Genomic DNA, 230686 nt, shown 5'->3' with positions numbered 1-230686 from the left:
AATATTATGCGTTTTTCGATCGAAGCGCATAGTACAGTCTATGAAAGTCTTGGATGGTCTGTGATCGGTTTTCTTTTACTGCTAGCGGCTTACTTTATATTTGAATTTTTGACACCTGTATTTAAGATTGATGAAGAGATTGCAGCCGATAACAAAGCTGTTGGCTTAATCTCTATGATTATCTCTATATCCTTATCGTACGTGATAGGGGCAACTATTTTATAATAAGCTTGAACAGAAATATAAGCGATGAGAGGAATTACAACATGGATACAACAATATGTCCTTGGTGCGATAGTGAGATTGTATGGGACCCCGAATTTGGACCGGAAGAATTGTGCCCGCACTGTCATAATGAATTAAATGGTTATCGTACGCTTAATATTGCTTTAGATGAAGACGAAGATGAGGAATATGTTGAAGGCGGACAGAAGCCACCTGCTGAAGTTCGTAGAGCTCCTGTAGCCCCTGTTGCTCCGCAAGAAGAACAGCAACAATCGTTTGCATCACGTGCGACCAGCCTGTTAAATGATGCAGAGCTATTTACACAACCAAGTCTATCTTCACTCAAAACGATTGAGCAGTATGGTGATGAGAACTTTAATATGGTGCAATATGAAGAAAATGTAGAACAATTGCTCGATCAACAAGAAGAGATTCCACAATGTCCGCATTGTCAGGAATATATGTTGCTTGCAGGAACACAAGAGATGGGCGGAACTGGATTTACTCCTTTGCCTGCAACAGCTAATAATGTTGCGATCTTACCTTCTACATTTAAAGTCAATGTATATGTCTGTCCAAGTTGCTTCCATGTTCATCAAAGTCTGTGCGAAGATGAGCGTGTAGCGATTATTGATAAAATTACCAATCTTAACGAACAATAAGCCATTCAAATGTTATATAAAAAGCTCTTATTCTCGACCCGATGATGGTTGAGGATAAGAGCTTTTTGCTATCAATTACACAACAATATCGTCAACTGTTGCAGGGGAAGGCTTGGTTGTACGTGTTAAGCCAAACAGTTCTAATTCAGGACGTTCGATTCCAGTGATTGTATCCGCTAGTAATTGGGCTGCAATAGCGCTATAGACTGTTCCATTACCACCATATCCTTCTACAAAGTAACAGTGAGGATAATCTGGATGTCCACCGATATAAGGCAATCCATCACGGCTGGAACCAAATACAGCTGCCCAAGCATAATCGATTGACAACTCGCCTACATTTGGAAATAACGTCTGTACTTCTTCCAGTAATTTTTGCGATTGTTTTACCATTCGGACGTCACGCCATTCAGGATCAGTAAAAGGCTCATCCAATCCACCGACTACAATCCGATTATCCGCAGTGGTTCTCATATAAAGGTAAGGACGAGTCGTTTCCCAGACCATACTTTGTTCATGCCAACCTTTCCAGCTTTCTACAGGATTAGTCATAATCGCATAAGTGGTTTCTAGAAAAGCACCGCGTTCTTTTTTCATTTCTTGGGTCGCATAACCTGTTGCATAAATTACAGTACGGGCACGAATAGCGATATCGCCTGCATAACAGGTCACTCCTGTATCGTCTGCCACATGATTCGTAATTTCAACACCTTCATATAACTGTGCTCCATGATTCATCGCATCTGCCATCAATGCATGGATAAAGCGATATGGATTTACTTCAGCGTCACCATGAGTGTACAATCCGCCAGCTTTTTGAAAAGAGAAACGCTTCGCAATTTCTTCTTCATTCCAGTATTCTGCTTCAAATCCAAAACGTTTTAGATTTTCATACTCTTCTTTGAGCGCAGGTACATCTTCTGGGTTACTTGCATAATATAGACTACTGCGTGGGATTAATTGGGCATCGATCGGTAATGTTGGAGCAATATCGATCAGATATTCCATCGCTTGTTGGCACAGGCGGTAGAATAGTACACCATTTTGTTCACCAAATGTATTAATACAGGAAGTCATCATTTTATCATTCGTATATTGAAGTAAACCGGTATTGGCAACAGAGCTACCTTGACCGATTTTTGATTTTTCAACAAGTACTACATTGATACCTAGGTGTGCAAGTTCACGTGCTGATAAAGCTCCACCCATTCCGCCACCAATAATAAGTACATCACAGGAAATATTGTCATGTAACGCTTGATATTTCGGAGTTTCAGATTTAGGTAAAGTTTTGTCCCATGCGGTACGGTTAGTGTGCAGATCCATAATGTTTCGCTCCTCAAGGTATAATAATGTACTACCTATGCTGACTGTCTAAGTAATAAGATTAAGTAACCTGATTGTTATCCCCTTGAAGCAGTTCGCTCAGATAATCGTTTGACAGAAGTATAGAAGCACGTCAGCAGCAGGCAATGATCAAATCAAAGGGTTGGCAGAAATGGGCGATTCATGTCATACTTATGATTAATCTTGCGCACTTGGAGGCTATTACGTTATGAAAGAATTGAGCGACCTTAAATTACAAATATTAGATTTGTTAAAAGAAGATGCAAGACGCACACCACAACTTCTTTCTACCTTACTTGGTGTCGATGAAGCAGAAGTGACTCAAGCGATTCGTGAATTAGAAGATGAGCATGTGATTGTGAAATACACATCTGTGGTGAACTGGAGTAAAGTCGATGATGAGAAAGTCACAGCATTAATCGAAGTACAGATTACACCGGAACGTGGTAGAGGATTTGAAGGAATAGCAGAACGCATTTATTTGTATCCACAAGTAAAATCGGTCTATTTAATGTCTGGCGCGTATGATCTTCTAGTTGAAGTCGAAGGAACCAATTTGAAAGAAGTAGCAAGCTTCGTTTCAGATCGTTTATCTCCTATTGAATCGGTATTGTCTACCAAAACTCACTTTATACTTAAAAAATATAAGCAGGATGGCATTATCTTCGAAGAACATGAAGATGACCGTCGCCTGATCATTTCTCCATAAACGTAACCAATATCGTTATACCCATCTATATTAGATAAGAGTAGAACAAATCGCGCTTAGATTATAAAGCGCTGAAGGAAGAGGATTGCCATGATTGTGAATAATGAACAACAGACCGGATCATCCAAGTCGATGACTTCTTACCTTTCTCCATTGGTTCAAGATATTAAGCCTTCCGGTATTCGGAAGTTTTTTGATCTGGTGAGTGCGAGTAAAGATATTATTACGTTAGGTGTAGGGGAACCTGATTTTATTACACCGTGGCATGTACGTGAAGCATGCGTCTATTCGTTAGAGCGTGGATATACACGTTATACGTCTAATGCCGGAATGCCTGAACTTCGTGAAGCTATTTCAGGTTATCTGGAAAATGAATTTAAAACCGCATACGATCCCAAAGACGAGATTCTGGTTACTGTCGGTGGTAGTGAAGCGATCGATTTAGCTCTTCGTGCATTGATTACACCGGGTGATGAGATTCTAATCCCTGAACCTTGTTATATCTCTTATTCACCGATTACAGCGATTGGTGGAGGTATCCCTGTTGGTATTGAGACCTTTGCTAAAGACAATTTCAAATTAACAGCGGAAGCACTTGAAGCACAGATTACGCCACGTTCCAAAATTTTGATTTTGTGCTATCCAAGTAATCCGACAGGTGCGATTATGACCTATGAAGATTGGTTGCCGATCGCTAAAGTAGTAGAAAAGCATGATCTGATTGTAATTTCAGATGAAATTTATGCTGAACTGACGTATGGCACCAAGCATGTTAGCTTTGCATCTGTACCGGGTATGCAAGAACGGACGATTTTGGTTAGTGGATTTTCCAAAGCTTTTGCGATGACCGGCTGGCGGATGGGTTATGCTTGCGGACATCGTGATTTGATTTCAGCGATGCTCAAAATTCACCAATACACAGTAATGTGTGCTCCTGTAATGGGACAAGTGGCAGCACTTGAAGCTTTAACAAATGGATTAGGTGAAAAAGATAAGATGGTCGAGTCGTATAATCGTCGTCGCCGTCTGATTGTCGATGGATTCCGGAGTATCGGTCTGGAATGTCATGAACCTCAAGGTGCTTTTTATGCTTTTCCAAGTATCCAGAATACAGGGCTGACTTCGGAAGAGTTCGCGCAACAGCTTCTGGTTGAGGGCAAAGTTGCAGCAGTTCCGGGCACTGTTTTTGGACTAGGTGGAGAAGGATTTATTCGCTGTTCTTATGCTACATCTGTCGCACAATTAAGTGAAGCATTGGAAAGAATAGGTTCCTTTGTAGCTAAAATAAAATAATTGTCACATAATCTTCTTTTTTCCTTGAATTAACAATTTTCCTGCTTTCATTTGCTCGATCCTATGATATAATGGGTCTTTGGAAGCAGGAAATCATGTCTCAAGGGAGGGGATTGTTTGTATTGTGCCGAATATAATTTGCCAGAATATCGCGGACATATTATTGCTGAGAATAATGAAGTATGGTCAACGTCCTCAGGAGAGTCCTCACAGATACTTTCCCTAGAGGATGAAATTTATGTACTTCGTACGCGAATGGAACAACTATTTCTGGAAGAACAATCGTTCACATCGGAGTTAGTGATTGAGATTAGTATGTTATTAGACTTGAAAATTAATGAATATATGCGCTCTCATCAAAAACGTTAATCATGTTTAGGGTTCTTTTTGCAAGTGACTGATGAATCCATCATATGAGAAGTGCTTACTATAATTAGGTATAGCCTAAATCAACAGGGGGTCCTTACAGAGGAGCTTCTTTTTTTACGTCAAATAGCTGTGGTATGATGGGATATAGTGAATTGAAGGAGGAACGTTCGGTGAAATTGTGGATAAAAGGATTACTGTTAAGCATGAGTATAGTATTTCTGCTGACCGCTTGTGGTGGAGATCAACCGAAAGATCCTAATCAAGTGACTGTCTTTATTATGGGCAGTGAAGGATTCTCGCAAGAGCTAGCAGAACAAGTCAAACAAGAGTTGCAAACCAAGCTAGGTAGCACGATGAAAGTAACTGTGAATACAACACCGATTTACTCCGCTGAAAAGTTAACGCTAGAATATGTGGATCGTCAGGATGATATTATTATTTTGCCAGAGAACGATATGAAAGCTTATTCGGTTAATGGTGGACATGTGATGTTGGATAAAGATTTTGATTCCAAAAAGTATTCGCGTGGTGTAACGATGGGTAGCGTATCTGAAGAAGATGTAGATCAACAAGAAAAGCATCTATTCTCGATTCCTGTCGATCAAATGAGTATGTTCAAAAAAATCAAATATACACCGGATAATCTGTATGCAGCGATTCCTGTTTTTGCAGATTATAATAAATCTCTCAAAATCTTAAAAGCTATGACAGAATAATATCGCTTTATCATCGAGGGGAGGGCTACAAATGAATATTTATACACGCACAGGTGATGAAGGACAGACTTCAGTAATCGGTGGTAGAGTGAGTAAAGACGATGCTCGTGTCGAAGCTTATGGGACGATTGATGAACTCAATAGCTTTGTAGGTCAAGCACTGGCAATGGCAGAAGGAGAATCTTTTGCCGATGTACGAGAACAATTGCTAGCGATTCAGCATGAGTTGTTCGATTGCGGAGCCGATCTAGCTTTTGTATCATTAGACGAAAGTAAATATAAAATCCATGCGGAGTTAGTAGATCAACTGGAACAATGGATTGATCAATATGAGACTGAAAATCCTCCAATAGAGCGCTTTATTTTGCCTGGCGGACATCCATTAGCCGCTTCACTACATGTGTGCCGTACGGTATGTCGGCGTGCAGAGCGACGTGTGGTTACCTTAGGTGCAATAACAAATATTAATATAAATGTGCGTAAATACTTAAATCGACTGTCGGATTATTTTTTTGTGATTGCTCGTACCGCTAATGTACGTTCAGGCATAACAGATATTGAATATATCCGCAGTCAAAAAGTATTTCGCCGTGATTGAGGGATTATTGTGATTAATGCTAAGCACGAAACGAATGATTATTACGATCCAATATTGTATATTATACAACCGCAAGATCAAGGTATGATTCTTAAAAATATTATGCAAAAGCGGATGGGAATTTCACGCAAATTATTATCCCGTCTCAAAATGACGGATCAAGGTGTGATGCTCAATGGTCAGCATGTCTATGTTAGTACCAAAGTGCAGGCTGGCGATAAGTTAGAGATTCGGATGGAACGTGAACAATCCGATGATATTCTGCCACAAGCTCAGCAGATTGATGTGATCTATGAAGATCAGCATCTATTGATTGTGAACAAAAAAGCAGGCGTAATTGTGCATCCTACCAGTGGACATTATACCGATACGCTGGCAAATGGTGTTGTGCATTACTGGCAAGAACGTGGAGAGAAATTCCGTTTTCGTCCTGTCCATCGTTTAGATCAGGATACATCGGGTGTGCTGGCTATCGCTAAAAATCCATATGCACATCAACACATTTCCGAGCAAATGATCAATCATTCTGTGCAGAAAAGGTATCATGCGTATGTGCATCATATTCCGACTGTATCGCAAGGCAGAATAGAAGGGGCAATAGATCGTGATCTGATCGAACCTCATATGCGTGTAGTCACTCCAGATGGATATGCCGCAGCCACTCGGTATCAAGTGCTAGAATCTTTTGTAGATCGAGATATAGCCTTGGTTGAATTGGAATTAGAAACGGGACGTACTCATCAGATTCGAGTACATATGAAGCATATTGGTTGTCCACTTGTAGGAGATCGGTTGTATGGTTATGCACGACCAGACAAGAACTTAGATGTATCTACATCGATATCGCAACTTGATCAACTGGCAGGTAGACAGGCATTACATGCGGTTGAATTAGGTTTTGTTCATCCTGTTACAGGCGAAGAGATGCTTTTTCAAGCCCCTTTACCAGAGGATTTGGCTAACCTGGATGCGGAATTGCGAGGACTGGAATCAAAGGACTAAAGGAGTGTAATTCGAATGAGTAAATTAACCGTATATCAATATCCACAATGCAGTACATGCCGTAATGCGATCAAATGGCTACGTGCAGAAGGGCATGAATTGAACTTGATTCATATTGTAGAGTCTCCACCAACAGCAGAACAACTGCGGGAATTAGTTGAACACAGTGAACTGGAACTGAAGAAATTTTTCAATACCAGTGGTGAAGTGTATAAAAGCCAGAATCTCAAAGAAAAATTACCATCCATGGATGCTCAAGAACAACTACAATTATTATCCGAAAATGGTAAATTGATCAAACGTCCGATTGTGACGGATGGCGATCGAGTGACTGTAGGCTTCAAAGAAGCAACGTACGAAGAAACATGGAAAGCGTAAAATCGGAACTTCTATTTCGCAGTAAACACAATAATCTAGATAATAATAAGATTACCTTTTAAGCAAAAGCCTTTTACTGAGCAGTCCTCTGCCGGTTCAAAGGCTTTTTTGTTTTCGATTTTGGTACAAATATACAAAATTAAAAAACAATAATATATAATATATTGGAGTCGCTTTAGATCTGAACCTCTATCATGATCAATCAGATCTAAAGCGATTGTTATACATATTGATCAATAAAGGATGGCGATTATGAGCAAATTAGAAATCGATTGGAGTCAGGCATTACCGATACATATGGAATCGCTAGCAGAATTGAGAGCGGTTGTTCTTCGTGACGATCTTATCCGTCTGGGTCGATTTGATGAGTATAAAGTTCGTCAGCGCTTTCGTGATGCTTTTGAGCCTAATGATACATGGTTGATCGAAGTCGAAGGAAAGATAGCCGGTTGCGTGGCTTTAAAGCCGGATACGAATGATTATACGTTAGAGCATTTTTATATTGATCCTGTCTATCAAGGTCAAGGGATAGGAAGTCAGACTCTTGAACAATTGCTATCACAATCGCATCTGCAAAATAAAGTAGTTCATCTTAATGTGTTACAAGGTAGCCCGGCTAGAAGGCTATATGAACGCTTTGGATTTACACTGGATCGCGAAGATGAAGTAGATATATTTATGAGTCGTACGATTTGAAAAAAATAGTATCATAATAAAGAACATTATCCAGAATAGTGGTAAAATTTAAAGGTATGTGAATACTTGTACAGTATCGCAGAAATTCGGTATGATATACTCAGATTGGATTCATCTGTATTGAAGAGAGAAGGTAGAAGTGAAGCTAATGAAAGATCAAAAAATAATGCTAGTCGATGGAATGGCGCTGTTATTCCGAGCTTATTACGCAACAGCACAATCCGGTTATATTCGTCGTACAAAATCGGGTATTCCTACTAATGCCATTTACGGATTTGTACGCTATCTATGGGACGCTGTGCAACTGTACAATCCTACGCATATTGCTTGTTGTTGGGATGTCAGTAGTAAAACATTCCGTACCGAAGAATTTGCTGCTTACAAAGGCAATCGTTCGGCTGCACCGGATGATCTGATTCCACAGTTTGATTTGATTTTGGAAGTGACTGAAAGTATGGGCATTCCTAATCTGAGTGCACCCGGATATGAAGCCGATGATTGTATCGGTACGATTTCCCGTGAACTGGAAGCAGATATGGAAGTTCTTATTTTGACAGGAGATCATGATCTATTACAGCTAGTGGATGAACGAACTAGCGTCATTATTATGAAAAAAGGCTATGGTAATTACAAAGTCTATACTCCTGAATCGTTAATGGAAGAAAAAGAATTAACACCTTCTCAGATTATTGATATGAAAGCGTTGATGGGCGATGCTAGCGACAACTATCCAGGAGTCAAAGGAATCGGTGAAAAAACAGCAACTAAGCTGGTCAAAGAATACGGTACAATCGCAGGTATCTTAGAAAATCTGGATCAATTAACCCCATCGATTCGCAAAAAGATCGAAAATGATCTAGAGATGCTTCATCTATCGCATCGTCTAGCAGCGATTCATCGTGAAGTGCCTGTGGTTTGTTCTTTGGATGCGAGTCTGTTGCTTTTGGAAGATGAGATTATCCTGACTAAATTTGAAGAATTAGAGATCAAAAGTCTTTGTTCGATGTTAGGCGTAGGTGTATTTTAAATGAAAATACAGTCTCGTCTAGGTATCGGTGTTCTCACTCTGATGATAATTCTGTGCTTGCTTCCTACTGCTGGTTCTTCAGCGGTAGCAGCAGGATCTGGAATCAAAGCTTCGACTCAAAAAATATCTGCTGCTGGAGGTACATTTACAGTACAGACGGTGCATATTCCTAAAGGAACTTCAACAGGAGTAGGTCTAGCTGATCGACAAGTCGGGCAAACGTCTTCATTATCTTCCATCGTTAAAAGCTATAACGCTCAAGCAGCGATCAACGGTGCTTTTTTCGAAGCTTATGGTGGCGCACCTGATCCTTATGGAACGTTAATTACAGGCGGACATATTGCTCATCTAGGCAGATATGGAACCACTATTGGCTTTTTGGCGAATGGTACAGCTCTTATGGATTCGTTACGGCTTTCTATAACAGGAACCGTGCAATCTACCAATGGTAAATCTTCTAGCTGGTATGCCATCTGGGTGAATCGTCTACCGGGAACGTCCAGTACTTCGATTATCTATACACCTGATCGTGGTAAAAACACAGGATTTACAGGAGGCATTGCAGTAACCGTAGCGAATGGCAAAGTGATTCGTAAAGGCAATAATAACAAAGCATCTATTCCAGCTAATGGATATGTGCTGGTGTACACAGGTGATCAGAAATATGCGGCTGATCGATTTACAGTTGGTGCTACAGTGCAACAGAATATTGCTTATCAAGATATCAATGGTAAAGATATTCCATGGCAAAAGGTAGTCACTGCGGTCGGTGCAGGTCCCCGCTTAGTAAAAGATAGTCGAATCGCTTTGAATGCGGCGGCAGAAGGATTTCAAGATCCCAAAATTTTGACAGATTCAGGTGCTCGTAGTGGTATTGCTATTATGGCAGATGGATCGATTATGCTAGTCACAGTTCCCGGAGCAACGATGAAGCAATGGGCAGCTATTATGCAAAAGCTTGGAGCCAGACAAGCAATGAATTTAGATGGAGGCGCTTCATCGGGCATGTATGCCAATGGAAGTATCAAGACTGCACCCGGGCGATTACTAAGTAATACGCTAATTTTTGGTGCTAGCGGTTCATAAGTAACAGCGTCGACATAAGCTCGACTTCAATATCATATATGATCCACATAGAGCATCTCTGTACTAATCTATTTGAATACTAATCTATCCTTATCGGATAACTCAAAGGAGATATGTCATTTATGAAAAAATTAGGGGCTATTGAAGCAGGCGGTACTAAATTTGTATGTGGAATCGGTACAGAAAATGGGGAGATTCTAGAAAGAGTCAGTTTCCCAACCGAGACACCTGAGATTACGATGAAAAATGTAATTTCCTTTTTTGAAGGCAAAGGAGTCGAAGCGATTGGTATCGGTTCTTTTGGACCGATTGATCCGATCAAAGGAAGCCCGACGTATGGATACATAACGACTACACCGAAGCCACACTGGGGACAATACAATATTGTTGGACATATGAAGGAACATTTTGATGTACCGATTGGTTTTGACACCGATGTGAACGGAGCGGCATTAGGAGAACATAAATGGGGTGCAGCGCAAGGGTTAGATAGCTGTATCTATATCACTGTAGGAACAGGTATTGGTGCAGGAGCTGTAGTCGATGGTAAAATGCTACATGGTCTATCACATCCAGAAATGGGACATATTCTAGTTCGTCGTCATCCAGACGATCATTTTGAAGGCTTTTGCCCTTATCATGGCGATTGCTTAGAAGGTGTAGCTGCTGGCCCTGCAATTGAAAGACGTTGGAATGTTAAAGGTTCTGAATTAACAACGGATCATCCTGCATGGGAAATGGAAGCTTACTACCTTGCGCAAGCCTTGATGAACTATGTATTGATCTTATCTCCGCAAAAAATTGTAATGGGTGGCGGCGTGATGAAGCAAGATCAATTATTCCCACTCATTCGTGAAAAATTACAAAAACTATTAGCAGGTTATGTACAACATCCTAGCTTGAATGAACAGATTGATCAGTTTATTGTTCCTCCACAATTGGGAGACAACGCTGGATTGTGTGGAGCTCTTGCGTTGGCTGATCTAGCATTATCAGGAGAAACGGGTGCAACCCATGGCGAATAAGAAAAAAGTAAATCCGGCAATCAAAAGACAGCAACAGCAAGAATACAAACAAAAAGAAGCATTACGCCAAAAGAAGTTAATGCGTAATCTGATTATTGGAACAGTAGCTGTTATAGCAGTCATTGTGTTATTGATTGTTTTTATACCGAATAACAAAACAGCGGAAGCGACTACTTTTGATTACAGTCAGCTTCCGGTGAAAGGTGAAAAAACAGCTCCTGTCAAAATTGTAGAATTTGGCGATTTCAAATGTCCAATTTGTAAGCAATTTAACGAAATCATTGTTCCGCAAATTCAAAAAGATTTTATCGCTAATGGAACAGCAGCTATGTACTTTATGAACTTCCCATTTTTGGGACCGGATTCAACCACAGCTGCACTAGCTGTAGAGTCTGTTTATCATCAAAATAATGATGCATTCTGGAAATTCTTTGATGCGGTTTATACCAATCAAGGAGATGAAAATACAGAATGGGCAACTACCGATTTCCTTGTGAATTTAGCTAAAAAAGCAGATGCCTCTATTGATACCACTAAGCTTCGTCAAGATATTGAGAACAAAACGTATGCTAAAGAGATACAAGCTCAATATGATAAAGGAAAAGAGTTAAATCTGCCGGGTACACCATCAATCTATATCAACGGAGTAGAATATACTGGTGACTTGGGAGATTATACAGCACTCAAAGCAGCTATCGAGAAAGCCAAAACTGAAGCTGGATCGGAGGGCTAGTCCTATGAATACAGAAACGCCTCCATCTTTTTTAGCACGGTACTATTTATTTCTAGCATGGATAGTAGCTATTGTAGCCACTGGTGGAAGTCTGTATTTGAGTGATGTGATGTTACTGGAGCCTTGTAAATTATGTTGGTATCAGCGTATTTTTATGTACCCACAGGTAATTTTACTTGGAATTGCAGCGTATCATAATGATCGTCGTATTGTCAGATATTCAATGCCACTCGTTATTCTGGGTGCGTGTGTAGCGATTTACCATTATGCAGAGCAACATATTCCAGCATTAAGTCGAATTTTACCATGTACAACAGGGGTTCCTTGTAATAAGCCTTATTTTGAGTGGTTTGGTTTTATTACGATTCCTTTTATGGCACTGATCGCTTTTATTTTGATTGCGTTATTGCTGTGGAGAGGTAGTCGTGCAGCAGACGCTATCGTTTATGAAGATGAAGAAACCGAATAATGATTACATTTTGAAAGCAGTACAAAGTCTTCTTTTTAGCATCTATTGTTGAAAAGAAGGCTTTTTTTATAAACATGATTTTAATCAATTTTGATGGATTTGATGTAGTCAGTACGTTTAAAGGTTAACTATAGTAAGAGAATACTGTTCAATAACTAGAAAAAAGTGGAGGAATGTCTCATGAGAGAAGGAAATTCAATATATGAAGTTGAGCCGTGGTCGATACGTGAATCTTCTTTTGACCCTGCTCACAACCGTAGAGGAGAAACTATTTTTACAGTCGCTAACGGGTATCTAGGGATGCGTGGTCATTTTGAAGAAGGACTGGAAGGTGCAGGTATTAATGCACTGAATGGGACGTATTTGAATGGATTTTATGATTCAGCAGATATTACGTATGGAGAAGAAGCTTTTGGTTATGCACGCAAACGTCAGACGATGCTCAATGTCACGGATAGCAAAATTATTGAATTATTTATTGATGGGGAACAATTCAATTTATTGAGTGGACGTGTGATTGAATATGAACGCATTTTGGATATGCAAAAAGGTATATTATCCCGTCATGTTGTATGGGAAAGTGGTACAGGGAAGCAAGTAGAAGTGAATACCCAGCGTTTAATTTCTTTTGATAACAAACATGTAGCGATGGTTCGTTATACGGTGAAGCCTGTTAATTTTACAGGTGAAATTAAACTGGTATCTGCATTGAATGGTAAAGTAACCAATGAAATATCAGCAGATGATCCGCGAGCAGGATCGGCTTTTGGAGGGCAAGTATTACATACGGTTCAGTCGTATGAAGAAAATACGTTTATGGCTCTAGAGCAACGTACGACAGAAACTGAGTTTCATTTATTGTGTGGCGCAGAGCATACGTTAGATTACGAATATACGTTATCTACGATCCAAGAAGATGAGCGTATAGCGAAAGCATTTACCATGCAAGTGGACGAAGGACAATCGGTTACACTCGATAAATCGATCGTTTATTATTCGTCTAAAGATTACGAAGTCGATCACTTGCTGATTTTGGCTCAATCTACATTAAAAGAAGTCAAAGCCAAAGGCTGGGACGCTTTAACGATAAAACAAAAAGAATATCTGGATGAATTCTGGGAAATTGCAGATGTGAATGTAGAAGGCGATGAACTGTTGCAACAGGGATTACGATACAATGCATATCAATTATTCCAATCTGTAGGTCGGGATGGCAAAACCAATATCAGTGCTAAAGGGATCACTGGAGAAGGGTATGAAGGACATTACTTCTGGGATACAGAAACGTATATGTTACCCTTCTTCTTATATACCAAGCCTGAGTTAGCTTTACGTCTGTTAGAATATCGCTATTATACATTGCCCAAAGCCAGAGAACGTGCAGTTGAAATGGCAGCAGAAGGCGCATTGTTCCCGTGGCGTACAATTAATGGAGAAGAAGCTTCGGCTTATTATCCGGGGGGAACAGCTCAATTTCATATCAATGCCGATGTAGCTCATGCGATTATTCAATATGTTGAAGCGACAGGCGATCAAGACTTTTTGCAGACCAAAGGGTTAGAGATGTTGATCGAGATTTCAAGATTTTTCTTATCGGTCGGTAATTGGATTACAGGCAAAGGATTCTGTATTAATGGAGTGACAGGCCCTGATGAATATACGGCGATTGTGAATAACAACACGTATACCAACATTATGGTCAAAGATGCACTGGAATTCACTGTACATGAACTAAAACAATGGGAAGAATTAACACCAGATTCTTATCTAGCGATGCACAGTCTTATGGGATTAACAGAAGAAGAGTTAGCAGATTGGTCTCGTGCAGCAGATGAAATCTATATCCATCGTCAAAATGGATTGATCGGGCAAGATGATTCTTTCCTTGATAAAGGCGTATGGGACTTTGATAATACACCTGCTGAAAATTATCCGTTGTTGCTACATTATCATCCATTAGTGATCTATCGTCAGCAAGTGATTAAGCAAGCCGATCTTATTCTTGCATTCTATTTGCTTGGCGAGAAATTTACTAAATTGGAAAAAGTAAAAAACTATGCGTATTATGAGCCTTTGACCACACATGATTCTTCATTGTCTGCGGCGATCCATGCGATTATTGCAGCCGAACTTGGTAATATGGATCATGCATATAACTTCTTTATCGAATCAGCACGTATGGATCTGGATGATATTCATGGAAATGTTAAAGATGGTATTCATGCGGCTTCGATGGCAGGTAGCTGGCTGACAATTATCGGCGGATTCGCAGGGATGCGTCAGTATGATGGTCGTTTGCATTTTGAACCGAAATTACCTCCAAGTTGGACAGAATATTCATTCCGTGTTCAATTTCAGGATCGCCTTGTCAATGTAAATGTCGAAGGCAATAAAACAACATATAGTATTGTACGTGGAGAACCATTGACAATAGAACATTACGGTCAAGAATATATTATTGCGATGACCCAACCGCTTGAAGCAAACAATCGTGATCTGTGTGCGATTGTATTCGGATTAGAAGGTGTGGTTACTTCTGTCATTGATGAAGAAGCAGATGCCGAGCAAAAAGCAGAGTTGTTACCGGGAGTCGAAGACTTACTACAACATTTTGCTGATCATAATATCGCTGTTGTGCTTGCATCTGATCGTCATGATGCAGAAGAAGTAGTAGAACAACTAGGAATTCGCCAACACTTTAACAGAATCATTACAGCAAATGATGTAGCTTATGGTAAGCCTGATCCTGAGATTTTTATCAAAGCGGCAAATGCTGTTAATATTCATCCGTACCATACGATGGTGATTGAAGATTCTACTGAATCTATCCAATCTGCTCGCCAAATAGGAATGAAAACTATCGCTGTGAGTTCCCAATCTCGAATCGATAGCGCACACTTTACAGTGCCAGGACTGGACGGACTCAACCTAGAAACAATGATCCGCTGGATGCAACTTCCTTAGCCCAGCGCTTGGCACCATAAGCGCGACCCAGTACAATCAAAAAGTGATTTTTGCGCCAGCAAAATATCTTACGACTAGCGCTTGGCACCATAAGCGCGACTAAGTACAATCAAAAAATGATTTTTGCGCCAGCAAAATATCTCACCACCAGCGCTTGGCACCATAAGCGCGATCCAGTACAATCAAAAAAAGCTGTCCTTGTTCATCATATGACGATGAATAAGGGCAGCTTTAATCTTTTCAGATCCAATCTTTTTTGCGGAAGGTGAAAAACATCGTTAGACCTAACGTGATCATAATCCCGATAACGAGCGGATAACCGAAGCGCCAATGTAATTCAGGCATATCTTCAAAGTTCATCCCATAAATACCGGTAATCACAGTCAATGGCATAAATATCGTTGTAATAGCTGTAAAGACACGCATAATTTCATTCGCTCGATTCGAAATACTGGACTGATAAGCTTCTCGTAAGTTACCCATCAGATCGCGGAACGTATCGAACATCTCAGAGACTTTGACAGCATTTTCGTATACGTCACTGAAATATTTTTGCAATTGATCGTCAATTAAGCGTAAGTCTTTTTTGTTCAATGTATTGATTACTTCACGCTGTGGTCCCAATACACGCTTGAGCCATAGAATTTCTCCACGTAGACCAATAATTTCATTCAAATGCGACTTTTTGGTATGCATCAATATATTTTCTTCCAACAGTTCGATTTGATCTTCGATCCGATCACCAACTGCGAAGTAATTATCAACCACAAGATCGACTAATAAATACATGAATTTATCGGCGCGACTCACTTCTTCTTCCCACAGAATCGGTTTGAGTACACGTAACTCATTAATTTTCTGCTTGGTGACTGTAATAATATAATGCCGTCCTAGAAAAATATTCAAGGCGCGCAAAAAAATCTCTTCGTTATCAAAACGAATACTGTTCACAACAATAAAGTAATGACTTTCATAAATCTCGATCTTCGGGCGTTGTTCTTCTTCACTTAGACAATCTTCTACAGCCAGATCATGGAGCATAAAGAGCGGTTGTAGTTCAATCAAATCTTCTAAATCTGCATCGATCCAATAAAATCCTTCTTCAGGTGCGATCAGTGTGTCGGTAATATTTTCTACTGGAGTGAATGCTCCAGCATTGACGTGCCGAACTTTCATTGTGTTCTACCCCTTTATTATGAAATGAGCAGGGAAAGAAGCGGCAACCGCACACTTATTTACAAAGCTTCGCTATAATTTATGAAAAACGGAGAAGATTTTTCAATAATGGCGCGTTACTCAAGTGCCCTATGGTTGTCGTTTGTTTCCTGCAATTTGTCCATCCGTCCTGCTGCCAACTGGGCCTCGGGTCGCCTTCCATTTTGAAATTCACCTCTTTGTTATCTATATATTTATGAAAACTATGAAAAAACGTCAAATACTTGTTAAGTATACCGTGGTCATGGAAGCCTTTCAAGCTTAAATAAGAATCCTGCTTGGAAATCAACCAATACAGTTACCAACAACCTATTTATCGGTTCAAAACAAGACATTTTTGACAGCACTTGACGACAGACGGTAGAATAGTATAAATTATGGTATAAGAAAAGTATTGAATTAATGTAATTACAAATTGAATAAGCAAATCTTATCAAGAGCAGGTGGAGGGACTAGCCCGATGAAACCCGGCAACCGGCGGTATGACCGCACGGTGCTAATTCTTGCAGAGATATAAGTTTGAGAGCATTATTTTAGACTTAATATCTGCTGACAGATGAGAGAGGCGTCTATTATATACGCGACGATATCGCAAATGACCTTTCTCAAGTATCAGGAGAAAGGTCATTTTTGTATATACGCATAATGAAGCTTTCTCCTGAATGATAAGAAATACACACATCCAAGGAGTGAATGAAGATGCCAATTAAGATTCCGGATAGCTTACCCGCCAAAGAAGTATTAACAGGTGAAAATATTTTCGTCATGGACGACAGTCAAGCTTTTCAACAGGATATTCGTCCATTACGGATTGCTATTTTAAATCTAATGCCTACGAAAGAAACAACCGAAACCCAATTATTGCGTTTGCTAGGAAATAGTCCGCTTCAAATTGATATTTATTTGTTACATGCGCAATCGCATACATCGAAGAATACATCTACTGAATATTTGAACTTATTTTATAAAACGTTTGAAGAAGTTAAACATCTTCGCTTTGATGGTCTGGTCGTGACGGGTGCTCCTGTAGAAACGATGGATTTTGAAGATGTGAATTATTGGGAAGAGATTCAAGATATTTTTGATTGGAGTAAAAAGAACGTCACTTCAACCATGCATATCTGTTGGGCTTCACAAGCAGGTCTTTATCATCATTTCGGCGTACCCAAAGTAGATTTGGAAGAAAAATGTTTTGGTGTATTTCCACACACTTTAAATAAAGAAAATGTAAAATTACTACGAGGATTTGATGAGTTATACTTTGCGCCTCATTCTCGTCATACCGAAGTACGTCATGAAGATATTGCCAAGATTCCTGAATTAGAAATCTTATCAGAATCAGAAGAAGCTGGCGTATATCTAGCAGCAACCAAAGACGGCAGTCAAATTTTTGTAACAGGGCATTCGGAATATGATCCATTGTCACTGAAATGGGAATATGAACGTGATATCGCAAAAGGAATGGATGTCGCACCACCAAAAAATTATTTTCCAAATAATGATCCATCGCGTACACCACCATCCACATGGCGTGCGCATGCGAACTTATTATTTTCCAACTGGCTCAATTATTATGTATACCAAGAAACACCTTATGATTTGGAAAGTGCTAAAGCTGAAGCTGGTAATTACTGTATCTAAATTTGTGATAAACCCAATCGATTGTTATTCCAGAGGAGGAATTATAGTATGACGGATCATCATTCAAGCGAACGAACTCTTAACATTGAAAGCAGATTGGCACAGATCGGTTCTATCAATGAACCGACAACCGGAGCGATTAATTTTCCTATTTATCAATCGACCGCATTCCGTCATCCCGCTCTTGGTAAAAGTACAGGCTTTGATTATATTCGTACAACCAATCCAACTCGCGCTGTACTTGAACAAGCCGCAGCAGCATTAGAATCAGCAGATGCAGGATTTGCCTGTAGTTCCGGTATGGCTGCTTTGCAAACGATCTTTGCGCTGTTCGGTCAGGGAGATCATCTGGTCGTATCGCTTGATCTGTATGGCGGCACATATCGTCTTTTGGAACGTATTTTATCCAAATTTGGAGTGACTGCTTCTTATGTAGATACCAATGATCTAGAAGCATTAGAAAAAATAGTTCAACCCAATACCAAAGCTGTATTTATCGAGACGCCAACCAATCCTTTAATGATGGTAACTGATATTCAAGCTGTTGCTACATGGGCGAAAAGTCATCAATTGCTGACGATCGTTGATAACACGCTGTTGACTCCTTTTTTCCAGCGTCCGATTGAACTGGGAGCAGATATTGTCATTCATAGCGCTACCAAATATCTAGGTGGACATAATGATGTGTTAGCAGGATTGATTATGACCAAAGGGGAAGAGTTATCTGCTGAAATGGCTTTTCTACACAACTCAATCGGAGCTGTGTTGTCCCCAACCGATTCGTATCAATTAATGCGTGGAATGAAAACATTAGCATTGCGGATGGAGCGTCATGAATACAATGCAACAGCAATGGCTAAACATTTAGTAGATCATCCACAAATTGCTGAAGTGTTTTATCCAGCATTACCAGATCATCCGGGCTATGATGTCCAGAACCGCCAATCTAGCGGAAATACAGGTATCTTTTCGTTTAAAGTGAAAGATGCACGTTATATTGAACCGATTTTGCGTAGTATTCAATTGATTGCTTTTGCTGAAAGTTTAGGCGGAGTCGAATCGTTAATGACATATCCAACAGTACAAACACATGCTGATATTCCAACGGAGATTCGCGAAGCGATAGGTGTTGATGATCGTCTTTTACGCTTTTCTGTAGGGATTGAGCATATTGATGATCTGATCGCCGATCTAGATCAAGCACTGGAAGTTGCGCGTATTGAAGTAGAAGGAGTGTGATCGAGTATGGCATATTCTTCAGATCATTCATCTTCTCGCAAAATCGATACTAAACTAATTCATTTTGGGGCTGCTTTTGATAAAGCAACAGGCGCATCGAGTGTACCGATCTATCAGGCGTCTACTTTCCACCAAGAAGATATCTCTAATCCGCCACTTCATGATTATAGTCGTTCAGGTAATCCAACTCGTCAAGCATTGGAAGATTATATTGCTTTGCTAGAAGGAGGAGCCAAAGGATATGCTTTTGCTTCAGGAATGGCAGCGATCTCGACTGCATTTCTGATTCTATCTGCTGGTGATCATGTGATTGTGACTGAAGATGTATATGGTGGAACGTATCGCTTTTTGACTACGGTATTGAATCGAATGAATATTGAGATTAGCTTTGTAGATATGACCGATCTGGATCAAGTGAAACATGCACTTCGTCCGAATACAAGAGCGGTCTATATGGAGACTCCTTCGAACCCTACATTGAAAATTACAGATATCGGCGCTGTAACGGCTTGGGCGAAAGAACATCATCTGCTGACCATGGTAGACAATACTTTTATGACCCCTTATTATCAGCGTCCGATTGAAATGGGTGTCGATATTGTTCTGCATAGTGCTACCAAGTTCTTAGGTGGACACAGTGATGTGCTTGCAGGACTTGCGGTTGCCCGCACACCTGAGATTGGAGTTCAACTGAAGCATTTACAAAATGGACTGGGAACAGTACTTGGCCCTCAAGATTGTTGGTTATTGATTCGTGGCATGAAGACACTTGCCGCAAGAATGAATCATTCTGAAAAAAGTACAGCCAAGCTAGCACAATGGTTGAATGAGCGTGATGATATTGAAGCTGTCTATTATCCGGGATTAGAAAGTCATCCAGGAGCAACTATTCATGCTTCTCAATCTTCAGGAGCAGGTTCTGTGCTTTCATTTGATGTAGGTTCAGGCGAGCGTGCCAAAAAAGTACTTGATAACGTTCAAATTCCTTTAGTCGCTGTGAGTTTAGGAGCTGTTGAAAGTATTTTATCGTATCCAGCAACAATGTCTCATGCTGCTATGGGTGAAGGAGTACGCAAAGAACGTGGAATAACGGATGGGCTATTGCGCTTCTCTGTAGGCTTGGAAGATATTGACGATCTGATTGCTGATCTGGAGCAAGCTTTGCAAGAGTAACAAATACAAACCAAAAAGAAATAGACCGCCTGTAACAAGGAACCGGTCTATTTCAACAAATTAGATCTACCTGAACTGCCGACTGCTCTTAAAGCAGACTGTTACCAAGCAGGAAAGATGTTAGCGCATCTTTTCTGCTTTTTTTATAGCCTACATTTTAGAATCAACAAAGATCTGATGTATAATATCATGTTGTATATAGTCATTCTATATCATACTCTAAAATGAAAATAAATTATTTTCAAACTCTAAAATCGCTAAATCCCCTTATTTAATCAGCATTTATTATATATCATATGTATAATTATTCTTAAAAAATATCACCTTCCTGTCACACGACACGACTATTTTTCATTTGTGAAATATGGTACGATAAATGTGTTGTCATTATTTCAATTTTTAGATATGCATTTTGTGCCTAAATGGGTTATATATAGGACAATGCTCAAATTCACCTTCAGACACCAGTAAGATGTCTGAATAGGATAAGGGAGGCTGCAATATGAGCGCGGTAAACCGTATCTTGGAAAAAGCCGAACGGGGCGAACGCTTAGATTTAGAAGAAACTATTATGCTATATGAGTCCGATGAGATCGAGAAAATGGGGCATGTAGCCAATCAATTAATGTTACGCAAAAATCCAGATCCGATTACAACTTTTGTAATTGGGCGTAATGTTAACTATACGAATGTCTGCGACGTTTTTTGTCGTTTCTGTGCTTTCTATCGTAGCCCGAATTCGAAAGAGGGTTATGTATTATCGGATGAAGTGATTTTGCAGAAAATTCAGGAAACCGAAGATGTGAACGGAACTGAAATTTTGATGCAAGGTGGAGTGAATCCAAATCTTCCTTTCGAATACTATATCGATCTATTGAAAAAGATTAAAAAGAACTTCCCTAACATTACGATGCACTCTTTCTCACCTGCTGAGATTATGAAAATGAAAGAAATCTCAGGCATGTCGCTCGAAGAGACTGTACGTGCAATTCATGAAGCTGGACTTGATTCATTGCCAGGTGGCGGTGGAGAAATTCTGGATGATCGTACTCGTCGTAAAATCAGCCGTTTGAAAGGTTCATGGCGTGATTGGATGGACGTTATGCAGACCGCTCACAAAATTGGGATGAACACAACAGCTACGATGGTTATTGGATTCGGAGAATCTATGGAAGAACGTGCACTTCATTTATTACGTGTACGTGAAGCACAAGATGAATGTATCCGTAATGGTTATGATTCTGAAGGCTTCCTTGCTTTTATTTCGTGGACATTCCAACCGGATAACACCAATATGAAAGCTGAAAAGCAAACTCCAGAACAATATCTTAAAAATGTAGCGATTAGTCGTATTGTGCTCGATAATATCAAGCATTTCCAATCTTCATGGGTAACGATGGGACCTGAAGTGGGTAAAATGTCACTTCATTATGGATGTGATGACTTCGGTAGTACGATGATGGAAGAAAATGTAGTCTCTGCGGCGGGTACCACGCATAAAGTGAATATTGAGCAAACATTGCAGATTATTCGTGAAGCTGGCAAAATTCCGGCTCAACGTGATACGAAGTACAATATCCTTAAAGTGTTTAATGATGAAAGTCAAAAAGTCGCGCATGACTTTATTATGCAGAACTAATCAACAGATATAAATAAAAAAGCTCAACGATCCTTATTAAAGAGATCGCTGAGCTTTTTTTGTATTTCATTTAACTATATAAAAGATATTATTGTAATACTGAAGTTATATTATTGTGGAATACCCACTGCTAATTCATCAACCACTTCTTGTACCGTTTGGATTTGCTTGATTGATGTAATCCCAGTCCCCAAGGTAATAATACCACCTTCACCAATACCATCAAGCATCCCTATACGTATAGCACTCGAACCACCAGAAGCACTGGCAATTTCTTCACGAGAGGCGCCTTGCTTGTCCATTTCGACTAATTTCTCAACAAGTGGGGTAGATAAGGAACGATAATATGCTGGCAAAGTACGATAAAGTAATAAATCAGATGCAGATGAATCTACGATCTTTTGCTTTACAGATTGTGCTGCCGGATTTTCAATCGTAGGAATAAAGCGACTTCCCAAAAAGACACCTTCCGCACCTAAAGCAAAAGCACTGGCTACGCCACGAGCATCACCAATTCCACCCGCAGATACCACCGGAATATCCAGCACATCGACAATCATAGGAGTCATAGCAAATGTACCAATAACACTGGTTGGTAAAGTACCACCTTCATCAAATCCTGTTACAACATAGACATCCACACCCATATCTTGAGCAGATTTGGCATCTTCAAAAGTTGGGGTTAAAGGGCGGTAAACAATTTTAATGTTGGCTTCTTTTAATGGATTTAGAATCTTTTCAGATAATGTTCCTTCAACACCATTGAGAAGAACCACTTTGACATCTTCTTCAATAATAATTTCCAAAATAGGCCAAGTGTATTTCAAGTCTCCATCTACAATCACTGTGGTACCAAACGGCTTATCGGTTAGTTCTTTTGTTTTACGAATCTCACGGCGCATCCGTTCTGCCGTTTCTTTTGGAGAAGTGGTTATGGTTGTCTGACCTGCATTAGGACCAAGAATCCCCAACCCGCCTGCATTACTTACAGCAGCTACAAATTCAGCATTTGTAATCCAGCTCATCGGTCCTTGTATAATAGGTTTCTCAATTCCAAGAATATTAGCTACACGATTGCTCATTTTATTCATCCTTCCACTCAAGTGATTCACTATAATAGTTAGCCTATTAATGATTTAGTCGTATGTAGACTAATAAGAAGCTGTAAAATCATCATATATTTGAATGTTTTGTTTGAGAAGAAGGCAATTTTAATGAACATAGTACATATTTTTGTACTTTTAGATCGTTAGCGAGATGTTTTGAGAAAAATAGAAATACAGGATGCTTAGAGAACTTTCATATATTAAAAAGAAACAACGATGTATGATAGATAGACTTTAGAATCTACTCTATATCTTCATGTTCAAAATCATATGCACGTTCTACTTTACATACTTTAACCGAGTACGATTGATACCATTTTGCTTTTCCTTGATCTTGAGCGATTTGATGAACAGGGTTACTTTTCCACTGACGAATATCTTCTAGCGTTTTCCAATAAGAAATAGTCACACCTGCACCTGAAGATTCACGATAGCTTTCAATTCCTAAGAATCCAGCTTGGTCTTGACCTAGTGACTCCATTTGATCAGCCATTTGCCCATATCCTTGATCTCCTATAGTACGTTGACTGGTAAAAATCACAGCATAATAAGGTAACTCCACATTGCTTAATAATGCACTCATATCCAAATCTCCTTCGCTCATGATCTTGTATTGATTATACATAGCGTATTAACATAAATATAATGAATGTTTATAATAATAAGTATGAAAAAAATTCAAGTATAAGGTGATCAAATCATGAATCTTCATAAATATCAGATTTTTAATACTGTTGTAGCATTGGGTAGTTTAACGAAAACAGCGCAGACGCTTAATCTTACTCAGTCTGCGGTAAGTCATGCCATCTCAAGCTTAGAAAGTGAACTGGGATTAACGTTGTTGATCCGTAATCGGTCAGGAATTCGTTTGACGGATAGTGGAGAACGGATATTAAAAAAGATCAAAGAACTTTTGCAAATTAATGATCAGTTATTAGTAGAAGTCGATGCGATCAAAGGATTAGAGACAGGCACAGTGACTCTGGGTACCTTTTCAAGTGTATCTATTCAATGGTTGCCTCAGATCATGCAACAGTTTCAAGAACAATATCCTGCTATTGATATTCAATTATTGGATGGTAATTATGATGAGATCGAGAATTGGATTATAGATGGACAGGCTGATTTGGGATTTGTCCATTTGCCTGTTGCTTCAACGCTTCAATCGATAACATTGTATCAAGATCAGATGTTATGCCTGTTATCTGCTCATCATCCTTTAGAAGCGTATGATCATATTGAACTTGAGCAACTTGTACAAGAGCCTTTTATTATGCCGATTGCAGGATGCGATACAGATGTGCAGACGATTTGGAAACAAGCCCATTTACAACCTTCTATCAAATACCGTCTAGAAGATGATCATGCTATTATGGCGATGGTCAAGCATGGTCTGGGTGTTAGCATTTTACCGAAAATGATGTTGGATTCGGTGTATACGCATGACTTATGCCTAAGACCACTAGCAGGAGAGCATTATCGAACAATCGGTATAGCGGCAACTTCTTTTACCAATTTGTCTCCGGCGGCTCAGAAGTTTAGCGAATGTATTCAATCAGCGATCCAGATCAAAGCTATTAGGTAGATAATAGGGTTGGCATGCAATTAGTGTTATAATATATAAGCACGTTTTGAAGCAGCTATATAATAGAACATCAGTGAAGGAGCTCTTAAAGCTATGAAATTAATGTTTATTTCTGATATACATGGATCGTTACACTGGTTAAGACGCGTACTCGAAAAAGCTGAGGTTGAACAACCAGATCAGTTGATTTTTTTAGGTGATTATATGTATCACGGCCCTCGTAATCCATTGCCAGAAGAGTATAATCCATCTGAAGTTGCCAATACATTAAATTTATATAAAAATAAAATTATCGGTGTGAGAGGGAATTGCGATTCTGAAGTGGATCAAATGTTGCTTGAATTCCCGATGATGGCAGACTATATCATGTTGTATCATGAAGGAATGCGGATCTATGTGACCCATGGTCATGGATACAGTATTGATAATCTACCTTTGTTACAACCAGGGGATGTATTTATTCAAGGGCATACTCATGTGCCTGTAGCAGATCTGCAAAATCATATTTATGTGCTCAATCCAGGTTCAGTTGCTTTGCCCAAAGAAGACTACCCTAATTCATATGCTATTCTTGAGCATGGTACATTTACAGTCAAAGACTTTGAGGACAATATGATCAAATCAATCTCATTCTCTTGACGCTTGACCGATACACTTTTATAATGATGAAGCAATGTATGATCTAAATTCAAAAAGCATCGATAAAGATATGAGTTATAGTGATCGTCCTGTACAGAGAGAAGGAAAGTAGTATGCTGTAATTCCTTCCTGTGACAGCTATAATCTTACCCCTTTAGAGCTATAAAGTTGAATCCGAATCTATGGTTCATTTCGGTATTATATTTTATCGGATCATCCCCGTTATCAGATGTCGAATGAAGGGTCTGTATCAAGAAAATTATTCTGATAGCAGATCGAATCAGGGTGGAACCACGGGTACATATACACAGCACTCGTCCCTTGCGGGATGGGTGCTTTTTGCTGTTTTTAATTGTAAATATTACGAATAAAGACAGTTAATACATGTGCATGCAGATTGATCAATAGATCTATACTTTCAAGGAGGAAATAACATGGCGATTCAAATTAGCTTACCGGACGGTTCTGTTCGTGAGTATGAAGCAGGTAGTACTATTGGCGATGTAGCCAATTCCATCAGTAAAAGTTTATTTAAAAGTGCAGTAGCAGGTAAATTGGACGGTATCGTTGTTGACTTAAATACACCGTTACATGACAAAGCATTAGTAGAGATCGTGACTCCAGATAGCGCAGAAGGCGTAGAAGTGATTCGTCACAGTACAGCGCATTTATTGGCACAAGCGGTGAAGCGTTTATTTGGGCAAAATGAAGTGAAATTAGGCATTGGTCCTGTGATTGAAGATGGATTCTATTATGATATGGACTTGGAACATCCTTTGAATCCAGAAGATCTACAAAAAATCGAAAAAGAAATGGAACGTATCGTTTCTGAAAATCTTCCAATTACACGTCGTGAAGTCAGTCGTGAAGAAGCACTTAACATTTTCCGTGAACTTGAAGATCCGTACAAAATTGAGTTGATCGAAGCATTGCCTGAAGACAGTGTAATTACAATTTATGATCAAGGTGAATTTTTCGATCTATGTCGTGGACCACACGTACCATCAACTTCTAAATTAAAAGTATTTAAATTGCTAAGTGTAGCAGGTGCTTACTGGCGTGGAGATAGCAAAAACAAAATGTTACAACGTATCTACGGAACAGCATTTAATAAAAAGCCAGAACTAGAACAACATCTTCATTTCTTAGAAGAAGCCAAAAAACGGGATCACCGCAAATTGGGTAAAGAACTGCAAGTATTTACATTTTCTCCGCTTGTAGGTCAAGGTCTACCGATCTGGTTGCCTAATGGAGCGAAATTGCGTCGTACACTAGAGCGTTATATCGTTGATTTGGAAGAAAAATTGGGTTATAGCCATGTGTACACACCAGTACTGGGTAATGTAGATTTGTACAAAACTTCCGGTCACTGGGAGCATTATCAAGAAGATATGTTCCCGAAAATGGTATTGGATAATGAAGAATTGGTTCTTCGTCCGATGAACTGTCCGCATCATATGATGGTGTATAAGAGTGATCTACGTAGTTACCGTGATCTACCGATTCGTATTGCTGAATTGGGTATGCAACATCGCTATGAAATGTCAGGCGCATTAACAGGTCTACATCGTGTACGTGCGATGACACTAAATGATGCTCACTTATTTGTTCGTCCTGATCAGATCAAGCAAGAATTTGCACGTGTGATTGAATTGATTATGGAAGTATACAAAGACTTTGGCATTACTGATTACCGTTTCCGTCTATCTTATCGTGATCCTGCGGATACAGAGAAATATTTCCCTAACGATGAAATGTGGGAAAATTCGCAACGTATGCTACGTGAAGTTGTAGAAGGTCTAGATATGCCTTTCTATGAAGCAGAAGGCGAAGCTGCATTTTATGGTCCCAAATTAGATGTACAGATTCGTACAGCATTGGGTAAAGAAGAAACATTGTCGACTGTACAATTAGACTTCTTGTTGCCAGAGCGTTTTGAACTTGAATATATCGGAGAAGATGGATTAAAACATCGCCCAGTTGTTATTCACCGTGGTATTTTGGGTACAATGGAGCGTTTTACAGCTTTCTTGTTAGAAAACTTTGTCGGTGCATTGCCATTATGGTTGGCTCCTGTACAAGCTAAAGTGATTCCAGTATCCGGTGCATTTGAAGAATATGCACGCAAAGTGGAAGAGAATCTTCGTCGTAGTGGCGTAACTGTAGAATCCGATCTACGTAACGAGAAATTAGGTTACAAGATTCGTGAAGCACAACTTGAAAAAATACCGTACATGTTCGTTGTCGGCGAGAACGAAATGAATGCAGATTCTGTCTCTGTTCGTAAACGTGGCGAAGGCGATATCGGTATGATGTCCGCAGAAGAAACAATCAAGATGTTACGTGATCAAATCGCAGATCGTACTATTTTTTAAATAAATTATCAATTGCTATTCTGTTATCATTCATAACCTGTTACACTAGCCCTAATTCAGTGATTATTCACTAGTTAGGGTTTTTCTCCGCCTATAGACGGAGATGAAGTTCATTCTGATGCCACTATTGTTCTATTCCAATTATGAGTACACTACATATATAGAAGTAGAGAAAGCGAGGAATGATAATGAATAGACATTTATTCCGCAAAACATTCTGGGGTATAGGCTTAATCGGAATTGGCGTCGTATTTATGTTAAATCGAATGAATTTGATCGATTGGGGCATCGGCGATGTGATTTCATTACTATGGCCGTTGATCTTATTAGAAATAGGATTAAACGAATTATTATTCAAATGTAAACGTGATATCGGCGGCTGGATTATGACCGTCTTAGGTATTTACTTTTTAAGCAGAAATATCGGTTGGATCGATTACTCGTTAATAGATGCGGTCAAAATGATGATGCCTATGATTCTGGTATTAGGCGGATTGTATTTGATCTTTAATCGACATCAACCGAAGAAGAAATCGTCTAAACAGCCATCACCTGATGAACTATATGATGTGCCACCGCCACCACCGCCAGCGTCTCCTTTAGATGATTGGTTTGAACAAGAAATGGAACGTAAAGGCAAAAAAGTTCCTACAACAGATCATAAAGAATTTGTAGAACATGTCCCTTTTCAATCTCCATCACAGCGTTCTCCTTATGAGATGCCACAACAACCTTTTCAGACAAAAGTAAATTTAAATAAAGAAGATATACGTTCTTGTCGAAAAAATAAAGATGCACACCGTGAACAATGGAAACAGCATCGTCATGAATGGAAAAAACATCATCGTAGAAAATGTGGTTACGATTACGATCATGGCTCTGATCCTTCGGTAGAAAACAAGTCAGGATTTATCGGTGATGTGCATATTGGTAAAGATTATTTTGAACTTAAACCGATGAATATTTCTCATTTTATTGGTGATACCATGTTAGACTTAACCAAAGCACAGATTGCATATGGAGTGACTCGTATCGAAATTTCTGCTTTTATCGGTGATGTTAAAGTCTATATTCCAAGTGGAATCGAAGTAGGCATCAAAGCACAAGGCAATTCGTTTATTGGCGATATGAATATTCTTGGACGTGAGCGTGAAGGTATGATGAGTCATATGGATGGTGCAACGATAGAATATGAAGAAGCAGGCAAACAAATAGAACTTGTCGTTAATGCTTTTATCGGTGATATTCAGATTAGTCGGGTGGGTTAATGGATGAGGACAAAGTGGTTTAAAAATATCAAATGGGAATTAATCGGCTTTTTTACAACAGGTGGATTGCTGACCGTTATTATTATTTTTCTAGCCATCAGACAAGGGTACATTGTACTTAGTGTGCCCTACGTCTGGTATTATTATATTGCAGGGATTATTTTGATTTGTATGGCAGCAGGTTATGTAGCCGGGCAACGCGTTCAGCGTCGAATTGATTATGTACATTTGAAAATGGCTCAAGTCGGCAAAGGAAATTTCAGTGTACGGATGGACCCTACAGAAGATGAATCCTTTAACCGAGTGCATGAACAATTCAATACAATGATGAGTACGGTAGAACGGAAAATGCGTATTTTGCAACAATTAGGTGAAAAAGAAGTGATGGAACGGGCGATCGAAACCGAGCGAGCCGTATTGGAAGAAAGACGACGCATGGCTCGTGATCTACATGATTCGGTGAGTCAGCAATTATTTGCGATTCATATGTCAGCTTCATCTTTACCAAAAATGTTAGAAAAGAACGAACAACAAGCCAAGCTTGTAATGGATCAGGTGATTCAAATGTCACAGCTTGCTCAGAAGCAGATGAGAGCACTAATTACACAGCTTCGACCGCTAGAACTTGAAGGGCGCTCATTAGCAGAAGCCTTAGAATTCTGGTTTCCCGATTATTGTCGCCATAATGGGCTTAAAGGAATACAAGATATTGAATTAACAGGGCAACTGACGGAAGCAAAAGAACGTCAGCTTTTTCTTATTGTACAGGAAGCGCTTGCTAATATTATCAAACATGCAGATGCTACGATTGTAAGTCTATCGTTACAAGAAGATCGTCATCATGTTGCTCTACATATTAGCGATGATGGCAAAGGGTTCAACAGCTCTATGCATAAGCAAGGTTCTTATGGATTAACGATTATGTCAGAACGGGCTGAGAAATTAGGTGGACAAGCTGAAGTGATCAGTCGACCAGGGGCAGGTACGACAATACGTATCCATATTCCCAAATTTGATATCCATGAAGAAGAGGAGAATCATAATGGAGAAAATAAAAATTCTATTAGCGGATGATCATGATATGGTACGGATGGGTCTCAAAACATATCTGATGTTAGAAGATCAATTTCATATTATTGCAGAGGCGGCTAATGGTAGAGAGGTACTTGATCTGCTGGAAAAAAGTACAGTTAGCGAGATGCCTGATCTGATTTTGATGGATATGATGATGCCTGTTATGAATGGAGTAGAAGCCACCAGATTGGTATTGCAGAATTATCCACAGATGAAGATTGTGATCTTAACTAGCTTTTTAGAAGATGAGTTAGTTGTAGAAGCGATTGAAGCAGGTGCAGTTAGTTATATTTTGAAAACTGTATCGGCAGAAGAGTTGATCTATGCGCTACAAGGAGCAAGCCGTGGTATGCCTGTGATGACCGGTGATATTTCTCAAGCCCTCACTAGAGGAATCCGTCAACGCAGCACTGTACAAAATGAAGCTTCTCAATTGACTGTTCGTGAACGTGAAGTGTTAATGTTGATTGCTGAAGGAATGAGTAATAAAGAAATCGCTGAAGAATTACATATAAGTATCAAAACCGTCAAAACGCATGTCAGTAATCTATTGATGAAATGCGAATTAGACGATCGTACACAACTGGCTATCTATGCTCATCGTAAAGGTTGGGTTAGTCAGCATTAACTTCACACACATACAATATGAAGCCAATTCCCTATGATCATGATATATTAACTTACTCATCTAGGATTTATTTTCTTTTTAATTGTTTTTAAGGTGAGATTAAGGTTAATAAGCGAATATAAGGATGTAGCAAATAACACATCCGGTTATTTTAATATCATGGGAACCTTGGGAGGTTGACTTCAATGGACGAAAAGAACAAAAATGATTTGAATAATGGCTTCAATCCTGATGGCCAAAACAATGATACAGCAAACGGCAATACCAATGACTCAAATGAAACAAATAATGCTTCATCTGAACAATCATCACATTATTATTCGTATGGTCCTTTTCAATCGTTGAATAAAGATAAGGACGCTGAAGATGTTCGTCAAGAACCTGTACAGGAAGCACGCAAAGTGGAAATGACTCCACCGCAACCTGTTCGTCCAGTTTATCCACCGAACTCGGCTCAACCACCACGTACAGACCATATTGATTATTTGAATGGCAATCATTCAGATGATAATAATGGCAATCGCAAGCCTAATCAATTTCAATATAACAAACCTAAGACTTCTGCCAAAACAGTAGTTGCTTCTATATTGGCAGGGATGTTGATTATGACAGCAGGTATGTTTGGAGCAGATCGTGCTAATTTGTTCACTCCAGAATCGGAATCAACAACGACAACTAATGTTGCTCCTGCTTCAGCAGTGACAACCGATAATTCGGTGACTCAAGCAGCATTGCCTGCGGGATCAGCAGATGTAGCTGAAGTAGCGAAAAGCGCAAGTCCAGCTGTTGTCAAAATCGAGACTTTATCCAAAGCAGGCTCGAATAGCGGCGGAACCAATCCTTATAATGATCCAGCCTATCGTTTCTTCTTCGGTGATCAAGGCGGAGGAGGAAGTGAAGGCGGTAGCAACGGTGGAGAAGGTAGTGGTGGATCGGGCGGTTCATCAGGTTCTCTAACTCCACTAGGTATTGGATCTGGCTTTATTTTCGATAAATCTGGATACATCCTAACTAATGCTCATGTGGTTGGAGAAGCTGACGTGATTCAAGTTACGCTTGAAAACAACAAAACACCATATGAAGCTAAATTGATGGGTAAAAGTACAGATCTTGACCTTGCTGTACTCAAAATCGAACCAAAATCTGGAGAAACATTCCCTTCTGTAACGCTAGGTAACTCTGACAACGTATCTGTCGGAAGCTGGTTAGTTGCGATTGGTAACCCTCAAGGATTTGACCATACTGTAACAGCAGGTGTACTGAGTGCGAAAGAACGTACAATTACAGCATCTGATGCTTCGAATGGACAATCTACAGATTATACTCATTTGTTACAAACCGATGCTTCGATTAACCCTGGTAACTCGGGTGGTCCGCTTCTGAATATGAATGGACAAGTAATTGGTATGAATACAGCAGTAAGTGAAGATGCTCAAGGTATTGGATTTGCTATCCCTTCCAATGTGATCTTAAATGTAGTGGATCAATTGAAAAAAGGTGAAAAAATCCCTACCACTCCAGTTCCATTTATCGGTGCTTCTCTGATGTCATTAACATCTGAAGTATCCAAACAGTTGGGTATTGATACGACTGAAGGTTCTGTAGTAACTGAAGTATTGTACAGATCTCCTGCTTATCAAGCGGATCTTCGTTCATATGATGTAATTACAGGAATCAATGGAACTAAATATACGAATAGTCAGGACTTAGTAGCAGCTATCCAAAAACTAAAAGTGGGCGATTCTGCAACACTAAACGTTATTCGTAATGGTAAAACGATGGATCTTAAAGTAACGATCGGTAATCGTAATGACTTTGATACGACTTCTCCTGGTGCAGGTGGCGGCGGTACAGGTCAATAATCAGGTATGACTTTGTAAATAGGTATTAACTTCATCTTGAACTATGATGGATTCCAAAAGATCATATGTTATACAGAAAGGCGGAAAGGGCATACCTTTCCGCCTTTCTTATGACTGTATCGACAAATAAGTATTCATTGTTACAATAGAAGAAATAACGATAATCATGTTAGATCAAAAAGACATAGTAAAGGGGTAAGACCGATGAGAGCAACTATTTTAATTATTGATGACGATGAAAAAATTATTTCTATGTTACGTCGCGGATTAGCTTTTGAAGGATATGAAGTGTTGACCGCTTCTAATGGAGCAGAAGGTTTAAAACAAATGTTAGAAAATGATCCGGCTTTGATGGTATTGGATGTCATGATGCCACAAGTCGATGGATTTGAAGTGTGTCGTCGTGTACGAGAAGCAGGCAGTTCTGTGCCTATTTTGATGTTGACAGCGAAAGACGAAGTAGAAAATCGTGTCAAAGGGCTAGATGCTGGCGCAGACGATTATTTGGTTAAACCATTTGCATTAGAAGAAATGTTAGCACGGGTAAGAGCATTGTTACGACGCAAACCTGAATCAGAAGCTTCTACGAGCACACGTCTTGCTTTTGAAGATTTAACGATTGATCCAGATGCTCGTGAAGTGACTCGAGATGGAAAACGTCTAGAATTAACGGCTAAAGAATTTGAATTACTTCATTTATTTATGCAAAATCCAAAACGTGTGCTGTCCAGAGATTTGATTATGGATAAAATTTGGGGTTATGACTATAGCGGAGAATCAAACGTGCTAGAAGTTTATATTGCTATGCTTCGTCAGAAAACAGAAGAGCATGGTGGCATACGTCTGATTCAGACGATTCGTGGTGCCGGCTATATTTTACGAAATAACAGCTAGAGAATGAGGGAGCTGACAGTATGTCAATACGCTTAAGGCTGACGGTATGGTACTCGGGGATACTGGCAGTGACTTTAATGCTTTTTAGTATAGCGATTTATGGATTTGTGTATTTCAATACGTATCAAGATTTACAGAATCGTCTGGTGGATCAAATTAGCAAAACACAGATTATAGTGAGCGAAGTAAATAATGAGCAGATTGATGTGTTTTTATCACCGAAAGATCATGACCGTTTGGCAGACGCTGGCTTTCGGGTAAAGCTCAAAAATTACACCAATGGAATTAACAACAATATCAACGGTACTTTTTTGCAAGCTCCTGCTTCTAACAAAATACCTAACGAATTAAAGCAAATTCAATATAATGATCGTACCTACTTAGTCGCTTATGGTGGTATACCGTATGAAATCGATAATCAAACAAAAATGGTGGGCGTTTTAATGGTCGCGGCAGATATGACCGATGCTCGTCAGTTATTTGATGATCTGCGAGTGACGTTGATTGTAGGATCATTAGCGACATTGTTTATTGCGTTTACGTTAGGTCTATTTCTAGCGCGCAAATCGATGGCTCCGATTGAAAAGGTTATTGATGCGGCGAGTCAGATTCAAAAAGGAAAAGATTTAAGTGTACGGATCGATTATGATGGACCTCATGATGAGATTGGTCAATTGATTAGTACGGTAAATGGAATGTTAGGCAGAACCGAAGTATTTTATAAAGACTTGGCAGAAGCTTATGCTGCTCAGCGCCGGTTTGTATCTGATGCGTCCCATGAGCTACGTACTCCATTAACTACGATTCGTGGTAATGTTGATTTGTTGCAAAAAGCATGGAATAAAAAGCCTCATGAAGCTCCTCATTTAGATGAAGAAAGTCTAAAGCAATTGTCGATGGAGTCGATTAACGATATTGCAGATGAATCCAAACGGATGAGTCGTCTTGTAAATGATATGCTTTCGTTAGCTCGGGCTGATGCTGGGCAGACGATCGTGATGGAGAGCTTGCCTGCTGGCGCTCTTTTGGATGATGTGATGAGACGTGCACAGTTTATTCCTCACAAAGCAACATGGCAACCAGCGAACACTGTGGCTTTAGACGACTATCATATTTATGGCAACAAAGATTATTTGCAACAAATGTTGTTTATTTTTATTGAGAATGCTTTTAAATACACCAAAGAGGGTACAGTATCTCTAGATACCGTGTTGTATCAGAATCAGATCGGGATTCGAATCAGCGATACCGGAATCGGTATGGATCAAGAAGAAGTGCCTCATATTTTTGAACGATTCTATCGAGCAGATGAATCGCGTGGAGTAACGCCGGGAACAGGATTGGGCTTATCTATAGCCAAATGGATTATTGATGAGCATGCGGGTTCTGTAGAAGTGGTCACCGCCAAAGGCAAAGGAACAACCTTTGTAATCTGGCTTCCACTGGCAGCTGTACCAGCCCAAAATAAAGCTGAACCTGTATTTGATGCAGAGCCTGAGACCGAGATTCCTGATCCCCCAAAACCAGAATAGACAACAGGTAGCAAACAATAGTAGCTTTTTGTGACTGTGTTTGCTACTTTCCTTTCCCGTGCCCTATCAAATGGGTTATAATGAAGTTGCTATTGCTTCTTTTGCAAGTTAAGCCAACCCTAGAAAGCAGGTGTACCCCTTCATGGAAATTGTAAAGATTGCGCCGCGTGGGTATTGTTATGGTGTAGTAGATGCTATGGTACTTGCTCAGCAAGCTGCCAAGAACCTTGACTTACCACGGCCTATTTATATACTCGGTATGATTGTGCATAACAGTCATGTCACTCAATCGTTTGAAGATCAAGGTATTATTACTTTAGATGGACCGAATCGTGTAGAAATTCTAGAGCAAGTTGAAAGTGGAACAGTAATTTTCACCGCTCATGGCGTTTCTCCTGAAGTTCGCCGTCTGGCTCGTGAAAAAGGATTAACTACTGTAGATGCGACATGCCCTGACGTTACACGTACGCATGATCTGATCCGTGATAAAGCAAGCGAAGGTTATCAGATTATCTATATCGGTAAAAAAGGTCATCCTGAACCTGAAGGTGCGATTGGTGTTGCACCGGATCAAGTTCATTTGATTGAAAAAGAAGAAGAGATTGATCATTTAGAGATTCCAGCAGGCAAAATTGTGATTACCAATCAGACCACAATGAGCCAATGGGATATTCGTTTGATTATGAAAAATCTTCTGGAGAAATTCCCGGGAGCAGAAGTGCACAATGAGATTTGCTTAGCGACTCAGGTTCGTCAAGAAGCGGTAGCTGAACAAGCCGGCCAAGCAGAGCTTGTAATCGTTGTAGGTGACCCACGTAGTAATAACTCTAACCGTTTAGCACAGGTATCCGAAGAAATCGCAGGCGTTACTGCTTACCGTATCTCTGATCTTACAGAGCTTAAGCGTGAATGGTTAATTGGTAAAAGTAGAGTGGCTGTTACAGCAGGTGCATCGACGCCAACTCCGATCACCAAAGAAGTGATTAACTATTTAGAGAAGTATGATAACGATGACGAATCCACATGGGAAATGGTAAGAACTGTAGATCCTAAACGTTTGTTACCACCTGTACGTGAGAAAAAAGGCAGAACAACCAACCAACCTGTCCGCCACTGATGGACACTGTCCACGAATAGATATACAAAAAGTGCCTAACCCTTGATGGGAAAGGCACTTTTTATTTTTTTATTCTTTATACTATGCGTACAAGATTTTGTACTATGACACTGCTTGACATGTCTTATAGAGTGCTGTATATTTACTTTAGTGATTAAAAGCTTAAAAGCGAACAAGCGTCTAAGTGATGATGCAAAATACAAATAAATATCTCATATTTCAGTCATTTTATATAGTTGTCTATTTAGGTGTATATCATCACCAACTCCACAATGAGAGGAAGATCAAATATGATCGTTATCGTATCGAACCAAACACCGCAGGAGCAAGTAAAAGAGATTACCAACGTGATTGAACAAGCAGGATTACAAGCACACATTTCTCGTGGAGCAGATCATACTGTAATCGGACTTATTGGAACAGCTGAGCCTCGATTAATGGAACATTTAGAGCAGATGAAAGGTGTAGACAAAGTAATGAAAATTTCCAAATCCTACAAATTAGCTAGTCGTGACTTCCATCCTGAAAATACAGTTATCCAAATTGGAGATGTATCGATTGGTGGCGGCGAACTCGTCGTTATGGGCGGTCCTTGTGCAGTGGAATCCGCAGAACAGATTGATGAGATTGCTCGTCTGGTCAAAGCGGCAGGTGGACAGGTATTACGCGGGGGAGCGTTTAAGCCGCGTACAGGTCCATATAGCTTCCAGGGTGTAGGTGTTGAAGGATTGATTATGATGGCAGAAGCAGGGAAGAAACATGGACTGCTGACGATTACAGAAGTCATGACGCCAGAGTATGTTGATATCTGCGGACAATACGCTGATATTTTGCAAGTAGGTACTCGTAATATGCAGAACTTTGATTTGTTACGCAAATTAGGAGAAAGCCGGAAGCCTGTATTGCTCAAACGTGGATTCAGTTCGACGTACGATGAATTTTTGAATGCGGCTGAATACATTCTAGCGGGTGGTAATCCTAATGTAATGCTCTGTGAACGTGGTATTCGTACGTTTGAGACGTACACTCGTAACACGCTTGATCTATCGGCTATTCCTGTTTTACAACAATTGAGCCACTTACCTGTGATTTCAGATCCAAGTCATGGTACAGGACGTCGTGAACTGGTAGAGCCTATGACCAAAGCTTCAGTAGCAGCAGGTGCAGATGGTCTGATTATCGAAATGCATACCGATCCAGATAACTCGATGACTGGTGATGGTGTTCAATCTTTATTCCCGGATCAATTTGCCAAATTATTGCGTGAATTAGAACAGTTATCTCCGCTTTTGGGCAAAACATTTGCTACAGCTAAAGCACCAGCGGCGTTTTTTGAATCCTCTGTGCAAGTATAGTATATTTAAATTAACCGAATATTATTTAAAAATGAGTTGATTTGAATAAGAATACGTCTGCATAAAAGTAAAAATGGCTTTTAAATAAAATGCCTGATTTTCATGTTAGGTATTGCTGGAATATACTGCTAATTTAGAAAATGATGTAAGGTTTAAAAAACAGCTCACTCATTCCGATTTTTAATTGACGGATTGACGAGCTGTTTTCTTTTTTGGTAAGCTATGAGTGTAAGCATATCTTACATAAATTTTAGAGATATGTAAAAAGGCTATTGACGATGTAAGGTTTTACGATTTATAATGACGACAGAAAAAAAATCGAGAGAATGAACATTCGACATCGAAAAAGAGTGTAATGTTCGGAAATTTGGGGAGGAAAGTACAAATGGCGGTAGAAAACGTATTGAAGCTTGCACAAGAAAACAACATTGAGTGGTTTGATTTTCGTTTCGTGGATTTGTCTGGTCGTGCTCACCATATCTCATTGCCAGCTAGTGAAGTGGATGAGGATACTTTTGTAAATGGTGTTGCGTTTGATGGTTCTTCAATTCCTGGGTTCCGCGGTATTGAGGAGTCTGATATGGTTATGATGCCAGATCCGGAGTCCGTATTTATCGACGCTTTTACTGCTCATCCAACGTTGAACATTATGTGCAATATCTTCACCCCGGACGGCGAGCGTTATGAACGCGATCCGCGTGGTATTGCAGAGAAAGCTGAAGAATATCTGCAAACAAGCGGTGTAGGAACAGCAGCATTTTTTGCTCCTGAATCCGAGTTCTTTATCTTTGACGATGTACGCTACCAAAGCGATGTGAATGTATCCTCTTACTCCGTTGATTCTAACGAAGCATTCTGGAACACGAACCGCAAAGAAGATGGCGGTAACCTTGGTTTCAAAATCCGTAAAAAAGGCGGATATGTTCCAGTAGCTCCTGTCGATTCTCAACAAGATATTCGTAGCGAAATGTGTCGTTTGCTTGAAGAAGCAGGACTTCGCATTGAACGTCATCACCATGAAGTAGCTACGGCTGGACAAGCAGAGATTAACTTCCGTTTTGACACATTGAAATTAACAGCTGATAACTTAATGAAATACAAATATATCGTGCATAACACAGCACAACAATATGGTAAAACAGCAACGTTTATGCCTAAACCTTTGTTCGGTGATAACGGTAGCGGTATGCACGTTCACCAATCTATTTTCGATGGTGATACTCCTTTGTTCTACGAAAAAGGTGCTTACGCAAACTTGAGTGAAATGGCATTGCATTATTTGGGCGGTATCTTGTACCATGCTCCAGCATTGATCGCATTGACTAACCCAAGTACTAACTCTTTCAAACGTCTTGTACCTGGTTATGAAGCACCGGTTAACTTGGTATTCTCGAAAGGTAACCGTTCAGCAGCAGTTCGTATTCCTATTGCATCTGTAACACCTAAAGGTTGTCGTATCGAATTCCGTACACCAGATTCTACTGCTAACCCTTACCTTGCGTTCTCTGCAATGTTGATGGCTGGTCTTGATGGTATCAAGAAAAAAATGGATCCTCGTGAATTAGGATATGGTCCTTTCGACAAAAATATTTATGAATTGCCAGAAGAAGAAAAAGAAGGTATCCGTAGTGTTCCAGCATCATTGGAAGAAGCTTTAGATGAGTTGGAAAAAGACTTTGACTTCTTGCTTGAAGGCGATGTATTTACAAAAGACTTTATCCAAAACTATATTTCATTCAAACGTGCAGAAGCGAAAGACGTTGCAATTCGTGTACATCCACACGAGTTCAGCTTGTACTACGATTGCTAATTATTACTTATTTCTAAAGGTAGATCGTAGAGATAATGTAATCAAAATCCTCCGGAACATCTTTTCCGGAGGATTTTTATATGAGTTCAAAAATAAAACGATTACATTCCTGTTTGTTCACAGAATTGGGTTCAACTCACAATTTCAAGTGACAAAAGACACTTGATCACCCCTAGAATAGCTGATATCATAGCGATAATCATTTAGCACAAACCTAACATACCAGCGCTTGGCACCATAAGCGCGACCCGTAAAATGGAAAAGTGATTTTTGCAAAGCAAAATATCTTACCATCAGCGTTTGGCACCATAAGCGCGACCCGTAAAATGAGAAAATGATTTTTGCAAAGCAAAATATCTGACAACCAGCGCTTGGCATCATAAGCGCAAAATGAAAATGGAATGTTGAAATTGAAAGGGTGGAGAACAACATGACAAAAAGAGCGTACAATTTTAATGCTGGACCGGCTGCATTGCCTTTAGAAGTATTAGAGCGTGCACAAAAAGAATTTGTGGATTATCAAAATACAGGAATGTCTATTATGGAGATGTCACATCGTGGCGCAGTATATGAAAAGGTACATAGCGAAGCTCAGGATCGTCTGTTGTCCTTACTAGGCAACCCGGAAGGTTATAAGGTACTATTTTTACAAGGAGGCGCTAGCACTCAATTTGCTATGATTCCGATGAATCTATTAGCTGAAGGCCAAACAGCAAGTTTTGTAGCTACAGGCAGTTGGGCAAGCAAAGCATTAAGCGAAGCGAAGTTGGTCGGTGATACAACCGTTGTGGCTTCTTCAGAAGCAGATAAGTATATGAAGCTTCCTGATCTATCTCAATTGGATCTGCCAGCAAATACCTCTTATGTGCATGTGACTTCGAATGAGACGATTGAAGGCGTACAATTTACAGAGTTCCCGGATACAGGAGATATTCCTTTAGTAGTAGATATGTCGAGTGATATTCTAAGTCGTCCATTGGATATGAGCAAATTCGATATGATCTATGCAGGCGCACAGAAGAATCTAGGGCCATCAGGAGTAACCGTAATTATTGCGAAAGAAGAATTAATTACAGAATCTCCTAAGCATATTCCATCGATATTCCGTTACAGCACGCATACCAAAAATAATTCGCTATACAATACACCGCCTGCTTTTTCGATATATATGGTAAATGAAGTCTTAAAATGGATTGAAGAAAAAGGCGGACTTGAAGGTATTCAGCGCGAAAATGAAGCAAAAGCAACACTAATCTATGATGCGATTGATAACAGTAATGGTTTTTACAAAGGGGCGGCTGAACTTGAAAGTCGTTCGATCATGAACGTTACATTCCGTCTAGCATCAGAAGAATTGGAAAAAGCATTTGTTAAAGCTTCGGAAGAAGCAGGATTTATTGGTTTGAAAGGTCACCGTAGCGTAGGTGGTCTACGTGCTTCGATCTATAATGCTGTTCCTTATGAAAGCTGTAATGCTCTGGTCGAATTTATGAAGGAATTTCAGAGTAAAAATGGCTGAATGTACTAAGGAATGACAGCCTTCCCCTCTGGGAAGGCTTTTTTAAAAAAATTTCCAATTATTTTTGTCAAAAGCTGTCGCATTTTACCGAAATCGGTTATAATCAAAAAGAACTATATAAAAGGTGGAAATAAACCTATGGCACTACACATTGTACTCGTTGAACCTGAAATCCCGGCAAACACCGGCAATATTGCTAGAACATGCGCAGCTACAGGAACGCATCTGCATCTTGTACGTCCTCTAGGCTTCAAAACGGACGATTCTACACTGAAAAGAGCAGGTCTCGATTACTGGCATGCAGTCAATGTTGAATATCATGATTCTTTCGAAGAGGTTCAAAAGACCTACTCGGATCACCGTTTCTTCTATGCAACAACTAAAGTGAAAAATAGATACACTGATTTTCAATTTCAAGACGGTGACTTTTTTGTATTTGGTAAAGAAACAAAGGGATTACCACCTGAATTAATTGCAGCTAATGCAGATACAGCTATGCGTCTGCCGATGTCAGACGATGTACGTTCGTTGAATCTTTCGAATTCAGCAGCCATCGTTGTATATGAAGCACTACGTCAGCTTAACTTTTTGCATTTGGATTAATAGCATTTCATAACTCTGTATCAAAATTTTGGTAAGAATTAATAAAAGTTAGCAGGATTAAAGAAGTAAGTGGAGAAATAAATGAAAGTAATAAAGTATAGTGAATATATAGCTGATATTCCAAATTTTATAATCACTTATTGTCTTCACTACTTTAATCCACAAAGTATAAATATTAGCGAGGTGTATATTAGTATGAAACCAGCAGGCGTTGTACGTAAAGTCGATCAACTTGGAAGAATCGTATTACCGAAGTCGTTGCGTAAAAGATACCAAATGAACGAAGGAGATCCTGTAGAGATTTTGGTACAGGGCGACCATATTATTTTGGAAAGATATCGCCCAAAATGTGTTTTCTGTGGATCTATGGAAGAAGTAGGCGAATTCAAAGAACGTTATGTATGTGCTCAATGTATGGAAGAAATGAATTTAATTCCTAAAAATGCTTAATTTAATTAATAAAAGACATTTTAGATAAAAGAAACTCGTTTGTAGTCTCTTTATAAAATGGGCAATCAAAAAGAACCTTCCAGCACTGTATAGTGCATAATGGAAGGTTCTTTTTTGTCGTTCTTTATAGTATCTGTGGATAAACTAACTTGTTAGCACATTATTTGAAGAATAAAAAGTGTGTAGGTACAGGACGCAGGTTCCCATCTGAAGGATGATTGATCACCCGACCATTCAAAATCAGTGAAGTCGATCCGCCACCATCCAGATTATACGCATCCACAACACCCATTTTGTATAATTTATTTTGCAGTTCAACCAGTGTAGCGCCTGAACTTCCATTTTCATTATAACCATCTGCAACGATTACAATGATCTGATCGTCTTTATATTTACCAATAACTGTGCGGGGGGCACGTAAAGGTGAAGCTTTCCATTTGGCAGGAATCGGTACCTTTTTGCCATTTTGAATCAATACCGGAACAAAAGAAGCACCAAATGAAGGATCTAAAGCATCCAGATTCGCTTTGCTTGTAAATTTACCGCCAATCAGTTGCCCTGTCTTATTCATACCGACAAAAAATAAGTCTTTGAATGTCGATTGAAAGCCATTGATATATTTTCCATTCAGCACCGTTGTACTTAAAGGATAGCGTTTGCCACCACCGTCTGCAAAACCGCCAGCATTAATACCGGCAATAGCTCCTGAACGCTGAACTGCTGTTAAGGTCGTTTCTGCGCCACCCCATGAATCTTTACCGAGTGTCATATTCATCGCAGAAGGCTCTTTCAGCTTAATTTTCATAGCATAGGCTTTGTATGTGCCCGGATTTAGACGATACAGCTCAATATTGATGCGCTGACTATTCACTTTCTCAGAAGCTGCACCTAATTTGGAAGTGATCCGCTTATTGTAAATTTGTTCAGGCTTACTGGCTTGTGAAGAAGCAGTCTGCACAATATGAGACATCGTTGATGTGGTCTGATTGTATAGCTTGGTCGTGCGTTCAATAGACGATGAAGTCTGGACAGCTACTTTTTCAGCTTGTTTCAGGTGAGTTAGAATTTGTTGAGATTGATCGCTAAGATGATTGATTGGTGCATACTTTTCGATATCCAAAGGAACAGCTACCTGATTGGATTGAAGCAACATAATAACTAATAACCCGGCAAAAGGCGCTGTCGCTAACATCAATAACCGATTGATTTTTTTGGCACGTATACTCATTTCAATAAATCCATTTTCTTTTGTAAAGTATTGAGTTGCTTTTGGACTTCATTCAATTGAGTGTACAATTTGTTGCTGTTATCGGTTTTGCTGCTCGCATTATCTTTTGTAAAAGTAAGCAGTTCGTTAAACGAATCCACTTTACTTTGCAAAGCGGTCATTTCTTTAGACATTTCATTTAATCGACTTTCATAATCACTTTGCAATAATGAAATCTGTCGCTCTGTATCAGCTTTGATCGATGTGATCATCTGTTGCTTCATATGATTGCTATATAAGTAGGCGATCGTTGCACCCAGCGCTATAATCAATATCCAAAATACCAGAAACCATTTGGCAGAGGACCCTTTGTTGTTCTGATGTCGCATCGTTGTACGGGAAGAAGACTCTGCTTTAGAATGCATATTTATTCACCTCTATAAAGCTTTTTATTTTTGACCAAAATCCATTTTAACATGTCCAATATAGCTAGTCTATCTTCCTAAAACTAATTTTAAATTTTACGTATCTAATTCTTCTATTATCCAATTCTCGCATGAGACAACATCCACAAATATCCAAAAAACGTTAAAAATCTAACGAAAGATGCCGATATCAAGATATAAGTTAATAATCAGTAACTAATAATGTTTTATAAAGGGGGAAGTATCAAAATGGAGGACATTTGGAAGGTTATCATCATTGATAATCATCCGGCGCTGATGCTTGGAACAAAAATGATACTAGAAGAGACAGCCCATTTGAGTGTTATCGGAACTGCAAGTTCTGTAAAAGATGGCGTCGATTTGGTAGCTAGTGTTCAACCTAACCTTGTTTTACTAGATGATGCGTTACCTGAAGGATCGGTTCAATTATATTTGCGCCAAGTAAAACAAGCGAGTCGAGATAGCCATGTGATCGTGCTGACCAGCGATAATAATTTATCCTTATTTGCAGGATTAATGAGTATGGGTGCTAGTGGCATGTTATCTAAAGAATCTTCACCTGCACAATTGTTGCATTTAATCAGTAGTCTACGTCAAGGATCAACCGTTATTCCTCTGTCATGGCTTCATCAAGGAGTAGTTCCTATTCCTGCTGAAATTCCTACCGATGGTTATTTTGATCTTTCCAAAATCGAACACACGATTATGATCCAAATTACACAAGGGTTTACATACGATAAGATCGCTTATATGATCCGTGTGAGCCGACGTTCTGTTGATAACTATTTACGCAAAATATATAACAAACTTGGTGTGAACAGCCGCGCTCAAGCGATTGAAAAATACACGTTATATTCGCATACTGCTTCGTTCAATATAGCAACGATGAACAACATGATCACACCGCCTGAAAGTATCGTTCCAGTAAAAGAGGTTGCTCTCGATTAAAGTTCAGGTGTATGATCTTGAAAAAGCATCGTACAGGAGGCTGGAGCGGTGGAATTTTCTTTTGCAGCAAGTGTGAGTAATATGCCTTCATTTTCAGTCAGGTCGATTGATAATAGACAGCGCCGAGAATCATGGATTTCGCTCGCTGAAGAATTACCAGCAGAAGAACTTTTTCCATTGGCACAATTAGGAGAGGCGGCAGGGGCTGTTTTTTCAGCAGGTCCGCTTGTTCTTCAGTATGGAGAAGCAGCTGGTTCATTAGCTTTGCGTAATTGGCTCAATACCCGCTGGCAAATCGATCAGAAATTAAATGTAGATCCTGAAGATATTTTGTTAACATCAGGTAGTCAGCAGACGATAGATTTGTTAGTGCGTATTTATGTGGATCGGGAAGATACAGTATTGGTTGAATCTCCGGCTTCACCAGGTTGTCTGCAAGTGCTTCGTCTACAAGGGGCAAATGTGATTCATGTGGATTGTGATGAAGAAGGTATGATTCCAGAAGATCTAGAACGATTGATTGTAGAACATGGTCCTAAGCTATTGTGCGCTTCACCAAGCTTCGCTAATCCTACGGGAAGAGTATGGAGCTTAGAGCGTAGAAGAGCCATCCTAGAGCTTTGTAAGCGATATACATTGTTGATCGCAGAAGACGATTCATACGGAGACTTACGTTATGGATTGGAATCGGTTCGTTCTTTCCGCCGTCGTTATCCAAGCTTGTTTCAATTGGATCGGGAGCAAGGAGGCAATCATGTTCTTTATATCGGATCATTTAGTAAAACGATCGCACCTGCTTTACGGGTAGGTTGGGCAGCAGGAGATCCACGATTGATCGAAGTGATGTCAGCTGCCAAGCAAACCGCCGATTGGCAATCCAGCTCAATGAATCAGGCGATTTTGTTACGTCTGTTACAATCGCCACGCTTCAATTGGGATAATCATATTACAATGTTGAATCGTGAGTATGAGATTCGACTCAAATTAATGCTTGAATTGCTCAAACGTCCTAACTGGCATGGAACCCAAGTAGATGTGCCTTCAGGCGGAATGTTTTTGTGGGCAGCATTGCCAGATCAGTTAGATGGCGAAGAACTGTTAACAAGAGCGATGACCAAAGGCGTTTCATTTTTACCAGGTGCCCGTTGTTATGCTAGTGATGAAGGTAAAAGTGCGATTCGTCTTAATTTTACCCATCCCGGACGAGATGAGTTATTACTTGGCATGAATCTGATCTCTGAATGCATTGCTGAAATGAGAACTCAAAGTCACTTCTGATTCTCGACAACATGCGCATATTGTTCCAAAGCAAGCTTACCGGCTGGAGTTAATTGATAACTACCACGAGCAACCCGCTCAAACCATCCATAATGATTGCGCTGCATTATCGTTGCTGTAGTACCGACACCGCTTCGCTCACGCAATATCCGTGGTGATAGATAAAGGTCGGTACCAAAAGCAGAAGCGATTCGCAGCGCTTTTTCACGATAAGCGGTTATCAGAGGTGTGCCTGTACTTCCACCTAGATTGTAATCTCCGCTTCGTTCAGCAATTTCTTGTAACAACCTTTGTTTGCGACTTCCACGGCGAGCAGGTCGAACAGGCTTAGAAGATATCGCTGGACTACATAATATCTCGACAAAGGGAGCTTTTGTTTTGTACAAAGTCACGACAATTAACCCTAAGCCCAATCGGTGGCACAATTCAGTGATTTCACTCCAACGCTGATTGTGCGCTCCTTTTTTGGCACGATTTTTTTCAACAGCCAGATAGACATTGGAGCTGAGCTTCAGTCGTTCGATCCCTTGTAGAAGTAAAGCGATATTGAATGTTTTTTTGATCTCGATAATCAGGGGTTCCTGATCTTGTTCTCGTATACCTACCAGATCGCAATGCCTTACTTCGCTTTTGATATCATATCCTTGAGCTGTAAAGAACTGTTTGATTGGAAGATAAAGTTCGGTTTCTCGTTGTACAGCCACGATGTTCTCTCCTTTTAAATACGTACATCTTTTATCCATAAAATAGCACGATGTTGAGTCTTATGTTCGACAGTATAGCATAGGATGATCACAAGATAGAAGCGCTACAAAAACAATACAAAAGATGAAATAGGTTATAAAAATAGTTAGTGATTGCGTACTCTATTTTGAATGAAATTTTATGTTAGGTATTAGCTATCTTTTACAATAAAAGGTAAGATACGAATAAAATCATAGAGATTGATAATCAATCAAAAAGGAGGTATTACACATGATCCAAGTATCCAAGCAGCGTCAACAACAACTTCAATATATTGGCTTAACAGAAGCTGATTTGCAATTACTGCATCATCATTATGATTTATTTGTCAAAGTCGTTGATGAGGTTGTTGATCACTTTTATAATCATATTGAGCAATATCCAGCCTTGCATGAGATTATTAAGCAAGCAGGTTCTACGATTGATCGACTGAAGCAGACACAACGAGATTACTGGATTTCACTAGCGGCAGGAACGGTAGATGAAGAATTTATCGAGCAAAGACTTAAGATTGGTCGTATTCACTCACGAATCGGACTAAATTCGGATTATTATCTAGGTACGTATATGACGTATACCGATATTGCAACGGTTGTATTAGAACGTGAAATTCCTGATCAATGGATCAAAGTACTGCATGCGTTGACTAAGATGTTTAATCTGGATTCCCAATTAGTGCTAGAAGCATATGGTGAACGAGAGCAACACCGTATTCAAAATATGGTCAATCAAAAAGAGCATATGCTGACGGCTGTCACAGAAGCCGTTAATCGGATCAGTGAGATGATTGTCAAATTAAATGATAATGCACGTGTGATCTCAGAATCAGCAGATCAAATGGCACATTCACAAGAAAGTTCATTGCAACAGATGGACGAGCTAGGGCATGAAGTCAAAGAGATTAGTAAAGTAGGAACAGTGATGCGTGAAATATCGGAACAGACGCATCTGTTAGGTCTTAATGCTTCAATAGAAGCGGCTCATGCTGGTGAATATGGTAGAGGATTCAGTATTGTAGCGCAAGAAGTACGCAAGCTAGCCGGATCATCACAAAATGCGTTACAAGATATCAGTCTGACGCTAAAAGTGATTATGAGTAAGCTGGATCAAGTACAATCTGAATTTGGCAAAAATGTAGAGTGGTCCCGTCATCAAGCAGGACGTTCACAAGAACTAGCGGCTTTTGCAGATATGATTCAACAAGTAGCTTCTGAATTAGAACAATTGCAACATACAGAGTCAGAAGATTCGGTAGTTATTGTAGGAACAGAGATGAATCCCAAGCTTTCCTAAAAAATTTCAAAATTAATTGCAATTAAAAACATAAGTTCTTTGACATTTGGATATAACGGTGTATAATAAGAAAAGTGCGATTAATTTTATGAACGAAGGTGATACTCATGAAAAAAGAAGGACATCCTAAATTCCAACAAGCTATTTTTCTTGATCCAAGTTGCGGATATAAGTTCCTGAGTGGAACAACTAAAACTTCCGGCGAAACTATGGAATGGGAAGATGGCAACACTTATCAAGTGATTCGCGTTGATACTAGTTCTGCTTCTCACCCGTTTTACACTGGTAAACAAAGAAACGCAGACATCGGTGGCCGCGTAGACAAGTTCAACAAAAAATACGGCTTGAAAAACTAAGACGTACGTTGAACACCATTTCAAAACGTTTTCGAACTGTTTTGAACCGTCATAAAAAGCGTACCTGTTCGTATCCTAGGATATGAATATGGTACGCTTTTTTTGTTGCCTTTTTATACAAAAGGTAAGAAATGATATGGGATGATTATGTTCATGTATCATCATTCCCATGATCATCGTTGTGACTCAAAATTATAGGGACTCAAAATTGTATTTTGTCTTCTGGAAGCAATGAATGAATACGATGGAACCCTTCTTGTTCTAATCGTAGCGCCAGTCCATCGGTACGTGATTTGGTCGCATGAACAAGTAGTGCAGGTGGACTTTTGAGATCCAGTAACATTCGCCGTACATCAGGAAGCCCTTGATGGACTTTGTAACGGACATAATAGACTTTACAACCTTCACGTTCTGTATCGAGCAACAGTCTACGTCCGAAGCAACCATGCGCCAGATGCCCTGTAAAAATCACGGCATTATGTTCATTGTTTGCTATACGTTCATAATGTTGTTGTGCTTTGACCGATTGCATCATACCATCATCGGTAAATAAAATAAATTGCTGATATTGTGCAGGCAAAGTGGTGCGAGATAGTTCATCATCCATGACATACAGCAATGGGTGCTGAAGCAGACGTTCAATCCGTGCACATGCTTGTGAATGAAGCCAGTACGTATCGGCTGTAAATGAACGCAAGTTGTTAAGTAGCCCTGCTTCGACAAGCAGAGGCGTGTTCGGATATTCTTCACTTGCCCATAACATGAGTTCTTGTCCCCGGCCATAGACCGGTACAGGAAGCATCACCGATCCCTGCTGCCGAAGAGTCTCATCGATATGTCGCTTCAACTGGGTTAACTTATTATCTTGATGATCAGGGTCAACACCATACGCAGCATCAATAATTGCCATATCCAGATCAGGGAGAATACCCGGAATCGTTTGCGTTTTTGAGATTAATCGTGTCTGGTGCAGTGGACGATCGGCGGCTAACAACTGGGATTCTGATGTATAATCTCCAGAAAAGAAAATATATTTATCATGCCAGCATAACGCTAACCAGATCGAACCGGGTAAATGTCCTGCTCGACCCCAGCACACACTCAGATGAGGCAATAAAGGGCTCCAGCTCCCCGGTGGGGCGATATCTTCCAAATAACGAAATTGGATACGCTGTTGATCTTCATCATCGTAAGGGCGTGTTGCTGAGCGATGATCGGTATACTTTTTCCAAGCTTCAAAATAAGCAGGTAATTGCCCTACCGTAGCTCTAGTTGTCCAGACATCGCCTGTGTAACCATGTTTATATAACAAAGGTAATGCAATACAATGATCCTCATGAGCATGCGATAAAAAGACAGTCTGTAGACTAGCGACCATTTCATCCATATCAGGTGTGATCGGATATTGTCCATCGCCTTCTTTTTTGACACCATAATCAAGTAACAGACTCTGCTCCCCCTGTTGGAGTAGATAACTGGATCGACCATGTTCACCTGCACCGCCAAGTATAGTGAGTTCCATCATGATACTTGCTGCTTCCGATAAGCAGGTAACGTTTGTAAAATCAGCAGTAAGATTGTAGTAATCCCCACTGAAACGACAGCCATCGCCATTCCCATCGATACAGCTCCTTGTTCAAATTGAGCAAAAATATACGTTGCAGAAGTCTGCATAGATGGTGGCAAAATTAACAGGGAAGCCACCAATTCACGATTAGCAATCGTAAACGTCATTGTCCAACCTGCGATCATACCGGGAAGCAGTAGAGGCAGTAAAATACGACGGAATACATATAAAGGATGTCCGCCAGAGATTGCACCGGCTTGTAATAAAATAGGATCAATCTGTCCATTGTTCGCTTTGACATACTGTAACGTATACGGCAAGAACAAAATAATATACGTTAAGACCACCATGCCATATGAATTATAAAGAGGAATAGGCATCCATGGTGAATTCCAGAATAAGATCAATCCTACAACAATCACGATTCCAGGAACGGTATTCGGCATTAGACTGAATAGGTCGATTCCTTTTTGTGACCATCGTTTGCCCTGTCCAACTTTGAGTGCTAGAAATGTACCGATTAATACAGCAATCGTCGCAGCTACAAGTGAAAGGGTAAAGCTATTGATGAGTGCTTCCATACTTTCAGAACCCCAGCTTAACAAGTCTTTATAATGCTCTAACGTAAAGTTACCGACAGCTAGCCCTGTTCCACGCAAGCGCAATAATGAAGCCGTAATCACAGAAAAGTAAGGAATACCAATAGAGGTAATCAGTAATACACTGATATACAACCAGCAGACAATTCCACTCCAACCACGCAGAGAATACTTTTTACTACGTGATCCTTTACCTCCTGTTAAGCGGTAAGAGTAACGACTACTTAATATACTTTGGATATACCACATCAATAGACATGCTGTTAAAAGTAAAGAAGCAAGTGAGGTCGCTTTGCCAAAATCAATCGGCCAACTGGAAATATATTTATGAATCTCAGACGTCATAACATAAAATCCGATTTTGCGACCAAAGGTAGCCGGTGTACCAAATTCAGCAATCGTTTTGACAAAGATTAATAGAGCACCCATCGCATAGCTAGACAATAATAACGGTAAAATAATGCGACGGAAACGATAGCCAAAGGAAGCACCGTGAACAGAAGCGGCTTCTTCTGTACTTCCGCCGATCTGTTCTAACGTATTGCGCAGAATTAGATAAAGAAAAGGAAACAGATGTAGGCTCATAATCATGACCATGCCACCAAAGCTGAAAAAAGCAGGTGTGATTTTGGCTGAAGCGGGAAGAATCTGCTCCATATAGCCGTTCTTTTGCATAAATAACATCCAACCCATAGAACCAATATAAGGGGGTGTCATAAAAGGGATCAGAAAAACAACATCTAACCAACGTTGTCTACCAATCGCTGTTTTCGCCATCATCCACGCTAAAGGTAGCGCCAGCACTGTCGTCGTGACAATCACACAACATCCCAGCCATAATGTACTGAACATCACCGAAGTAAGATCACTTTGACCGAGCAGACGCAAAGGAGCCATTAGATCTATCACACCATTTTGGTCAATAGCTGTTCGGAAAATCATCAGGAGCGGAAATACAATTAGTACGGCGAGCAGCAAAAATGCCGCAGCCGTACTGATTTTTTGATAAGTGAATAGAGTTCGATTAGTATTTGTTTTCATCATAGGATCACCACTTATTTATATAGGTTCGTAAATTTGGTTGTTGTTTCTTCGCTGTGTTCGCCCATCCAATCCCATTTCACAGGATATGTTGGAATTTCACTTAAGTTGGCACGGTTGTCAGCAGTGATATCAGTTCTTCCTGGTAATAGATAAGCACTGGTTACCATTTGTTGTGCTTCATCTGACAATAGGTAGTCGATAAATTGCTTAGCTTGATCAGCATGTTGACTTGTTTTGATAATCGCCGCAGGACGTGGGCTAATGACTGTACCTTCTTTTGGATACACGATATCGACAGGTTCACCATCAGCTTTGGCTTTGTATGCCATGTAATCGACACCAGCAGCTACAGCTGATTTGGCTCCAGTAATGACAGGATCAAGTGCTTCTTGATTCGCACCTGCAATAGCAACTCCATTTTGTTGGTATTGTTCAAATAATGACCAACCTTTATCACCTTCAGCACTTAAATAACCTGTAATAAAATCAAGCGCAGATCCAGACAACGAAGGATCAGGAATATTCACTTTGTCTTTCCATTCAGGCTTCGCAAGATCTGCCCATGATGTAGGTGGAGTCGTCACTTCTTTGGTATTGTAGACAATGCCGAGAGCAGAAGCGCTATAGCTCACATATTTACCTTCTGTATCTGACCAATCTTTGACTAATTTATCGTGATTAGCTGCTTCTGGATAAGCGAGTGTCATATCTTCTTTTGCTAATGCTTGCATAGAGGGAAGAGAAGCGAGAACAACCACATCGACTACAGGGTTGGCTTTTTCAGCTTCCATACGGGAAAGGATTTTACCTGTTGTTCCCTGGAACATTTCAACTTTAATCCCTGTTTTGGCTTCAAAACCTGCTTGAATTTTTTTAGCTAATCCTTCAGGTCCTGCACTATAGACAACCAGTGTACCTGCATCTTTTGCTGTAGATGAACCCGCAGTTGATGCGCCTGTCGAAGTGCTACAACCTGCAAGTGTTGTTCCCAAGATCGCTGTTAAAGCAAGCAGACTTCCTTTTTGCCACAATTGATTCCATTTCATTATTTATTCCTCCTAGAGTGGTTAAATCCATATTTAAATAGCTGATTACACAGAGACAGCATTGATCGTATGAACATGTTGTGCGGAAATATAAATATGGACCTGTTCACCGACAGTCATTCGTTCATCTTGATAAGCCGTCCAGAGTCGTTCTTCACCCATATCCAATAGAATTTCATAGCGATCACCCATATAGCTGACCTGTTGTATCATTCCAGTATGTATATGTTCATCAGGCGAATGATTGCTCTGCCAGCGGATATGCTCGGGACGAACCATCTGATGTCCATTATCAATCCAATTGGAATGTCCAATAAAGCGAGCTACAAATGGATGAGTCGGTTGTCGATAAATTTGTTCAGGTGTTCCACGTTGTAAAATCGATCCAGACTGCATCACAATAATCTCATCAGACATCGCCATAGCTTCAGTCTGATCATGGGTAACATAGAGGGCTGTTACACCTAACTGTTGTACCAAATTCATTAACTCTGTTCGCATTTCATCACGTAAAATGGCATCTAATGCACTTAGTGGTTCATCAAATAGAATTAGACGTGGTTGCATCACAATCGCTCTTGCAAAAGCGACCCGTTGTTGTTGTCCACCTGATAGTTGATGTGGATAACGTTGTTCCATTCCTTGCAGACGTACTTGTGTCAGTGCAGTCATAACGCGTGCTTGAATATCTTTTTTCTGACCGGAAGCACGTAGACTGAAAGCGACATTTTCAAAAACAGTGAGATGCGGCCATAAGGCAAATTCTTGGAATACCATTCCAAATCCACGGCGGTGTGGAGGGACATTTTTACGTTGCTTGGAAGAGTACAGAATATCATTCTCGATCCGTAGCTCTCCTTGATCGGGCGTTTCAAGTCCAGCGATCATACGTAATAATGTAGTTTTACCACAACCAGAAGGTCCGAGTAATGTTGTGAATTTGCCAGAAGCGATCACTAGATCAGTCGCTTGTAATGCTTGTACACCATCAAAAGACTTGCTGATCCCTTGAATCGTTAATGCTGTCATTTTGTATTCCACCTATCTTTGACGCTTGTTCATCGGCATGATTACTGTGTGCGAATACTGCCCTGAACTACTTTCTATATGTAGTATATCTGCTCAATTTGCACGGGGTATGTGGGGAATGTAAACGCAACATTAAGTTTATAGTGTGTTCCTTTTGACAATCATCGAATGTTTCTATGGTACGGTGGAAGAAAAGCAATGATGGGGGTTATACGATGAATTTGATCAAATTTCAAATAGTAGAATTATTAGACCGACATCACAAAATTACCGCTGTCGCAGATGAGTTAGGGCTCAAGCAACCGACAGTTACTTTTCATATGAAAAGTTTGGAAAAAGAAATGGGTGTTGCGTTGTTCGAATCCAGAGGTGGCAAAGTAATGCTCAAAGAACCGGGTAAAGCGCTACTTCATTATGCAGTTAAGATTAACGCATTAGCCGCAGAATCGAGAAGAGTGGTACAAGAATTTGGAGCATTGGAACGAGGAAATTTACGAATAGGAGCAAGTTATGTACCAGCGACCTATTTATTACCTTCTATTATAGATACGTTCAGTCGTGCTTATCCGGGAGTGAGTATTTCGATTGCTGTAAAGCCTTCGCCTGTGATCAGAGAAATGTTGATTAATCATGAGATTGATCTGGGTATTATGCTGACTGAACCATTCGAACATCCTTCATTAGTCAAAGGATTAGTCGATGAAGATGAAATGGTGGCTATTTTCGCGCCGGATCACAAGCTGGCAGACTATGAAGAGTTGCATATGGACACGCTACGTCAAAGCCGATTTGTTCTTCATGGTAGCGAATCAAGTACACGTCAATTGAGCAATCGCTGGATGAGTAGTGTAGGTGTGGTATCCGAGCAATATATGGAACTTGATTCACCTGAAGCGATTAAGAAGTCGGTCATGCTGGGAGAGTATGTTTCTTTTTTATCCAAAATGGCTGTCGAAGAAGAGGTGCATCAAGGATTACTCCACATGCGACCATTACCGAATACGCCTTTTCATCGTTACATTTATTATGTGTATAACAGTCAACGTCATTATTCAGGGCTTATTCATCAGTTTGTGAAATATTTTAGTTAGGTGCAGATATCAGTAGCATCGAAAAAGTGATGAATAGCATATAGAAACTATAGATATCTTTTACGAAATGATCTATATCTGTTGATTCCGCTATCATTCTTCACTGTTACATTGGAGTAGTAGTCAAATGATATTCCACAGACAGGGGAGAATTTGCAAATGAATTTAGGATTGAAGCTCAGTAAAAAAGCTCCATTGGTATTGCTAAGCAGTGTGTTGTTCGCAGGATTGTATATTCCACAATCTACATCTGTTGTCGATGCCAAAGCCGCCAATCTCACACCAACGTATGAGGTTAAATTTATGCTGGATGATGATATTCTGAACAGCGACCTAACGATTCAGTCTGAAGTGAAAGATGCTTTTGATCTACCTGCAACAGCGCAGAAAATTGCGGTAGAGTATTTCGATACTAGTGATAAGCAGTTAGATAGTGAAGGTTGGAATGTACGTTTTCGCAAAAAAGCAGATAAAGATAATTTTGAAATGACGTATAAAAAGCGTTATAACATTGCTAACGGAAATATTGATGCGGCGTTAACTCTAGCGAATCAACAAGGATTTGATGCATCAGATACGAATTATGAAGCTGAAGTCGATTGGGGTTATGGTAAGCAGACGTTAAGTCTTTCTAATGATAAAAAGTCTAAAGCAACCACATCAGGAGCCACATTGCCAGCAGATAGCAAAGCATTGTCTCTACTTGTAGATAATCTTCCAGGGAAATTGAAAAAGTGGAAAGATGGATCAAGCTGGGGTGAAAAGCAGCTAAAAGTGTCTCGTGCTTATGGACCTGTAGTAGCTAGTAAATATGAAGGAACATGGAACGGAATCGATGTGGATGTTGAAATTTGGCCCATTCGCAATGCTTCAGGAACAGGTACAGAGCCAGTGATAGAGATTTCGTTCAAAACCGATGATTACAATACAGCAGCAGCAGATCGTCAACAATTAATGAACTATTTGAATCAAGAAGGTTGGTTAGTACCACAAGATTCACTCAAAACACAATTGGTATTAGATCGTTACTAAGAACATCTATTTAAAAATAGACAAAAAAAGAAGCACCCTGCGAGGTGCTTCTTTTGGTTGTTCTATTAGTATCCGCTGCGTTCCATATTGCCCATACCTGCGAATAATGCTGCACCGAAAACAAGAAAGATAACAATGTAAATAACAATAACGATTGCTGCCCATAACAGTCCTGCTTTGGCATAGTTAGCTTTGGTAGGATGAGTACCGCCACCAAAAGCCCATACAAATAACATTACTAGATTGACAATTGGAATAGCTAACAATAAAAGTGTAAGCATCCATTCTTTCACACTAATAATAGAAGCAGGTGCATCCGGTTGCGCAGGCGGGTAACCATTGTTTTGCGAATTATAATCCAAATTTTTCTACCCCTCTCAATTATGTACTGAATATTGTGGAAACATGTAAAGCATCTATGATTATACAACTGTTACAGATATGTGACAATAGAGTAATGCAAAAGAAAATAGTTATATTTTCCATTTTTATCGACAAATCTATAAATGTATAGAAACATTCGATCATGACTAGACAGAAATTATATTTGTTGTATAGTATAGTTAATTGATCGGGATTAAATGTTTTAATCTATTGTTAGCTATTTATTTGTACAAAACTATTGCAAGTTACTAAAAGTATCTTTATAATGAGATATATTGAATGTTTGATACAAGAAAGTTTTCAAATCTTGTTTTCATGGTTAAACATGAGAGTAGCTAAATTATACTAACAAACCAAAATCGAATAGAGATCTTCGGGGTAGGGTGCAATTCCCGACCGGCGGTGAACATTTTTTTACAAGTGAAAAAATGGTAGCCCGCGACTCATTTTTCGTTTTATAGAGGAATGACTGATCTGGTGAGAATCCAGAGCCGACGGTAAAGTCCGGATGGGAGAAGATCAACCGATAAGCATGCCAGTGTATTGTAAAATACAGTTGCACGTTTATTTGATCAAGCCCCCGTTTATTGTACGTTGATAACGGGGGCTTTCCGTATGAGATCTCATATTCAAATTCTAATCACGTAGGGAGTTTGAATCATGGAAAATGCAAGTTATAACATCAAAACAGCATCATCAGCTAGACAGCGTCATATTAAAAGTGGATTTTGGCTTGTTTTTGTAGGCGCCGCTTTATGGGGCGTTGATCCACTGTTCCGAATTATTTTGCTGAAAACAATGACTTCAACTCAGTTGGTATTGTTGGAGCATTTGATTGTTTTTCTAGCGGCGGCTCCGGTATTATGGGTGAACCGTGCTGAATTAAAAGGATTAAAAATGCGCCATATTGGAGCGTTATTGTTCTTATCATGGGGTGGATCAGCAATTGCTACGATTCTATTTACGATGGGATTGGCTCATGGTAACCTCAATGCCGTCTTATTATTACAGAAATTACAACCAATCTTTGCCATCGTATTAGCCCGTATTATTTTGAAAGAAGTATTACCGCGTGGATTTGGCTGGTTATTTGCTTTAGCATTAGTCGGTACGTATATTTTAACTTTCGGATTCGCGATTCCGATTGGTCATATGAGTGAATTTGTACAGGTCGGTAGTTTATTTGCTCTAGGTGCAGCTGCATTATGGGGTGGATCTACAGTTATGGGACGCTTAATGGTGGGACAGATGAAATATGAGACCGTCACATCATTGCGCTTTATTATGGCACTACCATTATTGCTTGTATTAACTTGGCATGAAGGTGCAGCTTGGAGCCTATCTGCTGATTCTGGTGGTATCGCAGCGGTATCATTGAATTTGCTAGGTCAAGCCTTATTGCCGGGCTTGCTCAGTCTATTGATGTATTATAAAGGATTATCGACCACCAAAGCTTCGGTAGCAACATTAGCAGAATTGAGCTTTCCATTAGTCGGTGTCATTATTAACTGGATCGTATTTGGACAATTATTAACATGGGCTCAATTGGTCGGATTCTTGTTAATCTGGGTAGCGTTATTCTTTATTTCCAGACGTCAACAACCATCTGATGCCAAAACAGCAGTACCTTCTGCATCATAAGCTCTGTTGTATCAAAAAGAATATGTTCATCTATCTATAAATAGTAACTTTAATATCAAAAATCCTGTCTACCCAGCGAAATTCCGCTATAGTAGACAGGATTTTTTTAATTTGTATAAGATAGCGATGTCATAAGATATTGAATATTCAGTAGCTTGTCATCTCAAGTCTGAAAGCATCCTATATTTATTGAATACGTACTAGATCGAAGAAGTCTAACTCTCCATAACCATTTCCTTTACTAAAACGAATCGTATGATTACCTGCTGTCAACGATAGACGTTGCGTTGATAATCCCCAATTTTCCCAACCTTTATTCGTAATAAAAAAGTCTGTTGCATTATTGCTATCGACAGAAAGGCGCAGAGTAGACCAATCCAGTCCATCGGTGCCATTGCCTGTACGTGCAGCTAGCATATAGGTTCCTGTTGTAGGAACATTCACAGAATATTGTACATAACTGCCTGTTGTATCAATATGACCTGCTTTGGACGATCCTGAACCATTAGGGCTTGAAGAAGCATAAGCTGCTCCGCCAAAAGTTCCTTGCTCGCCTTCATAACGGTTGCGATCTGGTTCACCTGATGGAATAGCTATCTGTACATTCGGATTCAGTGGTTGACCAAATTGAGGTGTATTGTCTGTATTCCAGCTGAATTTCTGAGTGCGAATTTCTCGGTTCCAGCCTGAATTGTTGAATTTGGCAGCATGATATACAATCCAATCTTCTTTGCCATCAGGAGAAGTGGTAAATGAAGCATGACCCGGGCCATAGACTCCATTAGCAGAAGAAAATACAGGTTGAGCACGTTTGCTCCAAGCCGAAGGGCTTAATAAATTGCTGTTTGTCTGTGCTGTAATTAAGCCTAACGCATAATCATTCGTCCAACTTCCACTGGCAGAATAGATTAGATTAATGTTGTTGTTTTTGATCACCACTTGAGGGCCTTCATTGACGTTAGGTTGATGATTCGTTTCCCATGCATACGTAGGACGAGCAATTTCAACACGTACAGAATCAATCGTCCACGGATTACTCATATGGGCAATATAAAGATTTTGTCTAACATTATCGGTTCCTTCCCAACCTGACCAGATAAAGTACAATTGTCCGTTAACTGATAGTGGAGTGCCATCGATCGCCCAGCGGTTCGTTGTGTCGGTAATTTGACCTTTATCTACCCAAGTACCTTGCATAGGATTACTGCTCGTATTCTGCATCACATACATACGATGATTAGCATTATCTCCATCGTCTTTGGCATAGTAAATATACCAGGCTCCATTAAGAAAATGAATTTCAGGCGCCCAGACATTTTGTCCACCTGTGGTAATTTCACGTTTTTCAGCAGCATCAATCCCGGTTAATGTTGAAGATTTCCAGATCGTGACATTGTTCCCTGTCGTTTTTGTGAAATAATAGAATCCATCGGTATGCTTATACATCCACGGATCTGCACCATCTTGCATAATGACATTATAAAACTGTTTTTGTACAGATGCTGCTGAAGCCATACTGATACTGGTACTCATAAGCAAAGTGAATAGCAAAAATAAAAATCCTCCTTTGATCATCAATCGACGACTGTTCATTGATTCAACCCCTTTGCATATTCTTAAAATAGAGAACGCTTACAATAGGAACTGTAACGCAGAATAGAGTTGTGGAACAGGACGATATTTTGGATGGATAGACATTCTATTGGAGATATTCAAGAGAGGGTCTGAATGAAGAGTTTAACCGTTTACACTTTGAGATCAAACAGGTACATTAGGCATAATTCGTACGCTTGGTTTTACTTAAGGATGAAGCACATCTACAAAGCGAGGTTGAATTATATGATGAAATGGATCAAACAGTCTTTATTTTCGATGACAAAGCTTAGATTATATAGTGTGTTGCTAAGCCTTATGATATTGATGATTGGACTGATAAGTTATGGAGTTTATCGTGGAGGATTATCATCGTTATGGGATGATGGACAGAACACAATATCCTCTACGGATTTATCTGCTCCCGAGTCTATTTCAATATCATTTTGGACTCCTTTTAGTGGGGGCGATATTTCATTTATGAATGAATTGGTACAACGGTACAATCGAGAGAATACTGATCATATTGTAGTCACGATGAAAAATAATAAATCAGATGATTACTATACCAAATTATCGACAGCGATCGTGACCGAAGAAGCGCCAGATGTAGCGATTGTACATGCGTCTATGTTCGCTCAGTATATCCCCGCAGGATTTATACAAAATATAGATAAATTCGCTGCAAAAGCGCAAGTACATTTTACAGACTTTAATCCATCAATTCTTGCAAGAACAATGGTCAATGAACAACATTATGCAATTCCACTGGATACTCATTTTAGCATATTGTATTACAACAAAAAGTGGTTAGCCAAAGCGGGCTTATATCAAAATGGCAAAGTACAGATGCAACCCGGAGAACAAGGATTTGTAGACTTTTTGCAGAAATTACAACAGCATATCCCACAAGATGTTGCTCCTCTAGCTGTACCCAATGTGCGTATTGATTCGTTGTGGTTATGGTGGTCATTGTACGCTCAGATCGATGGAGGAGGACAATTATATACTTCGGATGGCACACGTGCTTCTGTAAATATGCCTGCCGCTAAGAAATCGCTAGAATTAGTCACTTCACTGTATGATCAACAATTGATTCCGCCGAATATCAATGATGCTTCTAATGAATTTGCACAGGGGAAAGCAGCTTTACTTTTTCTAGGCGTATGGTCTATCGGTTCGTTTGAAAAAGTACCTGATTTGGATTTTGGGGTCATGCCTTTTCCACAAATCTATGATCATGCTGGATCATGGGGTGATGCGCATACACTTGCTTTTCCAACCCATCATGAACAAGATCCTCAAAAAGTACTTGCGGCGATTAAATTTGCCAACTGGTTAGCCCGGCATGGAGCCATATGGGGAGAAGCAGGACATGTACCTGCTGTTCAAGCCGAAGCTTTATCACCTGCATATTTGTCGCTTCCATTTCGTAAAGAGTATGTTGCAGAAGCCAATCATGTCGAATATTTCCCCAGTCATCCGAAGCAAATTATGATGAGTGATGCGCTGATTAATGAATTGGAGAAAATCTGGTACGGCAAGCAAAGTGTTGATCAAATGTTAAATCATTTAGAGCCGTTAATTAACCAGATTTTGAAGGAGTAAGGGATGCAGATACCTATAAAACATTGGATTCGTCGCTGGAAAAATATGCGGTTGGTCACAAGGCTGATTATTATGAATATCACACTGATTTCGATTCCGTTAGTCATCTCTTCATGGATATCGAGTATTGGCTATTCCGATTCTATTCAAAACAATGCCGGGCAATATCAAGCGGATGTAGTGCGTGAATTTACATCGAATCTAGATGCTTATATGAATGAGTTGGTTTTATTATCTATTTTGCCGTATCAATCTCCAGAAATGATGGAGTATCTTGAGCATGATAAGCAAGATCAAGTGATTGATCGATATGAAGATCGTCTACTATTAGAACGTTTTGTACGACGGATTCGGGTCAATGGACGTGTAGATATCGCAGGAGTGGCTTTGTTTACCAATCATACGCATTCGTCTTATGTAGAATTGCCTGATAGTCCCGGTCGATTTGCAGAGTCAGGAGATCGAGAACGATTATTACCTGTAAATACAGCATTATCCGGTAAAGGATATTTTGTCGCTCCTCATGCGATATTGTCTGATAATGGAACTGTATATCAAGTGTTCTCAATTGCGCGTAAGATTCGTAGTCTGGATGATGGTCAAGAATTAGGTACACTGGTGATCGATGTGCCTGCTGAAGCACTCACAGATCGAATTACTCATCTTGCCGGTTCTCCGACCTCGTTATTTGCCATGATGGATCAGCATAAGCAATTGATTTATAAAAGCCCGTCTTTTCCTGTAGAAGATGCTACTTTGCAACAGTATGGAGGAGAAGGAACATTAACGATAGATAGTGGGCGACAATCCGTGTTGCTTACATATCAGACATCGCCTGTCACGCATTGGACGGTTCTTCAAGCAGTGCCTGTCGCTGTCTTGGTACAGGATGCCCGGCAGGTGAATCGGCAAATGATCTGGTTAGGCGGCATCTGTCTCATTATATCGGTAATTGTGTCGATTTTTCATGCGATGCGAATCACAAGACCGCTTAGTGTATTACGGGATTCGATGAAACTTGTAGAACGGGGAGAATTCGATATTGCTTTGCCAGTACATCAGACCGATGAGATCGGACATTTAAGTCGAACGTTTAATATTATGGTGTCTCGTCTAGGGTCATTAACCTATCGGTTATACGAAACAGAGATTCGAGAAAAAAATGCACAGATTGCTTCACTGCAAAGTCAGATCAATCCTCATTTTCTCTACAATACACTGGGTTCTATCAGTATGTACGCTGAACTCGAAGGCAATCGTGAAGTGGTGCAGATGACCAATCATCTGAGTGCTCTGCTTCGGTATAGTATCGGAAGCGATCATAGTGAAGTTACGATTGAACAGGAGCTAGAGCATGTACGAGGATATCTGTCGATTCAGCGTATCCGATATGATGAGCGATTGTCGTATACGATTCATGCAGATCCATTATTGCTACAACATCCGATAATTCGTTTAACGTTACAACCGCTTGTAGAAAATGCAATTATTCACGGCTTAGAACGAGGTCGTGGAGATATTTATATTCAGATAGAAGTGCATAGACAGAATAAACAGATTCAGATTGATGTGATCGATAATGGACCGGGTATGGAAAACGAATGGATTGAAGAACAACATCACCATATGGAAGCAGGGATATTGCCAGAAGGGCCGGGAGGTCATGGATTGGTTAATGTTCATCGCAGAATTGCACTCAAATATGGTAATGAGTATGGCATTACGTTGCATAATCGGGATGAAGGAGGATTACAAGTGATCGTGACTATGCCTATCGTTGAGGTTGATCATATAGAGGAGTTGAAGAAAGGAGATACTGATCATGTATAACGTATTAGTTGTTGATGATGAAATGATTTTTCGTAAAGGAATCACCCATTTGATTCATGAATCTAATCTGGAATGGACAGTGATCGGTGAAGCGCGTGACGGACTGGAAGCACTGGAAATGATTCAGGATCAACGCCCTCATTTAGTAATCACCGATATACGGATGCCTCGTATGGATGGTATCCAGCTTCAAGCCACAGTAGCAGAACAGTATCCATCTATTCGCTGTATTGTGCTCAGTGGACATAATGATTTTGAATATGCACGTCATTCGATTCGCAGTGGAGCCAGAGATTATTTACTTAAGCCTGTTAATAAAGAAGAACTGTACACCGCTTTGGGCAAAGTAGAAGCAGAGTTAACCAAAGAAAATGAATCGCAATCGTTAGCAGAGCATATTCCTAGTCAGCAAGTGATCCGACAACAAATATTAAGCAGTCTGATTCATGGCAATAGTGCTTATGATGAAGGCGAATTATTGGATCAAGCGAATATTTCTTTTCCCCATACAGGTATATATTGTCTGATTGTTCAATTGGATCGAGATTCTGTCACAGAACAACGGTATCAACAGAATGATCCTGAACTGTTCTTTTTGTATATTCAACAATTTGTCCGTGAGATCATATTGGAGCCTTTGCAAGGTTACACATTTATCGATCATCATCAAGTGGTTGCACTCATTAATAGTGATCACAGTGAACAGACAGCCCGGCAGATTAGATCATTGTCAGGACAATTAATTCGTAGCATTAAACGTATATCCCAGATGACCGTGACGATAGGTATCGGTGGCGGTGTGGCTGATCTCGAATCGGTACCCCAATCCTATCGTGAAGCAGAGACAGCTCTGCTCTATCGTTTGATTTCGGGTGGAGATCAAGTACTTGTCTATGAATCTTCCACAACAAATACAATGCCATTATCAAGATTAGAAGCAGCAGACCGACATTTTTTGGAACAATTATTAGCAGAAGAAAATGGACAAGAATTAACAAAGCAAGTCCAAGCTTTTATCGAACGATTATGCCGTCAGATCAGTAATCCTGAAGTGATCCAACAACAGATCTGCAAAATATTATTAGAGTGTTATGAGATTGCTTTGGATTATAACGTACTCAGTGAATGGCTGAATAAGCAGGATATGGGTGGGATATTACAAAATGTACTACTGATCAATGAACGCCAGCAACTTGCCCGTTATTGTGGGGATTTATTGTATTCGCTGTATGAGCTGATTCAGCGTAAAGAAGGGCATGTGATCCACGCTGTAGATCAGGTAGTACGTTATCTGGAAGAACATTATGCTGAACCGATCACCCTCAGTCTAATGGCAGAAAAAGTCTATTTAAATGCTTCTTATCTCAGCAGTCTGTTCAAAAATAGATTAGGGCATTCATTTGTCGAAGTATTGACTGATATTCGAATTCGAGAAGCGATCAAGCGATTAATCCATAGTGATGAGAAGATTGCGACGATTGCTTATGATACAGGGTTTGTAAATATTAGGCATTTCAATAGAGTATTCAAAACAGAAACAGGTACCACACCCAAACAGTATCGGGACAGTCGTCGTCATTATCAACATCCGGTGTAATGAAGTAGCCACTATCTCATCATCGCTTGAACGCAATATGCGCATATAGGCAACAGACCTAAATATATGTCTATACCATCGAAAAAAGCGTCATGGTTCCTTCTTGAAGAATACATTAAGATTTGAAATGTAAGCGTTATCTAAAAACGCACATTCTTCATTATTCGACAAGGGGGTTCTATTGATGAGAAAAACAAAATGGTTGCAAGCTGGTTCTATACTACTGGTTGCTATGTTTATTCTGTCGGCTTGTGCTGGAGGTAGTGCACCTGCTAGTAGTACCGAAAGTGGCAAAACAGGTGGTAAAACACAAATCTCATTCTGGACACCATTTAGTGGTGGAGATGGAGAATTTATGGCGGCAATGGTAGGCAAGTTTAATGAGGAGAATCCAGATATTCAAGTGGAACAGCTAAGTAATCGCTCGGAAGATTACTATACCAAGCTACAGACATCGTTAGCTTCGGATCAAGCGCCTGATCTAGCGGTATTGCATTCCTCACGGATGCCACAATTTGTACCAGCGGGTTATGTGACCCCACTAGATGATCTAGCAGCAGGTTCCAAAGTGGACTGGGATGCATTCAATCCTACGATTTTAGAATCGACGATTTACGATGGTAAACATTATTCGATTCCACTAGATACTCATGCGATCGTCATGTATTACAACAAGACATATCTGGAAAAAGCAGGGGTACTGAAAGACGGCAAACCTGTATTCGATCCATCACCAGAAGGATTTACCGCATTTTTAACTAAAATTAAAGATGCAGTTCCAGCAGATGTCGCTCCACTTGCACAACCAAGCGTGCGTATAGATGCGTATTGGATGTTCTGGGGCTTCTATAATCAGTTAACTGGTGGAGGGAAGTTCTATGATGCAAATGGCAAAGCAGAACTTAACAATCCACAAGCCAAACAAGCATTAGAATACGTGAATAGCTTGTATACATCCAAATTAATTCCACCGAATGTAAATGATGCGGTTAAATTATTTCAAGATCAGCGAGCAGCTGTACTCATCACAGGGGTATGGAGTACCGGATCATTTGAAAATATTAAAGATTTGGACTTTGCGGTAGTACCGATGCCACAAATCTATGATCAACCGGCAACATGGGGCGATTCGCATACATTAGCTTTGCCGAAGCACAGTCAAGAAGATCCAGCCAAACAGCAAGCTGCATTGACGTTTGCCAATTGGCTTGCAGAACATGGGGACATGTGGGCAAAAGCAGGGCATATTCCAAGTGTGACCAAAGTATTGGATTCTCAAGAGTTCAAAGACATGCCATATCGTAGTGATTATGCGCAATCGGCTGACTTTGTCAAATACTGGCCTCGTAATGAAAAACAAGGACAGGTTAACGACAATATTGTCAAAGAGTTCGAAAAAATGTTAGCAGGTCAACAAGATCCAGCGACCACTTTAGAAAAAGCAGATGCTTCTACCAACAAGATTACTGGAAAATAAAGATAGGATCATCACAAAAGAAGCGGAGCGACATAGACATCAAACCGCTTCTTTTGTCTGATCTAGCTGAAGAAAGGAGTCTCATCTATGGGCACCAAATCCTTATCACATCAAGGGTGGATCACAGGCATATTAATGATTTTGCCATATACGATTTTCTTTGCTCTTTTTTCTTTATTTCCGATTTTGTACGGTCTGCGCATCAGTTTTTATGACTGGTCTTTGCTAGGAGATAAAGTTTTTGTAGGCTTTGAAAATTATACGAATCTTATCCAAGACGAAGAATTTCGTAGCAACCTATTGCATACGATCGTATTTACATTGATTAGTGTGCCGTTGGTTAGCGGAATTGGCTTATTATTAGCGATTCTTGTTCACAGTATACGTCGTGGACAGTCTTTTTTTCGGATCTCTGTTTTTATGCCGTATGTGTTATCTGTTTCTGTTATTTCAAGTATTTGGGTGATTTTTTTACAGCCGTACACCGGCTTGTTTAATCAGATTTTACGTGGATTAGGTTTAATCCATGAAGAGATTTTCTGGTTATCGGAACCGACTTTAGCATGGGCGGCTATTATTATGTCTACCGTATGGTGGACAGTAGGATTTGTATTTATTTTATTTCTAGCAGGGCTTCAAGATATTCCAGCATCTTTTTATGAAGCAGGGCAGATCGAAGGAGCGAATCGCTGGCAGACATTCTGGTATATCACATTACCATCATTATCACGGATTACGATACTTGTGATTGTGCTTCAGACGATTGCTTCGTTCAAAATATTCGGTCAATCTAAATTGATCACAGGCGGAGGACCCGCAGGAGCTACCAAAACCGTCGTGTTTTCGATTTATGAGAATGGATTTCAGACGTTCCAGATGGGATATGCGTCTGCGATAGCATTTGTACTTATGCTGGTGATTCTAGTGATCTCTTTAGTACAGACTTTTGTTTTACGTAGATTGGAATCTTAGAAAGGAGCGAATGTAGGATGATGGATCGAATCTATTATTATTTTATTCGCATTGTAGCTGTAGCGTTAGCGATCTTTTTTCTTATTCCTGTGATCTGGATGTTGGCTTTATCGTTTACGCCAGAAGGGCAAAGTGTATTTGCTAATGGTTTTCAGCTTTCATTTGTTAATTATCAGAAAGTACTGAGTCAGGCTCCGATATTCGGGTGGATGGGTAACAGTCTGATGGTGTCTGTGATTACTACAGTACTGGTACTGATCTTATCGTCAATGGCGGCATACGCATTTTCTCGTATTCAATTTCCAGGTAGCAAATTTATGTTTCTATTGTTCTTATCCGGACTCATGATTCCAGCAGAAGCGACATTGATTCCATTGTATCTGTTTATGCGCGATTGGGGTCTACTGGGAACACGAACTTCGTTGATTTTACCAGCAGTGGCAGGGCCGATGGGGATTTTTATTCTGAAGCAGTTTTTTGATGGATTACCGAAAGACCTTGAAGAAGCCGCACGAATCGATGGAGCAGGTTTTTTCAAAGTCTGGTATAGCATCTTTTTACCTTTGTCTCGTCCTGCGTTAGCTGCATTAGGTATTTTTAGCTTTATTGGAGCATGGAACGATTATGTATGGCCACTGATCTCGATCTCGGACAAAGCCTATATGACGATTACATTAGGATTACCGATGTTCCAGAGTTCGTATGTCCAGCAATATGCGCTTCCTATGACAGCTAATGCGTTAGCCGCTGTTCCAGTCTTGATTGTATTTCTTATTTTCCAGAAACAGATTATTAAAGGGATTGCATTTACAGGTGGGAAAGAATTATAACCACTAAGCTGAACATCAATAGCCGGATCAATCATACAGACATGTATACTTTTAAAGGAGGAATTATGATGGTGAATACAACAACTCGTTCTGAATATCCTAGACCTCAATTCCAGCGAGCAGACTGGATCAATCTCAATGGAACATGGGAATTTGCTTTTGACGATAAACGTGTAGGCGATCAGGAGAAATGGCATCTTGATCAGCAAGCGGTATTCGATCAGAAGATTCAAGTTCCGTTTACTTTTCAAAGTGAGTTGAGTGGAATAGGAGATACTGGATTTCATGATCTGGTCTGGTATCGTAAATCGATTCAGATCCCGTCCGATTGGCAAGACAAACGTACGATTTTACATTTTGGAGCCGTCGATTATACAGCTACAGTCTGGGTAAATGGCAAATGGGCAGCCTTTCATGAAGGTGGGCATACTCCTTTTCAAGCAGATATTACAGAATTGCTGGAAGAAGAGCACAATCAGATTATTTTGCGGGTAGAAGATTTTAGTCAAGATGTGACATTGCCGCGAGGTAAGCAATACTGGAAAGAAGATTCAGCAAGTATTTTCTATACCCGTACGACAGGCATCTGGCAGACGGTATGGTTAGAAGCAGTAGACCCTGCTCATATAAGCAAAGCTAAATTTACAGCCGATATTGATCGAAACGAAGTTAGAGTACGCTTATTTTATTCTCCATCTACACGTCAAAAAGGAATGCGTACACGATTAACCATTTCTTTTGAAGGCGAATTGGTAGCACAGGATGAATTTGTAGTGACTCATCATGAACATACTCGCTCGATCGGTCTGCATGATTTTAATGATCATGAATTAGGACGTTGGTGGTCACCAGAAAAGCCACATTTATACGATATTCGATTAGAATTGATTGAGCAGGATAACGTAGTAGATGCGGTAGAATCATACTTTGGGATGCGGAAGATTTCGATTGAAAATGGAAAGTTACATCTGAACAATCGACCTTATTTTCTACGTCTGGTATTGGATCAAGGATATTTCCCGGATGGCATTTTAACCGCACCGTCGGATGAAGCTTTTATTCAAGATATTGAGTTGACGCAAGCGATGGGCTTCAATGGTGTACGTAAGCATCAGAAAATGGAAGATCCACGATTCTTATACTGGTGTGATCGCAAAGGATTACTGGTATGGGGAGAAGCAGCAAATGCTTACAATTATTCGGAAGAATATGTACGCCGATTCACGCAAGAATGGCAAGAAGTGATTGAACGGGATTACAATCATCCATCCATTGTCGTCTGGGTTCCTATGAATGAAAGTTGGGGCATTCCTAATGTCAAAAATGATCAGCGTCAACAACAGCATGGACTGGCTCTCTATCATCTCACCAAGTCACTGGATGATACACGTCCTGTTATTTATAATGATGGCTGGGAAATGATGGACACCGATCTGGTAGCGATTCATGATTATGCATGGCAAGAAGAAGTGTTGAATGAACGTTATGCTTCGATTGAAAAGGCTGTACATAGTCTGCCAGGGAATCGAGAGATTTTTGTAGGGGGAGCGACTTATCAAGGGCAACCGATTCTGATTACAGAGTTCGGCGGAATCGCCTATAAAAAAAGTGAGTGGGAAGGCTGGGGATACTCGGGCGCAGACAATGATGAAGATTATCTAAAGCGCTTAGCCGCAGTGATTCGTCCGCTACATCGTTCTCCGATTGTTCAAGGATTCTGTTATACCCAGTTGACCGATGTCGAACAGGAGATTAACGGTCTGGTTACGTATGATCGTAAGCCCAAAGTGCCACTAGAAGATATTCGCCGTATCGTTATGAATCAATCTTAAGATCTACCTATACCAAGTGCTGTTTGCTATCTTTTGACTGCTCAAGTCAGATAGTGAACAGCACTTTTTGTACATAGTTAAAAACATATTCTGTTCATCTAAAGATTGTCATAACCCCTAAACTATCCTATACTACAAAGTTGTTACTTTATAATAAGTGTACACAGTCAAATCATACTGGATTCAACCCGATAAAGGAGGAATAGTGTTGTCGGATAAAATAGACCTACCTTCTTCTCGTCATAGACGTGCAAAAGATCATTCGACAGAAGAGCTTGCCCGCCGTCTTATCGATCTATCCGGTGGTCCTGATAATATGGTAGAAGTCATTCACTGTACGACTCGTATTCGGCTCAAATTAAAAAATTACGATCAAATCGATGAAGCAGGACTTCGCCAGATCAAAGAAGTGCAAAATATAAACAAACTGCCCGGACAACTACAGATTATTGTAGGTCCTGAGCTTGTCTATAAGTTACATCGCAAAATCAATCTATGGCTTCAACAGCATGAACAAACAGCATTAAAACCTTCTATTTTAGAGTCTAAAGAATCTGAACTGCAAGCTGAACCATCAATGCCATCACCAGATCAGGATCAAAGGTCAGGCATTATGCAGCGTATTATACAGGTAGCGACTATCTTTTCAGATATTCTAATCCCGATCTTACCGCTCTTTATTGCAGCCGGTATCTTATTAGGTCTGGTCACGATTCTGCAATCTTCTGACTGGGTGACAGAGGGTGCAGTCTGGTTCCGATTGCTTCAGTTATTAACAAGTTCTGCTTTTCAAATTATTAGCGTACTGTTCGGTTATCATGCAGTAAGACGATTTGGAGGTACACCTGCGATCGGGGCTGTACTTGGGATTGCAATGTCTCAACCTGATCTAGCGATACTAATAGGTTCTTATGATACGACGGTACAAAATATAGATACGATGGTTACCCCTCAATTCAGCTATCAAGGTGCAATGATGCCGATTATTCTGGCAGCACTGATTATGGCTTGGATAGAAAAAGGAATACGCCGTATACTACCGGCATCAGCATCTACACTTCTTGCTCCAGCCATCAGTCTGATTATCGGTGGGACGCTGGCTATTCTTTTGATTAGTCCGGTCGCGATATGGCTGGGAGAATGGATAGGTCAAGAGTTAGAATATCTCTTTATCTATGGAGGTACATTTTTTGGATTTATTCTGGGCGGTATCTATAGCACGATTGTATTAACAGGACTGCATCAAGGGATACAAGCGCTTGAGGTTGCTTTGATCGCTGACCCTCGTGTAGGCGTTAATTTCTTACTACCGATCTGGTCGATGGCAAATATGGCGCAGGGTGGGGCAGGTCTAGCCGTCTATTTGACTACTCGCAATAACGAATTACGAAAAGTAGCTCTTTCAGGATCGATTACTGCTTTTCTAGGAATAACAGAACCGATTGCTCTCGGGGTTAACCTCAAGTTAGGTCGTCCTTTTTTGAGTGCAGCCATTGGTGGGGCAGTAGGCGGAGCTTATGTCGGCTTTCATCATGTGATCGCTAGCTCATTTGGCTTAACAGGAATACCGATGCTTGTCTATATTATTCCGTTTGGCGAAATGAACTTTATCCATTATATGATTGGATTTCTACTCTCAGCTGGTATAGCTTTTATGACGACTCTGTTGCTCGGTGCAGAAAAGCCAGCTTTTCGATATCATATTTCAAACATTGTTCGTAAATTCACAGGAGGACGTTATGAAAATTAAAAAGATTCTCAATAATAATGCGGTGGTCGTGGATGATCACGGGCAGGAAAAGATCGCTATGGGCGGTGGGATTTCTTTTGAAAAAGGCAAAAATGATATTGTAGATAAACAGCGTATTGAGAAGTTATTTATTCTAGAAGATCAGGAACGGTATGGTTATCTACAAGAGATGCTTCAGACGTTACCAGAAGAAGAGATCGCTGTATCTGAAAGTATTATTTCTTATGCTGAACAAGAGTTACAGATTTCTTTTAATGAACATATTCATATTGCACTAACCGATCATTTGTCATTTGCTCTTGAGCGTCTACGGAGTGGACTGATTATCCACAATACGCTTTTGGAAGAGATTCGCTTATTGTATCCTGCCGAGTTCCAGATCGGTCTTCATGCCAAGCAATTGATTACCGAGCGCTTGCAGATTGACATTCCTGAAGATGAAGTAGGATATATTGCGATGCATATTCATACTGCACGGATGAACGTAGGAGCTCAAGACACAGCAGCAGGTATGGCGGCAATTATGAAAGACATGGTCAAAGATATTGAATATATGTTAAATCAATCTTTAGATCGCAAGTCAGCAGACTATGAACGATTAATGAGCCAACTCAAAAGTATTCTTCAAGAATATCAAAAAGATCAGCCCGGAAGCGAACTGAATCAAGAGCTTATTCAGATTGCTGTAGAGAAATATAAAACAGTATATGAACAGGTAGAAGAGATGGCAGCGAATATGGAAGATGAATATGGTTATCTATTTACAGAGAGTCAATGCGTGTTAATTACTATCGAAGTGAATCGCCTGCTCGAAAGACTGGGTCATCATTCCCGTTAATCCAGCTCGATTCGTATCGACTGTAATGATAAAGTAGATCAATCATGCGATTTTAATAGAGAATAACAAGAAAAATAAAGCTGGTTCAAGTCTATATACCTGATTCGATAGGTTATGATATTTATTCAAAATCAAATTAGATCTAGGTATAAAGTATGTATATCGAATGACATATTACAAAAATGTAAACTTTGAAACAGTGAAAATAAGACTAAAATTTATGAAAATGAATGAAAAATTACAGAATTATCCTTTTATGTCGCTTTTCCAAATTGATTCGTTCAGTCTATAGTGTCTTTACGATTTGCCCTATAGAATAAATGTCAGCAACAGCATATTCGGGTGTGTTACTGGTAAAGCAGGCAAGACCTAAAAACTCCGTGAGGAATCCGGGCGACAGGTGTCGTTCGTTCTTCAGAGGAATTTTTAGGTCTTTTTGTGCGCCAAAACAGCCACAATTTGAAATTAGAGAGGAAGAACACAATGAAAATCAAGAATTTCTCAAGAAAAACAGCTGTTATGATGATGGCAGCAACGATGCTAACAGGAGGAACTTCTGTTTTTGCAAGTGGATCAGAATCCGATTACGGTAATGGGACACAGCCAACTCCACCAACACCTGTTGTAGAAACACCTGCATCTGTTTTTAACGATACTTACGGATTTACACATCTTACGCGCTTTGATGCATTGAAAATAGCTAATCAGCAAACAGAGTCTCGCTATAAAGTTCCACAATTTGATGTATCCAAAATTCGCAATATTCCTTCTGCTGTAGGAAAAGATGCAAATGGCAATACGATTGATCTCGATGTATGGGATACTTGGCCACTACAAAATGCAGACGGTACAGTAGCCAACTATAATGGATATGAAGTTGTTTTTGGACTTGCAGGTGATCCTAAAGTATCCTCAGATACTTTTATCTATCTGTTCTATAAAAAAGCAGGCGATCAATCATTAGATGCTTGGAAAAATGCAGGTCGTGTATTTAAAGATAGCGACAAAATGGTACCTAACGATACAATTTTAAATAATCAATCCGAAGAATGGTCAGGTTCAGCAACAATGACTAAAGACGGCAAAGTTCGCTTATTCTATACGAACCGTCAGCCGTGGGATGTCGATAAAGGATTTTTCGGTAAACAAACACTAACAACAGCTCAAATTAATGTGTCTGAACCTTCTAATGGAACACTTCAAGTCAACGGTGTCGAAGACCTCAAATCTATTTTTGATGGTGATGGTAAAATGTATCAAACGGTGGATCAAGCATTCCGTGCAGGTGATTACTCCGATAACCATACATTAAGAGATCCGCATTATGTAGAAGATCATGGACGCAAATATCTAGTATTTGAAGCCAATACAGGTTCTGAGACTGGTTATCAAGGTCAATCCATGTTCTCCAACAAAGCGTATTATGGTGGAGATGACGATTTCTTCAAATCTGAATACCAGAAAGTAATGAACAACCCGAGTCGTAACTATATGACGATTGCGAATGGCGCATTGGGTATTATTGAATTAAACAACGACTATTCATTGAAAAAAGTGATGAAGCCACTTATTGCGTCCAACACAGTGACCGATGAGATTGAACGTGCCAATATTTTTGAAATGAATGGCAAATGGTACCTATTCACAGATACACGCGGTGCTAAAATGTTTGTCGATGGTGTAGACTCCGAAGATATCTACATGCTTGGATATGTAGCAGATTCAATTGATGGACCTTACAAACCGCTTAACGGTAGTGGACTTGTATTGCATCAAGATCTGAACAAACGCGATATTACATGGAACTATGCTCACTTTGCGATTCCACAAGTAAAAGGTAATAAAGTTGTAATCACAAGCTACATGACCAACAGAGGATTCTATACTGATCATCATTCTACATTTGCACCAAGCTTTGAAGTAGAAATCGACGGTAGTGAAACCAAAGTTGTTCCTAATAGCATTTTGGAACAAGGTCAGATTACTTCTAATCAATAAGTTTAATGAATAAGTTCTTAATCTATCATTTCTGAGGATTCAATAGATTCACAGGGAAAGAAAATGTCTGCCACACAGCGGCATTTTCTTTTCCTTTATTGCTTTTATCCGTAGAACGAAATGTAGACGCCAAAAAGGAAACACTAATATATGGAGGTGCTCACTTGAACAACAGCAACCACGTATCTAAATATCGGCGGACACTCGTTGTTCTCAGTGTGTTCGGATGTATTATATTAGGTGCCTTACTCTACTTTTTCACACAGACTAGCGCAAAAGGAAGTACTCAAAACAGTCTTCCTCATAATAGTGCTTCTCATGGAACATCCGTCAGTAGCGAACGTCCTGATTATCATTTTACAGTGCCGGACAAGTGGAAAAATGATCCACAACGTCCTATCTATTTCAAAGGGAAATATCATTACTATTATCTCTATAACAAAGATTATCCGGATGGCAATGGTACCGAATGGCGCCATGCTACTTCTACCGATCTGATCCATTGGACAGATCACGGAGTAGCTATTCCTAAATATACAAATAAAAACGGTGATCCATGGTCAGGTTCGGTTGTCGTCGATACCAACAACACAGCCGGATTTGGTAAAAATGCGTTTATCGCAATTGTGACTCAACCTTCTGCTAACGGTGGAGCGCAAGAACAGTATTTGTGGTATAGCAAAAATGGAGGTAATACCTTCACTGCCTATGGAAAAAAACCGATTCTGTCGAATCCCGGTAACGCCGATTTTCGTGATCCCAAAATAATATGGGATGCCAATTCCAAACACTGGATTATGTTGATGGCAGAAGGCAATAAGATTGGATTTTACACATCCACTAACTTGAAAAAGTGGACGTACACCAGTGGATTCCTTACTGAAAATGTCGGCATACTGGAATGCCCTGATCTGTACTTGATGCAAGCGGCAAATGGTGCTTACAAATGGGTACTTGGTGCTAGCGCAAACGGACGTGGAGCAGGCAATCCAAATACGTATGCATATTGGACAGGAAGCTTTAATGGCAAGAAATTTATAGCTGACCGTCAAGAACCCAAATGGTTGGATCATGGATTTGATTGGTATGCTGCTGTTACTTTTGATATCGCAGGAGCTTCTAATCCTTATGAGCAACGTTATGCTTTTGGATGGATGAACAACTGGGATTATGTCAATAACACACCGACATTACAAGAAGGATTCAACGGTATGGATTCGATCGTCCGTAAAATAAGACTTCAATTCAATGGTCAATCTTATGATCTATCTTCTCAACCGATTGGAGCGATTAGCTTACTACCTGCATCTACCCAAAAAATACAACGAATGGAAGTAGAAGGTTCTGAGCCGCTTAATATTCGTGGATCTTCTTTTCAGCTGGATACAGACATTTCGTGGTCACAACTTAAAAATGTAGGGTTGCGACTTCGAGAGTCTAAAGATCAAAGTCGTCATGTCGATGTAGGTGTCTTTGTAGAAGGAAAATATACGTATGTGAATAGAGCGTACACCGGTCATCCTGATACTCAAGGCAAAAGTCTAGAAAGTCAGGCAACCTTCAATACTGATAAGAAAAAAGTCCATCTGAAAATATTAGTCGATAAGAACAGTATCGAAGTCTTTGTAGATGATGGTACAGTAGCTTACTCTAGCTTGATTTTCCCGAATAAAGAAGATCAAGGGATTACTTTATTTGCAGACAGTGGCAAAGCTGTTTTTGAAAATATAGTCATTAAACAGTTTAAATAAACCATAAACAATAATAAAAGCCGAACCTTATTGATCGTTATGAGATCAGAAGAGTTCGGCTTTTATTCTAAATTAGTATAGTAGGAAGGAGAGTGTAGCATCAATTTCCTATTTTCAAGCGCTGATCGCTATAATAAATTGTTCAAAATCATCCAATTGTTCTTCGATAATGCCTTGAATAATTTCAACTTGTACCCCTTGGTAATCATGAATAGCGATATTCCGGAAGCCGACCATTGCTTTGATACTTTGATTCAATTCTTTAGACAATAATCCATTGCGGAATAGAAGATCAAAAGCATCTCGACTGCTCTGTGGAACGCCTAGATTGCGCTCAGAAATGATATGTATCGCTAGATCAAGACAAGCCTCGCAAGCCCGTTGAAGATTCAAAATAATCGAATCTTGCTTGGTATAGTTAAATAAGTTGTCTTCATCTCCAGCATATTCTTCATGAATACGTGTAACACAGCGACGAATCGTAGCCGTTTTGTTGAGTAAAATATCTTGATTCATAGCGTGCCTCTTTTCTTCATAAAGTGATCTAATATCGGTTGGCGCTTGTCATTCAGTTGTACATACTCACGGAAAGCTTGAATATACGACAGTTGTCTGATCATTGGCTTTTCTTCATATAATACGATCCCTGTACTGGCAATCTGCACTTGGAATACTGTACTTGCTTCTTCAAAATCGATCAAATCAACATCACGATCTAACTGATCGGCTAATTGCTGTCCGATTCGGAATCGTTGATAAGTCGATCTGCGCACTTGAGACAAATAAGCAATATCAATATCGCTCTCAGCTCTTGCAGTGCCTTTGGCAACAGAGCCAAAAATAATAATCGTATGTGCTTGAACAAGACTACACAACTCCTGAACAATAAGGAGTTGTTGATGGGAAGATAAAGATAGCTTAAACATAATAACAACTCCTTATTGTTCTAGATAGTGTGCTAGAGAGATCGATACTTTGCTAAAGATTATAATGATTTGGTAAACAAGACATGAGGAATATTGGATTCTAAAAATATCTCAGAAGATTGTACATATCCTAAGCGCTCATAGAAAGAAGCGGCTTGTGTCTGTCCATTTAATTTGGCTTGAGTCAGACCTTGTTCTCGCGCCAATTGCTCCATATGTTCAACCAGCATTTTGCCAACACCGTATTTACGATAGTCTTTCATTACGCAAATACGTTCTAATTTGGCAACACCTTCAACCACGCGCAGGCGCGAAGTGGCAACAGGAGTCTCGCCATTGTACACAATAATATGTGGGATGATAGTATTGGCATTATCCCACTCATCGTATTCTTCGTCCAAAGGTACACCTTGTTCATTCACAAAAACCGCTTTGCGGATAAACAGACAATGATCCAATTCATATTCATTTTCAACTTGCTTTATCAATAGTTCCATGTGTATGCTCCATCCTTTAGTTCATGATTTTCTATATGAGTTACATCTAATACCTTCTATAGAAATAGATATTCTTTGAAGAAGGAATAGACCGTCTTTCTATTTTAACGAAATGAATGTAAATGTAAACCGCGCTATTTAATTGCAGTCAGTATAATTCAGCTTCTTTTTTATTGATTATAGTCTGTATTTATTAATAATTAACATTTGCACAACGCATCAATCAATTATAGAATCGATACAAGGTTTGTAAGTGAAGTGGAAGGAGTGTCCAAATGATCGATTTTCCTTTACAAGAGGTACGTATTCGAGAGTTACAACAATGGATGGAAGAAGGAGAGCAGACTTCTGTATCGTTAACGTCTTTGTATATGCAGCGTATAGCTGAAATAGATCAAGATGGCCCTTTATTACGATCTGTGATTGAATTAAATCCAGATGCGATCTATATTGCTGCTCAAATGGATCAAGAACGTGCGCAAGGACAAGTTCGTAGTGAACTGCATGGTATACCCATCTTGATCAAAGACAATATTAATACAGGTGATCATATGCATACCAGCGCTGGATCATTAGCGTTATCAGACTCTTTTGCTCCAGAAGACGCTTTTTTAGTACGACAATTACGGAAAGCTGGAGCTGTTATTTTAGGCAAAACCAATCTGACCGAGATGGCGAACTTTATGTCTTTCAATATGCAAAATGGGTACAGTGCCCGCGGAGGACAGACGCTTAATCCGTATGGCCCCGGACGATTGGATGTAGGCGGTTCAAGCGCAGGTTCAGGAGCTGCGGTAGCTGCCAATCTATGTGCAGTAGCAGTAGGAACAGAGACATCAGGTTCGATTTTGAATCCGGCAGCTAAAAACAGTCTGGTAGGCATCAAGCCTACACTGGGTTTGATCAGTCGGACAGGCGTGATTCCGATAGCTTATACACAAGATACAGCAGGTCCAATGGCTAGAAATGTAGAAGATGCTGCTATTCTATTACAGGTATTAGCTGGAAAAGATGAACAAGATGCGCCAACCCAGACTTCACCTGTTCCGATACCCGATTATGCGTCTTATCTAGATGCAGAAGGCTTACGTGGAGCACGAATCGGTATTAATCGAGCTTATGTGCATGAGTTAAGCGACGAAGAAAAGTCGATTATGGAAGCTTCTATCGAAGCGATGTATCATGCAGGAGCCGTTATTGTAGATCATACCGATCTGGATCATATTGCTTCAGAAGACATGACTGTTTTATTGTATGAGTTCAAGTCGGCACTTAATCATTATTTATCGACACTAGGTCCACAATCATCGATTCGAACACTTAAAGATATGATTGATTATAATCATCTTCATCATCAAGATGCACTCAAATACGGTCAAGAAATCTTGATCAAAGCGCAATATGAAACGTCGGGTAAATTAACTGAAGCTAAATATATTCAGGCTCGTCTAAGCGATTGGAATCAAGCGCGAGAAGAAGGTATAGATCGTCTGCTTCGAGAGCATCAATTAGATGCGATCTTTTCCCCGGATCATACTGATGCACCCGCAGTAGGGGGTTATCCGGCAATTATTGTACCGGCAGGTTATCGCCGAGACGGTATGCCTTTCGGTATCAGCTTTATGAGTACAGCGTACAAAGAGCCTGAATTGATTCGAATCGCGTATGCTTTTGAACATACCGTACCTGCACGCAGAAGACCTATGTTATAAGTCGTTTATTCTATAAATAAAAGCAGTAATTCTGACTTCAGAGTTACTGCTTTTTTACGTGGTTATTTATGCAGAAAAATAACTAAAAAATTTAGTGAACTAGCTGTAAACTTTTTGCTGAATTTTGACGAAATAGTAAAATAGAACTATTTGTTACTTTATGATCTCAGACAACTAAGGAGGCGCTTATGAAAAGCGTATTAGCAAACAACGAAGAGAAACAAGCAACTGCTTATGAAAGATTAGCATCCAAACTTTTGCTATACACGTTAGCTATTATTTTGATCAGTTGTATTCCTATTTATGGAGCAATGTACTTTTTTCATCTGGTCGATTTGTATACATGGTTATATCTAATCGTTTGTGTATGTATTTTGGTTCCAGCGGCTTTCTTTATATTTAAAAAAACAAATCATTTATCCATAGGTAAATACTTATTAACTCCGTTATCTTTTATCGCATGTACTTGTGTTATCTGGGTATTGCCTTCACAAGCTTCATGGTCAGCATTTTTGATCTATATCACTCTTTCTGTAGTGTACTTGAATATGCGTGTCAGTATTGTAGCTACCATATATGCAGTCGTGTTAGAAGTAATTCTACTTGTATTTGATCCATTGGTAACAGCGCTTCCTGTATTGGATATGATCGTATTATTTGCTGTTACGACGATGGTTGGTTCTGCTGGGGTAGCGATCTGTATTTTAGGTCAGAAAATGATGAGTAATTTACATCAACAAAAAGAACAAATTGATAATTTGCTACAAGAAGTAGAGCGTTCTGCACAAGAATTGACACAGTTTGGTGGACAATTGCAACGTAATGCAGAAGATACCGATCGGATTGGTAAAGAGTTAACAACAGGCTTTAATGAAATTGCAAAAGGAATTGATTCACAAGCAGGCAGTATCGGGGAAATTAATACATCGATGCAAAATTCAGAAACGTTTATCCGTAATATTGGCAATACTGCAAATGATATGACAGAGCTAGCTGAACGAACAGCATCATTAACTCGCTCAGGAAATGAACAAGTTATTCGTTTGCGCGAAGGTGTACTTGAAGTCGGTCAAACGATAGACAATACCCATGCAGCGATGAATACACTACGCAACTATGCACAAGAAATCTCTTCTGTATCTCAAGCGATTGAAAATATCGCTCGTCAGACCAATATGCTTTCCTTTAATGCAGGTATTGAAGCATCTCGTGCAGGAGAACATGGACGTGGATTTGCAGTTATTGCTACCGAGATTCGTGATCTAGCGAGTGAAGCGCAACAGTCTACAGTCTTGATTACAGATATCTTGCATCGTATTCATGATCAGACAGAAGTCGTATCCGGTCGTATTCAACAAGGTAAAGAAGCGATTGATGTGATCCAACTTTCTGCGGAACAGACCGAATCTTCGTTTGGAGATATCATGACAGAAGCGAATACAGTATCAGATCGTTCGGTAGAAATTGGCAGTATGCTTAAAGAATTAATTGAAGGTATTCGTCATTCAGTACTCGAAACAGGAACGATCTCGGCAGTAACAGAACAATCGAGTGCGTCTATAGAACAAATGACGTCAAGCTTACAAGAGCAATCTACACGCGTGAGTCGTATTGCAAATAGTATTGATGAATTGAAACAATTGATTGATATCTTAAATCATTCATTGGATCAAAATAATGCTCTAGTAAAAAGTGACGAAATTGTGACTGAAAAAGCATCTTAATTTGTCAATAAAAAGACAAAATGTAGTCAGATTCATACACTTATTCGACAAAATATTTCCAATACGGTGTACTTGCTTTCTGTAAAACAAAGACCAAAAAGTCTTGTAAAACGATTGAACAAACACTACTCATGTGGTTTTTACATAGGGTAGTGTTTTTTTTGGTTGTAATTATGCAGGTTGGGTCTTTTGACCAGTTTCTTATTATAAGGATTGACTATTTCTGGAATATAGATGAATATATATGCATATAATTCCATTAATTGGTGGACGGAATTATCCGCTAGATGTCGCTATTTTTAGTCGGTATTTTCTTCGTATGTATGCGTGCTTGACCTGATTCTCACTACCTGATCTATATCTAGAAGGAGGAATTAGAATGCAGCAATCCCCAGTCACTGTAGAGCAAATTATTACCATGATTAGTGAGGTAAAACAAGACCCTTCCTGTTTGACACGTCTGGACCGCGATTCTGATATTATTCATGATGCCGGGCTTGATTCTATCCAATTGATTCATTTTATTTTACGAGTAGAAGATGATTTTAATGTTGAAATTGATTTTGAAGAATTTGATATGGAACATTTAGGTTCTATTCAAGCGTTCTGTAACTTTGTTAGTCTTGAAGCCAATCAAGGTCAGGTTGTAGAAGAACAGGTGAAAACGGTATAAGCGCTTACATAAAAATTAAAGCGCTAACACTTGTTGTGTATATACAACAGTATCATGAACATTATTTGCAATAAATACGTTTTGTATATCAGAAATTTTGCTTGTCACTTATTGGGCTTATGATGCGATGTGTCGTTAAAGGACAGTCTGCTTTGAACATTGAATTCAAAGGAAGAGGTGTTTTTTTTGCAACCAAGAAGCGAAGTAACCATTGACCGCAAAGAATTTCAGCTGATTAAACGAACCATTCGCAACGCCACTGTCTCTTACCGTAACCAGATCAAAGATCCGACGTACAAAACGCCAATCCCGCAATCATTAGGGATTAAATTAACAAACCGTTGTAATCTGCGCTGTACACACTGTTTTCAGTGGAATGAAGATGGCTATCATCATCAAATGGACAAAGCAGAGCAAAATATGGATCTTGATCCATTGATTTTCAAACAATTATTGGACGATACCAAAGAAGCGAAGTCTCGTCTATATCTATGGGGCGGAGAACCGATGTTTCACCGTCAATTTGGAGAAATTCTGGAATACATTCAGAATGATCGCCGTGAGATGACGATCTGTACGAATGGACTATTAATAGATAAATTTATTGATCCTATTCTAGATTTATCTGAAAATCTGGAACTGCTAATTGCTGTAGAAGGATTTGAATACGAGCATAATTTAATCCGTGGTAAAGGTACATTTCAAAAAACGATGGCACAAATTGATCGCTTAGTGGAATTGCGTGATCAAGGATTGTACAAAGGTAGAATTTCGGTTCATGCCGTTATCAACGATAATATGATCGGTCGTATGACTGAATTGCTAGAGTTTTTTGAATCGAAAAAATTGGACTTGGTGATGTTGTGCTTCCCGTGGTACATTTCCCGCGAAACATCGCTCAAAATGGATACGTATTTCTCTGAAAAATTCCAATGGTTGCGTCAGTTAGATGAGCGTCATATCAGTAGCTGGCATGCATTTAAATACAAAATCAATCCTGATCGTATGGATGCGTTGATGGAAGATCTACACAAGATCAATGATCGTGTATGGAAAATCCGTGTTCGTTACCAACCGGGTCTGGATTATGATGAGATCGACAAATTTATTCATGGTGATGAAATGACAAGCCGTTGTTCTAATCACTGTCTAGCATTGACTTCTCGTACCGATATTGTGCCAGATGGTAGCGTTATGCCTTGCAAATTCTTTTCCGAGTTTACAGTTGGTAATCTGAAAGAGAAGAGCCTGAAAGAAATCTGGGATTCCGAAGAATATGAAAATGTAAGACATATTATCAATAAAGAAGGGCTAACGCCTGCGTGCTCGAAGTGCAGTGTATTGTATCTACATGGTGCAGGTACAGTCAATTCGCTCGACTATATTTAAGAGCGGAGGGAGTTCATGAGACAGCAGTTATCGCTAATGGATGCATTGACCGATCATCGTGATCAAGGTCGCTTTATATGGATTTTTAATATCGGCGCTGAATCGGTCTGGCACAATATCAGCAAAGGAGTGAGCGATCCTCAGGAACAAGAAGTTGTGAATCGAATCGAAGAGATGAATCTTTTACTCTGTCGTAAGCAGGATATTATGATTTTGCGTAAACAACCTGACCCGGATTATCTAGATATGTTGGAAAATCTGGGTTTTGAGTTACCACGAATCGAGATTCCGCAAGGGGAAAGTGATGATCCGTTTGTATCGATTTCACAACTGATTTTGCAAGATGAAGCCTTGTTAGAACGGTTGCAGATGTATGGGGTGCAAGGTCGTGCCCTGTATGGAGCAACCTATCTTGTTCCTTATGCAGTCACGCAATGGGAAGAAGAAATTGCTCATACGTGTGAAGTTCCTTATATTGGAGCCCCTTCGGAGATTTGTAAAATGGTGAATGACAAAATCTTTAGTCGCCAAGCAGCGATCGAGTTGGGTTTTCCAGTCAGTAGCGGAACCGTATGCTCAACCGTCGAAGAGATTCGGCGTGAATGTTTAGCTATAGGTACAGCCGATGCCGAAGCTCAAATTATTATCAAAGAACCTTATGGAGCTTCTGGCAAAGGGCTGTATTTATTACAAGGAACGCAAAAGCTCGATGCTACGCTGAGTGTGATGAGTCGTTTTGCACGTAAGCAAAACAATCCAGACCAAGCATGGTTAGTCGAACGCTGGCACAAAAAGCAAATGGATCTAAATTACCAAATTTATATTCATCCTGATGGTGATGTTGAAGTCTTTTCTTTGAAACGTCAGGTGGTGGATGGAACCGTCTATATTGGTTCCTATATGCCTTCAGGGGTAACCGAAGAGATTCGCCAACAATCTCGTCAGTATGCGATGGAATTGGGACATTATTTGTACGAAAAGCAGTATCGTGGTATTGCTTCAATTGATGCATTTATTGATGAAAGCGGAGAATTGATTCCGGTGATTGAGATTAATGGGCGGTTCACGTTATCGACCTATATCTCATTATTACCGCAAATGTTCGGGCTGCGCATATTCCGTTCTCGTTATTTCCGGCATATTACCAAAGAACGTTTAACGTATCAGACCCTTTGTCAAACGTTAGAGCAACATAATCTTTTGTATACTTCTGCACATCCTTTTGGGGTGTGGGTGTATACAGCAGGTACATTGTCTGCAAGCAAAACAACGAACGGATACAATAACCGTATTTTTGCTATTGTTATTGCCGATAGCACAGAAGAAGCACAGCGACTTGAAGAACAGTTAGAGCGAGTGATTGCTGAACTGTAAATAGCTTAGAGTTAGTTAGATGTCAAAGGAGGTCAAACGATGGAAGTTAGTGAACAACAAGTCGTACCTTTACTTGCTCAAGTGTTAAAAATGGCTCCAGCCGATCTGGAAAATCTACAACCAGATGATGATCTACGAGAGTATGGTCTCAATTCATTATCTGCGGTTGAATTGATCGTAGAACTTGAAAATCATCTGAATATCATGATCGACGATGATAATTTATTACTGGAAGAATTATCGACATTACGCCGTATCGAAAATATGTTAGCTCATTATGTTTAAGCGATCATTATCCAAACAAGTGTTACCGGAAACAGTAGGAGCGCCAGGACAGCATTGCTTTTATGCTAGCCTGCACGCTTTACTACTACGTCAGGGTGTCTATACCGATGAAGCCGATCTATATTTTCTATGTAACGGGTTGTCGATCTCGTATAAAGGAAATTTTGACTCATTTGGTCTGCGTCCGATGGCGGATTTGTTATCTCAGTGGTCAGCAAATACACAGGTTGAAGTCAAACATGTGACGATCGATCCAGCATTATCCAAGCGAAATGATTTTTTGATCTTACAAGATTGGTCTAACGCATTGGAAAATGGAAAAAGTATACTTCTTCATTTACAAAGTCATTGCCTGAATTTCCATCCGGTATATCAGAACAACCCGAGCAAAGGACATGTGATCCAGTTATACGGGTTAGATATGAAGCAGGATGAAGCCTATGTATCCGATCACTTTTTATTAGAAGAATCCGGTCATGTGCTTAGTTACAATGGCAAGACGAATCTTACTTTGTTGCTAGAAGGTATTACTGAATATGCGTATCTCAATAGTGATCCTGCGGAAGAGCTTAGTGTCCAACAAGTGATTCAGGCGTGTGATCGTCATTTAGAACAGTTTTTGCAAGAAAGCTGGTCAGCGTATGCCGTCTTATTCTGTGATCTGGATCGTCTGTTAGAGATGGAAGATGAATCATTCCGTCAGAGTTGCGATACTCTTTATTACCAGCTACGGATCGAAAGTCTGATGCATCTACTACAGTATACCGAGCAATTTATGAGTCGTTATGAAGGATTAATGGGCAGTGAGCATGGTGCTTATCAATTGCGAGAAGATATTCATGAACTCCGCCAGACATGGAAAAGGCATCTGCTTCAACTGTATAAAATAGGATTACGGGTTAACCGAGAGAAAGTAACTGATTATATTCAGCATAGTTTGCGTTTATTAGCCGAATTAAAAACATTGTTAGAGCGGATGAGAATGACGGTATATCAGATCCGTCTATAGCAGTGTGCAACATGAAGGAGGTCGTGTCATCTGTCAGCGATAACGTTAACTCAACTATCCAAAACATTTGAATATTACAAAAAAGAACCTGGACTACGCAAATCATTTTCGAATTTATTCAAACGGGAAAAATTGCAGAAAGAAGCTGTAATTGATCTTAGTTTTGATATTGAAGAAGGTGAAATTGTTGGTTTTCTAGGACCTAATGGAGCAGGCAAAACGACCACACTCAAAATGTTATCCGGTATTTTGCATCCTAGTGATGGTCAAGCTTCTGTACTCGGGTATACGCCGTGGGAACGTAAAAAAGAATTTAAACGTCAGTTCTCGATTGTGATGGGTCAAAAAAATCAACTATGGTGGGACTTGCCTGCTAGTGATTCATTTGAACTCAACAAATTAATCTATGATCTGGACGATACTGAATATAAGCGTACATTGGACGAATTGGTTGAACTGCTGGGTGTCAGTGAGCAGCTACATGTGCAAGTACGCCGATTGTCTTTAGGGGAACGCATGAAAATGGAATTGATTGCTTCACTTCTTCATCGTCCGAAAGTGATATTGCTCGATGAGCCGACGATTGGTTTGGATATTATTTCACAAAGTAAAATCAGACAATTTTTTAAAACATATAACAAAACGTACAACACAACGATTTTGCTGACCAGTCACTATATGCGCGATATTGAAGACTTATGTTCTCGAACGATGATTATTAATCATGGGCAACTGGTCTATGATGGTGATCTCAAAAGTGTAAACGATGTGATTGGTTCTTGGAAATTACTCAAAATCCAATTGTCAGCGCCGGTATCGGAACTGTCTTTGAATGGATATGGTAAAATTCGTTCTCGTTCTGAATTGGAAGTCGTATTCGAACTTAGCAAGCAAGATGTACTACGTAAATCCAAAGAAATACTGGATCATTTACCTGTTATTGATTTTACAATTGAAGATATTCCTTTGGAAGAAGGGATTGCGATCCTGTACGAAAAAGGTGGGTTGCCCCATGCCCAATAAAGTCTATCGCAAAATTTTACATATGGGGATTCAAAATGAAATGGAATATCGAACCAATTATTGGATACAGCTAGTTAGCTTTTTTGTACCGATGATGACTCAATTTTTTCTCTGGTTAGCGATTTTTCGTTCATCCGGTCAGGGAACGATTGTAGGTTATACATTTCAAGAAATGTTGATCTACATTATTATGGCAGCAGTCACTGGTAAGCTTGTTGCCGCGGGATTTGAATATGAAATTGCAGGCGATATCAAAGAAGGCGGACTGGGTAAATTTCTAGTCCAACCGCTGAACTATTTTGCTTATCGTATCTTAAAATTTCTAGGTGCCAAAGCAGTCCAATCGGTACTGGTCATTATTTTTGCCGCTGTAGTCTTGATCTGGTTGCGGATCGGTCTACACGTTCCTGTAGGGTGGGATAGTGCATTACGTTATCTGATTGCTTTACCGGGTGCATTGTTACTCAACTTTGTGATCTATTATGCATTAAGCGGAATAGCGTTCTGGTTAACCGAATCGACCGGATTATTTTATACCTTATCGCTCATTATTTATATCGCGAGTGGTAGTGTTTTTCCGTTAACCATTTTTGGAGCGACGATTGCCAAGATATTAGGGATGTTACCTTTTTCGTATATTGTCTTTTTTCCAGTCAATATGATTACTGGTAAATTAACCACAACAGAAGCAATTACAGGTATAGGCATGCAGTGGTTATGGATCGCTGTTATTTTAGTAGTCGCTAGATGGGTATGGAGTTCAGGGGTACGCCGTTATGTAGCGGTGGGAGGATAATAATATGCAGATGATCTGGAAAGAAGCAAAGCGCTATTCTCGTATTTATGGACGATTTATGAAATTCTCTGTGATGTCGCAAATGGAGTATCGTACCAATTTTATTACAGCTTTTCTGATTGAAACAGCGTATCTACTGATCAAACTATTATATGCGATTCTGCCGTATCAGGTAGGAACCGATATTAATGGCTGGTCGCCGGATGCGATTTTGTTATATGTAGGCGTATTTACCATTATGAGCGGATTATATAGTGGATTGTTTTTTACCAATTTTACTCAGTTACCAGATAAAGTACGTACCGGTTCGCTGGATGTGCTGATTACGAAGCCCATTTCTTTGCAATTCGCTGTCACTTTACGTCAATTTGAATTGGGTTATACGATCCCCAATGTACTCGGTGGCAGTGTAATGGTAGCGATTGGCTGGAGTCGAATGGGATTACCTGTAGATTTTTATCATATTGGCGGTTTTATCTTTTTTATCGCGATTGGTGTCTTGGTTGCTTATTCTGTCTTTTTGTTACCACAATTGCTGGCGTTCTGGACGGTACAGACTACAGGGGTAACCGATATGTCAAATAGTGTGTTTGAAACGAATTATGTTCCTATGGCAGTCTATGATCGGATTATTCAGCGCTTAGGTACATTTTTATTACCGGTGTTCGTTATTTGTAACTTTCCACCAATGTTTGTTATGGGTGGACTCAGTGCAGGCATGGTCTGGTGGGCAGTACTTGCACCGATTTGGTTGCTGATCATTATTCGTGTGATCTGGCGTTATGCATTACGTCATTATTCCAGTGCTAGTCAATAAACATCCATTTCAAAAAGGAGGAATATACATATGAATGAACGGATCAGCAGTCAGCCATTGCTGCACATGGGCGCTTTTGAAGCTGAATTATACTGGCGTGAAGATGATCTTGCCACACTGCCTGCACTACCTGATAAAGAAGCTGAAAAGATTGTCACAGCTATGGATGAATTATTGTTTACTTTTTGTCAGCCGGGTGACCTGTTATTTACTCGTTATGCGATGGAACCTGCGCAACGTCAATATGTTCATCAATTGGGATTTAGCGTATATGGCAATACGCAAGATCTGGAAATGGATGCTTCGAAAATCAAAGATCAGATTCTTGCGGGACAAGATCAGACGATGGCGGCGATCAATCGGTTGAGTACAGGCAAGCAAGCAGGAATGTCTGCACGCCCTGTATCTGTTTTCCAATGGATGGAACAACAAGATGAACAATTAGCCGAGCAATTTCCATTATCCACGATGAGTTTGTCTCCTTTTGCATGGATTCCTCATATTAAAGAGCTGAATCAACGCTTCGGTATTGGCTATCATGCTCCTGAACTTGAAGTCGTCAAAAGGGTCAATACCAAACATTACTCTGCACAGATGAAGCAGACATTGAACTTGAGTGGTGTCGGTGTACTGGTAGAAAGCAGTGAGGAATTAGTAGAAAAAGGAAGCGAGTGGCTAAAAGAAGGTTCTTTCCTAATCAAAGATAATTATGGTGTGTCTGGTAAAGGGAATATGTTGATCGATTCTCCTGAACTGTTTGTTCGTATTGGTCACGGTCTACACAAACAAGAAGAAAAAGGAAAGAAAGTCCAATTTCTGATCGAAAAGTATTTGCAAAAAGAACGGGATTTTTCTTGCCAATTTCATATTGATCCACAAGGTCAGATTGAAATGCTGTCTGTTCAGTGGTTGGCAAACTCTCAATTTGCGTATCGTGAATCATTATCTCCTGATCCAGCCTTTATGATGCGACTCGAACAAGAAGGTTATTTTGCATTAATGGAACAGATTGGTAAGCAATTATACCAGGATGGATACTTTGGACATGTCTGTATTGACTCCATGGTATTACAAGATGGAAGCCTTGAACCGATGGTCGAGATCAACGCTCGCAAATCGATGAGCCTGATCAAGCACCAAATGGATCAATACCTGCGTACCTACGGACAGGTCGGCAATATGACCAACTATAACGTCTCACACACAGGCGAAGTCTCGCAGGAACAACTACTTCATTTGTTAGATCAAGCCAACTTGCTCTATTTACCGAATCGTCAACAAGGCATCATCCCATTAACATCATCAGCCCTACACATCAACCATCGTTTCCGTAACGATAACAAAAAACACAAAGGCAGAATCTATCTCTCAGTCATAGCCAGCCATGACCATATCAAACAACAATTACTAACCCAATTCGAACAACTTCTAGAAACCAACCAATTCAGCATACTAAACTAATCAACCATATAATCATTGATCTATTTCATCTATAAATAAAAAATCTTCACCATCACATATTCGAATCAACGCCGTAACATCCAATTATAATGTTTATTTTACTGATTTCGCTGCGACCCCCACTCTGGGGAAGCAAGAATCATATGCTCTTAATCTCTTAAATTACCATATTGTTCTCCCACCACCAGCGAAGGAAATCTATTATTCTGAAAGTCGCCTTTAAGACTAGGATATCGACCACCCAGCGGTCCATTCAAGATATCCAAGTCTTACCAGCGACGCCAAGAATAATAGATGCCCTTAGCGATACATCCACCCAAGAACAATATATTCCACCTCCAAAAGTATTATTCTTTTCTTCACCACCCTCAAATGAAAGGATTGGATCATCATGACCGTAACGATATTATGCTCTGGGTTTGGACTTGGATTTTATACGCCGGGTTTACTTGTAGAAGCAAGCTTGAATCGTATGGGTATTCCAACCGAAGTGCTTGTGTTTGAAAATGTGATGCAATCAGATCAATTGCAAAAAGTAGATAAAAGTCGTCAAGCGTATCATGCTGACTTTTCGGTAGCATTGATGTCACAACGGATTCCGCAAGATATTCGCAAAAGTATGGATGATGAGCAGATTGTAGCGTTGTTACAACAGTGGGAAGCCGAAGGAAGAAAACATTTTATTTGCTTATCCGGTCATTGGATATACATTTTAGATCGCTATCGGGAGCAGATCGGTGAAGCTAATCTCCATGTAGACTTATTGTATCTGGATGTGATCGATTCTCCTTCTTGGAAAAGTGTACGTAAGCGCTTAGGTCAGCTACATGAGAGTTATCATGAAGTCTGGCTATTTGGTCATGACCAACAAGAAATGTATACGTATATTGATATTCCTTTATCTGATCCAGTGATTCCGTATAGTCAGCGACAACATCGACTATTGGTGCATGGGGGTGGTTGGGGAATGGGCACCTATCGTGAACGGATCGCCGAGTTAGAACAAGTGGGTTATGGATTGGATATTATTTTGTACGATCAAGATGAACGGGGAAGTTCGGATCAAGGACAACGGTATTATCGGATGAATCCAGAGTGGCGCACATGGCAACAAAATGAAGAGGGTAAGCATACTTTTCCACCACTTGGAGAAGTGCAAGTCGATCAAGCCGTACAGTATGAATCACGATCAGAATATCACATATTATGTGAGATTGAACGCAATGTACAAGCGATTGTCAGTAAGCCGGGCGGAGGAACATTAGCCGATTCATTTGCACTAAGTACGCCGATTATTTTTCTAGAACCTTTTGGAGAACATGAAGCTCGCAATGCCAGTCAGTGGGAAAAATATGGATTTGGATTATCGTATGAACGCTGGATGAGTGAGTATGGTGGAGGCACAGATATTTTGGAACAGATGCATCAGCAATTGGTACAAGCTCGTCAGCAATTTCCAGCGTATGCCGATGAGTACATTCAACGTCATATGCAACTGCTTCACCCGACGATGGCTAAAGGTACACCATGATGAAATCTTCCGAAATGAGTGTACGCCAATCTTCTACACAGACGGACGAACATATTCTTTCAGCCCAAGTAGGGCATAATTCAGAAGCTACTGTCAAATTAGGGATTCTCGGGTGTTCGGGTATTGTGCCACGTGCTGTTCTTGATCCTGCACCCTATGTCGATGGACTGGACATTGTAGGTGTTGCTAATCGTACGTTGTCCAAAGCAGAATCGTTAGCAGAACATTATGGTATCGCTACAATCTATGGGGATCTGGAAGAATTGTTAGCAGATCCTCAGTTAGATGCAGTGTATATCGGGCTAAGTAACGAACTGCATGCCACATGGATTCGCAAAGCATTGTCTGCGGGCAAGCATGTACTGGTTGAAAAACCGCTTTGTCTGCATCCGCAAGAACTGCCCATGATTGGAGCGGCGGCACAGCATCATGGATTACAGGTGATCGAAGGGGTAATGGTAGCTCATCATCCGTGGCAACATACGTTACGTGAATGCATTTCATCCGGTGAATATGGAGCCTTAGTCCGTACAGTCACTCAACTGACCATTCCAGCCAAAGAAGATCATCATGATAATTATCGTAGTCATCCAGAACAAGGTGGCGGCTGTTTTTGGGATCTGGGTTGTTATTGGCTTCAATTTTTACAACAGGTGATCGGAATACAACATAGTGAATTTGAAGGACGTTCTTCTTTTGATGGGCCTAACGGTTGTGATTGGACATTTGAAGCGCAAGCTCAGTTAGCCAATGGCGTGACAGCAGAAGCTCTTTTTTCTTTTGAAAAGCCGTATAGTAGCAGACATGTGATCTATCTGGAAAAAGCGAAGATTACGATCAACGATTTTTTTCGCTGTAATCTAGGGTTTTATAAGCTGAAGCTCAAAATAGCGCTGATAGAAAATGGACAAGAAACAGGAGAAGTTCGTTATCATACGTTTGAACCGATGAATTATTATGTCAATCAATTACGTTTTTTTCGGGATACGATCAATCATCATCAGCACCATCATTTGTTTGCTGAGTCGGTAGAGCGTATTCAATTGTTATCTCATATTCATGCTACGGCCAAAGCCAAAAGTGTTATATCTTGAGTCATAAGTACAGATATTTTGCGTTGCAAAAATCTTTTTCTCATGGAATGTTGTCGCATGTATAATGCCAAATGCTTAGGAGATGAACATGGATGAGCCATTTATCAGAAAACAATCCTTTATATGAAGCTTTAGAACAGTATCCGACTCCTTTTTATTATTACAATGGAGATCAATTAGCGGAACATATTCAATCGTTTCAACAATTATTACACCCCAAAGTTCAATTACATTACGCCTTAAAAGCAAACAATAATATTACCATTGCTAACCTACTGCGTGAATGGGGTTGTCATATAGAGATTGCTTCATTAGGGGAGTTGCGTCTGGCTGAAGCAGCAGGGTATTTGCCGGAAGAGATCATCTATACAGGGCCTGGTAAAAGTGAAAAAGAATTGCGGACAGCGATGGCTCATCAGATTCATTGTATTAATGTCGAATCACTCGCCGAATTAGAAATGATCCATCAGATTGCGACTGAATATGAGTGTAAAGTGCGTGTCGGTATTCGGGTGAATCCGGATGGAGAAGGGATCAGTGGAGCTTCTATTCAGATGGCAGGAGTGGCTCGTCCATTCGGGATCGATGAGTCTCAATTAGCAGGTGTATTCGAGCGTGTAGCGGAGATGCCTTATATTCAAGTGATCGGTATTCAAGTCTATGCAGGTACACAGATTATGGATGAAAAAGTGCTACTCAGTAATTTTAGATATACATTGTCTTTAGCCGCGCAAATTCAAGCCAGATATCCGGTTCAACTGGAAATAGTCAATCTGGGTGGTGGGTTTGGAGTGCCTTACTTTTCCCATGAACATCCACTGGACATCGAATCGGTTATGCAACAACTCACCGAATTAATTGATGAATATGTTGTTCATCTGCCACACAGTACATTTATTGTAGAAAGTGGTCGCTATTTACTCGCAGCATCAGGGATCTATGTCTGTCAGGCACTGTATACCAAAGTATCCAAAGGCGAGCATTTTGTTATTGTAGATGGAGGTATGCACCATCATGCAGGTGCTACTTTTAGAGGTAGAAGACCGCGTAACAATTATCCACTGGAAATTATTCCAAGGCATCATATAACCGATGGAGAACAGACACAGATCACCAGTATTGTAGGGCCGTTATGTACACCGGATGATTGTTTATTCAAAAATGTAGAATTGCCTGTGATTCATGCTGGCGATTACATATGTATTCTACAATCAGGTGCGTATGGATTAACGTATAGTCCTACTCAGTTTTTGGGTCATGCTACACCTGCTGAAGTTCTTTCTTATAAAGGCAAATCGTATTTGATTCGAGAACAAGGTGATCCTGAAGATTTATTATTACGGCAACAACATATAGTACCTACCACAGAATGGACGGCGGTTCTATGATGAAGTCAGAGATGAATACCACAACTCACCTTACACAGTCATTAACTCGGTACCCTGTGCAATCGTCTTCGCAAAAAATACTTCCTTTAGCCAAGCCACTTGTTAAAGGATATCAGTATCTAGGGTATGCTCTTTCTGTGGTGATGACACACGAGGAATGTTTACCATGGGTATATCATCAATTTATCCAGTTAAGTTCGCCTAATTACCAGTGGGTCGACTTTTATCATCCCCATGAATTTAGTGATTACCCCTGGCTAGAAACGAATGAGACTGATTGTGCCGATCTCAATGCCGAGCAGTTAATTGCGACATGGGTGGATATGATGAATCAAGACAAATATCTAGTCATGTTTATTGATGAATACTATTTGTCTCATACGGCATTTTACCAAGAAGAACATTATTCTCATGATATTATGTTGCACGGTTATGATCTCGAACAGCAGGTTTTTTGGGCAAGCGGGTACAATCGTGATTTTCAGTATGGAGAGTACAGTATCCCGATCGAAGAAGTGTTGGCTGCTCATTTTTCATTTCAAGAAGCAAATAAACGCTTGATTACGATTCGGTATCAACAAGCACCTGTACATTCTCCCAAAGTTATCGCAGTGGTGGTTTCGTTAGAAGGTCTGATCGAGCAGTTACAAGATTATGTGGATTCGCGTCCTTCATCATGGAGACGGAATGATATTCAGCAAGCCAATGCTCATTTTTATGGGATGGAAATCTATGATATTTTGCAAAATAGTATTCAGACATTTATCGAAAATAACAGCAAAGCAGATATTCGAGCTTTTCACATCTTCTATGAGCACAAAGCAGCGATGGAACAACGATTAATGTATCTGGCACAGACAGTAGAAGGATTACAAGCGATCTTAGATCGGTATCCGACAATGATGCCAGAGCTTCAAGAACTTACAAGGCAGTCGACGATTATTCGTAATCTATTGCTCAAATACAATCGAAGTCACAATACCGCAAGTCTTGAGCGTGCTTCGCAATTGCTGTATACGATGCGCGGGCAAGAAGAACAGGTATTGCAGACGGTACTGACTGCACTTCGACAACATATTCCAGCAGTATCGGTATTAGAGCAATCCCGTGAGCTCAAGCGCCGTGTGATGGATCGTCAATTGCGCCAAACATCAGCAGATCGATTAATAATATTAGATCAATTGGAACAATTAGATCATCCTAATGAGTGGATCGAAATTGTTATGATTATGGATCAGCAGATATGGAAGTTATTATCTCAGACAGACCCTCTACGTACAGATCGCTTGATTGCATTCTGGTGCGAATTGCTTGCACGTAAGCCATGGGTAGCCAGTCAATACGATACATTGCGTAATGTGATTGAGCGGATGCAGACGGTTGTTCAAGATCAACAAGTGAGAGCACAGTTAGATTACTGGTATACAACGATGACGGCAATTCGTTCTCAATAAGTAATGAATGATACCTGATGATTATGATTTGAATGCATAACAAATAAGCCTTTTGGTTCTCTAGCAGATCAGAGAATCGAAAGGCTTATTTTGTGAAAGCCACTCTAAATGAATGTGATGATGTTAAAGTATTGTTGGATTATTAATGAACGTTTTAACTATATATAGAAGCGACTATCACAGAGATTCTTTTAAATCGTAGGAGTTAGATGTTATGATTATAGAGTGTATAATACATAGTTATACAAATTGCATAAAAATAACTTTAAATTTTAACTAAATGTTTCCATATGTATAAAATCACGGAATCAGTTCGGTCCAATCCAGCATAATAAGTGGAAGAAGACTCAACGGTTCTCCTGCACAGACTGCTAATTGATACTTTGAATCGATCGGCAGATGACGGAAAAAGCTTGCCATATCGATAGGTTTGGCTGAACTTACTTGATATTCGTGGTTATCATTTTGTAGAACAGAGAATGAGTCTAAGGGTAAAGAAAGCCCTTTACCTACAAATTTGATATAACTTTCTTTTAACGTCCATAATGCATAAAAGGTGGTTAGCTGTTCACTTTCCGGTGCATTCATTAATAATTGATATTCTGGTTCCGTATAAAAGCGCTGAGCGATCCCAAAGTCGATAGGACGTATTTGTTCGATATCAATACCAACTGGAACATTCCCATCAGCACATACGATCCATTCACCTGCATGGGATACATTAAAATGAATATCAGGTTGATTGTGTAGGTACGGTTTCCCATATTTATTTTGCTCAAATTGAATCTGGTGATCTTGCAGTTGATAATGAGTACGTAATCGATGCAAAACAAGCAGTTCTCCTATTAAGCCACGTTGAGCATCTTGCTGTCGAACAAATTTCAAAGAAGCTTCTTTTCGTGGAGGTGATACATTACGACGTAATACCTCCATATCTTCTAACGATAATAAATCCGGCAAATGTATTGCTGTTACTGTAATCAATCTCTAGTCTCCCCACTTTCTTATATCGATTTATAGTTATAAAAGAAATGACTTTATTGTCTAAATTATACAATACCATTTTCGAGGAGGAAATATAATGTCAGAAATCAAACATTTAGCGCATCAAACCGAGGATGGGTACTTTGTGCAATTAATTCCAGATGTTCAATTTGCTCGCTTTGCCAATGGTCAATCGTTAAAAATGAATATTTTGCGTCCTGTTTCTGATTTGCCATTACCGTTAATAGTCTGGGTCGTCGGCGGAGCATGGGTCGATATTGATCCTTACAAACATATCCCGGCACTGTCCAAATTAGCTCGTCAAGGGTATGTGATTGCTTGTGTGGAATACCGCACTGTGAACAAAGCACCTTTTCCTGCACAGTTAGAAGATATCAAAACAGCGATTCGCTTTTTACGTGCTCATGCACTGGATTATCATATTGATCCTGAACATATCGGAATCTGGGGACACTCCGCAGGTGCACATTTATCTGCATTAGTTGGTGTGACTGGAGAGCAAGCAGAATGGGATCAACAAGGACAATGGCAAGGACATTCCAGTAGTGTCAAAGCAGTAGTTGATTTTGCAGGGCCGATTGATATTCAGGCAGATTTTCAAAGTGAATATGAATTACCGGTGATTTCTTTACTGATGGGCGGGCCGTTACGACATAAAATAGACACAGCCGATCAATCGAATCCTATTCATCATCTTGCTTCTCATATTCCTGCTCATGTGCCTCCGTTTTTAATTATGCATGGCGATCAAGATCAGGTGGTACCTGCGCGTCAGAGCCAGTTTTTGTATGATGCTTTAGCAGCGATATCGGCGGAAGTCACATTGTATATTTTAGAAGGTGTAGGTCATTCGTCGACTACATTTATGACCCGAAATGATGTTTTAGAAATTGTTAGTGAATTTTTTGCGCGACATTTGAAAGGATCATGACCAATATAGGTTAATAGTAGAGTAGGCTGCTTATCAAGAGTCTAAACAGTTCATAATGTGCTTTTACATTAAGGGCATACGAAAGATTGAGAGGGATAGACCATTGGACAATCATGAACATGAAATTCTTCAAAACCTGATATCTGAAAGTGGGTCGTACCGATCTCTTTTTGAATATCACCCTGATGCGATATATGTTATGGACAAAAAGGGGAATTACATTTATACCAATCCAGGTGTCGAAAAGATTTCTGGTTATACTATAGATACATTAGAACATGTCGATAGAAGTAAAATTTTTGGAGCAGAGCGCATAGAAATGCGTTCTCCTTATCTGGCAGAGGTGTTACAAGGTAAATCTGTACAATTTCAGACTCACATTTATCATCGACAAGGACATTTGATTGACCTAGATGTTACATATACACCCATCGTTATTGACGAAGAAATTGTAGGCATTTATGGTATCGCCAAAGATATTACAGCACGCAATGATGTTGAACAAAAACTTGTAGAAGCTGAACGTATGTATAGACTGATTTCTGAAAATGCCGATGATCTGATCACTTGTTCCGATGCAGACGGAATGATTACCTATATTTCACCTTCTGTTGAAAAAATTCTAGGATTTCTACCTTCTGAATTAATGCAGACGTTGTCTACTGATTTGATTTATGCCGAAGATATTTTGCAATTAGAACCTCCATTTCAATCACGCAAAGCGGTTCAAATTCGCTGTGTATGCAAAAACAAAACGTATAAGTGGATCGAATTAACGGTTAAAGCGATCAAAGATGAAAATGGAGTAACGGTTCAATATATGGGAATAGGGCGAGATATTACTGCTCGTAAAGAATCAGAAGAGCAACTTCGCAAAAGTGAAGAACGTTTAGCTCTGGCACAAAGTATTGCTGGATTTGGATGTTGGGATTGGAATTTAGATACGCAAGAATTAGTCTGCTCGGATAAGTTTCTTGAGATTCTTGGCGTAGAATCACCTTCAGCTAAGTTATTGTATCGTCATTTTTTGACGATGGTTCATCATGAAGATCGGGATAAAGTACGGTATGCTTTTCGGCAATCGGTTGCTCAGGAACATGTGAATATTGAATGTCGTCTAGTAGATCAACATCATCAGATCAAAACTGTGCATATTCAAGGCACACTGGTGACAGATGACAATGACGGTACGCGCCAGATTGTAGGTACGATTCAAGATATAACAGAAAGTCGTCTGATGGAAGACTTAATTCGTGAAAGTGAACGTCAATACCGGATGCTTTCTAACAATACATTAGATCTGATTTCTTCTCATACCGCAGATGAAGAACTTAGTTTTATATATACGTCAGCTTCTGTGAAAAAGCTTATTGGGTATGAAGGAGAAGAATTGATCGGTAAAAGTGCATTCTCTTTTTATCATCCTGAAGATTATCAAGCTGTCCGAGATTATATTAAATGGATTACTGAGATGCCTGAGCATAGTAAGTCAAAGACAGTACATTATCGTTTTCAACATAAAACAGGTCATTATGTCTGGTTAGAAAGTACAGCGACGTATACACCTAGTCAGATCGAAGGAATTGCCGGTACAGTGATTGCAGTCTCCAGAGATGTCACTGATCGTAAATTAGCAGAACAGCGATTACACGAGAGCGAACAGCGTTACAAGTCACTTGTGGAGTATAATCCATCAGGTGTATATTCATTTGATCTACAAGGTCGATTATTTAATCTCAATCCTGTTGCTGAAATTCAAAGTGGTTATGATCGAACACGATTAAAAAACACATACTTTGCTGAGCTGATCCATCCTGATCTGCGTGAAGAAGCTTTGAATCGTTTTAATAGAGCCAAAATGGGCATGCCACAGAATTACGAAACGGTGCTGGTGCATCATACCGGTCATCAAATTGAAGTGAATATTACCAATGTGCCGATTATCGTCAGCGGAGAAATCACCGGTGTATTCGGAATTGCGACAGATATTACAGAAAGCAAAAAATATGTAGAGCAGATTAAAAAAATCAGTGATGAATACAATTTGATATTGAGTTCGGTATCCGAAGGCATTTATGGAGTAGATGCAGACGGCAATGGTATCTTTTTGAATGCGGCAGCTTCTTCGATGCTAGGCGTGACCAAAGAAGAATTTATAGGATCACCTGTCCGTGACTTGTTAATGCATACGCGATCAGATGGAGAGCCTTATGCGGCTACCCATCATCCAGTAGAGCTAACGATGCAAGATAGCATTTCAAGACGTGTAACGGAAGATGTGTTCTTTCGCCGTGACGGTTCTAGCTTTTTCGCTTCTTATCAGACCAATGCATTACGAGATCGGGAAAAGATTGTCGGTGTTGTGGTTGTATTCAGTGATCGAACCAATGAGAAAGCGATTATAGAAGCCAAAGAATCCGCAGAGCGAGCTGCTTATGCGAAGTCTCAATTTATCTCAATGATGAGTCATGAGATTCGTACACCGATGAATGGAATTGTCGGTATGGCGGAATTGATGCTTGATCTTGATCTGAATGAAGAACAAGCTAGTTATATTCATATTATTCGTCAAAGCGGCAATGAATTGATGCAGATTATTAATGATATTATGGATGTGCATCGTCTGGAAAATGGAAATGTCGAACTGGAAGAAGAGTTATTCGATCTTCGTGAATTAATAGATGATGTCTATCAATGGTTTTTGCCGACAGCGCAAAGTAAGTATTTGGTATTTGATAAGCATATTGAACAAGAAGTTCCGAAGTTAGCCAGAGGGGATATGCCTCGAATCAAGCAAGTACTGGTCAATATTATAGGCAATGCGATTAAGTTTACGGAAAAAGGAAATATTCATCTTAGCGCAGGCGTCTCGTATTTGTCTCAAGATCAAGGCATGATGCTGAATTTCCAGATTACAGATACAGGGATTGGCATACCCGCAGATAAGCTAAGTGAGCTATTTCATTCATTCTCCCAAGTACATCCGGTGATGAATCGTCGCTATGGTGGTACAGGGCTAGGATTGTTTATTTGCAAAAATCTTATTGAATTAATGAATGGAACGATTGGTGTCAACAGTCAGGAACATCAAGGTTCTACGTTTTATTTCAGTATTCCATTACAGTTAGCTTAATAAAAAAACCTGTTAAGAGACATGTTATCAAAGATGTCTCTTAACAGGTTTTTTGTATTTAAATGAAGTAGTTGTATGAAGAAATTAATGGTTATTTTTGGCATACATAATGGCAATTGTCTGTGGACCACAATGACTGGATATAACGCATCCTGCTTCTGTAATCATTACCTGACGCGCATCAGTCTGCTCTCGAAGTACAGCTTGCATGTGACGAGCTTCTGCTTCAGCAAAAGAATGAACTACAAAAATAATATCTTGATCAATCGCATGTCGATGAGCAAGTGTATTTCTAAGCAGTTGTTCGACAGCTTTTTCACGTTTACCTCGTATTTTGTAAGCAGGAACCAGTGTTCCGTGTGTAGTGACCTGAATGACTGGACGAATTTTGAGCAGGCTACCGATCAGATTCTGCATACCTGAACAGCGTCCACCTTTGTATAAAAATTCTAACGAATCAATAGCGAACTCGGTCTCGATCTGTGAGCGCATCGATTCAAGCAATAACACAATCTCTGCAACCGATTGTTGCTGATCGATCGCTTGTACCGCTTTCATCACTAACAAGCCAATCGAACTGGATAAGTTCAATGAATCTACGATCGTTACTGCGCCTTCAGGAAATGTATTGGCTGCTAGATGTGCATTAGCATACGTGGAAGAAAGAGCGGAAGAAAGACTGATATAAATAATCGTATGCCCATTGTCAATCACAGGCTGAAAAGCATGAATAAAATCAGCAGGTGAAGGTGCAGACGTTTTGGGTGTTTGTCCGGTTTGTTTTACTTTCTCATACAATTCGGCAGGTGTCATATCCACACCATCCCGGTATACTTCATTATTAAAATTCACATATAAAGGCACAACACCGATTTGATTTTCTTCTAACCATGCCTTTGGTAAATCGCAAGTACTATCTACAAAAATACGAATAGATGTCATAATAATCTCCTGTCTTTCCATCAAGTCCAATTATCTATATCTAAATGCTGATAAGAATAGATTGTATTAGTATATCACGATTTACAGTACACAAAAAAGCAGATTGCCTCTTCTCTAAGAAAGAATAGAAAAGGAAACCTGCAACAAATAAGATTCATATGACAAAATAGAAATAAGCGATTGAGAGTAATTAATAACTGCTGTCTGAGAAAATACCGATAATAAAAAAGAATAAAATAAAAGCGGCTGGAAAAGCATTTAAAACAATACCGATAATTGCAAACACTTTACGACGTTGCTTGATGCAACAACCAACAATCCCTAAGACCAGACCAGTACAATTAGCAAGGATCAATAATCCCCATATCAACACAAGGACAAGTAACCCACCTAATATTGCAGCCAGCCCTGCTTCGATACTCTGTTCATCTAACAGATTAAAAGAAATATCTGAATTTTCAACAGCGGCTACCATCATAATAACAGCAATCACACCTACAATAATATTAACAATAAGCGTAGATATTCCAATAATAAAAGAAGCGACACCTAACTTAGAATGAGGCCAGCGTTGCCCGGGTAGAGGAGCGTATGGATCATTAGGATTGTAATAGTTATCATTAGATGGTGGTACAAAGGTAGAAGAGCGATAATCATAAGGCTCTGATGTTGCTAAAGGATCTCTAAAATCATTGTCTTGAGGTGCGTCCGTATCTTTTTTTAAATTAGGAAAAGATGAATTTCGTTTGGGATCATAAGGGTCCATGAATCTAATCTCCTTTACAATATATGTATGTACCGTTACTTTTTCATAATTTCCTCACAAATGCAAGCATCGGAGTAAGGTATAATTAAAAATAAAACAATTAGCAGGAGGCATATTCATGCAACGCACATATTTAATTATCGGTTCTATTCTGGGTATGATTGGAGTCGGCATTGGCGCTTTCGGTGCTCATCTATTAGAACCTATTATCGGGCCTCAACTGTTACAAACGTTCAAAACAGGTGTGGAATATCACTTTGTACATACACTGGCTATTTTGATTGTCGCTGTGCTCGCAGGAGTGATTGGTGAATCCAGTCTGTTGCGTTGGGCAGGTCGATTATTTACTATTGGAGTTATCATTTTCTCAGGTAGTCTCTATGTATTAAGTATAACTGGAATCAAAGTGTTAGGTGCAATTACTCCTATTGGTGGAGTATGCTTTATAGCAGGCTGGATCATGTTAGCACTTGTTGGAGCCAAATACGGTAAACGGAATTAAACCAATCTCATTATCATATATAACATAATAATAGCGTCTATCTCATTGACCGGGATAGACGCTATTTTGATATTCATCGTTAGAAGAAGCGGATCGTCAATAAGATAACGATTTAAGTATGTTGAAAATCATCAATCTCATTGAGTTTGAACGTATACACTTGTTTTTCGTCCACATGATATACACTAATCGTTTGATTTTCATTATCAAAATTTAAGATACGACACGGAATAGAAAAGCGATCCCCTCGATTGTTGATCGTTAGACGTACCAATGTATTATCTTTGATGTAAAGGGCTAACCAGCTATTCATATCATTTTCGATCTTTTCATGTAAGATCGCTGCTGATTTAGCTTCTTGTTTGTGCTTTTCTAATTTTTTGACCAGTGACGCAGTTTGTGCAGTAATTGATTTTTTACTTTCAGATATACTTGATATATCTATAGGCACTTGCTGTTTACTTGTATCTTTCAAAGATTTCTCTATCTTTTGTCCAAGTTTGATGCCAGAAACGACTCTAAAATCTGCTAATTCTTCATGATTATTTAGAATTTCAAGCAGTTTTTGAAGAGCAACAGCGTTGTTTCGACCAGAGATCATCAGGTCAACATTAAATAAAAATTCGGCTTCGTCGTTAGTTGGCTTTTTATCCATGATTCTCCCATCTCACTTATCCTATCAGAATGTTAAAAATTTTCACAATTCATTATAACCTACCGTTTTTAAAATAAATCATTTCAAGTACATATGCTTTTAAATCGTTTACAATTGCCTCAATAAGCAAAATTAGATAAACACGAAATGTAAGCCTTATCTATATACTTTTATCGGATGGGCTGTCGAAATATGTTACAAAAATATATTGCATTTAGGGGCAAAAAGACCGGTATCCTATCGGACCCGGTCAGCTCAACAAATTCATACGTGATGCAAAGCAGATATCATATTATACGAACATAATATGAGTATAGATTACACTTCAAATATATTTCTTAGACCTTCTTCATACGAAGGATAAACAATACCTTTTTCAGTGATAATTGCAGTTACGTATTCGTTAGGTGTTACATCAAATGCCGGGTTAAACACTTTAATATCTTTTGGTGCGGTACGTTTGCCAAAGCCTTCTGTTACTTCTTCCGCAGAACGTTCTTCAATCGGAATTTCAGTTCCATTAGCAGTGGATAGATCAATGGTCGATAACGGGCATGCCACATAGAAAGGAATATTATGTGCTTTGGCAAGTACCGCTACACTATACGTTCCAATCTTGTTTGCTACATCACCATTAGCAGCTACGCGGTCTGCACCTACGATAACAGCTTGAATCCACCCTTTGGACATTACCATACCAGCCATATTGTCACAGAGAAGCGTAACATCAATACCGGCTTGTTGCAATTCAAATGCTGTTAAGCGAGCACCTTGAAGCACAGGACGTGTCTCATCAGCATAGACTTTAAGATGAATACCTTTTTCATGAGCAAGGTACATAGGAGCCAGTGCTGTACCATACTTAGCTGTTGCGAGTCCGCCTGCATTACAGTGAGTCAATACACCCATACCATCTGTAAATAAAGGCAGTGCATGTTCACCGATCATACGACATACTTCTTCATCTTCGACATGAATTGCAATCGCTTCAGCCAACAGACCCGCATTACGATCAGCAGTTGTACCTGCTTGTTCTGCCAATTGATGAGCTTTCTTATTCATACGATCCAATGCCCAGAACAAATTCACAGCGGTTGGACGAGATTCAGCTAGATAAGCAGCTGTTTTAAGCACATGTTTGAGCCAGTGGTCTGCATCTTCGCCTTCATATTCCCAGGAGCCTAGAACAACGCCGTAGGCAGCAGAGATACCGATAGCAGGTGCTCCACGTACTTTCATCGAACGAATCGATTCAAATACTTGCTCTGACGTAAATAATTCAAGCATTACAATTTCATCTGGTAATAAACGTTGATCAAGCATCAACAATTTATCGTCGTCCCAACGCAATGATAACAAAGGTTCAAATGGCGCTTTAACTGGATTCTCATCCGATGTTGAAAATGATGGATTCATCTAAAGAAACACTCCCTGTCCTATATATCGTCAAACCAAAATCATATAATAGAAGAATTTATAATCGCAATCTCTACTATGATTTGAATAGCTTACGCTTGTTCATAACCAACACTTAAATAGTAAACGTTAAAATATAGGATATCGGAAAAGAAGGAATTTGCACAGTCTTTTTTCAATATCTATTTGTTTCGTAAATGAAATACAAGGGTAATTTGTAAACAGACGAGGCTGAGGATTGAAAGTCTCCAACATCCAATTTGAAAAGAAGAAAGAGGGAGATCTAATCATGACGAATACAACTAATAAAGGTCAAACTAAAAAAGTTGAAGAACTTCTAAATCTACAGGTTGCTAACCTGAATGTATTATATGTAAAAATTCATAATTTCCACTGGTATGTAAAAGGTGAAAACTTCTATACATTGCATATCAAATTCGAAGAATTGTACAACGAAGTAACATTGAAAATGGATGAAATCGCTGAGCGTCTATTGACTCTTAAAGGTTCACCTGCTGCAACGTTGAAAGAATATTTGGAACTAGCAACGATTCAAGAAGCGAACGGAACAGAAGATGCGCGTACAATGGTACAAACATTGATCGAAGACTTCGCTACAGTTAATGAGCAATTCCAAGAAACAATCGAATTGGCTGATGAAGCGGATGACCAACCAACAGCAGATATGTTGATTGCGTTCAAAGCAGATCTTGAAAAACACATGTGGATGCTTCGTTCATTCTTGGGTAACTAATCCCCATCTCAGATGTACTGCATAAGCTTTACCCTGCTACATTGAAGTCCTTCACATCTGCGATATAATAGGTGATAACAAACCGTTACAGAAAGTGAGGGCGACGATTGATGGCGGAATCAGTATTGGCTTTGAAAGAATGGGCTTCGGTTATTGAGGCGTTGGAAAAAGGTCACCAGATCTTATTGATGCGCAAAGGCGGCATTGTCGAAGAGACACGTCACTTTGAGCTGAAAGATCATGCCTTTTACTTGTATCCAACTTACGAGCACCAACGTCGCGAATTGCTCAAATCCGAATACAATCATTTGGTAGACGAATCACTTAACGGCTGGTCTCCTGATACGAGATCAGCTGATATTCGTCTGTATGCGGAAGTAACAGATGATTTAGAGATATTCGAGCAAGACCAGCTAGATGCTTTACTGGACCAGCATATCTGGACAGATACGTTTGCCGAAGAACGTTTGCATTGGAAAAGAAAAAGTCCGCTTCATTTACTGATTGTGCGGGTATATATACTTGAACGACCGATAGAGATCCCTGTGCAGGACCAGTACCTGGGCTGCAAATCATGGATTTCTATACCAAGTGGTCTGGTGACGAGCGAATTGACGCCGGTGCTGGACGCTGCGGAGTTTGAGCGAATGAGAACTGTCATTTTGCAAGCTTTGCAACAAGACGGGACATTCTACAAGGCTTGACTGAGTGATCGGTCAGGTCTTTTTTGCATGGCATAAGATTATCGGTTTCATTGCGACTACTTCAAATTTATTATAAAATAACTTGAGAATCGTTGAGAATCAGTTTAGAATGGTTCTAAGAGAGATTTATTCTTAGACTTTATCTAAATGTATTTTCGTTTTTCGTACATCAGGGATTTGTGTACTATACTCTCTGTTGACAGATATATAAGCTACAACCAAACTACTTATTTCACTGGAGGTCAAAACTATTATGGCAACGAATTTCGTCATTGAAGGTTTGAAAGCAACAATTGACAATAAGGAAATCCTTAAAGGGATTAACCTTTCAATGAAAGGTGGAGAAATCCACGCAATCATGGGACCTAACGGTACTGGTAAAAGTACATTAGCATCTGCTTTGATGGGACATCCTAAATATGAAGTAACTGAAGGAACTGTAACTTTAGACGGCGAAGACGTTTTGGAAATGGAAGTGGATGAGCGCGCTCGTGCAGGTCTATTCTTGGCTATGCAGTATCCAAGTGAAATTACAGGGGTAACGAACTCTGACTTCTTGCGTAGTGCAATCAATGCACGTCGTGAAGAAGGTAAAGAAATTTCATTGATCAAATTTATCCGTCAAATGGAAGGAAGCATGAAAGAGCTAGACATGAATGCTGAATTCGCACATCGTTACTTGAACGAAGGTTTCTCCGGTGGTGAGAAAAAACGTAACGAAATCTTGCAAATGTTATTGCTTGAGCCAAAATTAGTTATTCTAGATGAAATTGACTCTGGTCTTGATATTGATGCTCTTAAAATCGTAGCAAACGGCGTAAACAAAATGCGTAATGAAGATCGTGGATTCTTAATCATTACTCACTACCAACGTCTACTTGATTATATTACTCCTGACTATGTACACGTAATGATGCAAGGTCGTATCGTGAAATCCGGTGGACCTGAATTGGCTGCTCGTCTTGAAGCAGAAGGTTACGATTGGGTTAAAGAAGAACTTGGTATTACAGACGAAACTGTAGGTCAAGAAGCGTAAAACACTGCACGGAAGGAGGAGCTAATAACATGACATTGCAAACGATACTTCCATTAAATCTGGAAGCTCTTAAATCATTATCTCAACAAAAGAATGAACCTGCATGGTTGACTGAGAACCGTTTGAAAGCACTTGAACTTGCTTCCAAATTGGAACTTCCTAAACCGGAAAAAACCAAGATCGACAAATGGGATCTTTCGGATTACGGAACTTATCAGGCACCTGTAAAAGTAGCAACATTAGACGAATTACCTCCATTGATCAGTGCATTGGTGGAAGGTAACGAATCCGATAACCTGATTGTGCAAAAAGATTCAGGTGCTATTTTCTCCAGTTTATCTGACGAATTGAAAGCTCAAGGTGTGATTTTTACAGATTTGGAAACAGCTGCTCGTGAACACGAAGAGTTGGTGAAGCCCTATCTAACAACAGTCGTTGCACCTGATGAGCATCAATTAACAGCTCTAAATGCAGCGATGTGGAATGGTGGAGCATTCTTATACGTTCCTAAAAACGTAGAAGTAAATATTCCTGTTCAAGCGATCTTTTTGACTGAAAATGCAGGTGCTACATTTGCACCTCGTATTCTAGTAGTAGCAGATACGAACAGTTCTGTAACCTATGTAGATAACTACATTTCATCAGGCGACGATGTTCGTGTGCATAACGGAGTGGTTGAAATTGTGGCTAAAGCGGGCGCTAAAGTTCGTTATGCAACAGTTCACCAATTCGGGGGTAGCACTACAGATATGAGTTACCGTCGTGCAATCACTGAAAATGATGCTTCGATTGAATGGATCATCGGTGAAATGAACGATGGCAATACCGTTACAGATACAGCAACAGTGCTTAAAGGAAATGGATCAACTTCCGATGCGAAAATCATCGCTGTAGGTTCAGGTTCTCAGCGCTTGAACTATACAACCAAAGCGGTTCATTTTGGTAAAGATACAACTAGCCAAATGATCACTCGTGCAGTGATGCGCGAATCTGCAAATGCGATTATTAACGGTATTACCAAAATCGAACATGGTGCAACTCGTTCGAATGGTGAGCAAACAGAGAAAGTATTAATGTTAAGTCCGAAAGCTCGTGGCGACGCGAATCCAATCTTATTGATTGATGAAGATGATGTTATGGCAGGACACGCAGCATCTGTAGGTCAGGTTAACCCTGAGCAAGTTCATTACTTGATGTCGCGTGGTATTACTCGTCCAGAAGCAGAGCGACTGATTATCTACGGTTTCCTGGCTCCAGTCGTATCGGATATTCCTTTGGAACGTTTGCAGACTCGTTTGCAGGAACTGGTTGAAAGGAAGCTAGGTCAGTGAACCAAGCTATCCGCGAGCAGTTTCCGATTTTACATCAGGAAGTAAACGGACATCCGCTTGTTTATCTAGACAATGCAGCAACCTCTCAGAAGCCACAGGTTGTCCTGGATGCGCTCAATCATTATTATGAGTATGATAACTCCAATGTACACCGCGGCGTTCATACACTGGGAACACGGGCGACTGACGCTTACGAAGGTGCTCGTGAAAAGATTGCTCGCTTTATCAATGCCGGACGTAGTGAAGAAATTGTTTTCACACGCGGTACAACAACAGCACTGAATCTAGTGGCTTCGTCCTACGGTCGTCCTCGGTTACAACCGGGTGACGAAATCGTGGTTACACCGATGGAACATCACAGTAATCTGATTCCATGGCAGCAATTAGCCAAGGCAACAGGAGCAACACTTAAATATATTCCATTACAACCGGATGGCAATATTGATCTGGCAGATGTGGAAAAAGTAATTAACAGCAATACCAAAATTGTCTCGGTTGTCTATGTATCTAATGTGCTTGGCGTTGTGAATCCAGTGAAACAAATTGCTGAGATCGCACACCGTCATGGAGCGATTATGGTGGTAGACGGCGCACAAAGTACACCGCATATGAAAGTGGACGTACAAGATCTGGATTGTGATTTCTATGCACTTTCCAGTCACAAAATGTGTGGACCTACTGGATTCGGAGCTCTATACGGTAAGCGTCAATTGCTTGCTCAAATGGAACCGATCGAGTTCGGTGGCGAGATGATTAACGATGTGGGATTATACGAATCCGACTGGAAAGACGCTCCATGGAGATTTGAAGGCGGTACGCCGATTATCTCAGGGGCTGTTGGACTGGGAGCAGCGATTGATTTCCTAACTGAAATTGGAATGGATGAAATCGAAAAGCATGAAGCGCATCTTGCGAATTATGCGATGGAACGTATGTCTCAGATCGAAGGCTTAAAAATTTATGGACCTGCTAAGCGTAAAGTCGGTATTGTGACGTTCAATCTGGATGGTGTTCATCCTCATGATCTAGCAACAGTACTGGATACGTTCGGGGTAGCGATTCGTGCAGGACATCATTGCTGTCAGCCATTAATGAGATGGCTTGAAGCAAGTTCGACGGCACGCGCAAGCTTTTACCTGTATAATAATGAACAAGACGTAGATCGCTTGATCGATGCGTTGGTTCAGACGAAGGAGTATTTTGGCGATGAAACTTGATGATCTCTACCGCCGTGTGATTATGGATCACTACAAAAATCAACGTAACCGCGGTTCATTTGAAGACGGAGCGATGACGGTTGAACTGAACAACCCAACCTGTGGTGACCGAATATCTCTACAACTTTTGGTGGAAGATAATAAAGTGAAAGATGCCAAATTTTCAGGAGACGGTTGTTCAATCAGTATGGCTTCCGCTTCAATGATGACAGAAGCTGTAAAAGGCAGAACTTATGAAGAAGCACTTGAACTTGCAGACCGCTTCTCTGCTCTCATGAAGGGCGAAGATGTGGAATTTGAAGAATACGAAGAGATCGAAGCCCTATCTGGAGTAAATAAATTCCCTGCTCGCATCAAGTGTGCTACGTTGGCCTGGAATGCCCTACGCAAGGGAATTGTTACAGAAGACAACTAAATGCTTCACAAATTAGATGGGGAGGCTACACAAATGGCTAAAACAGCACCAGAAATGGAAGAATATAAATATGGTTTCCGTGATGAGCATAAGTCGATTTTTCAATCCGGTAAAGGACTGAATAAAGAGATCGTAATGGAAATTTCTCGCATGAAAGATGAGCCTGAATGGATGTTAGAATTCCGTTTGAAAGCTTTGGAACAATTTGAAAAAATGCCTATGCCAGACTGGGGCGGCGACATTAGTGACTTGGATTTCAACGATATCCAGTACTATGTTAAAGCATCTGAAGGACAAGGTAAGACTTGGGAAGAAGTACCGACTGAAATCAAAGAAACTTTTGACAAATTAGGTATTCCTGAAGCAGAGCAAAAATTCTTGGCTGGTGTATCCGCTCAGTATGAATCTGAAGTGGTCTACCACAGCATGCAAAAAGAATTGGAAGATCAAGGCGTTATCTTTATGGATACTGATACAGCTTTGAAAGAACATCCAGAAATTTTGCGCGAATACTTTGCTACAGTTATCCCTACAACCGATAATAAATTTGCAGCATTGAACAGTGCAGTATGGTCAGGCGGAAGCTTTATCTATGTACCGAAGGGTGTACAATGTGAAGTGCCTTTGCAGGCTTACTTCCGTATTAACTCCGAGAACATGGGTCAATTTGAGCGTACGTTAATCATCGCAGACGAAGGCAGTATGGTTCACTATGTAGAAGGCTGTACAGCGCCGATCTACAGCACGAACTCATTGCATAGTGCTGTTGTTGAGATCATCTGTAAAAAAGATGCTCGTGTACGTTATACAACGATTCAGAACTGGGCTCCAAACATCTACAACTTGGTAACCAAACGTGCTGTTGCTGAAGAAAATGCAACTATGGAATGGGTAGATGGTAACATCGGTTCTAAATTAACAATGAAATACCCTGCGGTTATCCTTAAAGGACGCGGCGCTAAAGGTATGGTATTGTCTATCGCTGTTGCAGGTAAAGCACAACATCAAGATGCTGGCGCAAAAATGATTCACCTTGCACCAGATACAACATCTACGATTGTGTCTAAATCGATCAGTAAACATGGTGGTAAAGTAACCTATCGTGGTCTAGCATCATTCGGACGTAATTCCGAAGGTTCTAAGTCCAATATCAAATGTGATACGCTGATTCTGGATAACCAATCCACTTCAGATACAATTCCGTACAATGAGATCAAGAACGATAACATCACTCTTGAGCATGAAGCGACGGTATCTAAAGTATCTGAAGATCAACTCTTCTACTTGATGAGTCGTGGTCTAAGTGAAGATGAAGCAACACAAATGATCGTTATGGGCTTTATCGAGCCATTTACAAGAGAATTGCCTATGGAATATGCAGTAGAAATGAACCGTCTTATCAAGTTTGAGATGGAAGGTTCAATTGGATAATCCTTTAGTAGCAAGGCTTGTCGGTGTTTAAATTTGATGAAAATTCGGATTTGCCCCGATTTTGCCCCGATTTTATAAATTAATGTATTTCTCATATTGATTAAGTGAATCGTTTTCGATCTTATCAGTAATATGAAGGTACGTATCAGCAGTTGTTTTAATACTTGCGTGTCCGAGTCTCTCGGACACGTATTTTATATTTGCGCCCGATTCTATTAAATGAACTGCATGAGTGTGCCGAAGAGCGTGAGGGGAAAGTATAGGTAGATTAGCACGATTACATATAGTTTTAAAATAATCTCTTACAACATTTGTTCTTAACCATCTTCCATCTTGTTGATGAAAAATATAACCTTCTTCTGAAGGAGCATATTTTTTATATTTTAAATAAACTTCCATTTGATTAATTCTATGTTTCTTCATAAGAAAGATAGTAGTTTCATCCATTCTAATTACTCTTCGACTCTTATTTGATTTTGGTGTTGATAGATATGGTGTAGAGTTTAGAGGATAAACTAAAGTTTTTGAAATAGTGATATTCTTTTGAGAAAAGTCTATATCTTCCCATTTTAATGCTAAAGCTTCGCCAATTCGCATTCCTGTTCTAGATAACATTGCAAACAAATAATAATTTTGAGAAGACAATTGATACTTTGCATTTTTAACTGGCGTTTTGCAGGTTGAAAAAAATTTTTCTAACTGGTTTTTAGAAAAATATTTTATTGTTTTATTATCAGTTTGATCTTTTGGTATCTTAATTTTTACTAATGGATTTTCTCGAAGAATATTAAACTCATGAACTGCATCAGATATAGCGGTATTCATAATACTGTGTATTCGTCTAACTGTTCCTTCACTATAAGAAGTTCTAAGCTCGTTTATCCATTTTTGATATTCTGATCTATTTAATTCTTTAAGACGATATCTACCCCAGCGCGGTAAAATATTAAGTCTAACATTTCTTTCTTGAAGGGTATAAGTTATGGGTTTTACATTTGGTTTTTTATAAATTTCTAACCATTGAGGAAAATAATTGGCTAGCCGATCATTTCCACCTTCACCAACTCCATAATATTCCACTTTGGATTCAGCTAGATTAGCTGCTATCTGAGCTTCTTTTTTGGTATTAAATCCTCCTTTGGATGTTTCTTTATTAGTTCCTGTTTTGCGATCTACGTATCTTACTCTGTATTCCCATTTTGTTCCTCTTTTTCGATAAGTAGCCACTTATAAATCCTCCTAACTAAAAGTGATAATATTTTTTATAGGTTTTCCAATTATATAGACATCACTCCTTTTACAAAATAGTGGTGGGTACGCAGAATTATCCGGTTGAAGTATTATTTGATCATCATTTATGTAAAGTTTTCGTATGAGTAATTTCCCATTAACTGAAACTACTGCAACTTCACCATTTTCATGCTTTGTTTTTTTTATTAATAATAAATCATCTTTTCCAATACGTGATCCTAGCATAGAGTCATCTTTTACTCTTACATAGAAACAGTCTTTAATATCCCATTCTGTAGGTGTAGGTTCGTGACTTTCAATTGAATCAAAAAAAATATTTTCTTGATCTGTTTTAACGGAATTAACTACAGGTAGCATAGACAATTTAAGTTCAGAAATATCTACTCCTAAAAATGAATCTACTCCATTAAGAAGTGCAGATATATCAACCTCAAGAGCATCAGCAATCTCATGTAGACGTTCCATATCTATTTTATGTTCTCCATTTTCATAACGTTGTATAGTTTTTTTAGTTAAGCCAATTTTTTCTGCAAGCATTTGAAGGCTTAAATTACGAATCGTTCTATATTTTTTTATATTTTCGCCGACAGCAATATAAAATAATTTTGGGTTATTTTTGTTACTCAAAGTATACAAATCCCTTCGTGTGTCTTATTAGGTATATTATAACCACAAAAAGACACAAAAGCAAAGTTAAAATTAGATTTTGTGTCTTTTTGTGGTTGACATGTTTAAAACCTGTTGATAAGATAAGTGTGTCTCCAAAAGACACGGCAAGGAGGACAGAAGATGATTATCACTGTAAAGGCAGCAAGAATCAACAAAGGTATGACACAAGAAGAAGTAGCTCATAGTATTGGTCTATCTTTAAACGGTTATAAAAGAAAGGAAGGAGGAGAAAGACGTTTCTATATAGACGAAATGTTTAAATTAAGTAACCTATTTGGAATAGAAATACAAAATTTTTTGAAGCTTCGTGTCCTAAAAAGACACGATAAAGGAGATTTATTATGAAAGATATTTTAAATGTCCAGATAGATGAACATGCGATTAAAACGCTTTGTCGTGAAACAATCGAAAATTTAGTTAAAGAAGTAGATGCTGAATATGTTTATTGGGATACAGCAGAATTAAAAAAACGTACTTGTATGAGTTGGAATACCATTCAAGAAAATTTCTTTTTTGACAATCGATTTTTAAAAAGAAAAGTTGGAGGGAAGTGGTATTTCCCTGCAAAAGAAACTCGCGAATTTTTAACAAAGTGGTTGCAAGAACAGCCCAGATCTTAGTTATAAAACCTATTCTTTTATAGGTACCAATTTTTCTATAATTTAATTATGTGCTTAATAATTAAATTTGAAAAAGAGGTGGCTTAATTGAATAAAAATTTAAAGAAAAATGTAATCATTGAAAAAATTAATTTAGAAGAAATACTTTATAAGCAAATGGAGTTATTAGCAGAACGATCTAAAGAATGTTTGGCTGAAGAACTGCCAAGCATCACAACTGCTATGGTTGAAATCTACAAAGTCATTTCAAAGCCGAGAGAGCAGAATAATGTTAACGCCTTTTCTGAACAGCATTCTTTGTTTACTCAAAATGAAATCAATAAATCAATGGATATTAATGAAACTGCAGAATACTTGGGTATCTCAAAAGAACTTTTATACAAAATGTGTGCACAAAAATTGATTCCTCATACAAGACTTGGCGATGAAAATTCAAAAAAAGCAAGAATAATATTCCGCTATAGTTCAATTGAAGCATGGAGAGATGAGCAAGAAAAAAATAATTATATTGGTTAATAGACCAAAATAATGAAGGGGATTTTGTATGAATCAACTACAAGTTTTTCAGTTCAATCAAAATCAAGTACGTATTGTTTTGAAAGATGGTCAGCCATGGTGGATAGCAAAAGATATTTGTGAAATCTTGGAGATTTCTAATAGTCGTGATGCTCTTAAACGGTTGGATGATGATGAAAAGGGTGTAGTTTTAACCGACACCCTTGGAGGATCACAACCAATGCAAGCTGTAAATGAACCTGGTTTATACACTCTGGTACTTGGAAGTAGGAAGCAAGAAGCGAAAGCATTTCGTAAATGGATAACAAGTCAGGTTTTACCTGCGATTAGACAAACAGGTTCCTACCATTCAACGGTTACTCCTTCTCAACAGCTACAAGCAATTTTCATGTTAGATGGTAGACAACAAGAGATTGAATCCAGAATGGAACGTCTAGAAAACAATACAACGATAGATTACGGACAGCAATTGGCTCTTAAGAAAGCTGGAAATGTAGCGATAATGATCCTGATCGGTGGGAAAGAATCTCCTGCTTATCAGAACAGAAGTCTTCGAGGTAAAGCTTTCGCTGCTTTCTGGAGCAACTATAAGGACTATTTCAATGTGAATTCTATTAATAATACGTTGGTCAAGGATTACGGTCGTGGTTTGGACTATGTTCACCGATTGACATTGCCGGGCGAACTTTTACGAGAAATTGATACTGCTAATATGCAAATCACTATGTAGGAGGAATACGCATATGGGAATGCGGTGGGAACAACGAACGCTCGGTAAAGCTATCAGTGGTACAGAGGAAGAAATGAAAGCTTTCTTCTCACATATCACTTATAAGAGAAGCTACATTAATCCAACACATGTGATTATCAAATATAAAAATTCGTATTTATGTGAAATTGAAAAAGTATTCAGTGGGTGGATGATCTGCAATGAAGGTATCACTTTTCAAACAAAAGAGTCTGCTGTTCTAGGAGCTATTGAAAACTATCGTTTATTTAAAAGCGGTACACTCAACGGCGATCGATCAGCAGAATGGATCAAAGGGCAACCAGAGCTGGCTGAGCAAGAAGCTAAGCATAATGCACGTATTGCATTCCTAGAACGAAAGGGGTTTTTACCAGATGACTTACGAGCGCCTAGTTCAACGCATGATGATGAATCGTCGTATGACAGAAATGAGAATAATGCAATTTCAAGCCTTTAAAGATGGATTTGATACTACATTTTTTGACGAAGCTATTGAAGAACTCAAGACTGCTTTGAGTAGAACGGAGGCGGAAGAGATTGATTTTACCAGAACGCAAAATTATACGTCGTCAATTGAACAAACTGTATCTTGAGTATGTATATGCAACTAGTAAGTTTGAACAAGGATTGCATCAGAACTTGAAGACAGTATTACAACTAAAACTTGAAATTAATATTCTTCGTGGGAAATTGGTTTTGGTTGATAGTTATGAAGCTGGGGAGCATTGCTTCTTTTATGATTTAGCAAAAGAGGATGCAAAATATTGCGCAGAATGTGAGAACGTGATTTTAGAAGGACAGGAAGCATTCTTATGGCGTAAACAAACGTTTTGTCGTGAACATTGTTGCCGGTTAACACAATTCAAGGCTGGAATGGCAAAGAAAAAGACTACATCGGGAAATGTAGTCAGTCGGATCGTTGTATAAATTCAGTAAATTCAATATACCACGGTCTTAAAATTTTGACAAATGGGCAGGGGGTTCCTGCGTGGAAAACAATCAAATTGAGCAGTATATCGCTGATATCAATAAGTATCGCGCGGCTGCTACTAAATACGACGATGAATCACCAGGTTCATTAGTTCAAAAAGTTAAGTATTTAACACAAGCCTATGCGCTCATGGGACGAGTTTCTGCTTACCTAGATGGGAATCATAAGCGAATCTATGTACAGCGGAAACGAGTCTATGCAGAAGCTAAAAGGGATGCCAAACGTGGAGATAAAGAGAATACCGCTGAACTAGCTGTTCTCGATCTAAGAGAGCAAGAAGTCGAAGCTTACGAACGAATGATGCTTTGGAGAAATGAATATAAGTCTCTTGCTGAATATCTTTACGAAATGCGTCTACGTGTACGCATCGATATGAATATGTTAAATCATCAAGCAAATTAGGAGTGTGTTATATGACTGCATTTAAAGTTGTATTGCTTCAAGATCACCTTTACCCACTAGCAATTGGATCAGCAAAGGTGCGTTATAAAGCTGGGAGTATGTTAGAAGTGGCTGCTGATTTCAGCATCATCGAATATGGCAAGAAAACGAATTACAAAATTATGCCGTATCAGATCGGTCGTGGATGGGAACGGTTATATACGTTCTCAGAAGTACCTATTGACCTCATGGATGACTTGCAAAAAGCGATTCATGATCGTGACTTAGCTTTGCATGAATTGAAACGCTTACAAGATGAACATGGAACACTATATTCCAAATATATTCGTTTATCGGTTGAAAATAAACATTCTAAGCTCAAAATAGAACAACTTCAGCGTGTAGTTGATCAACAGAAAGTAGGTGATGTTATTGGAGTTTCGACTCAATGCAGCACCGAAGCCGGGGAAGTACAAACGAGTTAATCCGACACAGCGTCAGAAAGGCGATATCAATGCTAAAGCAGATGTAGCACTCAAGCAACGGTCGATGGGATTATGCGAGCTGTGCGGTCAGACATGGGCTGTACAGCGTGCTCACCTCACAGGTCGTAAACACATCAAGCATAAAACAACTGAAGCTGATTTGGCTCATGTATGTCTCGAATGTCATGACTGGTTAGACAAAGATCCGCGCGGTATACAAGCTAGAAGATTGATCGCAATTATTGTAAATCATGCTTTGTTGGAGTTAGAAAGTGAAAGGAAGGATACGTAATGGCAGACGAAATTCATCGCATAGTGAAAAACAGCAATTACGTAATCATGGATCGCAGGATTTTTCACAATAAAAAGTTGTCTTGGAAAGCAAAAGGAATCATGGCTTATGTCTTAACACTACCGAATGATTGGACTTTTCGCTTAGAAGAAATCATTACTCATAGCATCGATAAACGAGATTCTTTTCGATCGGGTTGGAAAGAACTTCAAGAACAAGGGTATGTGGAACGGATACCTATTAAAGATGATAAGGGCATCATTGTTCGTTGGGAAACTCACGTATTTGAGTGCCCAGAAGAACAAGAAACAATTGATCCACAAACGGAAAATCCGCATATGGATAATAAGTCCACAAACGGATTTTCCGCATCCATAAACGGATTATCCAGTCACTGGGAAAACCAGACACTGGATAATCCGACACTACTAAGTATTGAAAAAGAACTAAGGATTGATAGTACTAAATCTACTACTACAGGCGATGAAGAATTTTATTCAGAAGTTGGAACAGTAGAAGCTTATAAACAAGTATTTGGAGGACTGGGAATGATGCCGGGACTCTGGTCTAAATATATTCGTAATTTAAAAAAACGAGGACATGCAGATGAAGTCATTTCAGAAGCATTGCTTGAAGCTGGTGAATCTGCTTCTGGAAAGCCGAATCTAAACTTTTTCACAACGATCATGGAGCGTTGGATCAAAGATGGAATCAAGTCGCGTGAAGAATCTAGGGCACATCGAGATAAGAATAAAACATCTGTTCAGCAAAAGCGGGCATATAGCAAACCAACCAAGCCAGAATTGCCAGTAGTACAGTCAACGCAACCAGAACAATCAGGTGTTTCTCAAGAACTAATAGACGAAGCTATGCGGCTTGCAGAACAAATGATGGATTAGGGAGTGAATCGATGGATAGACAAATGAACATGTGGGATGTCTACGAATACATGAAACAAATGTATCTCAGATCAGGACATATTCCAGATACTCAATCGCTTCAATCCGAATTTCAGGATATGGAACAACCAGAGATTGTTGATGGAGTGATTCACTTCCACAAAATCATTCGGGGGTGCCCATGAACGATATTAGCCCTGATTTTAAACTAGAAGATAACTTGAAAGATAAAGATGTCGTGCTGGATATTTTGCAATACGAAGCCACACCAGCAGCTATTCAGGTATTTGCAAAACGTTCATCGGAATTAATGGACTATAGTTATTGGTTCCTGTTAGGAACGTTATGGGTGAGCTACTCTGGATGGTCGGATTTGAACTTGTGGAAAAGATTACTACGTTCTACACGTAATCGTCGACAGACTTCATTGATGAAGCCGAGCGAAATAAACGAGTTTGGTAAACTGCCAGCCACATTAAAGGTTTATCGAGCACACCGTATCGGTGAGACTGATTGGATCAGCTATACACTCGATGCGGAAATAGCAAAAAGGTTTGCTCTGGAACGTGATGTTGATCAAATATCTGAATACAAAATCAAGAAAAAAGATGTTGTAGCATTGTTTCTACGTCGGGGAGAGCAAGAAGTAATTTTGCTAGATAAGAAAAAGGCTAAATTCATTGGGAATCATTCGATTATAAATATTGGGACAAGGAGCGATAACTATGCCGCGCAGACGAACAATCAAAGGCACTAATCAAACGACCACTCGATCTAGAAATGATGGATTAGCTTTTGAACACACTTTAGATCTCAGCAATCAAATGTATCTTCGCAAAGGTATCGCAGTAATTACTAAACGAGCTGCACCAGTTAAGGTCATTCGCAAGGTTGGGAATGTTGTAAAAGAAGGATATTTTGAAAAAGCATCTACTGTAGATTATGACGGAGTATACAAAAATAAATCTATACAGTTTGATGCTAAATCCATTTTGTCATTAGATCGATTTGATCTGAGTATGGTCAAGAAACACCAGTATGAGCACATGCTTAGATGCCAGCAACACGGAGCCATTTGCTTTCTACTGATCGAGTTCATTTCTCAGAGGAAAATATATCTACTCACGATCGACACGCTTAAAAGTTATGTAGAAGCGTCCAAAGCTGGTGGTCGTAAAAGTATACGAATTGAAGATTTAGATATCCATGCTTACGAAGTCGATAAGTATCTGACTAAACGGGTACCGGTAGACTATTTGAAAGCAGTGGATCAGGTGTTTGATCTAATTGATTGAATATTCATTTTTAACAAAAAATTATTACACGTTTATTAAAAACAAATAAATATAAGTTAAAATCCAAAACAAAAAAACTACACGATCCTCTCAATAAATTTTAACCATACTTGCATTCACCATAGTGAACACTTTCGGTAACAAGTTGGAGGTGTGTAGTTTCTTCAAATTCATATTACAACTTATTATTTTCTTTTGCAAGAAGAAATTACTTTTTTCTATAAAAAAATCCATAAACAGTATTCGAATTTTTAAAAAATGAGGAGCAATTATGAAAGAATCAGATATGTACCCATACTTGAAGAAATACTTCGAGGGTAAAGGATATACGGTATATCCAGAGATCGAACCACCAGGTAATGGAACAAAACGCGCGGACATTGTAGCGATTAAAGATCAAGAAGTCGTAATAATTGAGATGAAAGTCGGGTTTGGATTAACGGTTATACAACAAGCTTGCGACTGGAAGGGTTATGCGAATCAAATTTATATCGCTATACCTAAACCGAAGAAACGTAATTGGATGCCACCAATCGGATCTAAGTTACTTGCTAGTGAAAAACTTGGTTTGCTAGAAGTGGATTTGAAAGATTACTCCAATTTTGCTTATGTTGATGTCAATTTTAGTCGTGTACGTGAAGTGAATAAAGCACCATACCAGCCTGAAGCGTCGAGTGCAATCAGTATTATCAAATTTATCACACCATATCACTTAGAGGGACCTAACGGTGGAAGTCAGACAGGCGGTCATATATCTGGATACCAAGTCACTATGCGCCGAGTAAAAGAGTTTCTCACAGATCGGGATTGGACGACAGCAAAAGAGATTGCGGACAACGTAGAGACTCATTACTATGCTCAGGATAAGTCAGCAAGTCTGAAGCAATCATTGCTGAAATGGGAAAGCGAATGGTGTGAGTACAAGGTAATTAAGGGTCGAGGATATTTCAGGATCAAATCAGGTCAATCTTGAGAGGACGGATAAACAGTGAATGAAGGCGAAGTCTGGAATCAACATTATCTTCGTCAGATCAGGGGATGGGAAGCGGCGATTGCTGCCGATCAAGCCGAGATTGATCGGTGCAAAGAGATCGTTGAGAAAGCTTCCCGTAATTCTCTTAAAACAAAAGTCGTAACTGAACAAAAGACATATGGCGATTTCTTAGAATCAACGATCATTCCAAGATATAAGAAAAATATCATTGGGTATCGACAAATTATTGCTGGTCTAGAAGAACGCTTATTGGATATAGAAACTACTTTATTTTGATTTTGAGAGGATGAATAACGTGGAATTTATTAAATATGAATGCGAAACTTGTGGTCGTAAATTTGGTGTTGAAGCGGATCTGGAAGAACCAGCTTGCCCAGAATGTGGCAAAACAAATTGTGCAGAATTGGAATAGCTAATATCGCTCAATCAGAGCAGAGGGAGAGATAAGGTGAAAGCTAAAAAATGGAATGTTCGGATTTATTGGAAAGGTAAACATATTTTCTCAGAAAGTATTACAGCTTCTGAACGTGCAGCTACAGAACATATGGTTAAGCAATACCGCCGAGGAGTCACACTTCAATTTTATGTTGGTCGCAAGTGGATCAAAGAAGTGATGTGCTAAATGGAACGGATATTAGACGCATGTTGTGGCAGCCGGATGTTCTGGTTCGATAAGAACAACTCAGACGTTGTATACGCAGATAATCGTGAGTTAAGCGATACGTTATGTGACGGAAGAACGTTGAACGTGCATCCAGATATAATTGCCGATTTTCGGAATATGCCTTTTGAAGATGAATCTTTTTATATGGTTGTATTTGATCCACCTCATTTGTTGAAAGCAGGCGATGAATCGTGGTTGGCCAAAAAGTACGGGAAGCTTACAAGTACATGGCAAGATGATATACGACAAGGATTTGCAGAGTGTATGCGAGTCCTCAAACCAAATGGAACACTCATATTCAAGTGGAATGAGGAACAAGTAGCCTTATCTGAACTGAAGAAGCTATTTCCTCAAGCGCCACTCTTCGGTAATAGACGGAGCAAGACGCATTGGCTTGTATTTATGAAAGATCAGGCTTAATCAGTCAGCCTATAAAGGGGAGATAACCATGAACATGAACGTATACAAAATTGAAAGACTTTGGATTGCAGCAGAAACAACTCAACAAGCATTGCTTAAATATATGGAACACGTTGATTATCCTGATAATCTTCTTCCTGTATATGAATTATCTGAAGGAGAAAAGGACGAGCATAGTATTGATTTGCGTAGACTTACAACAGAAGAGATAAATTCTCCAGAATTCCAATGTTGCTACGATGGTGAGGGTTGCGATTTTTGTGAAGATCAAGACGACGAAATCACTATTTCTCTTGTAGATCATATTAAAAGTAGAAAGAATTTCCCGGCAGTCATTATGGAAGAGTTGTAATCAATCATAGAGGGGGAACAACTCTGTTCCCCAACCACGAAGGAGAATAAACATGAGTACAGATAAATTAAAAAAAGGCGATCAAGTCGTTATGCACACTTGTATTGAAGCAGAAACACATGCTGGACACATCTGGACATGTAGAGGGGATCAATTCACTCGTGGTACAGGCGTGTATGCTCAAGACTCAGTATTTCTTGAAGGATTTAGCGGTTCGTTTGCACCAGAATTTTTGCAGAAAGTTAATGTTGAAGATGTTCAAGGCATACCGTGGATCAAATACGATAGTACTGATCGTTCAATCGAAAGTCACGTCAATCATATTGTGTCTGATGGTAATACAACACTGATTGCTCAACATGCGGTTTTTAACGGGAAGTACTATTGGCATATTAATGAATCTCTTATCAGTTGGGTGAAATATTACGCAGTTATCAACTTGCCAGTAGAGGAAGGAGATACAGAGGTATGACACAACAACAGAACGTTGAACTGTTTTTATTAATACATCCAGAGCGCGAAGGGATTTTACTTCAAGTATGGAATGACGTGAACTTGCCTAATAATCCAGATACTGATCAATTAGTTGATGAATTTTTGATAGAAAATTATGGTGGTTCTTCGAAATGGGATTATCATCGAATATCGGATATGGATTTAATGTTTGCAGGCAAAGAGCCATACGAACAATTTTTGGAGATAAAAACCCTAATGCGGGCAGAAAAAGCAGAAGTAACAACAGCAAATCTGTTGCTTTTGGAACGTGCAAACGAAACAGAACAGAAGTTGGAAGCTCAACTTATACGGGCAGACAAAGCGGAGCAGGAACGGGATAAACTCATTCAGGTACTTAAAGACATAGTAGCAGTTCCCGTTGCTAAGTCTATGCATAACGAAGCGCTGATATTGCATAACATTGCTCATAAAGCTTTAGAAGGGAGTAATACAGATGCCAAGAGAGATTAAACACAGAGGATTTGTTCCCGATCAAGAAACATGGATTACTGGAAATCTAATCGGAAATAATGTCATTGTTGGTGAAATAGTAGATTTTAACGATGAATATTTCACTACTGAATTTTGGCAGAAGGTTGATCCTGAATCAGTTGGTCAATATACGGAATTAGAAGAAATGTACGAAGGCGATATCGTGAAATATAAATCGTCATGTATAGGTAATCCAAATGAAAATTTGGTAGGTGTCGTGTCTTACTTGGAAGCTCAGTTTTTTATTGTAAATGAAAAGGAAGAACGGGCTATCCCTTTATTTACAGAGACAGCAGAACTTGAAGTCATCGGCAATATATACGAACATCCTGAATTACTAGAAAGCTAATCTAACACACACAGGGGCAGTACTACTGTCCCTACTCAGATAAGGAGATCGCATGAAATCACCACAAGACATTATCAATCATTACAAGGAGCGATTATCTATGTCAGATCAAAAAATGGTTACAGCAAAAGAATTTTGGATTTGGACTGAGAAAGCGGAATATCAAGATCAAACACGTCGTGCACGCGCAGGTGAACAAGTGAGATTAGACATTCTATATACAGCTCCTAAATTCATGGTAGATCAAGGCTTGATTGTAGATGCAGCTAATACAGAGGTCAAAGTTATTGAGGGTCAAACTGATCTTTTAGGGTTTTTATAGTGGGGGTGGAGCAGTTGGAGTGGTTCCCGGAGGCGACAGCCGCTGAAGCACAAGCAGTCAGAAATTTACTTCGCAGATATCCCGTTATGCGCCGGACAGTATCTGCATTATCCCAGTTGCCGAATCTTACTGAGAAACAGAACGATGTGCAACAAACATATCAATTAAAAATCCGTAATATTGAATTAGCCGTCAACCTAATTATGGACGAAGAAGTTAAAAATATGATAGAGTACCGATTTATAAAAGGCCATCCTCGCAAGGCTGCTGTAAATCGATTTCGCTTGATTACTGATAGATCGGTAGATCGCAAAATTCGTGAAGGTATATCGTCTATAGCTAATACATTAAAACTCATGGGTGAGATTTAATATAAAACGTGTCTGTATTCTGTCTGTAATGAGTCTGTACCACGTCCGCTATATGTCTGTATTATCGGGCTACAATTCATCTATAGGAACTAACGTTCCAGGTGAAGCTGTAGCCCCTTGAAACTTACAGTACTCAGCCATATGGAGTGACTAGAACGATTAGTCTAAGCGCCGATCTATGATCATGTAAACTACATACCATATAGGAAGTTCTATATGACAAAATGAGTTTACTTCATAGATCAATCAGTGCGCGGCGGTATGGACGTGGGGAAGTGGGGTAAGATCACTCATATAGAATCATTCAAATAAAAGAGTCGCTAATGTACCTACGGGTCGGGTGGCTCTTTTTTCATGCAGATAGGGATATAGTGGTTCGACTCCACTGATCTGCTTAGTTAAATATTATATGGTCATATATGGGAATTGAGGTTTATAATAGGTTGATTCTAAATATCTGTTAGGAGATGAGATTATGCATCCAAAAGTAAAATTATTCTCAAATGCAAATCAACATGAGGTAGAAAAGGAGATAAATCAATTTTTATCGAGCGGATTTGAGTCAATACCCTCAGCAAACCCTGGTCAGCGTATGAGAGCGACAATGGGTTCTCATAAATTAATTGATATTAAGATACAATCAGTTAGAGACACCTTTGTGGCACTAGTTATTTACGAATAATGAAAATATTAATACTAAGTCGTTCCTAAGGGAACGACTTTTTAATTATTATATGTGTTTAAATGGTAATTATGTATTATGCTAGGTAAGTAGTTAAATACTTATTTGGAGGTTAAACATGCCATTTAGATATGAAAGAAAAGATTTAAGCAAACCAGTTCAGGCAATGTTGAATCAAAGAGATAAAGCAAACAAAGAACTTAGAAAGAGTGAAGAACAAATAATTGATAATCCTGTAAAGTATGCAAATTCAAAAGGATGGAAAGAAATAAAACTTGAAATTAATTTTGATGACGGTCATGTGGTTCACGCTGATTTTATAGCTCCAGAAGAAATAAATAATTATATAAAATTTATTGATAACATAAAATTTAAGGATGAATTGAAAAATCCTATAAATGGAGAAGCGAGTTTTACACGTGAAGGTTTAATGCATGAGTATGGAAAAGATCTTGATTATTTGAGTGATAAAAGTATTGGATTTGATATGAAAATAATTAAAAGAAAGTAATTTAGTCGCTCCTAAGGGAGCGGTTTTTTTTATTTTATGTAAAGTAGAGGAAGATAACTCCTCTACTTATATTTTATTTTCTATGTTTAGATGCATAACAATATCTACAACCATCATAAACGGTTGGATATGTCACAGTATAATCTTCATTTGTATCTAAACGATGACTAGGACTAATCTCTCCAATTCTACATTGAGCTACTTTATAAGCATCACGATGTACTTCTTTATTGGGGCCAGTGTTAACGATATAAGTTGCCATATAATCACCTCCTTTATTAATAATTTCGATGGAATAATAGGAAATTCCTTCCTTAATAAGTAATTATACTAAATGAAAGGAGTGAATACTCATGGAACCTAATTCAAGCTATGCATATATTGATAAATCAAATGTACTGCATGTAGTAGATGATAAAAACGATTCTGCTCGTAATACAGCCGGTAAAGTTGTCGAAACAGACATTTCACATATGAATGGTTATCCAGTGATCGATGGTAAGCAAGTAGTCTATTATTCAGATTCTGAGAAAGCCTATGTAGATGGTAACAAAGACAATGGCAAATCAATTCCTGTTCCGGCTTCGATCCAGACGCTTGTTGAGCAGCTGAAGTAATACATCAAATGAATATCTGAATGCTAAAGGATCGCTACTTAGTAGCGATCCTTTTTTCATGCCTGCTTAGCTCAATGGTAGAAGCACTGCGTGCGCACAGAAAATAAAGCAGAGGTGTCTCGGTTCGATTCCGAGAGTGGGCATTATAAAAAATATATTAAAGTCTGTAGTGAAGATCTATAGGAAAGGTTGTGTATTGATATGAGAACTCCTGAAGAACAAAAAGCAGCTATTGAACGTAGCTTAACTAATATTCGTCCGAGTGATGAAGGTATTACTCGTATCGAAGAGGTTAGAGCGATCGCCAAACAGTTTGCACATGTCATTGTAGATAAGTGTCCCGATAGTCGTGGAAAGTCATTAGCCTTAACTAAGCTAGAGGAAGCTGTAATGTGGGCTACTAAGTCAATTGTATTGGAGGATCAAGTATGAATCCATTAGCAGACTACACAACAAAACAGTTAGTAGAAGAATTAGCCAGACGTGAAGGTGTAACAGAACATAAAATTGATCATCTTGAGACTTATTGTATTGAAAGCGACACGGGCATAGCGCTAGACGATACTGGGCCTGCACGTATCTTAGTGATCATTGATTAGGAGAGTGAATACATGAATCCAATAGCTGAATTCATCAAACGTCTATCTAAAGTAGACGAACAATCAAAAACGTTCTACGAAGATTGCTTTGCGGTCATTAACGATCCTGAAACCATTGGTGTCAAGTATGAAGGCGGTAAGCTTGATACGTATTTGAATGATATTCAAGGGCATAATTATTCACATGAAGAAGTCAAACAGTACTTGATCGAACTCGTACAGCGTGTAGATCGTACAACTAATGAGGAGGCATAGTACATGGATTTGTTAGCCGCCGCCGCTCTAGGTAAAGCGGCTAAAGCCATAACAGAATCGGATAAGGATATTAAATCTTTTATCTCTCGGGATCTTAGCAGATTCTTTATGTTACACGGTACATGGAATGATACAGCTATCTCAACATTAGCCAATGCAACATATAAATCTCTTATAAGACCATTTACATCTTCAAAACAAATTACGTTTAGCCTAAATTCTATGAATAATGGGATATTTACAATTTACTACTCGCTTGATGGCGTTAATTTTAGAGAAGTTAATATTACCAGTACTCAAGCAAATGTAGTTATTGGAGATGTCATTGTTAGTAAATATTTGTACGAACGTACTGTAACAGGACCTGTAATAGCTGCATTTTACAAATACGTAGAAACAAATGCGACAGGTGCCATCTTTGGAGGCATTACTTCACTAGAAAGTGTGGTGGTGTAATGGCAGATCTAATCTTTCCCGATTATCGTGCTAACTCGGATGGAAATGAGTGGAGTTATTCAACTGGATGGACGACAGGGCAGGCTGATAACAGTGGTCATAATGGAGCAAAATACGCAACGGCTACAGCGGCAGGAGAAACAGCCACTTTTGATAGTGGGGCGATTGTTTTCACAGATGCTGTTATCCATATGTTTGCCAGCCAGTTTGCGGGTCTCGTTGATATTTATGTGGACGGTACTTTGAAGCTAATAGACGTTGATTGTTACGTTTACATTGATGGTCAAACAAACAGTATGAAAAACGCAGCCATTGTTTGCTTATCTGGTTTACCAAGAACAAAACATGTCATTAAAGTTGTCTGTAAAGGAATATCAGGTTCTAAATCATCAGGAACAACGATAGGTGTCAACTGGATTACCATGCTTGATCCTGATATGCCAGCAGGCGAAAAGCTTCCGAACACAATCGCTTTTTATATGGACAGTAATGGAGATCGACAAGGTGGCTGGGTAGATAAGCAAGGTAAACGCCTGATTGCTAACTATAAACCCAATAATAAGCTTCGAATTGAGTATGTCACACGTCCAAGTATCAGCAGTGACTATGTACGTTTCATGCGAAATGAAATTATTAGCAGACGCATTGCAGGTATTGTGTGGATGATGAATACCAACGATTTACCACGTCCTGAAATCAATTCTAAAGCAAATATTGAGAAGGCGATCAAAATATGTATTGAAGAATTTAAAATACCTATTGCGCTGTGTACCATTTTGCCACGTAATGGACTGAATGCTTTTAGTTGGAACAAAGTGAACGGGCAGATTCGTGAGTTAGCGATGAAGTACAACTTACCACTTATAGATATTAATACGACTGTAGCAAACAATACAGTATCAACAGTGACTCCTTTTCAAAGTGATGGTATTCATCTAGACGCAGTAGGCGACAACCTAGCTGCACATACAATGGTTGATGCATTGTTCTTATCATCCGGTAGTCCATTTGCTAAGTTTTTATAGGGGGATATAGAAATGGAAAGATTAACACTTATTAGTGCCACAGAAGCTCCAATAAAGATTCCGACAGTAGTTGGACAAAAGAAGCAGATCACACTTGAAATTTTTGGTACAGCTTCTTCCGCTACAGTCAATTTTCTATGTAGATCAATCAGTTTAGCAGAGTATCCGATCATGGGAGTACGTCTTTCTGATTTAGCTACTGGAACATCAGGCGGTCTAAAGGAAGTATGGCGCTTTGATGTATCTGGGCTATCTGCATTCATTGTCGATGTAAAAACAATAACTGGTGGTAACGTAAGTGTCATTGGCGATTGGTAAGTTATCAGAATGGAGGATAAAATCTTGTTAAATGCTAACTTGGTAGATCATATCGGCAGTTTAGTAACCGTCTGGACAAAGGATGGAAATGCAGCTGAGAAACGGTTGCTTCATACCGCAGACGAATTTGGAGTAGTTATCTGCAACTATGAAGGTAAGCAGACATTCATTCCCTGGATTCAAATCAAATATATTGATTATGTATCTGAAGAAGTAGTTACTTTGGAAAAAGAAATTCATGTAAGCGAGGCAGATATTTTTTCTAAAGTAACGACTCAATCATTGACTGCGGAATTGAATAAGCGTACAGGTTTTTTTGAATATATTATACCGCCAGGACATGTATGGACTTTACACAAAAGTAACTCTAGCGCACAAATTGAAGGGCCTGCAACAATTATCGTTAATCAAGACTAACTGAAATATATAAAGACACCGGGGGTGGTGACATGTAGTGGGGAGACAGAGAGACCCCAAACGGGATGAAGCTTTTGAGATATACCAAGCAGCTAAAGGTAATATTAGCTTAGTAGATATTGCTGCAAAGCTTGGTATATCAGCCGGTACAGTTCGTGGCTGGAAAGCTAAAGATAATTGGGATGCATCTACATTAAAAGTAGATAAGGACGAACTATTCGATAAGGCTGTGCAGATTGTAAAGGAATCTAAACAAGCATCTGTATCATCACTGCAACGACGTATGAGAGTCGGTTATACAAGAGCAGCTAGGTTAATTGATGCGATGGAACAACAAGGTTTGATTGGCGATGCTATAGCTAATGAACCTAGAGAAGTATTCATTAAAAAGATCGATGCAATAGCAAAGACAAATCAATCTATTGTTGAACCATCCAATGATGAAGATACCAAGCATGATTTTGATATGGTATTCCATGTGGCTGTAAGAATGTTAAAACAACATGAACATGTCTGTATGGCTGATCTCCAAAAATACCTGTCTACAAATAAAGTTAGAGCATTCAATATGCTTAGTAGAATGGAGCGTATTGGTTTAGTTGGAGAAGCCAATAACAGCGGTTATCATGAAGTATTTGCAGATCAGATAACTATATTTGAAAACGAGCAATCTCCTAAGAAGAGAGTGAAACGGGATAGTTCCGAAATGAATATGGAACGTTCCATAAATACGGAGCGTTCCAATCAAATAAAGAACGTTCCAAAGAAACAGGAGTCTCTTCTTGAAGAAGATGTAGAGGTTGCAGATAAAGACGGTCTAACAACGAAGCAACGCGTGTTTATTTTGGAGTATCTTAGGGATTTCAATGCAACAAGAGCGGCAATGGCAGCAGGCTATAGTAAGAGAACAGCATACGCTATTGGCTTTGAAAACTTAAGAAAGCCTGTAATACAGCGTGAAATAGAACGTTTCAAAACCGATATGATCGATGGATTAGGATTGAGCGTTCAACGGATCGTTATGGAGTACATGAAAATTGCTTTTGCTGATATGACTGACTATGTGGCTTTTGGCACTAGAGAAATGCCTGTTCGTGATGAATACGGCATTGTCGAAGATGCAGACGGCAATCCAGTTATGGAAATGATGGGTTTTGTAGACCTGCATGAGAGTGATGAAGTCGACGGAACTGTCATATCTGAAGTAAAGATGGGCAGGGATGGCGTAAGTATAAAACTGCATAGTAAGATCAGTGCTTTGAAAGCATTAGAGAAGTATACTGATTTCCTCACAGAAATGCAGAAAGCACAACTTGAGAAAGCTCGTGTTGAGATTTCTAAACTGCGTGGCGAAGAGTTGGACGATGACACTGAAGATGATGGTTTCATGGAAGCGCTAGGTGTCATAGCTGCTGAGGTATGGCCAAATGAAGATTAAAAAACCTAAATTCAATTGGCATCCTTTTTCTGATAAACAAAAGCAAGTGCTTGCTTGGTGGAAAAAAGAATCTGCTGTACACGATATGGATGGTATTATCGCAGACGGAGCGATCCGAAGCGGTAAAACAGTATCAATGTCGCTTTCTTATGTCATGTGGGCGATGGAAACATTTCAAGGACAGAACTTTGGTATGGCTGGCAAAACGATCGGCAGTTTCCGGCGGAACGTACTATTCTGGCTGAAGCTTATGCTGGTCAGCCGCGGATACAAGGTAAAAGATGCGCGTGCCGATAACATGGTCACTGTCACTAAAAAAGGTGTGGAGAACTATTTCTATATCTTTGGTGGTAAAGATGAACGATCGCAGGACTTGATTCAAGGTATTACTCTAGCTGGTATGTTCTTCGATGAAGTTGCGTTGATGCCAGAATCATTCGTTAACCAAGCCACCGGACGTTGTTCAGTAGATGGTTCTAAGTTCTGGTTTAACTGCAACCCTGATGGTCCTTATCATTGGTTTAAAACGAATTGGATCGATAAAGTAGCTGAAAAGAAACTTATCCATCTGCACTTTACCATGAATGACAATCTCTCTTTATCGGAACGTATTAAAGAACGTTATCGTTCTATGTACAGCGGTGTGTTTTTTAAACGCTATATTCTTGGCTTATGGGCAATGGCAGAGGGTGTTATCTATGATATGTTCGATGAATCCGATCATGTTATAGTACCTGGCAATCTGCCAGCGGAATACGTCAAATACTATGTAGGTGTCGATTATGGGCATACCAATGCGACAGTGTTCCTGCTATTCGGGGAATTAGATAAGAAGCTATACCTAATCAAAGAATATTACCATAGCGGAGTAAGTGACGCTAAAGCACCGTCTGACTATGCTAGAGACTTTGTGGAGTTTATCACCGGTATAGATATCAAGAAAATCTTTGTCGATCCATCTGCAAAAGGATTTATAACTGAATTGAAAAAACTTGGTGTACGGCGTATAGAGGAGGCAGACAATGAAGTCTTGCCAGGCATTGAATCTGTAGCAGTCGCTATCAAGGAAAAGCAGCTCTTTGTATCTTCGCTATGTAGCGAAACGATCAAAGAGTTTTTTAGTTATATTTGGGACCCCAAAGCGCAGGATCGGGGTGATGATAAGCCGATCAAAAAACATGACCATGCTATGGATGCCTTGCGTTACGTAATCCACGAAGTACTTGGTAAACCACGTCGTTCCAAATTCTTTACATGAAGGGGGTGAACATTTTTGGAAAGTACGCCATCGAAAAAGGCTAAATCTGCGGTTATCCTGCCTACGTCACTTGGTGTAGGTGGTACACGCACTAAGCAGAACATGCTCTCTTATTCTACATTGCGGAATATGGCTAAAGTACCTGCTATAGCAGCCATTATTAATACACGTCTTAATCAGGTTGCGCGGTTCTCACGTCGTCCGAGATTTGAGGGTGACTTGGGCTTTAAGATTGGGTTTAAGAATCCACAGCAGAAAATGAGTAAAGCTGCACAACAACGAGCGTTTCAGTTGGAAGAATTCTTTTTGAAAACTGGTTCTTGGAGTAATCCTCAACGGAATGATAACTTTAACCAATTTCTAAGACGGATTACTAGAGATACTTTGACGTTGGATGCTATGTCATGGGAGAACGTTCTAACTAGAGCAGGAGAAGTCACAGACATATTTGCAGTTGATGCGGCTACGATTGAATTGCTACCGACTGCGCCTGTATCTGCGGCGTATACTGCGCCTGAATATCAAAAAACGACCGATTACAATGAACCCGATCCTATTACTTATGTACAACGTGTAGAGGGCAGGATAGCAGCAGAATATAGCCGTAAAGAGTTGGCTTATTGTATCCGAAATCCCCGAACAGAGTTGGAATATAGCGATTTTGGTATGAGTGAACTAGAAAATCTGGTAGAGATCGTGACAGGAATCATCAATGGTGTTCGCTATAACACGTCATACTTCTCATACAATAGCCTGCCACAAGGTGTGCTTGAGTTTATTGGTAAATATGATGAAGAAGACTTTGAAGCATTTGCACGCCATTGGCAGAATCTTACGAGTGGTGCGCAGGGTAAGTGGGCAGTACCGGTTATGGGCATGGAAGAGGGTAGTGGTTTTAAGTTCACACCTTTCAAATCGAGTAACCAGGATATGCAGTTCAATGAATTTCTGGAATTCTTATTCAATATCTCATGTGCAGTCTATCAGATTGATCCGAATGAAGTAGGTTTCAAATCATGGACCTCAAGTAGTGGTATGAGCCAGTCAGACAATACAGCTGAGAAGATAGATAGCAGCAAGGATAAAGGCTTTGTACCATTAATGCACTTTTTATCAGATGCGTTTAATCAAAACATTATTGACCTTATCGCTCCTGAGTTCGCTTTCTATTGGACAGGCTTGGATGATGAAGAAGAGAAGCGTAAAGCTGAACGTCTAAAAGATGACGTGAATATGGGAATACTTACTGTTGCAGAAGTACGGGAACAAAGAGGTCTTCCGGTACCGGCAGATGCGAAGTGGATGCACGCTCCTGCTAATGCTGTTCTTATCCAAGCATATATGGCTCAAGTACAGCCAGAAGCTGAGAATACAGCAGATGACGATCCAGAAGATGATCTGTCAGATAAGAATGAAGAGGATTTAGAAAAGTCACTCGATATTGTAATCTCATGGGGTGATTATTAATGCCTACAGTGAATATCAAATTACCACCTGAACTGCGATCTGCTAGTCTTGAGGATCGACAGCAGGTCATTGACCAGTTACGTAAAGCTTTGGATATACCGCTACCGATCGATCCTAAAGATAAAGTTGAAGGTCGCAGTATGTGGGAATCATCAGATGATCCGTTGATTACCAAGCTAGAAGATGATTTTTATAGCGAGCTGGATGAGGTAGCACAAGAAGCACTGGCAGAAGTCATTGCATTGCTTGATCTCCCAGTAGACAATCTACAAAAAGCTAAAGGTGATAAGAATCGTATCGTGGATTGGATCAATAAGATCAGAAGAAAGAGTTCTGCGCTGAAGAAGATATTTAAGCGTGGTAGTAACGACTCTGCAAGTATGATCAAAAAGATTGATGACCTGCTTCGATACAAGTTCAAATTACTTGATAAATTGGCAGAAAAGTATATTGTACGATCCAGTCTTGTAGGTCATTTACGATCAAAAGTTAATGAAGCATTAGATATCAGTATGATAGACAAATTACCAGACACACTCAAAATGGCTATAAAAGAGCCGTTTCCGATGGAAATATGGGATCAGCAGGAGCAGATTGAGATTGTATCCCTATCTCCACTAGAAATTAGTAGTATGGAGCACGCAATACTTAGCGCAGCTGATAAGGTAACACAGATAGCCGATAATCACAGAGCAGGTGTGAAGCAGATCGTCATACAGTCACTCAAAGAGCGCTGGGGAGTTAACAAACTCTCTCAAGCGCTCTTTGACGTGTACTCCGATCAAAATAGGGACTGGCGACGTGTAGCGATTACCGAATTAGCTATGGCTACAAACGATGCATATATTGCTTCACTCAAGCAAGGCGATGTGGTTCGAGTAGCTAATGTTCCTGGCTCCTGCAAACACTGCCAGAAGATTCTAGAAGGTAAGACCTTCATTGTATCTGAAAGTCCTGAAGCAGACGGCAATACACATGTATGGGCTGGCAAAAGTAATGTAGGTCGGAAAGCGGCAGATTGGTGGGCGTGCGCTCCACTTCATCCAAATTGCCGTCACCGCTGGATCAAAGTCTATAACCGGAGAGGAGGTGAGAACAGTGAAAAGAACAGATGATACATTTCGATTATTTGTACCCCTTGAAAAATCAGTAGAGGTAGACGGTCAAGGCGATTATATCGTACAGGGTGTTATTTCATCGGATGACGAGGATCTGCAAGGCGATACGATTACGCCAGATGGTATGGATACCTCTTACTTCCTAGAAAAAGGCTGGATTAAGTGGGAGCATGGTAATTCGCCCAATCAGTTTATTGGCGAACCTATGGATGTTCAGATTGGGCAGTATATGCACCCAACACTCAAAAAATCAGTCAATGGCGTGTTCGTAAAAGCTCGTCTTTTTGCTAACCGCGATTTAGCTATGCAAGCAGTAGTAGCTATTGAAGATTTACAGAAATCGCAGAGCAGTCGTAGTGTTGGCTGGTCTATAGAAGGCGGAGTAATTGAACGTTGTCGCGAAACAGGAAAAATTCTTAAATCTGTTCTGCGTAATGTGGTGTTAACCATGAATCCGGTCAATACCACTAGTTATGCAGAACTTGTTAAATCATTCACACAGGGAGATGAAGAAAATATGACAGTTAATAATCAAGATCAAGGCAATACAGCAGAACTTACCATGCAATTGAGCGGTTTAGAAAAATCAATGACTCAAATCATTAAGCAAAATGTTGAAGTGCTGGAATTAGCTAAATCACTTTCAACAGAAAACGCAACACTCAAAACAGAAATGGAAGAGTTGCGCAAATCATTCAATCAACCACAGATGCGTAAAAGTGTTACGAGCAATACCCAAACAATTGCCCGTCCTAAAGACGGTGAAGAACTTACCCAAAAAGAAATTATGAATGAATTGAACAAATCATTTGATGCAGGCAATTTGTCTGGTACTGAAGTTATTCGATATGAAACCGGTACGCCGTTAGAACAGTTAAATCTGCCGGCAGAACTGAAAGAAAAATTTGGGGTCTAAGAAAGGGGCATAAGTATGGATTTTGAAGCACAATTAGGAGCATTAACTAAGCCAGAATTTGAACAATTAATGAAAGCAATGGGTACAGGTACTCCGGGGCCAGCTTATGGTGAGGGATTATATGGTGACATGTCTGCCATTCGTCCTCAATCATTGGAATCGACTCTTCGTGTAGTAACTGCTAAAGAAGAACATTTGAGCCTTTGGAAGTCAATTGGTAAGAAAGCAGCTTACAGTACAGTAGAAGAATTTAATGTTCAAGATAGCTACGGAAATGATGGAGATCCATTTATTGTTGAAGGCGGCAGACCGATAGAACGCAATAGTAATTATATTCGCCAAACAGGATTAGTGAAGTTTATGGGTGTGACTCGCGGAGTAACAATGCCCGGACAAATTGTAACCACTGTAGGTAATGGAGATGCTGTTACATCGGAAGTGCGCAGTGGAACAATGTGGTTACTTCAACAAGTCGAAAAAAATCTTTTCTTTGGTGATAGTTCTAAGAATCCACTAGCATTCGATGGAATACTATCGCAAGTTAAACGATTTGTTAAAGGTAGATCTTATGAATCAGAACACATTATTGATATGCGTGGTCAACCTTTATCAGAATCGATCTTAGAAGATGCAGCTACAATTATATCGGATAATATGGGCGGATCAAATTTAGAGTTGTATCTTACTAGTCAAGTACACAAGGATTTTGCTAAATTATTTACTGGTCCTGCTGGTCGTCAACGTATTATCAATATTGGTGCTGAAGTGACTATGGGTCAACCAGTAGATGGATATGCATCTAACTCAGGAAAAATTATTTTCAAAAATGATAAATTTTTAAAACCAGAAGGAGCGCCTAAAACATTGTCGCAAAAGGATTCTCCTGCTATTCCTTCTAGCGCTGTTGTATCTTCAGCAGATGATCCTAATTCGCGTTTAGAAGCAGGGACATATTTCTACTTTATTAGTGCTAAAGGTGCTGTGGGAGAGTCTGCACCTAAAGTTACTGACTCTATTGCAGTACCGGCAGGACAGAAGGTTAGTATTGTCATTCCTCGCGTTCTAAACGGTGATCCTAAACTTTCAGCTACCAGTTATAAAGTGTACCGCGGATATAAAAGTGATCCAGCACAGGCACAGTTTATGGTAGAAGTTGCAGATTCAGGTGAAGGTGTTAATCAAACGCTTATTGATGATGGTTCAAATATTCCAGGTTCTCAGTACGCATTCCTGATCGACAATGATGCAGATGATGTATTAGCATTCAAAAAACTAGCCGATCTTATGCGCGTTCCACTTGGTTTAGTAGATACCACATCACGTTTTATGATTTTGATGTTTGGAATGCTGCAGGTGTACAATCCACGTCGTATTGTTATATTCAAAAATGTAGGTACATTGGGTGTTAACAGTAACCGTGAAATGTATGCTCCATCGTATGATCAGCCTTCATTTGGTACTGTTAAACCCGTTCTACGCTAAGGGAGAGTTTAATACTCTCTCTTTTTATTTTGAATTGAAAGGAGCCAATACATGAAGATCCAAAAGATTGGCGGAGAATATCCGCTTAAAACAGTAGTATTGTCCGAAACTATTGAATTTGATGAAAAAGGTATTGCTGATGTATCTGAGGATGTCGCAGATATCCTTTTATCTATTCCTGGATATAAAGAAGTGATCGATAAAAAGTCTCAAAGCAAATCTTCTAAAGATTCAGATGGTGTGAATAATGATGTGCCACCGGTAGCTGATGAAAAAGAGAATCAGACTGCTTCTGATCCAGTTACAGACGATATTCCAGCAGCAGAGGATAAAGCTACTACAACTGCTAAATCTTCTTCTAAAGCAAGTAAGGAGTAATCGACATGATTATTCCTTACTATGTAGTTGAACCTGTACTAGATGAATCGGGAATGCAAACGAGTGTTGAGATTACTTCACCTATTGGATTACCAACACCTGCTGAAATTCGTAGCAGATGGACATATGGTCTAAGTTTGGCAGATGCACAAGGTCGATCCATGGATGATCAAGATATCTTAGGATTCTTAATGACTGCTGTTAAGGAGACAGAACGCAGGCTAGGTATTCTGCTGAAGCCCACTATTATTGCGTGTAATCCCGATGACCGTGGCTTGATTCAGGGACTAGACTATGAACTAGAAGAACAGCCCTATGATTACGATATACAGAAGTGGTCGAATTACGGGTTTATCCAGCTTCGACAGCGCTATGCTATTGAGGTGAGTATGTTCAGATTAGTGAGTTATGCAGGGCAGATGACAGTTGATTTTATGCGGTACCCGGAGTGGATCAAACTCAATAAAAAACACTCACAGCTACAGATTGTGAACCGTGGTGGTAATGGACTAACGGCAGGTACTGGTTATGGTATGGCTTACGGATCAACACCATTCTCAACAGGTTTACTATCAAGGACACCTCAAGTTTTTCATGTTGATTACGTTGCTGGTCTTACTCCTGCACAGCTTACTCAAGACATCAAAACGATTGTCGCCAAACAAGCTACGGTTGATGTTCTTGGAGTAGCTGGTGATTCTACATTAGCGGGTATGGCAGGATACTCATTGAGCTTAGATGGTATTAGTGAATCATTCCAATCGACTGCCAGCGCTATGTACGGCACTTATTCTGCTCATATTACACAACTTCAATCGGAGATTGCAGAGTTCTTTGATCCGCGTAAAGGTGGCGCTAGAACTAAGATGCGTGGCTTTACGATGGGAGGGATTTAATTGGCAAATCTTCAATTACATGAGCAGAAATACGAGGATCTTTTAGCAAGGCATGGTCGTGATGTGTTGTGGCAAGAAGCAGTCATATGCTCCTGTTTCAATATGGATAGTGGACAACCAGATTATAACTGCAAAGCATGCTCGGGAACGGGCTATGTATATGAGCAAGGTATTGTTTGTAGAGGGGCAGTACAGAACGTTACTACAAACAAAGATTTTCTAGGATATGCAGGTATGTTTGAAGTTGGGGATGCATTAATGACGGTATCTGCTAATATGCTTAAACGTACACCTGCAGGTGGGTTTGATTTAAGTGGTCGGGAGCCAGTACCTATGTTTTATGCAGGAATTGGTGATCTAATTACATTAATTGATGATGAAGTGAAGACGTCCGAGGTGTTAATCAAATCTTCTGAGTTGCGTAATCGCCCAGCAGATACATTGCTTAATCCTAAAATCACCAAAATCTTATCTATTCGTACACATGATTCAGAAACAGGTCAAACGACATTATACATGCCAGAAGATTATACTTTTTCGGGCGCTCACATCGATTGGATCGGTAACCAACCAGAAGAGGGACAGCAGTATTCGGTAGTTTATATGCATCGGCCTGTATACAAAGTTTATATGACGTTGCCACGTCCACGTCATCAGAACAATCAAGAATTTCCGAGAACGGTTATACTTCGGTATTATCCGGGAGGTGTGTTACATGAGCATGCCAACCATACAAGTTGAATTACCTAATTTTGAATATGTAATAGCACGTCTTTCTAAAGGTAACAAATTGCCGTATACAGAATCCGCTATACGTGAAGCTGCACAGCTCATTCAATCGACTTGGGTAGAATATGCTTCAGGTGTGAATGTGAGTTTTAGTGGTGGAACATTTCGAGTGGGTATACAGACAGGCGACTATGTGCGAAGTATCCAAAATGGATTGAGATTTCCTGATTCGATGACTGGCGAAATCTTTACTAGTTCTAAGCATGGGGAGTCTATTGAAACGGGTCAAGAAGCCAGAGATATGAAGCCTAAGCTTTTAACTTCTTCGAGGGTGAAGGTCGGAAAGAATGGTAAGAAGTATCTTACGGTTCCTTTTCGTCATGGAGCGCCCGGGTCTGCTAATAATGCAATGCCCGGACGCATTTATGAACAAGCCAGAAAGCTTAGCTTTAGTCGCATTACATCTACCTTACCTACCCGAACCTATGATTGGGGCGGACGTATCAAAGAAAGCAATACGGGTCAGGTCAGTCGAGCAGGTAATCATCCTGGTGCAGGTAGTACATGGAAGTCTGGTAAACATCAAGGCATGGTCAAAATGAATAAGGATGGTCATACACAGTATATGACTTTTCGTAGACTATCTGAAAACTCACCAGCTAAAAGTTGGATGCGTCCTGCAATTAAGCCTAAACCGATTCGAGATGCTGTCATCGAAAATACTCAAGATCAGATCAATGACATGATCCTTGAAGGGTTCCAAGCAGATCTAGCGGCGGCTGGATTAGGGGGTGATTAATTGGAATTCAATAGTGTTGATGTAAAAGAAGAACTGCTCCAGTTTTTGAAGCGGTCTTTTACTACAGCTAAAGTGAAAATCGGTATAGTGAAATCAGATCCACAAAACCATGGCGATATTCCTTGTATTGGTATTAATCGTGTGGCAGATAGCCAGTCTATGCATACATTAGGCGATTTCGGTGGATCTGAATTTAATGAAGAAGAATTTCAATATACTGAAATCTATAGCACGTACTTTCAAGAATCTATGGAAGTACGTATTTGGCATACCAATGCAGATGAACGTGAGAAAGTATACCGTCTACTCAAAGCACTCCTAATGGTTTTTAGTAAGTATATCGTTGGGTTAGGTGTTCGAAGCTTTACGATGGAAGGTGGCAAGGATGAAAGTGATTTTAGTAGTCAGATTGTTCCTTTTCCTGTGTACTGGGCGAGCATCATTATATCGTATGCCAATCCGCTTGATGTAGATATAACAGAACATGTACAAGCAATTACTGATATTACAGTGAATGGAGGGGTAAGTATTGGCACAAAATGAAGGCATTCCTACAGAACCAAGACCAGACGGGAAAATTGCGAATAAAACTGCTGTTGTTGAGAAAATCACATTAGATCAATATTTAGAAACGCATATTGTTCACATGGGATTAGTAGCAAGCTTTCGTCATGAAGCGTTGCAACAGCCTGATCTTTTAAATGACAGAACAGATGCAGAGTGGAATGAAGTTCTACAGAAGCAATCTGCTCGACATTATTAATTATTTATAAGGAGGAACAACATGGCTATTAATATTTCGTTTGGCGGCACGACGATTAAACGTCCTGGCGCTAATTCGATTGTCGATTCGGCAGGAATGGTACCAGTCACATTGGGATCACTCAAGTCTCTAGCAGTCGTAGGATTAGCTGGTACAGGCAGTACACTTCCTGCTAACCAAGTATCTTATTTCAATGATCCAAAAGATGCAGCCGCAGTGGTAGGCTCTGGTGAAATGCTCGACGTATTAAATATTGCTTGGCGACATGGTGCTGATCTGATTGCAGTATCTCCACTAACAGTTGCTGATGCAGTGGCAGGCAGTACAGATGCCGAGTGGCAGACAGCGATTGATCTGCTACAGACTGAAGAAGTGGCTGGTATTATTCCACTCACTACAAAATCTGCTATTTGGGCAAAGATTGATACGCACATTTCGTTTATGTCTAATACGAAAAACCGCAAGCGCCGCAGAGGGTTTTATGGTCACAAAGTAGGCGCAACAGTAGCAGAGATCAAAGCATTAGCTACATCAATGCCAACCGAGCGCGGTATGATCGTTACACCTTGTCCATTAGTTGCAGACAGTGATGGAAACAAAGTAGCCAAACCAGGTTACTATATGGCTGCCGCAGTAGCAGGTATTTGGGCAGGGCAAGTATCACAAGAACCTGTTACTTATAAGCTTGTTAAGTTCGATGGTTTGGAAAAAGTATATATCGGTCTAGAAATCGAAACACTATTGGAAGCCCGCATTTGTCCTGTTGAACAGGTCAAGAATGTGGGCTTTCGTATTGTCCAAGGTATCACTCTTTCACCAAGCGCGGACTTAACACAATGCGAACTGTCTGTGACTACCTTGAAAGATGATATGAGTGCCGATTTAGAAACCTATTTTGAAAACACTTATGTAGGTAAAGCAGCAGTTGCTGGTATCGCTGTTACGATCTATAACGATCTGGTATCTAGATTACAAGCTTTTCAAAAACAGAACTGGATCACAGCTTATGTTCCTGATTCCGTCAAAGTACGCCAAGAGGATACATCGTTTTATCTGGATTGGGAAGGTAAACCAACTTTGCCAATCAACAATTTCTTTATGACTAGCCACTTCACATTGTAATTGATTAAAAAGGAGGGAAACACATGTCTGTTGTTAAAGACCAACCTGCTCACGCTGGTCATACGATCCGCTTGAAAATTAAGGGAGCAGAAGTAGGACGTGCGCAAAGTATTAGCGGTCGTAGAAGTTTTGGTACAGAAAACCAATATGAAATTGGATCTATCATGCCGCAAGAATCTGTTGCTTTACGTGTTGAAGGCACTGTGACATTGGAGAAGTACCGTATTCGTAAAAAGTCTTTAGCAGAACTTGGATTATCAAGCTATGGAATCGGTATTTTAAATATGGATGTTTTTGATATCGAAGTGACTGATAAATATACAAACGATATTGTTATCGTATATCGCAGTTGTACATTGCAAGAGTCTTCTGAAACATTCACCGCTGGTGCAATGAGCGGTGAAAACGCAACATGGACTTATTTATCTGCTGACTATGGTAAACCGGAATCAGCATAATATGATGCCCTCACATAGAGGGCTAATCTACTTTAAGGAGCAACTGATATGTCAGAAGTAACTGAAGAACAAAAGAAACAAGCTCAACAAGCTGCAGAACTTGCATTGAAAGCTAGAGCAGGCGGCGAATTAAAAGAAGGTGAGATTTTAGACTACGAATCTCTCGAAGGCAACAAATATGAAGGTGTATTGGTATTCAAAAAGCCAACGATCGGCGATACGATGCGTATGGGTGCTCTTAAATCAGAGATTTTACGTACTGCTGGCATACAAGATACTCGTTTTGTAGATGATGATATTATGCTTACTGCACAAGCTCTTGCTGAACTAGAAGTAGTATTGCACAAACGTCCTGAATGTTTGCTGAATTTAAAAGCTATTGAAGATCATGATTTATTGTTACACGTATACGGACTCTATCGGAACTGGTTAGGTAATTTCCGTAAAGACTTTCGCAAATCACTTCCAGGAGATAGTACAGTCTCCGACGGAGCGGAAGCTTTGGATACTCCGTAAGTATGTATACGGTGGGTTACCACCTACTGATCCACGCATCTTAGCTATGACAGACGAACAAGTTGAATTAGAATTCGCACATATGGAGTTTGATCGTAAAGCAAATAATCCTAAACAAGAAGAGTTCAAAGATGATGAGTTCGATGATTGGGAGAAAGAAGTGGAAGAAACGGATAGCAAGCTATCTTACGATTATGGTCCTACAAAGCCTGTGGAACGTTCATCTGAAGAAGATGACTGGGAAGATGTCGAATAAAGGAAGGAGGATGACAAGTGGCTAAAGAACAGACAATTCGAGTCTCTGCTAAAGGAGAATTTGGACAGCTTTCACGTGGATTGAAACAGTTGCAGCAGGATCTTAAAGGTGTCAGCGGTGTTGTAGATAAAGGTGCTAATCGTGGCGGATTCTTTGACGACAAGCAATTGCGTGCTTTAGAAATCTATAAACGTAGATTCTCTGAAACGATGCAAGAACTTGACGGAGAATTTCGCAAGCAAAATGATCTTGTTGAATCTCTATATACAAAAATGCAAACGGCTCAACGATCGGAACGTTCTGAAATTCAAAAAACGATTCGTGAACGTGAGAAGAACTTGGATGTTATTCGTAAAGAACTCATAGCAGCCGAACGCTTGTATAACACACGTACTAAAGAATCCGGCGGTTTCAAAAGTTCTGGTAGTGGTGGCTCGGGTGGGTTAAATGCAGATGGTATCAATAATCAATTAAACAATGGTATTATCGGCAAATTCATGAAGAGTACTGCTGGTAGAGCAATGACTATGGGCAAAATGGGCCTCGGTCTAGCTGGTATTGGCGGGATAGGTGCTGTTGTATCGCAATCATACGGGTTGGCTTACGATCGACAAGTTAATTCTCTTGATCTAGCACAACGTATGCGCGGTCAAAAGGGCTGGGCTGGCGATGGTAAAGATATGTGGGACAAATCGGGAGATGTTGGACGTAGCGACCGTATGGGTTACAGTTCAGCAGAGTCTTGGGGATTCCTTGATCAATATACACGTCTGGCTGGCAACATCAATACAGATCAACAAAAAGGTCTAATGAAATTCGGACGTTCTTACGGATTAACTACAGATGAAGTAGCAGGGGCAACCGGTACTAACAGAGCATCTGGCGGAATGTCCACACCTAAGGCATTTGCTGATGCGATTGCTGGCAGTGTATCAGAATCTGGGATGACTCCACGTATTCTAGAAGTCATGGAGACCAATAATACACTTTTACAGCAGATGAATACTACGTTAAAGGATGGTAGTACTCAGCAGATTCTTGCTTATCAAACTACCTTAGACAAGATTGGTAACGAGAACGGCATGAAGCAGTTAACCGGTGCGTCTGGTGGAAGTATGATTAGCGGTTTAGGTGGTATCTTCTCTCCTGATAACGACAATTGGAAGTGGATGGGCGTTCGTGCATTACAGGGATACAAGCCAGAAAAGTATGGCAAAATGGATCTATTTGATCTAGAAGAGTCCTATGAAGATGGATTGATGAATGAAGATAACATTCCAGCCATGGCGAAGTACGTTAAGGGTGTTAGTGGTGGTAACGATAAGCTGACTAAACGTATTATGCAACGTTGGTTAACCGACGGTGGCTTTGCCGCAACTAAACGCCAAGCTTCTGAATTCTACGATGCGACCGACGGACTCACCGCTTTTAATCCTGAGCAGATCGAATCTATGAAAAATGGATCTATTGATTCTGGCGCTAAATATGATACAGAACGTGCAGATCAAACAGGTCAAGGTTTTTTAGATATTGATGCTAAGTATAAAGAAAGCTTAACTGATCTAGGTAATCAGTTTGTTGAGATTGTTAATGAGCTGAAAGAAGGAGCAGGTGGTTTTGTAGGAACGCTTGTTCAAGGCTTTGATGCTGTAAGTGAAACAGTTAAAACTTTAGAAGAAGGCTTAGGCCAATTTGTTGAAGATACTCTTATAAAACTAGGAGTTAGTGAAGAAACGAGTAGCAATGTAGGTGAGACTGTTAGCAATATCACTGGATATGTAGCTGAAAATCCAGTAGAAGCAGGAGCAATTGGAGCAGGCGCATATGCTGGTTTTAATATTCTCAAGAAAGTGAAAAATTGGTTTAATCCTGCTTCTAAAGCTGTAACCACTGCTGAAGCTGTTGGGGGAGGTGCGGCTACTGCAGGTGGCGGATTTCTCACTAAATTACTAAGTAACAAGTTTATTGGCCCACTAGCATCGGTTGGTACTGCTGATATGGCAATGGAAGCTGGAGACGGGGTTGGAGATTGGTTTTTTGGTCACGACAAAGGACAACTTAAAACGCCCGGGCTATTCGATAATCCTTTTAGTAAAGAAGCTTATGGAGATGACCGTCAAGGTGCATTGTCCAAAGGATGGGATTGGCTTTGGGGCAATAGTGGTGGTATAGGCGATTCAGATATTGGACGAATGCCCGGTGAAGTTACTGAAAATGTAGAAGACATGTCTACGAGTGGTCAAAAGAACTTTAAAAGTATGGATCGCTCGACTACTGATATGGCGAAAGATGCAAATGATAAATACAAATCTATGGAATACAATTCTAAAGATTTAACGACTAAGGGAACTTGGTTCTTCCGCCAAATGCTTTATACGGTGCAGAATAAAATGAGTGACATTTATTCTGAACATCAAGGTATTAAAGAAATGATCGCTGATTTATTAGGTGGTGGCACTACCTTAACTGGTCTACCTAAAAGTTTAGAAGATGGGTATAGTATTACTTCGAAAATTACGGATATGACCGGGATTAGCGCGTCTGATTTAGATAAAAAATTGAGCGGTGTTTTGAAAGGAAAAGGTGCTCAATTTGTAAAATCTGGTTTAGCTAATGGAATTGATCCCGCTGCCTTAGCTGCTATTGCTATACAAGAAAGTGGAAATGGTACATCCCCACTGGCTGTAAACAAAAACAATATTGGTGGTATGAGAGACGGAAAAAATGGTTGGCAGAAATTTGATTCGATTGAAGATGGTATTGAAGCAATGGCACGTAATTTGAAAAAAAATTATGTTGACCAAGGCGTGGATACTATTGAAGCAGTCCAACATAAATATGCACCTATTGGTGCGAAAAACGACCCTGATAATATGAATAACGATTGGTCTAAAGGTGTTGTTTCCATTGCCAATGGTTTGATCGGTGGAATGTCTACTGGATCAGGGGACGGTTTCTTTAATGGTTGGCAGGACCGTATTACAAGTAAATTTGGAGCTAATGAATCTATAAGAACACATACTCACGCTGGATTAGATATTAAAGGATCACAAGGTGATAAAGTAGGTGCATTAACTGGAGGAGAAGTATCATTCATCAAAATGGATGATGGAAGCAAGCTTGATCCAGATGGAAAAGCTAATACAGAATCTGGTGGTACTCAGGTAGGCGTTAAGATGAAAGATGGTAAAACCTATTTTTATGCACATCTTTCTAAGGTGAATTCTGATTTAAAAGTTGGTCAAACTGTTGGTAGTGGAGATTGGATCGGCAATGTAGGTGGAGCACCTGGAGTAGCAGGTAGTGGAAGTAGTACTACAGGTAGTCATCTTCACCTTGGTTATTTGAATAGTGCTGGAGAAAGAATGGATCCAGAGCAATTATTACGTTCTTTAGGTACAGGTGGAGGATTCGGTGATAGTGATCTTGGAATTGCTGCTAAAGGGTCTGCTAATCAAAGTGTTACAAAGTCAGAGATTACAGTCAATCTAAACATCACTGGTGAAGGCGCGAAAACATTAAATAAAGTAACAGGAAGCCACCTAGAAAAGCTTGTCAAAAAGATTGTAGCAGAATCTGAAAAACAAAAATTACGTATGTCTCCAACAAAGGTAGGTTATTCATGATAGAACGTTACGATTGGGCACCTGTCGGTGGAGTTGAAGGTACACGCTATATTCCAATTGTAAGAGTAAGTTTCCATACTGAAAAAACTTGTTATCAACTTAAAGGTACGGTAAGTGATGAAGATGATCCCACCAATCAAGTTCTATCTGTTTCTACACAAAAAACTCTAGATGCACCTGCTGGTACTCTTAGCATGACATTAGCAGGTGGGAAATGGTTTAGTTCACAGCTAATCAAATCCAATGACCTTGTAGTTATACAAATGGGTTATAAGACGATTAAAGGTGAATCCTTATCAAGTGTCATGGTAGGGTTAGTTGATCGAGTACGGCGAACAAGAGACGTTGATGGTGGTATGGCTACATCTATCACCGGTAGAGATTTTGGAAAAGTACTCATCAAGTCTAATTTGAAGTTTTATCCGCAGATTGGTAACAATAAATCAGCAGATTCAGAAAAATTCTTTTTGACCAATGAAGGCTGGCTCACTTTAATGAGCTATTTTACAAACGAGAATATTATGAAGGGTACACCTGCTGTTATTTTAGATAATATTATGCGCTTCATTCTGCCTAAATTAAATAGCGTAAATTGGACAGTTTGGGATGAGAAGAAGACCAAACCTGTTGCTAAAAAAGTCGATGTAACTAATATCTTGAGATACAATTTTGCTAAAGTGGATATGTTCCTGCCAATGATTTTTACGGCAGATCAGTACGAAGGATCGTTATGGAATCTGATGGAGAGAGCAGCTATCAAACCATTTACTGAACTCTTTGTAGATGTTCGCGATCCAGACGAAGCATGGAATAATAAAAGCAATCCACAGGTTATTAACGAAACTATCGAGGAAGCTTCCGATTCGTCAAAATCTAGATTTCCAAAGGGAAAAGGATATTATCCATATCCAAGATTTCCTTTTGGCAAAGATAACGGTGTCGTGTCTGTGTTTTTGCGAAATACACCATTTGATAAATCATCATGGAATGAGTTACTCACACATGAAGTGACAGCATCTGATGTGATTGATGAAGATTTATCATTTTCAGACGATGAACATTATAATTTATTTTGGGCAGGGACAACAATCAATCCAATCGGATTTGATCTTAAAAGTGTGGTACCTCCACTAATGAACGAGAAAAACGTATCTCGTTATGGATTATCACCTCTTGAAGTTCAGATAGAAGGATTATCTATTGATGAAAGCGACGAGACTGGTACAACTTTATTAGAAGGTATGAGCAAAACGTATACAGCTAAATTAAAATCTTGGTTCGAGAATAATCATTTATTTCTCAATGGAACTATGACAGTAAGAGGTAAAGGCAATTATCGAATTGGCCAACGCCTACAGGCTAGTGGGATCATGAAAGAATTTTATATCGAATCAGTTACGCAATCTTTTAATGTGTTTGAAGGCTGGACTACAACATTGTCACTTACACGCGGTAAAGATTATAAGAAGACGACGGCGCCTGCTGCTAATAAAACTGCAACAAAATTGTCTGCTTCTAAAAATAAAAGTACAGCACAGAAGACGAATGCAGAAGTTAAAGCAGATTACTATACAATCAAGCTTGGGGATAGCCTATATAGTATTGCTGTTAAAGTATACGGCAAAGGCGATGATTGGACGAAGATTTGGAATGCTAATAAAGAAATGTTAATTAGGCGAGATGCACGTAATACATCTCAGTTAGGTAAATACATTTATCCTGGGCAAGTATTAAAGATACCGGGAGGTTAAACATGAAGGATCAAAGCGCTCTAGGTGGCAGAACTGTTAATCGTCAACCGCCCTTTAACTCTGCACGGTTAGCTAAAGTAACTAGCACCAAAGACTATTCCAAGTTTAGCAGGATCGAAGTCATATTCTTAGACTATAGCCAACCGGTACCTGTTTGGGTGATGAATGATATTGATCGTGAGCCAGTAGTGGGTGATAGTGTATTAATTGGCTATATCGATAATCGGAAAGATTCACCGTATTTAATCGGTTTCCAGAAGAATAGCAGCTACTCTACTAACTTCATATCTGTTCAACAAGACAAAATTAAACTGCAGTTACCTGTATATGATGTTGGCATTAAAGATGGTCTTGCGCACAAAGATGTACAAAGTAATCTGCTGGATGATTCAAATCAATTAAAAAGAGCATATATTGAACTTGATCCCGATCATGCTTTAGTTAGTTTTCCGACAGACAGAGTAGGTAAGCCTGCTACATTCACAATAGATAAAAATAAAGTAGAAGCTAGCTACCCGGTAGGGGATGAGCTGGCTTATATTCGTATGAATGCAGAAGGTTTTGAATTCTTCCATCCTACGGGATCAGCTACATTCAAATTGCCTAAGGGAGATATTAAGAAAGGATGATAACATGGCGTTAGTTAACCAGAGAACAAGCGATTTGAAAAAGTTCTATAGGATGACATTTGAAATGAGAAAGACACAACCAAATGGTAATTCTGGCGCTTTAGTTCTTCATACTTTGTTAGTCAATCCTTCTGATTTTAATCAAGATGAACAAGCACGGGGAAACATTATCCAAACGCTCGGTGGTGCTTATGTACAGGACTTTGGATTAGGGCTACCAACCGTTACAATCTCAGGTACGACTGGTTACAGCATTCGAAGTAGTGCAGAACATAAAAAAATGGATGGTTTTGAGGAACTGACTGCTTTTCGTTCAAGAATCTATCGTAAATTTTTACAAGCGAATGATCCCCAACACTCTTTGTATTGGTACAACTGGGAAGATGATGAGTACTATGAGATCCAGCCACAAGATTTTAGGGTCCAACGTAGTAAGTCAGAACCTACCTTGTATCGTTATGAATTTCGATTTACCTGTTTGCGTCGATTAACTAAAACGCGCAAAGAAGCAGCTGAAGATTATTTGAAGCGTAATCCAAGTACAAAAAAAATTGCTGATAAACTAGCCAACAACATATCGAATATAGGCGAGTTTCTGAATAAAGTAACAGGAGGGTGATAATGTGGAAGAAACGTATTATCTACCAAAAGAATCTCCTACATTCGTTAATTTTCCTATTCTACGTGATGAGAAAACGAATATCGAATCGATCACTGCATATGCTTTACGTGCAAACAGTGCTTTGTCGGATTATAACGAAGCATTATTTGATCGAGTAGATATCAATACGGATGAGCTAGAACAGTATATTATGCTTTGCCGGCAAACCTGTAATAGCTTAGGTACAGCAGATAATATTCCATTTGATATATTGTTGGAATTAAGAAGTGTACTCACTTCTTTGTATCAACTTCGGCAATTATATAATGACTTAGGATCAGTCGTTATAGGAACACCTAGTGAAGTAGAGGATGAAGGCATATGATAGAACACGTATTAAATGATGCCGATACGATACAAGGTCTAGCAGTTTTGTACAATGTGAAGTGGCAAGATATAGCAGATTATAATCAATTGGAATATCCGTATACGATGACTAGTAGACAAGCTTATTATGAGTTATTTGCAGGCGGCTATATCAAGATTAGTAGAGATCAAGTTCAACAGGCTTTAACTATTTATGCAGGCTCTCAATTCGTTACAGAGCAGGATGCACAAGGTATTCAAAAACAATATGAGTTAACAGAAGACGCAACCCTTGCTGCTGGATTAGCAGAGGGTTATTTTTATGTCCGCTGTACGACTGCTGGAAGTTTTGGAAATGCCATCGCTGGTAGCATCATTGGGATTGGATCAATTCAATCGAATATCTCCTATGGACAATTGACAATTACAAATCCTGATCCCTTTAGTAATGGGAAAGATGCCAAAGTCAGACTAACTGGGCAAGTGATCTATATTGATGATAGTGATCAGATAACGCAACAACCTTCGGTTAGCTATATTCAAGAACTTGCAGGAACGGATTTATTGTTTACGCCTGATGGCGATTTGATAGATGACGGATCGGGAGATTGGGATTCAGTATCAGGTTCAGAAAATATTCAACAATCTGCAAATAATCGGCTGGTTACGCGTAGAGGCAGTTTAACCCAGCATCCGACTTATGGTAGTCGACTACATGAACTTATCGGTATTGCTCAAGCACCTTATGTTAAAAAATTAATTGAACTAGATGTGATCGAGACGCTTTTAGATGATGAAAGAATTGAAAGTGTTGTTGTTAACTTTATCGAGGTTACTCAGACATCTATATATGTAGATATCACGATTACAGCGGCAGGAACTGAATCTCAACTTCAAACTACAGTAGCCGCATAGAAAGGAGGAGTATAGGTGGCATTTGAACGTAAGTCTATGGAAGAACTCGTACAAGATATGGTAGATTGGTCGCGCGGTGTATCACCAAAAATTACTGATTTTAGAATCGGATCACGCGCACGAACATTAATCGAAGCCACTGCTAAAGAACTTGAAGAGTATTATGATCGAGTATATCGCAGTATTCGTAAATTAATCGCTGAGAATATCTACACTGTTATGGGGTTTTCCAAATTACCTGCTATATATGCTATTGGCCAAGTTGTTTTTAGTCGATCCACCATAGCAGATGATAATTACTTGATACCTGCTGGCACACTTGTAAAGACAAGAGCAACGGCAACGCTAGCACCTATAAATTTTAGAACGACAACAGACGCAATTATTGCTGTAGGTACGAAGTTGGCAACAGTATCCGTTATCAGTACTACTCCTGGCATTGATGGGAATATCGAAGCTGGTAGTATAGCAGATTTTGTTTCCAAGCCTGCAGGTGTCGATTCAGTAACCAATACATTATCATTCAGTACTGGTAAAGAAGAAGAAACATTAGATGAACAAAAAAACAGATTTCAAAAATTTGTATCGTCACTCAGTAGAGGTACACTACCAGCTGTAGAGTACGGAGCTACTACGACTCAGATTTTAGATGCTGAAGGCAATATTATCGAACGTGTCGTTGATGCACGCGCTTTCGAAGATTTAATCAATCGTAAAGGCGAAGTGGATTGTTATATCTGGAATGGAGTAGGGGAAGCATCATCTAATCTGATTACAGCAACGCAGAGGAATCTTACTGGTTACTACGAAAAGGGAAAACCTGTCTATGGATACAAGCCTGCAGGTATTTTAGTGAATTTGTATTCTGCTTCTGTTAAAAAAGTAACGATGCGCCTGCATCTAGTATTAGAAAGCGGTGTATCCGAAGCAGATATTATCATATATGTAGAACGCGAGATTAGAGATTTCTTTTCCGCTCAGACACAAGGCCAAGAACTAGTGCAAACAGCGCTTGAGACCAGAATCAAACTGCTTTCTGGAGTCTATGATATTAAGATTGAATTATCTACAGATGCTGGATCAACATGGACCTATAATAATCTAGTCGCTGCTAAAACGGAGATTCTAGTTCCAGTATTCCCGCTCATCTATGATAGAGGACTGCTATGAACATTCTAAAAAAGCTATTAGATAATCTAGGTGATAAGTGGAACAAATTGCCGAAAGATTTTCCTTATATGCACATTAAAAAAAGCTCAGGCTTATACGATCGTGTCACTATCGATGCTGGATGTATCTATTTTCATAATTCTTTGTTTCGATCCGATTTACCACAGAAGCAAGTTATTGCTTTGAAAGGATTAGAACCGAACGAAGTATTACAACTGATTCGTAGTATGGGCTACGAGGTTGAGCTTACGGCAGATGTAGCAGATTATCTTAATGTTGGTGTACTAGCTTTAATTGAAGTCTATAATCAAGCGCTAGACGTTACCCTATCTGCATTTAGTAGTGGAACTTGGCAAAGATTATATCCGCTATATCGGGCTTTACGTCAAGCAGAAATGGATACTGATCAAGCCATCTTACAACTGAACAGGGACATGGCAAAAGGAGACTGGCTGGATTACTGGGCTAGTTTTTTTTCGTTACAGCGTAATCCGGGAGAAAACGACAATAATTTCATTCGACGATTCACTATGTGGATCTTTAATCCCAAGACAAACAATATTGCTTTGAAGGAGCTACTATCTTATCGATTGCAGGATACTAATATCGATGTGAGAGATAAAGCACCGGCAGAGTTTGAATTGATTGTTGATACTAAATACATCGAAGATTCTTCTGATCTACATACCATCCTCTCTGAAGCGAAAGGGGCTGGTATTCGTTATTTCTTAAATTACGTATCGCCTGGATTTGTAGAGGACTATAAATCCTACGTAGCAGGCGCACAAGGCAAGCCTTTTGCAGAAATGGATGTACTCAACGCTAATGTAAAAGCTTTATTCTCAGAAACTTTTCCTAATCCCAAAGAAACGTTCTCTACTTCAATTGGACTGACAGAAAGCTATACATTGCCAGCTTCTACTTATGATGATGCGTTCAAGCTTGGTATGAGTGTATTAGGTACAGGTAAATTAGGTAATCGTTATACAGCATCACAGGATGTCGTAAAAGTAACGCTCACTAAGAATGGTCAAATTGTATCTGAAAAAACTTATTAAGGAGCACAATTATGAAATTAGAAGATATATTTCCTTTTCCTTCAGGATTTTTGAGTATCTATTTGCACAAAGGCCCTCTAAAAAATGATCAGATCGTTCAGGAGTTTCATACCAAAAACCTGATCGTGGCTAATGCTTCCAAATTCATGGCCAAGCGTATGCGGCCAGGAACAAGTTGGGGTGCAGGCATTACACATTTAGAAGTCGGTACCGGTGTAGGTGATGGAACACTGCAGAATCCACAAGCACCGAGTTCATTACAAACGGTATTACGGACTGCTTTAGCACGTAAACCAATTACTTCATGGACTTATTTAGATACGAACGGGCAAGCGACCAGTACTGAAACTAATATTCTTCAGCTGACCACTACGTTTCTGGAAAATGAAGCAAATGGATCATTAGTGGAGATGGGTATGTTCGGCGGCGATGCAACCAACACACTCGGATCGGGGCAGATTTTCAATTACAAAACTGTACCCGTTATTAATAAAACAAATGAATATCAACTCACATTTACTTGGAAAATAACGTTTTAGAAAGGAGCGAACACATTGGTATATACACCTAAAACAAACTGGGTAGATGGTGAAGTACTTAAAGCAGAAGACTTGAATCGGGTTGAGCAAGGTGTAGGTGATATATTCACTAGATTAGATACTAGTAAGAATACCTCAGTCACTTTAGATTCTGGAACAAATACGGTAACTGTTTCCAAAGACTCTTTATTTAATTTGTCGGGAATTACTGGTCGTACTTTGCTGAATTTGCTTGGACGTGATGGGAACTGCGAAACACTTACTGGATGGTCATTCACTGGTGGAAGTGGTGTATTAGATACAGCAAATAAAGCTTATGGATCAAATGCAATAAAAATGACCTTATCTGCAAGTGCAGGAAATGTATATAAGTCGATCCCTGTTGTAGCTGGGAAAAAATATGTGCTTATCGCTGACCTCAAAAATGGCACGGCCAACAATCTTAAAGTGTATGTAACAGGTTTTAATGGTACAACAGTTACTTCTACATCATCTTTTCAAGGTTCATATCTATTATTTACTGCATCTTCAACTGCAAATCTAATAATGGGTATAAATGTAACCGGAGCATCTGGTCAATCAGCATATATAGATGGGGTAAGACTATACGAGTTATCTGATGTTGAATACAGTTCCGTAGGATCAATGAATGCAGCGAGTATAGCTGTTAGATATCCTTATACAGAAGGCTTATCTGGAACTAAAAATCCTTATGCGCTTCGTTGGACAGACGCTAATAAAACAGATATTGGAGCATTACTAGCTTTCAATACAGAACTTTTATCTGCTCCAAATGGTGTCGATGCAGATATGTTGATCAAAGGACTAGATGGCCATTATTATAAAAATACTTTTTGGCGCAAGTTACAGTTAGACGGTAGCCAGTCTTGGTCTTTTTCATCAGACGGCAATCGAAGTGGATATAAGAAAGTCTATATGACGATAGCAGGCGTAGCGGAGCCTGTTTATTCTACCAAATATACTAGTGATATTATTTCAAGAGCTACTGGTGACGTGAGTGACTACGGGGCTAATAAAATTTACGTTAATATCACTAACGGAGTCGTTGAATATTCTATTGCTACAGCCGACAGTGGATGGGGAGACAGTTACACACCGACAGTTAATGAAATCAAAGCATACTTCTATGGATGGAAAATGTATGATACCTCTACAAGTACTGATGGTTCAAGTATTTATAATCGAACAGACGGTACAAATAAGGCTTGGGCGCGCCGCACAAATGGAGTTAATTCAGATAATGGTTATGCAGAAGGGACGTTAATAGTTCCAACTGTAAAAGCAGCAGAATTTAAACCTTATGAGTTGATGTACAAGCGTACAACATTGATTACAGAACCTATTTCAAGTGAAGGGAAATTAGATCTAGTACAAGGTGGAAATGTTATCGAGATTGGTAGCGGATTGGTTTTGCGTGAATCAGCCACTCCACAGCCAGTAGGAGAATATTATTGGATGAATGGAACCACTAATCCACCATCTGCACTAGCTAATAGAGTACAAAAATTTATTCAAATTTATAAAAATAATCGTCCTGATCGTTGGGCCATTGTTGGTACTGGTGAGTTCTCTGGACAAATAGGTTTGCAACAAGCACAAATTCCAATTACCGAGTATGATCCTAATTCTGCATATTCAGCTACCTATGTAGTAATAACAAAATACCCAGTAGTCAGTTTTGTAGGGAATTTCCCAACGAGCGAACTTGCAATATTAAATAATTTATCTAATGAAATACAACAAATTATACGCCGCATATCTGTTACAGAGAATAAGAAATCAGATAAAGATTCAACTAGTATTATTGTTCCTACTTTATTCAGTGGCTGGATAGCTGTTGGGTCATTTATAAATGGATTTAAAAAGGTTGCTGGTACAAATTTTGTTCATTTTTCCTTTGGGGTAAGTGGAGGAGTAGGAATAATTTCAACAGTACTCACAAGATTTCCAGCTGGGTACAGACCAAGCAAAGCAGTAGGTTTTTCAGTTACAAGCCGTAATGCAGATAGCAGTATTATAAACACTAGCGGAGCAGAGATTAGAAGTAATGGCGAACTAGTTTTTGCAACTGGTTCTGTTCAAAGTGGGTTTTTACAAATATCAGGTATGTTTGAAGCAGAGCAATAAAGGGGGATAGCGTATGAAGATTGCAGTACTTGTTGATCAAGAAGGTAATTATATTGAAGATATTTTAGTAGAAGATTCTTTTATTAATTTGAAAAAAAGAAAATTCAAGAACTATAATTTCTGAGAGTGTACCTGCTGGGTTGTACAAACCATATTGGGATTTTAATTCTGGAAAATGGTTAGAAGGCATGTCTGAACAAGATATAGATGAATTAAATAATCAACCTATACCGATTAGTTCCGATCAAAGAATCAAAGAGTTGGAGCAACAAAACTTATCACTGATGGATGCTACTGCTTCGATGTTTGAGCAGTTAATTAGTGTTCAAGCGCAGATAGATAAGCTGATGAAGCCATGATTTTCTTACTATGGCTCATGCTTAAATGGAAGGGAGGTGAAGAACATATGGCATCTATGGTCATTGTATATATAACGCTGATTATCGCCGGTCGCCGTACTTATGAAAGTGTACCGGGTATTTTAAAAGACGCAGTTAAAATAGATATGGAGTCAATGGGCTTGGGCACTGACGGTAAACCATTAACTGTAGAATAGAAGTTACATTTACTTGAGGAAGTGAGTTATGCAGGTTAAATATGGACAGACGTTACGACAAGCAATATCAGCTGCCGCTTCTAGCGATTGTATTGTGGACCTGAATGGAACGAATGTATGGATTGCAGAACGTGTAGATATTCCTGCAGGTGTTCGTATTATTAACGGGGCAATCAAGTTTTCAGGAGTAGCTTCACTCATTTTAACAGAAGATTCTTCTGCTCTAGAAGATATATATGTATACAGTCAAGGATATAGTAGTAACGATCCTATCATTGAATTAGTAAATACTCGTAATGCCAGTCTAAAACGTGTCAAAGTGGATGGATTTAATAACAGAAAATCCGTAGTGTGTAGAACAAAAGCGTATGACACTGTTATTGATGATTTAGATATTTTGGGCGACTTAGGTTGGGGATTGCTATTCAATGATTCCGTTCAAGAACAAGGCGCAGATTATCGAATTTTTGATACTAAAAATTATCATGATGAACCACTTGGATCGGGACTGACTATTAGTAATTATAAGTTTGGGAATATGAATTCAAAACGAGCCGGTGATGGATTAGAGATCAATTGCCCGGATCACGGCTTTAGCAACATTACGATCAATGGTGTAGAGATCAGAAAGACGAATGCGACTACAGCGAATGGCATTGGAGTAGGTATAGCTAATTGTACTGGTGTAAGAGCCAAGAATGTTACTGTGCGTAATGCAGCATTATCGGGTATTCACTTTGAAAAAGGTGGCGATCATATTGTTGAAGATTTCTATATCGAAAATGCTAAACGAGCGATCAGCATTGGACATACTGATGGGACTACGTTCCGAAAAGGTGAATGTGTCAATTCAGGAAAGTGGTTAACAGCATACAATACACTTCCTACTAAACCAGCAGCGGCAAATTGTGTTTTAGAAGATGTGACATTTCGCATTTGCACCGAAAATGGAATCATGATTGCCAACGCTGAAAAATTCATCTTGCGACGAGTGAAATTGGAAGGTTATTGTGGTAGTGAGTCAGGTTCATTGATTAAGTTATATCAGGAACATCCTGAACTATCTGGAGTAACCAACTCATTGATCGAAGATTTACAGATATCCTCTGTAGATGGAACAACAAAGCCAGATACCTTGATTAATGTGGAAAACAGCCCGGGTAATAAAATCAAAAATATATTTGTTGAAGGATACGATCGTACAATCAAAGTGGACGGGAATATCATTCAAGTATAAGCCCTCAGCACATAGGAGGGCTTTTTATTATGTCTAGAGGTGAGCAGCATGCTCTAATGATTATAAACACACATATGAACTTATTCAGAATTGAGGGCAGGCGATGGAACAAACCATCATCAATGGATTAGCTACACAAGGACCTTATGCTATCATGCTTATGGCAGTAGTAGCATTTTTCTGGAAATACATTCAGAAAAAAGAGGACGATAACAAAGCACAATATCAAAAACAGATTGAAGATAATAAAGAAGAGCATAAAGCTCAACAAGAATTTTTAATAGAAGAACTTGGTCGTCGAGACAAAGATATGACTGCCGAGATGGATAAGCGAGATGCAGAGTCACAACAACGTGAAGAACGTCTGTATACAATCATTGAGCGTCAGAATGAAGTGATTGTTGTTGAGTTACAAGAGATTAAGTTGGCGATCGAACGGAGGAATGCTTCATATGAAAGTTCAGGGTAAACTCAGGTGGGTGATCAATATCTTACTTGTCATTTGGTTGCTCACTTGTTTTGTGAAATGGCTAGATTGGGCAGATGTACAAGATACTTATGTACATACCAAAGTGGAATATACCAAAGTACTTCTAAGTGGAAAATCTGATCAAGTGTTACAGGAGAATCAAGCTTACTTGGATCAACGATCAGTTAACAAGTTCAATCAATTTAAAATGTCTGTAGTTTGGGGCTGTCTATCAATATTTCTATTGATGGCAGCTTATTTTATTTACACACTATCTGTAAAACTTCGTAAAGATAGTGTGCTTAAACGAGTAGAAGTTAACTTTGTGCAAGAAGAACCAACAGAAGTATTTAATCAGGAACAAATAGACCTATCTACAAAGGAGAATTAATCATGCAAAATCGAAGATCAGGAAACGCTCAAGGTATCGATGTATCGCATCATCAAGGAAATATCAACTGGAGTAATGTAGCTAAAAGTGGTATTTCATTCGCATTCATCAAAGCTACTCAAAATCGTATCGATACCAAATTTATTGAAAATGCACTCAAAGCGCGAGCAGCTGGATTATTGATCGGTGCTTATCATTATTTAGACGAATCCGTCACTACGGTAGTAGGTGCCAAAAGCGCAGCGAACAAATTCTTTACAGCTATCCAAGCTGCTGGTGGCATCGATTTACCTCCTGTACTTGATTACGAGTCTAAAGCTTCTGGAATCAGTGCTTCACAAGCAACTGTGATTGCCAAAGCTTTTCTTGAAGAAATCCAAAGACTTACAGGCATGACACCGATCCTGTACACGTATCCAAGCTTCATTGGCAACTTCACAGGACTGAGCAAATATCCGCTTTGGATTGCACGTTATAGCGCAACTAGAGTTCCTGAATCGGCTCAAGGATGGATAGAATGGGATTTTTGGCAATACAGCGACGGAACAGATGGAGGAACCTTACCAAATGGTACTAGAAAGGTACAAGGAATTGCAGGTCCTGTAGATCTGAACGAATTCAATGGTACTGAAGCACAACTTCGCGCTAAGTATGGTAAGCAACCGGTGAAGGAAAATAAGATAGTGCAGACTAATGTCACTTATATCTACGGTAAAGAAAAAGCACAAGGCAAAGGCGTCTTAATCAACAATATTAACTATGTACCTATACGCGAATTGGAAAAGCTGTTTGGCTTCCAAGTTAAATTTGATGCTATTACAAAAGTAGCAACGATTAATGGTAAACCAATCATGGATGGTCAACTGATCGGAAGTATCACTTATGTACAAGCCAAGGTGTTAGTGAAAGCATTTAATGGCGAACTTGATTGGAACAATGATACTAAAACACTGACTATCCAAAAATAACAACTTGCCCAATGTACTGAATCTATTTTTTTAAATATCCTTATGAGGTGATGAAATGAATTGGAATCCTATACTAACTAACATTTATGCTGCATTACTTTTTATCCTGGCACTAGCTGTGATCTATGGAATTTTCTATGGATTGAACTACCTACGTACTAAAAGCAAGAATCAAAAGGTCACTTGGTTAGCAGAGCAAGCCTATGTGGTAGCAGAAAAGTGGGGCAAGTATTATCTGTCGGGTGAAGATGATGCTGGGGCTAGAAAAGCGCAAAAGGCCTATGAAGTGATGAGTTCACTTTTGAAATTAGCTAAGATCAGTCTAACTTCGGATCAGATTAAGTATCTGATTGAATTAGCTTGGCATAAGCTAGAAGGCATACCGAAAGTGCAAGGCAGTACAGCAGTAATTAATACAGAAATTGCAGCACCACAAGAGGCTCTAGAAGAGGCAGCTGAGAAAGTTATTTCAAAAGTCTTTGAACGATAAGAAAGGAAGGTCATATGAACTTAAATGTTGAAGATATGCTGACTTTATTTTTTGCTCTGTTAGCGATCACTTGCTTTATAACATATATTAGAAGAAATTTTACATCAACTACTAATAAGTTTGAACGTGCGGTACTCTTAATAGTTGTGACATTCACACTGATTCTAATGACTAATAGTTTTGGACGTATATTAGAAGTACTAGGTTATGGTGAAGCAGGATGGTTGCTAAGTAAAATAAGAAGAATAATCTATATTATAGCATTAGTTTTTTCTAGCCAAGCAGGAATCGTATTATGTACCATAAAAAAACATCATAAAGAACAATAGACAAGTTATTTAAATCTATCTTATAATGTATGTAAATCCGAAAGCATCGGTAAGACCCTGCTGGCATATGTCAACAGGGTCATTTTGTGTTTTTGATAGTAGCATACTATATACTTAGTACTAAATACATAATATATTAAGTGTAAAATAAATAATTGAATGGTATATTTAGTAATGAAAAAAGAAGGGTGGTTCTAATATGAGTGAAGAAAATATTCAAGAAAACATCCCGATTCAAGATGACAGTTATCTATCAATTTTGACTTCGACTGTAGTTGAAAATTACCCCAAATATGCTCAGGAAAGAATTCTGAAAACTTTAGAAAAAAACGAAGTTGTAAAGCTGAAAACTAATCGACCCAACCCCAAACAAGTGAATTTTTTAGATTTATCCTCCTTAGAAGATTCTGAAAGACAGCTTATCGTAGGTATTGAACAGGATAATAGAGTTGTCAAAAGAATTGAAAAAGAAGAGTTTTTGAAGTCTTACAAATTTTCTGCATTGTTTGCTGTTAAAAGTATTGAAAATAAGGACATTGAGGAACTGCAAAAAAAAGGCAAAATTACCGACTTTTTTGCAGGTGATGATGTTCATGATGTTCTTATTCGAAACCATAGATATCAAGAAGCAGTACCTACTAAATATGCTATAGGTAATGTTTTAATGTTTAAATTCAGTATTTTATTAAGTGGTACTAAACCTAATAGTAATGAAAGAAAAGAAGTGAAATTTCCTGTATTGGGTGTTTATTTTAATCATCTTGGAGCTCTAGAAATCAGAATGGATAGAGCAAAAACCTACTTTCAAGAAGATGAATTTTTTTATAAAAATCAAATAGATTTTGTTATAAACTGGTTTGAAACTAATCTTAATTGTGAAGTTGAAAATATTAGTCTTCCGCCTTTGATTGAATACATTAAACAAAATGCAGAAGGAGAAGTAAATATTCACTCTCAAGCAATGAATTTAGCAACTGGTGGTAAAGTTGTGTTAGATACTGGTATCAATGAAGATTATATTCTTCCTTTATTAGGTGAGTTAAAAGAGCTAATTAAAGCAAATCAAGAATTATTTGACTATTCTCCTGAAATTAAAAAACTATTAGACGGATTTATTTCTGAAACTGAAACAAACGCTGATCTTCCTTGGATTGCTTTAATTTGGAAAGGTAAAGATAACGCTAATACAACGGTGAAATTCAAACACAATTATCTGAACCAAGGTTACTCTTTTTGGCAATACTACGGACAACAATCTGATATGGAGAAGATGGACTATGTTACCGAATACATTGTCAAAAATCAAAGAGAGTTTGAGCGACTCCAATCTAATGGAGCCGGAGAAACTAGAGAGACTATTGGAGATACTATCGACAATTAAAGTCAATCAGTTTATTTATCCTGGTATGCTCATTCGCAATTTAAATTTATCTATGAATGATATTTATAAAATTTTAGAAAATATTAGAAGATTAGGCTCAATATCTGTATATTATGAAGTGTATTGTAACAGCTGTCATGAATTCACAGGAATTGGTTATGAAACTATAAATAAAATTCCTGAGTACAGTGAATGTGAACATTGTGGTAAAGAACTTAATCTCTTGAAAGATATCGTAGTGATTTATAAGGTGACTCAAGATGAATGAAAAAGGTTTCTCTATCAAAGAATATTTTGAAAATGCTTATTATGATGATGCGACTAGATTTAGAGAATTAACAAGACTCGACTCAAATGATATGATTCGTTACAATGAGTTGCTTCAAGAATTAAAAATTGTTCATGACCCAGGTTCAAAAACGAGTGAAAATTCTACTGTATATAAAGGTCAAGCTTTAGAAGAAATAGTGACTTTTCTAATTAAAAGATCTTGTATTTTTGATGTTGTTGCTAATATTAGAAGTTCTACTAATGAAATTGATCAAACATTGGAATTAAATCATATTGGAATTGATTTGAAGAAGTTTATTAAGTTGCCCGGAGATCTGTTTCTTAGTGAGTGTAAAAATTACAATAAGAAAGTTGATGTTACCTGGATAGGAAAATTTTATTCTTTGTTAGCTCATAATCATGCTAAGTTGGGAATTTTATTTTCCTACAAGGGATTTACAGGACAAGGGTGGAACGATGGAGTAGGCTTAGTCAAAAAAATTTATTTACTAAAAGAAGATATTAATGAAAAAGTTTATATTATCGATATAAACAAAAAAGATTTTGAACTTATATCGGAAGGCGAAAGCTTAATAGGAATTATCCATGCTAAAATAAAAGCTTTAAGATTGGATACAGACTTTAAAAAATTTTTACTATCTAATCATCCTGCAATGGAAAACGAAACATGAATCCAGCAGAGTTAATAGTATTGAAAGAATTAAAGACTTCTTTAGCCTTTATAGCTAATAGAGTCTTTTTTATTATTAAATTAAAGGAGTGTATCCCTATGGATAGTAGCGTTTTTAAAGTAATAAATACAGATGCAGAGTTATTTGCAGCAGCGATCAACCAGATAAGAGTATATGTAATGAAAGAATTAGAAACAGAAGTAGATGTGATTGTTGATTATGGGGGAGTGATCCAGAAGTACACCTCAGAGTATGTAAAGATTCAAGATGTTTACTATTCTAGAGATATACATAGATTTAGAATATGCATAAAATAAACTCTTGTCTAAGCAATATAAGATTTCAAATATTAGGTTTTTAAACAAATAAATATAGGTGGAATAGTTTCTTTTAGTCTATGTAATATAATCAAAGTAAATAATATGAATAAAGTTTTTTATGAATTTTTCTCATCAATTTTATACATGTGACCGTTATATATATATGAATATAATTTACATATTAAGGAGATAAAAGTAATGAATAGTAGAATGAGAGATATGAAACCTTCTGAAATAATTAACAATGGTGTTATTGAATATACTGTATCTAATACTCAAAGTCTTATAAAATTAATCGATTATTTTGCTCCGCACTCTAGTTATATATGGAGGGGTCATAGATCACTCACTTGGAAGCTTGAACCAACTTTTGCTAGAATCACATCTGGTATTAATACTAAATTTGAAAGAGAGAGATTATTAAAAAAACATTTACGAACTTTTAAATATGCTTCCAGAGGAAGAAGAGGAAAAAATCCTAATAAGTTAGATGAAGAAGAATTATGGGCACTTGCTCAGCATCACGGTTTAGCAACTCCTTTATTGGATTGGACCACTTCGCCATTTGTAGCTGCATTTTTTGCATTTGCAGAAGAGTTTGAAAAGAACAAAGAAGAAGAATACAGAGTAATATATGCTATAAATAGAAACGGTGTTAATAAGATATGTAAAGAATTAAAAAAAGATGATACATTAGATAATCAAGCAATTACAGAGAATGACACTATTAAATTTTATAGACCTTTTACTGACGATAATGACAGATTAGTAAGTCAAAGTGGACTTTTTTCTAATGGTCCTGTTTCTATTGATATAGAAACATGGATAAATAATAATATTAAATATTTAATAAACAATCCTAAAGGTAAACCTCCAAAGATCTTAGTAAAGATTAAAATATTAAATAGTATTAGAGAACAATTATTGATAATGCTGAATCGTATGAACATAAATTATTTGACATTATTTCCAGACCTAGAAGGAGCATCATTATATAGTAATATGTGTTTGAAAATACAAAAATATAATCAAGATTAATCAAATATAAAGCCAAATTCAGTTAAGCTTAAACAGGCTTATAGATGAGTATATAGAATAATAGGCAGTGAGAGAATTGATATAACTAATGTTATGTATTTAAGCATTTGAATTTTCAATCCTTTAATGAATATAATTGTAATACATCAAATAAAAAAGTGTACGTTGTACAGTACACTTTTTTATTTGCAAATCCTAGTAAAATCGGGGTTTAGACATACTGAATCAAATTTTTTTAAATAAAGATGAAATACTTTGTACGTTATGTATTACAGATTTACTATTTTGTTGTACAATTGTTTATGTAGAACTGGCAATTAAATTGCCAGCTCTGTTAGTTACTTCTTGACTCTAAAGCGCGGCAATCGCTTTGGAGTCTTTTTCAACTTATGAGCTTTCCAAACAGTAATAAGAGTAACTATTCCTATTACTAATTGAATAAGCTCATTTAAAAAAGAGAGCATGTTATCACCTCCCTTCTGAATCTATTATAAGTGTATAAGTATGTATTGATAGAGAACATATGTTTTTTAAGATAGATTTGCTGTATACAATAAATATTTCTTATAATTTTTGTTTGCAGCAACAAATTTTTGGGCAAACTGATTATTTGCTTTAAAGTATATATGTAACAGAAATACAATATATACTTCAAAGGCAAATAACTATAGGTATTTACATTGATTTATTATATATAACAAATAAAATCTACTTCATAAGGGAAAGTCTTTCTTTACGAAGTTTTAATGTTTGGTCATGTAGCTTCTCTTTTTGTTTATATGCTTCTTTCACACAAAAATGTATACTAGATAACCACGAATATTTAAGCCATACTAAATTAAAGGATATTGCTAAAAAAATTAAAATAGCTAGAGTTAATCTGTAGTGCAGCTTGTAAACTATTGTTAATTGATCATTAAATGATGCTATCTGTTGTAATAAATTTTCATTATAAAGTTCATATTTAGCTTTATAAAGATCACTAGGTTCTTTTAACCATTCCGAACTATCCAATAAATCAGCCTTAGCTTTCATTTCAAGCATTATTGTTTCATGAGTCCAATCGATATTCCTCATAGATTGTTGTAGATAGAATGAGAGAGTTCCAAATAAAGTAGTTATTAAAAATATTATTACAGTGATTATTAAGCCCAATTGTTTCATGAATTCGTATTTTGCTTCAGTTCCAGAATGTATACTACTAAGATTTTCAAAACTTTCTTTTTGTATTAATTCTGTTTTTAGTAAAAGATCTTGTTTTTTTGAAATTGCTCCAAATCCTAAATTGAAATAATTTCCTACTTTATATTGTTCTCTTAAGTATTTAGTTGCTGTTGCTTCGTCATTTAATTTTTTGTTCAAAAAAATACCCTCCTTCTTAAGTAATTTATCGGAACTTGAATGTGTTTTATAAAATTTATTAGATATATTATAGAACTCAAGTTCGTATATAATCCATATGGGAGGGATTAACTATGTTAGATGATTCAGAAAGAAAGCTATTTAGAGTAATCTATAATCACTTTGCTCAACACCGTCAGATGCCTAATTTTGCATTTTTACAACGTAGTACTGGTAAATCTAAGGCTCAAATCCAACTGAGCTTAAATCAACTTGTAGAAGACGAATACATTCAATGGGATGGCTCTGATCCGTTATCTATCCTTATGCTTAAACAACCAGGTACTAATAAAACTATATCTGTAGAAGATGGTTCTAAGTACTTTACTGAACATTAAAAGACCCTTCCATAAAGGAAGGGTTATTTTTATTTAATTGAATGTATATATTGATCTCATTATGCAGTGTAATAGCTGTCAATATTGCATCTTCATGGTTAGTTTTTTTACTTAAATAATTTAATGATAAATTTGTTGGTGAACTGTTTTAATTAGAATTTTCATCAGGATTACTTTTCTTATCTTTATGTAGATTTATCCAACTGTTTTTTTCTTGAGCAAGTATTTCTTCAACTCTTTCTACCAATAAAAAGAAATTATCCTCATTATTATATGGATTTACTCTAGTTAAAAATAAATGTTTCTCACGCTTCAACATTTCACATGTATCACGATATGATGTCCATATTTCATAATACTTGCCTATACTAATAAAGCCTTCCATAGCCAAAACAGTTGCACCTAGAAATGCAATAATAAAAATTAAAAATATGTTATCTGGAGAAATGATAGATAATACTGGAATTAAACCAGCAGCTATAAGTTCTATTCTTTTGAGCCATTTATAAGTTTTTTGTGCACTTTTGCTGGTATCATCATACCATTTCATTTGCTGTTCAAGTCGATCTTTCATATAGTCATATTCGTTCATGAAATTGAATTCTCCTTATGTTTAAAATAACTTTATTTACAAAAAAAACTAAATATACTTATAATTAGTTTAGCTGTTAAATGAGGAGGAGTAAAGAGAATGAAAGTTTTTATTAGTTGGTCTGGAGATAGGAGCCAAAGAGTAGCTGAATTATTGAAAGATTGGATTAAATGTGTTTTACAAGCCGTAGAACCTTGGGTATCTACTAGTGGAATTGGTAGTGGAGAGGTTTGGTTTAATAGCTTGTCTACACAATTAAATGATACTTCAATAGGAATTATTTGTTTAACAAAAGAGAATAAAAACAAACCGTGGATTTTATTCGAAGCAGGAGCATTAGCTAAAGAAATGAGTAAAACAAAAGTATGTACATTTCTTATAGATTTAGAAGCTAGAGAGATAGAAATGCCTTTGGCTCAATTCAACCATACTGAATTTAAAGAAGAAGATATATATCGCTTGGTTTCCACAATAAATAATGAGTTATTAGATAAAGCCTTACCTTTAGATATATTGACAAAAGTATTTACAACTTATTGGCCTCAATTTAAAACAAACTATGAAGACATTATTAATAATGTACCAGAGAAGACAGTTGAAAAAACTAGAAGTAATGAGGACGTATTAGATGAAATTTTATACAATACTAGAGATTTAAGAAAAAGAGTATTAGATTTAGAGAAAAGCAAAACAGAAAAAATTGACTATAAAATATCTGATAAAATGGTTAAGTACCTTACAGATGAAAATCATAATAAAAACAAAAATGAATTATTATCAAATGGATTATTCATGGAAGCATTAAAAAATATGCCTTTTCCTAAAAATAAAAATGATAGGGAGAGTTCTTAAAACATATGCTGTTCTTTATTTGATATTTTCAAGTGAAATAAAAATTAATTATTACTAAATATGAATTAATTTTTAGAAAAAACATGATTAGACAATGATCTATTGCTAAACTAAGTATATGTAAAAGAGGGATCTAAGTACTTTACTGAAAATTAAAAGACCCTTCCATTATGGAAGGGTTATTTTTATTTCTTTAATTGAATGTACGCATTAATCTTATTATGAAGTGTCATAGCATCTGTAATAGCTGTGAAAGCTGCATCTTCATAATGCGCTTTGTCGTATTTCGATAACTCAGGTGATAAAGATAAAGACTTTTGAATATAAGCATCATAGACGAGAGTAAAGTATAGATTAAGGCGGCTAGCCAACTTATCATCTTCAGTAGAGATTAGTTTTTTATCGGCATTATCTAATGTTTGTTCAATTTTAGATTGCTGATCTGTAAAAACTTTTTGGTAATCAGATTGTTTTACAGATTGAGTGGCTACTAAGTCGACATAAGAACGCATATCTTTACTAATCTGGGTAAACACTTTGTTCATTTCATTTGTAGTTAAATTATCTTTACTATTGCTGTCAGGATTTATTGGAGTTTCACTACATGTATTACATACATAATAATCGGCAGCTGGATCGCCAATACTGTTGAGGTACATTAATACACCTCTATTCTCATCAGTAAAGCCTTCTGTATAATTCTCTAGGCTGATTTCGACAATTTTATTTTTGATTGTTTTAAACTCTAATTGTGGATCAGAATAATCCGTTCCGTAACCATAATAAATAGCATTACCGTCTGAGAATGTTTGAAATGGTTTTCCCATAGTATTCAATAATTTTGTTTTTGAATCTCCTACAACTGATCCGTTTTTAATACCCTGACCGTTTTTATATACTATTACATAAGATAGTATCCCACCTCTGAAGTAAAGATACTGATCATCATCATAAAAAGCTATCGTACTTCCATATTCCTCACCGTCTATTTCATATTTCATATCTTTAATTTTGGGAAGTAAGTCAGAAAAAGATTCTCCTAATTTCCAAGTGCCAAGGATAGTATATCCAGGGTATTTTTTTTCTATAATTTTTGCTGTTGGTTTTTTCTGAGGAACTGGATTTGTTGTAGCTGTAGTTTCAATTTTTTGAGTCACAGAGGCAGTAGCAATTTTTTGTTGGGGCACTATGTTAGATGATTGATCACTCTGGTAAGAACATCCTGATACAATAAATAACATCAATATAAATATGTAATTTTTAAGTTTCATTTCTAAATTCTCCCTTTGGTTTTGAGAATAGTATATATGAACTAGACATATCATGCTATATTTTTGGTGGGTTATACAAATTATTCTTGTAAATCCTTTTTTCTACCGTATAATTTATTTATTAACTGACAGGACGGTGTGTAGTGGATTCTATTATCTATGTTTTATTAGGAACATTAGAAGCTTTTGTAATGATGTCATTAATTCTAAAAATATATAGGATGCCTGTATGGGGATATCACCAATTAATTTTTGGGTGTTCAGTATTGATATCACTCTCTTCTTTTTTTATTAGAATGGAAATTGAAATGCCAGTTTTAGATACTCCTATCCAATTTCTAATATTCGTATTTTTCTTAAGGTATGCTATGGGAATGAAAACACATTTAGCAGCTTTTATAACAGGTGCAGGGTTGTCAGCTTATTACTCATTACAACTCTCAATATACTATTTGTTTATACTCTCGGGGTTCCAACAGAATTTAATACACCAGAATACAGGACTGGATGTATATATTATTCAATTAACTTCTATTACATTTGCCATCATAGCATGTATAATCCTTAAATTTAGAGGTTTAGGATTTTCCTTTATTATTGAACCTCCTCATGATTTTTTTAGAGAAGAAGATTACGGATCATCTGCAAATAAAATGGTTCTGATCAGTGGAGTGTTATCTTTTGCAACAGTGTCATTAGCATTGTTTATCTTGTATTATGCTAATCCATTATGGCTAGTTTTAATGACATTAATAACCTTTGCTGTTTCTTATTACTTTTCCAAAAACGGGAGGGCGACGATGTTAGAGAAGCTATCGAATCTTATCGCGGTAGAAATCAATAAACACTCCCCAACTTCAAATATTGAAATCATGAGATATGAATTAGGTATTTGGTTGAACTATATAACAGGAGCAATAACGACCACTGTATTAGGATTAATTAGTGATCATCTTTTTGGAGCATGTTTGTCGTATGCTTCTTTTGTAATGATAAGAAAATTTTCAGGTGGGGTTCATATGGAATCACTCACCTGGTGCGCACTAATTTCTGGATTACTTTTTACGATAATAGCTTTGATCAATATCAATAGTAACGTTGTTTTAATAATCACAATCATCGCATTACTTTTGTATCTGCTTTATGCTCCTAATGAATTCGAAGAATTGATTACTTCTGAAAAAAAATCTAATTATTTTAAAATGATTTCCGTTATTATGGTTAGTATGAATTTATTTATTTCATCTTCTGTACTAGCACTCACCTTTTTACTACAAGCATTATTGATTTTGCCTGTGTGGAATTATGTGAAGGGAGGTAAGGCGATTGAATAAGAAAACTGTATATAAAAGAATCGGAGATATTTTAGAAAGAAATGCTTACAAATCTGCTAAAAAACGTAAAGGTTTGATCGGAGCGCAAAAGCTTCCAAAAGCATTGAAGGATAAAAAATAAATGACAGAAGCTATAGATTTTTGGGAAAGAGAAATGTACGGAACCAATTTAGAAACTAGAGAATCTGAATTTTTTTTCGTACGAGACATACTTTATGTAGATATGTTTTCTCCTAAATCCAATTATAGAATACCTAGATTTCATACTAAGACAGCTTCTTATCAAGCTACACTTACGATGGAAGAAGTTAAATATGGTCTTACATTTCTAACCAAACTTGATACTGGTACAATGGTAAATATGCATAACGTAGAGACTGTAGAAGATTTAAAATGGAGATTAATGGTGTCTTTTAAAGAATGTAATAAACGTATTGAGGTTGCATATAGTCGTAAACCTATATTAAAACATTTAATAGAGCCTAAAAAATAGGCTCTATTATCATTTTAGAAAGTATATGTCAACACAAACTTATACTAGTATGAGTTTGTGAAGATCAATGTCATATTTCGACAATAATTACATATATGACATGATAGACTTAATTTGTAAGTAAGAAGTTGAGAATCGAAGAGTAGTTATTAAGATCAATACATATAGAGTACCTATAGGTACTCAAAATCTCAAAGGAGTGCGGCGGCAACCGCAAAGCTTACTTCAATATTCCCATTCGTAAAGGTCTTCCATATGCACAGACAAAATCTGAGAAGCCATATACATTGCTTCAAGACTCATTTTCTTAGTGTTTGTACAGTAGAAAGAAATCATCCTTCTCGGAATACCAGTACGTCTGGAAAACTCGGCTTGTGACATATCGCGCCGATCAAGCCAATGTTGTAGTAAGCATCTCCCACGAGATACTTTGATCATTTTAAGCTCCTTCTTCGAAGAAAGGAGGGCACAAACCCATGAAGATTATACCATCCGACCCCTAACCAGTAAATGAGAACACTTACAGAACAAATTAATTAGGGGGATTACCTATGAAATTAAACTATAATAGAAATCTTTTTAAATTATTAAGAGAGTCTAAAAATATGACCCTAGAAATTGTAGCTTCAAAAGTGAATATTTCAAAGCGAAAACTTCAAACGTATGAAGATGATTTCGGAAAAACTCCAGTTCATACAGCTGTAAATTTACTTATTTTTTATGAGAAAAGTTCAAAGCTTAATATTTTTCAATAAATTGCTTCATTATATATGAAATATGCGGATGTAAAAAATTCTAAGTAGATGATCTACTTAGAATTTTTTCTGCCCCAATATTGCCCCGATAAATTTAAAAAGGTTTGATTTATTTTGAAAAGACTAATTAGAAAATTCCTTATAATATTGGGTTTTCTAAATGAATTAAAAGGTTTTGATTAAAGAAAATAATCAAGTTTGAGATGGAAGGTTCTATCGGTTAATTCCTTTTATAGTAAGGATTTTGAATTGAAAAGAGGGACAGAAAAGGGGATTGCCCCGATTCTGTCCCTTTTTTTGTTAAATAAATGTATTTTTATATGGACTAAGTTAATTATTTTTGATCTACATATAAAAAAGCTGAGCAAAAGCGCTCAGCTCGGTTAGTCTAAAGATCTGTCCAACAAAAGGCATTTGATTGAGAAGAACAACCAGCTGGCTCAGCGGCTGAAGCAACAGCACCTACAGACAAAGCAAGAATAGCAGTTAATCCTAAAATAGCTAAATATTTTTTCATATGTAACACCTCTTTCTTTAGATTAAAAAATACTATATCAAATAATTATATCTAATGGAAGTATATGTAATATATGAGTAAGAGATATTTTATCTTAACCAGACATAAGTAAAATAGAGAGGTATGACGAAGATCCAATATAAGCAAGAGAGAATTGATCGTATAGCAATCATCAATTAAGGGATATTACGAATTGAATAATGGATTGGAATTGTAATAGTTGTTTCTAAGGAAGCGACTATTTTATTTGACATAGATGAGATATATCAATGAATAAATATACTTAATATAAATAAACAATTTCAGAATATCTTGAAAATTTTTAATATATGTGTTGCCAACCACATATATCTATAGTATTATTTAGTTGCCGGCAACATAAATATATTGGAGGAATGTGAAATGAAAAATATATGGGACTCTATAAATGTAGGTCATATGAAACTTAATCATCGATTAGCCATGGCACCGATGACTCGAAGTCGTGCACATGCAGATGGAAGACCAGGCGATTTAGCGGCTCTGTATTACGCTCAGCGAGCTTCACTTGGACTTTTAATCAGTGAAGGAACGCAACCTTCTGATGATGGTCAAGGGTATTTAACAACTCCAGGTATTTATACAGAAGATCATATTAAAGCATGGAAAAATGTAGCGGATCAAGTGCATGAAAATAACGGTTATCTATATATTCAATTGATGCATGTCGGAAGAATGTCTCATCACGATAATACGCCACATCATCGTCAAGCACTGGCACCTTCAGCTATTGCTCCTCAAGTAGGTATGTTTACAGCAGAAGGAATGAAAGATATTCCCATTCCTAAAGAAATGACTATAGAAGAAATTGAACGTACGATTCAAGAGTTTCGTCATGCTGCTGCGTCGGCGATTCGTGCGGGTGCAGACGGTATCGAAATTCATGGAGCAAGTGGCTACTTATTCCATCAGTTTTTTGCCAACAATGCTAATCATAGAACAGATCAGTATGGAGGTACGATTGAGAATCGTGTTCGTTTTGCTTTAGAAGTCGTAACTGCTGTTGTAGAAGAGATTGGAGCAGATCGTGTAGGTTTTCGGATTTCCCCGGGTATGGCTCTTGGAGGAATCGTGGAAGAAGATGCTAATAAAGAGTTGTACCTTTATCTAACGAACCAATTGAATGCATTGAATCTCGCTTACTTGCATATCGTATCCAATCAAAATGATGAATTTCTCAAAGAAGTTCGCCAAGCATGGAAATCGGTTTTACTCGTTAATCGACCGGATCGCGCTTTAGAAGATATTGGAACAGATATCGAAAATGATCTGGCAGATATCGCACCTATAGGTCGTTGGGCTATCGCTAATCCAGACTTTGTAGAACGATTGAAAAAAGGTACAGATCTGAACGAACTTAACCCAAATGGATTGTACGCAGGGGGTCGTGAAGGATATACTAATTATCCTACACTAAAAGAAAAGAAGTGATATAACGTGACACAATCATCTGACATTTCAAGTTATTCAGCTAATTTTTCTATATTTGCTTTGGCACGATCACATAGAGGATTGGCGGCGCAGTTATTACGCAAAATCGGATTATATCCGGGACAAGAAATTATGTTGATGCAGCTAGGTGACAAAGATGGGCAATCTCAAAATAGCTTGGGAAGAACATTAAGACTGGATCATTCGACAGTCGCAAAATCGGTAAAGCGCTTAGAAGATGGTGGATTTGTTATCAGAAAGCGATCCGAAGAAGATAAACGAATTACAAACGTCATGTTAACAGATAAAGGTAGACAGGCTGTAAATGAGATTGCCGAAGTATGGAAAGCCTTAGAAGACATTACTCTAAAAGATATTTCAGAAGAAGAATTGAAAATGTTTATACGCATTTCTAACCAGATGACTGCCAACGTAGAAGCCTTTTTAGATATCGACGACACGTTATAACAAAGAAATAAAAAATTCAATCAAGATACAAGGAGATGACCACATGGGAAAAATGAATGCGATTGTTATTTCTAATTACGGTGGACCTGAAGTCATGGAATTAAAAAGTATAGATATCCCTATTCCTCAAGCCGGACAAGTGCTTGTACAGATCAAATATGCGTCTGTTATACCGTTAGATTTTAAAATTCGTAATGGCTGGCTCCAAGCGGTATTCCCAACTTCGTTTCCTTATATTCCGGGTAACGCTATGGCAGGAGAAATTGTATCTGTAGCTGCTGACGTCACAGACTTCCAACCTGGAGATCGTGTCTTTGGAATCGCTAATGGTTCCTATGCTGAATACAGTGTAGCTGCAACCAACCAATTAGTGAAAATGCCAGATCATCTGAGCTTTGAAGATGCAGCGACTATTAAAGGTGGTGCAGACTCTGCTTGGAAAGCTTTATTCACAGAAGGAAATCTAGAAAAAGGTCAGACGGTACTTATTCATGCAGCCGCAGGTGGTGTAGGTCAATATGCTGTCCAATTGGCTAAATGGAAAGGGGCTACTGTGATCGGAACAGCATCTACTTCCAATATTGAATTTATCAAAGAATTAGGTGTAGATCAGGCGATTGATTATACAACTACTTTGTTTGAAACAGAAATTGATCAAGTAGATGTAGTCGTGGATCTGGTGGGTGGAGAAACAGAAGATAAATCGTGGAGCTTACTGAAAGAACAAGGGATATTGGTATCTCTAGTAAAACAACCTTCACAACAGAATGCGGACTTGCATCATGTCACCGCCAAATTTAATACTCAAAACCCTACACCAACCGATTTGGAGATCATCACCCGTTTAATAGCCGACAAAACGTTAAAAACAGAAATAGATAGTATTTTCGATTTGAAAGATGCTTCAGAAGCTTTGCAAAGAAGTGAGAGTAGACGAGGTAGAGGCAGAATTCTTTTGAAAATCTAAAAGAATATTTATTGTTAACATAATCATTTGACGATAGAAGTAGTGGAACTTTATGCTAGGTAAAGTTTCACTACTTTGTATATCGACAAGTCTTTTTTTGTATTGTTTTTCATAGTGAATGTCGATTATTAAAATCTATTTTAACTAAAAAGGAATGAACTACTATGAAAACCAGGCAAGAAGCGATAGATTACTGTATGGCATACGATAATGTATATGCAGATCATCCGTTTAAAGATGACAACTGGACTTTAATCAGACACCAGCACAACAAAAAAACGTTCGTATGGATTTTTGAAAGAGAAGATCATATCTGGATCAATGTGAAATGTGAACCGGGTATGATCGAGCAGTGGCGCGAAGAATATGAGTCTATCATACCTGCATATCATCTCAACAAAGACCATTGGAATTCGTTGAGATTGGACGGTTCTATTTCGGCAAAAGATATGAAGTACTTAATCAGTACCAGTTATGAAATGACCAAGTAATATTCTGTTATACAGTCCTTATCTATAAAGGCAAAGTGAATGGTTCGTATCTGGGAAATAAACTATCTTTATTTTCTTGTGTTAGGACGGAATGCGAATTTCTTTTTGCTCTTCCCAGCAGAAGCTGAGAAAGAAGTATACCCACCTGCATACATCTGACCAATCTGATACCCATGTGCCTTGGCAAGTTCTGCGGGATTGATCTGCTCTTCTTGTTCCAACAACTTCAATAATACTTTGGCAGTTGCTCGCGCGTCTTCTAGTGCATCATGATGGTTAAAAGTAATGCCATAATGGTTCGAGATCACATTTAATTTATGAGAAGGCATATGTGCCAGTATTTTTTTGCTGAACAGATACGTACAATAATAGTCAAAAGCAGGATAATCCAGTAGCGCATGATCTAGACAATAACGTAACACACTCATATCGAATGAAGCATTGTGCGCCACAATCGATTTATTTTCAAAAAAAGGCAATAGTGTTGGCCATAACTCTTGAAAAGTCGGCTGTCCTTTGACCATCGCAGGCGTAATCTTGTGAATACTGATATTCATAGGATCGAAATGTTGATTAGGGTTAATAAGCCATTCTTGTTCAAAAACGATTTGTCCTTGAGAGACTTCCACAATACCGATGGAACAGGCGCTAGATCGGCTGGAATTCGCAGTCTCGAAGTCAACAGTAACAAAATCCATAATGATCTACACTCCTATCTAAAGTGATGCTATATATTCTTTGTTGATTCATGATCAATTAGTACATCTTTTAATTATTTCATGTTTATCTTCAAATTACGAACTTTTTAGAACAATGAATAGGTGTAAATTGATTATAAACAATTAACATAGCCACACTTCTAAGATATAAAAACACAAAAATAGCTGAGAATATAAACTCACTCTCAGCTAAGTCTGAACAATGACATGAATAACTTACATAAAAATTTCTTCAATATCCAAATTCGATTGCATCGCCAAGTCTGTGAATCCTTTATCCGTTTTGATCAATGGACGGAAGAAGTCAGATGGGTTAGTCATAATAATCTGACCAACTTCTCCAGAACTGAGCAATACTTGTTTGCCTATAAAATTAGGCAACATATTTCGGATAAACGTTTGCGCGGTTTCGGCGTGCAATTGACCAAAGCTCATTTTGTGTAGTTCTTTCAATACACGTAACAATTCTTGTTTGGTCTGATACACTCGTGCTGTCGTCATAGCGCTGTATACATCCGCTACAGCTGTAATACGTGATAAAGGGTGTATTTCATCAAGGCTAAGTCCATGAGGGTATCCTTTGCCATCCATACGTTCATGATGTTGCAAAGCAACCATTGCACTGATCTTATCTCCTGTAGATTGCATAATGATATCATGACCATAAATCGTATGACGCTTCATTTCTTCGAATTCTTCTGTAGTTAGCCGACCGGGTTTATTTAAAATATGACTCGGTATTTTGGATTTACCTACATCGTGTAGATAACCGGCTTTGCCTGCTTGATATGCTTCTTGTTCTGTATATCCCATCCATGTCGCTAAATAATAAGATAACATCCCTACTTGAAGAGAATGAGTATAGGTATAATTATTATCATCGTTGAGAAAAAGTAAAACAGATACGACATCTTTTTGTTCTTGTAATTCTGTAAGTAAAGGTTCTAGCTTGGCATCTACTTGACTGCCATCGAATTCTCCGCGCGCCGCAGCATTCAAAAATAAATCTTCAAATCCTTCTAAAGCGCTATTAAATTGAACTTTAGCATCTTGAAGGGGATGGCTAGATAAAGATTGGCTAATATCGGCAGGTTCTGAGAAAACTTCTTCAATGTCGACATCATCCACACCATGCTGTAGCAGCTTGGCAATATCTTCCCGCTGAAGAGTATGGCCCTTTTGCATAATATGAATGCCGAATGTATTGAATGTATCTCTAAGAAGCGTATCTCCCGGCTTCAAATCGGTAACATGCACTCTCAATAGTGGGCACCCCGTTTATTAAACAAATTGTAAATGTATCATATCAGGAAAAAAAAGCAGGATCAATGGTTAAAATCAGTTCCTATAGCTCAAGATTTTGGCTGAGTAGGGTTCCAAGGACCTGTCTGAACCCCTTTCCACTCTGAACCATCTGCCCAGATCTCTTTTTTCCAAATTGGTACGGTTTCTTTGAGACGTTCTATAGCAAATCGACTGGCTTCATACGCATCATTGCGGTGAGCAGAAGAGACAGCAATAATCACGCTGGTCTCCGCTATGCCAACAGTTCCTATACGATGACTGATCGCACAACGTGTTCCTGTCCATGTGGATGCAATATGATCTCCAATCTTCTGTAACTGATGAAGTGCCATAGGTATATAAGCTTCATATTCTAAATGAACAGTTTGCATAGCACCTGTCATTTCACGAGTGGTTCCGATAAACGTGAGTGTTGCCCCGTGATTGGGATCAATCACTTTAGCGATCACTTCTTCAGCTTGTAAGGGCTCACTGGTAATGAGGTATAAACCGTCCGCTGTCTGTGAAGTGCTAGGTTCTATTCCTGAGCCACCGGATACAGGAGGAATCAAAGCAATTTCATCCACAGGCTTAATGATATTATCGGCTAAAGCATACTCTTGATTAACAGCTGCGAAGGCTCCTTGAATCATTATTTTTGCATCAGGATATTGCTCAGACAAAAGTTCTTTCATTTGGGCGACTGATATGTCCTGAGATTGCGGAACTTCTATAATAACTTGCGATTTGCCAACACGTTCAGCAAGACCTGCAAATAATCGGATAGTATATTGTTGCATAGTATTAAACGCCTCCATGTGCTTTTTGGATCTCTTTAATATATCATAAGTTCATATAGCTATTATAACCCTAATTCAAGGGATCGGATGCAGGAGGATATACAAATGATAGACATGAATGAAGTTGAAGATACATTAACACTATTACACACGAATGATATCCATAGTCATTTTGAAAATATGGGTGCGATTGCAGCGATAGTAGCTGATCGTAAGCAACAATGTGGTGAAGATCAACTATTGGTACTGGATATTGGAGATCATATGGATCGGATGTCTATCGAGACAGAAGGATCGTCAGGTGGAGCCAATATCGATATTATCAATATGACCGGTTATGATGCGATAACGATCGGTAATAACGAAGGTCTGACGTATACACCAGAATTATTGAATCAAGCGTATGCGGGTATTAGCTGCCCGATTATTTGTAGTAATGTAGAAGAGATAGAGAGTGGTGTTCCGCCTGTATGGATGGAGACACATCGGATTATTCACAAAGGAACATGGAAAATAGGTCTTATCGGAGCAACAGCGCAATATAGCGATTATTATGAACTCTTAGGTTGGAATGTTAGTGATCCTATATCCAGTCTAGCGCCATGGGTAGCCAAGCTACGGGGCGAGGTAGATTTATTGGTTGTATTGTCTCATTTGGGATTACCGACCGATCAGAAGCTTGCGGAGCAGTTACCTGAGATCGATGTGATTTTGGGAGGGCATAGTCACCATGTGCTAGATCGTCCGCTGTGGATCGGGACAACGGTACTTGGAGCCGCAGGCAAATTCGGTCAGTATATCGGAGAAATGGTCTGGAAAAAAGATACACAAGGCGCGCGTGCTCATCTACTGGATGGTGGATTGATTCCAATCACCGAAAATATGGAACGAGATGTCTCTATCGAAAATGCGATTGTTCTTCATCGACAACGTGCAGAAGAACGTATGAATCGTACAGTCGCCATGTTAGAAGCACCTATTGAAATTAATTACGAAACAGAGTCTCCATTTGGCAATTTGCTTGCACAGGCTGTACGTCAATTTACAGGGGCAGAGTTGTCGATCGTGAATGCAGGTCAACTACTGGCTGATCTGCCCGCAGGAGAAGTGACAGAAGGTCTGCTACATCGTCTGTGTCCATCGCCTGTTAATCCGTGTGTAACCTTGCTTCAAGGAAAAAAGATCAAATTAGCGTTAGAGCAATCATTGTTGCCTGAATTTACACACAAAACGATTATGGGATTTGGTTTTCGAGGTAAAGTATTAGGTTGTCTCTGTGTAGATGGCATTGATATCTCGTATGATCTATCACGACCAGCTTATGATCGTATTACTCATATTCAGTTAGGGGATCAACCGCTCGAAGCTGAGAAAGAATACAGTGTAGGTTGTCTGGATATGTTTACATTTGGGATTGGATATATGTCGCTTAGTGAAAGTAACGAGGTCAAATATATATTGCCTGAATTTATCCGCGATCTATTACGGATGCAGTTACAGACACCAGGAGCAGCGTTAGCGTCTGCCGAAAAACGATGGTTTATGGTATGATAAATGAGATCTTGCGTCATATTTTGCATATTTAATGAGTCAAAGAACGTTATGCAATACATGATTTAAGGTTAATACATGAAATAAGGTGAAAGCAAATGACAGTAATACAAAGAAGTGAATGGCCACTCAAAGAGTTATCCCCAAGTTATGATCCGTGGGACCCGTTGCTATCACTTCGCAAGTTTGGACGTAATACGTTAACCAGTGTCGAGATGACGGTGACGAATCTGTGCAATATGCGTTGTGAACATTGTGCGGTTGGAGATTCACTGGTCATGCGTGAACCTGATATGATTCCTTTACCTTTAATGCTCAAACGATTAGATGAAGTAGAACATCTTCAGACGATCAGTATTACAGGTGGTGAACCGACTTTCCGCAAAAAAACGGTGGATGAAGTCATCGTGCCTTTGCTTAAATATGCGCGTGAGCGTGGTATTCGTTCGCAGATCAATTCTAATTTAACATTGGATATTGGTCGGTATGAGAAATTATTGCCGTACTTAGATGTGATGCATATTTCATTTAACTATACATCGGTGGATGATTTTCATGAGGTGGGTTTTGCAAATAGCGGACATCCTGTTCCTCGTGAAGTCGCTGTCAAAATGTATGATAAAATGATTGAAAATTCTCAAATATTAAGCAAAGCCGGTATGTTTATTTCGGCAGAGACGATGATCAATTATCGTACTCATCACAAGTTGCCTGAGATTCATCGATTGATCAAAGAAATGGGTTGCCGTCGTCATGAAGTTCACCCAATGTATGCGGCTGACTTTGCAGCTAATCTACCTGTAGTTTCACTGGCTGAATTCCGCACAGCGATTCATGATCTGTTGGATCATCGGGATCAAGACATGTGGATGTTATTTGGAACATTGCCGTTTTTTGCTTGTAATTCAGAAGTGGAAGATCGTCAATTGATTCAGCGTCTGCGTCGTGAACCTAATGTTACCGTCCGTAATGATCCAGATGGACGTAATCGGGTCAATGTGAATATGTTTACAGGTGATGTATTTGTAACCGATTTTGCAGCGATTCCAGCGTTTGGGAATGTGTCTCATAGTCAGCTTGACGATGTATTTAGCGAATGGAGTAACAATCATCCGTTAAATCAGACTGTCAATTGCCATTGTGATATTGCATCTTGCTGTGGACCGAATCTATTAGTTGCAGATATGTATTACAAAGATACAGATTTTAAATCACGACAAGCTATTTTGTAATTCAATAAGCATTTTGCGTTATCCACTGAAGTAAAATAGAGACAACAACAGAATAACGCAGAATGCTGATTAACTATGGAAGAAATGGGGCGTTCTGGTTGGGCCATTCGGAGTTTGAGATAGGAACTTTAGTATTGAATTTGGCTTTGGTTTTACTGCTCGTATTTTTAAATGGCTTTTTTGTAGCTGCTGAATTTTCACTTGTGAAAGTACGTCATTCTCGCTTGACTCAATTGGAGAGTGAAGGCAACAAGCTTGCAGGATACGCGCTTAAGGTCAACAAGAAGCTGGATGCTTACTTATCAGCTACCCAATTTGGGATTACGCTGGCATCTCTTGGACTCGGTTGGATTGGTGAGCCTGCGATCTCGGAATTACTTGTCGAACCAATTATGTATAAGTTAGGATTCGGTGAATCTCCATTAGTTACGACGATTTCCGTTATTATTGGTTTTGCTGTAATTACATTTCTACATATCGTTATAGGGGAATTGGCTCCAAAATCATTAGCGATTCAGCGTACAGAAGGCGTGTCGTTATTGCTTTCAGCACCATTATTATTCTTTTACCGTGTATTTTTCCCGTTTATCTGGGTATTAAATGCAGCTGCTAACGCTGTATTGCGTACAGTAGGTATTGAACCTGCTAATGAAGCCGAAGCTGCTCATTCGGAAGAAGAAATTCGGATTTTGATGAATCAAAGTGCCAAAAGCGGTGTGATTGATGAAGGCGAAATGGAACTGATGAACAATATTTTTGAGTTCTCTGATTTACTTGCTCGTGAAGTCATGTTGCCACGTACCGATATGACTTGTTTGTATACGAATTTGTCCAAAGAAGAAAATTTGGCGATTATCAATGAAACCAAACATTCACGTTACCCTGTAGCCGTAGAAGATAAAGACCGAATTATCGGTTTTGTGCATATTACAGACGTATTATTATCTCCTGTAAACCAACCGTATGATTTAGTGGCGCTGGCACGACCTATTTTGAATGTGCCTGAATCAATGGAAATTAGTCATGTTTTACAGATGATGCAGAAAAATCATTCTCAATTGACATTAGTTGTCGATGAATATGGTGGAACCGCAGGGATTTTAACCGCAGAAGAGATTTTGGAAGAAATCGTAGGCGAATTGTATGATGAGTTTGAAGATGAACGACCTGATTTGGAACGAGATGGGGATACCATTTCAGTCGATGGACGGATGTTGATCGAAGATGTCAATGAGTTAAGTGGTGTTGAGATCGATGATGATGAAGTCGATTCAATCGGTGGTTGGATGTTTAAAGAGCTTGAAGGTGTACCGGAAACAGGCGGTAAAGTAGAACTGGATGGCGTCACATTCGAAGTGGCTGAAGCGGAACGTCTGCGCATTATGCGTGTACGTATTTATCCTGTTCCTGAGATTGAAGATGATGATAACGATCACGACAATGATTCCGATTAAATAATAGTTGTGCTATACCATAAGTTAGACCTGATTTGAGGGCAGTGTTATGCTGCCCATCATACATAGAGATAGGAGCTACACTGATGAATGAACAGCCGAAGTTACACAAGCCTCAAGCGATGATGTTTGATATGGACGGTACTCTTTTTCAGACAGAAACGGTTCTTTTACCTGCCTATCACAAAACATTTGAAATATTAAAACAAGAAGGTCTATATTACGGAGAAACGCCACCAGAAGAAATTATTTTGAGCTGTCTGGGCATGTTGTTAGAACATATCTGGGAACGTGTTATTCCAGGTGCTGGAGCGCCTACAGTGGCACGAGCGAATGAATTATTGTTACAATTGCAATTAGACGAAATGGAAGCTGGCATCTCTGCAATGTATCCACAAGTGACTGAAACGCTACAGTATTTGCATGATCAAGGTGTACGTTTGTTTGTAGCGAGTAATGGTCTAGAAGGCTATGTTAAAGGCGCAGCCGATGTTCATCAATTAACGCCTTTATTTGAAGGAGTATACAGTGCTGGAGAGTACAATACGGCTTCCAAAGTCGATCTGGTGAAATTATTGATGACTACCCATCATGTGACCGAAGCATGGATGGTCGGAGATCGTTCTTCCGATGTTGAAGCAGGCAAAAAGAATGGACAGGTTGTGATTGGCTGTAATTATGCAGACTTTGGAGATACTGCTGAACTGGAAGGTTCGGATGTGATTATTACTTCATTTGACCAATTAATTACGCTTTATGATCAAGCAGAATAACCTATAAAAATAAGGGGTTTACCTCTATATAAGTGTCCGTTATTTTACTTCTGTAACCAAATCAGTTAATCTGTAAAAGTTCAAATCGCAAATGATTGGGTACAATATAAAAATGATATTAAAGAAAGCAGGGATACAATAATGAATATTTATGACAAAGCTAATGAACTATCGAAATCGATCCGTGAAAGTAAAGAAGTAGAAGATATTACAGCTGCTATGAAACTGATCGAAAGTGACCCAGAAAGCAAACGTATGTTAGATGATTTCCGTACGCGTCAAATGGAAGTTCAACAACGTATGATGTCTGGAGATATGCCGAACCCAGAAGAAATGGAACAAATGGAAAAAGTATTTGAAGTGTTGAACTTGAACTTGAATATTCGTCGTTTGTTCGATGCAGAGCAACGTCTAAGTGTAATTATTGAAGATATCAACAAAATTATTACAGAAAGCTTGAGCGATCTATACGGCGGCGACAACGTATAATTCGTGATCATCTGTTTCAGTAAATAGCTATAATGAAATTATAACAGGTGAATAACTATCCTAAATTTAAAGTATATATTTTTTTGAATACATATGTATTTTTAAAAAGATATATCAAAATAGTGCCATCACAAGCGCCTCTAGCCAGATATCTATGGTTGGAGGCGCTTGTTTTTGTGCTATAATCAATTCAGAGTGATACAGATCAAGAACGGTGGTGTTACAGTTGGAAGAACAGGATGAGACGATTACAAAGCATGAGCAGTTATTACAACATATTGAAAAGCTACAAGTAGGCAGTAAAATTTCTGTTCGTAAACTAGCCAAACATATGGGAGTGAGCGAAGGAACTGCTTATCGTGCTGTGAAAGAAGCCGAAAATATGGGAATCGTAGTGACCCGTGAACGTATAGGTACGATACGTGTAGAAAAGAAACCACGCGGAATCTCAGAGCAACTTACATTTGCTGATGTCGCTGAGATTGTCGGCGGTCAAGTGTTTGGCGGAAGCGGTGGACTGAATAAAACGCTTGTGAAATATGCGATCGGTGCGATGAAAGTCGAAGCGATGATGCGTTATGTTGAAGCAGGAAGCTTATTGATTGTCGGTAACCGTGAAGATGCTCATTCGCTTGCACTGGAACATGGAGCAGCTGTTTTGATTACCGGAGGATTCGGCACGAGTACAGAAGTGAAAGCTTTAGCAGATCAATGTGATTTGCCTATTATTTTATCCCGTCATGATACGTTTACAGTGGCTTCAATGATCAACCGTGCTATTTTTGACCGAATGATCAAAAAGAAAATTATGCTGGTTGAAGATATTATTGCAGGTAAGCCGAAGCCAGAAGTGCTTAAAGCTTCAAGTACAGCTCAAGATTTTCGTGAAATGACTGAGAAAACAGGCTATGCACGCTTAGCGGTCGTAGATGAATGGAATCGAGTGATCGGGATTGTAGGACGAAAAGAAATCGAAGAACTACCCGCAGAACAGCCAATCGAAAAAGTATTAATTCGTCGCCCGATTACAGCGACGTTACAGACTTCGCTTGCTTCAGCCGCACAGACGATGATGTGGGAAGGTGTCGACTTTTTACCAATCGTCGATCGTAATCGCAAATTGATCAGCACCGTGACCCGTCATGAAGTACTGCAAGCGATGAGAGATGCTCAGCAACAACCGAATACAGGTACAGGTGAAACATTCGATCATTTGATCTGGAATGGATTTGCAGAAGAAAAAGATGAAGATGGTGGTATCGTATTTCATGGCTTTATTACTCCACAGATGGCTACCGATTTGGGAACTATTTCCGAGGGAATCTTAACAACAGTCATGATCCAAGCAGCAACACGTACCGCCAAATTACTAAGTGGATTCGATTACGTGTTAGACAATATGAGTACGTATTTTCTACGTCCGATACAGATTGAAGATGCGGTAGTCATTCGTCCAATTGTACTCGAATCCAGCCGCCGCACATGTAAGTTAGAAATCCAAATGTCCTACGATGAACTACCCGTAGCCAAATGTATCCTAACCTTACAATCCATTGACCACTAGCACTTGGCACCATAAGTGCGACCCATTTCAGTAAAAAGTGATTTTTGCAAAGCAAAATATCTTACGATCAGCACTTGGCAGTATAAGTGCGCCTAGTCCAATAAAAAGAAGCACTACAGGATCAACTCACCTGTAGCGCTTCTTTTTTTACAAAATTCCTATTTCATGTATCCATCCTAATCCCACTACAGCAACCCATCATCAGACCTGGAATTTCTCGACCATTCTTTTTAACTCTTGAGCGACATCAGATAATACTTCAGAAGAAGCAGCGATTTCTTCCATCGTAGCTAATTGTTGTTCAGTTGCAGCAGATACCGATTCAATCTCACCTACCGAGGTATTCGTAATATCTGACATTTGATGAACCGAACGGATCACTTGCTCTGTTCCTTTTGAAAGTGTAGAAGAAGCATCTGATACACTTTGGATATTGAAAGTCACTTCTTGTACATACTGACGAATCAGGCCAAATGATTGTTCTGCCGTGTGCACAGCCGAAATACTTTGAAGTACTTCTTGAGAGCCTGCTTCCGTACGATCAACAACTGTGTGAATCTCAGACTGAATACTATCGATTAGAGCACTAATCTGACTGGCAGAAGAAGAAGCTTCATCAGCTAAGTTACGAATTTCTTTAGCCACTACACTAAATCCTTTACCATGTTCTCCTGCACGAGCAGCTTCGATTCCGGCATTCAGTGATAATAGATTCGTTTGCTTAGCGATCTGCGCAATCACATTAACAATCTGTCCTATCGTTTCTGAATGATTGTTAAGACTATGAACCGAACCGGAAAGCTCTCCGAAAATAAATTTCAATTTATTGATTTCCGTATCAGCCGCTTTGAGAGCGGTATCGCCTTCGTTAACTTTGTCTGAAGCCATAACCGCTTTGGACGCCACTTCTTGAGCACTACTTGCGATTCCTTGAATACCATCTGCCATTTGGTTCACGGTGGTTGACGTATGCCCTACATATTCCATTTGACGATCTGAACCTTCAGCCATTTCTTGAATCGATAAAGCGATATGTTGAGAAGCGTTAGACGTCTCACCAGCGCTTGCTGTTAATTGTTCGGATGAAGAAGCAAGATGAAGGGATGTATCTTTTAAATGAGACACCATTTCTCGTAGACTGTTCGTCATCGTCGCTAGAGCATTAGATAATGCACCGATCTCATTCTTGGATTTGATATCCCATGTGGACGTAAGATCGCCATTTGCGACAGCTTCTGTAACTTTAACCAATTGCATAATCGGTTTGGTTAGACGAGTAGAGAAAATGTAACCCGCTATAATAGCAAGAATCAGAGAGATCACTAATATAATAATACTGTTCCGTAATAGAATAGTAGAATCCGCCATAATTAAGTTATACGGTTTTTCACTAAATATACTCCATCCGGTTAACGGATCTTTGGCATAAGAAACCAATACTCGATCTGATTTTTCACCATACGATAGTGTGCCTGCAATCCCTTGTGAAGCACTTTGGAAAGAAGGAGTATCCTTGATATCTTTATCCAGTGAATTCGTATCAGGATGAGCAAGAATCGTTCCCGTACGATCTGCAATATAAGCTGTCTGACCGTTTGTAGAAAATTCTTTGGCATATGCACTCATATTATCTAAAGGTAAAGTCACTTGAAGCATACCACTTAGTGTGTTAGTCGTATCGAATACAGGGTAAGCAACAGTAACGATCTTTTTACCAGTCGTTTTGCTGACCAAAATATCCGAAATCACTTGTTTTTGAGTCGCCATCAATTGTTTGAAATAATCACGATCACTTGTATTGCTCAAATCGCCATCTGAACTTTTAGCAATTTGTTGTCCGTCTGTAGCGGTAAAGATAATCGCTTGAATTTCAGGATGTAATTTGCCGACAGATGATAATAAATTTTTAACTTGTGGTAATTGTGCAGGTATATATTCTTTGATCTCTGGATTCTCAGATAATTGTTGCAACATCTCAATTTCCGAATTAATTAAAGCTGTTGTTTTTTGAAGAACCAAATTCACATTCTGTTCATTCATACTGTACGCATCTTTTTCAATTTTGTTGCTTGTACTAATCATACTGAACGTTCCGTACACCAGTAATGGAATAAGTGCGATTAACGACATAATCATAATCAATTGCTTTTTCATTGTTATTTCCCCCGATAGATAAAATCAATCAAATTTGATATTGATGATTTTATCGGTAAATATTTCAATAAGTTTAGAATTTTTGTCAGCATATGTCGAAATAAGCGTAATAACCCATCCTATCTAACAACAGATGCATCATTTATTGACGGATATGATAAAATAAGAAGTAATGGATTGTGATTCAAAACCGATCTGAAAATCAATGATTTTAGCGAAAGTAGGGAAGCGTATGACCCCATTTGTTCACCTGCATGTGCATAGCGAATACAGTCTACTGGACGGGGCTGCGCGCATAAGGGATCTTGTGAGCCAAGCCGCAGAATCAGGCATGACAGCAATGGCTCTTACCGATCATGGAGTAATGTATGGAGCGATTCCATTTTATAAAGCATGTAAGCAACATGGTATTAAGCCGATTATTGGTTGTGAAGTGTATTACACTGCTGGATCACGTAAAGAAAAAGCAGCACGTAAAGATCAACCGATTCATCATTTATTGTTACTAGCCAAAAATGAGATCGGTTATCGTAATCTAATGAAATTAAGTTCGATTGGACATTTAGAAGGATTCCATTACAAACCTCGTGTGGATGCTGAAGTATTGCAACAGTATCATGAAGGTATTATTTGCCTGAGTGCTTGTCTTGGAGGAGAGATTCCACAACATTTATTACATGAACAACCGGAAGAAGCCAAAAAAGCCGCTCTTCGTTATCAAGCAATTTTTGGTGAAGATTTCTATATAGAATTGCAAGATCATCATATTCCTGAACAGAAAAAAGTAATGCCGTTATTAATCAATCTAGCTAAAGAGCTTAATATTCCATTAGTCGCTACCAATGACGTTCATTATTTAACAGAAGAAGATGCCAAAACGCAAGATGTTCTCATCTGTATTGGTACCGGTAAAACGATGGATGATGAAGGTCGTTTTCGTATTCCAACGAATCAATTGTATCTAAAAGACAGTGAGCAAATGGAATCGTTATTCCGTCATGTGCCTGAAGCGATTACGAATACAAACGTTATTGCAGATCGTTGTGAATTGGAACTGACTTTTGGCGAATCACTTTTACCGTCGTATTATCCGATTCCAGATGAATTATCACCTGAACGTTATTTGGAACAATTGTGTCGTACAGGATTAGAGCAACGTTATCAAGATACGATGTACTGGACAGATCCTCAAGAACGTCAACACATCGAAGAACGTTTAAATTATGAATTAAAAGTAATTGGTAGTATGGGATTTGCCGATTATTTCCTGATTGTATGGGATTTTATGAAATATGCACATGCTCAAGGCATTGTAACAGGCCCCGGGCGGGGTTCCTCAGCAGGAAGTCTGGTTGCTTATGTACTGGAAATTACCAATGTCGATCCGATCAAATACAAATTGTTATTTGAGCGTTTTCTTAATCCTGAGCGGATCACTATGCCTGATATTGATATCGATTTTAGTGATCTACGCCGTGATGAAGTGATCGAATATGTCGTTTCCAAATATGGAAGAGACCATGTGGCACAGATTATTACATTTGGTACATTAGCTGCGCGTGCAGCCGTACGTGATGTAGGACGAGCACTCAATGTTCCTTACGCAGATACAGACAAAGCCGCCAAGTTAATTCCTGCTCAAGTTGGCATGACAATCAGCAAAGCGTTAGATCAAGTTCCCGAATTACGTGATCGTTATGAAAAGTCTGCACCTGTTCGTGAAATGATCGATACAGCGCTTAAGGTTGAAGGTATGCCACGTCACGCTTCTACGCATGCCGCAGGGGTAGTGATTTCAAGTGGAGTATTAACTGATATTGTGCCAATCCAAGAAGGTAGTGAGATTGCCGTATTGACTCAATATCCGATGGAAAGTCTAGAATCGATTGGTATGCTCAAAATGGACTTTCTGGGTCTACGTACATTATCTATTATGGAACGCTGTATGACATGGATAGCAGAACAAGAAGGACATCCTGTTGATTTCTCTAAGATTTCAGACCATGATCCACAGACCTATGAAATGCTAAGCCAAGGCGATGCAATGGGCGTGTTCCAGATGGAATCTCCGGGTGTACGACGTGTGCTGCGTGATCTTAAGCCTACAGCCTTTGAAGATATTGTATCGGTAGTGGCTTTGTACCGTCCGGGTCCAATGGACTTTATTCCCAAATATATTGAATCCAAGCATGGCCGTACCGTTCCAGAATATCCACATCCCGATTTGGAACCGATCCTGAGCGATACGTATGGCATTATCGTGTATCAAGAGCAGATTATGCAGATTGCTTCACAGATGGCTGGATTTACACTGGCAGAAGCGGATTTGCTACGCCGAGCGGTTTCGAAGAAAAAGCGCGAAATTTTGGATGAAGAACGGGTGCATTTTGTTAAAGGAAGTATAGAACAGTCTTACACTGAACAAGAAGCTAATGTGGTCTACGATATGATTGTACGATTTGCAGATTACGGATTCCCGAGAGCTCATGCAGCAGCTTATGGTGTACTTGCTTTTCAGACGGCTTATCTCAAAGCACATTATCCGGTACAATTTATCGCTTCGATGTTAACCGCTGTAATGGGAACACATCGCAAAGTAGCTGAATATGTATTGGAATGTCGCCGTATCGGGATAGAAGTATTACCACCTGATGTGAATACCAGTGGAGTGACATTTACTCCGGTAACAGCAGCGATGCAACAAGAGTTAGAGCAACAATTATTATCTAAAGAATCGGCAACTGATGATGAGAATGCCGAGGCTCAAGATACAGCTTCATCGTCAGAGTCGCCGAATTCATCACAAACTTCTTCATCTACAGGTAATATTCGCTTTGGTCTAGGCGCAGTCAAAAATGTCGGTACACAAGCGATTAATAGCATTATTAAAGAACGTCAAGATCGTCCGTATGACAGCCTGATCGACTTTTGCCGTCGTGTCGATCCCAAAGCGTGTAATAAGCGTGTAATTGAATCTTTGATCCAAGCAGGTGCATTTGATAGTCTACCTGGACACCGTGCCCAATTATTAACGATGCTTGATGATACGATCAAAGAAGCTGCCAAATGGCGCAAAGAACGGGAAGAATTACAGATAGAAATGTTTGCCGATCTGGGATTTGTAGAGACCCATAATTGGGAAGTGTCTTATCCAGATGTTGCGCCTTATACAACCGGAGAACAACTTGAATTTGAACGTGAATTGTTAGGGTTGTATTTATCAGGACATCCGTTAGATGATTATGAGCAAGTGATCGAAGATAGTGGATTGTCCCGTCTGATGAATCTACATGAAGGCGAAGATGAAAGTATTGTCGCTGTAGCAGGTATGGTCGTATCGCTTAAACTGATCACAACCAAGCAAGGAAAATCGATGGCTTTTATGGAGCTTGAAGATCAGATTGAACGGTGCGAAGTTGTTCTTTTCCCTGAAGTGTGGCGTAAAAGTAGTGCGTTAGTAGATAAAGGATTACTGCTCAGTGTACGTGGTAAATTGCAAAAAGAAGATGAAGGATTCAAATTGTTAGCTGAAGAAGTAGTGACCTTGAGTGAAGAGTCTGCACGCGAATTAGCGACCAGAGCTCGTCAACGGATGCATATCGCCAAAAATAAAGCTACTGCACAGACCAAACAGACCAACAAATCGTCATCCACTTCAACCGCTAAGCCTTATACCAAAAGTACAACGTCTGCGAAAAGTGTAGCGCCGACTGAGCAAGAGACGGTTCCTTCTTCATCTGCTTCAGGTGTAGCCAGTGTAGTAAATGATGCACCTCATACCGACAGTCATCCTGAACCGATGTTGAAGCAACGTGTATTTATCAAAATTACCAAAGAAGCTCAACAAGCGGATAAATTAGCAGTACTCAAAAAGCTATTAGCGAGTCATCCGGGGCCTGTAGGTACGTTGTTATTTTATGAAGAAACGCAAAAATTATTTGATCTTAGTGAAACGTATAGCATCAAACCTTCACCTGAGCTATTTCAGGAAATGGAGCAGATGTTAGGCGAAGGCACGGTTAAAGTAAAATAAGTCTATTATGCTAGAGCACATTGATTGTCAACCCGTCAATGTGCCAATTTATCTTCACTTATCTTTGTTGCGATAAAAAAGTGTGGTATGTTATCATTATCCCATTATGTGGGCTTAAAGTGCTGTAACCGCTTCGTTATTCTTTTAAGTCCAATTAGGCTCGGTATAAATGAACAATATATGATATGAATTCCATCGCTGAGGAATACGTACATGGCTGGAGAGGTGTAGTTGTGTTTAGAGATTTATTTCAAAAGAAAAAGAAATATGCGACCATTCCATCCCAACGTTGGGGGAATGAAACAGAGTCTGGTGAAGAACCACAAGAGCGTCCCAAACGTGAGATTCCAGAAGGCTTAATGAACAAGTGTAGCAAATGTGGCACGATTCATTACAGCAAAGAACTGGAGAAAAACCTGAAAGTATGTCCTAACTGTGGTTACCATATGCGTCTGAATGCGATTGACCGCATTATGATGACAGTAGATGATGGACAATTTACCGAAATGGATGCTCGTATGGAATCCAAAGATCCTTTGAAATTCCCCGGGTATGCAAGCAAGCTTGAGCAACAGAAAATGAACTCCGGACTACGTGATGCCGTTATTACAGGTGAAGGTCTGATCGATGGTCAACCGGCAGTACTTGCGGTAATGAGCTTTGACTTCTTTAGCGGAAGTATGGGTTCGGTTGTAGGTGAAAAGATTACTCGTGCGATTGAGCATGCAGATGCTCGTCAGATCCCGATGATTATTTTCTCCACTTCAGGCGGAGCACGTATGCAAGAAAGTATTTTGAGTCTGATGCAAATGGCTAAAACAAGCGCAGCTTTGGCTCGTTTTCAAGAAAATGGAGGACTGTATGTCTCTGTAATTACCGATCCTACGATGGGCGGAGTATCTGCAAGTTTTGCCATGCTTGGAGATGTCAATATTGCTGAACCGGGAGCATTATTCGGGTTTGCTGGACGTATTGTTATTGAACAGACGATTCGTCAGAAATTGCCAGAGAATTTTCAGACCGCAGAATTTAATATGGAACATGGTCAACTCGATATGGTGATTCATCGTAAAGAGATGAAGTCTACATTATCGCAATTGTTGGATTTTCACAGTGGAAAAGGGGGATTTTAAGTGGCAGGAGAGATGCCTTTTGAAATGCCTCTCGTTGAAATGCGTAAAAAGATTGACGAGCTGAAGCAATTCGGACAGGAAAAAGGAATAGATTTCAACGATGAGATTACACGTTTGGAAGAACGATATCGTCAGATGGAAAGTGAAATATACAGTCAGATTTCACCTGCGCAGAAAATGCATCTGGCAAGACATCAACAACGTCCTACTTCGCTGGATCTGATTTCGATCGTATTTAGTGATTTTATGGAGTTACATGGTGATCGTATGTATGGTGATGATCTAGCGATTGTGGGCGGTATCGCCAAATTGGATGGACATCCCGTAACGATTATTGGTCATCAACGTGGTAAAGATACCAAAGATAATATTGCTCGCTTTTTTGGCAGTCCGCATCCTGAAGGATTCCGTAAATCGATGCGTCTGATGAAGCAAGCTGAGAAATTTGGACGTCCGATTATTACATTTATTGATACCAAGGGTGCTTATCCGGGTAATACAGCAGAGGAGCGCGGACAGTCTGAAGCGATCGCTCGTAACCTATGGGAAATGGCGAAGCTACGTGTTCCTGTCGTCTGTGTCGTGATCGGAGAAGGCGGTAGTGGCGGTGCGCTGGCACTTGGTGTAGGTAACCGTGTACTTATGTTAGAAAATGCGATCTATTCAGCGATTTCTCCAAATGGTGCAGCATCCATCCTCTGGAAAGATGCGTCCAAAGCCGATCAAGCCGCAGAAGCAATGAAGATTACAGCAGAAGATTTGCTTCGTATGGAAGTTGTAGAAGACATCGTGCCTGAACCTAAAGGTGGCGCACACAAAGATTACGAAGCAACAGGTGAAGCGATCAAAAAGCATCTGCTTGTTCATTTACGAGAATTATCTCGAATGAATGCAGCTGAATTGATTGAAGATCGTTATCAGAAATTCCGTAAAATTGGTGAATTTACAGAGCAAGCGATGAGCACATTGCCAGCGAGTAGATCCGAAGTGAATATAGAAGATCAACCTCAAGAAGAATTGCAATCCGATGTGGAACCTATTCTTGGGAATGAAGAAGAAATGAAAGCTAAATCTTCACGTTCTAAGCGTCATTCCTAATGGAGCCTTTCCACAATTTCTGAGGAATTTTGACAATCTTCTATACAAAGTAGACAAACTGTAGTAAATTTAATTGTTGGGACTTGTTGAATGGTTTCGGCAAGTCATGTTGGGAAAACAAAATAAAGAGAGACCTTTAAAAACGGAGGAAAATCAATTATGCGTAAAACTAAAATTGTATGTACGATCGGACCGGCAAGTGAGTCTTTAGAAAACACGAAGAAATTAATTATGGCAGGTATGAACGTCGCTCGCCTGAACTTTTCTCATGGTGATTTTGAAGAGCATGGTAACCGTGTTAAAAACATTAAACAAGCAAGCAAAGAACTAGGTAAAACAGTAGCCATCCTGCTGGATACCAAAGGTCCTGAAATCCGTACCGGTAAATTTAAAGAAGAACCAGTAGAATTAGTTCAAGATGAATATGTAACTTTGACTACAGAAGACATTTTGGGTGACCAACATCGTATGCACGTGACTTACAAAGATCTTCCAAGTGACGTTGAAGTCGGTTCAACAATTTTGATCGATGACGGTTTGATCGGTTTGACTGTTGTTGAAGTTCAAGGTACTGAAATTAAATGCCGTATCGTTAACGGTGGACAAATCAAAAGTCGTAGAGGCGTTAACGTACCAGGAGTAAATATTTCACTTCCAGGTATTACAGAAAAAGATGCTAACGATATTATCTTCGGTATCGAGCAGGGTGTAGACTTTATCGCGGCTTCTTTTGTACGTAAAGCAAGCGATGTTCTTGAAATCCGTCAATTGCTAGAGAGCAAAGGTGGTAGCCATATCCACATCATCTCTAAAATTGAAAACCAACAAGGTGTAGATAACTTGGATGAAATCCTTGCTGTATCTGACGGTTTGATGGTTGCTCGTGGTGACTTGGGCGTAGAAATCCCTGCGGAAGAAGTACCATTGGTACAAAAACGCATGATCGAAAAATGTAATCGTGTAGGTAAACCAGTTATTACAGCTACACAAATGTTGGATTCAATGCAACGTAACCCGCGTCCTACTCGCGCTGAAGCAAGTGACGTAGCGAACGCTATTTTCGACGGTACAGATGCAATCATGCTTTCTGGTGAAACAGCTGCTGGTAAATACCCAGTTGAATCTGTATTGACAATGTCTCGTATTGCTGAAAAAGCAGAATCTGCTTTGAACTATCACGAGTTGTTCCTTAAACAAACACATGCACAACAAACAACAGTAACAGAAGCGATCAGTCAATCTGTAACAAACTCTGCAATGGACTTGAACGCAGCAGCGATCATTTCTTCTACAGAGTCTGGTCATACAGCACGTACTGTTTCTAAATACCGTCCGCAATCTCCAATTATTGCTGTAACCACATTGGAGCAAACAATGCGTCGTCTTTCTCTAGCATGGGGTGTGTTGCCTGTTAAAGGTACACAAGCTCATTCTACAGATGAGTTGTTTGAAATTGCTTTGCAAGGTGGACATGATTCAGGTCTACTTAAAGAAGGAGATTTGGTTGTGATTACTGCGGGTATTCCTTTGGGTCAATCCGGTTCTACGAACTTGATCAAAGTGGCTCAAATGCCTGCTAAATCGTAATAGAATATTAATCAATAGTGCAAGATAGCATCATATCAGAGAAAGCAGTGGATCATTCCATTGCTTTTTTTGATGATTTTTATAGACCTATTTAAATTTTGAAATGAAAGCAGAGGTACCACATGATGGCAAAAGAACGATTAAACTTACCTAGCGATTGGCACGGAATAGCTTTTCGTGTACGTTATCAAGAAAATGATCCAATGGGCGTAGTGTATCATACGAATTATTTGAACTGGTTTGAATTAGGACGTACCGAAATGATTCGGGATCTAGGATTCCGTTATAGGGATATGGAAGCCGCAGGATTATTATTACCATTAATCGATGCGTCATTGTCATATGGACATCCAGCAAGATATGATGATCGTGTAGCAATCTATACCCGTATAACAGAGTTTTCCAAGCTTCGTATAGATTATGAGTACAAAATCCACTTATTAGATGAACATGATACAGCCGTAGGGGATTCTTCATCTGCTGGAGAACGTCCTATTTTTAAAAGGGATGCAGAGTTACCGGGAACGCCTTTGACAAGCGGTTCTACCAGACATGTGTGGGTTAATAAAGACTTCAAGCCTGTACGACTTGATAAACAAGTGCCTGCGTTGTATTATGCACTTGTAGAATCTTTACAGATGTAGTCTGGTTGGATAGAGAAAGGAGAGGTACTTTTGGGTAAGGGCATCGGCAAATGGATTATTGCATTGATTATTATAGTGCCACTCCTAGAATGGTATGTTTTTTTACAGATGATTGAATGGATCGGTGGCTGGAACACCCTTATTCTTTTACTCACCACATCGCTGGTTGGTATATTGATGATGAGATTTGAAGGACGTAAAGTGATTGAAGATACCAAGCAACAGATGGACGCTGGCGAACCACCAGGACGAAGAATGCTAGACGGTCTATGTGTGTTTGTAGGCGGAGTGATGTTAGTATTACCGGGCTTTATTTTGGATATTATCGGATTTACGCTTGTATTCCCATTAACACGTCCAATTTATCGTAATCTGTTATTACGCTGGATAGAGAAGCGGATGAAAAAAGGCAGTATTACAATTCACCGTGGTGGTCAATAAGCTTACCTACTTTAGTCATCTTTTAGATGAATAGGCGCTCTATCAAAGGATCACAATCGATCATAACAAACAGGCAGTCCTTTAGATCATTACTTCTAAAAGGACTGCCTGTTTTAGTCTGTTTTTATAAGATGGTAATGATTATTTCTGATAGAAGAGTATGAAAATATAGGATTGAGAAATGGATTCTACATCCTTATGCAATGACTTATCTTGCTTTGCCATTCACAATATAGTTGCGCAGATCACGGAACACATTAGCACGATTGAGAGCAGAAACAATAACAAGCGTTACAGGCCCAATCAATAGTCCTAGAGCTCCAAATAGCTTGAGTCCTACAAACATACTGATTAAGGTGGCTAAAGGATCAAGACCTACACTACTCGCTAGCACTTTAGGCTCCATAATCTGCCGTACAACCAACACAATGACATAAAGTACACTTAGACCAATCCCCAGACTGAGATCGCCGCTCATAAAGTTGTAGATCGCCCACGGTATCATCACAATCCCTACGCCAAGATAAGGCAGTAGATCGACAGCACCGATGAGTAGACCAATCAACAAAGCCGATTCGACTCGTAAAATAAACAGTCCGATAATGACAATAATACCTGTGATCGAAATTAAAATAAATTGTGCACGTACATAACCCAGCAATGCTTTTTGCAAATCACGCCAAATCGTCACCATCGTCAATCGGATATTAGAAGGAAACCAACCTGAGACGATACGGGTATGCTTTTCCCAGCTATTACTGATAAAAAAAGCAGATAACACAATAACCACAATGATCCATGCAAAGTTAGGCAGTGCTGTTAAAAAACCTAATAGATAGTTAAGAATACCTGTCACAATACTGCTTATCGTACTTGAAAGACTCTGCGTAGTTTGATCAAGGTTGTTATTGATCGTGTCCCCATAAGGGGTATCTTTCAAAAATCCATTGATTTGATTCGTAATATTTTGTAGACTGTCATTTTTGGTCCACCCGACAAACATCTCACGCCAACTATCCATATGATCGTTGAATGTCTGCATCAGTGTGATCGTTTGTTGAACAAGCCTTGTCACCAGAAAAGACAGAAGGGCTAATAATCCACCAAAATAAACAAGCAATGAAATCGAAACAGCTAACCAACGTGGAAAGCGAGCACGATTCTGCAATAACCGAACTAACGGATTCATTGCATAAGCAAATAACCAGGCAAGCAATAATGGATAAAGAAGCGGAAAAAGATAACGTACAGCAATAGCCGTAATCACAATAGCGACCAGTACCCATATTCCACGTAAAATCCGATTACGGATCATAATATTCAATGAATGGCTCTCCTTCTACTCAATATAGTCATAAATATGTAATCAGCATCATATATGATGTTAAACGGCAGACAAGACTTTTGAAACGAAAGGGCTTATAATTGATAATGTAAAGGGTTACAAAAAAATTCTTATGAAGCTGATAAAACAATTTGATGTCACAAACACTTCTCCTTTTGTTCACAACTCCGTCAAAATAAAGTATGATGAGAGAAGGTCCTTGGAAGGTTAGTGGTAGGTGTTTGGATCATTAGAACTCTTTTCAACAATTGTGAAGGACCTTACTAGCCAGTTTTTAAATTTTTCCATATTTAAAAATGTAAATGTTTTCATTCCCGTAAATGGGCAAAATCACAATCATTCCGTTCTGCAAAGGAGAGAGTAATATGACAGCTACTAAAGGATTGGAAGGCGTTGTTGCAGCAAGTTCATCTATTAGTTCTATCGTTGACGGCGTACTTACATACCGTGGAATCGATATTGATGACTTAGCTATTAACGCAAGTTTTGAGGAAGTGGCTTATTTGTTATGGTTTGGCAAACTTCCAAATCAAGCAGAGCTAGATCAATTGCAAAAAGATCTAGATGAATATGCTACCTTACCAGAACCATTGATTGCGCAAATGAAACTTTATCCTAAAGATATGAATCAGATGGCAGCTCTTCGTAGTGCGATCTCTGCTCTTGCTCTATATGATGATCTAGCTGAAGATATGAGCCAAGAAGCTAATCATAAAAAAGTAGTCAAATTGCAAGCACAATTGCCTGCGATTGTAGCTGCTCTTGGACGTATTGCAAGTGGTAAAGAGCCGGTCGCTCCTAAAAAAGGCGTATCCATTGCTCATAACTTCTTGTATATGTTAAATGGCGAAGATCCTGAAGACACAGCAGTTAAAGCATTAGATCAAGCACTTGTTCTGCATGCGGATCATGAATTGAATGCTTCTACATTTGCTGCTCGTGTTACGGTAGCGACTTTGTCTGATATTCATTCCGGTATTACTTCAGCAATTGGCGCGCTTAAAGGCCCACTACATGGTGGAGCAAATGAAGCGGTTATGAAAATGCTTGAAGAGATCGGTTCGATGGATCGTCTAGAAGGTTATATCCAAGAACAACTAGACAACAAAGTAAAAATCATGGGCTTCGGTCACCGTGTATACAAAAATGGTGATCCACGTGCCAAGCATTTACAAAAAATGTCCAAAGAGCTAGGTGAAATGAACAACGATCTAAGTCTATACGAAATGTGTATTCGGATCGAAGAAATTGTAACGGGTAGCAAAGGACTCAAACCGAATGTTGATTTCTATTCAGCTTCTGTTTATACCATGCTAGGTATTCCGCGCAATTTGTTTACACCTATTTTTGCAATCAGCCGTGTATCTGGATGGTCTGCACATATTTTGGAGCAATACGAAAACAACCGTATTATCCGTCCGCGTGCAGAATATGTAGGGCCTGTTGATCAGAAATATATTTCGATTGAACAGCGCTAAAATCAGTATTTCATTTCATATGCAAGTAGATATTTCTCATATGACCCAACGTCTGGTAAAATAAAGACAGAACTGTGCATGTCTGTGAAGGTAAGCATATACAAATGATTTGTACCATGCATATACCTGAAGAGGAGCCGGCGAGTAATTTATACCCAAGTGTATAGGGTATTCAAAGGTTTCCTTTTGATGTGTGTAAACGCCTTCTCTTACGATGCCACAGCCATATCCCTTAAGGAGGAACATAATTATGCCGAAGTTTGAAAAATACGAATTACCTACTACTGGTGAGAAAATTACAATCAATGATGGAGTTCTTAATGTACCTAACAACCCGATCGTCCCTTTTATTGAAGGTGATGGTACAGGACGCGATATCTGGAAAGCATCTGTACGTGTATTGGATGCAGCGGTAGAAAAAGCTTACGGTGGTTCCAAAAAAATCGCATGGTACGAAGTATTTGCCGGTGAAAAAGCGTTCAATACATACGACGAGTGGTTGCCAGCTGATACGCTGACTGCAATTCGCGAATATATTGTAGCGATCAAAGGACCTTTGACTACACCTATCGGTGGTGGTATTCGTTCATTGAACGTAGCTCTTCGTCAAGAATTGGATCTGTATGTATGTCTTCGTCCTGTTCGTTACTTTGACGGCGTACCTTCTCCTGTAAAACGTCCTGAATTGGTAGATATGGTTATTTTCCGTGAGAATACAGAAGATATCTATGCAGGTATCGAGTACCAAGAAGGTACAGAAGAAGTGAAAAAAGTATTGGCATTCTTGAAAGACGAAATGGGCGTTAACAAAATTCGTTTCCCAGAAACATCCGGTATCGGTATCAAGCCTGTATCTGAAGAAGGTTCCAAACGTCTGGTTCGTGCTGCTGTTCAATACGCTATTGATCACGAGCGCAAAACAGTTACTTTGGTACACAAAGGAAATATCATGAAATTTACTGAAGGAGCTTTCAAAAACTGGGGTTATGAAGTGGCTGAAGCAGAATTCGGTGATAAAGTGTTCACTTGGGCACAATATGACAAGATCAAAGAAGAAAAAGGTGCAGATGAAGCAAACGCAGCTCAAAAAGCAGCTGAAGATGCTGGCAAAATCATCGTAAAAGATGCTATTGCTGATATCGCATTGCAACAAGTATTAACACGTCCAAATGAATTTGATGTTATTGCTACATTGAACTTGAACGGTGACTACTTGTCTGATGCTCTTGCTGCACAAGTAGGCGGAATCGGTATTGCACCGGGCGCAAACATTAACTATGTAACAGGACATGCTATTTTCGAAGCAACTCATGGTACAGCTCCTAAATATGCTGACAAAGATCTAGTAAACCCAGGTTCTGTAATTTTGTCTGGTGTTATGTTATTGGATCACTTGGGATGGCATGATGCTTCTGCATTGATCTATAAAGGTCTAGAAAAATCAATCAACAACAAAACAGTAACATATGACTTTGCTCGTCTAATGGATGGCGCAACAGAAGTGAAATGTTCTGAGTTCGCTGACAAAATTATCGAAAACATGTAGGAGGATAACCTATGACCGTCATTAAGCGCAAAAAAATCACAGTGGTCGGTGCCGGTTTTACCGGTGCAACTACAGCTTTGATGCTTGCTCAAAAGGAACTTGGTGACGTAGTACTGGTTGATATTCCACAGTTGGAGAACCCAACTAAAGGTAAAGCGCTCGATATGATGGAAGCAAGCCCTGTACAGGGCTTTGATAGCCAGATTAAAGGGACATCTGACTATGAGGACACAGCATCTTCGGATGTGGTGATTATCACAGCAGGTATTGCTCGTAAGCCGGGTATGAGCCGCGATGATCTCGTGAATACGAATGCAGGAATCGTCAAATCGGTATGTGAACAAGTCAAGCAATATTCACCTGAAGCGATTGTGATTATTTTGAGCAATCCTGTAGATGCAATGACTTATGTCGCGTATCAATCTTTGGGCTTTCCCAAAAATCGTGTGATCGGACAATCCGGTGTACTGGATACAGCTCGCTATTGTACCTTTATTGCAGAAGAACTAAATGTATCGGTAGAAGATGTACGTGGATTTGTGTTGGGTGGTCATGGTGACGATATGGTGCCGTTAGTACGCTATTCTAGTGTAGGCGGTATTCCTATCGATACATTGATCTCCAAAGAACGTATTCAAGAAATTGTACAACGCACTCGTGTAGGCGGAGGCGAAATTGTGAATCTATTGGGGAATGGTAGTGCTTACTATGCCCCGGCAGCATCACTTGTACAAATGACAGAAGCGGTTCTGAAAGACAAGAAGCGTATTTTACCGATTATTGCTTATTTAGAAGGCGAATACGGTTATAATGATCTCTTTATGGGCGTACCTGCTATTCTAGGGGGCGGTGGAATCGAGAAAATCTTTGAATTGGAATTGACCTCCGAGGAAAAAGCTGCTCTTGAGAAATCTGCTGATTCTGTCCGTAACGTGCTTAAAATCGTTAACGTATAATGTCTAAACAAAAAGGTTTCCACATTCTGTGGGAGCCTTTTTTGTTATGTTTTGATTTAAATTTAAGTACAAACAATTTTTACTAATATGACAAAAATTAGACACACGACCTTATAAAATCAAGACGAAAATATGTATTTTCATAACTTTATCCGTTAAAATAAGATAGTATGGCCGATTGATCGCTAGAGTGGCTATAGATAAAAAGAGTGGAGGTTAAAGGATGGCAGAAGTATTAGTGTTTGTACACATCTTAGGAGCATTGTCGATGGGCTTTTATTTGTTTTTACCTGTTGTGACAAGTAAAATAGCTAACAGTTCAGCAGAAGCCCAATCAGGCAGTATCGCTATGTTTCGTACATTGAATCGTATCGCCCAATTTGGATTGATTGTGCAATTATTAACAGGTGGTTACTTAATGACCAAAGGGAATTATTCAATCGCTTGGATGGTTGTTGTGTTTGTATTATTTTTGGCAATCGCTGCGATTGGTGGAATTATGGGTAAGCCTTTACGATTAGCATTCGCCGATATCAATGAGAACAAAAATATTACACCCCACATCGGCAAAATTCGGTCACTAAGCATGATACTGGCTGTATGTCTGGTTGTTATTAGTTTCTTTATGGTATTCCGCGACATTATTTAATATTGTAGCGTAGACACGTTTACCCACACATAGTAGACCATCTGAACAGATGGATAAGAACGTACACATAATTGGATATAGACGACCAACCGTTACTTTTGAAGTAGCGGTTTTTTGTTGATTTGCTTGCTGAATGTTTCGGTTATTGAAATTAGGATACTTACCCCAAAATGTGTATTTCAATACATTAATTTATAATGAAATAGATGTTTAAACATGTATAGACAGTGGTAAATAATGGACGGAAGCAACAAATGGAATCATCTTATGCATGTGTGAATCATCCATTTTTTATATTCGAGAGGAGAATTAATTATGTCTAGCGAAGAACAAACATTACCTCCACAACATCAGGAAAAACAACCAGGAATCGAATCGGAAATGACTCCACGTCCAGAATTTAAAGCGCCTGCGTATCAGGCAGCAGGTAAGCTGAAAGATAAAGTAGCAATCATTACAGGCGGGGATAGTGGTATCGGCCGTGCTGTAGCTATTTTGTACGCTAAAGAAGGTGCAGATGTAGCGATTGTCTACAAAGATGAACATAGTGATGCAGAAGAAACCAAAAAGTTTGTCGAGCAAGAAGGACGTAAATGTATTCTACTTCCAGGTGATGTAGGCGACGAATCATTTGCGAAGCAAGCTGTAGAAAAAACCGTATCTGAATTAGGTAAATTAGATATTGTTGTCAATAATGCAGCAGAACAACATGTTCAACAAAGTATCGTAGATATCACGGCTGAACAGTTAGAACGTACTTTCCGTACGAATATTTTCGGTATGTTCTTTATTACCAAAGCAGCTGTACCGCATCTTAAAGAAGGTTCTGCTATCATCAATACGACATCAGTTACCGCTTATCGTGGTGAGCCTGTATTGTTGGATTACTCTTCTACCAAAGGTGCAATCACAGCCTTTACACGGGCTCTATCTATGAATATTGTAGAAAAAGGAATTCGTGTCAATGCTGTTGCTCCAGGTCCGATCTGGACGCCATTGATTCCTGCTTCATTTGACGAAGAAAAAGTAAGCAAATTCGGAGCAAGCCAACCGATGAAGCGTCCGGGACAACCGGAAGAAGTTGCTCCAGCTTATGTATATCTAGCAAGTACAGATTCTTCTTACGTAAGCGGTCAGATTATTCATGTTAACGGTGGCGAGATCATTAACGGATAATACAGACGTTATCTAGCATAGATTTGACAATAACATCATAATTAAAATCACAAAAATATGGAAAGACGGTAGATCAGGGAGCTATTGACCTGTGCTATCGTCTTTTTTTGTATACAACACAAATATCATAGGATGTAGGAAAGGGACTTATTCTGCAACCTCTGGTATGATAATACTTGTCACTATAAGTGATCGGTACATTGAAATATGTTAACTTTTGGAGATGAAGATTACGTCATGAGAGAACATGCAGCCACATTTACTCGTTTTTTTGAAAAGTATATGTTTTTGATTATTCCGTGTACACTGGTTTTGGGATTCTTTATATCGAAGCCATTGTTACCTTTTGTCGGTTGGATTCCAGGGTTATTTGCTTATGTTACTTTTGTGATGGGACTTGGTTGTGGACGAAAACATTTAAAAGGCGTATTGACCAAGCCTGCACCTATTATCGTCACTTTATTGTTAGCCCATATTGCCGCACCTTTAATCGCTTACGGATTAGGACTTTTATTATTCGGTAGTGATTCTCCTTATACGGTAGGCTTGGTATTGTTTGCGGCTATCCCTTTAGGCGTATCTTCTGTCTTATGGGTCGGGATGTCTTTCGGTAATGTGGCATTAGCATTAACGTTAGTGATCGTGGATTCGGCACTTAGCCCTTTTGTCGTGCCTGTGCTAATCGAAGTGTTTTTTGGTGCAGATATACAGTTCGATACTTTACATATGTTCAAAGATTTATTATTACTGATTGTATTACCTACATTTGCAGGTATGATGGTCTATGAGTTATCAGGTGGAAAGTTCCGTGATTGGTCAGCTCCAATTACGCAACCGTTAGCCAAATTATGTTTTGCAGGAGTCGTATTGTTAAATGCAGCGGCGATTGCTCCACAACTCCAATCATTGCGTCGTGATCTACTATTAGTCGTGCCTTCTGTGATGATATTGGTCGCTTTATGTTATGGACTGGGGTATGTCGCGTCGGCGATTCTTCGTCGCAAAGGGGAAGGGCAGTCGTTACCTGTGACATTAGCCTATGCTTCAGGGATGCGTAATATTTCGGTCGGGATGGTGATTGCGATGGCTTATTTTAGCCCGCAGACAGCTGTACCCGTGGTACTAGGGATTATGCTTCAACAGCCGATGGCCACGCTCCAGTATTCTATTTTTATGCGTATTTCAAATTATCGTAAAGGAAGAGATGCATGAAGCCTTTCCGCATTCGTTTGACATTGATTCTGATGATCCTGCTCGGTGTACTTGGTCTAGCAGCGGCACTGACAATGGGTCAAATATTCAAAAGCTCACATATTCAAACACTCGAAGACAACATGGTTCGTGAAATTCGTTTGTTAGAAACAACGTTTGATTTTAGATCAACAGGTACAAGCGGTAAGCCTTCTGAAGATATTTTCAAATATTATTCTCAAGAAGCACATGAGATCGGGAATTTGACTGATTCACGAGTGACTTTTATTGAGAAAGACGGCACTGTAATCGGAGATTCTGAAAGTGATCCACATGCGATGAACAATCATATGGATCGTGAAGAAATTCGTGCTGCTTCAACGACAGGTGTAGGAAGTGCAATTCGCTATAGTGCTACACTGGACAAGAATATGCTGTACGTTGCAGCGCCTGTACAAGCAGGCAATGTGTTCAACGGGTATATTCGGTTATCCATGAGCCTTGAAGCCGTAGAGATCGGTGTACGCAATGCGTGGACAGTGATGGGGATTAGCTTGCTCGTCTTATTTCTAGTGGCGGCTGTTGTGAGTTATCGAGTAGCATCCGGTCTAACCAAGCCACTTGAACATATTACAGTGGTCGCTAATCGGATCTCTCGCTTAGACTATGGAGCACGAGTGAAATTGGAACGTCGTGATGAGATTGGTGAACTGGGCAAAGCGATAGACAATATGGCAGATAGCCTAGAGAAACAACTCAAAATTATTCGGGATAACGAAGATTTGTTACAAAGTGTACTGGCGAATATGACCGGTGGAATGTTGATGGTCAATTCATTAGGGAATGTTGCACTGGTGAATCGATTTGCAGAAGAAGTACTTGGAGTGACTTCTAAGCGTCTAACAGGCAAGTCGTATCACGAATTGAAACGTCATTATGAACTGACCAAGCTACTTGGAGAAGGATTGCGTCGTAAAGAGCGTATTCATGATGAACAGACCTTGTATGATCCAGAACCACGCTTGATTCAGATTGATGGTGTACCTATGTTCGAAGATGATGATACGTATCGGGGCATGTTGTTCTTGATTCAAGATATCTCCAATATTCGCCGCTTAGAAAGAATGCGAAGCGAATTTGTAGCTAATGTATCACATGAATTGAAAACGCCTATTGCTGCTGTCAAAGGATTTGCCGAAACATTGCTAGGCGGTGGCGTACAAGATGAACAAACTTCACGAGCCTTTTTACAAATTATCTATGATGAAAGTGAACGATTAAACCGTCTGATCGGTGACATTCTGGAATTATCCAAAATTGAATCGAAGCGTTCACCACTCAATTTCTCACCGATTCATTTACAACCTTTCTTTGACACCATTCGGGAAATGTTAAATTCTTCTGCTGCCAAAAAGAATATTACGATGGAAATGAATGTACCGAAAGAAATGTTTATGGAAGCCGATGAAGATCGATTACGACAGATTTTTGTCAATTTGATCTCAAATGCGGTAAACTATACACAAGACGGTGGTAAAGTAAGATTAACAGTCGAAGAGAAAGTATCTGAGAATGGCGAGGAACGTATTCTTTTCCATGTTAGAGATACAGGTATGGGTATTCCGAAAAAAGACTTACCACGTATTTTCGAACGTTTTTATCGTGTAGACAAAGCGCGTTCACGTATTTCAGGGGGTACAGGTCTTGGATTATCGATTGTTAAACATCTTGTCGATTTACACCACGGCACTGTAACTGTGGAAAGCGAAGTTAATATTGGAACAACATTTACAGTCAATTTGCCGTTGTTACAAGAGGATGAACCAGATATTTAATATTTTATTACATCATTTTACACAGGGTTAACACAAGAGTGATATGCTGACATTGATGTATGAAATGCGAACCCTTGTGGGAGGTTATCATGGCTAAACGATTACTGGTCATAGAAGATGAATCAACGTTATCTCGATTGTTGTCTTACAATTTGACACAAGAAGGATATGAAGTCACTGTAGAAGATCACGGAAGTGCAGGATTGGATCGTGCGCAGAGTGAACCGTTTGAATTGATTTTGCTTGATCTGATGTTGCCAGGTATGGCGGGATTAGACATTTTGCGTAAATTACGCAGTTCAGGGATTCGTACACCTGTGGTGATTTTGACAGCCAAAAATGCAGAAGAAGAAGTAGTGGAAGGACTCAAAGCTGGAGCCGATGACTATATTACGAAGCCATTCGGTGTTTCTGAACTATTAGCACGTGTCGCTGCGGTATTACGCCGTGCAACCGGTAGAGAAGATCAACCAGAAGAAGAGTTATCCCATGAGAGTCGCATAGAACTGGGAGATTTAACGATTTACCCGGATAAATACGAAGTTACATTGGGTACACAACATATTACACTGCGTCCTAAAGAATTTGAAGTCTTGCTGTATCTGGCACGTAAGCCAGGTGTAGTCATGACACGGGATGATCTAATGAATGCCGTATGGGGATTTGATTATATCGGTGGTCAACGTACCGTCGATGTACATGTCAGCTCTTTACGCAAAAAGTTAGAACTCGATCCTGAATCGGTACATATCGATTCAATTCGTGGAGTTGGTTATAAATTAGTCGTACGCAAAAGAACAAGCGCTCAACATTCCATTTAAAATGGGATGTCGAGCGTTTTTTACATAATAAGCGAATTTTAACACATTGATGTTTACATTGATCCTTTAGTCTTAGGTTATGAGTCTAAAAGACTAGTTTACTTCGTTAGGAGAGACGATAATCAATGTTAGAGACAATGATACGTGAATCGCAAACCACACAACCTATTGATATAGCAACTCATCCCATACCAGTAGAACAAGTAGAAATTGAAATTACCCAAGAAACACAACCAGAAAGTGTAGCTATATTATCAGATGAATTAAGTCTACGACGTTATTTGATCACTGTACCTGCTATTACGGTGGAAGAAACCTGTCGAGAAACATATATTCGCTTTAAGCGTCAGACCCATCTGCCATGTATTGTTTTGTGCGATGAACAACAACGTCCTGAAGGGTTAATTATGCGTGAACAGTTTTATCGTCATATGGCAAGTCGATTTGCAAGTGAATTATATGATACTCGATCTACAGTCATGTTCAGTCAGCCTCATATTTTGGCAATGGATATCGATACAGAAGCTTCTATCGTTGTGGATGCTGCTCTTGCTCGTGAAGGAGACTCTTTTTATGAATGTGTCGTATTAACACATCAAGGTCTGCTAGCTGGAATTATCACGATCCGCGATATTATGGAATTATCTAACTATTTACAGTTGTCGACAGAACAAAGACGAATTTCTTCTTTGCAAGAGACTCATCAATTTGTAGAACAGATTGGTGATGCGGTGAAAGTAGTCCAACAAGCTGCTCAAGAAAGTCATCGCGAACTGCATTTGATGAAGCAACAGACAGTATCCGGTCAACAAGATCTCAATAAAGCCAATCAGCAATTTGAAGAAGTACAACAATTGGTCGTACGTCAACGTACATTAGCCGAAGATATGCTTCATTACACAGGGCAAGCAAGTAAAGTGGTACATGCTGTAACCGATCTTGCAGGTCAAAGTAATATGCTGGCACTTAATGCTTCGATTGAAGCGGCTAGAGCTGCAACAGCAGGCAAAGGATTCGCAGTGGTCGCCGAAGAAATGCGTAAATTATCTTCTCATATTACAGCCCTTTCTACAGATGTAAATCGGCTATTGACCGGATTAAGTGAGATGATTCAACAATCAGCTTCTTCTACACACACAACAGAGACCGTTATGGATCAAAGTATGGTGTATATTAAGCAAGCCAATCAATTATTTGGCAAAATGGCGTTGGAAGCAGAAGAAGCTTCTAAAAGTGCAGAGCAATTGATCCAATCGGCGGACGAAGCGGATCATCTGACAAGTATCGTGGCACAAGCTTTACAGCGTTAAATCATGAGCTTTACATTTTTTACATTCCGTTTACAATTCGAACTGATGGGATTTACAAATATGATTTATGATGAATAGATGTAAAAAACATTCGTTATCAAAAAAAGAATTGAAAATCAGGGGAGTGTACCTTGTGTCAGCTATTATACGTGTAGAACAATTGAACCTGTACTATGAGAAACATCAGGCTCTTAAACATATTAATTTAAACATTAAAGAAAAAGCGATTACTGCTTTTATTGGCCCTTCGGGTTGCGGTAAATCCACTTTGCTTCGTACATTGAACCGTATGAATGATATGATTCCAGGCACACGTATTGAAGGTGTAGTAGAGATCAGTGGTTCTAATATTTATGGTGAAAATGTAGAAGTTGAAAATCTACGTCAGCAGGTTGGTATGGTATTTCAACAACCCAACCCTTTTCCCAAGTCCATCTACGAGAATGTAGCTTATGGGCCACGTCTGCATGGTGTAAAATCCAAAAAAGAATTGGATGAAATTGTAGAAACAAGCCTACGTCAGTCGGCTCTATGGGAAGAAGTGAAAGATTATCTTAAACGGTCTGCCCTTAGCTTATCCGGTGGACAACAGCAACGTCTGTGCATCGCTCGTGCGTTAGCAGGTCAACCCGATATCCTTTTAATGGATGAAGCAACTTCAGCACTTGATCCAATCTCTACCTTGAAGATTGAAGAATTAACGCGTGAGCTTAAAAAAGATTATACGATTGTGATGGTAACACACAATATGCATCAAGCTGCGCGTATTTCAGATCAAACTGCTTTTTTCTTAAATGGCGAAGTTGTAGAATCGTCAGATACACCGGAGATGTTCTCCAACCCCACAGATTCTCGAACAGAAGATTATATTTCGGGAAGATTCGGCTAATACCTACACCAAGGAGGACTTGTTCATGCCCAACCGGAAAGAATTCGACCAAAGTTTAGGAGAGCTACGTCGCTTGCTCACTGCTATGGGAGATCATGTAGTTCATGCTTTAGAAGAAGCAGTACTATCATTGCAACAACTCAATATCGAACAAGCTAAAAAAATCATTGGCAATGATCACACGCTTAATGAATTAGAAGAAAAAGTTATGGAAATTGGTTCACGTCTGATCGTTACCCAACAGCCAGTGGCCAAAGATTTACGCCGTATTATCGTAGCTTTCAAAATCTCTAGTGATCTAGAGCGTATGGGTGATCTAGCGCTTGATATCGCTAAAGTAACATTGCGTCTTCAAGATTCTACTTTAATCCAGCCATTAGTCGATATTCCTCGTATGGCTGATATCGTAGGACAAATGACCAAAGAATCAATCCAATCGTATTTGGATGAAAATACTGATTTGGCGTATAAAGTAGGCGTAGATGATGATCAAGTAGATCATATGTATAGCGGAATGATTCGTGAACTGCATAACTATATGATCGATCATGCCGTTGATGGTCCGCAAGTTATGTTGCTTAATCTAACTGGACGTTATATTGAACGTATCGGAGATCATGCGACCAATATTGGTGAAAGTGTTGTCTATCTGGTTACAGGTGTACGCCCCGATCTTAACCGTTAATCAACACAATACGTCATATCATAGCTCTAACCCACAAGCATCGGACACAAATCCGGTGCTTTTATTTTTTGATTAGAAGGGCTTGTGGTATCATAGAAAGAGCGAATATTAATCACAATCGTAAACCAGAAGATGGTTCAATATAGAGATGTTCTAACTACAGGAGGTTCTATGGAAAAGTTTCTTTTAATAGATGGTAACAGTATTATTTATCGTGCTTTTTTTGCAATGCAACAACCAATGACAACCAAAAGTGGACAGCATACCAATGCAGTCTATGGATTCACTAATATGTTAATTCGATTGCTAGAAGAAGAGAAACCAACGCATGTGATGGTTGCTTTTGATGCAGGCAAAATTACTTTCCGTCATACCACATATGGAGATTACAAAGGTGGGCGTCAAAAAACACCACCAGAATTATCAGAACAATTTCCATTACTAAAAGAGTTATTAACAGGATTGGGAATTACGTATTATGAATTAGATACGTATGAAGCGGATGATATTATCGGTACATTATCACGGACAGCTGAGGAAAAAGGACGCAATGTATTGATTGTCAGCGGTGACAAAGATATGTTGCAACTGGCTTCAGATCATGTCAAAATTGCGCTTACTCGCAAAGGTGTAAGTGATATTGAACCTTACGGACCCGCAGAGATTGAAGAACGTTACGGCTTAACGCCAGCTCAAATTATTGATCTTAAAGGATTAATGGGAGATACGTCAGATAATATTCCGGGTATTCCAGGTGTCGGTGAAAAAACAGCACTCAAATTATTGCATCAATTTGGCAGTGTAGAAGAAGTATTAGCGAACACCGATCAACTCAAAGGTAAAATGAAAGAAAAAGTAGAAGCTCATGCTGATGATGCTCGTATGAGTAAAGAATTAGCGACTATTTTCCGTGATGTTCCTTTTGATGCGACATGGGAAAGTATGAAATATGATGGATTTAATCCGGTGACATCTATCGTAGCTTTGCGCAAATTAGAATTTAACTCGATTATTCAACGCTTGAATTTGTCAGAGCTTGATGGTGAAGATCTGCATGATCCTGCGCAAGTAGAAGCTTCTGAACTTGAAGTCACGATTGTAGGTGAAGAGCAACTTCCAGAACTGGAAAAAGTACTGAATACAGTCGAAGTATTGCATATTGAAAGTCATGGAGATAATCCACATCATGCGGAACTGGTGGGTATTGTATTATCCGCACCGGATCAGTATTACTTTATGACGCCTGAGACATTGTTAAGCGAGGGCGCAGCAGGTGTACGTGCATGGTTAGCTGATGGATCGATTCCGAAGCATGGACATGATCTGCATCGTGCAGACCTGGTGTTACACTGGATCGATATTCCATTTGCAGGGGCTTCTTTTGATGTGCAGATTGCAGCTTACTTACTTGATCCAACAGAGTCCGGGCAAAGCTTGAATGCGCTTGGAGCCAAATACGGTCTACCTCATATGCCAGAAGACGAGACAGTCTTTGGTAAAGGGGCTAAATATAAAGTGCCTGAAGAAGAAATATTGAGTCATCATCTGGCACGCAAAACAGCAGCCATTCGTGAGCTGGTTCCACTTCAACGTGAACAGTTGGAGCAAAATGAAATGACCAGTTTATTTGATGATCTAGAAATGCCGTTATCTCGCATCTTAGCCGATATGGAGAAGCAAGGAGTTGCTATTAATACCGATGAACTACGTGAACTAGGCAAAGAATTTGAACAGAAAATCAATGTCTTGGTGACTGAAATTCATGGGATGGCTGGCGTTGAATTTAACTTGAATTCACCGAAGCAATTAGGTGAAATTCTATTCGATCGTCTAGGATTACCTGTAGAGAAGAAGACCAAAACTGGATATTCTACCAGTGCAGATGTACTTGAAAAATTAGCACCTTATCACGATATTGTGCAGTTAATTCTGGTTTATCGTCAACTTGCTAAATTGCAATCGACGTATGTAGAAGGATTGTTGAAAGAGGTTCATCCGAAGTCAGGTAAAGTGCATACCTTTTTCCGTCAGACGATTACAGCGACAGGTCGCTTATCCAGTCAGTTCCCGAATCTGCAAAATATTCCGATCCGTCTAGAAGAAGGACGTAAATTACGTAAAGTATTTGTCCCTTCTGAAAGTGGTTGGAGCATTCTATCCTCTGATTACTCGCAGATCGAATTGCGGGTACTTGCGCATATGGCAGATGATCCAGGTCTAAAAGATGCCTTTTTACATGATATGGATATTCATACCAAAACAGCTATGGACGTATTCGGCGTGACCAAAGAGCAAGTCGATGGTAATATGCGTCGTTCTGCCAAAGCAGTTAACTTTGGAATTGTCTATGGTATTAGTGATTATGGATTATCTCAGAATCTAGGGATTACACGTAAAGAAGCAGGCGACTTTATCAGTCAATATCTTGAAGTCTTCAAAGGCGTTAGTCGTTATATGGACGATATTGTAATCGAAGCGAAAAAGGATGGCTTTGTGAAAACGATGCTAGAGCGTCGCCGTTATCTACCGGATATCAATTCATCTAACTTCAATCTGCGTTCGTTTGCGAACCGTACAGCGATGAATACACCTATTCAGGGTACAGCCGCAGATATTATTAAGCTAGCTATGGTGCATATGGATCAAGCACTTAAAGATCATAAACTGAACAGTCGTATGTTACTGCAAGTACATGATGAATTGGTATTCGAAGTGCCTGCAAATGAAATGGAACAAATGAAGAAATTAGTACCAGAAGTGATGGAAAAAGCATTATCGTTATCTGTGCCACTTAAAGCTGAAGTGAGCTATGGTGCGAACTGGTATGAAGCGAAGTAAATAGTCTATAATTAGAGGGTAGGGAACGTAGGGATGCTTGGAGGTGGAATAGTGATTCGTTCCGCCAGATGATCCTTACGATCGCTGTTAAAGATTGATTATATAAAATATGCATTTGACTTATTAAAATTTTTATAATGACTTATTTAAGAATATTATTGTAAAAGGTAAGGTGAAAGGTTATGCCGGAATTGCCGGAAGTAGAAACAGTTAGACGGACGTTAAACACCTTGGTTGCCGGCAAAACGATCGATCATGTTACAGTGTCTTTGCCACGTATTGTTCAATTACCGGATGATCATAAGCAGTTTGAGATTGAGCTTCAAGGGCATACGATTGAGAAAGTGGAGCGTCGTGGCAAATTTTTGCGAATCGTGATGGATCATTTAGTGTTGGTTTCTCATCTACGGATGGAAGGACGCTATGGAGTCTATACAAAAGATGAACCTGTTGAGAAGCATACTCATGTTATTTTCCATTTTACCGATGGTACAGAGCTTCGTTATAAGGATGTACGTCAATTTGGTACCATGCATTTATTTAAAAAAGATGAAGATTTGCAGTCTAAGCCACTGATGCACTTAGGGCTTGAACCGCTTGCACCTGAATTTACAGCAGAGCAGTTTATCAATCTAATGAGCAAGCGTCGTACGATGATTAAGCCTGTGTTGCTCAATCAGAAGTATGTGGTAGGGATCGGAAATATTTATGTGGATGAAGCTTTATTTCGTTCAGGAATTCATCCAGAGCAGATCGCTAATACGTTAACAGCAGAACAATTAACCCGTCTACACGAAGCCATTGTATCAACACTTGCGGATGCTGTAGAAGCAGGTGGTTCTTCGATTAAGTCGTATGTCAATGGACAGGGCGAAATGGGGATGTTCCAGCACAGTCTACGTATTTATGGTCGCAAAGCAGAACCTTGTTATGAATGCGGAACACTTGTCGAGAAGACGGTTGTTGGCGGAAGAGGAACACATTTTTGCCCTGTGTGTCAGCCGCTACCTACTCGTCAGAAACATTGAGGTGACATCATGAATATCGGTTTAACCGGAGGAATCGCAACAGGTAAAAGCTCCGTGTCTGCGTGGTTATCCGCTAAAGGAGCCAAGCTGATCGATGCTGATCTGATTGCGCGTGAAGTGATGATGCCTGACCATCCTGTGCTTGCACAGGTGGTACAACGTTTTGGCGCAGACATGTTACAAGCAGATGGAACACTGAATCGTAAAAAGTTAGGTGAACATATTTTCACCCATCCTGAAGAACGCAAATCACTTGAAGAGATTACTCATCCTGCGATTCGTGAATTGATTCAGACACGTACTTTAGAGCTAGAACAACAATATCCAGATACGTTAGTGGTTGCAGATATTCCATTATTGCTAGAAGCCAAAGGTGTCTATACGTTTGACCAGATTATGGTAGTGTATGTGCCTCAATCAGTGCAATTGGAGCGCTTAATAGCTCGCGATGGATTAACCGAAGAACAAGCATGGAAACGAATAAATGCGCAAATGGATATTGAGCAAAAGAAAAAAGTAGCTGACATTGTAATTGATAACAGCGGTACCCTTGAGGATACGTATGCTCAATTGGAAGAGTTCTGGCAGAGTAAAGGTCTTTCATGAAGAAATTGGTTCGTAAAAGAATACTTTTACCACTGTTTATCCTTGTTGTGATCGTTGTTTTTTTCAATAGTCGCTGGTTAGGTTGGATTTATCCAATCGAATACAAAGAAGAGATTCGTGCGCATGCTGCTGCGTATGAAGTCGATCCTTTTTTAGTCGCTGCGATTATTCGAGTAGAAACGAATTTTAAACCAAGCATGGAATCCAAAAAGGGTGCCTTGGGTGTGATGCAATTGATGCCTAATACAGCGCAATGGATCATGGAGCAAGCACACTTAGATAATATGTCACTGGAAACAGTGAAGCATGAGATCGATCCCAATATCCAGATCGGTACATGGTATCTAAGACAGCTCAATCGTCAGTTCGATGGCAATAAGGTGGCTGTGATTGCGGCGTACAATGCAGGGCCTGGCAATGTGAAATCATGGCTCAGTTCCGGTAAATGGGATGGCACACTAGAAGATGCCAAAGATATTCCTTTTGGCGAAACAAGACATTATGTTCAACGTGTATTATATTATTATAAGCAGTATACTGAATTATACGATGCCTTTTAGATCGAACAAACACTATGTTGGATTCTGGAACACATATATTTGATAATAGATGAACTATATATGCGTGAACTTGACTGAAATGATGTCCGAATGAACGGTTGGCGAGAAAGGAAGTGACGTGAGCAATGAAATGTCCATATTGCAGTCACAATGGAACCAAGGTGCTGGATTCCCGTCCAGCCAATGATAATAAGTCGATTCGTCGTCGACGTGAATGTGAAAGTTGCAATCGCCGTTTTACGACGTTCGAAATGGTAGAAGAGACTCCACTGATTGTGATTAAGAAAGATGGTAGTCGTGAAGAATTTAGCCGTGATAAGATTCTTCGTGGTCTGATTCGTGCTTGTGAGAAACGTCCTGTATCTGTAGATCAATTGGATATGATCGTCTCTGAAGTGGAAAAAAGTCTACATACTACAGCGATGGCAGAAGTGGAAAGTCGTGCTGTAGGCGAGTTAGTGATGGAACAGTTGTACCCTGTCGATGAAGTAGCCTATGTACGTTTTGCTTCAGTCTATCGTCAATTTAAAGATATTAATATGTTTATGAAAGAGCTCAAAGGTCTATTATCCAAAGAAGAGAGCGAAAATACGAATACCTAATCAGAGTTACATAAGATTAGAGATCGTAATAACGTTAGAGGATACTTGATAGGCAAAAGAGAGCATCTTTACAGTCACATGTAGAGATGCTCTTTTTGGTATACATTTCTATAAAATAATGAGTTATTCCTATCTACTAAATAGCAAATTAAACTCTCATCCTACTAACGATTGTGAAAATAATTTCGTATTTTTTCGATAAACAGTTGCTGTATCCCACTACTGTATTTCATAGAACGAAGTTGCAGGATACCGATATTTAAAGGGTTATCTAACACTGGAAAAGGCAAGCGAGTATATCCAGAGTCTATGTGCAAGGAAGAAGGAACAATCCCAATTCCATTTAACTGCTCAGCATACAAAGGAATCAGTGATAGCTGATTTAATGTATAAAATAGGGGTTCTTGCTCATATGTGCGGAACGCTTTTTCTACCTGTAATCGATACTTGCAAGACGATTGTCCAATAATCAATAAATGCGATAATAACTCGTCTATCGTTACCGTTTGAGCGGTAGCTAATGAATGACCTACTGGTATAACAACAGAGATCGATTCTTGCGCTAAAGGTTCGAATGAGAAAAGATGAGAATATTCAGAATCTGCACATAACGCAATAGTGATTTTTTCCTGTTGCAAACATTCTTCCAAAAAAGCAGAATGACCCACTGTAATCTCGCAATCAATTTTAGGTTTATATTGCCGAAATTCATTTAAAATGTGAGGTAAATGGTAGTCTGCCCATGTTTCTGTGACTCCAATGCGTAATGTGCCTATTTCTTCTTCGTTTAGTTGCTTGGCAATATCGCCTACATAACGCCAGTGCTGGATGAGCTGATCCACTTGTTCTGCAAATCGTTGCCCGGCAGGCGTGAGTGTAGCTTCCCAATTGCGATAAAACAAAGTGATTCCTAACTCTTTTTCTAATCGTTTAATCTGGTTGGTAATTGTCGATTGAGCATAATTTAGCTTTTCCGCAGCCTTGGAGAACGTTCCTTCACGCATGACTGTCTGAAAAGCAATCAATTCTGTCAGATCCATGATCCATCTCCTTTTGCTATCTTCATCGATAAAATGAATGATCTTTATGATTATTATCTATTATATAAATAGAATGATTCTAAGTACAATAAGAGCATACACAACCGCTTAGATATTTAAGAAATTTATTGATCAGATGGAGGATCAGAATTATGCCATTTACAAGAGTCAGTTATATGGAGAATCAGTACCATGCAGAGCAGTTGCAACAGATCAGTGGGGTCATTTTATCAGCACTGGTAGATTGCTGTGATGTACCGGTAAAAGATTGCTTTCAAGTATTTCATCATCATCAGTCAGAACAATTTATATATGATCCACACTATTTACAAGGAGATCGTTCAGATGGATTACTGTATATCCAGATTACGTTGAAGTCTGGTCGAGGGGTAGTCAAAAAGAAAAAGCTGTATATGCAATTAGCGAAGCAACTATCACAACAAGTCGGCGTTCGGATTGAAGATGTTTTTATCATGTTAATCGAGACTGAATTTGAAGATTGGTCATTTGGAAGTGGTCTGGCACAAATGGTAAAGGAGAATGAGTAAATGGATAAGCACCTATTAGGCCATTCCAATATTCAAGTATCCAAAGTTGGTCTAGGAACGATGGCATTTGGAAGATGGATCGATGCATCTGCTTCACAACGTATTCTGGATCAAAGCCTAGCGCTAGGTATTCATTTTATAGATACAGCTAACTTTTATGGCAAAAGGCAAGATATTGACCATATTGGAGATGGATTAGGAGAGCAGATCATTGGTCAAGCGCTGAAAGGAAAACGAGATCAGGTGATCCTTGCGACCAAAGTAGGTATGCGTATGGGTCAGGGTAAAATGGACGAAGGGTTATCTCGTCACCATATCATGCAAGAGATCGATCGTTCTCTACACCGTCTGCAAACCGATTACATTGATCTGTATCAAGTTCATGAATTTGACCCTCATACACCACTTGAAGAAACGTTACTTGTATTGCATGAATTAGTAGAGCAAGGTAAAGTCAGAGCAATCGGGTGTTCTAACTTTGCTGTAGATCAGTTACGTGCTGCTTACAAGTTCAGTGATACGCATCAATGGACACCTTTTACTTCTATTCAATCTGAGCTTAATGTGCTGACTCGAGATATAGAGCAAGACGTGTTTCCTTATGCGGATCAAGTTGGAATCGGGAAGATTATTTACAGTCCACTGGCAAGAGGGATATTATCAGGACGTTATTCATCGCTACAAGATATTCCTCCTGAAAGTCGTATGGGCAAAGGCGAAGAACGAATGAAGCATTATTTTACAGAAGAAAATTTTACAAAAGTGGATAAATACCGTGTGATAGCAGAAGAAGTAGGGGTTACACTGGCGCAGTTAATATTATGGTGGACGATAGAACATCCACAAATAGATTCGATGTTAATCGGAGCAAATCGTACAGCGCATATCGATGAGATCGAACAGGTGATGTCATTAGGAATTATGCCTGCATCCCTATGGGAGCAGATAGCTTCTATAGATTGAATAGCACAGAGATTGAAATATAAAAAGGAACTGAAATATAAAAAAGCCCATCCCGCAATAGACGAGACAAGCTTAGTAAACGATAAGTATGCGGTCAAGAGGACTCGAACCTCCACGGGGGTAAGCCCACACGGACCTGAACCGTGCGCGTCTGCCAATTCCGCCATGACCGCGAATATGTAACTTCCACATGTTCATGATGTCTATCTGAGAAGTTAATGTGGGAGTGGTGAACAAATCACCGTAACTAAGATTATATCGGATTTGAAAAGTGAATACAAGTTTTTTGCTTGTCTGATCCATACCATTCGTACAACAATAAAACAACGATGAATCGTATATACTGTTCCCTTGATCGCTCAAAGGAGACACCGATTCATCGTTGTTTGTTATATCAAAAAGATTTTAATCCATCGAGCGTTGAGAAGACAGACTAGATTAAGATGTACCCTGTACTTTTTTCAAAATCGTTTCTAATACATAGGTCTTAGCAGGAGGAGTATTATTGAAAAAGCTAGGATCCACAATATAAACATGCCCATTCTGTACTGCTGTTAACTGGTTCCATGTTGCACCATCTGCTGTTGCGGTCATTCGCTTGGTCAAAGCGTCAGGTGTATCACCAGCAACGCCTGTAGAGATAAACAGATAATCTGGATTGGTGCTTTGCAACTGAGCAACTGTTGCCGGAGCTGATACCGCATCTGTTGGCAATGTAGCTGGAGCTTTAAGCGCCATATCCTGATACATGACTTCGCCTACACCATTTTTGGCATTGTTGTATAACATCATGCCGTCTTTGGTAATTGAAGCTGCGGCTACTGTAGATGTTCCGATAATAGGTGTTAGCTTGGATTTACTTGCATTGGTCGCTTGTTGGAAAGCGTTGAGATATTGTTTGACAGCCGTTTCTTTATCTACAATCGTTCCATAGTTATACAGTTCACTGCGCCAGTCGTTAGTTTGTGCGATATAGATCGTTGGTGCGATTTTGGACAATTCATCATAGACTGCACGATCACTATTATCAGTGAAGATGAGATCAGGCTTTTGCCCTTTCAATGCAGATAGATTAATCTCGGTACCTTTGCCTTCGATGAGTGAAATATTATTCTTTTCTTCATCTGTCATATAGATAGGAAAAGGATTGCTTTCAGTCGGCTTAGGAGCCAGCGCCACATTCACATCAATCGCATTCAGGTAATCCAGTGCATATTGACTAGTAACTGCAATACGCTTCGGAGAAACGGGAATACTTACCGTTCCAAAAGAATCATTGATCGGCATCGTTTTGATCCCATTGGGATTGAAAATATCGGCACGCGTTTCTTTAGGCTGTCCGCAAGCCGTCAAAAAAACCAACATTAGGAGTAATCCCAATCCTGCTTTGGCATAAGTGGTATTAAATTTCAATGCATTTCGCCTCTTTTCTGAGTACTATACTTCATTATACCAATACACACAGAACCAAAGTCAACGCTTCCGCCCAACTGTCACCCGCTTGTCACAGACTGCGGGGGTAGAGGTGTGAATTGAGATTGCAGGAAGGGAAGAAAGAGGTGTAAAAGGATCTTTCTTGACGAGGTATAGGTGGATGTGATAAATTAATGTAGTTGTTGCTTTATGTATTTGTTCTCTCCACATGATTATGAGAGAAATAGGTTGAGTTATAACTAAACATGGGGCTATAGTTTAGGGGGAAAATAGGTCGCTGGCAGCGATCAGTCGGCGGTTCGATTCCGCCTAGCTCCATAAAATAAAAATCCGTTAGACACTTTTCGTGTTTAGCGGATTTTTTGCGTATAATAGACTCATTCCAATACATAACACTTACAGGAGGTTCCAACCCATGTCTTACCAACAACTCACTTATACCATCGACAGCAACGGCACGATCTACGATAATGACTCGATCGAAGCGTCTGTCATTTCAGATATCGTGCTTGATTTCCAAACAGGTATCTACGACTATGTTATTCTCACCCCAAGTCAGCCTATCGAACATAGTATCTACATACAAGCGGCTTCGGAACAACATGAAGGGGAAGGGATGGTGGTTGAGATTCGGTTGGTGCCTGAAGGAGACAAATCGGCGTTTCAACATTATGCATACCACACATCCAATCACCAGGAAATTATTCAAATTCTTTTGGATTACTGGACTCAGCAGAAATTACCGGATCTCACCAACTGGCACAATATCACCAACGAATTTTAAAGAAAGTGAAAAGAAACTCCATACTTTTTAAAAAATAGAGGCTAATAGTACATCTTAAAAAATAAATAATGTAAGCGTATACTTTTTCTCTTGCCAAATGAATCAAACGATGATATTCTTGCTTTAGGGATTGTTACTGAAAAGGCAAAACCCAGTACATGTAGCTAGGTCTGACATGTGTTGGGTTTTGCCTTTTTGCGTATAATATCTCTATCTAGAGCATTCAGTATTGCTTTAAAGTAAGCGCTTACTATAGAGTGATACAGCAAGCTTAGGATACTTCTTACCCTCAAAAGAATAGCAATAGGATTGTTACTGGTCATGCAGGCAAAACCTAATCAGATCGTATGTACATCTACGCGATCTAGTTGGGTTTTGTCTTTTTTTCGTACCTCAATGCCAAAGGAGCGATAACCATGAAATATGAACAATTAGCCAAAGATATTATCCATAATATTGGTGGTCGGGACAATGTGAACAGTCTGACGCACTGTATTACACGCTTGCGTTTCAAATTAAAAGACGAAAGCAAAGCCAATACGGATGTACTTAAAAATATGGATGGCGTCGTTACCGTTATTCAGAGTGGTGGACAGTATCAGGTGGTTATTGGGAATCATGTGCCTGATGTGTACGCTGAAGTGAGTACCATTGGAGGATTTCAAGCAGATACAGGACAAGATGATACATCTAACGGAGAGAAAGTAAGCTTGTTCAATCGCTTTATTGATATGATCTCTGGCGTATTTACTCCAATTCTAGGCGTGCTGTGTGCAACAGGGATGATCAAAGGATTTACCGCATTATTGGTCGCCCTGCATGTATTAACTACAGAGTCAGGAACGTACCAAATTCTGAACGCATTAGGCGATTGTCTATTTTATTTCTTCCCAATCTTTCTGGGTTATACGGCTGCCAAAAAGTTCAATGCCAATATATTTATCGGAATGGCGATTGGAGCAACATTGGTCTATCCGACGCTTAGTGGCTTAACTGCTGGCGATCCATTGTACACCTTGTTTGCAGGTACATTATTTGAGTCACCGATCCATATTACGTTTTTAGGAATACCTGTAATTCTGATGACGTATTCGTCTAGTGTTATTCCGATTATTTTAGCTACGTATGTCGGTTCGAAGTTAGAAGTATTTTTCAAAAAAATCATTCCAAGTGTTGTGCGTACGTTCTTGGTTCCGTTCTGTACATTACTTGTTATTGTTCCGTTAACTTTACTTATTATTGGACCAATTGCTACATGGGCAGGTCAATTGTTAGGCGCAGGTACATTGTTTGTCTATAACTTAAGCCCGATTATTGAAGGCATGTTGATCGGTGCATTCTGGCAAGTATTTGTTATTTTCGGCTTACATTGGGGTCTGGTTCCGATTGTGATCAACAACTTAACGGTTATGAAATTCGATCCTGTTTTAGCAGGGATGTTCGGAGCTTCATTTGCACAGACAGGTGTTGTACTAGCAATCTTACTCAAAACGAAAAACGTCAAACTCAAATCGCTTTCGATTCCTGCATTTATCTCAGGTATCTTCGGTGTCACCGAGCCAGCGATTTATGGAATCACGCTTCCTCGTAAAAAGCCATTTATTATCAGCTGTATAGCGGCTGCGGTAGGTGGAGGGATTATCGGTTTTGCAGGTACCAAAGCTTATATTCTAGGTGGATTGGGTATTTTCGGGATTCCAAGTTATATCGGTCCAAATGGTATAGATGCTGGATTCTATGGCATGTTGATAGGTATCGGAGTTAGCTTTATTCTTGGATTTGCTATTATGTATGCGATGTTCCAAGACGACAAAGAAACAGCTAAAGTCACAGAATCACAAGCACCCAAAACAACGATCAAAATCGCTCAAGAAACGATTGCAAGTCCATTACAAGGAACAATTCTTCCACTTAGTGCTGTAGAAGATGAAGCATTCTCCTCGGGTGCACTAGGCAAAGGGATAGCGATTGAACCGTCTGAAGGAAAAGTGTATTCGCCTGTGGATGGCGTATTGACTTCAATGCTGTCATCCGGTCATGCGCTGGGGATTACCAGTGATCATGGCGTAGATATTTTGATCCATGTGGGTCAGGATACGGTGAAGTTAAAAGGTAAACATTTTACACCTAAAGTGAAACAAGGCGATATCGTCACCAAAGGACAGTTGTTGATGGAATTCGATATCGAAGCGATCAAAGCCGCTGGATATATCGTAACTACACCCGTGATTATTTCCAATACAGCTAATTTCCAAGATGTTGTGCAGACCGACAAGCAAGCGATTCATTTCAAAGAAGATCTAATTACGGTCTTGATCTAATACAGACTTAAAGTGATTGTTGAATACGTATACATTTTCTGTTGAATCAAAATAATCTCTACTCATATGTAAGTTCCAAGTGTCTGACAGCATACAGGTCAACAGACACTTGGAACGATACTGATCACTATATAACAGGAGGAATGAATGATGAGCACAGTACAGCCTACATTTCCAAAAGGATTTCTATGGGGAGGAGCAACAGCTGCGAACCAATTAGAAGGTGGCTATGATCAAGGAGGCAAAGGGTTAAGTACATCTGATATGCTGACCGCAGGCACACATACGACGTCTCGCAAAATCACAACAGCGTTAGACCCGACACTCAACTATCCAAGCCATGAAGCTATTGATTACTATCATCGGTATAAAGAAGATATTGCTCTGTTTGGTGAAATGGGCTTTAACGTATTTAGAATGTCGATCGCCTGGTCACGTATTTTCCCGAATGGTGATGATCTTGAACCGAGTGAAGAAGGATTGCTGTTCTATGATCAAGTTTTTGCCGAGTTGAAAAAGAATAATATTGAGCCATTGGTAACGATATCTCACTATGAAGCCCCATTTGCTCTAGCGCAGAAATATAACGGTTGGTCTGATCGCCGGGTGATTGATTGTTACACTCGTTATTGTGAGACGCTATTTACAAGGTACAAAGATACTGTGAAATACTGGTTAACCTTTAATGAAATTAATATTTTGACGCTACCGTTTGGAACGTTTCTGGCTGGCGCAATGATTCCTAAAGGCAATGGAGAATTAGTCGATACATCACAAGATGATCCACAAGCACGCTATCAAGCGCTTCATCATCAATTTGTAGCTAGTGCCAAAGCCGTTAAGTTAGGGCATCAGATCAATCCCGATTTCAAAATTGGTTGTATGATTGCTTATATGTGCTCCTATCCGCTGACTTCGAATCCAGAAGATGTGATTTTGGCGCAACAAAAAGATAATTTAACGAACTTCTTATGTTCGGATGTACAGGTTAGAGGAGCCTATCCGGGCTTTGCTAAGCGTTATTTTGCAGATCAAGGAATTAAACTTGTAATGGAGCCGGAAGATGAGCAGATTTTGAAAGAAGGCTGTGTCGATTATTATACATTCAGCTATTATTCTTCAACTTGTGTAAGTGCTGATCCTGACCAAGAACAAGTAGGCGGTAATCTATCCATGGGACTCAAAAATCCGTACCTTAAAGCAAGCGATTGGGGATGGCAGATTGATCCACAAGGATTGCGCTGGTCACTGAACAATATTTATAATCGTTACCAGATTCCTTTAATGCTTGTGGAAAATGGTCTGGGTGCTGTGGATGAAGTGGAAGCCGATGGAAGTATTCATGACGATTATCGTATTGAGTATTTGAAGCAACATGTGATCGCGATGCAAGAAGCGATAGCGGATGGAGTTGACCTGATCGGCTACACACCATGGGGCTGTATCGACCTTGTCAGTGCAGGTACAGGCGAGATGAAGAAAAGGTACGGATTTATTTATGTCGATAAAGATAATGACGGTAAAGGTACACTGGATCGCTCACGTAAAGATAGCTTTTTCTGGTATCAGAAAGTGATTGAGAGTAATGGAGCCGTGTTGGAATAGACATCTTTGAATAAATTATTGCCAATATACAATAAAAAGTCTGCTGCACTCCTTGAAAAGGGGTTAAGCAGACTTTTTTATTTCATGTAAATGAATATTTATTAGATTTAGATATTGTAATTATCTAAGTTATTAAAGCATAATAAGATGTATATAAATGACAGGAGAGAAGGAATTTGGACAACTCATTACGAGAACTTGCAAAAGAGCATACATTAGAAGCAATGAAAATTGAAATTCAGAAGAATCAACAATTGATTGATACCACACCTGTCTATCGCAATACATATAGAACGACTAAGATTGAAGTTCTTCGTGCTATAGTTCGTAACCATATCCTTCGTCAATTCCTTCATTTATCTTTTGAAGATCGTACTTTTCAAAACTTAAAAAGGTTAAAAGGTACAAGTAATGAATTCGAGATATTTATCTCTAATATATCTGCTACAAGTTATGCTTATGAAGTAACATATAATGCTGAAAAACAATTATTTCTGGACTATAAACATGTTAATCATAGAAATACTGATTATTTTTTGGAACAATTATTAGATACATCTTTAGAAGAACAGGATGAAACAATAAGAATAACAAGAACAACTAGAATTTTTTCTTCGGTGTTTAACATGATAAGAAAGACAGTCAATATCGCAGGATTATCTATATCATGGCTAATAACCATTTTCTTTGTTGTCTGTATTATAGGAGCTGTAATAGGTACGATTAGGAATCATGAACCTAATACATTGGAAGCTGATTCTACTGGTAATAGTAATGCTATTGTTGGCAGTGATTCTGATAACAAGATGAGATCATTGGATGTACAGATCGAAGATCATTCAACCGCATCTAATTTTGGAAATGAAGGTATAAGCGGAAATGATTCTTCGGAAGATAGTGTGGATGATACTGCAACAGAAAATGTCATAGATGCCTCTTTATCAACTCTGCCCCCTGAAGCTGTGAAGAGTGATGTTTATTCATTTGAAAAAGATAAAGAAGATCAGACTTCAGTACTTGTACCAGTTGAAGAGGAAGAACCTGTAGCGATAGAAATACCAGAAGAGACTTTTACTATGGGATCAACTAAAGATCAAGTTAAAGCAGTCATGGGTAATCCTACATCGAATTTAGGAAGTTCTTGGAATTATGAGTACTCATCTATACAATTTGATCAGAATGAACAGGTTGATGGTTGGTCGAATATAAGTCATAATTTGAAAGCATATATGGGTGATCAAAAAGAACATGCTTCTCCATTTACATTAGACTCTACTAAAGAAGATGTGGTAGATTCGATGGGAACGCCAACATCTATTATAGGAACGACATGGGGCTATGAGTATTCGATGGTAAACTTTGATAGAAATCATACCGTAATAGGTTGGTCAAATATTAGTGACAATCTCAATGTATCTATAGGTTTAGCTCAAAAAGATGCTATGCCATTTACGACGCACTCCTCTAAACAAGAAGTTATTAATGCAATGGGAACACCAACATCTATTATAGGAGATACATGGAGTTATGATTATTCTAGTATACGATTCGATAATAGTGGAGAAGTTATAAGTTGGTCAGATATAAGTCATAATTTGAAAATACACTCATTAAATTAAAAGGTCATATCTACAAAAGGGCTTCTCTCTTAATGGAGGGAAGTCTTTTCAAATAAGTTGAATCTAACATCGTTAGATGATATCATGAACCAAATAAGAAGTGAACAAAATCTTACAGGGTTAGATAAGAGGGATAAAATGGCTAAAAAAATAGCAGTGAGTGAAGCGAGAGTATTGGAAGCATCTTGGGAATTGTTAGCTCAAGATGGATTGGAAAAGTTCAGTATGCGTAAATTAGCAGACTTGATCGGGATTCAAGCGCCTTCGATTTATTGGTATTTCAAAAGCAAACAATTACTTTTTCAAGCTATGGCAAATCAAGTCGCAAGAGAAATTATGCTGAATATTCATCTGCAAGGAGATTGGAAAAAACAATTGCATCATTATGCAGTCACGATGCGAGAACAGTTACGAATTTATCCATGTTCTGCTCAATTGCTAATGAGAACATTGCCTTTAGAAAGCGATTATTTGCAGTTGTTAGATCAATTTCTGCAACCGATCGAACCTCTTCCGCTGACAGATAAAGAAAAGTTGAACTATATCGTCTGTGTGATCAACTATGTATTGTGTCATGAACTTGATGAGTATGAACGTCAACAAGTCGCGATCGGTATTGGTGTTGAAGATGAGAAGTTATTAGACGGTTGGGCGCTGAAATCGTTTGACCAGATTCCGCAAGAAAAAGTAAGTATTATTCACCGGATGTATACCAATGGTTTATTTGGAGAAGTCGGTACAGATGAGATGTTTGAATCGGGATTAGATATTTTGTTACGTGGCATCGAGCAAAAGGTTATAGCTAGTTCGTAAGATATCCATCGGAACGTTAAAGGAAGATAAGCAAGCATATACTTTTGAGATAAATAAGATAATAATCCCTGCATCCAAAACCTCAACAGGCGATGGCATACAGGGATTATTTATGTTACTTTGTAGAAATGGTTATGTGGTAACTTTGGCAAATACAATAAAGAAGACCATCAATTCAGCCAACACGATATGTGGAGAAACCATAACCAGCCAATCAAAAGCGAATAAGACAACCAGTGTAAGAACAAGTCCAATCATCACTTTAAATCGTGGCTTGAAGTTATGATAACGATACCGATGGAATACGACCATTACAGCCACAAAGTAAATCAATACCGAAATAAATGTAAAGCTAAGAATAAATAGATACGCCAGTTGCTCCAAAAATAATAACTGAATCGAAGCCGCAATCATACTCAGTGAAAAGTAAATAAACAGATGCCCATACATAATCGTTTGCCCGGCAGTTTGTTTTTCTTTATCCACATGCTTTTCGACATTTTCAAAATACTGCCACCAGATCGCAATAATCAATACAAATGCCATCGCTGCAAACAGAATAGATGAAGGTGTAAATTGATCGGATTGCAGTACAGATAGCATACTGATGACTGACTCACCTAGCAAAATCAACGTAAATAAAGCAAAACGTTCTAACAAGTGAGCGGTATGAATCGGCGTTTTAACTAGATTTCGACGACCGATCAAAGGGACGATAATATCGACCGCTATCCCTGCATACAGAACAAAATAACGAATCCATGAATCGAAAAACAAAGAACAACACGAAATAACAATCCCTAGCCAGAAATACTTGCCAAAAAATCGAGCCGTTTCTTGGCGATGATGTTTCTCTTGAGTAGTCGTGATCATATACTGAATCACCATTAATGCCCGCAAACCGATATATCCAATCAGAAAAGGTATGTAATTTGAATCAAAATCAATATTAAGACTGGCTGTCATGATCAATACAAAAAATAATTGCACAATCATAAATATCCGGTCTTTGGTGCTGTCTTTTCCAAATCGATTGTTATATACACTTTGCCCTACCCAAGCCCACCAGATCGGAATAAAAATAAGTAAAAACTTGGCTAGCTGTTCCAAAGACATACCACCGTGTTCGACATGAAGTAACACATGGGTCGCTTTAGAGACTGCCGCTACAAATAGAAGATCATAAAACAACTCTAGCCAGGTTACCTTCTTTTCTAACATAAATTTCCCCCTTGTATATCCATCGTATTTTCATATCTATTGTATAGAATGGACATAAAAGTGTCAGCTTATTATTTTTATAAAGAAAAGCCCGTTATCTGTAATGAAGCGATAACGGGTTGTTTCCTCAAAGCTTATTCATTTGTGGAATCATAACAATCGCAAGCTGGTATTTAGATCAGAATATAGTTAGTTTATTTCGAAGTCATAGATTTCTCGGATTCTCCTGCTTCACGACCGCTATGTTGAATCGAATCAGGAATAAATAGGTTACGACCCGGCAGTTTATTTTCCCACATGATTGAATTGTATAACCGTTCTGGGTCAATCAATGGAGAACCCCCGTTAATCCGTGGAATCGTCATAAGATCGGTATCACGTGTGACTAATCCAAGTTCTGTTGTAAAAGCATAACGAATCCCTACTTTTTGGATAATCTTCTCGACTTCAGGCGTATGCAATCCGTAAGGATAAGCAAATGTATTGATTACATGTGGAGTGAGTGGACGAAGGGCTTCAACACAGCGTCGCATATCATTTTCAATCCGTGCTAGATAATGCTCATAGGTCTCGGTGACTCCATCTTTTACCAGTGGAGCGGTTAATGCGTCTGTAGTATCGCTTGTTTTGTAATGTAATTTATTGGTGTGAGCTTGCACTTCCATTGTTGGATCTGTGCTGGTCATATTTTTGATTTCTGCTTTGGTCATATGTGGAGTCGCTACAAGAGCGCCTTTACTAAAGTCTCCTGTAATGACAAAGCTTACCCCTGGGATATGACGTTCTTTCATGATTGGATAGGCTGTCGTGTAGAAGTTCTCATACCCATCGTCAAAAGTCACCAATACGGCGTTGTCCGGCACTTTGCCACCTTTCATAAATAATCGGAATTGTTCAAGCGAGATAAAATTCATATCTTTAGAACGCAAATAATCCAATTGAGCAGCAAACAGAGCAGGGGTGATAATATCGCCCCCTTGCTTGATCGGATCGATATCATGGTACATCAGTACAGCGACTTTATTTTGGTAACGATCTTTTTTGGCAATCGAAGCAAATTGTTCGACAGGTGGAAGTTGGTCTGCGGATAATGGTTCATTGATTGTTGTATGGTTGGTTTGTGAAGAAGAGCTAGACTGATCTGCCGACGCAGAAGTAAAGGATGAGAAAAGATTGCGATCAGAATACACAGCCATTGCGATAAGCACAATCGCTAAAGTTGTTACCAGACCGGTAACGACAAACACAGACGTTTTGAATAATTTCATACATAGATCATCCTTTGTTAGAAAGTGGGGGCATCATTAGCACTAATATCGGAAAATAAAGAGGAGGATATAATATGTGACTTGTAAACAATCATGATTAAGCGCATTTTAGTTGAGGTGGTAAGATGCGTTTTGCAGGATTATATCGTACACTAAAAAGAAGTGATCTCATGTTCACATAATAGTACCATCTCTATATCGTACACCATGCCATAATGGGGATATAACATATATACTTATTTTTAAATCAAATTTGAAACAAAGTAAACCTACACTATAGATCAAGTAATAAAGGTAGAATGGAGCTGGAATATGAACTACCGTAATATGGAAGAATGTGTGAATGATCTGGAAAAAAACGGTCATCTGATTCGGATTCATGAAGAAGTTGATCCTTATCTTGAAATGGCTGCGATTCATATGCGTGTTTTTGAAGCAGGCGGCCCTGCATTACTTTTTGAAAATGTAAAAGGTTCTCGATTCCGTGCAGTATCGAATCTGTTCGGAACTGTAGAACGGAGCAAATTTATTTTTAGAGAGACATGGGAATCCACACAAAATGTAATCGCTTTGCGTAATAATCCGATGCAAGCACTCAAGCATCCTTTTCAATATGTAGGTACAGGTCTATCTGCTCGTAAAGCTTTGCCTTTGAAAAAATCGAGTGGATTACCAGCAGAATTTGAAGAAATTCAGATTGCGGATCTACCACTGATCCAGAACTGGCAAGATGATGGTGGTGCTTTTGTAACATTGCCGCAGGTATATAGCGAAGATCCCGAAAAGCCAGGCATTATGAACTCTAATCTAGGGATGTATCGTGTACAGTTAAATGGGAATGAATATGAGTTGAATCGAGAGATTGGTATCCATTATCAGATTCATCGTGGTATTGGTATTCATCAGGAGAAAGCCAATCGTCAAGGTAAACCGCTAAAAGTAAGCTGTTTTATCGGTGGCCCTCCAGCACATACCTTATCTGCGGTTATGCCACTGCCTGAAGGAATGAGTGAGTTAACATTTGCAGGATTATTAGCAGGACGACATTTTAGCTATAGTTATGTGGATGAATTCTGTGTCAGCAACGATGCTGATTTTGTGATTACAGGCGAGATTTATCCTGATGAGACGAAGCCAGAAGGACCTTTTGGAGATCATCTGGGCTATTATAGTCTGACTCATGAGTTCCCGATGTTACGTGTACACAAAGTCTATGCACGCAAAAATGCGATTTTCCCGTTTACCGTTGTAGGTCGACCACCGCAAGAAGATACGGCTTTTGGCGCTCTGATTCATGAATTGACAGGTGGAGCGATCAAGCAAGAGATTCCGGGAGTCAAAGAAGTACATGCTGTCGATGCCGCAGGGGTACATCCATTATTATTTGCGATTGGTAGCGAACGATACACGCCTTATCAGCAAGTGAAGCAACCCGCGGAGATTCTGACGATAGCGAATCGAATTCTGGGAACAGGGCAGTTAAGTCTTGCCAAATATTTATTTATGACTGCGGAAGAAGAAGAGATATTGGATTCTCATCATGTTGAACATTTTCTAACGTATATATTGAAGCGGATTAATTTGCACCGTGATATTCATTTCTATACGAATACAACAATCGATACTCTGGACTATTCAGGGACCGGGCTTAATACAGGTAGTAAAGTGATCTTTGCGGCTGTAGGTGAACCGAAGCGTGAATTATGTACAGAGGTTCCGGCGATCTTACATGATCTACCGCAATGTGGAGCGGCTCATCTGGTGATGCCAGGCGTAGTGGCTTTGCAAGGGGCTAGCTTTGTCGATTATGAACATACTGAGCAACAATTACAGGATCTATGTGAGAGTATTGCACAACGTGGTGAATTGCCTGACTGTCCGTTAATTATTCTGTGCGATGATAGTCCATTTTTAAGTGCGACGATCGATAATTTCTTGTGGGTTACATTTACACGAAGCAATCCTTCTCATGATATGTATGGAGTGAATAGCTTTACCAAGCATAAGCATTGGGGTTGTGATAATGTCATTATTGATGCACGTACCAAGCCTCATCAAGCTCCACCATTGATTCCTGATCCTGAAGTGGCGCAAAATATAGAGCGACTGTTTGCAGATGGAGCAAGCTTGAGTACATTAGCACGTCGTACTTCACAATCGTAAAAAGATGATTAACAAAGAACCTTTACTCTTAGTTATAGAGAAAGGTTCTTTTTGCTATATACATTTACGTGGTAGAAGAACGAAATAGTTAGTGCAGAAATAGAACCAATAGAGAAAAAACACTCGATATGATAACTTATCTATCATAAATAAAGAAAAATTATCAGAAAGTTAGTAATAAAGAACAATATGAAGCATTTAATTTAGAAATGATGACAATAAATCTATCATTAACTTTTAAAAAGAAGAATATTACATATATAATA

Annotated in this window: 234 protein-coding genes, 3 tRNA genes and 2 riboswitches (1 of these 239 cut by a window edge); of the genes, 198 read left to right on the top strand and 39 right to left on the bottom strand. The window is 39.1% G+C overall.

The genetic code is table 11. The features are described 5' to 3' along the window. Together RCP16_RS12540 and RCP16_RS12535 are read left to right on the top strand one after the other, a co-directional pair. A protein-coding gene (locus RCP16_RS12540) for a DUF350 domain-containing protein (RefSeq protein ID WP_137222510.1) crosses the window boundary here: on the top strand, nt 1–225 show its 3' portion. Its footprint begins 174 nt before the window's first position; 225 of the gene's 399 nt are visible here — the last part of the coding sequence; its start codon lies off the left edge, out of view; it ends in the stop codon at nt 223–225. 41 nt (nt 226–266) lie between these two features. Beyond that, complete coding sequence (locus RCP16_RS12535; RefSeq protein WP_069327275.1) at nt 267–887, top strand: hypothetical protein; 621 nt, start codon at nt 267–269, stop codon at nt 885–887. 75 nt (nt 888–962) lie between these two features. Here RCP16_RS12535 and RCP16_RS12530 read toward each other — a convergent pair whose 3' ends face one another. Continuing rightward, nucleotides 963–2213 carry an NAD(P)/FAD-dependent oxidoreductase gene (locus RCP16_RS12530; protein WP_308640431.1) on the bottom strand — a complete coding sequence of 417 codons (1251 nt, stop codon included), beginning with the start codon at nt 2211–2213 and terminating at the stop codon, nt 963–965. Between the two features lie 229 nt (nt 2214–2442). Between RCP16_RS12530 and RCP16_RS12525 the strand changes: the two genes are divergently transcribed. The 14 genes from RCP16_RS12525 to RCP16_RS12460 all read left to right on the top strand — a co-directional run bounded on the left by RCP16_RS12525 (nt 2443) and on the right by RCP16_RS12460 (nt 15299). Then, entirely contained in the window at nt 2443–2943 is a 501-nt protein-coding gene (locus RCP16_RS12525; RefSeq protein ID WP_069327277.1) for an Lrp/AsnC family transcriptional regulator, read from the top strand. A 90-nt stretch (nt 2944–3033) separates the two neighbouring features. Further along, complete coding sequence (locus RCP16_RS12520) at nt 3034–4236, top strand: aminotransferase class I/II-fold pyridoxal phosphate-dependent enzyme (RefSeq protein WP_069327278.1); 1203 nt, start codon at nt 3034–3036, stop codon at nt 4234–4236. A 162-nt stretch (nt 4237–4398) separates the two neighbouring features. Continuing rightward, nucleotides 4399–4605 carry an aspartyl-phosphate phosphatase Spo0E family protein gene (locus RCP16_RS12515; protein ID WP_241669322.1) on the top strand — a complete coding sequence of 69 codons (207 nt, stop codon included), beginning with the start codon at nt 4399–4401 and terminating at the stop codon, nt 4603–4605. Nucleotides 4606–4775: 170 nt separating this feature from the next. Continuing rightward, nucleotides 4776–5321 carry an LPS-assembly lipoprotein LptE gene (locus tag RCP16_RS12510; RefSeq protein WP_308640430.1) on the top strand — a complete coding sequence of 182 codons (546 nt, stop codon included), beginning with the start codon at nt 4776–4778 and terminating at the stop codon, nt 5319–5321. 31 nt (nt 5322–5352) lie between these two features. Further along, a complete protein-coding gene (locus tag RCP16_RS12505) occupies nt 5353–5919 on the top strand; it encodes a cob(I)yrinic acid a,c-diamide adenosyltransferase (RefSeq protein ID WP_308640429.1) in 567 nt (188 codons plus the stop codon). A 9-nt stretch (nt 5920–5928) separates the two neighbouring features. Then, on the top strand, nt 5929–6921 hold the full coding sequence (locus tag RCP16_RS12500; protein WP_502921640.1) for an RluA family pseudouridine synthase: 993 nt from the start codon (nt 5929–5931) through the stop codon (nt 6919–6921). A gap of 15 nt (nt 6922–6936) precedes the next feature. Then, on the top strand, nt 6937–7299 hold the full coding sequence (locus RCP16_RS12495) for an arsenate reductase family protein (protein ID WP_308640428.1): 363 nt from the start codon (nt 6937–6939) through the stop codon (nt 7297–7299). A 252-nt stretch (nt 7300–7551) separates the two neighbouring features. Further along, complete coding sequence (locus RCP16_RS12490) at nt 7552–7995, top strand: GNAT family N-acetyltransferase (protein ID WP_308640427.1); 444 nt, start codon at nt 7552–7554, stop codon at nt 7993–7995. Between the two features lie 148 nt (nt 7996–8143). Continuing rightward, nucleotides 8144–9022, top strand: coding sequence for a 5'-3' exonuclease (locus RCP16_RS12485; RefSeq protein ID WP_069326885.1), 879 nt, complete (start codon nt 8144–8146; stop codon nt 9020–9022). Next, a complete protein-coding gene (locus tag RCP16_RS12480; protein WP_308640426.1) occupies nt 9023–10108 on the top strand; it encodes a phosphodiester glycosidase family protein in 1086 nt (361 codons plus the stop codon). Between the two features lie 122 nt (nt 10109–10230). Then, a complete protein-coding gene (locus RCP16_RS12475) occupies nt 10231–11133 on the top strand; it encodes an ROK family protein (RefSeq protein ID WP_069326887.1) in 903 nt (300 codons plus the stop codon). Then, nucleotides 11123–11866, top strand: coding sequence for a DsbA family protein (locus RCP16_RS12470; protein ID WP_069326888.1), 744 nt, complete (start codon nt 11123–11125; stop codon nt 11864–11866). The genes RCP16_RS12475 and RCP16_RS12470 overlap by 11 nt, the downstream gene beginning before the upstream one ends. A gap of 4 nt (nt 11867–11870) precedes the next feature. Further along, entirely contained in the window at nt 11871–12335 is a 465-nt protein-coding gene (locus RCP16_RS12465) for a disulfide oxidoreductase (RefSeq protein ID WP_308640425.1), read from the top strand. A 180-nt stretch (nt 12336–12515) separates the two neighbouring features. Then, nucleotides 12516–15299, top strand: coding sequence for an HAD-IA family hydrolase (locus RCP16_RS12460; protein ID WP_069326890.1), 2784 nt, complete (start codon nt 12516–12518; stop codon nt 15297–15299). 240 nt (nt 15300–15539) lie between these two features. Here the strand turns inward: RCP16_RS12460 and corA are convergent, their stop codons facing one another. Beyond that, entirely contained in the window at nt 15540–16475 is a 936-nt protein-coding gene (gene corA / locus RCP16_RS12455) for a magnesium/cobalt transporter CorA (RefSeq protein ID WP_069326891.1), read from the bottom strand. Nucleotides 16476–16941: 466 nt separating this feature from the next. Beyond that, nucleotides 16942–17077: riboswitch (SAM riboswitch) on the top strand. Between the two features lie 136 nt (nt 17078–17213). Between corA and metA the strand changes: the two genes are divergently transcribed. The 4 genes from metA to mqnC all read left to right on the top strand — a co-directional run bounded on the left by metA (nt 17214) and on the right by mqnC (nt 22206). Continuing rightward, nucleotides 17214–18155, top strand: a complete 942-nt coding sequence (gene metA / locus RCP16_RS12450; protein WP_069326892.1) for a homoserine O-acetyltransferase MetA — start codon at nt 17214–17216, stop codon at nt 18153–18155. A gap of 48 nt (nt 18156–18203) precedes the next feature. Next, nucleotides 18204–19394 carry an aminotransferase class I/II-fold pyridoxal phosphate-dependent enzyme gene (locus RCP16_RS12445; protein ID WP_069326893.1) on the top strand — a complete coding sequence of 397 codons (1191 nt, stop codon included), beginning with the start codon at nt 18204–18206 and terminating at the stop codon, nt 19392–19394. 6 nt (nt 19395–19400) lie between these two features. Next, nucleotides 19401–20567 carry an aminotransferase class I/II-fold pyridoxal phosphate-dependent enzyme gene (locus RCP16_RS12440; RefSeq protein WP_308640424.1) on the top strand — a complete coding sequence of 389 codons (1167 nt, stop codon included), beginning with the start codon at nt 19401–19403 and terminating at the stop codon, nt 20565–20567. 502 nt (nt 20568–21069) lie between these two features. After that, nucleotides 21070–22206, top strand: coding sequence for a cyclic dehypoxanthinyl futalosine synthase (gene mqnC / locus RCP16_RS12435; protein ID WP_273593541.1), 1137 nt, complete (start codon nt 21070–21072; stop codon nt 22204–22206). Nucleotides 22207–22316: 110 nt separating this feature from the next. Here the strand turns inward: mqnC and RCP16_RS12430 are convergent, their stop codons facing one another. Both RCP16_RS12430 and RCP16_RS12425 read right to left on the bottom strand, forming a co-directional pair. After that, nucleotides 22317–23288, bottom strand: coding sequence for an NAD(P)H-dependent flavin oxidoreductase (locus RCP16_RS12430; protein ID WP_308640423.1), 972 nt, complete (start codon nt 23286–23288; stop codon nt 22317–22319). 265 nt (nt 23289–23553) lie between these two features. Then, nucleotides 23554–23895 (bottom strand): antibiotic biosynthesis monooxygenase family protein, encoded by a 342-nt coding sequence (locus RCP16_RS12425; protein WP_308640422.1) that lies wholly within the window; start codon nt 23893–23895, stop codon nt 23554–23556. A gap of 117 nt (nt 23896–24012) precedes the next feature. On the opposite strand from RCP16_RS12425, the gene RCP16_RS12420 reads away from it, so the two are divergent. The 15 genes from RCP16_RS12420 to RCP16_RS12350 all read left to right on the top strand — a co-directional run bounded on the left by RCP16_RS12420 (nt 24013) and on the right by RCP16_RS12350 (nt 42023). Beyond that, the gene (locus RCP16_RS12420; RefSeq protein ID WP_308640421.1) at nt 24013–24897 is read left to right on the top strand and encodes a LysR family transcriptional regulator; all 885 of its coding nucleotides are present in this window, start codon (nt 24013–24015) and stop codon (nt 24895–24897) included. A gap of 93 nt (nt 24898–24990) precedes the next feature. Beyond that, nucleotides 24991–25536 (top strand): phosphodiesterase, encoded by a 546-nt coding sequence (yfcE, locus tag RCP16_RS12415; RefSeq protein WP_069326899.1) that lies wholly within the window; start codon nt 24991–24993, stop codon nt 25534–25536. Between the two features lie 434 nt (nt 25537–25970). Further along, nucleotides 25971–27911 carry a threonine--tRNA ligase gene (gene thrS / locus RCP16_RS12410; RefSeq protein ID WP_308640420.1) on the top strand — a complete coding sequence of 647 codons (1941 nt, stop codon included), beginning with the start codon at nt 25971–25973 and terminating at the stop codon, nt 27909–27911. A gap of 188 nt (nt 27912–28099) precedes the next feature. Further along, nucleotides 28100–29179, top strand: a complete 1080-nt coding sequence (liaF, locus tag RCP16_RS12405; RefSeq protein ID WP_308640419.1) for a cell wall-active antibiotics response protein LiaF — start codon at nt 28100–28102, stop codon at nt 29177–29179. 3 nt (nt 29180–29182) lie between these two features. Beyond that, a complete protein-coding gene (locus tag RCP16_RS12400) occupies nt 29183–30253 on the top strand; it encodes a sensor histidine kinase (protein ID WP_069326902.1) in 1071 nt (356 codons plus the stop codon). Next, nucleotides 30222–30881, top strand: a complete 660-nt coding sequence (locus RCP16_RS12395; protein WP_069326903.1) for a response regulator — start codon at nt 30222–30224, stop codon at nt 30879–30881. The genes RCP16_RS12400 and RCP16_RS12395 overlap by 32 nt, the downstream gene beginning before the upstream one ends. Before the next feature lie 185 nt (nt 30882–31066). After that, nucleotides 31067–32743 (top strand): S1C family serine protease, encoded by a 1677-nt coding sequence (locus RCP16_RS12390; RefSeq protein ID WP_069326904.1) that lies wholly within the window; start codon nt 31067–31069, stop codon nt 32741–32743. 204 nt (nt 32744–32947) lie between these two features. Beyond that, nucleotides 32948–33637 carry a response regulator transcription factor gene (locus RCP16_RS12385; RefSeq protein ID WP_069326905.1) on the top strand — a complete coding sequence of 230 codons (690 nt, stop codon included), beginning with the start codon at nt 32948–32950 and terminating at the stop codon, nt 33635–33637. Nucleotides 33638–33657: 20 nt separating this feature from the next. Then, the gene (locus RCP16_RS12380; RefSeq protein ID WP_175425143.1) at nt 33658–35169 is read left to right on the top strand and encodes a sensor histidine kinase; all 1512 of its coding nucleotides are present in this window, start codon (nt 33658–33660) and stop codon (nt 35167–35169) included. Nucleotides 35170–35311: 142 nt separating this feature from the next. Continuing rightward, nucleotides 35312–36286, top strand: a complete 975-nt coding sequence (locus tag RCP16_RS12375; RefSeq protein WP_308640418.1) for a 4-hydroxy-3-methylbut-2-enyl diphosphate reductase — start codon at nt 35312–35314, stop codon at nt 36284–36286. Between the two features lie 290 nt (nt 36287–36576). Next, nucleotides 36577–37641: a 3-deoxy-7-phosphoheptulonate synthase gene (aroF, locus tag RCP16_RS12370; protein WP_069326907.1), complete on the top strand. Its 1065-nt coding sequence runs from the start codon at nt 36577–36579 to the stop codon at nt 37639–37641. A 385-nt stretch (nt 37642–38026) separates the two neighbouring features. After that, nucleotides 38027–39451: a type I glutamate--ammonia ligase gene (gene glnA, locus RCP16_RS12365; protein ID WP_069326908.1), complete on the top strand. Its 1425-nt coding sequence runs from the start codon at nt 38027–38029 to the stop codon at nt 39449–39451. Between the two features lie 430 nt (nt 39452–39881). After that, nucleotides 39882–40970, top strand: a complete 1089-nt coding sequence (gene serC, locus RCP16_RS12360; protein WP_308640417.1) for a 3-phosphoserine/phosphohydroxythreonine transaminase — start codon at nt 39882–39884, stop codon at nt 40968–40970. A 138-nt stretch (nt 40971–41108) separates the two neighbouring features. After that, nucleotides 41109–41573, top strand: coding sequence for a tRNA (uridine(34)/cytosine(34)/5-carboxymethylaminomethyluridine(34)-2'-O)-methyltransferase TrmL (gene trmL / locus RCP16_RS12355; RefSeq protein ID WP_069326910.1), 465 nt, complete (start codon nt 41109–41111; stop codon nt 41571–41573). Between the two features lie 195 nt (nt 41574–41768). Further along, a complete protein-coding gene (locus RCP16_RS12350) occupies nt 41769–42023 on the top strand; it encodes an AbrB/MazE/SpoVT family DNA-binding domain-containing protein (protein ID WP_069326911.1) in 255 nt (84 codons plus the stop codon). Nucleotides 42024–42183: 160 nt separating this feature from the next. On the opposite strand, the gene RCP16_RS12345 is transcribed toward RCP16_RS12350, so the two are convergent. Next, on the bottom strand, nt 42184–43251 hold the full coding sequence (locus RCP16_RS12345; RefSeq protein ID WP_137222267.1) for a phosphodiester glycosidase family protein: 1068 nt from the start codon (nt 43249–43251) through the stop codon (nt 42184–42186). After that, a complete protein-coding gene (locus tag RCP16_RS12340; protein WP_069326913.1) occupies nt 43248–43655 on the bottom strand; it encodes a hypothetical protein in 408 nt (135 codons plus the stop codon). The genes RCP16_RS12345 and RCP16_RS12340 overlap by 4 nt, the downstream gene beginning before the upstream one ends. Before the next feature lie 249 nt (nt 43656–43904). On the opposite strand from RCP16_RS12340, the gene RCP16_RS12335 reads away from it, so the two are divergent. Both RCP16_RS12335 and RCP16_RS12330 read left to right on the top strand, forming a co-directional pair. Further along, nucleotides 43905–44624, top strand: a complete 720-nt coding sequence (locus RCP16_RS12335) for a response regulator transcription factor (protein WP_137222269.1) — start codon at nt 43905–43907, stop codon at nt 44622–44624. 48 nt (nt 44625–44672) lie between these two features. Then, nucleotides 44673–45902: an aminotransferase-like domain-containing protein gene (locus RCP16_RS12330; protein ID WP_069326915.1), complete on the top strand. Its 1230-nt coding sequence runs from the start codon at nt 44673–44675 to the stop codon at nt 45900–45902. On the opposite strand, the gene RCP16_RS12325 is transcribed toward RCP16_RS12330, so the two are convergent. After that, nucleotides 45893–46606, bottom strand: a complete 714-nt coding sequence (locus tag RCP16_RS12325; RefSeq protein WP_308640416.1) for a DUF2161 domain-containing phosphodiesterase — start codon at nt 46604–46606, stop codon at nt 45893–45895. The genes RCP16_RS12330 and RCP16_RS12325 overlap by 10 nt on opposite strands. Before the next feature lie 271 nt (nt 46607–46877). Here RCP16_RS12325 and RCP16_RS12320 point away from each other — a divergent pair, with 271 nt between their 5' ends. Both RCP16_RS12320 and RCP16_RS12315 read left to right on the top strand, forming a co-directional pair. Beyond that, the gene (locus RCP16_RS12320) at nt 46878–47939 is read left to right on the top strand and encodes a globin-coupled sensor protein (RefSeq protein WP_308640415.1); all 1062 of its coding nucleotides are present in this window, start codon (nt 46878–46880) and stop codon (nt 47937–47939) included. A 107-nt stretch (nt 47940–48046) separates the two neighbouring features. Further along, nucleotides 48047–48295, top strand: a complete 249-nt coding sequence (locus tag RCP16_RS12315) for a type B 50S ribosomal protein L31 (protein ID WP_069326918.1) — start codon at nt 48047–48049, stop codon at nt 48293–48295. Nucleotides 48296–48497: 202 nt separating this feature from the next. On the opposite strand, the gene RCP16_RS12310 is transcribed toward RCP16_RS12315, so the two are convergent. The 4 genes from RCP16_RS12310 to RCP16_RS12295 are packed head-to-tail and all read right to left on the bottom strand — an operon-like array spanning nt 48498 to nt 53580. Continuing rightward, the gene (locus RCP16_RS12310; protein ID WP_069326919.1) at nt 48498–49820 is read right to left on the bottom strand and encodes an MBL fold metallo-hydrolase; all 1323 of its coding nucleotides are present in this window, start codon (nt 49818–49820) and stop codon (nt 48498–48500) included. Then, nucleotides 49817–51502 carry an ABC transporter permease gene (locus RCP16_RS12305; RefSeq protein WP_137222274.1) on the bottom strand — a complete coding sequence of 562 codons (1686 nt, stop codon included), beginning with the start codon at nt 51500–51502 and terminating at the stop codon, nt 49817–49819. Before RCP16_RS12305 ends, RCP16_RS12310 begins: the two co-directional genes overlap by 4 nt. A gap of 14 nt (nt 51503–51516) precedes the next feature. Further along, a complete protein-coding gene (locus tag RCP16_RS12300; protein ID WP_308640413.1) occupies nt 51517–52551 on the bottom strand; it encodes an ABC transporter substrate-binding protein in 1035 nt (344 codons plus the stop codon). Nucleotides 52552–52596: 45 nt separating this feature from the next. Continuing rightward, entirely contained in the window at nt 52597–53580 is a 984-nt protein-coding gene (locus RCP16_RS12295) for an ABC transporter ATP-binding protein (protein ID WP_308640412.1), read from the bottom strand. A 215-nt stretch (nt 53581–53795) separates the two neighbouring features. On the opposite strand from RCP16_RS12295, the gene RCP16_RS12290 reads away from it, so the two are divergent. Further along, nucleotides 53796–54671, top strand: coding sequence for a LysR substrate-binding domain-containing protein (locus tag RCP16_RS12290; protein WP_069326922.1), 876 nt, complete (start codon nt 53796–53798; stop codon nt 54669–54671). A gap of 159 nt (nt 54672–54830) precedes the next feature. Then, nucleotides 54831–55703 carry a hypothetical protein gene (locus RCP16_RS12285; RefSeq protein ID WP_069326923.1) on the top strand — a complete coding sequence of 291 codons (873 nt, stop codon included), beginning with the start codon at nt 54831–54833 and terminating at the stop codon, nt 55701–55703. A gap of 65 nt (nt 55704–55768) precedes the next feature. On the opposite strand, the gene RCP16_RS12280 is transcribed toward RCP16_RS12285, so the two are convergent. After that, nucleotides 55769–56065 carry a hypothetical protein gene (locus RCP16_RS12280; RefSeq protein ID WP_371748090.1) on the bottom strand — a complete coding sequence of 99 codons (297 nt, stop codon included), beginning with the start codon at nt 56063–56065 and terminating at the stop codon, nt 55769–55771. Between the two features lie 387 nt (nt 56066–56452). Next, a riboswitch (FMN riboswitch) is annotated at nt 56453–56611 on the top strand. 136 nt (nt 56612–56747) lie between these two features. On the opposite strand from RCP16_RS12280, the gene RCP16_RS12275 reads away from it, so the two are divergent. Continuing rightward, nucleotides 56748–57728 (top strand): DMT family transporter, encoded by a 981-nt coding sequence (locus RCP16_RS12275; protein WP_069326924.1) that lies wholly within the window; start codon nt 56748–56750, stop codon nt 57726–57728. 186 nt (nt 57729–57914) lie between these two features. Here RCP16_RS12275 and RCP16_RS12270 read toward each other — a convergent pair whose 3' ends face one another. Then, nucleotides 57915–59321 carry a family 43 glycosylhydrolase gene (locus RCP16_RS12270; RefSeq protein ID WP_371748088.1) on the bottom strand — a complete coding sequence of 469 codons (1407 nt, stop codon included), beginning with the start codon at nt 59319–59321 and terminating at the stop codon, nt 57915–57917. A gap of 327 nt (nt 59322–59648) precedes the next feature. On the opposite strand from RCP16_RS12270, the gene RCP16_RS12265 reads away from it, so the two are divergent. The 11 genes from RCP16_RS12265 (at nt 59649) to levB (ending at nt 75804) form a co-directional block, all read left to right on the top strand. Next, the gene (locus tag RCP16_RS12265) at nt 59649–60929 is read left to right on the top strand and encodes an extracellular solute-binding protein (RefSeq protein ID WP_308640411.1); all 1281 of its coding nucleotides are present in this window, start codon (nt 59649–59651) and stop codon (nt 60927–60929) included. 3 nt (nt 60930–60932) lie between these two features. Then, nucleotides 60933–62759 carry a cache domain-containing sensor histidine kinase gene (locus RCP16_RS12260; protein ID WP_308640410.1) on the top strand — a complete coding sequence of 609 codons (1827 nt, stop codon included), beginning with the start codon at nt 60933–60935 and terminating at the stop codon, nt 62757–62759. Continuing rightward, entirely contained in the window at nt 62752–64356 is a 1605-nt protein-coding gene (locus tag RCP16_RS12255) for a response regulator (RefSeq protein ID WP_137222280.1), read from the top strand. The genes RCP16_RS12260 and RCP16_RS12255 overlap by 8 nt, the downstream gene beginning before the upstream one ends. A gap of 184 nt (nt 64357–64540) precedes the next feature. Continuing rightward, entirely contained in the window at nt 64541–65833 is a 1293-nt protein-coding gene (locus tag RCP16_RS12250) for an ABC transporter substrate-binding protein (protein ID WP_308640409.1), read from the top strand. Nucleotides 65834–65920: 87 nt separating this feature from the next. Then, a complete protein-coding gene (locus tag RCP16_RS12245; RefSeq protein WP_308640408.1) occupies nt 65921–66805 on the top strand; it encodes a carbohydrate ABC transporter permease in 885 nt (294 codons plus the stop codon). Between the two features lie 17 nt (nt 66806–66822). Then, nucleotides 66823–67635, top strand: a complete 813-nt coding sequence (locus tag RCP16_RS12240; protein WP_069326930.1) for a carbohydrate ABC transporter permease — start codon at nt 66823–66825, stop codon at nt 67633–67635. A 68-nt stretch (nt 67636–67703) separates the two neighbouring features. Then, nucleotides 67704–69467: a glycoside hydrolase family 2 protein gene (locus RCP16_RS12235; RefSeq protein WP_308640407.1), complete on the top strand. Its 1764-nt coding sequence runs from the start codon at nt 67704–67706 to the stop codon at nt 69465–69467. Nucleotides 69468–69675: 208 nt separating this feature from the next. Continuing rightward, entirely contained in the window at nt 69676–71217 is a 1542-nt protein-coding gene (locus tag RCP16_RS12230) for a PTS transporter subunit EIIC (RefSeq protein ID WP_083243405.1), read from the top strand. Continuing rightward, a complete protein-coding gene (locus RCP16_RS12225; protein ID WP_069326932.1) occupies nt 71207–72055 on the top strand; it encodes a PRD domain-containing protein in 849 nt (282 codons plus the stop codon). The genes RCP16_RS12230 and RCP16_RS12225 overlap by 11 nt, the downstream gene beginning before the upstream one ends. 483 nt (nt 72056–72538) lie before the next feature. Next, nucleotides 72539–74053, top strand: coding sequence for a levansucrase (gene sacB / locus RCP16_RS12220; RefSeq protein ID WP_069326933.1), 1515 nt, complete (start codon nt 72539–72541; stop codon nt 74051–74053). Between the two features lie 218 nt (nt 74054–74271). Continuing rightward, nucleotides 74272–75804 carry a 2,6-beta-fructan 6-levanbiohydrolase gene (gene levB, locus RCP16_RS12215; protein WP_371748231.1) on the top strand — a complete coding sequence of 511 codons (1533 nt, stop codon included), beginning with the start codon at nt 74272–74274 and terminating at the stop codon, nt 75802–75804. A gap of 114 nt (nt 75805–75918) precedes the next feature. Here the strand turns inward: levB and hepT are convergent, their stop codons facing one another. From hepT to RCP16_RS12200, 3 genes are read right to left on the bottom strand one after another with little or no spacing between them, the layout of a single operon-like run. Then, nucleotides 75919–76320: a type VII toxin-antitoxin system HepT family RNase toxin gene (gene hepT / locus RCP16_RS12210; RefSeq protein ID WP_308640405.1), complete on the bottom strand. Its 402-nt coding sequence runs from the start codon at nt 76318–76320 to the stop codon at nt 75919–75921. Continuing rightward, a complete protein-coding gene (gene mntA / locus RCP16_RS12205; protein ID WP_308640404.1) occupies nt 76317–76730 on the bottom strand; it encodes a type VII toxin-antitoxin system MntA family adenylyltransferase antitoxin in 414 nt (137 codons plus the stop codon). The genes hepT and mntA overlap by 4 nt, the downstream gene beginning before the upstream one ends. Nucleotides 76731–76789: 59 nt before the next feature. After that, on the bottom strand, nt 76790–77227 hold the full coding sequence (locus tag RCP16_RS12200; protein ID WP_069326937.1) for a GNAT family N-acetyltransferase: 438 nt from the start codon (nt 77225–77227) through the stop codon (nt 76790–76792). A gap of 275 nt (nt 77228–77502) precedes the next feature. Between RCP16_RS12200 and RCP16_RS12195 the strand changes: the two genes are divergently transcribed. The 15 genes from RCP16_RS12195 to RCP16_RS12125 all read left to right on the top strand — a co-directional run bounded on the left by RCP16_RS12195 (nt 77503) and on the right by RCP16_RS12125 (nt 94957). Continuing rightward, the gene (locus RCP16_RS12195; RefSeq protein ID WP_308640403.1) at nt 77503–78939 is read left to right on the top strand and encodes an amidase family protein; all 1437 of its coding nucleotides are present in this window, start codon (nt 77503–77505) and stop codon (nt 78937–78939) included. Nucleotides 78940–79127: 188 nt separating this feature from the next. After that, entirely contained in the window at nt 79128–80663 is a 1536-nt protein-coding gene (locus RCP16_RS12190) for a methyl-accepting chemotaxis protein (protein ID WP_273593567.1), read from the top strand. A gap of 379 nt (nt 80664–81042) precedes the next feature. Further along, nucleotides 81043–81336: an acyl carrier protein gene (locus tag RCP16_RS12185; RefSeq protein WP_308640402.1), complete on the top strand. Its 294-nt coding sequence runs from the start codon at nt 81043–81045 to the stop codon at nt 81334–81336. A 186-nt stretch (nt 81337–81522) separates the two neighbouring features. Beyond that, nucleotides 81523–82725, top strand: a complete 1203-nt coding sequence (locus tag RCP16_RS12180) for a radical SAM/SPASM domain-containing protein (protein WP_069326941.1) — start codon at nt 81523–81525, stop codon at nt 82723–82725. A 15-nt stretch (nt 82726–82740) separates the two neighbouring features. Further along, nucleotides 82741–84099: a preATP grasp domain-containing protein gene (locus RCP16_RS12175; RefSeq protein ID WP_273593568.1), complete on the top strand. Its 1359-nt coding sequence runs from the start codon at nt 82741–82743 to the stop codon at nt 84097–84099. A gap of 39 nt (nt 84100–84138) precedes the next feature. Beyond that, nucleotides 84139–84384 carry an acyl carrier protein gene (locus tag RCP16_RS12170; protein ID WP_069326943.1) on the top strand — a complete coding sequence of 82 codons (246 nt, stop codon included), beginning with the start codon at nt 84139–84141 and terminating at the stop codon, nt 84382–84384. Next, entirely contained in the window at nt 84377–85393 is a 1017-nt protein-coding gene (locus tag RCP16_RS12165; RefSeq protein WP_137222299.1) for a BtrH N-terminal domain-containing protein, read from the top strand. The genes RCP16_RS12170 and RCP16_RS12165 overlap by 8 nt, the downstream gene beginning before the upstream one ends. 30 nt (nt 85394–85423) lie before the next feature. Further along, complete coding sequence (locus tag RCP16_RS12160) at nt 85424–86416, top strand: ABC transporter ATP-binding protein (RefSeq protein ID WP_069326945.1); 993 nt, start codon at nt 85424–85426, stop codon at nt 86414–86416. Then, nucleotides 86406–87212 carry an ABC transporter permease gene (locus RCP16_RS12155; protein ID WP_137222301.1) on the top strand — a complete coding sequence of 269 codons (807 nt, stop codon included), beginning with the start codon at nt 86406–86408 and terminating at the stop codon, nt 87210–87212. The genes RCP16_RS12160 and RCP16_RS12155 overlap by 11 nt, the downstream gene beginning before the upstream one ends. A gap of 4 nt (nt 87213–87216) precedes the next feature. Continuing rightward, nucleotides 87217–88029 carry an ABC transporter permease gene (locus RCP16_RS12150; protein WP_069326947.1) on the top strand — a complete coding sequence of 271 codons (813 nt, stop codon included), beginning with the start codon at nt 87217–87219 and terminating at the stop codon, nt 88027–88029. A gap of 30 nt (nt 88030–88059) precedes the next feature. Then, nucleotides 88060–89490: an ATP-grasp domain-containing protein gene (locus RCP16_RS12145; RefSeq protein ID WP_308640401.1), complete on the top strand. Its 1431-nt coding sequence runs from the start codon at nt 88060–88062 to the stop codon at nt 89488–89490. A gap of 391 nt (nt 89491–89881) precedes the next feature. Beyond that, nucleotides 89882–91021, top strand: a complete 1140-nt coding sequence (locus RCP16_RS12140; protein ID WP_308640400.1) for a UDP-glucuronosyltransferase — start codon at nt 89882–89884, stop codon at nt 91019–91021. Beyond that, the gene (locus tag RCP16_RS12135; protein ID WP_308640399.1) at nt 91018–92115 is read left to right on the top strand and encodes a Gfo/Idh/MocA family protein; all 1098 of its coding nucleotides are present in this window, start codon (nt 91018–91020) and stop codon (nt 92113–92115) included. The genes RCP16_RS12140 and RCP16_RS12135 overlap by 4 nt, the downstream gene beginning before the upstream one ends. A 92-nt stretch (nt 92116–92207) precedes the next feature. Continuing rightward, nucleotides 92208–93503 (top strand): type III PLP-dependent enzyme, encoded by a 1296-nt coding sequence (locus RCP16_RS12130; protein ID WP_137222307.1) that lies wholly within the window; start codon nt 92208–92210, stop codon nt 93501–93503. Continuing rightward, nucleotides 93500–94957, top strand: a complete 1458-nt coding sequence (locus RCP16_RS12125; protein ID WP_308640398.1) for a hypothetical protein — start codon at nt 93500–93502, stop codon at nt 94955–94957. The genes RCP16_RS12130 and RCP16_RS12125 overlap by 4 nt, the downstream gene beginning before the upstream one ends. Before the next feature lie 300 nt (nt 94958–95257). Here the strand turns inward: RCP16_RS12125 and RCP16_RS12120 are convergent, their stop codons facing one another. Next, nucleotides 95258–95941, bottom strand: a complete 684-nt coding sequence (locus RCP16_RS12120) for a 4'-phosphopantetheinyl transferase family protein (protein ID WP_308640397.1) — start codon at nt 95939–95941, stop codon at nt 95258–95260. Between the two features lie 97 nt (nt 95942–96038). Between RCP16_RS12120 and RCP16_RS12115 the strand changes: the two genes are divergently transcribed. Together RCP16_RS12115 and RCP16_RS12110 are read left to right on the top strand one after the other, a co-directional pair. Continuing rightward, nucleotides 96039–96893, top strand: a complete 855-nt coding sequence (locus tag RCP16_RS12115) for an alpha/beta hydrolase (RefSeq protein WP_308640396.1) — start codon at nt 96039–96041, stop codon at nt 96891–96893. Between the two features lie 55 nt (nt 96894–96948). Beyond that, on the top strand, nt 96949–100026 hold the full coding sequence (locus RCP16_RS12110) for a PAS domain S-box protein (RefSeq protein ID WP_308640395.1): 3078 nt from the start codon (nt 96949–96951) through the stop codon (nt 100024–100026). 84 nt (nt 100027–100110) lie between these two features. Here the strand turns inward: RCP16_RS12110 and RCP16_RS12105 are convergent, their stop codons facing one another. Further along, nucleotides 100111–100968 (bottom strand): DegV family protein, encoded by an 858-nt coding sequence (locus tag RCP16_RS12105; protein WP_308640394.1) that lies wholly within the window; start codon nt 100966–100968, stop codon nt 100111–100113. Between the two features lie 190 nt (nt 100969–101158). After that, complete coding sequence (locus RCP16_RS12100; RefSeq protein WP_308640393.1) at nt 101159–101734, bottom strand: hypothetical protein; 576 nt, start codon at nt 101732–101734, stop codon at nt 101159–101161. A 118-nt stretch (nt 101735–101852) separates the two neighbouring features. On the opposite strand from RCP16_RS12100, the gene RCP16_RS12095 reads away from it, so the two are divergent. Further along, a complete protein-coding gene (locus RCP16_RS12095; protein WP_069326957.1) occupies nt 101853–102236 on the top strand; it encodes a DUF423 domain-containing protein in 384 nt (127 codons plus the stop codon). A 112-nt stretch (nt 102237–102348) separates the two neighbouring features. Here RCP16_RS12095 and RCP16_RS12090 read toward each other — a convergent pair whose 3' ends face one another. Together RCP16_RS12090 and mtnA are read right to left on the bottom strand one after the other, a co-directional pair. Continuing rightward, nucleotides 102349–102891, bottom strand: coding sequence for a hypothetical protein (locus RCP16_RS12090; RefSeq protein ID WP_069326958.1), 543 nt, complete (start codon nt 102889–102891; stop codon nt 102349–102351). A gap of 318 nt (nt 102892–103209) precedes the next feature. Then, nucleotides 103210–104307, bottom strand: coding sequence for an S-methyl-5-thioribose-1-phosphate isomerase (gene mtnA, locus RCP16_RS12085; protein WP_308640392.1), 1098 nt, complete (start codon nt 104305–104307; stop codon nt 103210–103212). A gap of 289 nt (nt 104308–104596) precedes the next feature. Between mtnA and RCP16_RS12080 the strand changes: the two genes are divergently transcribed. The 7 genes from RCP16_RS12080 (at nt 104597) to sufB (ending at nt 111195) form a co-directional block, all read left to right on the top strand. Then, nucleotides 104597–105061, top strand: coding sequence for a Dps family protein (locus RCP16_RS12080; protein WP_069326960.1), 465 nt, complete (start codon nt 104597–104599; stop codon nt 105059–105061). Nucleotides 105062–105171: 110 nt separating this feature from the next. Beyond that, nucleotides 105172–105765 (top strand): DUF1802 family protein, encoded by a 594-nt coding sequence (locus RCP16_RS12075; RefSeq protein ID WP_273593579.1) that lies wholly within the window; start codon nt 105172–105174, stop codon nt 105763–105765. Nucleotides 105766–106018: 253 nt separating this feature from the next. Continuing rightward, nucleotides 106019–106801, top strand: coding sequence for a Fe-S cluster assembly ATPase SufC (gene sufC, locus RCP16_RS12070; protein ID WP_069326962.1), 783 nt, complete (start codon nt 106019–106021; stop codon nt 106799–106801). Nucleotides 106802–106830: 29 nt separating this feature from the next. Next, nucleotides 106831–108132 (top strand): Fe-S cluster assembly protein SufD, encoded by a 1302-nt coding sequence (gene sufD, locus RCP16_RS12065; protein WP_069326963.1) that lies wholly within the window; start codon nt 106831–106833, stop codon nt 108130–108132. Further along, on the top strand, nt 108129–109349 hold the full coding sequence (locus RCP16_RS12060) for a cysteine desulfurase (RefSeq protein WP_069326964.1): 1221 nt from the start codon (nt 108129–108131) through the stop codon (nt 109347–109349). Before sufD ends, RCP16_RS12060 begins: the two co-directional genes overlap by 4 nt. After that, a complete protein-coding gene (gene sufU, locus RCP16_RS12055) occupies nt 109339–109764 on the top strand; it encodes a Fe-S cluster assembly sulfur transfer protein SufU (RefSeq protein ID WP_069326965.1) in 426 nt (141 codons plus the stop codon). The genes RCP16_RS12060 and sufU overlap by 11 nt, the downstream gene beginning before the upstream one ends. 33 nt (nt 109765–109797) lie before the next feature. Continuing rightward, on the top strand, nt 109798–111195 hold the full coding sequence (gene sufB, locus RCP16_RS12050; RefSeq protein ID WP_069327101.1) for a Fe-S cluster assembly protein SufB: 1398 nt from the start codon (nt 109798–109800) through the stop codon (nt 111193–111195). A gap of 72 nt (nt 111196–111267) precedes the next feature. Here sufB and RCP16_RS12045 read toward each other — a convergent pair whose 3' ends face one another. Continuing rightward, nucleotides 111268–112422, bottom strand: coding sequence for a site-specific integrase (locus RCP16_RS12045; RefSeq protein WP_308640391.1), 1155 nt, complete (start codon nt 112420–112422; stop codon nt 111268–111270). A 12-nt stretch (nt 112423–112434) separates the two neighbouring features. After that, the gene (locus RCP16_RS12040; RefSeq protein ID WP_308640390.1) at nt 112435–113073 is read right to left on the bottom strand and encodes a LexA family protein; all 639 of its coding nucleotides are present in this window, start codon (nt 113071–113073) and stop codon (nt 112435–112437) included. Between the two features lie 162 nt (nt 113074–113235). On the opposite strand from RCP16_RS12040, the gene RCP16_RS12035 reads away from it, so the two are divergent. From RCP16_RS12035 to RCP16_RS11915, 25 genes are all read left to right on the top strand, one after another. Next, the gene (locus tag RCP16_RS12035; protein ID WP_308640389.1) at nt 113236–113460 is read left to right on the top strand and encodes a helix-turn-helix transcriptional regulator; all 225 of its coding nucleotides are present in this window, start codon (nt 113236–113238) and stop codon (nt 113458–113460) included. A gap of 5 nt (nt 113461–113465) precedes the next feature. Further along, nucleotides 113466–113735, top strand: a complete 270-nt coding sequence (locus RCP16_RS12030; RefSeq protein WP_308642480.1) for a group-specific protein — start codon at nt 113466–113468, stop codon at nt 113733–113735. 87 nt (nt 113736–113822) lie between these two features. Continuing rightward, nucleotides 113823–114251, top strand: a complete 429-nt coding sequence (locus RCP16_RS12025; RefSeq protein ID WP_308640388.1) for a helix-turn-helix domain-containing protein — start codon at nt 113823–113825, stop codon at nt 114249–114251. A gap of 28 nt (nt 114252–114279) precedes the next feature. Then, the gene (locus tag RCP16_RS12020; protein WP_308640387.1) at nt 114280–114981 is read left to right on the top strand and encodes an ORF6C domain-containing protein; all 702 of its coding nucleotides are present in this window, start codon (nt 114280–114282) and stop codon (nt 114979–114981) included. A gap of 13 nt (nt 114982–114994) precedes the next feature. After that, nucleotides 114995–115456, top strand: a complete 462-nt coding sequence (locus RCP16_RS12015; protein ID WP_308640386.1) for a hypothetical protein — start codon at nt 114995–114997, stop codon at nt 115454–115456. Between the two features lie 80 nt (nt 115457–115536). Then, nucleotides 115537–115926, top strand: coding sequence for a hypothetical protein (locus tag RCP16_RS12010; RefSeq protein WP_308640385.1), 390 nt, complete (start codon nt 115537–115539; stop codon nt 115924–115926). A 61-nt stretch (nt 115927–115987) separates the two neighbouring features. After that, entirely contained in the window at nt 115988–116392 is a 405-nt protein-coding gene (locus tag RCP16_RS12005) for a hypothetical protein (RefSeq protein WP_308640384.1), read from the top strand. An 11-nt stretch (nt 116393–116403) separates the two neighbouring features. Continuing rightward, a complete protein-coding gene (locus tag RCP16_RS12000; RefSeq protein WP_308640383.1) occupies nt 116404–116856 on the top strand; it encodes a hypothetical protein in 453 nt (150 codons plus the stop codon). Then, nucleotides 116798–117148, top strand: coding sequence for a hypothetical protein (locus RCP16_RS11995; protein WP_371748086.1), 351 nt, complete (start codon nt 116798–116800; stop codon nt 117146–117148). Before RCP16_RS12000 ends, RCP16_RS11995 begins: the two co-directional genes overlap by 59 nt. Continuing rightward, complete coding sequence (locus RCP16_RS11990) at nt 117148–118047, top strand: DnaD domain protein (protein WP_308640381.1); 900 nt, start codon at nt 117148–117150, stop codon at nt 118045–118047. Before RCP16_RS11995 ends, RCP16_RS11990 begins: the two co-directional genes overlap by 1 nt. A gap of 11 nt (nt 118048–118058) precedes the next feature. Further along, nucleotides 118059–118232 (top strand): hypothetical protein, encoded by a 174-nt coding sequence (locus tag RCP16_RS11985; protein WP_308640380.1) that lies wholly within the window; start codon nt 118059–118061, stop codon nt 118230–118232. Continuing rightward, nucleotides 118229–118804, top strand: a complete 576-nt coding sequence (locus RCP16_RS11980) for a hypothetical protein (protein WP_308640379.1) — start codon at nt 118229–118231, stop codon at nt 118802–118804. The genes RCP16_RS11985 and RCP16_RS11980 overlap by 4 nt, the downstream gene beginning before the upstream one ends. Further along, nucleotides 118773–119342 carry a Holliday junction resolvase RecU gene (locus RCP16_RS11975; protein WP_308640378.1) on the top strand — a complete coding sequence of 190 codons (570 nt, stop codon included), beginning with the start codon at nt 118773–118775 and terminating at the stop codon, nt 119340–119342. Before RCP16_RS11980 ends, RCP16_RS11975 begins: the two co-directional genes overlap by 32 nt. A 271-nt stretch (nt 119343–119613) precedes the next feature. Further along, nucleotides 119614–120315 (top strand): hypothetical protein, encoded by a 702-nt coding sequence (locus RCP16_RS11970; protein WP_308640377.1) that lies wholly within the window; start codon nt 119614–119616, stop codon nt 120313–120315. 15 nt (nt 120316–120330) lie between these two features. Continuing rightward, nucleotides 120331–120612, top strand: a complete 282-nt coding sequence (locus RCP16_RS11965; protein ID WP_308640376.1) for a hypothetical protein — start codon at nt 120331–120333, stop codon at nt 120610–120612. Between the two features lie 172 nt (nt 120613–120784). Beyond that, entirely contained in the window at nt 120785–120958 is a 174-nt protein-coding gene (locus tag RCP16_RS11960) for a hypothetical protein (RefSeq protein WP_308640375.1), read from the top strand. Beyond that, a complete protein-coding gene (locus RCP16_RS11955) occupies nt 120959–121420 on the top strand; it encodes a class I SAM-dependent methyltransferase (protein WP_308640374.1) in 462 nt (153 codons plus the stop codon). It abuts the gene before it with no gap. 28 nt (nt 121421–121448) lie between these two features. Beyond that, nucleotides 121449–121772, top strand: coding sequence for a hypothetical protein (locus RCP16_RS11950; protein ID WP_308640373.1), 324 nt, complete (start codon nt 121449–121451; stop codon nt 121770–121772). 52 nt (nt 121773–121824) lie between these two features. Next, nucleotides 121825–122244, top strand: coding sequence for a hypothetical protein (locus RCP16_RS11945; protein ID WP_308640372.1), 420 nt, complete (start codon nt 121825–121827; stop codon nt 122242–122244). Then, the gene (locus RCP16_RS11940) at nt 122241–122738 is read left to right on the top strand and encodes a hypothetical protein (protein WP_308640371.1); all 498 of its coding nucleotides are present in this window, start codon (nt 122241–122243) and stop codon (nt 122736–122738) included. Before RCP16_RS11945 ends, RCP16_RS11940 begins: the two co-directional genes overlap by 4 nt. Further along, a complete protein-coding gene (locus RCP16_RS11935; RefSeq protein ID WP_308640370.1) occupies nt 122722–123108 on the top strand; it encodes a YopX family protein in 387 nt (128 codons plus the stop codon). The genes RCP16_RS11940 and RCP16_RS11935 overlap by 17 nt, the downstream gene beginning before the upstream one ends. 52 nt (nt 123109–123160) lie before the next feature. After that, on the top strand, nt 123161–123430 hold the full coding sequence (locus RCP16_RS11930) for a hypothetical protein (RefSeq protein WP_308640369.1): 270 nt from the start codon (nt 123161–123163) through the stop codon (nt 123428–123430). Between the two features lie 14 nt (nt 123431–123444). Then, entirely contained in the window at nt 123445–123801 is a 357-nt protein-coding gene (locus tag RCP16_RS11925; RefSeq protein WP_308640368.1) for a hypothetical protein, read from the top strand. Between the two features lie 475 nt (nt 123802–124276). Continuing rightward, nucleotides 124277–124483 (top strand): hypothetical protein, encoded by a 207-nt coding sequence (locus RCP16_RS11920; protein ID WP_308640367.1) that lies wholly within the window; start codon nt 124277–124279, stop codon nt 124481–124483. Between the two features lie 118 nt (nt 124484–124601). Then, complete coding sequence (locus RCP16_RS11915) at nt 124602–124994, top strand: hypothetical protein (protein WP_308640366.1); 393 nt, start codon at nt 124602–124604, stop codon at nt 124992–124994. 73 nt (nt 124995–125067) lie between these two features. On the opposite strand, the gene RCP16_RS11910 is transcribed toward RCP16_RS11915, so the two are convergent. Next, entirely contained in the window at nt 125068–125256 is a 189-nt protein-coding gene (locus RCP16_RS11910; RefSeq protein ID WP_308640365.1) for a hypothetical protein, read from the bottom strand. 91 nt (nt 125257–125347) lie between these two features. Here RCP16_RS11910 and RCP16_RS11905 point away from each other — a divergent pair, with 91 nt between their 5' ends. From RCP16_RS11905 to RCP16_RS11670, 48 genes are all read left to right on the top strand, one after another. Further along, nucleotides 125348–125611 carry a hypothetical protein gene (locus tag RCP16_RS11905; protein ID WP_308640364.1) on the top strand — a complete coding sequence of 88 codons (264 nt, stop codon included), beginning with the start codon at nt 125348–125350 and terminating at the stop codon, nt 125609–125611. 60 nt (nt 125612–125671) lie between these two features. Continuing rightward, nucleotides 125672–125754: transfer RNA gene (locus tag RCP16_RS11900), tRNA-OTHER, on the top strand. Nucleotides 125755–125812: 58 nt separating this feature from the next. After that, on the top strand, nt 125813–126043 hold the full coding sequence (locus RCP16_RS11895; RefSeq protein ID WP_308640363.1) for an Acb2/Tad1 domain-containing protein: 231 nt from the start codon (nt 125813–125815) through the stop codon (nt 126041–126043). After that, nucleotides 126040–126210 (top strand): BC1881 family protein, encoded by a 171-nt coding sequence (locus RCP16_RS11890; protein ID WP_308640362.1) that lies wholly within the window; start codon nt 126040–126042, stop codon nt 126208–126210. The genes RCP16_RS11895 and RCP16_RS11890 overlap by 4 nt, the downstream gene beginning before the upstream one ends. A gap of 12 nt (nt 126211–126222) precedes the next feature. Then, nucleotides 126223–126465, top strand: a complete 243-nt coding sequence (locus tag RCP16_RS11885; RefSeq protein ID WP_308640361.1) for a hypothetical protein — start codon at nt 126223–126225, stop codon at nt 126463–126465. Between the two features lie 3 nt (nt 126466–126468). Then, nucleotides 126469–126921: a hypothetical protein gene (locus RCP16_RS11880; RefSeq protein WP_308640360.1), complete on the top strand. Its 453-nt coding sequence runs from the start codon at nt 126469–126471 to the stop codon at nt 126919–126921. Then, nucleotides 126921–127946: an SGNH/GDSL hydrolase family protein gene (locus RCP16_RS11875; protein WP_308640359.1), complete on the top strand. Its 1026-nt coding sequence runs from the start codon at nt 126921–126923 to the stop codon at nt 127944–127946. Before RCP16_RS11880 ends, RCP16_RS11875 begins: the two co-directional genes overlap by 1 nt. Nucleotides 127947–127958: 12 nt before the next feature. Further along, nucleotides 127959–128264 (top strand): hypothetical protein, encoded by a 306-nt coding sequence (locus tag RCP16_RS11870; protein WP_308640358.1) that lies wholly within the window; start codon nt 127959–127961, stop codon nt 128262–128264. 24 nt (nt 128265–128288) lie between these two features. After that, nucleotides 128289–128681: a BC1881 family protein gene (locus tag RCP16_RS11865; protein ID WP_308640357.1), complete on the top strand. Its 393-nt coding sequence runs from the start codon at nt 128289–128291 to the stop codon at nt 128679–128681. Nucleotides 128682–128718: 37 nt separating this feature from the next. Then, nucleotides 128719–130119: a terminase small subunit gene (locus RCP16_RS11860; protein ID WP_308640356.1), complete on the top strand. Its 1401-nt coding sequence runs from the start codon at nt 128719–128721 to the stop codon at nt 130117–130119. Then, a complete protein-coding gene (locus RCP16_RS11855; RefSeq protein WP_308640355.1) occupies nt 130109–131377 on the top strand; it encodes a PBSX family phage terminase large subunit in 1269 nt (422 codons plus the stop codon). The genes RCP16_RS11860 and RCP16_RS11855 overlap by 11 nt, the downstream gene beginning before the upstream one ends. A gap of 15 nt (nt 131378–131392) precedes the next feature. Then, complete coding sequence (locus RCP16_RS11850) at nt 131393–132844, top strand: phage portal protein (RefSeq protein WP_308640354.1); 1452 nt, start codon at nt 131393–131395, stop codon at nt 132842–132844. Beyond that, nucleotides 132844–133959: a hypothetical protein gene (locus RCP16_RS11845; protein ID WP_308640353.1), complete on the top strand. Its 1116-nt coding sequence runs from the start codon at nt 132844–132846 to the stop codon at nt 133957–133959. The genes RCP16_RS11850 and RCP16_RS11845 overlap by 1 nt, the downstream gene beginning before the upstream one ends. Beyond that, on the top strand, nt 133943–134878 hold the full coding sequence (locus RCP16_RS11840; protein ID WP_308640352.1) for a hypothetical protein: 936 nt from the start codon (nt 133943–133945) through the stop codon (nt 134876–134878). The genes RCP16_RS11845 and RCP16_RS11840 overlap by 17 nt, the downstream gene beginning before the upstream one ends. A gap of 15 nt (nt 134879–134893) precedes the next feature. After that, nucleotides 134894–136360: a hypothetical protein gene (locus RCP16_RS11835; RefSeq protein WP_308640351.1), complete on the top strand. Its 1467-nt coding sequence runs from the start codon at nt 134894–134896 to the stop codon at nt 136358–136360. 51 nt (nt 136361–136411) lie between these two features. Continuing rightward, nucleotides 136412–136738, top strand: a complete 327-nt coding sequence (locus RCP16_RS11830; protein WP_308640350.1) for a hypothetical protein — start codon at nt 136412–136414, stop codon at nt 136736–136738. A gap of 5 nt (nt 136739–136743) precedes the next feature. Further along, nucleotides 136744–137634 (top strand): hypothetical protein, encoded by an 891-nt coding sequence (locus RCP16_RS11825; RefSeq protein WP_308640349.1) that lies wholly within the window; start codon nt 136744–136746, stop codon nt 137632–137634. Continuing rightward, complete coding sequence (locus RCP16_RS11820) at nt 137635–138375, top strand: hypothetical protein (RefSeq protein WP_308640348.1); 741 nt, start codon at nt 137635–137637, stop codon at nt 138373–138375. Next, complete coding sequence (locus tag RCP16_RS11815; protein ID WP_308640347.1) at nt 138350–139162, top strand: hypothetical protein; 813 nt, start codon at nt 138350–138352, stop codon at nt 139160–139162. The genes RCP16_RS11820 and RCP16_RS11815 overlap by 26 nt, the downstream gene beginning before the upstream one ends. Further along, nucleotides 139163–139705: a hypothetical protein gene (locus tag RCP16_RS11810; RefSeq protein ID WP_308640346.1), complete on the top strand. Its 543-nt coding sequence runs from the start codon at nt 139163–139165 to the stop codon at nt 139703–139705. It abuts the gene before it with no gap. After that, entirely contained in the window at nt 139692–139925 is a 234-nt protein-coding gene (locus RCP16_RS11805) for a hypothetical protein (RefSeq protein WP_308640345.1), read from the top strand. Before RCP16_RS11810 ends, RCP16_RS11805 begins: the two co-directional genes overlap by 14 nt. Nucleotides 139926–139946: 21 nt before the next feature. Then, entirely contained in the window at nt 139947–141047 is a 1101-nt protein-coding gene (locus RCP16_RS11800) for a phage tail sheath protein (protein ID WP_308640344.1), read from the top strand. A gap of 23 nt (nt 141048–141070) precedes the next feature. After that, nucleotides 141071–141505 (top strand): hypothetical protein, encoded by a 435-nt coding sequence (locus RCP16_RS11795; protein ID WP_308640343.1) that lies wholly within the window; start codon nt 141071–141073, stop codon nt 141503–141505. 48 nt (nt 141506–141553) lie between these two features. After that, nucleotides 141554–142021 carry a hypothetical protein gene (locus tag RCP16_RS11790; protein ID WP_308640342.1) on the top strand — a complete coding sequence of 156 codons (468 nt, stop codon included), beginning with the start codon at nt 141554–141556 and terminating at the stop codon, nt 142019–142021. Between the two features lie 46 nt (nt 142022–142067). Next, nucleotides 142068–142277 (top strand): hypothetical protein, encoded by a 210-nt coding sequence (locus tag RCP16_RS11785; RefSeq protein WP_308640341.1) that lies wholly within the window; start codon nt 142068–142070, stop codon nt 142275–142277. Nucleotides 142278–142294: 17 nt separating this feature from the next. Then, nucleotides 142295–145903, top strand: a complete 3609-nt coding sequence (locus tag RCP16_RS11780; protein ID WP_308640340.1) for a peptidoglycan DD-metalloendopeptidase family protein — start codon at nt 142295–142297, stop codon at nt 145901–145903. Next, nucleotides 145900–147654 (top strand): LysM peptidoglycan-binding domain-containing protein, encoded by a 1755-nt coding sequence (locus RCP16_RS11775; RefSeq protein ID WP_308640339.1) that lies wholly within the window; start codon nt 145900–145902, stop codon nt 147652–147654. The genes RCP16_RS11780 and RCP16_RS11775 overlap by 4 nt, the downstream gene beginning before the upstream one ends. A 2-nt stretch (nt 147655–147656) precedes the next feature. Beyond that, a complete protein-coding gene (locus RCP16_RS11770) occupies nt 147657–148283 on the top strand; it encodes a hypothetical protein (RefSeq protein WP_308640338.1) in 627 nt (208 codons plus the stop codon). Continuing rightward, entirely contained in the window at nt 148204–148902 is a 699-nt protein-coding gene (locus RCP16_RS11765) for a hypothetical protein (protein ID WP_442789683.1), read from the top strand. Before RCP16_RS11770 ends, RCP16_RS11765 begins: the two co-directional genes overlap by 80 nt. 4 nt (nt 148903–148906) lie before the next feature. Beyond that, the gene (locus tag RCP16_RS11760) at nt 148907–149269 is read left to right on the top strand and encodes a hypothetical protein (RefSeq protein WP_308640336.1); all 363 of its coding nucleotides are present in this window, start codon (nt 148907–148909) and stop codon (nt 149267–149269) included. After that, nucleotides 149266–150165, top strand: a complete 900-nt coding sequence (locus RCP16_RS11755) for a baseplate J/gp47 family protein (RefSeq protein ID WP_308640335.1) — start codon at nt 149266–149268, stop codon at nt 150163–150165. The genes RCP16_RS11760 and RCP16_RS11755 overlap by 4 nt, the downstream gene beginning before the upstream one ends. 15 nt (nt 150166–150180) lie before the next feature. Then, on the top strand, nt 150181–151335 hold the full coding sequence (locus RCP16_RS11750; protein ID WP_308640334.1) for a baseplate J/gp47 family protein: 1155 nt from the start codon (nt 150181–150183) through the stop codon (nt 151333–151335). Continuing rightward, complete coding sequence (locus tag RCP16_RS11745; protein WP_308640333.1) at nt 151332–152393, top strand: hypothetical protein; 1062 nt, start codon at nt 151332–151334, stop codon at nt 152391–152393. Before RCP16_RS11750 ends, RCP16_RS11745 begins: the two co-directional genes overlap by 4 nt. 11 nt (nt 152394–152404) lie before the next feature. Continuing rightward, nucleotides 152405–152932 carry a hypothetical protein gene (locus RCP16_RS11740; RefSeq protein WP_308640332.1) on the top strand — a complete coding sequence of 176 codons (528 nt, stop codon included), beginning with the start codon at nt 152405–152407 and terminating at the stop codon, nt 152930–152932. A gap of 15 nt (nt 152933–152947) precedes the next feature. Continuing rightward, nucleotides 152948–155080: a hypothetical protein gene (locus tag RCP16_RS11735; protein ID WP_308640331.1), complete on the top strand. Its 2133-nt coding sequence runs from the start codon at nt 152948–152950 to the stop codon at nt 155078–155080. 140 nt (nt 155081–155220) lie between these two features. After that, on the top strand, nt 155221–155439 hold the full coding sequence (locus RCP16_RS11730; RefSeq protein ID WP_308640330.1) for a hypothetical protein: 219 nt from the start codon (nt 155221–155223) through the stop codon (nt 155437–155439). A gap of 17 nt (nt 155440–155456) precedes the next feature. Beyond that, nucleotides 155457–155636: a CD1375 family protein gene (locus RCP16_RS11725; protein WP_308640329.1), complete on the top strand. Its 180-nt coding sequence runs from the start codon at nt 155457–155459 to the stop codon at nt 155634–155636. A 28-nt stretch (nt 155637–155664) separates the two neighbouring features. After that, nucleotides 155665–156873 (top strand): right-handed parallel beta-helix repeat-containing protein, encoded by a 1209-nt coding sequence (locus RCP16_RS11720; RefSeq protein WP_308640328.1) that lies wholly within the window; start codon nt 155665–155667, stop codon nt 156871–156873. A gap of 103 nt (nt 156874–156976) precedes the next feature. Continuing rightward, complete coding sequence (locus RCP16_RS11715; RefSeq protein WP_308640327.1) at nt 156977–157342, top strand: hypothetical protein; 366 nt, start codon at nt 156977–156979, stop codon at nt 157340–157342. Continuing rightward, the gene (locus RCP16_RS11710; RefSeq protein ID WP_308640326.1) at nt 157326–157733 is read left to right on the top strand and encodes a hypothetical protein; all 408 of its coding nucleotides are present in this window, start codon (nt 157326–157328) and stop codon (nt 157731–157733) included. The genes RCP16_RS11715 and RCP16_RS11710 overlap by 17 nt, the downstream gene beginning before the upstream one ends. A 2-nt stretch (nt 157734–157735) precedes the next feature. After that, on the top strand, nt 157736–158701 hold the full coding sequence (locus RCP16_RS11705; protein ID WP_308640325.1) for a GH25 family lysozyme: 966 nt from the start codon (nt 157736–157738) through the stop codon (nt 158699–158701). A gap of 55 nt (nt 158702–158756) precedes the next feature. Continuing rightward, nucleotides 158757–159191, top strand: coding sequence for a phage holin, LLH family (locus RCP16_RS11700; RefSeq protein WP_308640324.1), 435 nt, complete (start codon nt 158757–158759; stop codon nt 159189–159191). Nucleotides 159192–159205: 14 nt separating this feature from the next. Continuing rightward, entirely contained in the window at nt 159206–159520 is a 315-nt protein-coding gene (locus RCP16_RS11695) for a hypothetical protein (protein ID WP_308640323.1), read from the top strand. Between the two features lie 199 nt (nt 159521–159719). Next, the gene (locus tag RCP16_RS11690; protein ID WP_308640322.1) at nt 159720–160901 is read left to right on the top strand and encodes a hypothetical protein; all 1182 of its coding nucleotides are present in this window, start codon (nt 159720–159722) and stop codon (nt 160899–160901) included. A 52-nt stretch (nt 160902–160953) separates the two neighbouring features. Further along, a complete protein-coding gene (locus RCP16_RS11685; protein WP_308640321.1) occupies nt 160954–161169 on the top strand; it encodes a response regulator in 216 nt (71 codons plus the stop codon). After that, nucleotides 161162–161863 (top strand): restriction endonuclease, encoded by a 702-nt coding sequence (locus RCP16_RS11680; protein WP_308640320.1) that lies wholly within the window; start codon nt 161162–161164, stop codon nt 161861–161863. Before RCP16_RS11685 ends, RCP16_RS11680 begins: the two co-directional genes overlap by 8 nt. Continuing rightward, nucleotides 161860–162180 carry a hypothetical protein gene (locus RCP16_RS11675; protein WP_308640319.1) on the top strand — a complete coding sequence of 107 codons (321 nt, stop codon included), beginning with the start codon at nt 161860–161862 and terminating at the stop codon, nt 162178–162180. The genes RCP16_RS11680 and RCP16_RS11675 overlap by 4 nt, the downstream gene beginning before the upstream one ends. 201 nt (nt 162181–162381) lie before the next feature. Continuing rightward, the gene (locus RCP16_RS11670) at nt 162382–163221 is read left to right on the top strand and encodes an FRG domain-containing protein (RefSeq protein ID WP_308640318.1); all 840 of its coding nucleotides are present in this window, start codon (nt 162382–162384) and stop codon (nt 163219–163221) included. Nucleotides 163222–163929: 708 nt separating this feature from the next. On the opposite strand, the gene RCP16_RS11665 is transcribed toward RCP16_RS11670, so the two are convergent. Beyond that, nucleotides 163930–164583: a hypothetical protein gene (locus tag RCP16_RS11665; RefSeq protein WP_308640317.1), complete on the bottom strand. Its 654-nt coding sequence runs from the start codon at nt 164581–164583 to the stop codon at nt 163930–163932. 113 nt (nt 164584–164696) lie between these two features. On the opposite strand from RCP16_RS11665, the gene RCP16_RS11660 reads away from it, so the two are divergent. Further along, complete coding sequence (locus RCP16_RS11660) at nt 164697–164960, top strand: hypothetical protein (protein WP_308640316.1); 264 nt, start codon at nt 164697–164699, stop codon at nt 164958–164960. 148 nt (nt 164961–165108) lie between these two features. Here RCP16_RS11660 and RCP16_RS11655 read toward each other — a convergent pair whose 3' ends face one another. Continuing rightward, nucleotides 165109–165552: a DUF4231 domain-containing protein gene (locus RCP16_RS11655; RefSeq protein WP_308640315.1), complete on the bottom strand. Its 444-nt coding sequence runs from the start codon at nt 165550–165552 to the stop codon at nt 165109–165111. A gap of 99 nt (nt 165553–165651) precedes the next feature. On the opposite strand from RCP16_RS11655, the gene RCP16_RS11650 reads away from it, so the two are divergent. Then, nucleotides 165652–166404, top strand: a complete 753-nt coding sequence (locus RCP16_RS11650) for a toll/interleukin-1 receptor domain-containing protein (RefSeq protein ID WP_308640314.1) — start codon at nt 165652–165654, stop codon at nt 166402–166404. Between the two features lie 185 nt (nt 166405–166589). On the opposite strand, the gene RCP16_RS11645 is transcribed toward RCP16_RS11650, so the two are convergent. Further along, nucleotides 166590–167675, bottom strand: a complete 1086-nt coding sequence (locus tag RCP16_RS11645) for a hypothetical protein (protein WP_308640313.1) — start codon at nt 167673–167675, stop codon at nt 166590–166592. Between the two features lie 143 nt (nt 167676–167818). Here RCP16_RS11645 and RCP16_RS11640 point away from each other — a divergent pair, with 143 nt between their 5' ends. From RCP16_RS11640 to RCP16_RS11630, 3 genes are read left to right on the top strand one after another with little or no spacing between them, the layout of a single operon-like run. Continuing rightward, the gene (locus RCP16_RS11640) at nt 167819–169009 is read left to right on the top strand and encodes an accessory gene regulator B family protein (RefSeq protein ID WP_308640312.1); all 1191 of its coding nucleotides are present in this window, start codon (nt 167819–167821) and stop codon (nt 169007–169009) included. Continuing rightward, nucleotides 169002–169130 carry a hypothetical protein gene (locus RCP16_RS11635; RefSeq protein ID WP_308640311.1) on the top strand — a complete coding sequence of 43 codons (129 nt, stop codon included), beginning with the start codon at nt 169002–169004 and terminating at the stop codon, nt 169128–169130. The genes RCP16_RS11640 and RCP16_RS11635 overlap by 8 nt, the downstream gene beginning before the upstream one ends. After that, the gene (locus tag RCP16_RS11630) at nt 169131–169502 is read left to right on the top strand and encodes a LytTR family transcriptional regulator DNA-binding domain-containing protein (RefSeq protein WP_308640310.1); all 372 of its coding nucleotides are present in this window, start codon (nt 169131–169133) and stop codon (nt 169500–169502) included. Between the two features lie 225 nt (nt 169503–169727). Here the strand turns inward: RCP16_RS11630 and RCP16_RS11625 are convergent, their stop codons facing one another. Then, on the bottom strand, nt 169728–169940 hold the full coding sequence (locus RCP16_RS11625) for a helix-turn-helix domain-containing protein (protein WP_308640309.1): 213 nt from the start codon (nt 169938–169940) through the stop codon (nt 169728–169730). A 113-nt stretch (nt 169941–170053) separates the two neighbouring features. Here RCP16_RS11625 and RCP16_RS11620 point away from each other — a divergent pair, with 113 nt between their 5' ends. After that, a complete protein-coding gene (locus RCP16_RS11620) occupies nt 170054–170257 on the top strand; it encodes a helix-turn-helix domain-containing protein (RefSeq protein ID WP_308640308.1) in 204 nt (67 codons plus the stop codon). A gap of 388 nt (nt 170258–170645) precedes the next feature. Here RCP16_RS11620 and RCP16_RS11615 read toward each other — a convergent pair whose 3' ends face one another. After that, complete coding sequence (locus RCP16_RS11615; RefSeq protein ID WP_275094486.1) at nt 170646–170774, bottom strand: hypothetical protein; 129 nt, start codon at nt 170772–170774, stop codon at nt 170646–170648. Nucleotides 170775–171176: 402 nt separating this feature from the next. Here RCP16_RS11615 and RCP16_RS11610 point away from each other — a divergent pair, with 402 nt between their 5' ends. From RCP16_RS11610 to RCP16_RS11595, 4 genes are all read left to right on the top strand, one after another. Continuing rightward, on the top strand, nt 171177–172244 hold the full coding sequence (locus RCP16_RS11610) for an alkene reductase (protein ID WP_308640307.1): 1068 nt from the start codon (nt 171177–171179) through the stop codon (nt 172242–172244). 60 nt (nt 172245–172304) lie between these two features. Next, nucleotides 172305–172712 (top strand): MarR family winged helix-turn-helix transcriptional regulator, encoded by a 408-nt coding sequence (locus RCP16_RS11605; protein WP_308640306.1) that lies wholly within the window; start codon nt 172305–172307, stop codon nt 172710–172712. A gap of 43 nt (nt 172713–172755) precedes the next feature. Further along, nucleotides 172756–173679, top strand: a complete 924-nt coding sequence (locus RCP16_RS11600) for an NADP-dependent oxidoreductase (protein ID WP_308640305.1) — start codon at nt 172756–172758, stop codon at nt 173677–173679. A 164-nt stretch (nt 173680–173843) separates the two neighbouring features. Further along, nucleotides 173844–174170 (top strand): MmcQ/YjbR family DNA-binding protein, encoded by a 327-nt coding sequence (locus RCP16_RS11595; RefSeq protein ID WP_308640304.1) that lies wholly within the window; start codon nt 173844–173846, stop codon nt 174168–174170. A gap of 68 nt (nt 174171–174238) precedes the next feature. Here the strand turns inward: RCP16_RS11595 and RCP16_RS11590 are convergent, their stop codons facing one another. The 3 genes from RCP16_RS11590 to RCP16_RS11580 form a co-directional block, all read right to left on the bottom strand. Continuing rightward, nucleotides 174239–174868: a 3'-5' exonuclease gene (locus tag RCP16_RS11590; RefSeq protein ID WP_308640303.1), complete on the bottom strand. Its 630-nt coding sequence runs from the start codon at nt 174866–174868 to the stop codon at nt 174239–174241. A gap of 237 nt (nt 174869–175105) precedes the next feature. Then, nucleotides 175106–176152: an HD-GYP domain-containing protein gene (locus RCP16_RS11585; protein ID WP_137222326.1), complete on the bottom strand. Its 1047-nt coding sequence runs from the start codon at nt 176150–176152 to the stop codon at nt 175106–175108. A gap of 89 nt (nt 176153–176241) precedes the next feature. Then, nucleotides 176242–176973 (bottom strand): molybdenum cofactor biosynthesis protein, encoded by a 732-nt coding sequence (locus tag RCP16_RS11580; protein WP_137222328.1) that lies wholly within the window; start codon nt 176971–176973, stop codon nt 176242–176244. Between the two features lie 105 nt (nt 176974–177078). Here RCP16_RS11580 and RCP16_RS11575 point away from each other — a divergent pair, with 105 nt between their 5' ends. The 6 genes from RCP16_RS11575 to RCP16_RS11550 all read left to right on the top strand — a co-directional run bounded on the left by RCP16_RS11575 (nt 177079) and on the right by RCP16_RS11550 (nt 184036). Then, nucleotides 177079–178524, top strand: coding sequence for a bifunctional metallophosphatase/5'-nucleotidase (locus RCP16_RS11575; protein ID WP_371748084.1), 1446 nt, complete (start codon nt 177079–177081; stop codon nt 178522–178524). A 98-nt stretch (nt 178525–178622) separates the two neighbouring features. Beyond that, on the top strand, nt 178623–179756 hold the full coding sequence (yfkAB, locus tag RCP16_RS11570) for a radical SAM/CxCxxxxC motif protein YfkAB (protein ID WP_069326973.1): 1134 nt from the start codon (nt 178623–178625) through the stop codon (nt 179754–179756). 62 nt (nt 179757–179818) lie between these two features. After that, nucleotides 179819–181210: a hemolysin family protein gene (locus RCP16_RS11565; protein ID WP_069326974.1), complete on the top strand. Its 1392-nt coding sequence runs from the start codon at nt 179819–179821 to the stop codon at nt 181208–181210. Between the two features lie 86 nt (nt 181211–181296). After that, nucleotides 181297–181983, top strand: a complete 687-nt coding sequence (locus RCP16_RS11560) for an HAD family hydrolase (protein WP_137222330.1) — start codon at nt 181297–181299, stop codon at nt 181981–181983. 141 nt (nt 181984–182124) lie between these two features. Further along, nucleotides 182125–182472 carry a YlbF/YmcA family competence regulator gene (locus tag RCP16_RS11555; RefSeq protein WP_069326976.1) on the top strand — a complete coding sequence of 116 codons (348 nt, stop codon included), beginning with the start codon at nt 182125–182127 and terminating at the stop codon, nt 182470–182472. Nucleotides 182473–182698: 226 nt separating this feature from the next. Further along, entirely contained in the window at nt 182699–184036 is a 1338-nt protein-coding gene (locus tag RCP16_RS11550; protein ID WP_069326977.1) for a DRTGG domain-containing protein, read from the top strand. A 201-nt stretch (nt 184037–184237) separates the two neighbouring features. Here RCP16_RS11550 and RCP16_RS11545 read toward each other — a convergent pair whose 3' ends face one another. Next, nucleotides 184238–186190, bottom strand: coding sequence for a methyl-accepting chemotaxis protein (locus RCP16_RS11545; RefSeq protein WP_069326978.1), 1953 nt, complete (start codon nt 186188–186190; stop codon nt 184238–184240). A 232-nt stretch (nt 186191–186422) separates the two neighbouring features. On the opposite strand from RCP16_RS11545, the gene RCP16_RS11540 reads away from it, so the two are divergent. The 6 genes from RCP16_RS11540 (at nt 186423) to RCP16_RS11515 (ending at nt 195126) form a co-directional block, all read left to right on the top strand. Continuing rightward, complete coding sequence (locus RCP16_RS11540; RefSeq protein ID WP_308640302.1) at nt 186423–190223, top strand: DNA polymerase III subunit alpha; 3801 nt, start codon at nt 186423–186425, stop codon at nt 190221–190223. A 233-nt stretch (nt 190224–190456) separates the two neighbouring features. Continuing rightward, entirely contained in the window at nt 190457–191356 is a 900-nt protein-coding gene (accD, locus tag RCP16_RS11535; protein WP_069326980.1) for an acetyl-CoA carboxylase, carboxyltransferase subunit beta, read from the top strand. Further along, nucleotides 191357–192454 carry an acetyl-CoA carboxylase carboxyltransferase subunit alpha gene (locus tag RCP16_RS11530; RefSeq protein ID WP_069326981.1) on the top strand — a complete coding sequence of 366 codons (1098 nt, stop codon included), beginning with the start codon at nt 191357–191359 and terminating at the stop codon, nt 192452–192454. It abuts the gene before it with no gap. Nucleotides 192455–192613: 159 nt separating this feature from the next. Next, a complete protein-coding gene (gene pyk, locus RCP16_RS11525) occupies nt 192614–194041 on the top strand; it encodes a pyruvate kinase (protein WP_069326982.1) in 1428 nt (475 codons plus the stop codon). Between the two features lie 125 nt (nt 194042–194166). Beyond that, nucleotides 194167–194685 (top strand): acyl-CoA thioesterase, encoded by a 519-nt coding sequence (locus RCP16_RS11520; RefSeq protein ID WP_069326983.1) that lies wholly within the window; start codon nt 194167–194169, stop codon nt 194683–194685. Nucleotides 194686–194715: 30 nt separating this feature from the next. Further along, nucleotides 194716–195126, top strand: a complete 411-nt coding sequence (locus tag RCP16_RS11515; protein ID WP_371748083.1) for an FxsA family protein — start codon at nt 194716–194718, stop codon at nt 195124–195126. Between the two features lie 208 nt (nt 195127–195334). Here RCP16_RS11515 and ytvI read toward each other — a convergent pair whose 3' ends face one another. After that, complete coding sequence (gene ytvI, locus RCP16_RS11510) at nt 195335–196450, bottom strand: sporulation integral membrane protein YtvI (protein ID WP_308640301.1); 1116 nt, start codon at nt 196448–196450, stop codon at nt 195335–195337. A gap of 386 nt (nt 196451–196836) precedes the next feature. Here ytvI and RCP16_RS11505 point away from each other — a divergent pair, with 386 nt between their 5' ends. The 16 genes from RCP16_RS11505 (at nt 196837) to nrdR (ending at nt 214641) form a co-directional block, all read left to right on the top strand. Continuing rightward, nucleotides 196837–197949 (top strand): citrate/2-methylcitrate synthase, encoded by a 1113-nt coding sequence (locus tag RCP16_RS11505; RefSeq protein WP_069326985.1) that lies wholly within the window; start codon nt 196837–196839, stop codon nt 197947–197949. 250 nt (nt 197950–198199) lie between these two features. Further along, nucleotides 198200–199495 (top strand): NADP-dependent isocitrate dehydrogenase, encoded by a 1296-nt coding sequence (gene icd / locus RCP16_RS11500; protein WP_069326986.1) that lies wholly within the window; start codon nt 198200–198202, stop codon nt 199493–199495. Between the two features lie 11 nt (nt 199496–199506). Beyond that, nucleotides 199507–200451 (top strand): malate dehydrogenase, encoded by a 945-nt coding sequence (gene mdh, locus RCP16_RS11495; protein ID WP_069326987.1) that lies wholly within the window; start codon nt 199507–199509, stop codon nt 200449–200451. Nucleotides 200452–200674: 223 nt separating this feature from the next. Further along, entirely contained in the window at nt 200675–201100 is a 426-nt protein-coding gene (locus RCP16_RS11490; protein WP_308640300.1) for a hypothetical protein, read from the top strand. Nucleotides 201101–201415: 315 nt separating this feature from the next. Further along, nucleotides 201416–202276: an SDR family oxidoreductase gene (locus tag RCP16_RS11485; protein ID WP_308640299.1), complete on the top strand. Its 861-nt coding sequence runs from the start codon at nt 201416–201418 to the stop codon at nt 202274–202276. A gap of 237 nt (nt 202277–202513) precedes the next feature. After that, nucleotides 202514–203488 carry a bile acid:sodium symporter family protein gene (locus tag RCP16_RS11480; RefSeq protein WP_308640298.1) on the top strand — a complete coding sequence of 325 codons (975 nt, stop codon included), beginning with the start codon at nt 202514–202516 and terminating at the stop codon, nt 203486–203488. Then, a complete protein-coding gene (pnpS, locus tag RCP16_RS11475; protein ID WP_308640297.1) occupies nt 203485–205302 on the top strand; it encodes a two-component system histidine kinase PnpS in 1818 nt (605 codons plus the stop codon). The genes RCP16_RS11480 and pnpS overlap by 4 nt, the downstream gene beginning before the upstream one ends. Nucleotides 205303–205391: 89 nt before the next feature. Then, entirely contained in the window at nt 205392–206123 is a 732-nt protein-coding gene (locus RCP16_RS11470; protein WP_069326992.1) for a response regulator transcription factor, read from the top strand. Nucleotides 206124–206248: 125 nt separating this feature from the next. Beyond that, nucleotides 206249–207433, top strand: a complete 1185-nt coding sequence (locus RCP16_RS11465; RefSeq protein ID WP_069326993.1) for a methyl-accepting chemotaxis protein — start codon at nt 206249–206251, stop codon at nt 207431–207433. 133 nt (nt 207434–207566) lie between these two features. Continuing rightward, nucleotides 207567–208322 carry a phosphate ABC transporter ATP-binding protein PstB gene (gene pstB / locus RCP16_RS11460; protein ID WP_069326994.1) on the top strand — a complete coding sequence of 252 codons (756 nt, stop codon included), beginning with the start codon at nt 207567–207569 and terminating at the stop codon, nt 208320–208322. Nucleotides 208323–208347: 25 nt separating this feature from the next. Further along, a complete protein-coding gene (gene phoU, locus RCP16_RS11455) occupies nt 208348–209007 on the top strand; it encodes a phosphate signaling complex protein PhoU (RefSeq protein ID WP_069326995.1) in 660 nt (219 codons plus the stop codon). 171 nt (nt 209008–209178) lie between these two features. Further along, nucleotides 209179–211845, top strand: a complete 2667-nt coding sequence (polA, locus tag RCP16_RS11450) for a DNA polymerase I (RefSeq protein WP_069326996.1) — start codon at nt 209179–209181, stop codon at nt 211843–211845. Between the two features lie 182 nt (nt 211846–212027). Next, nucleotides 212028–212873, top strand: a complete 846-nt coding sequence (gene mutM / locus RCP16_RS11445; protein WP_137222346.1) for a DNA-formamidopyrimidine glycosylase — start codon at nt 212028–212030, stop codon at nt 212871–212873. 9 nt (nt 212874–212882) lie between these two features. Continuing rightward, complete coding sequence (coaE, locus tag RCP16_RS11440) at nt 212883–213479, top strand: dephospho-CoA kinase (protein WP_308640296.1); 597 nt, start codon at nt 212883–212885, stop codon at nt 213477–213479. Next, the gene (locus RCP16_RS11435) at nt 213476–214039 is read left to right on the top strand and encodes a lytic transglycosylase domain-containing protein (RefSeq protein ID WP_069326999.1); all 564 of its coding nucleotides are present in this window, start codon (nt 213476–213478) and stop codon (nt 214037–214039) included. Before coaE ends, RCP16_RS11435 begins: the two co-directional genes overlap by 4 nt. A gap of 125 nt (nt 214040–214164) precedes the next feature. Next, complete coding sequence (gene nrdR / locus RCP16_RS11430) at nt 214165–214641, top strand: transcriptional regulator NrdR (protein WP_069327000.1); 477 nt, start codon at nt 214165–214167, stop codon at nt 214639–214641. A gap of 164 nt (nt 214642–214805) precedes the next feature. Here nrdR and RCP16_RS11425 read toward each other — a convergent pair whose 3' ends face one another. Further along, the gene (locus tag RCP16_RS11425) at nt 214806–215681 is read right to left on the bottom strand and encodes a LysR family transcriptional regulator (protein ID WP_308640295.1); all 876 of its coding nucleotides are present in this window, start codon (nt 215679–215681) and stop codon (nt 214806–214808) included. A 152-nt stretch (nt 215682–215833) separates the two neighbouring features. On the opposite strand from RCP16_RS11425, the gene RCP16_RS11420 reads away from it, so the two are divergent. Beyond that, complete coding sequence (locus RCP16_RS11420; RefSeq protein ID WP_308640294.1) at nt 215834–216229, top strand: tautomerase family protein; 396 nt, start codon at nt 215834–215836, stop codon at nt 216227–216229. Beyond that, nucleotides 216230–217192, top strand: coding sequence for an aldo/keto reductase (locus tag RCP16_RS11415; protein ID WP_308640293.1), 963 nt, complete (start codon nt 216230–216232; stop codon nt 217190–217192). An 89-nt stretch (nt 217193–217281) separates the two neighbouring features. Here RCP16_RS11415 and RCP16_RS11410 read toward each other — a convergent pair. Together RCP16_RS11410 and RCP16_RS11405 are read right to left on the bottom strand one after the other, a co-directional pair. Then, nucleotides 217282–217365: transfer RNA gene (locus tag RCP16_RS11410), tRNA-Leu, on the bottom strand. A gap of 265 nt (nt 217366–217630) precedes the next feature. After that, a complete protein-coding gene (locus RCP16_RS11405; protein WP_308640292.1) occupies nt 217631–218605 on the bottom strand; it encodes an ABC transporter substrate-binding protein in 975 nt (324 codons plus the stop codon). Nucleotides 218606–218873: 268 nt separating this feature from the next. Here RCP16_RS11405 and RCP16_RS11400 point away from each other — a divergent pair. The 6 genes from RCP16_RS11400 (at nt 218874) to RCP16_RS11375 (ending at nt 225768) form a co-directional block, all read left to right on the top strand. Then, nucleotides 218874–218944 (top strand) — tRNA-Ala (locus tag RCP16_RS11400). A 97-nt stretch (nt 218945–219041) separates the two neighbouring features. Then, nucleotides 219042–219410 carry a hypothetical protein gene (locus tag RCP16_RS11395; protein WP_308640291.1) on the top strand — a complete coding sequence of 123 codons (369 nt, stop codon included), beginning with the start codon at nt 219042–219044 and terminating at the stop codon, nt 219408–219410. Between the two features lie 416 nt (nt 219411–219826). Beyond that, on the top strand, nt 219827–221731 hold the full coding sequence (locus RCP16_RS11390; protein WP_308640290.1) for a beta-glucoside-specific PTS transporter subunit IIABC: 1905 nt from the start codon (nt 219827–219829) through the stop codon (nt 221729–221731). Nucleotides 221732–221881: 150 nt separating this feature from the next. Next, nucleotides 221882–223336 (top strand): glycoside hydrolase family 1 protein, encoded by a 1455-nt coding sequence (locus RCP16_RS11385; RefSeq protein WP_371748082.1) that lies wholly within the window; start codon nt 221882–221884, stop codon nt 223334–223336. A 176-nt stretch (nt 223337–223512) separates the two neighbouring features. Continuing rightward, nucleotides 223513–224955, top strand: coding sequence for a hypothetical protein (locus tag RCP16_RS11380; RefSeq protein WP_308640288.1), 1443 nt, complete (start codon nt 223513–223515; stop codon nt 224953–224955). Between the two features lie 138 nt (nt 224956–225093). Beyond that, nucleotides 225094–225768, top strand: coding sequence for a TetR/AcrR family transcriptional regulator (locus tag RCP16_RS11375; protein ID WP_308640287.1), 675 nt, complete (start codon nt 225094–225096; stop codon nt 225766–225768). A 132-nt stretch (nt 225769–225900) separates the two neighbouring features. Here the strand turns inward: RCP16_RS11375 and RCP16_RS11370 are convergent, their stop codons facing one another. Both RCP16_RS11370 and RCP16_RS11365 read right to left on the bottom strand, forming a co-directional pair. After that, nucleotides 225901–226989, bottom strand: coding sequence for a low temperature requirement protein A (locus RCP16_RS11370; protein ID WP_308640286.1), 1089 nt, complete (start codon nt 226987–226989; stop codon nt 225901–225903). A 194-nt stretch (nt 226990–227183) separates the two neighbouring features. Further along, nucleotides 227184–228257 (bottom strand): polysaccharide deacetylase family protein, encoded by a 1074-nt coding sequence (locus RCP16_RS11365; protein WP_308640285.1) that lies wholly within the window; start codon nt 228255–228257, stop codon nt 227184–227186. A gap of 312 nt (nt 228258–228569) precedes the next feature. Between RCP16_RS11365 and RCP16_RS11360 the strand changes: the two genes are divergently transcribed. Continuing rightward, the gene (locus RCP16_RS11360) at nt 228570–230420 is read left to right on the top strand and encodes a UbiD family decarboxylase (protein WP_308640284.1); all 1851 of its coding nucleotides are present in this window, start codon (nt 228570–228572) and stop codon (nt 230418–230420) included. Nucleotides 230421–230686: the final 266 nt, after the last annotated feature.

The sequence above is a fragment of the Paenibacillus nuruki genome (assembly GCF_963311185.1).
In the GTDB taxonomy this organism is placed as follows: Bacteria; Bacillota; Bacilli; order Paenibacillales; family Paenibacillaceae; genus Saccharibacillus; species Saccharibacillus nuruki.
The sequence above is the reverse complement of the archived record's forward strand: the minus strand, read 5'-3'. Positions and strand labels throughout refer to the sequence as shown.

What these genes read in the sequence shown, in the direction of transcription:
- RCP16_RS12535 (WP_069327275.1), top strand. Translation starts at nt 267, where the DNA reads ATGGATACAACAATATGTCCTTGGTGCGATAGTGAGATTGTATGGGAC.
- RCP16_RS12530 (WP_308640431.1), bottom strand. Translation starts at nt 2,213, where the DNA reads ATGGATCTGCACACTAACCGTACCGCATGGGACAAAACTTTACCTAAA.
- RCP16_RS12525 (WP_069327277.1), top strand. Translation starts at nt 2,443, where the DNA reads ATGAAAGAATTGAGCGACCTTAAATTACAAATATTAGATTTGTTAAAA.
- RCP16_RS12520 (WP_069327278.1), top strand. Translation starts at nt 3,034, where the DNA reads ATGATTGTGAATAATGAACAACAGACCGGATCATCCAAGTCGATGACT.
- RCP16_RS12505 (WP_308640429.1), top strand. Translation starts at nt 5,353, where the DNA reads ATGAATATTTATACACGCACAGGTGATGAAGGACAGACTTCAGTAATC.
- RCP16_RS12495 (WP_308640428.1), top strand. Translation starts at nt 6,937, where the DNA reads ATGAGTAAATTAACCGTATATCAATATCCACAATGCAGTACATGCCGT.
- RCP16_RS12490 (WP_308640427.1), top strand. Translation starts at nt 7,552, where the DNA reads ATGAGCAAATTAGAAATCGATTGGAGTCAGGCATTACCGATACATATG.
- RCP16_RS12485 (WP_069326885.1), top strand. Translation starts at nt 8,144, where the DNA reads ATGAAAGATCAAAAAATAATGCTAGTCGATGGAATGGCGCTGTTATTC.
- RCP16_RS12480 (WP_308640426.1), top strand. Translation starts at nt 9,023, where the DNA reads ATGAAAATACAGTCTCGTCTAGGTATCGGTGTTCTCACTCTGATGATA.
- RCP16_RS12475 (WP_069326887.1), top strand. Translation starts at nt 10,231, where the DNA reads ATGAAAAAATTAGGGGCTATTGAAGCAGGCGGTACTAAATTTGTATGT.
- RCP16_RS12470 (WP_069326888.1), top strand. Translation starts at nt 11,123, where the DNA reads ATGGCGAATAAGAAAAAAGTAAATCCGGCAATCAAAAGACAGCAACAG.
- RCP16_RS12465 (WP_308640425.1), top strand. Translation starts at nt 11,871, where the DNA reads ATGAATACAGAAACGCCTCCATCTTTTTTAGCACGGTACTATTTATTT.
- RCP16_RS12460 (WP_069326890.1), top strand. Translation starts at nt 12,516, where the DNA reads ATGAGAGAAGGAAATTCAATATATGAAGTTGAGCCGTGGTCGATACGT.
- corA (WP_069326891.1), bottom strand. Translation starts at nt 16,475, where the DNA reads ATGAAAGTTCGGCACGTCAATGCTGGAGCATTCACTCCAGTAGAAAAT.
- metA (WP_069326892.1), top strand. Translation starts at nt 17,214, where the DNA reads ATGCCAATTAAGATTCCGGATAGCTTACCCGCCAAAGAAGTATTAACA.
- RCP16_RS12445 (WP_069326893.1), top strand. Translation starts at nt 18,204, where the DNA reads ATGACGGATCATCATTCAAGCGAACGAACTCTTAACATTGAAAGCAGA.
- RCP16_RS12440 (WP_308640424.1), top strand. Translation starts at nt 19,401, where the DNA reads ATGGCATATTCTTCAGATCATTCATCTTCTCGCAAAATCGATACTAAA.
- mqnC (WP_273593541.1), top strand. Translation starts at nt 21,070, where the DNA reads ATGAGCGCGGTAAACCGTATCTTGGAAAAAGCCGAACGGGGCGAACGC.
- RCP16_RS12430 (WP_308640423.1), bottom strand. Translation starts at nt 23,288, where the DNA reads ATGAGCAATCGTGTAGCTAATATTCTTGGAATTGAGAAACCTATTATA.
- RCP16_RS12425 (WP_308640422.1), bottom strand. Translation starts at nt 23,895, where the DNA reads ATGAGTGCATTATTAAGCAATGTGGAGTTACCTTATTATGCTGTGATT.
- RCP16_RS12420 (WP_308640421.1), top strand. Translation starts at nt 24,013, where the DNA reads ATGAATCTTCATAAATATCAGATTTTTAATACTGTTGTAGCATTGGGT.
- yfcE (WP_069326899.1), top strand. Translation starts at nt 24,991, where the DNA reads ATGAAATTAATGTTTATTTCTGATATACATGGATCGTTACACTGGTTA.
- thrS (WP_308640420.1), top strand. Translation starts at nt 25,971, where the DNA reads ATGGCGATTCAAATTAGCTTACCGGACGGTTCTGTTCGTGAGTATGAA.
- liaF (WP_308640419.1), top strand. Translation starts at nt 28,100, where the DNA reads ATGAATAGACATTTATTCCGCAAAACATTCTGGGGTATAGGCTTAATC.
- RCP16_RS12400 (WP_069326902.1), top strand. Translation starts at nt 29,183, where the DNA reads ATGAGGACAAAGTGGTTTAAAAATATCAAATGGGAATTAATCGGCTTT.
- RCP16_RS12395 (WP_069326903.1), top strand. Translation starts at nt 30,222, where the DNA reads ATGGAGAAAATAAAAATTCTATTAGCGGATGATCATGATATGGTACGG.
- RCP16_RS12390 (WP_069326904.1), top strand. Translation starts at nt 31,067, where the DNA reads ATGGACGAAAAGAACAAAAATGATTTGAATAATGGCTTCAATCCTGAT.
- RCP16_RS12385 (WP_069326905.1), top strand. Translation starts at nt 32,948, where the DNA reads ATGAGAGCAACTATTTTAATTATTGATGACGATGAAAAAATTATTTCT.
- RCP16_RS12380 (WP_175425143.1), top strand. Translation starts at nt 33,658, where the DNA reads ATGTCAATACGCTTAAGGCTGACGGTATGGTACTCGGGGATACTGGCA.
- RCP16_RS12375 (WP_308640418.1), top strand. Translation starts at nt 35,312, where the DNA reads ATGGAAATTGTAAAGATTGCGCCGCGTGGGTATTGTTATGGTGTAGTA.
- aroF (WP_069326907.1), top strand. Translation starts at nt 36,577, where the DNA reads ATGATCGTTATCGTATCGAACCAAACACCGCAGGAGCAAGTAAAAGAG.
- glnA (WP_069326908.1), top strand. Translation starts at nt 38,027, where the DNA reads ATGGCGGTAGAAAACGTATTGAAGCTTGCACAAGAAAACAACATTGAG.
- serC (WP_308640417.1), top strand. Translation starts at nt 39,882, where the DNA reads ATGACAAAAAGAGCGTACAATTTTAATGCTGGACCGGCTGCATTGCCT.
- trmL (WP_069326910.1), top strand. Translation starts at nt 41,109, where the DNA reads ATGGCACTACACATTGTACTCGTTGAACCTGAAATCCCGGCAAACACC.
- RCP16_RS12350 (WP_069326911.1), top strand. Translation starts at nt 41,769, where the DNA reads ATGAAACCAGCAGGCGTTGTACGTAAAGTCGATCAACTTGGAAGAATC.
- RCP16_RS12345 (WP_137222267.1), bottom strand. Translation starts at nt 43,251, where the DNA reads ATGAGTATACGTGCCAAAAAAATCAATCGGTTATTGATGTTAGCGACA.
- RCP16_RS12340 (WP_069326913.1), bottom strand. Translation starts at nt 43,655, where the DNA reads ATGCATTCTAAAGCAGAGTCTTCTTCCCGTACAACGATGCGACATCAG.
- RCP16_RS12335 (WP_137222269.1), top strand. Translation starts at nt 43,905, where the DNA reads ATGGAGGACATTTGGAAGGTTATCATCATTGATAATCATCCGGCGCTG.
- RCP16_RS12320 (WP_308640415.1), top strand. Translation starts at nt 46,878, where the DNA reads ATGATCCAAGTATCCAAGCAGCGTCAACAACAACTTCAATATATTGGC.
- RCP16_RS12315 (WP_069326918.1), top strand. Translation starts at nt 48,047, where the DNA reads ATGAAAAAAGAAGGACATCCTAAATTCCAACAAGCTATTTTTCTTGAT.
- RCP16_RS12310 (WP_069326919.1), bottom strand. Translation starts at nt 49,820, where the DNA reads ATGATGGAACTCACTATACTTGGCGGTGCAGGTGAACATGGTCGATCC.
- RCP16_RS12305 (WP_137222274.1), bottom strand. Translation starts at nt 51,502, where the DNA reads ATGAAAACAAATACTAATCGAACTCTATTCACTTATCAAAAAATCAGT.
- RCP16_RS12300 (WP_308640413.1), bottom strand. Translation starts at nt 52,551, where the DNA reads ATGAAATGGAATCAATTGTGGCAAAAAGGAAGTCTGCTTGCTTTAACA.
- RCP16_RS12295 (WP_308640412.1), bottom strand. Translation starts at nt 53,580, where the DNA reads ATGACAGCATTAACGATTCAAGGGATCAGCAAGTCTTTTGATGGTGTA.
- RCP16_RS12290 (WP_069326922.1), top strand. Translation starts at nt 53,796, where the DNA reads ATGAATTTGATCAAATTTCAAATAGTAGAATTATTAGACCGACATCAC.
- RCP16_RS12285 (WP_069326923.1), top strand. Translation starts at nt 54,831, where the DNA reads ATGAATTTAGGATTGAAGCTCAGTAAAAAAGCTCCATTGGTATTGCTA.
- RCP16_RS12275 (WP_069326924.1), top strand. Translation starts at nt 56,748, where the DNA reads ATGGAAAATGCAAGTTATAACATCAAAACAGCATCATCAGCTAGACAG.
- RCP16_RS12270 (WP_371748088.1), bottom strand. Translation starts at nt 59,321, where the DNA reads ATGAACAGTCGTCGATTGATGATCAAAGGAGGATTTTTATTTTTGCTA.
- RCP16_RS12265 (WP_308640411.1), top strand. Translation starts at nt 59,649, where the DNA reads ATGATTGGACTGATAAGTTATGGAGTTTATCGTGGAGGATTATCATCG.
- RCP16_RS12260 (WP_308640410.1), top strand. Translation starts at nt 60,933, where the DNA reads ATGCAGATACCTATAAAACATTGGATTCGTCGCTGGAAAAATATGCGG.
- RCP16_RS12255 (WP_137222280.1), top strand. Translation starts at nt 62,752, where the DNA reads ATGTATAACGTATTAGTTGTTGATGATGAAATGATTTTTCGTAAAGGA.
- RCP16_RS12250 (WP_308640409.1), top strand. Translation starts at nt 64,541, where the DNA reads ATGAGAAAAACAAAATGGTTGCAAGCTGGTTCTATACTACTGGTTGCT.
- RCP16_RS12245 (WP_308640408.1), top strand. Translation starts at nt 65,921, where the DNA reads ATGGGCACCAAATCCTTATCACATCAAGGGTGGATCACAGGCATATTA.
- RCP16_RS12240 (WP_069326930.1), top strand. Translation starts at nt 66,823, where the DNA reads ATGATGGATCGAATCTATTATTATTTTATTCGCATTGTAGCTGTAGCG.
- RCP16_RS12235 (WP_308640407.1), top strand. Translation starts at nt 67,704, where the DNA reads ATGGTGAATACAACAACTCGTTCTGAATATCCTAGACCTCAATTCCAG.
- RCP16_RS12225 (WP_069326932.1), top strand. Translation starts at nt 71,207, where the DNA reads ATGAAAATTAAAAAGATTCTCAATAATAATGCGGTGGTCGTGGATGAT.
- sacB (WP_069326933.1), top strand. Translation starts at nt 72,539, where the DNA reads ATGAAAATCAAGAATTTCTCAAGAAAAACAGCTGTTATGATGATGGCA.
- hepT (WP_308640405.1), bottom strand. Translation starts at nt 76,320, where the DNA reads ATGAATCAAGATATTTTACTCAACAAAACGGCTACGATTCGTCGCTGT.
- mntA (WP_308640404.1), bottom strand. Translation starts at nt 76,730, where the DNA reads ATGTTTAAGCTATCTTTATCTTCCCATCAACAACTCCTTATTGTTCAG.
- RCP16_RS12200 (WP_069326937.1), bottom strand. Translation starts at nt 77,227, where the DNA reads ATGGAACTATTGATAAAGCAAGTTGAAAATGAATATGAATTGGATCAT.
- RCP16_RS12195 (WP_308640403.1), top strand. Translation starts at nt 77,503, where the DNA reads ATGATCGATTTTCCTTTACAAGAGGTACGTATTCGAGAGTTACAACAA.
- RCP16_RS12190 (WP_273593567.1), top strand. Translation starts at nt 79,128, where the DNA reads ATGAAAAGCGTATTAGCAAACAACGAAGAGAAACAAGCAACTGCTTAT.
- RCP16_RS12185 (WP_308640402.1), top strand. Translation starts at nt 81,043, where the DNA reads ATGCAGCAATCCCCAGTCACTGTAGAGCAAATTATTACCATGATTAGT.
- RCP16_RS12175 (WP_273593568.1), top strand. Translation starts at nt 82,741, where the DNA reads ATGAGACAGCAGTTATCGCTAATGGATGCATTGACCGATCATCGTGAT.
- RCP16_RS12170 (WP_069326943.1), top strand. Translation starts at nt 84,139, where the DNA reads ATGGAAGTTAGTGAACAACAAGTCGTACCTTTACTTGCTCAAGTGTTA.
- RCP16_RS12165 (WP_137222299.1), top strand. Translation starts at nt 84,377, where the DNA reads ATGTTTAAGCGATCATTATCCAAACAAGTGTTACCGGAAACAGTAGGA.
- RCP16_RS12155 (WP_137222301.1), top strand. Translation starts at nt 86,406, where the DNA reads ATGCCCAATAAAGTCTATCGCAAAATTTTACATATGGGGATTCAAAAT.
- RCP16_RS12150 (WP_069326947.1), top strand. Translation starts at nt 87,217, where the DNA reads ATGCAGATGATCTGGAAAGAAGCAAAGCGCTATTCTCGTATTTATGGA.
- RCP16_RS12145 (WP_308640401.1), top strand. Translation starts at nt 88,060, where the DNA reads ATGAATGAACGGATCAGCAGTCAGCCATTGCTGCACATGGGCGCTTTT.
- RCP16_RS12140 (WP_308640400.1), top strand. Translation starts at nt 89,882, where the DNA reads ATGACCGTAACGATATTATGCTCTGGGTTTGGACTTGGATTTTATACG.
- RCP16_RS12135 (WP_308640399.1), top strand. Translation starts at nt 91,018, where the DNA reads ATGATGAAATCTTCCGAAATGAGTGTACGCCAATCTTCTACACAGACG.
- RCP16_RS12130 (WP_137222307.1), top strand. Translation starts at nt 92,208, where the DNA reads ATGAGCCATTTATCAGAAAACAATCCTTTATATGAAGCTTTAGAACAG.
- RCP16_RS12125 (WP_308640398.1), top strand. Translation starts at nt 93,500, where the DNA reads ATGATGAAGTCAGAGATGAATACCACAACTCACCTTACACAGTCATTA.
- RCP16_RS12115 (WP_308640396.1), top strand. Translation starts at nt 96,039, where the DNA reads ATGTCAGAAATCAAACATTTAGCGCATCAAACCGAGGATGGGTACTTT.
- RCP16_RS12110 (WP_308640395.1), top strand. Translation starts at nt 96,949, where the DNA reads ATGTGCTTTTACATTAAGGGCATACGAAAGATTGAGAGGGATAGACCA.
- RCP16_RS12105 (WP_308640394.1), bottom strand. Translation starts at nt 100,968, where the DNA reads ATGACATCTATTCGTATTTTTGTAGATAGTACTTGCGATTTACCAAAG.
- RCP16_RS12100 (WP_308640393.1), bottom strand. Translation starts at nt 101,734, where the DNA reads ATGGACCCTTATGATCCCAAACGAAATTCATCTTTTCCTAATTTAAAA.
- RCP16_RS12095 (WP_069326957.1), top strand. Translation starts at nt 101,853, where the DNA reads ATGCAACGCACATATTTAATTATCGGTTCTATTCTGGGTATGATTGGA.
- RCP16_RS12090 (WP_069326958.1), bottom strand. Translation starts at nt 102,891, where the DNA reads ATGGATAAAAAGCCAACTAACGACGAAGCCGAATTTTTATTTAATGTT.
- mtnA (WP_308640392.1), bottom strand. Translation starts at nt 104,307, where the DNA reads ATGAATCCATCATTTTCAACATCGGATGAGAATCCAGTTAAAGCGCCA.
- RCP16_RS12080 (WP_069326960.1), top strand. Translation starts at nt 104,597, where the DNA reads ATGACGAATACAACTAATAAAGGTCAAACTAAAAAAGTTGAAGAACTT.
- RCP16_RS12075 (WP_273593579.1), top strand. Translation starts at nt 105,172, where the DNA reads ATGGCGGAATCAGTATTGGCTTTGAAAGAATGGGCTTCGGTTATTGAG.
- sufC (WP_069326962.1), top strand. Translation starts at nt 106,019, where the DNA reads ATGGCAACGAATTTCGTCATTGAAGGTTTGAAAGCAACAATTGACAAT.
- sufD (WP_069326963.1), top strand. Translation starts at nt 106,831, where the DNA reads ATGACATTGCAAACGATACTTCCATTAAATCTGGAAGCTCTTAAATCA.
- sufU (WP_069326965.1), top strand. Translation starts at nt 109,339, where the DNA reads ATGAAACTTGATGATCTCTACCGCCGTGTGATTATGGATCACTACAAA.
- sufB (WP_069327101.1), top strand. Translation starts at nt 109,798, where the DNA reads ATGGCTAAAACAGCACCAGAAATGGAAGAATATAAATATGGTTTCCGT.
- RCP16_RS12035 (WP_308640389.1), top strand. Translation starts at nt 113,236, where the DNA reads ATGATTATCACTGTAAAGGCAGCAAGAATCAACAAAGGTATGACACAA.
- RCP16_RS12020 (WP_308640387.1), top strand. Translation starts at nt 114,280, where the DNA reads ATGAATCAACTACAAGTTTTTCAGTTCAATCAAAATCAAGTACGTATT.
- RCP16_RS12015 (WP_308640386.1), top strand. Translation starts at nt 114,995, where the DNA reads ATGGGAATGCGGTGGGAACAACGAACGCTCGGTAAAGCTATCAGTGGT.
- RCP16_RS12000 (WP_308640383.1), top strand. Translation starts at nt 116,404, where the DNA reads ATGACTGCATTTAAAGTTGTATTGCTTCAAGATCACCTTTACCCACTA.
- RCP16_RS11995 (WP_371748086.1), top strand. Translation starts at nt 116,798, where the DNA reads ATGTTATTGGAGTTTCGACTCAATGCAGCACCGAAGCCGGGGAAGTAC.
- RCP16_RS11990 (WP_308640381.1), top strand. Translation starts at nt 117,148, where the DNA reads ATGGCAGACGAAATTCATCGCATAGTGAAAAACAGCAATTACGTAATC.
- RCP16_RS11985 (WP_308640380.1), top strand. Translation starts at nt 118,059, where the DNA reads ATGGATAGACAAATGAACATGTGGGATGTCTACGAATACATGAAACAA.
- RCP16_RS11980 (WP_308640379.1), top strand. Translation starts at nt 118,229, where the DNA reads ATGAACGATATTAGCCCTGATTTTAAACTAGAAGATAACTTGAAAGAT.
- RCP16_RS11975 (WP_308640378.1), top strand. Translation starts at nt 118,773, where the DNA reads ATGCCGCGCAGACGAACAATCAAAGGCACTAATCAAACGACCACTCGA.
- RCP16_RS11970 (WP_308640377.1), top strand. Translation starts at nt 119,614, where the DNA reads ATGAAAGAATCAGATATGTACCCATACTTGAAGAAATACTTCGAGGGT.
- RCP16_RS11955 (WP_308640374.1), top strand. Translation starts at nt 120,959, where the DNA reads ATGGAACGGATATTAGACGCATGTTGTGGCAGCCGGATGTTCTGGTTC.
- RCP16_RS11950 (WP_308640373.1), top strand. Translation starts at nt 121,449, where the DNA reads ATGAACATGAACGTATACAAAATTGAAAGACTTTGGATTGCAGCAGAA.
- RCP16_RS11945 (WP_308640372.1), top strand. Translation starts at nt 121,825, where the DNA reads ATGAGTACAGATAAATTAAAAAAAGGCGATCAAGTCGTTATGCACACT.
- RCP16_RS11940 (WP_308640371.1), top strand. Translation starts at nt 122,241, where the DNA reads ATGACACAACAACAGAACGTTGAACTGTTTTTATTAATACATCCAGAG.
- RCP16_RS11935 (WP_308640370.1), top strand. Translation starts at nt 122,722, where the DNA reads ATGCCAAGAGAGATTAAACACAGAGGATTTGTTCCCGATCAAGAAACA.
- RCP16_RS11930 (WP_308640369.1), top strand. Translation starts at nt 123,161, where the DNA reads ATGAAATCACCACAAGACATTATCAATCATTACAAGGAGCGATTATCT.
- RCP16_RS11920 (WP_308640367.1), top strand. Translation starts at nt 124,277, where the DNA reads ATGCATCCAAAAGTAAAATTATTCTCAAATGCAAATCAACATGAGGTA.
- RCP16_RS11915 (WP_308640366.1), top strand. Translation starts at nt 124,602, where the DNA reads ATGCCATTTAGATATGAAAGAAAAGATTTAAGCAAACCAGTTCAGGCA.
- RCP16_RS11910 (WP_308640365.1), bottom strand. Translation starts at nt 125,256, where the DNA reads ATGGCAACTTATATCGTTAACACTGGCCCCAATAAAGAAGTACATCGT.
- RCP16_RS11905 (WP_308640364.1), top strand. Translation starts at nt 125,348, where the DNA reads ATGGAACCTAATTCAAGCTATGCATATATTGATAAATCAAATGTACTG.
- RCP16_RS11895 (WP_308640363.1), top strand. Translation starts at nt 125,813, where the DNA reads ATGAGAACTCCTGAAGAACAAAAAGCAGCTATTGAACGTAGCTTAACT.
- RCP16_RS11890 (WP_308640362.1), top strand. Translation starts at nt 126,040, where the DNA reads ATGAATCCATTAGCAGACTACACAACAAAACAGTTAGTAGAAGAATTA.
- RCP16_RS11885 (WP_308640361.1), top strand. Translation starts at nt 126,223, where the DNA reads ATGAATCCAATAGCTGAATTCATCAAACGTCTATCTAAAGTAGACGAA.
- RCP16_RS11880 (WP_308640360.1), top strand. Translation starts at nt 126,469, where the DNA reads ATGGATTTGTTAGCCGCCGCCGCTCTAGGTAAAGCGGCTAAAGCCATA.
- RCP16_RS11875 (WP_308640359.1), top strand. Translation starts at nt 126,921, where the DNA reads ATGGCAGATCTAATCTTTCCCGATTATCGTGCTAACTCGGATGGAAAT.
- RCP16_RS11870 (WP_308640358.1), top strand. Translation starts at nt 127,959, where the DNA reads ATGGAAAGATTAACACTTATTAGTGCCACAGAAGCTCCAATAAAGATT.
- RCP16_RS11855 (WP_308640355.1), top strand. Translation starts at nt 130,109, where the DNA reads ATGAAGATTAAAAAACCTAAATTCAATTGGCATCCTTTTTCTGATAAA.
- RCP16_RS11845 (WP_308640353.1), top strand. Translation starts at nt 132,844, where the DNA reads ATGCCTACAGTGAATATCAAATTACCACCTGAACTGCGATCTGCTAGT.
- RCP16_RS11835 (WP_308640351.1), top strand. Translation starts at nt 134,894, where the DNA reads ATGGATTTTGAAGCACAATTAGGAGCATTAACTAAGCCAGAATTTGAA.
- RCP16_RS11830 (WP_308640350.1), top strand. Translation starts at nt 136,412, where the DNA reads ATGAAGATCCAAAAGATTGGCGGAGAATATCCGCTTAAAACAGTAGTA.
- RCP16_RS11825 (WP_308640349.1), top strand. Translation starts at nt 136,744, where the DNA reads ATGATTATTCCTTACTATGTAGTTGAACCTGTACTAGATGAATCGGGA.
- RCP16_RS11815 (WP_308640347.1), top strand. Translation starts at nt 138,350, where the DNA reads ATGAGCATGCCAACCATACAAGTTGAATTACCTAATTTTGAATATGTA.
- RCP16_RS11800 (WP_308640344.1), top strand. Translation starts at nt 139,947, where the DNA reads ATGGCTATTAATATTTCGTTTGGCGGCACGACGATTAAACGTCCTGGC.
- RCP16_RS11795 (WP_308640343.1), top strand. Translation starts at nt 141,071, where the DNA reads ATGTCTGTTGTTAAAGACCAACCTGCTCACGCTGGTCATACGATCCGC.
- RCP16_RS11790 (WP_308640342.1), top strand. Translation starts at nt 141,554, where the DNA reads ATGTCAGAAGTAACTGAAGAACAAAAGAAACAAGCTCAACAAGCTGCA.
- RCP16_RS11785 (WP_308640341.1), top strand. Translation starts at nt 142,068, where the DNA reads ATGACAGACGAACAAGTTGAATTAGAATTCGCACATATGGAGTTTGAT.
- RCP16_RS11775 (WP_308640339.1), top strand. Translation starts at nt 145,900, where the DNA reads ATGATAGAACGTTACGATTGGGCACCTGTCGGTGGAGTTGAAGGTACA.
- RCP16_RS11770 (WP_308640338.1), top strand. Translation starts at nt 147,657, where the DNA reads ATGAAGGATCAAAGCGCTCTAGGTGGCAGAACTGTTAATCGTCAACCG.
- RCP16_RS11765 (WP_442789683.1), top strand. Translation starts at nt 148,204, where the DNA reads ATGCAGAAGGTTTTGAATTCTTCCATCCTACGGGATCAGCTACATTCA.
- RCP16_RS11755 (WP_308640335.1), top strand. Translation starts at nt 149,266, where the DNA reads ATGATAGAACACGTATTAAATGATGCCGATACGATACAAGGTCTAGCA.
- RCP16_RS11745 (WP_308640333.1), top strand. Translation starts at nt 151,332, where the DNA reads ATGAACATTCTAAAAAAGCTATTAGATAATCTAGGTGATAAGTGGAAC.
- RCP16_RS11740 (WP_308640332.1), top strand. Translation starts at nt 152,405, where the DNA reads ATGAAATTAGAAGATATATTTCCTTTTCCTTCAGGATTTTTGAGTATC.
- RCP16_RS11725 (WP_308640329.1), top strand. Translation starts at nt 155,457, where the DNA reads ATGCTTAAATGGAAGGGAGGTGAAGAACATATGGCATCTATGGTCATT.
- RCP16_RS11720 (WP_308640328.1), top strand. Translation starts at nt 155,665, where the DNA reads ATGCAGGTTAAATATGGACAGACGTTACGACAAGCAATATCAGCTGCC.
- RCP16_RS11715 (WP_308640327.1), top strand. Translation starts at nt 156,977, where the DNA reads ATGGAACAAACCATCATCAATGGATTAGCTACACAAGGACCTTATGCT.
- RCP16_RS11710 (WP_308640326.1), top strand. Translation starts at nt 157,326, where the DNA reads ATGAAAGTTCAGGGTAAACTCAGGTGGGTGATCAATATCTTACTTGTC.
- RCP16_RS11705 (WP_308640325.1), top strand. Translation starts at nt 157,736, where the DNA reads ATGCAAAATCGAAGATCAGGAAACGCTCAAGGTATCGATGTATCGCAT.
- RCP16_RS11700 (WP_308640324.1), top strand. Translation starts at nt 158,757, where the DNA reads ATGAATTGGAATCCTATACTAACTAACATTTATGCTGCATTACTTTTT.
- RCP16_RS11695 (WP_308640323.1), top strand. Translation starts at nt 159,206, where the DNA reads ATGAACTTAAATGTTGAAGATATGCTGACTTTATTTTTTGCTCTGTTA.
- RCP16_RS11690 (WP_308640322.1), top strand. Translation starts at nt 159,720, where the DNA reads ATGAGTGAAGAAAATATTCAAGAAAACATCCCGATTCAAGATGACAGT.
- RCP16_RS11685 (WP_308640321.1), top strand. Translation starts at nt 160,954, where the DNA reads ATGAATGATATTTATAAAATTTTAGAAAATATTAGAAGATTAGGCTCA.
- RCP16_RS11680 (WP_308640320.1), top strand. Translation starts at nt 161,162, where the DNA reads ATGAATGAAAAAGGTTTCTCTATCAAAGAATATTTTGAAAATGCTTAT.
- RCP16_RS11675 (WP_308640319.1), top strand. Translation starts at nt 161,860, where the DNA reads ATGAATCCAGCAGAGTTAATAGTATTGAAAGAATTAAAGACTTCTTTA.
- RCP16_RS11670 (WP_308640318.1), top strand. Translation starts at nt 162,382, where the DNA reads ATGAATAGTAGAATGAGAGATATGAAACCTTCTGAAATAATTAACAAT.
- RCP16_RS11660 (WP_308640316.1), top strand. Translation starts at nt 164,697, where the DNA reads ATGTTAGATGATTCAGAAAGAAAGCTATTTAGAGTAATCTATAATCAC.
- RCP16_RS11655 (WP_308640315.1), bottom strand. Translation starts at nt 165,552, where the DNA reads ATGAACGAATATGACTATATGAAAGATCGACTTGAACAGCAAATGAAA.
- RCP16_RS11650 (WP_308640314.1), top strand. Translation starts at nt 165,652, where the DNA reads ATGAAAGTTTTTATTAGTTGGTCTGGAGATAGGAGCCAAAGAGTAGCT.
- RCP16_RS11645 (WP_308640313.1), bottom strand. Translation starts at nt 167,675, where the DNA reads ATGAAACTTAAAAATTACATATTTATATTGATGTTATTTATTGTATCA.
- RCP16_RS11630 (WP_308640310.1), top strand. Translation starts at nt 169,131, where the DNA reads ATGACAGAAGCTATAGATTTTTGGGAAAGAGAAATGTACGGAACCAAT.
- RCP16_RS11625 (WP_308640309.1), bottom strand. Translation starts at nt 169,940, where the DNA reads ATGATCAAAGTATCTCGTGGGAGATGCTTACTACAACATTGGCTTGAT.
- RCP16_RS11620 (WP_308640308.1), top strand. Translation starts at nt 170,054, where the DNA reads ATGAAATTAAACTATAATAGAAATCTTTTTAAATTATTAAGAGAGTCT.
- RCP16_RS11615 (WP_275094486.1), bottom strand. Translation starts at nt 170,774, where the DNA reads ATGAAAAAATATTTAGCTATTTTAGGATTAACTGCTATTCTTGCTTTG.
- RCP16_RS11610 (WP_308640307.1), top strand. Translation starts at nt 171,177, where the DNA reads ATGAAAAATATATGGGACTCTATAAATGTAGGTCATATGAAACTTAAT.
- RCP16_RS11600 (WP_308640305.1), top strand. Translation starts at nt 172,756, where the DNA reads ATGGGAAAAATGAATGCGATTGTTATTTCTAATTACGGTGGACCTGAA.
- RCP16_RS11595 (WP_308640304.1), top strand. Translation starts at nt 173,844, where the DNA reads ATGAAAACCAGGCAAGAAGCGATAGATTACTGTATGGCATACGATAAT.
- RCP16_RS11590 (WP_308640303.1), bottom strand. Translation starts at nt 174,868, where the DNA reads ATGGATTTTGTTACTGTTGACTTCGAGACTGCGAATTCCAGCCGATCT.
- RCP16_RS11580 (WP_137222328.1), bottom strand. Translation starts at nt 176,973, where the DNA reads ATGCAACAATATACTATCCGATTATTTGCAGGTCTTGCTGAACGTGTT.
- RCP16_RS11575 (WP_371748084.1), top strand. Translation starts at nt 177,079, where the DNA reads ATGATAGACATGAATGAAGTTGAAGATACATTAACACTATTACACACG.
- yfkAB (WP_069326973.1), top strand. Translation starts at nt 178,623, where the DNA reads ATGACAGTAATACAAAGAAGTGAATGGCCACTCAAAGAGTTATCCCCA.
- RCP16_RS11565 (WP_069326974.1), top strand. Translation starts at nt 179,819, where the DNA reads ATGCTGATTAACTATGGAAGAAATGGGGCGTTCTGGTTGGGCCATTCG.
- RCP16_RS11560 (WP_137222330.1), top strand. Translation starts at nt 181,297, where the DNA reads ATGAATGAACAGCCGAAGTTACACAAGCCTCAAGCGATGATGTTTGAT.
- RCP16_RS11555 (WP_069326976.1), top strand. Translation starts at nt 182,125, where the DNA reads ATGAATATTTATGACAAAGCTAATGAACTATCGAAATCGATCCGTGAA.
- RCP16_RS11545 (WP_069326978.1), bottom strand. Translation starts at nt 186,190, where the DNA reads ATGAAAAAGCAATTGATTATGATTATGTCGTTAATCGCACTTATTCCA.
- RCP16_RS11540 (WP_308640302.1), top strand. Translation starts at nt 186,423, where the DNA reads ATGACCCCATTTGTTCACCTGCATGTGCATAGCGAATACAGTCTACTG.
- pyk (WP_069326982.1), top strand. Translation starts at nt 192,614, where the DNA reads ATGCGTAAAACTAAAATTGTATGTACGATCGGACCGGCAAGTGAGTCT.
- RCP16_RS11520 (WP_069326983.1), top strand. Translation starts at nt 194,167, where the DNA reads ATGGCAAAAGAACGATTAAACTTACCTAGCGATTGGCACGGAATAGCT.
- RCP16_RS11505 (WP_069326985.1), top strand. Translation starts at nt 196,837, where the DNA reads ATGACAGCTACTAAAGGATTGGAAGGCGTTGTTGCAGCAAGTTCATCT.
- icd (WP_069326986.1), top strand. Translation starts at nt 198,200, where the DNA reads ATGCCGAAGTTTGAAAAATACGAATTACCTACTACTGGTGAGAAAATT.
- mdh (WP_069326987.1), top strand. Translation starts at nt 199,507, where the DNA reads ATGACCGTCATTAAGCGCAAAAAAATCACAGTGGTCGGTGCCGGTTTT.
- RCP16_RS11490 (WP_308640300.1), top strand. Translation starts at nt 200,675, where the DNA reads ATGGCAGAAGTATTAGTGTTTGTACACATCTTAGGAGCATTGTCGATG.
- RCP16_RS11485 (WP_308640299.1), top strand. Translation starts at nt 201,416, where the DNA reads ATGTCTAGCGAAGAACAAACATTACCTCCACAACATCAGGAAAAACAA.
- RCP16_RS11480 (WP_308640298.1), top strand. Translation starts at nt 202,514, where the DNA reads ATGAGAGAACATGCAGCCACATTTACTCGTTTTTTTGAAAAGTATATG.
- pnpS (WP_308640297.1), top strand. Translation starts at nt 203,485, where the DNA reads ATGAAGCCTTTCCGCATTCGTTTGACATTGATTCTGATGATCCTGCTC.
- RCP16_RS11470 (WP_069326992.1), top strand. Translation starts at nt 205,392, where the DNA reads ATGGCTAAACGATTACTGGTCATAGAAGATGAATCAACGTTATCTCGA.
- RCP16_RS11465 (WP_069326993.1), top strand. Translation starts at nt 206,249, where the DNA reads ATGTTAGAGACAATGATACGTGAATCGCAAACCACACAACCTATTGAT.
- phoU (WP_069326995.1), top strand. Translation starts at nt 208,348, where the DNA reads ATGCCCAACCGGAAAGAATTCGACCAAAGTTTAGGAGAGCTACGTCGC.
- polA (WP_069326996.1), top strand. Translation starts at nt 209,179, where the DNA reads ATGGAAAAGTTTCTTTTAATAGATGGTAACAGTATTATTTATCGTGCT.
- mutM (WP_137222346.1), top strand. Translation starts at nt 212,028, where the DNA reads ATGCCGGAATTGCCGGAAGTAGAAACAGTTAGACGGACGTTAAACACC.
- coaE (WP_308640296.1), top strand. Translation starts at nt 212,883, where the DNA reads ATGAATATCGGTTTAACCGGAGGAATCGCAACAGGTAAAAGCTCCGTG.
- RCP16_RS11435 (WP_069326999.1), top strand. Translation starts at nt 213,476, where the DNA reads ATGAAGAAATTGGTTCGTAAAAGAATACTTTTACCACTGTTTATCCTT.
- nrdR (WP_069327000.1), top strand. Translation starts at nt 214,165, where the DNA reads ATGAAATGTCCATATTGCAGTCACAATGGAACCAAGGTGCTGGATTCC.
- RCP16_RS11425 (WP_308640295.1), bottom strand. Translation starts at nt 215,681, where the DNA reads ATGGATCTGACAGAATTGATTGCTTTTCAGACAGTCATGCGTGAAGGA.
- RCP16_RS11420 (WP_308640294.1), top strand. Translation starts at nt 215,834, where the DNA reads ATGCCATTTACAAGAGTCAGTTATATGGAGAATCAGTACCATGCAGAG.
- RCP16_RS11415 (WP_308640293.1), top strand. Translation starts at nt 216,230, where the DNA reads ATGGATAAGCACCTATTAGGCCATTCCAATATTCAAGTATCCAAAGTT.
- RCP16_RS11395 (WP_308640291.1), top strand. Translation starts at nt 219,042, where the DNA reads ATGTCTTACCAACAACTCACTTATACCATCGACAGCAACGGCACGATC.
- RCP16_RS11390 (WP_308640290.1), top strand. Translation starts at nt 219,827, where the DNA reads ATGAAATATGAACAATTAGCCAAAGATATTATCCATAATATTGGTGGT.
- RCP16_RS11385 (WP_371748082.1), top strand. Translation starts at nt 221,882, where the DNA reads ATGAGCACAGTACAGCCTACATTTCCAAAAGGATTTCTATGGGGAGGA.
- RCP16_RS11375 (WP_308640287.1), top strand. Translation starts at nt 225,094, where the DNA reads ATGGCTAAAAAAATAGCAGTGAGTGAAGCGAGAGTATTGGAAGCATCT.
- RCP16_RS11370 (WP_308640286.1), bottom strand. Translation starts at nt 226,989, where the DNA reads ATGTTAGAAAAGAAGGTAACCTGGCTAGAGTTGTTTTATGATCTTCTA.
- RCP16_RS11365 (WP_308640285.1), bottom strand. Translation starts at nt 228,257, where the DNA reads ATGAAATTATTCAAAACGTCTGTGTTTGTCGTTACCGGTCTGGTAACA.
- RCP16_RS11360 (WP_308640284.1), top strand. Translation starts at nt 228,570, where the DNA reads ATGAACTACCGTAATATGGAAGAATGTGTGAATGATCTGGAAAAAAAC.